Consider the following 229,159-nt stretch of genomic DNA (forward strand, 5'->3'; position numbering starts at 1 on the left):
TTGGCCGCGACCTGGGCCGCGTACTCCGACAGCGCCACCTCCTCGCCGTCGTCGAACAGCAGCCGCGCCGGGCCCGCCCACGACAGCGTCCACCGGGCCTGGCCGTGCTGGATCAGCACCGCCTCCAGCGCCTGCCCGAGCACCCCGGCCAGCAGCGTCTCCGACGGGTTCCAGCCCAGCTCGCGCAGCTTCTCCTCCAGCTCGGGCCGCCGCCCCCTGGCGATCACCTCGAAGGCCGCGTCGAGGTAGGGCCGGGTGGCGCCCAGCACCCGCTGCCCGGCCAGCGCCAGGTCGTTGAGCGCCTCGGCGTTGCGGGCCGCGTACATGCCCTGGGACACCAGCTCCTCCCATGACACCGCCCGCAGCGATGTGAGCGCCTCCGGCGTCCACATCGACTGCTCGACCGCCTGCACCGCCACGTTGGCGTCACGCAGCAGCGTGAGGGCCGAGCGCGGGTCGGGCACGTGCTCCGGCTCGGGCAGCAGCTCGATCGCGGCCAGCCGCTCGGCCAGGCTCGGGTGGGAGTCGTAGCGGGAGGTCTCCCGCGGCTCCTCGCCGAGCTTGGCCACCTCGGCCTGCCGGGCCGGGTCGCTCATCAGCGCGTGGAACCCGCCGAACACCGCCGCGGGCCGGTTGCCGCCCGCCCCGGTCATCGACAGGTAGCCCTCGGCGTAGATCTTCCAGGCGGTCGCCGTGCTGTGGATCTTGCGGAGCGCCTCCGACATCGCCTGGCGGCCGCCGATGGCCACCGCGAACCGGTCGGCCTCCAGCTCCTGCCCGCGCGACACGCTCTGGGAGAGGAGCATGTAGAGCTTGGCGTAGTACATGAACAGCCGCTGGACGTACGGGTTGCCGGCCAGCCCCTCGACGGTCGCGATCAGCCCCTCCCGGCCCCGGTAGACCGGCGCGCCCAGGCGGGTGTGGGCGCCGCTGTAGTGGCCCAGCTCGTGGCCGAGCACCGCGCGCATCTCGTCGACCGTGAGGGTCTGCAGCAGCGGCAGCCCGATGTACATGCGCCGCCTGGTGGCCTTCATGCCGAGGAAGCGGGTGTCCTCCGCCACGGCCGCGTTGACCTCGGGCACCAGGCGGATCTCGTCGGGCGGTGCCGTACGGACGCGCTGGGACAGGTCGTCGACCACCTGCCAGAGTGCGGGCTCGTGCTCGCGGGCGACCAGCACGCCCGGCTGCCCGCCGTCCTTGCGGCGGCTGGCCATGATCAGGGCGCGCACGAGCGCGGCTCCCGCCAGGGTCAGGACGACCGCGTACTTGAGGCCGTTGACGTGGAAGTCGACCAGCAGCAGCACATCGAAGAAGACGGCCGCGACCAGCACGAGGCCGACCAGCACGTAGAAACCGGCAAGCAGGGCGAAGGCCAGCAGGGCCCGGAACGCTGTGGTCATGGAGGAGGGGCTCCCGGGGAATGGGGTTCTCGCGAGGGTTGACACTAGCGGAGACCGGAAACTGGATAAAATCACAGCTCTTATGGCCCATTACGACGAGCACGACCAGGCGCGGTGGGTGCCGGAACCTCCCGGCAACCCGGAGCGCAGCGCGTTCGAACGCGACCGCGCCAGGGTCCTGCACAGCTCCGCGCTGCGCAGGCTGGCCGCGAAGACGCAGGTCGTGGGGCCCGGCGAGACCCTGGGCGGCGGCCAGCACATCCCGCGCACCCGGCTCACCCACTCCCTCGAATGCGCCCAGGTCGGCCGGGAGATGGGCGCGACGCTCGGCGTCGACCCCGACCTGGTGGAGACCGCCTGCCTGGCGCACGACCTGGGCCATCCGCCCTTCGGCCACAACGGTGAGGTGGCGCTCAACCAGCTGTCCACCTCGTGCGGCGGCTTCGAGGGCAACGCGCAGAGCCTGCGTCTGCTCACCCGGCTGGAGGCCAAGGTCCTCACCGAGGACGGCCGCAGCGCCGGGCTCAACCTCACCAGGGCCGCGCTCGACGCCTCCATCAAATATCCGTGGACCTGCGACAGATCGCCGAAGTTCGGGGTCTACGACGACGACCTGCCGGTCTTCGAGTGGATCAGGGACGGCGCGCCCGACGGCCAGGTGAGCTTCGAGGCGCAGATCATGGACTGGGCCGACGACGTCGCCTACTCCGTCCATGATCTGGAGGACGCGCTGCACTCCGGCCACGTCACGCCCGAGGCGCTCCTGTCGGCCACCGAGCGCCGCGCGGTCTGCGAGACCGCCCGCACCTGGTACGCGCCCAGCGCCGACCTCGGCGAGCTCGAGGCCGTCTTCGCCGCGCTGATCGCCACCCCGCTCTGGCCGCGCCGCTTCGAGGCCACCTTCGCCGACCTGGCCGGGCTCAAGGCGCTGACGAGCGGCCTCATCGGCCGCTTCTGCCGCTCCGCCCAGACCGCCACCAAGGACGCGTACGCCTCGCGGCACCGCGCGGAGCTCGTCGTGCCCCCGGCCACGCTGCTGGAGTGCGCGCTCCTCAAGGGCGTCACCGCCCACTACGTGATGACCACCGACGACCACCACGCCAACCAGGCCAGGCAGCGCGACCTGATCACCGAGCTGGCCTCTTTGATCACGCTCGGCGCGCCCGCCACTCTGGAGCCCGCCTTCCGGCCCACCTACCTCGGCGCGCCCGACGACGCGGCCCGCGTCCGAGTGGTCATCGACCAGATCGCCTCTCTCACCGACACATCCGCCATCGCTTGGCACAAGCGTCTTTCCCGATGACCCTCGGCGGGCGGATACTGCGCCCATGGCTACATATGTGATCGTCGGCGCGGGACTGGCGGGGGCCAAGGCGGCGCAGACGTTGCGGGAAGAGGGCTCCGACGACGAGATCGTGCTGATCGGCGCGGAGTCCGAACGCCCCTACGAGAGACCGCCCTTGTCGAAGGAGTACCTCCAGGGCAAGGGCGAGCGGGAGAAGATCTTCGTCCACGGTGCCGGCTGGTACGCCGACAACCGCGTGGACCTCAGGACCGGCCTGCGGGTCACGCGCCTCGAGCTCGACCAGCACGCGGTCCGGCTCTCCGACGGCTCGCGCCAGCCGTACCACAAGCTGCTGATCGCGACGGGAGCGAGGCCGCGGCGCCTGCCCGGACCCGCCCTCTACCTGCGCACGGTCGAGGACAGCGAGGCGCTCAAGGCCCGCTTCGCCGACGCCGAACGGGTGATCGTGGTCGGCGCGGGCTGGATCGGGCTGGAGACCGCCGCGGCCGCCCGCAAGGCCGGCTGTGAGGTCACGATCGTCGAACCCGACCCCACGCCGCTGTACCGGCCGCTCGGGCCCGAACTCGGCGAGGTCTTCGCCGGGCTGCACCGGCGCAACGGCGTCGACCTGCGCACCGGCACCGGCGCCGCGGAGATCACCGAGACCGGCGTACGGCTCAGTTCGGGCGAGCGCCTGACCGCCGACCTCGTCATCGTCGGCATCGGCGCGGAGCCCGAGGTCGGGCTGGCCCGGGACGCCGGACTGGAGGTCGGCGGCGGCATCCTCACGGACGCCGCGCTGCGCACCTCGCACCCCGACGTGTTCGCCGCGGGTGACGTCGCCGAGGCCTTCCATCCCCTGTACGGCCGGCGCATCCGCGTCGAGCACTGGGCCAACGCGCTGAACGGCGGCCCCGCCGCGGCCAGGTCCATGCTGGGCCAGGAGGTCTCCTACGACCGCGTGCCGTACTTCTATACCGACCAGTACGACCTGGGCATGGAGTTCTCCGGCGACATCCAGGGCTACGACGAGGTCGTCTACCGGGGCTCGGTGCCCGACCAGGAGTTCGTCGCCTACTGGTTGCGCGAGGGCAAGGTCGTGGCCGGCATGAACGTCAACGTCTGGGACGTCGTCAGCGAGATCCAGCAGCTCATCCGCTCCGGAGCGACCGTGGACCCGAAGGAGCTCACGTCGGATCGATGATGATCACGGTAGGAGTCGGGGTGGCGTGGGTCTTCTTTTTCTTCTTCTTGGGCTCCGTCACCGTCTTCGACGCGCACTGAACGGCGCAGCGCGGCGTCTCGCCCAGCCGGCCGCGCATCTTCAGCGTCTCCTCCTTCGGAGACAGCGTCTTGTTGCCGGACTGCCAGGCGTCGAGGTAGTCCCAGGGGTTCACCATGCCCCGGCGCACCCACCAGTAGGCGGGGCCGGTCTTCCAGGAGATCGCGAAGTACAGGTTGGTGCCGGTGTCGCGGGCGTTGCCGGAGTTGCCGACCCGGCCGAGCATCTGTCCGACCTTCACCCGTACGCCCGGCTTGAGGCCGTCGGCCACGGCGTCGAGATGGCCGCCGAGGTAGCGGACGCCGTCGTCGCCGATGATCGTGACGAAGCGGCCCTCGCGGGCGGCCCCCACGTCGGTGGTGGGCGACCACTTGTTCACGGTGTTGACCTCGTCGACCACGCCGTCCACCGGCGCCACGAACGCGCAGCCCTTGCCCGCCCAGATCACCGTCTTCGGGAGCACGAGCAACTGGCGCTGGTAGGTCGTCCGGCAGCCCTGGACGGGGAAGGCGTAGGTGTACTTCGACAGCTTCGGCGGCGGGATCTTGACCGGGTCCTCACCCTTGGGCGGCGTCTCGGCCGACTGAGGGTCGGCGGTTGGCGTCTGCGAGGGAATGGTGGCGGTGACGGACGGGCTGGCGCTCGCCGTGGGCGTGGCCGGTGACTGCGCGCTGACGCCCGCCACTCCGGTGGCTTGTGGCGAGCAGGCGCTCGCCAGCAGTGCGGCGCCCGCTAAAGCCGCCCAACGTCCGAGATGCCCCGCTCGCATGATCTCCACCCGTGTCGACGTGTCCACCGCAAACATTTACCTTTGTAGCCGACTGGGGAAGTGCTCCCGACAGATTTCCGCCTTTCGCGACGCGACGGTGACATCCTCTTACCGCCAGGTCACCGTCACCTCACGGAGGGCAGTCATGAGCCCGGGTGGGGCCGGTTGTCGTAGCTCAGGAATAGACTCACCGGCGTGGCTGGCAGGATCCGTGACGTCGATATCGCGCTCGTTCGTGAGCGATCGCCCATCGCCGATGTGATCGGCGAGCACATCCAGTTGCGCAACGCGGGGGGCGGCAACCTCAAGGGGTTGTGCCCGTTCCACGACGAGAAGAGCCCGTCCTTCAACGTCACGCCCGAGCGCGGCATGTATTTCTGCTTCGGGTGCACCGAGGGCGGCGACGTCATCACGTTCGTCGAGAAGATCGAGCACCTGACGTTCGGTGAGGCGGTCGAGCGGCTGGCCCAGCGGGCCGGGATCCAGCTTCAATACGACCAGGGCGGCTACGTGCCGCGGCGCGACCACGGCGAGCGGGCCCGGCTGATCGAGGCGCACAAGGCCGCCGCCGAGTTCTACGCCGACAAGCTGCTCGGCCCGGACGCCGCGCCCGGCCGGCGCTTCCTGTCGGAGCGCGGGTTCGAGCGGGCCGACGCCGAGCTGTTCGGCGTGGGTTACGCGCCCAATGAGTGGGAAGGGCTGACGCGGCATCTCCTGGGGCGCGGCTTCACCGCCGACGAGATCGTCAAGGGCGGGCTGGCCAAGGAGGGCCGGCGCGGGCCGATGGACCGCTTCCGCGGGCGGCTGATCTGGCCGATCCGCGACGCGACGGGCGACGTGATCGGGTTCGGGGCCCGCAAGCTGCTCGACTCCGACGAGGGGCCGAAATACCTCAACACCCCCGACTCCCCGCTCTACAAGAAGAGCCAGGTGCTCTACGGCATCGACCTGGCCAAACGGGAGATCTCCAAGCGGTCCCAGGCGGTCATCGTCGAGGGCTACACCGACGTCATGTCCTGCTACCTGGCGGGGGTGCCGACGGCGGTCGCCACCTGCGGCACGTCGTTCGGCGAGGAGCACATCAAGATCCTGCGGCGCTTCCTGCTCGACCAGGCGGAGTTCCGCGGTGAGGTGATCTTCACCTTCGACGGCGACGCGGCCGGGCAGAAGGCGGCGCTCCGGGCGTTCGCCGACGAGCAGAAGTTCGTCACCCAGACCTACGTGGCCGTGCAGCCCGACGGGCTCGACCCGTGCGACCTGCGCGTCAAGCAGGGCGACGCGGCCGTGCGCGATCTGATCGCCAGCCGCGAGCCGCTGTTCCAGTTCGCCATCCGCAGCACGATCTCCCGCTACGACCTGCGCAGCAACGAGGGCAAGATCGCCGCGCTCGACGCGGCGGCGCCGATCGTGGCCGGGATCAAGGACGTCGGCCTGCGCAAGCGCTACGCGATCGACCTCGACCGCTGGCTCGGCTTCATGGACGAGCGGTTCGTCATGCAGCGCATCGCCGAGGTCGGCGGCGCCCAGCAGGGGCGCCCGCGACGGGCGTCGAAGGCCGCGCCCGTCGATCCCAACGTGCGGGTCGAGGGCGAGCTGCTCAAACTGGCCATCCAGCGGCCCGCGCTGCTCGGTCCCCGCTTCGACGCGCTCGACCCGCGGGCGTTCACCGCGCCCGACCACGTGCTGGTGCACCAGGTGATCAGCGCGGCGGGCGGCGCCGCGTCGGCGGGCCACGGCGGCCGGGAGTGGGTCGACCGGCTGCTGGAGCAGTGCCACGACGACGTGACGCGGGCGCTGGTGACCCGGTTCGCGGTCGAGGCGATCCGGGCCGACTCCCACACCGAGGAGCGCTACGGGGCGGCCATGCTGGCGGCGATCGAGGCCATCGCGGTCGACCGGGCGATCGCTCAGGTCAAGTCGCGCATCCAGCGGCTCAACCCGGTGGAGGAGCAGCAGGACTACAACCGGCTGTTCGGCGAGCTGGTGGCGCTGGAGCAGCAGCGCAGAGTGCTCCGGGACCGGGCCGCGGGCAGCTGAGGGGTTGGGGGACGCTCTTACGGGCAGCCGTGGCGACCACCTGAGGGGTTGGGGGACGCTCTCGCGGGCAGCCGTGGCGACCACTTGAGGGTTTCGGCGGACCTGTGCGCATCCGCTTTGACGTAGCCCACCGATGGATGACGGGCCGCGAATGGCCCCTGTAACGGCTCGTTCGAGAGTTGCCGAGCACAAGATGTCGGGAACTTGTTGAATCCAGATGGCGGTGGCGAAATCCTTCACCGGCCGGGCGAGGCAGCGGTGTCAGAAGGCATTCGGGCAGGCTACGCCTGGTGTCCGGCGACAACCCCGCCCCGGACACTCCTTACTCGACCGCGTAATGGACTTTACTTTCCTGATCAAACTCCTGCTAAACCTTTAAGCGATCTCAATTTGGTAAGGGCCACGGCCTTACCTTCGGTTACAAAAATGGGTCTGCCATTTTACGGAACCAATACTGCAGACTGTGTCCCGTGGGTGCATCGGTACTGCCAAGTGGACCGCCATCCGTAGATCAAGTGGCGGACCTCGTCGCGAAGGGAAGGGAGCGCGGAAGCGTAACCGTCGATGACGTCGCAGCCGCGCTTGACCGCTCAGAGTTGCCGTCCGACGCGTTGGAACGCGTCGTGCGGATGCTCGCGGAGAACGGCGTGGAGGTTCTCGAACCCCAGGGAGAGGAAGAGACCACCCGCGCCGACGAGGAAGACGTAGGCAAGCGGGCGCCGACCAGCGATCTAGTCCGTATCTACCTGCGGGAGATCGGCCGGGTGCCGCTGCTGACAGCCGAAGAGGAGGTGGAGCTCGCCAAGTCGATCGAAGCCGGTCTGTTCGCCGAGGACAAGCTGGCCAGCGGGGTCTCGCGTCTGGCCTTTCCCGAGTTCAGGGAGCTGGTCTGGCAGGGCACTCGGGCGAAACAGCGCCTCATCGAGGCGAATCTCAGGCTCGTCGTCTCGATCGCCAAACGTTATGTGGGCCGTGGAATGCTCTTCCTCGATCTCATCCAGGAAGGCAATCTCGGGCTCATCCGCGCGGTGGAGAAGTTCGACTACACCAAGGGATACAAGTTCTCCACTTATGCCACCTGGTGGATCCGGCAGGCGATCACCCGTGCGATAGCCGACCAGGCGCGCACCATTCGCATACCGGTACACATGGTGGAGACGATCAACAAGCTCGTCAGAGTACAGCGGCAGCTTCACCAGGACCTCGGCCGTGAGCCCGCGCCCGAGGAGATCGCCAAGGAGATGGATCTCCCGGTCGATCGTGTGGTGGAGATCCAGCGCATCGCCCAGGAGCCGGTGTCACTGCAGTCGCCGATCGGGGAGGAAGACTCCGACCTCGGCGACTTCATCGAGGACGCCGACGCGGTCGTGCCCATGGAGGCCGCGGCCTTCATCATGCTGCAGGACCAGCTCGACGACATCCTGGCGACGCTGTCGGACCGCGAGCAGCGCATCATCCAGCTCCGCTTCGGCCTGGCCGACGGGCATCCGCGCACGCTGGAGGAGGTGGGCAGGGAATTCGGCGTCACCAGGGAGCGCATCCGGCAGATCGAGTCGAAGACGCTGGCCAAGCTCCGCCACCCGACCAGGGCGCAGATGCTGCGTGACTATCTGGATTGACTCTCGCGATCGACTCGCGGCGAAGAACGGCGGGCCCGGGGTTCTCCCCGGGCCCGCCGTTCGTCTACAGGGTTTCAGGAACAGCCCTCGAACTGCGGGACCGCGATGGTGCTGAGGTTCAGGCCGGCCTTGCCGAACCATTTGTGCAGCAGTTTCGAGGCCGTCCCGTCCTGGTACATGGTGGTGATCGCCCGGTTGACCGCCTCGCACCCCGCGACGTCGCCCTTGTGCATGCCGACCCCGGTCCGCTGCTCGTTGAACTGGGCGTTGACCAGACGCAGCCCGCTGCCGTCCTCGCTGGCCAGGCCGGCCAGGATGACGTCGTTGGTGGTGATCGCGTCCAACCGGCGGTCCTTGAGCGCCGTCAGGCAGGCCGCGTAGTCGTCCACCGGGACCACCTCGGCGGCCACCTTGCGCTCCTCCAGGACCCGCTGCGTCGCGTTCGAGCCCTTCACCTGGCAGATCTTGCGGCCCTTGAGGTCACGGACGTTCTTGATCGACGGTTCGTCCGGCCGTACCAGGATGTCCTGGTACGAGATGTGGTACGGCCCGGCGAACAGGACCTTCGCCTTGCGGTCCTGGCTGATCGTGTACGTCGCCAGCACGAGGTCGGCCCTGCCGTTGAGCAGGACCTTCTCCCGGTCGGACGCCAGCACCGGGATGAAGGTGAAGTCCTTGCCGAGCTTCTGGGCGATGTAGCGGGCCACGTCCACGTCGAAGCCCTCGAAGCTGCCGTCGGACTTGCGCACGCCGACCGACGGCAGGTCGGGACGGACCCCGATGACGATCGTGTCCTTGGACAGGATCGACTCCGCGCCGCCCATGCCGCACGCCCCGGCCAGCAGCGCGGTCAGGACCAGCACCGCCGGTAGCAGCCGTTTCATCGGTACTCCTTGAGCCGTGGCCACACCCCGGCGATGACCAGCAGCCCGAGGCCGCCGATCGCGAACGGGAGCAGCCGCCACAGGTTGTCCAGCGCGCTCTCGCCGGCGTCCGTGGCCCGCTTGAACACCGCCTCATGCTGCTCGGCGAGCTTCAGCAGCGCCTGGTCGTAGGCGTCGAAGGACTCGCGCACCGTCCCCAGCCTGGCCGACACGGCCTGACTCGCCTGCCCGCTGGCCGCCAGCGCGCGGAGCCTGGCGTCGGCGTCCTGGAAGCGCGTGTACGCCTCGAGCGCCCGCTCGCCGTCGTCCCCGCCGAGCTCGGTGCCCAGCAGACCGAGGAAGTTCTTGGCGCCCTGCGCCACCTTGGCCTGGTAGGTGTCCAGGTTCCCGGCCTCCAGGTAGATCACCGACTGGGACTTGTCGAGGAAGGTGTGCTCGTAGGTGTCGGCCCGGCCCTTGTCGAGCAGGAACCGGCTCTGGTCGCCGTGCAGGCTGTTGCTGATCGCGCGGGCCCTGGCCAGCGTGAGTACCGAGTCGAAGCCGTAGGCCTTGGCGGTGCGCAGCTCCCGCATGTCCCGGCCGAGCACGTTCACCCCGGCGAGCAGTGCCACGATGGTCACGACGGTCGCGACCAGCAGCGCCGGCCCGAACACCCGGCGGAAGCGCCGCGCCAGGAAGACCTGCAGCCAGATCAGGCAGCCGAGGGCCAGCAGCCCGGCCACGATCACCGCGAACCGTAGGATCGGCACCATGACGCTCTGCTCGTCATAGGTGCTCCGCACGATCGTGCCGCTCTCCAGCGTCAGGTTGTACGCCTGGGGCAGCAGGACCAGCCGCATCAGGTCGGTGGCCTGCCGGTACACCTCGACCACCTTCTGCGGCGGCGGCCCGGCCGCGTGACCGGACTGGGTGTCGAGCAGCAGCGCCTGCCCGGCCAGCCGCTCGTAACGGCCGAGGCTGTCGAGCACGGACTGGACGGTCTGCCGCTCGGCGGGGTTGTCGCCGGACAGCTCGAACGCCTTCAGCAGCGCCTGGTTGGCCTCGGAGCGCCGCCGCTCGTACTGGGCGATGGCGGCCTGGCGCTGCGGGGCGTACTCCTTGCCCATCAGCAGCGCGTCGGCGACCTGCGCGTCCATGTCGCTCAGCCCGAGATACAGGCCGGCGGTGGCGACGACCTGGGGGCCCGCGTCGCGGCCGATCACCGTCAGCCCGTCGCGCGCGCTCACGCTCCCGGCCGCCAGCGCGGCGAAGAGCAGCGCCAGGGAGGCCACGGTGATGCCGGAGATGACCCGGATCCTCCCCGGCACACTCCGGCGCGCCGGAGCCCCCGGCCCGGCCGGCCCGACCTGGCCGGGCGGCCTGGCCTGGACGATGGTCATGCTGCCCCCTCGCGGGTCGTGACGGCGTTCATGACGGCCCTCCCACAGGTCATGACGGAGGTCACGACGGTCCCCTCGCCGGTCATGACGGCCCTCGCGCCGGTCATGGCGTGCCTTCGCGGATCGTGATGACGGTCCACGCGCCGACGTGGATGCGGTCGCCCGCGCCCACCCGGACCGGCACGTTGACCGCGACCGGCCTGCCGTTGACCTGGGTGCCGTTGGAGGAGCCCGGGTCGACGAGCGTCCACGAGCCGTCGTGCGCGGCGAGCAGCACGGCGTGCAGATGGGACACGCCGGGGTCCTCGGGCGGCCCGGTCAGGTCGATCTCCGGCCGCAGGTCGCGGCCCCGGCTGCGGCGGCCGATGCGTATCTGCTCGCCGGACAGCGCGAAGGACCGTTCGGGGCAGTACGGCGGGAAGGCGACGGCGTCGGCATCCGGGCCGCCCTCGGCGATCACCTTCTCGTAGTAGGCGCGGTCGGCGGCGGTGACCGCCTCCCAGCGCGCTCCGGACACCGGCGGCGCCATGGTGGGCGCGGCGCCGGAGTAGTCATGGCCGCACACCTCGCAGAACTGCCCGGCACGCGGCGTCTGGCAGACAGGACAGCTCTCCACCGCGGCGCCGGCTCCGACACCGGCGGGCGCGGCGGGTGCGGCCGACGACGTGACCGGTGGCGGGGAGGCGGCCAGCTGGAGGCCGCAGACATCGCAGTATTCGTCGTCGCCCGACGTGTGGCCCTGGGGGCAGGTCGCCATCAGCTGCCCTCCCCGTTCTTGCGCAGCTTGCTGGTACGCACCGAGCCGGTGTCGAGCTCGATCGCGTCGGCCTTGTCGACGTTCTTGCGCAGCCGGGCGGTGCCGGAGGCCGGATCCACCTCGACGACCTTGTCGAGCAGCCGGGCCGTGTCCTCGCGTCCCGAGTCGGCGGCGAGCTGTTTGGCCTTGGCCAGGCGGGCCGTCGCCTTCTCGACGTCGCCGGCCGCGCGGGCGCTCAGCCCGTCCTGGATCAGCTCGTGCAGCTCGGCCTGGCCGGTGTAGTGGGCGACCTTGCCGTTGATCCGGGTGGACTGGGCCAGGTCGTCGGTCCACTGGGCGAGCACGTTGCCGCTGGCGAAGACCTCCTGGGTGTCGGGACGGAGCAGTTTCACCCAGCCCGCGCGGATCTCGCTGCCGATCTGGCCGGGCGGCACCTCGACGCACAGGTGGTACTCGCGGTCCTCGGTGCCCCACGAGCCGGTCGGGTAGTCGCCGGTCAGCGGGTTGACGTCGGTGCGCTTGCCGGTCAGGTCGAGCAGCGTGGGGGAGACCTGCTTGACCCACTTGAGCGTCGCCGTCTGCGGCACCCACACCCGCATCACCAGCTCGGCCACGGTCTTGCTCATCGAGGTCTGGGTGAGGTTGCGGAAGAAGTCGGCCAGGTCACCCTGGTTACGGACGAAGTCAAAGGTACCCAGCAGCGCCTCGGCGACCTTGCGCAGCTCGGCGGGCACCCAGTCGTCGCCGACGCCGAGGCTGTCGCAGACGAACGCGCCCTCGCAGCGGGCCAGCGCGTCGGCGAACACGTTGGCGCGCTCGTTGTTCTGGCCGTCGGTCATCAGGATGGCGTGCTTGATCGCGTTCGGGTGGGCCGACAGCAGCTGGGCCGCCAGCTGCAGCCACTGGCCGATCGAGGTGCCGCCGCCGGCCCCCAGCTTGCCGATGGCCCGCTGCGCCTCGGCCCGGGTGGCCGCGCTGGCCCTGACCAGCTGGGGGCCGTTCGGGTAGACGACACGGGCCCGGTCGGTCCCGGAGATGACCGCGAAGTGCACGCCGTCGCGCAGGGTCTGCACGGCCGTCGCGGCGGCGGCCCGGGCCTCCCTGATCTTGCCGCCGCTCATCGACCCGGACGTGTCGATGATGATCACTTCCGCGGCCTCGGCCGGGGTGGCGGACTGGGTGGTCACCGTGCCGGTGGAGTTGATCGTGAGGATGGCGTGCACCTCGCGCCCGTCGATCGGGAGGTACTTGTTCTGGTCGATGTGCAGGGTGAAAGTGGGCTGGTCACCCATGTGCGTCTCCTAGAGGGATCAGAACGATGGTCACGTTGTCTTGCCCGCCGGAGTCGAGCGCGTGTCGCAGCATCGCGCGGGCCATGTCCAGAGGGCTGCCGGTGGAAGGGAAGGTGTAGCCGTCGAGGTAGCGCCACAGGCCGTCGCTGCACACGAGCAGCAGGCCCGGGGTCTCCGGCTCCAGTACGCGGACGTGCGGGCGCACGTCGCCGTAGTCGGCGCCGAGCCAGGCGGTGATCTCACCCGTCGGCGCGGCGTCGTCCTCGGTCAACTGGGTACCGACGACCTGACCGGTCGCGGCGGACCGGATGGCGGCCGCCGGAAGTACCCCGACCGGCCGGGTGTCGACGCGCGCCTCGGCCTCGACCGGCCGGGTATCGGTGGGAAGGCCGGTGTCGGCCTGCCGGGTGTCGGTGGGAGGGTCGGTCGCGACCGGTTGGGTGTCGGCGGACGGGTTGGTCCTGGTGGGCCGGGCGCCGGTGGACAGCCAGTACGCGCGGGAGTCACCCGCCCAGGCGAGCGTGATCCGGCCGCCTTCGACGACCGCCGAGACATAGGTGCACGCGGGGGCGTCGTCCATCGAGGTGGCCAGCTTGCCCACGGCGCGGCTGGCCAGGCCGAACGCCTCCTCGGTGGAGACGCCCCTGGCCAGGGCGGCGCAGGCCGTCTCCACCGCGGCCGCCGACGCCTCGTCCGCGCGCGGCGAGCTGCCCACGCCGTCGCAGACGACGACCACGGTCTGGGTGGCCGTGGACAGCAGCGCCATGGCGTCCTCGTTGCGGCTGCGGCGCAGGCCCTTGTCGGTCACGCCGGCCGTACCGCTGTCGAGTTCGAGCTCCGCGTGGTCGCGGCTGGTGGGCTGGCGCACGCCGCACCGCTCGCAGTAGCCCTCCGCGTCCACGGCGGGGGCGCCGCAGGACGTACAGGCGGGTGCTCCGAGTGGATGTCCGCACGCCTCGCAGAAGGAGTCGCCGGCGAGCACGGGTGCCTCGCAGACCGGGCACCGGACGTCGGCCTTCGGGGCGGCGGTGTCGTCCATCACACCCACGTCCGGGGGCGGACGGCGTTGGCCTGGTCGACGAGGGCCTGGCGCTCCTGGCGGGAGCCCGCGGCCACGGCCAGGCGGCGGAAGATGCCTTCCAGCCGCTTGCGTACGCCGGGCTCGGTGAACTCGGCGCCCGCCAGCTTCACGCCGCCCGGTGGTTTGCCGGCGTCGAGCCAGGTCAGCGCACTCTCCAGGAGCTCGGCGGTGAGCAGTTCGCGGCGGCGCGGGTCGAGGTCGGTGAGGTCGTCGAGGCGGTCGGCCGCGGCCGAGAGCTCGTTCGGCTTCCCTGGATCGGCCGCCCCGGTCGCTCTGGCCACCGCGGCCACGACCGCGAGCTGCGCGGCCACCCGGTGGCTCGAGGTGGTCGGCACCTCGTCGAGCACCGCGATCCGGCCCGCCCTGGCCAGCCCGAACGCGGCGCTCACGTAGGAGTGGTCGGTCCGCCACACGCTCTCGTACCAGCGGACCGGGTCGCCGTTCATGCACTCCAGCGCGAACGCCAGGCCCAGCTTGGGCGCGCATTCGCCGGGAAGCATCGAGAAGCACTCGTCGAAGATCTGCGCCGCCCGGTCGGCCTGCCCCGAGGCCAGCAGGTGGACCGCCCGGTACCAGGTCACCCGCCAGTCGCCGGGCAGCTCCCGCCCCGCCTCGTCCAGAGCGTGGAGCGCCTGGTCCGAGCCCTGTTCGGCGAGCAGCCGGGCCTTGGTCAGCAGCGTCTCGGGCGTCCGCGCCATCCCTTCGACCTGGCTGACCAGCACGCCGGGATCGCGGCCCACCAGGCCGGCCAGCGCGCCCGCCGCCGGGTCGGCGGGGTCGGCCAGCGGCACCGGCAGCGCGGCCGCCGCCTCGAGCGGATCGAGCCCGGCGAACACCCGCCCGCGGTCGGCGGCCAGCGCCGCCCCCGCCGCGAGCCGCTCGGGCCCGAACATCGCGGACTGCGCCGGGTACGGGACCCCCTCCGCCAGCGCGCTGATCTCGCGCAGCACGCCGACGAGCTGTTCCTCCATCTCCTCCGCGCTCTGGAACCTGGCGGCGGGATCCGGCGCGGTCGCCCGGCGCAGCAGCCGCGCGAACGACTCGTTGCCGCAGTCCGCCGGCAACGGGTTCTCCACGCCGCCCTTGGCCGGGCTGAACGACGGGATGGTCAGCACCGCCAGCGTCCTGGCCACCGTGTACAGGTCGGAGGCGACGGACGAGGGCTGGGTCTCCAGCTCGGGCGCGTGGTAGCCGACCGTGGCCCAGGACGTGCCCGGCGGCGAGCCGACGCGCTGGACCGCGCCCAGGTCGATGAGCTTGAGCCGCTTGCCGACCCTGATCACGTTGGCCGGCTTGAGGTCGCAGTAGACCAGGTCGTGCTCGTGCAGGTAGCTGAACGCGCGCAGGATCTCCCGCCCGTACATGAGCGTCTCGCGCAGCGGCAGCGGGCCCTGGCGGCGCAGCTCGTGCAGCGACTGGCCGCCGACGTACTCCATGACGATGTAGCCGAGGCCGGCGGAGCGCTGGAAGTTGATGATCTTGACGATGTTCGGGTGGTCGACCGTGGTGAGGAACTTCCGCTCGGCCTCAGCCGCCGCCAGCGCCTCGGCGTCGGCGGTGTTCAGCAGGCCCTTGAGCACCACCCAGCGGCCGTCGAGGTTCTCGTCGGCGGCCAGGTAGATCCAGCCGAGGCCGCCGTGCGCCAGGCAGCCCAGCACCCGGTACTGGCTGGCCACCAGGTCGTCCTTGGCCAGCTTGGGAGTGAAGGAGAAGGAGGTACGGCAGTGCGGGCAGAACCCGTCGGGCAGCCCGGCGCGCCCCTGCCGGGAGCGGCCGACCGGCTCGCCGCACGCCGGGTTGGCGCAGAACCGCTTCTCCTCGGGCACCATGGGATTGGCCATGATCGCGGTGGCCGGGTCCCGGTAGGGCACCGACGGCAGGTCGGCGAGCTCGCCCAGCACGCCCGCCCGCGACCGGCCACTGCTCAGCGGGCTGGTCATCGACCTGCTCACCGGCCGGGTGTCAGGGGAGACCGAGGGACTCGACGCCGTCCCCGTCCCCGTCCCCGTCCCTGTCGCCGGGGCCGAGGCGGGCGCGGCGGCCGTGGCCGCGTGCCCGCACAGGTCGCAGTAGCCATCTTCGATCGTGCCCGTACAGCCTGGCTGGGCGCATCGGGTCATCGGCCACCTCCGTGGATCGCACGCTGATACAGGTCGACGGCTTGTGCCGCCTTCGTCAGATCGCAGGGAGCGCTCCACAGCAGCAGCCGCGCCCGCTCGTACAGCTCAGTGATGGCCGGATCCTCCGCCAGGCCCTTGCGCACCGTCATCGCCTGGCACGCGCCGAGCAGCCCGCGTAGCTCGTCACGCCTGCCGAGCAGCCCCAGCAGTGCCTTCGCCGTGGCCTGTGCCTGCTGGGCGGCCTGCTGGGCGCCCAGCTCCAGGGCCGTCAGCCGCCCGGCCCGGTCGAGCCAGGTGCCGGGTGCGGCGTCGAGCGCGTCCAGCTCGCCGGCCAGCGCCTCCACCTTGCTGCGCGGCTGTGCCTGGGGCGGCAGGGCTATCTTCACCACGACCGTGCCGTGGGCCACCCTGGCCTCGCTCTCGGCCGCGCGTACCCGGTCCAGCGCGGCCACCAGCTCCTCGCGCCGCCTGCCGTACTCCTGGCTTACTCGCAGCGCGCGTTCCAGGTCCGCGCGGGTGCTCGCCAGGAGGCGGGTGACGCGCTCCAGCTCGTGCTCCGGCGGCGCCGAGCCGAGCGGGTCTTCGACCACGGCGGCCCGCATCCGCCGCAGATCGGTCTCCGTCCGGGTCAGGTCAAGGCTCTCGCCGAGCTGCCGCTGCAGGTCGCCGACCGCGCGCAGTTCGGCGTCGGCGGCGTCGAGGCGGGGCAACGCCGCGGACCAGATCGTGTCGATCTCCGTCAGTACGTCCGTGGCCTGCTGGAAGGCCGCGTCCATCCGGGCGACGGTCTCGTCCAGGGTGAGCCGCTCGTCCGCCTGGGGGAGGAGGGATCGTTCCTCGACGGGCTTGGCGGCGGCCTTCAGCACCACCGAGCGGCCCGACAGCAGCTCCGTCAGCGTGGCGAGCTGCTCCGCGCCGAGGCGGCCACGGGGGCCCTTGACCTGCTCGGCCGCGCGTAACACCCCCCGGTAGGTGTCGTACAGCGCCCACAGCGCGGCGAGCGCGCCCTGCGCGGCGGCCCAGCGCGTCTGGGTCGGGCCGCTCAACGAGGCGCCCTTGAGTAACTGGTAGGTGGTGTGGGCTTCGAGATCGAGCAGGTCGCCGGAGATGCGGTCGCGCTCGTCGGCTCGGGCACGCAGCGCGTACTCCGCGCCCTCCCTGCTCATGGGTGGTCCGAGACTCATCACGCTCCCCGTGATAAGGGCCCCCGAGCCCCGTTGTCTACCGGCTTAACGGCAAAACCGACCGGTTGGTTCCGGGAGTCTGCCGGTTGGCTCCGAGAGTAGGGGAGACCCTGACTTGTCCCTGATTCAACCCTGCCTTACCTGCAATCCGCTTAAACGATCTCGTAACGTCAGAGGCATGGGACGCATACTTCTCGCAATCCTGGCGATCATCGCCGTGTTCATCCTCATCGGCCCCCTCGTGGGCTTCTTCTTCACGCTGCTCAAGTGGGGACTCATCATCGGAGCCGTGGCCTTCGGCGTCATGCTCGTCTCCAAGTGGGCCCGGACGTAACTTCCTTCCCGACAGCTCCCTCCGCGATAGCTTCCTGCGGCGTAGCGGCGCATAGTGGGTTGATGGAGGCGCGGCCCGCGGTCGACGACGCCGCGCTCGGGCGCGAGGCACTGTCCGTGCTCGAGGCGAACTGGACGGGAACCGCCACCGTTCCCGCTCCAGGTCTCTACCCGCACCAGTGGAGCTGGGACTCGGCGTTCGTGGTGATCGGCCTGGCCAGGCACCGGCCTGACCGGGCTCGTGCCGAGCTGCTCAGCCTGCTGGCCGGGCAGTGGGCGACCGGCATGGTGCCGCACATCGTCTTCCACACCCCCGAGGCGTACTTCCCGGGCCCTTCGGTCTGGCGCTCGCAGGACCACGACGCCGCGCCGCGCGTGCTCACCTCGGGTCTCACCTCGCCGCCACTGCACGCCCTGGCCCTGTGGTGGCTCTACCGGCACACCGGCGACGCCGACTTCGTCAGGCGCGCGTTTCCGGCGCTGGCCGCCCAGCACGCCTACCTGGCCGCCGCGCGCGACCTCGGCGGCTCGGGGCTCGCCGCGATCGTGCACCCCTGGGAGTCGGGGATGGACGACAGCCCGGCCTGGGACCAGCCGCTCGCCGCGCTGCCCGAGATCAGGTACGGCTACCGCACCGTCGAACTCGACGAGCGCCACCCCGCCAGCGACCACGACCGCTACGTCTGGCTGGCGCTGCGTTACCGCAACGCCGGCTACCGCGCCGAATACCTGCGCGACGAGCACCCGTTCGCCATCGAGGACCCGATGTTCAACGGGATCTGGCTCGCCTCCTGCCAGGCCATGGCCGAGCTGGCGCCGCTGGCCCGCGCCGACCCGGTGCCCCACGCCGAACAGGCCCAGCGCATCAGGCAGGCGCTCCTCGACCGCCTGTGGGACGGCTGCTTCTACGCCCGCGACCTGCGGACCGACCGGTTGATCCGGGCCTGCACGGTCGGCGGCTTCGGCCCGCTGCTCGACCCCGAGCTGCCCAGCGACCGCGTCCACGCGGCCATCGAGGTGCTCGAATCGGCCAGGTTCATGGGCGCCACGGGCTATCCGGTGCCCAGCTGCGAGATCCGCGCCGCCCAGTTCGACCGCACCCGCTACTGGCGCGGCCCGTCCTGGGTGAACACCAACTGGCTGCTGCGCCGGGCGGCCGACGTACACGCGCTCGGCTCGCTCGGCCAGCAGCTCGCCAACGGCACGCTCCGCCTGGTCAGGCAGGCGGGGTTCCGCGAGTGCTTCGACCCGTTCGACGGCAGCGGCCGGGGGTGCCGGGACTTCTCCTGGAGTGCCGCGCTCACCCTCGACCTGCTCGCCGATAGCGTGAAGGAATGAGTTTCCTTCGCCGCCTGCCCGCCGACGTCCGCAAGGCCCTGGTCACCGAGCCGGGGGAGCGGGTGCTGACCTTCGCCGCCACCGGCGACGGGCACGTGGTGGCCACCAATCTGGCGCTGCACCTGCCCGGCGGGCTCCGCGTGCCGTACGAGACGATCGACCGGGCCGCCTGGGACGAGGAGGGACTGAACATCCTCACCATGTCCGGCGATCGGCACCGCGTGGAGCTGCCGGAGCCGCGGCTGCTGCCCGAGACGGTCCGGGAGCGGGTCAACGCCACCATCGTGGTGAACAAGCACGTGGACCTGCCCGGCCGTGGCGGGGTCCGGCTGGTGGCCAGGCGCCCGCCCGGTGGTGAGGTGCTGGGGTGGACCCTCGTCTTCGACGACGGCCTCGACCCGAACGACCCGGGCGTACGCGCACAGGCCGAACAGGCCCTTGAGGGCGTACGGCGCAGCATGGGGGTCTGAGGCGCCTGAGGATGTGTGGGCCACGGGCATGAGCGGTGAGCCTGGGGACGCGAGTGCCCCGGACTTGGGCGGTGAGCCTGAGAACGCGTGGGCCCCGGACATGGGCGGTGATTCGTCCTGCGCTCATGCCCGGGGCCCGGCGTTGTCCCGCGTCAGTAAGGAATGCCGGTTTGGTCGGTCTTCTTCTGGCCGGCCTGTTGCTCGACCTCTTCGCCGGGCCAGCCGGTGCCGGTGTCGTGGTGGTCGTGGCCGTTGAGGAACGGGATCCGATGCTGGAGCGTGTCCCCCACCTTCGACCTGGCCACCCCGGCCGCCTTCGACAGCTGGGCGCCCATCACGCCCGCGGTCTCCTGGAACCTGGGGCTGTCGGCAACGCGCTGGGCTGCCCGTTTGATCTGCTCATAGCGTTCGCGGCCGGCCCGGCTGCCCAGGACATAGCCGACGGCAAGACCAATGGCGAATGTCATCCGATAACGCATATTGCACCTCCGCTGTCTCCGGGCCTACCCGAATGACGATGCGACACGCACTCCTCGAGTGCGCTAATCTATTCCTGCGCCCAGGGGAGCGGCCCGCAAGGCCCGCCGATCAGCGCAAACGTTCGATCCCGCGTAGCTCAACGGCAGAGCAGCCGGCTGTTAACCGGCAGGTTATAGGTTCGAGTCCTATCGCGGGAGCAACACCGAACCCCCTTCCCGGAGCTCCGGGAAGGGGGTTTTCGCGTTCCGGCTAGACCGTGGAGTCCCTCTTGCCGGTCAGCACTCCGTAGAGTGCCCAGCCGAGGCCGAGGAGGACGCCGCCGATCCCCGCGACCAGGCCGATGGCGTCGCTGCCGAGGAGGGCCAGAATGGCGATCAGCGCGGCGAAGACGAGCGACAGGGCGAGCATGACCGTGCGGTAGATGTGCTTGTTCATGACCATGACGATCACGGGTTCGGCGCGGCTGGGGTATCCACCGATCGGTGGACATATAGCTATAAGAGGGTAAAACTGCAGATCATGGGGAGTCCCGTGGCGGCGCGGGCCGAGAACGCCTGGCTGCGTTCCTATCCGTTCTGGGACGCGTACTTCGCGGTGGTGCTCATCACCACCGTCATCGCGATGGTGGCGGACGGCGGCCCGCCCATCGCCGTCGGCTTGGTGCTGCTGCTGGCCCTCTGCTACGTCCTGTTCGGCCGCTCGGCCGTCCGCGCGGACGCCATTCCGGTGCGGGAGAGCTGGTGGTACGCGGCGAGCATGCTCGTCCTGGTCACCGGCGCCGGGCTGCTGGAGCCGGCGGCGGCCATAGCGTTGTCCGCGCTGGTGCCGATGGCGTTCATGTCGCTGCGGGTGGCGCACGCCGTGGTGCTGACGGCGGCGTTCTTCGCCGCGCCGGTACTCAACGGACTGACGCCGGCCGGGGAGGACCCGCTGCAGATCCTCCTCGCCCTGGCCGTCGGGCTGCCGGCGAGTGCGCTGCTCGGCACGTTCATCAGCCGGCTCTACCAGCAGAACCGCGAGCGCGCCGAGCTGATCGAAGAGCTCGACCGGACGCGGGAGGAGCTGGCGGAGGTCAGCCGGGAGGCCGGGGTCCTGGCGGAGCGTGAGCGGCTGGCGGGCGACATTCACGACACTCTGGCCCAGGGGTTCACCAGCATCATCATGCTCCTCCAGGCCGCCGAGGCCGTTCGGGGGGCCGATCGGCACGTGGCGCTGGCCATACGGACGGCGAAGGAGAACCTGGCCGAGACGAGGGCGCTCATCGCCGCGCTCGCCCCGCCCGCGCTCGACGGCACGTCACTGGGGCAGGCGCTGCGCTGGCTGGCCGAGGGGTTCGAGGTGCCGGTGGAGGTGACCGTGAGGGGCGAGCCCGTCGCGCTGCCCGCCACGGTCGAGGCGGTGCTGGTGCGGGTCGCTCAGGAGGGGCTCGCCAACGTGCGCAAGCACGCCCGCGCCCGGTCCGTGTGGCTGGCGCTGGACTACGGGGACATGGCGGTGCGGCCGTCGGTGAGTGACTCTGGGAGCGCGGCAGTGCGGTTGTCGGTGAGTGACGACGGTGATGGCTTCGAGCCGGCCAGCACCCGCGATGGGTACGGTCTGCGGACCATGCGGGCCCGGGTGGCGCGGCTCGGCGGGATCGTCGCCGTGGCGGCCGCTCCCGGAGCGGGGACGACGGTCACGGTGGAGCTGCCATGCTCGCCGTGCTGATCGTCGACGACCACCCGATGGTCCGCGAGGGCCTGCGCGGGATGCTCGTCGCCGAGCCGGACATCGAGGTGGTCGGTGAGGCCGGATCGGGTGAAGAGGCGATCGCGGTCGCGCCGCGGCTGCGGCCCGACGTGATCCTCATGGACCTGCGCATGCCGGGCTGCGACGGTGTGACCGCGATCCGGCGGCTGGGCGCGGGGTACCGGGTGATCGTGCTGACCACGTACGAGAACGACGCCGACATCGAGCGCGCCATGTCGGCCGGAGCCGCCGGGTACCTGCTGAAGGACGTGTCACGAGCCGACCTGGCGGCCGCGGTACGGGCGGTGGCGGGCGGCGAGACCGTCCTGTCGCCGTCGGTGTCCGCTCGCCTGGCGTCCTGGCACAAGACCGGCCCCGAAGGGTGGCGCCTGTCGGCGCGGGAGCGGCAGGTGCTGGAGCTGGTCGCGGAGGGGCTGACCAATGGGGAGATCGGGCGGCGGCTGTTCATCGGGGAGGCCACGGTCAAGACGCATCTGCTGCGGGCGTACGGCAAGCTGGGCGTCTCCGACCGGACCTCGGCGGTGGTGGTGGCGATGCGGCTCGATCTGGTGCGGCGGCCCGGCGGCTGACGCCTTTCACGCTTTGTAGCCGTAAGGTCACTGGATTTTCCCTTTGCCGGGACAAACGGCTGTCAGACGGTGAAGGATGGCAGGAGCTGCGGGCACGTCGTGAAGGCGGTGTGGAGAGGGCGCCGCCTGCCAGGAGGTGCCGCCGACCCGGAATCGGCGGGGCGCTCCGTTGATGGAAAAGTGCTGGTTACTGCGTGCGTACCTGGATCAGGTCCCTACGTCCCTTCGATGCCATCGCCGTACAGACGCTCATCGAGCGAACGATCGACGTCCGCGAGGCGGGGCGCTTCATCAGGCTCTTCCACGCCGAGAATCCCGGCGCGGGTGACGTGCACGCGCGTCTGCGTGAGGTCGCCAAGGAGATCGCCCGTCATGGGACTTACACCCATACCTTCGAGGAGCTGCAGTTCGGTGCCAGGGTGGCCTGGCGCAACAGCAGCCGCTGCATCGGGCGGCTCTACTGGCGCTCGTTGCGGGTACGCGACCGCCGGCAGGTGACCAGCGCCGAGGGGGTGGCCCTTGAGTGCGTGGCTCATCTGCGCGACGCGACGGGTGAGGGCAAGATCCGGCCGACGATCACCGTGTTCCCGCCGGACACGCCTGAGCGGCGCGGACCCCGGGTGCTGAACGAGCAGCTCATCCGGTACGCCGGGTATCGCATGCGCGACGGGTCGATCGTGGGGGACCCCCGCTACGTCGACTTCACCGAGCGGGTCAGGCGGCTCGGCTGGCGGGGCGGGCAGGGCGGCAGGTTCGATGTACTGCCCCTGGTCATCCAGCCGGGGCGCGGGCAGCGGCTGCTGTGCAATCTGCCGGGCGACGCGGTGCTGGAGGTGCCCCTCACGCATCCGGACCATCCGTGGTTCGCCGACCTGGGGCTGCGCTGGCATGCCGTGCCGGCCATTTCCGGCATGTGCCTGGAGATCGGGGGGCTGTGCTATCCGTGCGCGCCCTTCAACGGCTGGTACATGGGGGCGGAGATCGGCGCCCGCAACCTCGCCGACACCGACCGCTACGACCAGCTGCCCGTGGTCGCCGGGCGGCTCGGGCTGAACACCGCCACCGACCGGTCACTGTGGCGGGACCACGCGCTGGTCCAGCTGAACGTGGCCGTGTTGCACTCGTTCGAGCAGGCGGGGGTCACGATGACCGACCACCACACGGAATCGAACCGGTTCCTCACGCACCTGGGACGGGAGGAGAAGGCGGGGCGGGTGTGCCCGGCCGACTGGTCGTGGATCGTGCCGCCCATCTCCGGCGGCGCAACGCGCGTCTTCCACCGCTACTACGACAACCCCACCCTGACCCCTGCCTTCGTCCACCACACCGGCTGACCGGACAGCCGCCCACGCGTTCCACGTCCCCCCAACTACAGCAACCCCGCGCCGACCTCTGCCCTTGTCCACCACGCCCGCTGGCTGGGGGGTCGTCTTGCGTTCCACTTCCCCCCAGTTACAGCAACCCCACGCTGGCCTCCGCCTTCGTCCACCACGCCCACTGACTGGGGGGTCGTCTTGCGTTTCATGACTAGAATATGATTCTGTTGGCCTATGGCGGAACTTGTTCTCTCTTCGGCCGATCAAGGCGTGCTCACCCTGACCTTCAACCGTCCCGACCGGCTCAACGCCTGGACGGACGCGATGGGCCGGTGTTACTTCGACCTTCTCCAGGAGGCCGAGAAGGACCCGAACGTGCGGGCCATCGTGGTGACCGGCGCGGGCAAGGGATTCTGCTCGGGCGCCGACTTCCAGACGCTCAGCGCCCTCCAGACCGGAGACTACGACGAGACGCCCGACCCGCGCCCCAACACCTTCCCCACGACCATCGCCAAGCCGATCATCGCCGCCGTCAACGGCGCCTGCGCCGGTCTGGGTATGGTCCACGCGCTGGCCTGCGACCTGATCTTCACGGCCGAGGACGCCAAGTGGACCACGGCCTTCCCGCGCCGCGGCCTGATCGCCGAATACGGCCTGTCGTGGATCCTGCCCCGCCTCATGGGCCAGCAGAGAGCCATGGACATCCTCCTGTCGGGGCGGGTCTTCACCGGCGCGGAGGCGTACGAGCTCGGCCTGGCCAACCGCTCGGTCCCGGGAGACGCGCTGCTCGCCACGGCCCAGGAGTACGCCCTGGAGCTCGCGACCCACAGCTCCCCGGCCTCCATGGCCGTCATCAAGCGTCAGGTCTGGAACGACTGGAACGTCACCCTGGACGAAGCGGCCAAGACGGCGACCCAGGAGATGCTCGCCTCCTTCAACCGCCCGGACTTCGCCGAGGGTGTCGCGAGCTTCCTGGAGCGCCGCCTGCCGAACTTCCCGCCTCTGTAGGCCGAACTTTCCGCCACTGTAGTCAGCCGGGAAATTCAGCCGGGTTCCCGAAGACCACCCAGATGGTGCCCGTGCGCACGTAACGGTGGCGAGCCGGTGAACCGGAGGAGCGTTCCCCTGGACAGGCCCTGGCCCCGGTCGGCGGGCGGGGCCCACCGGGCTGGCCGTAACAAAGAATGTTGGTTTTAAGAGGGGTCAGGAAATACGGCGAGCACCTGAGGCGGGGGTGGCGGGGAGGAAGCGGGGGGCCTGCCAGTCGCGTTCGGCGTAAGCCGCGTTCACCGACTCCTTCACGGCCTCCAGGCGCTCGTCGGGCACCAGCGCGATCGCCGAGCCGCCGAAGCCGCCCCCCGTCATGCGGGCGCCCCGGGCGCCGCCGCGCAGCGACGCCTCCACGGCCAGGTCCAGCTCCGGCGACGACACCTCGTACTGGTCGCGCAGCGACAGGTGGGAGGCGTTCAGCAGCGCCCCGATCTCCGTGATCGCCCCGGCCCGCAGCAGGCCGATGAGCGCCTCGACGCGGTGGTTCTCCGTGACGACGTGCATCGTGCGCTTGCGCTCGGCGCCCTGCAGCCGGTCGAGCGCCCCGGCCAGGTCCGTGACGTCGCGCAGCGCCGCGACCCCCAGCTTGCGGGCCGCCGACTCGCACTCCGCGCGGCGCTTGGCGTACTCGCCGCCCGCGTGCTCGTGGTGCACCTGCGTGTCGATGATGAGGATGGTCAGCCCGTGGGCGGCCAGGTCGAGCGGGATGTTGCGGGAGCCGAGCGAGCGGCAGTCGAGGAACAGCGCGTGTCCCTCGGCGCTCAGCGCGGACGCCGCCTGGTCCATGATGCCGCACGGCATGCCGACGAAGTCGTTCTCCGCCCGCTGGCTGAGCAGCGCGAGCTCCATGGGCGTCATGCCCAGGTCGTGCAGGTCGTTGAGGGCCGAGGCGACGGCCACCTCCAGCGCGGCGCTCGAACTGAGCCCGGCGCCCTGGGGTATGTCGCCGTCGATGGCGATGTCGGCGCCGCGTACCCGGTCGCCCAGCATCGCCAGGACGCCGACCACGTAGCGGCTCCAACCCCGCGACTCCTCGTGGCTGGAGATCACCAGCGGGTCGCCGGGCGACTGCAGGGACAGCAGCCGGATCGTGGCGTCCTCACGCGGGCTGACGGCCGCGGTGACGCCCCACGGCACCGCGAAGGGCAGGACGAAGCCGTCGTTGTAGTCGGTGTGCTCGCCGATCAGGTTGACACGGCCGGGCGCGTGCCAGACCGTACGCGGATCGGCGCCGAAGGCGGCCCGGAAAGCATCGACAACGCGCATAATCCAACACTCCTCAACAAAGGTCCGACCGTAGACTAGCGCCATGGAGGAGTTGGTGGATCCGGCGCTCGACTCGGTCCGGGTCTTCCTCGTCCGCGACGACAACAAGGCGCGCAAGCTCAAGTACAACCTGGGCCACCCACGCGTGCTCACGTTCGGCGGCGCCTACTCCGGTCACATCAGGGCTGTCGCGGCGGCCGGGCGCCGGGACGGGTTCGCGACGATCGGGGTGATCCGCGGTGAGGAGACGTTGCCGCTCAACCCGTCGCTGGCGTACGCGGAGTCCTGCGGTATGCGGCTCACCTATCTCGACCGAGGGACATACCGCCGCAAGCACACGCCGGAGGTGCAGGCCACGCTGCGCGAGCAGTGGGGCGACGTGGCGATCCTGCCGGAGGGGGGCAGCAACGCGGCGGCCGTACGCGGGTGCGCCGAGCTGCCCGGCGAGATCGGCGGCGACTACGACGTGATCTGCTGCGCGGTCGGCACCGGCGGCACCCTGGCCGGGATCGCGGCCGGGTTGCCGGAGGGCCGGCGGGCGATCGGGTTCGCGGTGCTCAAGGGGGCCGGGTTCCTCGACGATGAGGTGGCGCGCCTGCAGCGCGAGGCGTACGGGCGCGTGTGGCCGAACTGGTCGGTCAACCTGGACTATCACTTCGGGGGGTACGCCCGCTCGACCCCGGTTCTCGACGACTTCATCGCGAAATATCGGGTCGAGGGGGTGTACGTCGGGAAGATGCTCTACGGCGTCTTCGACCTGGTCCGGCAGGGCGCCTTCCAGCCGGGCACCCGCATCGTCGCGGTCGTCACCGGTGAGCCGTGGAGCTCGGCGACCGATCAACCGGGGACCCCGGCGGCCGATCAGCCCTCTACTCCGGTCCAGGAGTGTGGTGCGCCCACCGGCTTGGACTCCGGCGACCCGCGTTGCCGCAGGTAGATCGACAGAGCGACCATCGACGGCACGGCGAGCAGCATCCTCATGCGCCCCCGCTACCCGGTTATGTGGCGGGCATGCTGTCAGCCGAGCTGATCGAGTATGGGGCTGACCAGCTGGTTCAGCTCGCGTACCAGCACCACCAGGACCCGTGCCGCGCTCTGCTCGACCTCGTCATGCGGGCCTTCGGGCTCCGGTGGCAGGTCGTCGAGCGGCACCGGCACCTCCACCAGCAGCGTCGCCCGCAGGAACGGGATCCTGGCCAGGTCCTGCTGCGTCGGCTCGACGTACTGGCCGAACGTCTCCTGCCAGCCCAGCCAGCCGCGGTCGCGCCACCAGGCCCGTGAGCGGGTGAGCTCCTCGGGCAGCGGCGAGACCAGCTTGATCCGCGCGTTGAGCGTGCCGTCCCACGTGTTGCGGTGGCAGGTCGCCTCAAGGATGCGGCGGTCCCAGCGCACGTAGCCGGGGTTCAGCGACGGCGGCGTGGCCAGCCGCCAGGCCGCGCAGGCGAACCTGACCGGCGCGATGTCGCCCCACTCGAACTCTTCGAGGTTCTTGCGCACGTGTACGGCATAGCGCCCGTCACGATCCCTGTCGAACTCCTGGTCGATCCAGAACGCTTTAGCCATGGCCCCTACGCTACGGCGCGCCGAACCGGGATGGTCGGAAGGTCCCGAGATCGGGGAACGTGCTGTGACCAGAGCGACACATGTGTAGCTTTTTCACAGTATTAAATGACTGGGGAGTGCAATATGGAGTCAGAGCAGCTGGCCGCGGCGATGAAGTGCTGGGAAGCGGGGGATCCCGTCGCGGCGGCCGTGCTGTTCAGGGAGATCGCCGCCACCGGCGATCCTGAGGCGTCACACCTGCTGGCCTGCCTGCTGGAGGAGCAGGGCGATCTCGACGGCGCGGAGGCCGCGCACCGGTCGGTGATCCTTTCCGGCGACCCGGTCTTCGGGCAGCGCTCCGCCATCGCCATGGGCATGATGCTGGTCGCCGCCCGCGAATGGCCCGCCGCGCACCGGGTGCTGATGATCGCCTGCGACGGCGCCGACTTCGAGGTGGCCGCGCTCGCCGAGACGGCGCTGGTGCTCGTCCTGACCGAGATGGGCGACGTCCAGGGCGCGACGGAGGCGCTGGAGCGGGCGCGCCGGTGCGACAGTCCCGCCGTGGCCGAGATGGCCGCCCAGCTGGAGCTGCCCGACTTCGCCCCCCAAGATCCGGGTACGGCGCGTGACCTGTTCGAGCTGGCGGATAGCGAGGACGACTATCGTGAGCTGCTGACCTGCGGCGATCCCGATGTGGTGTCGCTGTCGGCGTTCCAGCTCTACCGGATCCACGCCGACGAGGGGGATCTCGCGGCCGCCCGCGAGGTGTGCGAGCACGCGATCGCCGTGGGACACCCCGACCACCTGGCCACCGCCCACCGGCTGCTCGGCGCGGTCCTGGTCGATCTCGGCGAGTACGCCGAGGCGGCCGCCTCCTACGCCGAGGCCGCCGAGGACCCCAGGCCCGAGGAGCGGCTGCCCGCGCTCATCGAGCAGGCCAAGGTGACCGCGCAGCTCGGCGACGTGACGGCGACGAAGGCGATCTTCCACCGGGTGGTCGCCAGCGGCCAGCGCGAGTACGCCGTCGAGGCCCAGGCGTGCCTGGCGCAGATGCACACCGAGGCCGGGGAGGTGGCCGAGGCGCTCGCGGCGCTGCGGGCCGTACTGGCGGCGGGGGAGTCGGACTGGTCGTCGATCTCCGTCACGCTGCTCGGCCTGCTGCTCGACCAGCACCCGGACGAGCGGGAGAGCGTCATGGCGCTCGTGGCCGAGGCGGCCGAGCACGAAGACCCGGACGCGGCGTTCAAGGCCGCGCTGCTGATCGACCACGCGGCGCGGCAGCAGCCGCTCGCCGACCCGGTCGAGGAACAGGCGCTCCTGGACGTCGACGAGGCGCTGCGCCACCTGCAGGCGGGCGACCTGGCCGGAGCGCGACGGCTGCTGCGCGACGCCATCGACTCCGGCGCGGCCACGCAGTCGGTCCGGGCCATGATGACGCTGGCCGAGCTGGAGCTGGGCGCGGGCGACCGGGAGCAGGCCGACGAGCTGCTGTCCTACGTCGCCGAGGGCGACGACCTGCTGCAGGGCTTCAGCGCCGAGTTCTTCCTGCACCTGCTGCGCGAATCGGGCGACGAACCGCACCCGGTGCTGCGGGCGGTCATCGACCACCAGCGCCTGGGCAGGGAGGAGGGGCTGGTCCGCTACCGCGAGGCCATGGAGCACCCCGCGACGGCCGCCATCGGCACCGCGGTGTTCGCGCAGGTGCTGGCCTCCATCGGGTACGACCTGTCGGACGCGGCCGGGCTCTTCCACGCGGCGGCCGACTCGGGTGACCCGCTCGCGCTCTCCTATACGGCCACCATCTTCAAGGACGTCCTGGTGAACCAGGGCCAGCGCGAGGAGGCGGTCGCACTGCTGCGCCGGGCGCGGGCCGACGGGCATCCGGTGCTGGCGGCGTGGGTGGCGTACGGGCTGGGTGAGCTGCTCGGTGAGCGCGTGGGTGAGTCCGGCGAGGACGGCGGAGAGGGCGGGGACGCGGGTACGCGCGAGCATGATCTGGCGGAGGCGCGGGCCGCGCTGACCGCCGCGATGGAGACCGGCCATCGGGGGCTCCGTCTGGAGGCGGTGGGCGCGCTGCTCGGGCTGTTCGAGCGCCAGGGTGACCTGCTGGCCGCGTGCCGCCTGCACGAGCGGCTCGTCGCCGAGGGCGACCCGGTCCAGGCGCCGCGCCACGCGTGGCTGCTCGGGCTCACCCGGGTGCGGCTCGACGACCTCGACGGCGCTCGAGCCGCGTTCGGCCGGGTCCCGGAGGCCCACTCGGAGGAGGGGGAGACGGGACGCTACGCCCGGTTCCTGCTCGACCGTGACTTCCGTGCGGCGGGTGTGGCCTTCGAGGCGATATCCGATGAGGGCAGGTCGTGGATGGCGTCCATGCTCGCCCTGCAGGCCGCGCACGCCTGGCGGCGGCAGGGCGAGACGGCCGCGGCCGACGGGTCGCTGTCGCTGCTGCTCGGCGTCGGTCACCCGGACTTCCGGCAGGAGGCGGCCAGCTACCTCGGCGCCCTGCGCCACGACGCCGGCGACCCGCACGGTGCGATCGCCGCCTGGCAACAGGCCGTGACCGGTCCGGACGAGAGCCTCGCCGCCATCGCGCGGCGCGACCTCGGCCGCGCCTGGCACACGCTCGGCGACCTCGACGCGGCGGCACGGACGTACCGAGAGATACTCGCCGGGTACGGCGCGGAGCGGCCCTCGGAGGCGTGCCAAGGGATGGCGGCCGGAGACGACGAGGTGGTGGCGCGCGAGGGGGCGGCGGCCTGGGGCGACGGGGCACAGGTGGCCGAGGCCGCGCTGCGGCTGGGGGAGATCCTGGTCGCGACCGGTCTGCCCGGCGAGGCCCGTGAGGTGCTGCGGGAGGCGTTCGGCGAGGTGGCGGCGGCCCCGCATCTGGCCCGGCTCCTGCGCGACGGGGGCGACCTGGACGGAGCGCTCGTGGAGGCGGCCACCGCGGTGCGGACCGCGCCGGACGAGGGGGCGGCGGAGGCGGAGTGCCTGATGGGCGGACTCCTCGCGCGGACCGGCGACCTCGAGGGCGCGCGGGCGGCGTTCGAGCGGGCCGTGGCGGCCGATCCTGAGGCGGCGGGGGCCACGCTGCTGGAGGCCGGGCGCCACCTGGAGGAGGCGGGTGACCCGGAGGGCGCCCGCTCGGCCTACGAGCGCGCGGCGGCCCAGGACACCGACCAGCGGTCCGCGGCCACGGCCCGGGTCCGGCTCGGTACGGCGTCACCGGAGGAACGGCCCTGGGTCCTGGCCGCCGAGGGCGACCGGCCAGGCGCCCTGGCGGCGCTGACCGAGCTGGCCGGATCGGCGGCGATGGCGGGGCTGCTGCTCGCGCTGGACGCCGGCGACATAACCGAGGTACGCCGCCTGCTGACGGAGGCGAGCGGGTTCCCCGCCGCCGACGCGTTCGCCGAGACGCTGGAGATGGCCAGGGCGAGCCGCGACGAGGACTTCGCCAGGGCGCTCTACCTGCTGGTCGTCGAGGTGGGCGAGCCCCAGTGGGCCGAGCGCGCCGGTCTCGGGCTCGGTGCCGAGCTGGCCCGCGATGGTCAGTACAGCCAGGCCGAGCTGTGTTTCCTGCCCGCGACCGAGAGCGGCGACGACGAGATCGCCCTCATGGCCTGGCGCAACGTCTCCGTGGTCCGACGGCGGCGCGGCGATCTGGACGGAGCCGTCGAGGCGCTGCGGGCCGCGCTGCCGGCGACCGCCGTCGAGCTGGCCGCCCTGCTGGAGGAGCGCGGTGACCTGACGGGCGCCGGTGACGTGCTCGAACGTGGTGCCGCGGCCGGCGATCTCACCTGCCTGTGCCATCTGCTCGTCAACCTGCTCCAGCGGCAGGAGTACGCGGCCGTCGCCGCCCAGGCCGAGCTGGCCGTCGGCACCGGCGATCCCGAGACGGTGACCATGGGCTACTGGGTGTGGGGCGACGCGCGCAAGGCGACGGGTGACCTGGCGGGCGCGGTCGAGATGTACCGCAAGGGGATCGACACCGGTCAGCCGATCGCCGGCATGCGCGCCGATCTCGCGGAGGCCCTGCACGCGCTGGGCGACAAAGCGGCGGCCGTCGGGCAGGCGCGGCTGGCCGTCGAGTCGGGCGAGGCCGACGCCGTGGCCAGGGGCGGCATCCAGCTCGGCTGCTGGCTGCACGAGGACGGTGACCCGCTCGGGGCGGCCGAGGCGTTCGGCGTCGCCGCGGGGACCGGGTCCGAGCTGGCCCAGACCGCCCTGGACAACGTGAACACCCTGGCCTACCAGGCGTACGAACGGGGCGAGCACGCGCTGGCCGTACAGGTGCTGTCGCATCTGGGGCCGCACGCCGGCGCCAAGGCCAGGGAGCTCGCGGAGCTCTGCGACGACCCCGAGGCCGTTCACCTCTACTACGAGCTGGTCGGCTCGGACGCCTTCACCGAGCTGGGGGTGGCCGAGCGTCTCGCCGAGCTCGGCGAGACGGAGCGGGCGCGGGCCGTCTACGAGCGGCTGAACGAGCACGAGGACCCCGATGTGCGGTTCGTCGCGGGCGGCAGGCTGCTGGCGCTCCTCGACGCCGAGGACGACTCCGCCGCCTTCTACAGCCTGGCCGAACGGCAGGCGGGTGACGCCGACAGCCCGGTGCGGTCGGTGTTCGGCAGTCTGCTCGGCATGCTCCAGGGCCGTCAGGGCGACACCGAGGCGTCGCTGCGCACGCTGCGGGAGGCGGCCGAGAGCGGTGAGCCGACCGCCCTGAGCGTGCTGGCCCAGGCCCTGGTGGGGACCGGAGAGGTGGCCGAGGGCAGGCAGGTGTACGAGCGGGTGCTGGGCGCGGGCGACGACGAGCTGGCGGCCAGGGCGATGGTCGCGCTCGGCCACAGCTACCACGACGAGGACGAGGACGAGGCCCGCAAGTGGTACATCCAGGCGGTGAACTCGGGCACGGGGCACGTCAGCGCGCTCGGGGCGATGTACCTGGGGGCGCTGGCCAAGAGGGAGCGGGACTTCCCAGAGGCGCTGGGCTGGTACCAGCGGGTCATCGACTCGGGAGACACCGAGTCGGGCATGGCGGCCGCGCATCTGGGGGAGCTCTGCTACTGGCTGAACGACCGCGACGGGGCCGTGCGCTACTACGAGCTCACGCTGGGGCTGACCGAGCAGCCCGAGCTGGTCGCCGAGGCCGCCTTCCGCCTGGGGGAGATCCGGTACGCCCACGGCGACCTCACCGTGGCCAGGCGGATGCTCCGGCTCGCCGCCGGCACCGACGACTCGACCTTCGCGGCCGACGCCGAACAGCTCCTGGCGAAGCTCGGCTGAACTTGCGGTTAATTAAATGACTGCATAGTCTCATCTAGTCAAACATTTGAGGTGAGACGAGATGGCCAGGGTGGGACGGCCCCCGCAGGATCCCGCGCGCCAGCTGGAGCGGGCGCACCGGATTCTCGACGCCGCCGCCGAGCTGTGCCTGCGCTGGGGCTACGACAAGACGACCATCGACGACGTGGCAAGGCAGGCCGACGTCGCCAAGGGCACGATCTACCTGCACTGGAAGACCCGCGAGATGCTCTTCGCGGCGCTGATCCGCCGTGAGCGGGTCCTTCTGGTGCGGGAGGTCCGCGAGCGCGCGCCCGCGGACCTGCGCGAGCTGCTCCGGGAGCTGGTCGGGGGGCTCTTGCGCCGGCCGCTGATGAGGGCGCTGATCCTCGACGACTCGGAGGTGTTCGGCAAGCTCAGCAGGCAGAAGAAGAGCAGCCAGAGCACGCTCGACCTGGGCGCCGCGTTCGGGACGTACCTCCAGGACCTGGCCGGGCGGGATGTGCTCCGCTCGGACCTGACTCCCGCCGAGCACCTCGCGACCCTCGCCTCGGTCATCTACGGGTTCCTGCTCACACAGACCATGATGCCCGAGCAGATGCGGATGCCGGAGGACCGGCTCGTCGAGCTGGTCGCCGACACCGGCGTCCGCGCGATGGGCACCGGCGCCACGCTGTCGGACGACGACGCGCGGGCCGTCAGGCTGGCCACCCTCGGCTATCTCGACACCATGCGGGAGATCGCGGAGCGGAAGCTCGCGCTCTCCCTGGGCGCTAAGGAGCGTGTCACGTGAGGGTCCTCCTCCCTCTCGACGATGCCGCCGCGGACCTCGCGACGGTGGGCGGAAAGGGCGCTTTCCTGGCCAGGCTGACCAGGGCGGGACTGCCCGTTCCCGGCGGTTTCCACATCACCACCGAGGCCTACCGGGCCTTCGCCGCGGACTTCCGCGACCGGATTCTCGACGCGGCCGCCGCCGGCGACGCCGCCGGGATCGCCGCCCTGTTCGCCGGGCACGAGATGCCCGCCGCCGTCGCCGCGGAGATCCGCACGGCATATGAGGCGATGGGCGAGGACGTGCCGGTGGCGGTCCGCTCGTCCGCCACGGCGGAGGACCTGCCCGGCATGTCGTTCGCCGGGCAGCAGGACACCTACCTCAACATCAGGGGCGAGGCGCTGCTCGACGCCGTCAAGCGCTGCTGGGCCTCGCTCTGGAACGCCCGCGCCATCGCCTACCGCGAGCAGAACGGCGTGCCGCACGACGACGTCGCGCTGGCCGTCGTCGTGCAGGAGCTCGTGGACGCCGACGCGGCCGGCGTCATGTTCACCGCCAACCCGGTCAACGGCGCCCGCGACGAGATCGTCATCAACGCCTCCTGGGGCCTGGGCGAGGCGGTCGTCGGCGGCCAGGTCACCCCTGACACGGTCGTGGTCCGCCACGGCGCCGTCGCCGAGTCGCGGGTCGGCGACAAGACCGTGATGACCGTACGCACGCCGTCCGGCACGCACGAAGAGCCCGTCCCCGACGAGCTGCGGCGGCGGGCCGTGCTCGACCCGGCGCAGGCCGCCGAGCTGGCCGGGGTCGGCTCGCGCATCGAGGAGCTGTACGGGACGCCGATGGACGTCGAATGGGCCAGGCGCGACGGCTCGTTCCTCATCGTCCAGGCCCGTCCGATCACCGGCCTCAAGCAGCCGGTCGAGGAGTGGAACGACAGCCTCAAGGGCGACTACCTGTGGACCGGCGGCAACCTCGGCGAGGCCATCCCCGACGTGATGACGCCCGTGACCTGGTCGTTCGTCCGCATGTTCATCCATGAGGCGATGGCCGCCTCGGCGCTGCCCGGATTCGACCTGGTCGGCAACATCGGCGGCCGCTTCTACATGAACCTGAGCGTCATGTACACGATGGCCATCTCGCTCGGCATGCGGAGCCGGCTGAGCGCCGTCGAGCAGATCTTCGGCAAGCTGCCGCCCGGCCTCGACGTGCCGCTGCTGAAGGTCTCCCGCTGGGAGATCGTCAAGAAGGTCGTGCCGCTGGGGATCAACATCCAGAAGCGGGTCCGTACGAACCTCAAGGTCATGCCCGCCTTCCTCGCCACCGCGCAGCGGCGCGCGGAGGAGCTGCGCGCCCGCGTCGCCACCACGGAGACCGGCGCCGAGCTGGCCGACCTGTGGGAGCGCGAGATCGAGCCGTACGTCATCACCAGCTGCCGCACGCTGGAGGCCGCCGGCCGGCAGGGCGGGGCCACGCTCGTCTACACCCGCGACAAGCTGCGCAAGATGATGGGCGACGTCGACGCCGAAGCCATGCTCACCGGCGCCAACGTCGACGGCGAGCTGGCCAGCCTCGGCCCGGTCATCGGGCTGGGCAAGCTGGCCAGGGGAGAGATCGACCGGGACACCTTCGCCCACCTGTACGGGCATCGGGGGCCCCACGAGTTCGAGGTCTCCATTCCGCGTCCCGGCGAGGATCCGGCGTGGATCGACGCCCAGCTGGCCGGGCTGCGTGACGTGAGCGCCGACACCGAGGCCCTGCTCGCCCGCCAGAAGAAGGCGCGCGAGGAGGCGTGGGCGCGGTTCGCCCAGCGTTACCCCCGCCAGGAAGCCAAGATGCGGGACCGGGTCACCCGGTGGAGCAAGGTCGTCCGCGACCGCGAGAACGCCCGGTCGGAGAACATGCGGGCGTTCTGGGTGCTGCGTGCCTTCGTGTTGCGGGCCGGGGAGCTCACGGGGCACGGCGACGACCTGTTCTTCCTCTATCTGGAGGAGATCCTCGGCCTCCTGCGCGGCGACGCCTCCGCGCTGGAGCGGGTCGCGGCCCGGCGGGCGACCTACGAGATGTACGCGGCGCTGCCGCCGTACCCGGCGCTGATCGTCGGGCACTTCGACGCGGTGCGCTGGGCCGCCGACCCCGACCGGCGCGGCGACATCTACGACGCGCGCGGCGGGAGCGCGCCGGTCAGCGACACGGTCACCGGCTTCCCCGGCGCGCCGGGCATCGTCGAGGGCGTCGCCCGGGTGATCTCCTCACCTGAGGACGGCGACCGGCTCAAGCCCGGCGAGATCCTCGTGACGACGCTGACCAACATCGGCTGGACCCCGATGTTCCCGCGCGCCGCCGCCGTGGTGACGGACATGGGGGCGCCGCTGTCGCACGCCTCGATCGTGGCCCGCGAGCTGGGCATACCGGCGGTGGTCGGCACGGGGAACGCGACGATGCGCTTGCGCGACGGCGATCGCGTCCGGGTGGACGGCGAGGCGGGCACGGTCGAGTTGCTGGGCTGAGGGGTGGGGCCGGCTAGGCGGCTGACTTGCCGAGGAAGCCGGAGGTCTTGAGCCAGTCGGCGGAGACCTTGTCCGGCTCCTCGCCGTCGACGTCGACCTGGGCGTTGAGCTTGCGCATGGTCGTGTCGTCCAGCTTGGCGATCACCGGCTTGAGCACCTTCTCCAGCGCCGGGTACTTCTGGTAGGTCTCGTCCCGTACGTTGACGGCGGCGTTGTAGATCGGGAAGAAGTGCTTGTCGTCCTGCAGCACGGTCAGGCCGAGCGCGGCGATGCGTCCGTCGGTGGTGTACACCTCGCCGAAGTTGCAGGTCTGGCCCTTGTCGGTCTCGGTGTAGACGACGCCGGTGTCCAGCTGGCTGATCTTGTCCTTCGGGATGTTCAGGCCGTACGCCTTGGACAGCCCCGGCAGCCCGTCGTCACGGGTGGAGAACTCCGACTCGACGCACAACGACGCCTCGTTCGGGTTGGTCTTGGCGAGTTTCGCCACGTCGGAGACCGTCTTGACGCCCAGCTGCTGGGCCTTCTCGGAGCGGATCGCCAGGGCGTAGGTGTTGTTCAGCGGGGTCGGCCCGATCCAGCGGATCTTGTTCTTCGCCAGGTCCTCCTCCGAGGTGGCCTTGAACTGCTTGGCCGAGTCCGGGATGGGGGTGGCGTTCTTCAGGTGCTCGATCCAGCCGGTGCCCGAGTAGTCCCAGTACATGTCGATCGCCTTGGACGTCAGCGCCTGGCGGTTCGGCACGGTGCCGCCCAGGTTGGTCTTGTCCACGACTTCCGCCCCGTGCGCCTTGAGCAGCTGCACGGCGATCTGCCCGAGCACGATGTTCTCGGTGAAGTCCTTGGAGCCGATGGTGAACTTGGCGCCGGACAGCTCGTCGCCCGCGCTGGCGGCCTCGACGGCGCCGCTCGAGCCGCAGGCGCTCGTGGCGGTCAGGGTCAGGGCGGCGGCGGTGAGCAGGGTGAACGTCTTGCGGACACGCATACGAAAAACACCTCTTGAAGCTGGCTTACGGTACTTGCGGTATGAGAGGGGGAGTCAGATGCCGCGCGGCTTGAGCAGGTTCTCGGCGAGCCCGCCGAGCCAGTCGATGAAGAAGGCGATGCTCGCCGTCAGCACGGCGCCCGCGATGGTCACGGGCATGCGGTTCAGCTTGAGCCCGTTGATGATCAGCTCGCCGAAGCCGCCCGCGGCGACGAACGCGCCGAGCGTGGCGACGCCGACGGTCAGCACGAGCGCCGTCCGCAGCCCGGCGAGGATCGCCGGCACGGCCAGCTTGAGCTCCACGCGGCGCAGCACCTGTCCCTTGGTCATTCCCATGCCGCGCGCGGCCTCGATGAGCGCCGGGTCGACCTGCTGCACGCCGACCATCGTGTTGCGCAGTACGGGCAGCACCGCGTAGGCGACCAGGCCGACCAGGGCGGTCTGGAAGCCGACCCCCAGCAGGAACGTGCACAGCACGAGCAGCCCGATGGCCGGGATCGCCTGGCCCAGGTTGGCCAGGGTGAGGATGATGGGGGTGATCAGCCGGTTGCGGGCCCGGGAGGCGACGATGCCCAGGGGGATCGCGATGACCACCACGAGCGCGGTCGCCACGAGCGTCATCTCGATGTGCTCCGCGGCCTTGGCGAAGAGGACCTCACGGGTGAGGCTGCGGCTCTCGATGGAGTCCAGGTTCTGCGCGCCGAGCCAGGTGTACAGGCCGATCAGTACGCCGCAGAGGGCGACGGGGGTGATGATGTACCGCAGACCTGAAACGCGCCCGAATGAGCGGGTCCGGCCTGCGCCGATTGTCGCGGCGGTCACCTGCCGACCGCCTCCTCTCGGGCGGTGTCCGGCACGGGCGCGGCGCTCACCGGCTTCGGTCCGGATCCCACCGACTTCAGCCGTGGGGCAGGCGCGGGTTCGGTTCCCACGGCCTCGCACAGCGCGCCGTAGGTGAGGACGCCGGACGGCGAGCCGCAGCGGTCGGTGCCGTTCGCGAGCATGAGGTCCAGGGCCTCGCGCAGGCTGGCGTCCGCGGTGATCTGCGGCAGGTTCGCGCTGCCCGGCTGCTGCCGGCACTCCACGTCCGCCACGCGCAGCAGCGCGAGGCGCTTGAGCGTGGCGTCCTCGCCGATGAAGCCGGCGACGTAGTCGTCCGCCGGGTTGGCCAGGATGTTCGCGGGCGTGTCGTACTGGGCGATGTGCGAGCGCTCCTTGAGCACGGCGATGCGGTCGCCCAGCTTGATGGCCTCCTCGAAGTCGTGCGTGACGAAGATGATCGTCTTACGCAGCTGCTTCTGGAGCTTGACGAACTCGTTCTGCAGGTGCTCGCGGGTGATGGGGTCGGTCGCGCCGAAGGGCTCGTCCATCAGCATCACGGGGGGATCGGCGGCCAGCGCCCTGGCGACGCCCACGCGCTGCTGCTGCCCGCCGGACAGCTCGCGGGGGTAGCGGTCGTGGTAGGCCGACGCCTCCAGGTTGACCAGGGAGAGCAGCTCCTCCACCCGGTCGGCGGTCTTGGCGGGGGTCCAGCCGAGCAGCTTCGGCACCAGGCCGATGTTCTGGCCGATGGTCAGATGCGGGAACAGTCCCACCTGCTGGATGGCGTAGCCGATGTGCCTGCGGAGCTCGTCGGGCTGCAGGCTCAGCACGTCCTCGCCGCCGATGCGGATCTCGCCCGACGTGGGCTCGACCAGGCGGTTGATCATCTTCATGGTGGTGGTCTTGCCGCACCCGGACGGGCCGACGAAGACGACGAGCTCGCCGGCGGGGATGTCGAGGTCGACGTGGTCCACCGCGGGCGCGGGCTGTCCTGGGTAGTGCTTTGTCAGCGCCCGCAGCTCGATACTTGCACCTCCGGTGTCACGATCGAACACGAAGCCCCCTAGGAATGGTCAGTTGACGTACGGCGAAGAAGAACAGGTCGAACAGGACGGCGATGACCACGATGCCGAGCGTGCCGGCGAGCGTCGCGTTGAGCGCGTTCACCGAGCCCAGCCGGGACAGGCCTTCGAAAATCTGGGTGCCGAGGCCGGGGCCGTCGACGTAGGCGGCGATGGCCGCGATGCCGATGAGCATCTGCGTGGCCACGCGCACCCCGGTGAGGATCAGCGGCCAGGCCAGCGGCAGCCGCACTTTCAGCAGGACGCGGGTCCGGCTCATGCCCATCCCGCGTCCGGCCTCCACCATGGCGGAGTCGACGCCGCGCAGCCCGGCCACCGTGTTCCTGATGATCGGCAGGAACGCGTACGCGGTCAGTGCGACCAGCGTGGATCCCCAGCCGAGTCCGGTGATCGGGATGAGCAGGGTGAGCAGGGCGAGGGAGGGGACCGTCAGGATCGCGGCGGAGATCGCCAGCGAGAATCCCCGGGTTTTCGGAAGGTCGTGGGCGAGTAGCCCGATGCCGACGCCGACTGCCGTGGAGACGCCGATGGCGACGCCGACGACGAGGGCGTGCTCCCCGGCGGCCAGCGAGAGGGTGTCCCAGCGTGAGACGACGTACTCGCTGAAATTCATAGAGTGACCGCCTTTACTTACGCTTGCATGAGTCAGTAAACGTACGTGACTAATGGCCGTCAGCGCAAAGTCAGTCGAGGTCAGGGGCTTGCAATAGGGTCCGTAAACCCTTGTCCATTGCGGAAATGCGTCCGTTTTGGCATGGTTTGACAGTGGTGTGCCCTCTCACTCTGGCCGGCCGCCCCGTACACGAAACGCTTGATCGCCAGACCACCAAACTGGCCAGGCAGCTGGTGCGGAGCTTCGCCGAGGAGATCCCGATCTACCGGCGCTTGCCCAGGGAAGAGCTCGACGGCGACATCACCCGGATCACCGAGGACAACCTGCGGCTGATCTCCCGGATGTTCCGCGACGGCCGCCCGCCGACCAGGGCGGAGCTGGCGCCGCTGCGCTCCTCGTCCGCGCGCCGGGCCCGGGAGGGAGTGCCGCTGGACGACCTGCTCACCGCCTACGCCCGCGGGGCGCGGATGGTGTGGGAGCACCTGTTCGCCGCCGCTACGCCGGCCGACTTCGAGGACGTCCTGGCTGCCAACCGGCTCATCCTCGTCTACACGCAGGCGGTGACGAGCGCCGTGTGCACGGCGTACCTGGAAGAACGCGAGAGCATGCTCAGCCACGAGCAGCACACCATGCACGCGACGGTGTCCGCGCTGCTCGCGGGCGACAGCGCGGCTCTGGCCGGGGTACGGCTCGCGCGGCGCTACCTCGTGCTGGCCGTCGCGGCGGGCAGGCACGCCGACGAGGACTCCGACGAGCCGGGCGGGTCCATCGCCGGGCGGCGCAAGCTGCACCGGATCACCACCGCGCTGCGCCGCCATGCCGCGGAGCCGGTGCTGTCGGTGCTCGACACCACGGGCGGGCTCGTGCTGGTGCCCTGCGGCCCGCTTGACGGGCGCCTTGCTCATGTCGGCGAGATGGCCGCCGCTACTCGCGCTGACATGAGCAAGGCCGCTGGGGTGCCGGTGTGGGTCGCCGCCGAGCTCGCGCCGCCCACCGAGGTGCCGGCCGCGGCCAAACTGGCGGAGGAGGTGCTGGAGGTGGTGCAGATCTTCCAGCGGCCGCCGGGCGCGTACCGGCTGGCCGACGTCCTGCTCGAATACCAGCTCACCCGGTCGAGCGAGGCGACGGCGGCGCTGGCCGGGCTGCTCGATCCGCTGCTGGACAATCCCGACCTGCTCAGGACGCTCAAGGTGTACCTGGACACGGGGCTCGACCGGCGGCGGGCCGCGTCACTTCTTCACGTACACCCGAACACCGTCGACTACCGCCTGCGCAGGGCCGTCAGTCTGACCGGACTGGATCCCGTCGACCCCGCGCATCTCCAGCGGATCGGCGCGGCGCTGGCCGCCCGTCGCCGGCTCGGCCACCGCCACTGACCCGGGTTCTTTGCCGTCTCAGACGCCGGAGACGGCGGCCGTGACCACGGTGGCGAAGTTGCTCATGCCGAGCGCGTTCGGGTGGAAGGGGGCGGCGGGCGCGGCCGGGACGTACGGCTCGATCCACCGCACACCCGGCGACGCGCACGGGTCGTGGCCGACGCTCGGGGTCTGCAGGTCGATGAAGCCGACACCGGCGGCGGACGCCTGCTCGGCCAGCATCTGGTTGAAGTACCGCAAGGTGGCGCGGATGTAGTTGGCGTCGGCCTTGATGATCGGGACGCGCGGGTAGCAGCCGTTCGGCGGGGCGTAGGTGGCGTAGCCGACCATGAAGATCCGGGCCTGCGGGGCGCGGGCCCGGATGTCGCCCACCAGCGTGGTCAGGCGCGAGCGCAGCGCGTCCGTCTTCACCCGCCAGCTGTCCTGGCCGTCCACGATGTAGTCGTCGTTGCAGGCGTCTCCGACGGGCGGCGGCAGCAGGTTCAGGCAGTCCTCGATGAAGCCCGTGAGGCCGACGTCGTTCGCCCCGATCTGCACGGTGACGAGGGTGGTGTCCTGGCTGAGCGCGTCGAGCTGCGGCGCGACCGAGCCGAGGTCCGTGCTCTGCCGCTGGTACATGTCGCCGGTGTCGGCGCCGGAGCACGTGACGTCGCGGAACGTACTGGCGCCGATGGCCTGTGCCGTCAGGTGGGCGTAGTTGTGGTCGGAGCGCCAGCAGCCGAGGTCGGGGATGACCTGGTTGGGCACCAGCGGTCCCGAGGCGGCCGAGTCGCCGAGGGCCACGTACACGTCGCTCTGCGCGGCCTGGGCGCCGGGGGCGAGACCTAACGCCAGGGCGGCCGCTGCGAGCACGGCCAACATCCGTCGGACCATGGAGACTCCTTCGGCGAGGGGGGTGGTGGGGGGTGCGGAGTTCGACGTGCAGACACACGATGAGCCGCGAAGGTCATTCTGTGAATTGGACCGGGCGGTAAATCCGCGCTGTCAAATCTGTGACGCCTCACAAATCCCGGCCGCCCTCACGCAGTCGGGCGATGGGGAGCAGCATCGCGGTGGTCAGCCCGCTGAGCAGGCCGAAGGCCAGGCGGAAGTCTCCTGTGGCGTCACGTAGCGCTCCTACCAGCAGGGGCGCCAGCGCGGCGCAGGCGTAGCCGACGAAGAACGCCATCGCGCTGATCCGCCCGGCCTCGGCGGCGTCGCGGCTCGCCACCACGGGCAGCGTCAGGACGAGCGTGAACAGCCCGCCGTGACCGACACCCAGGGCGGCGATCCACACCCAGGTGGCCGTCGCCGGAGCCGCCGCCAGCCCCGCGAACCCGATCGCTGTCAACGCCGTCGTCAGGACCAGCCCGGCGCGCCTGTCCCGCCCTTCACCCAGCAGCGCGGGTACGGCCAGCATGGCGACGACCTGGATGGAGATCAGCACGGTCAGCAGCACGCCCGCACCGGTGGCGTCACGGTGCCCGTCCTCGTGGAGCAGGGGGACGACCCAGGCGAGTTCGCAGTAGTACAGGGCGGAGTTGACGGCGGACAACACGGTGATGCGCCAGGCCAAACCACTCCGCCAGGGCAGCCCCTTGGTGACAGGCCCTGCCGGAGTCGCCGTCCGGCTCGTGCTGGTCTGGCCCGCGCCGGTCTGGCTCGTGCTGGTCTGGCTCGTGCTGGTCTGGCTCGCGCTGGTCTGGTTCGTGCCCGCTGGCGTTGCCGTCCGGTCCGCGCCGGTCCGGTTCGTACCCGCGAGGGCCGGGGTGCTGTCGAGGTCCAGAGCGGTGCGGGAGGCCGACCAGATCGCCATGGCCGCCACCGCGAGCACCGACCAGGAGGCCAGCGCGCCCGGCCAGGAGCCGAGGGCGTCGGCCAGGGGCGCGGTCACCCCGGCCGCGACCGCGCCGCCCAGGCCGAGGCCGGCGGTGTAGATGCCGGTGACCAGGCCCGCGCGGTCGGCGAAGCGCGTCTTGACCACGGCGGGCAGCAGCGTCTGCGCGATCGCGATGCCGGCGCCGACGGCCGCCGCGCAGGTCAGCTGCAGCCAGGCGGAGCCGCCGAAGACGCGGGCCGCCGTCGCCACGGCGATGACGGCCAGCCCGAGCAGCACGCCGAGCCGCAGCCCGTACCTGCGACCGACCACGGCGGCCAAGGGCGCGCAGATCCCCATGGCCAGCGTCGGGATGGTCGTCAGCAGCGCCACTCCCGTGGCGGACAGGTCGAGGTCGGTTCGGATGCGGTCCACCAGAGGGGACACGGCGGCGATCGCCGGTCGCAGGTTCGCCGCGGCGACGAACAGCGCGACGGCGGCCGCGCCGAGGGCGGTACGTGTCATGGGAGCTCCAGTTGATCTCGGATATTTTCCATCCGAGTTCTATCACGGACATTCGTTGTCCGGAATGGGTAGGCTGCCGGACATGAAGATGTCCAACGGCGTGGAGTGGGCACTGCACAGCTGCGTCACGCTCAGCCAGAGCCAGGACCCGGTGCCGGCGGCGCGGCTCGCGGAGCTGCACGGCACCCCGCCGGCGTACCTGGCCAAGCATCTCCAGGCGCTCTCCCGGGCGGGCATCGTACGGTCTACGGCCGGGCAGGTCGGCGGCTACCTCCTCACCCGGCCGGCCGCGGCGGTCACCGTGCTGGAGGTGGTCCAGGCCATCGACGGCGACTCGCCCGCCTACCGGTGCACGGAGATCCGGCAGCAGGGGCCGCTGGCCGTACCGGCCGAACGGTGTGACCGGCCGTGCGCGATCGCCCGCGCGATGGCCTCGGCGCAGGAGGCCTGGTCCGGCGCGCTGGCGGGCATCACGATCGCGGACCTCGCGGCGGGCATCGACGCCGACAGCGACGGTACGGCCATGGCCGACGTACGCCGCTGGCTGGCCGCCCCGGCGTGACCCGCGGCCCACAACGCCCGCAGGGGGCGTTCGCGGCCAGTCGCGAGCGACCGTATCCAGTATGGTCAGGCCGATCGGCCGGTTGCCTGGCGCGAGAGGAACATCGGATGCCGCATGCGGCCAGACCCACCGTCACCCTGCACGATGTGGCCGCGGCGGCCGGGGTCTCGGTCGCGACCGCCTCCCGGGTGCTGGGCGGCAGTTCCCGTACGGTCGCGCCCGAGTACGAGCGGCGGGTGCTCGCCGCCGCCGCCGACCTGCGCTACACCGCCGACCTGTCGGCCCGAGCGATGCGCAGGGTCAGCGACGCGATCACGCTGGTCGTGGACGATCTCACCACCCCGTCGATGGGGATGATCGTGGCGGCGATGGAGCGGCGGGCCCGTGCGGCCGGGGCGTTCGTCACCGTTTCGGCCACCCGGGCGACGCCCGAACGGCAGCTCGAAACCGTCCGCCTGCTCCGTGCGCTGCGTCCACGCGCGCTTGTGCTCACTTCCAGCCGGCTGGTGGCCAACGCGCTCGAAGGCCGCCTGTTCAAGGAGTTGCAGGCGTACGAGCGTGAAGGCGGCCGGGTCGTGATCGTCGGCGTCGCGGAGGAGTCCTTCGACTCGATCGAGTTCGACAATCATGGCGCCGCCCGGACGCTCGGCGCGTACGTCGCGGAGTCGGGGCATCGGCGGGTGGTGATATTCGGCGGCGCCCGTGAATGGGCCAACCTGTCCGCGCGCGTTTCGGGATTCACCAAGGGGCTGGTCGGCGGCGGGGTCGAGGATCGGCACATCCGGATCGTGGACTGCGAGATCAGCCGCCAGGGCGGGTTCGACGCGGCGCGGCGGCTGGTCGCCGAAGGGCTGGGGGAGACGGACGCGGTTCTCGCCGTCAACGACATCGTGGCCATTGGGGCGATGTCGGCTTTCCGGGCCGCCGGTGTGCGGGTTCCCGCTGACGTCTCGGTGACGGGGATCGACGACATCCAACTGGCGGTTGACGTGACGCCTCGATTGACGACCGTGGCGCTTCCGCTGGCGCAGGTCGGTGCCGAGTCGATCCGCCTGGCGCTGGCCGAACGCACGGCACCCGCGCGGCTGACCGTGCGGGGCGAACTCGTCGTCCGGGACAGCACGGCTGACCGCCTCTGACCACCCGGCCCGAGCACCCGCCGTGCCTCGCTTCGGCAGGCTCAGGGTGGCGTCACCTGGGATATCCCAGTGGCCTCACTGGTCTCGTCTGCCCCGGACCCGGCTCTTGACGCTCGCGTAACCGCCATGCAAACTGCGGAATACGTTTTCCCACCGCCCAGGAGGCCAGGCAGACATGCCCCCACGCAGTTACCGGACCGCCATCGTCGGAACCGGCGGGATCGCCACCGCCCACGCGGCGGCCGTGCGGGCTTCCGGCGGCCGGGCCCGCCTCGTCGCCACGGCCGACGTGGACCTCGACCGGGCCAAGGCGTTCGCCGAGACCTGGGACGCGCCCCGGGCGTACGCGAGCCTGGATGAGCTGCTGGCCGAGGAGCAGGTGGACCTGGTCTGCCTGTGCACCCCGCCCGAGCAGCACGCGCCGCTGGCGGCGCGCTGCCTGGAGGCCGGGGTCACGGCGCTGGTGGAGAAGCCGCCCACGCTCTCGCTGGCGGAGTTCGCCGAGCTCCGCGAGGCGGAGAGCCGCTCGACGGCGCACGTGGCGACCGTCTTCCAGCACCGCTTCGGCCCCGCCGCCGTCCGGCTGCGCCGGCTCGTGGCGGCCGGTGAGCTCGGCCGGCCGCTGCTGGCGACCTGCGCCACCCAGTGGTACCGCGACGAGGAGTACTTCGCGGCGCCCTGGCGCGGCACCTGGGAGAAGGAGGGTGGCGGGCCGACGATGGGCCACGGCATCCACCAGTTCGACCTGCTGCTGTCGGTGCTCGGACCCTGGGCGGAGGTCACCGCGCTGGCCGCCCGTCAGGCCCGCGCCACCGACACCGAGGACGTGTCGATGGCGCTGGTGCGGTTCGAGAGCGGCGCGCTGGCCTCGGTGGTCAACTCGGTGATCTCGCCGAGGCAGACCTCCGAGCTCAGGTTCGACTTCGAGCGGGCCACGGTCGAGGTGGCGCACCTGTACGGCTACACCGACGACGACTGGACGCTGACCCCGGCCCCCGGTCACGAGGAGATCGCCTGGACGCCGGGGCCGGTCACCGCTCCGAGCGGGCACGGCGACCAGCTCGCGGCGGTGCTCGACGCGCTCGACCAGGGCGAGCCGCCACCGGTGACCCTCCAGGACGCCGGGCGGACGATGGAGTTCATCGCCGCGCTGTACGCCTCCGCCTTCACCGGCGAGCGCATACATGCGGGCCAGATCAGCCCCGCCAGCCCGTTCTGGCGGCGAATGGATGGAAGCGGTACGCCATGGAACAAGGCGGGTGCGCGATGACGCTCCAGGTCTGCCACACGCTCGACCGGTCGATCGCCGTCACGGCGGGGGACGTCGAGCTGTTCACCTACACCTACCGGCCCGACACTCCCACGCTGGAGTCGCCCAAGCCGTACCTGCACCCGATCAGGACTCTGGCCGGTGAGGTCGTGTCGCTGTTCAGGCCGCACGACCACGTCTGGCACAAGGGGATCGCCTGGTCCCTGCCGCACGTGGGCGAGCACAACTTCTGGGGCGGCCCCACGTACGTGCACGGCAGCTTCTACGTACAGCTCGACAACAACGGCAGCGCCGTGCACCAGGAGCTGACCACGCTGTCGGCGCAGGGCGAATCTGCCGAGATCGGGCACCGGCTCGCCTGGCGCTCCCAGGCCGGGCAACCGGTCATCGACGAGCTGCGCACGCTGACGGCCCAGGTGCTGGACGACTCGACCTGGGTGCTGATCTTCGAGACGGCCATGACCAACGTGTCGGGAGCCGCGCTCGACATCGGCTCGCCGACCACCAAGGGCCGCGAGAACGCCGGGTACGGCGGCCTGTTCTGGCGCGGCCCGCGATCGTTCACCCAGGGCATCGTCCAGTCCCCGACCGGCGCCGGCGCCGGAGACGACCTGCGAGGGACGCGGGCGGAGTGGTTCGGCTTCCGCGGCCGGCACGACGGGAGCGGCGACTGGTCGACGATCGTCATGGTCGACGCCGCCGCCAACCCCCAGCACCCGCCGCAGTGGTTCGTCCGCAGCGAGGAGTTCGCCTGCCTGTGCCCGGCGCCGTTCTTCAGCGAGGAGGTGCGGGTCGCGGACGGGGAGACGGTCAATTTCCGGTACGCGGTCGTGGTGGCCGCCGGAGACCACGGCGAGGAAGGCACCCGGCACCTGGCCGACCAGGGCCGTGCCGCGCTGGGGGTGCGGTCATGACGTTCCCCGGCGGGACCTCCGTCACCCGGTTGTCGGTGTACTCGGGCGCGTGTTCCGATGGCCTGGAGGGCGGCACGCCGCATATGCACACCGCCTCCACCGAGGCGTACGTCGTCATCGGCGGCAGCGGCGCCTTGCAGACCCTCGACGTGCGCGGTTTCCGGGAGACGGAGCTGAGCGGCGGTTCGACGGTGTGGTTCACGCCGGGCACGATCCATCGGGCGATCAACCGGGGTGACCTGGAGGTGGTCGTGGTGATGCAGAACGCCGGGCTGCCCGAGGCGGGGGACGCGGTGATGACGTTCCCGCCGGAGATCGTGGCGGACGCGGCCCGCTACCGGGAGGCGGCCACGCTGCCGTCCGGCGCGGGGGTGGAGGAGGCCGTGCGGCGTCGCCGTGAGCTGGCCGTGCAGGGGTTCCTGCGGCTGGCCGAGAGCCTGGCCGACGGGGATCCGGGACCGTTGCGGCAGTTTTATGACAGCGCGGTCGCGCTGGTACGTCCCGCGGTCGCGGGCTGGCGGCGTACCTGGGAGGACACCGTCGCCCGGCAGAGCCGCCACACCGCCGAGGTGCTCGACGCGCTGGAACGCGGCGACGGGACACACCTGCGCGAGGCCACGCTGCTCGAATCCCCGCCCGAACCCCGCTGGGGCATGTGCGGCCGCCTGCACACGCACGACGTCGCCCACCCGCACGTCCACTCGGCCCCCAGCTGACCTCACCCGCTGGTCCACTCGGCCCTCAGTTGACCTCGCTCCTCGTCGGCCCGCCCGGCGCGACCACTGTCGAGCTCGCCGCTTCTCCTCGCCGGATCAGACAGGGCTGAAACAATGTGCGGCATGGCCGAAGCCTCGTCCGAAGGGCGTTCGTCGCCGGCGACCCTGCACGACGTCGCGCGGGAGGCGGGCGTGTCCATCGCCACGGCGTCGCGCGCGCTCAACGGCAGCACGCGCAACGTCCGTACGGAGAACGTCTCCCGGGTGCTGGCGGCGGCGGCCAAGCTCGACTACGAGCCGCACCTGTCGGCCCAGGCGATCGCGAAGGGCTCGACGCGTACGGCGGCCCTGGTGGTGGGCGACGTGGCCGACCCCTACTTCTCCGCCATCGCCGCCGGGGTCAGCCGGGCGGCCGAGGCGGCCGGGCTCATCGTCACCATGGCCGTCGCCGACCGGTCGCCCGACCGTGAGCTCGAGATCGTCAGGACGCTGCGCGGCCAGCGCCCGCGCGTCATCATCATCGCGGGCAGCCGTGTCGACGGCGCCGGTACGCGTGAGGCGCTGGTCGAGGAGCTCGAGCAGTACCGTACGGCCGGTGGGCGCGTCGTGCTGATCAGCCAGCGGGACCTGCCGTTCGCCACCGTCACCATCGACAACCGCGGCGGGGCCAGGCGGCTCGCCCGCGCGCTGGCCGGGGTGGGGTACCGGCGGTTCGCGGTCATCCACGCCCCCGACCGGGTCCGCACCTCCCGCGACCGGGTGGACGGTTTCACCGAAGGGCTGCGGGAGTCGGGCATCGCTCTGGACGGCCGGTTCCTGCTGGAGACGGAGTTCACTCGGGGCGGCGGCTACGCGGCGGCCAATGAGCTGGCCGGACGTGGGCTTGAAGGGATCGAGGTCGTCTTCGCGGTCAACGACGTGATGGCGATCGGCGCGATGACGGCCTTCCGCGACGCCGGGCTCGTCCCGGGTGCGGACATCGCGGTCGCCGGGTTCGACGACATCGGCTCGGCGGTGGACGTCGTGCCCGCGCTCACCTCCGTGGCCGTTCCCCTGGAGGAGGCCGGCGCGAGCGCGATGCGCCTCGCGCTCGCTGAGGGCGCGGAGTTGCGGATCGAGACGCGGGTGATTCTGCGCGAGAGCACCCCTCCCCGGTCTCGTTGATCGCGAGCCGTATTATCCGCTTATGTCATCGCTGCGCCTCCCACCTGCCGATACCGACTTGTCCGCCTGCACCGGCTGGACCCGGGCGCACTGGGAGGCCGTGGCGGATCACCTGTTGGCAGCCGTGGTGCCGTACGCCACCGATGACTTCGCGCAGTACCGCATGCCGGGCAGGGAGAGCCGGTCGGGGCCGGTCAGTGACGGCCTGGAGGGGTACGCCCGCACGTTCCTGCTGGCCGCGTTCCGGATCGCCGGGGCGGGCGGCGCGGTGCCGCCCGCTCTCCTGGAGCGGTACGCCCAGGGGCTGGTGGCGGGGACCGACCCGGCGCATCCGTACGCCTGGCCGCCGCTGACCGACATGTCCCAACCGCTGGTCGAGGCGGCGTCGATCGCGCTGGCCCTGCACGAGACCCGGCCCTGGCTGTACGACCGGTTGTCCCCGGCCGAGCAGGAGCGGGTGGTGGCCTGGCTGGCGGGCTTCGTCGGCAGGCGGACGCCGGACAACAACTGGGTGCTGTTCCGGGTGGTCGTCGAGCAGTTCCTGGCCGAGGTGGGCGGGCCGTACAAGCTCGATGAGATCACCGGCGGCCTGGAGCGGATCGAGGAGTGGTACGTCGGGGACGGCTGGTACTCCGACGGCGCGGGCAAGAACTTCGACTACTACGCGGGCTGGGCCCTGCACCTCTACCCGCTGCTGTGGGCCAGGATGGCCGGGGACGACGCCCGCCTGGAGCGTTACGGCGAGCGGCTGCGGACCTTCCTGGGCCAGTACCAGCACCTGTTCGCCGCCGATGGCGGACCTGTGCACCAGGGGCGGTCGCTTACCTACCGGTTCGCCACGGTCGCGCCGCTCTGGCTGGGCGCGCTGACCGGCTCCTCGCCGCTCCCGCCCGGCCGGACCCGGCGGATCGCCAGCGGAGTGCTGCGCCACTTCGTCGAGCGGGGCGTGCCGGACGAGCGGGGTCTGTTGACGCTCGGCTGGTACGACACCTTCTTGCCGGTCACGCAGAGCTACTCGGGGCCGGGCTCGCCCTATTGGGCCAGCAAGGCGTTCCTCGGCCTGCTGCTGCCCCCCGAACACCCGGTGTGGACGGACGCCGAGGCCCCGGCGCCGATCGACCTCGCGGACCAGACGGTGGCGATGCGCCCGCCGGGGTGGCTGCTGCACGCCACCCGTGAGGACGGCGTGGTCCGGCTGATCAACCACGGCAGCGACCGGGACCGGATCCAGGACCCGTCGGGGGTGCCGGACCCGCACTACCTCAAGCTCGCCTACACCAGCCACACCGGCCCCGACCTGGCCGAGACGGCCGGTAGCGAAAGCGGGACGGCCGGTAGCGACGGGCAGGCGGTGGGCATCGACGGGGAGGTGGTCGTCGTCGCGCCGGACGGGGCCGTCTCCCGCAGGCGCCGCATCGAGCCGCTCACCACGCAGGACCGGTTCGCCGCCTCCGCCTACCGCGACGACCTGCCGGCCGGCCCGGTCCACGTGGTGACGGCCTCGGTGGTGGACGGGGCGGCCGAGGTGCGGATCCACCGGGTCACCGCGCCCGCCGGACACCAGGTCAGGGACGGTGGCCACGCCATCGCGGGGGAGACGCCGCCCATGGCGCGCAGCGGCGAGCTCTGGGCGTCGGCGCGGCGCGCGGACGGGCTGGTCAGCGTGGTGCGCGGGCTGCACGGCTACACGGCGGCCGGAGTGGCGACCGCGGAGGGCGCGAACGCTTTCGGACGGCACTCGGCCACCCCGTACGTGCTCGCGGACGCACACCCGGGCGGAACCGCCGTGTACGTCAGCCTCGTCCTGCTCACCGGCGCGCCCGAGGCGCGACCCCCGGCGGTACGGGTCGACGGCGACCAGGTCACCCTCGCCCTGCCGAGCGGCGACTCGGCGACGATCCGCCTCACCGAGACCCCGACTTGCGTCCGCGTCACCGGCGGCGGGAGGAACCCGACGTGAAGCGCCGACGACGGTCCGCCTCCCCGGGCGCGTCACTGGCGGCACATGAAGCCCCCGCATAACCGTCCACCTACCTGAGGAGCCTGCCGATGTCACGGCCACCCGTCGCGGTCTTCGCGATCGCGCCCTGGGCCTTCCCCGACGTCTTCCCCGCCGACCTCGTCGACCGGTTGCGGCAGTCGGTCGAGGTCGACGCGACGGTGACGTTCACCTCGTTCCAGGGAGAGCAGGCGGCGCGGGCGCTGGCCGGGGCGGAGATCCTGCTGACCGGGTGGGGCTGCCCGCGGATCGACGCCGAGGTGCTGAAGGCGGCGCCCGGGCTGCGGGCCGTCGTGCACGCCGCCGGCACCGTCAAGGCGATCGTCGATCCCGTCGTGTACGAGCGGGGCATCCTCGTGTCGTCCGCGGCGGAGGCGAACGCCGTGCCCGTCGCCGAGTACACCATCGCCATGCTGGTGCTCGGCGCGAAACGGGTCTTCGAGCGGGCCGGTCACTACGCGGCCGGCGCCGACCGGTCGGCCTGGCAGCAGGGCGCGGGCACCGGGCTGTACGACTGCACCGTGGGCGTGATCGGGGCCTCCCGGGTGGGCAGGCACGTGCTGCGGCGGCTGCGCGGCTTCGAGGTCGACATCCTGCTGTCCGACCCCTACGTCTCGCCGGAGGAGGCGGCCGAAATGGGGGCCGAGCTGGTGGAGGTGGACGAGCTGTGCCGGCGCAGCGATCTGGTCACCGTGCACGCCCCGGCCCTCGCCGAGACCCGCCACCTGCTGGACGAGCGCCGCCTCGGCCTCCTGCCGGACCAGGCCGTCGTGATCAACACCGCCCGCGGCTCGCTGATCGACACCGAGGCGCTCACCAGGGCGTGCGCGTCCGGTCGCGTCTCGGCCGTGCTGGACGTGACCGACCCCGAGCCGCTGCCTCCGGGCCATCCCCTCTTCGGCCTGCCCAACGTGCTCATCACCCCGCATGTGGCGGGCGCGCAGGGGCGTGAGTTGCGGCGGCTCGGCGAGTACGCGATCACCGACATTGAACACTTCACACGGGGGCGCCCGATGCGCGGCCGGGTGACGGCCGAGCAGCTCGCCCGCCTGGCCTGACGACCTGGCGAAAGCCGAAACCAGCCGAAAACCTTTTCGCAACGGTCGCCAAGGCAGTCCGCCACGCCGATTGACAGGGCCCTTATATCGGTTTACGTTGCCGAAAACCTTTTATTTCACCGATTCGACAGAAAGGATTGTTAGCGCTACCACAACCAAGCGCTAGGTTCGATCACTCCCCCCAAGCGTTCGATCGGATCGGATCACTCTGCATGAGAAGAATCATCACGGCCCTCCTGCTCATCGCGGGAACACTCGTCGTAGGCGCTCCCGCGCAGGCTGCCCAGACCATCGGATACCCCACCTTCGGCGGCCAGGCGATCCCGGCCGCGCCCGGTACGTACACGACCGGCAACATGATGCAGGCCATCTACGACTCTGAGAGCTCGGGCACGGACTTCTGGATGGACCGGCTGCTGGCCCGCCCCGGCAACGACCCGGCCGGAACCTGGCTCATGTCCCGGGGACGCGCCCTGTTCATGAAGACCCACACACCGGGCACGCTCGGCTTCGCCGGTCAGGTGGCGTACTGGGAGAGCATCAGCAACAACAACGCCTACACCGTCGCGATCACACCGGGCACCTTCACCGAGCAGGTCAACTCCCGCTGGCAGGCGCCGAGCTACTGGAAGAGCGTGCACACCAGCGGCTCCATCACGGTGAACCAGACGAAGTTCATCACCAACAACAACGTCGCCGTGACGAACCTGTCGATCACGAACGGCGGCTCCAGCTCGACCACCCTGCAGCTGCGGGCGACCTCCCCGTACGCCACCTCGGGCAGCGGCAGCGAGCTGACCGGGCAGGTCAACGCCTACAACAACCTCACCACGATCTATCCCCGGCTGACCGGTGACGGCTTCACCGTCTCCAGCGGCGGCCTGAACAGGTCCGTGACGATCCCGGCCGGCGGGACCGTGACCGCCAAGGTGGTCATGGGCTTCGTCACCAACGAGATCCCCGAGTCGCGGACCGAGTATGACGCCTACGCGGGGTACACCAACGCCACCGCCTTCGCCACCCACGTACGGGCCTACAACCTGTGGTGGGCGCAGAACGTGCCCTACATCGACGTACCCGAGCCGGCCATCAAGAAGAACATCTACTACCGCTGGTGGCTGATGCGCTTCAACAACCTCGACGCCGACATTCCCGGGCAGACGTTCCAGTTCCCCACCTCGACCGAAGGCGTGCTGGGCTACAACAACGCCATCGCGCTCACCCAGCCCATGCACATCGACGACCTGAAGTACCTGCGCAACCCGATCTACTCCTACGGCGACTGGCTGAGCGTCGGTCAGATCTCCAAGAACGGCCGCTTCCTCGACAATCCGGGCGATCCGGAGAACTGGTCCAACAGCTACACCCAGTACATCGCCGAGGCGGCGTGGAAGAGCTACCAGATCCACGGCGGCCAGCCGGCGATCGCCGCCAACCTGGCGCGTTACGCCGAGGGTGACGTCAAGGGTCAGCTCTCCTACTACGACCACGACAACAACAAGCTCATCGAGTACGACTGGGGCGCCCTGACCGGCAACGACGCCGACGCCGTCTCCTTCCACTGGAAGCCCGGCAACATGGACCGCGCCGAGTCGGCCTACCAGTACAGCGGCGCGCTGGCCGCCGCGCAGGCGTACGAGGCGGTCGGCAACACCGCCAAGGCCACCGAGATGCGCACGCTCGCCACGCAGATCCAGAACGCCATCGTGAACGTGCTGTGGAATCCCAACCGGCAGCTGTTCGAGCACCGGCTGAAGTCCACCAACGAGTGGGTGCCGTGGAAGGAGATCAACAACTACTACCCGTTCGCCGTCGGCGCCGTCCCCAACACCGCGACGTACAAGCAGGCGCTGCGCCTGTTCGACGATCCGGCGCAGTATCCGATCTTCCCCTTCTACACCGCCAACCAGGCCGACAAGGCGGCCTCGGGCACCGGCAGCAACAACTTCTCCACGATCAACTCCACCGTGCAGTTCCGCCTGCTCTCCTCGGTGCTGCGGAACTACTCCAACTCGTGGATCGACACGAGCTGGTACAAGAAGCTGCTGTACTGGAACGCCTGGGCCCAGTACATCAACGGCAACACCCAGTACCCCGACGCCAACGAGTTCTGGGCGGACTGGAACAACTCCTCGATCACCTACCGTTCCTGGATCCACCACAACATCCTGGGCAGCAGCAACTGGACCGTGATCGAGGACGTGGCGGGGCTGCGCCCGCGCAACGACGCGAAGGTGGAGCTCTCACCGATCAACATCGGCTGGCCCAACTTCACCGTCAACAACCTGCGCTACCGCAACGCCGACCTGACCATCGTCTGGGACGACCCGGCGGACGGCGTGGTCCGTTACCCGGGCGTGCCCGAGGGCTACTCCATCTTCATCAACGGCAGCAGGGTCGCCACGGTCAACTCGCTGGTGCCCTTCACCTGGGACCCGGCCACCGGTGACGTCACCACGAGCGGCACGGTCACCTATCACGTGTCCTCGCCGGGGCTGCAGGCGCCCGCGCAGGTGACGCAGAGCAGCGCCCGGATGGTGGACCTGCTGGCCAAGGCCGGGGTCGACCTGACCGCCAACCTGACCAACCTGGCCTCCGGGTCCAGCGTCTCGACCTCCTCCACCGCGTCGGGCAGCACCGCCGCGGGCGCGGTCGACGGCTTCCCGGTCAACGAGCCGTTCTGGGGCGGCACCGGCGCCAGCCAGGACTGGTACGAGGTGAACTTCGGGGCCGCCCGCACGCTCAACGAGGTCCGGCTCTACTTCAAGGACAGCCGCCCGGCCAGCGCCACCTACCGGGCACCGGCCTCGTACGACATCCAGTACTACAACGGCAGCGCCTGGGTCACCGCGCCCAGCCAGGCCAAGAGCCCGTCGGCGCCACGGGCGAACTACAACGTGGTGCAGTTCCCGGCGATCAGCGCCCAGCGGGTACGGGTGCTGGCCACCAACGCCTCGGGGGCCAAGACCGGGCTCACCGAGATCAAGATGTTCAACCGTGGCGGCACCCAGCAGCCGCCGAGCGGCAACCTGGCCGCCTCGGCGACCCCGTCGGCGTCGAACACCTCCTCCTGGGAGAGCGTCGCCGCCGTCAACGACGGGATCGACCCGCCCTCCTCCAACGACACCGTGAACCCGCGCTGGGGCTGCTGGCCGGAGACCGGGCAGCAGTGGGTGGACCTGACCTGGTCCGCGGCCCAGAACCTGAACAAGGCGGAGGTGTACTTCTTCGACGATGACGAGGGCATCGACATGCCCGCGTCCTGGAAGCTCCAGTACTGGAACGGCAGCGCCTATGTCGACGTGCCCGGCGCGAGCGCGTACGGGCTGGCCAAGAACCAGTACAACACCGTCAACTTCACCGCGACGAACACCACCCGCCTGCGGGTGCTGATGACCGGCAACGGCACCAACTCCGTCGGCCTCCTGGAGGTCAAGGCGTACGGACCGTGACCGGCGGGGGCGTGCCCCTCGGGGCACGCCCCCTTCACGGTCTCAGCCGCGGGTGTCGATCCACACGCTGATCGTCGTGTGCGGGCTGATACCGGTGTAGGAGGTGGCTCCGGCGGGCGCCCACGGGCCCTCGATGGGGATGAGCCCGACCTCCGGCAGGAAGTGCCGCTGCAGGACATGGATCCGGTGCTCGCCGGTGCCCGAGGTGCAGTAGCTGGAGGCCCACCGCTCCGAGGTGTTGAGCTGGTAGCTGCAGCCCGTGGGCGCGGCGAAGGCGTTGGGTCCCAGGAATCGTTTAGGAAAGTTTCCTAAGAATGGTCGCGACCGTCAATGGGACGGGATGGTCCACGTCACCGTGCGGGTCAGCTGACCGCGGGTGGTGTACGACCTGGCCCAGCCGAGCTCCTCGAAACGGCCGTTCTCCTGGTTGATCCACCCGGTCTTGGCGCCGTTGTCGTCGTACTTGTTGAAGTTGTACCGGTCGTGGGCGTGGACGGTGATCTCCATCGTCGCCTGGTTCCCGTCGATCCGGACGTTCCCGCTGCCCCAGATCGAGTGGCTGCCCAGGGCGCCGTTCCAGTTGTCCGTCTCGGTCTTGGCCTTGAGCGGCTGGCCGGTCATCTGGAACTCCGACCTGCCGCTTTCCCGGTAGAGCCGCTCGGCCTGCTCCTGCGCCTGGCGGACCGCCCCGTCGACCGACTGGCGGACGCTCTTGTCCTCGTCGTACGCCTTCTGGTAATCGACCTCGAAGTCGCTACCGGAACCGTCCAGATAGTGCTTGACCGTGGCGGCGGCGTCGTCCCAGCCCGGCATCGCCTCCTCGCCGTGCATGAGGCCCCGCCACTTGTACCAGTTCGCGTAGTCCTCGGCCGTGGGCTTGGCGTCGGGGTCGTACGGCCAGGGATCGTCGAAGCGGATGCCGGGGTCCTGGGGCGGGCCGATCCGGTATTCGCCGGTGAACGGGGCGCCCTTCGGTGAGTTCGGCGGGTCGTGCGGGTGGCGCTCCGGGCGTTCCTCGTCCAGGAACAGGGCGCCTCCGGACGCCGCCAGCATTCCGGCGGGACCCAGCGCCTTCTTCAGCCGCGAGGCCGCGGCCGCGGCCGGGAACTTGGGCGGCCTGGCGCCGAGCAGGCGGCGCAGGCGGGTCTCCAGCGCCCGGATCAGCGTCCGGCCGAAGTAGCGCTCCAGCTTGCGGCGCAGGGTGGCCACGGCCTGCCTGGCGAAGGTGCGCAGCATCCCGACAGTCGCCCGCGCCCGCAGCGCGGCGAGCCCGCCGGAGATCACCGCCGAGGCCAGCGCCCAGGTCAGGGCGATGAGCACGTACATCGCAAGCAGCTTCAGCAGCAGCTTGAGTATCTCGATGAGCCGGGCGAGCAGGTCGTGGGCGTCCGCCATGGCGTGCAGCGAGGTCGCGAGGCTGTCCAGGTGCCCGGCGCCGGGCTCGCTGTAGTCGGCCCAGTAGGCGTTGACCGCGTCGATGTGGTCGCCGGCGTTGTTCGTCCCGGCGCGCGCGACGGCCCCGTGCGCCGCGGGGTTGACCTCGCGCTGCAGGGACGTGGCGCACGTACGGTACGCCGTCGCGCACGTACGGATGCCGTCCTCGTCCTCTTTCGGCCATTCCACTCCGAGCAGCCGGAACCCCGGCTCCAGCTCGGGCGTGAGGGTCACCGGCATGGGGCCCGCCTCACAAACCCGTCGCCCGGACGGCCTCCTCCGCGGCGGCCACGCCCTTGCGCAGGTCGTCGGCCATCACCTCGAGGCCCGTGCCGGTGGCGTGCAGGTTGTGGTGCGTCTGCCCGCACGCCTGGTGGAGCAGCTCGTTGAGCTGGTCCACGGCCGTGCCCAGCAGGGTGCCGCCGAACGCCGTCCCGCCGCTGCCGCCCACGGACAGGAGCAGGCTGTCGGCATGACGCCGGAACAGGGCGGCGGAGTCCTTCATGTGCCGCCCGGCGCCGCTCAATGCCGCGTGGTCGAAGAGAAACTCCTGGCCCACCGGTCACCCTCGCGCAGACATAGGGGCATCTTTAGCCCCTTTTGTCCCATGCTAGACCAGGCGTGCGGATGGCCGTTTCCTGCAAGACCGGGGCACGGTGACCAGGTCATGATGAACGCATGAACATTGATCTTTCCGTGGCCGCCGACTTCATGGCCACCCACGCACGGGTCCTGGACCGCCGCCGCTTCCAGCTCCTGACGGGCGAGCGCGATCCGGCCGCCGCGCTGGCCGCGCTGGACGGCTACCGCAATCCCGACGGCGGCTACGGCTGGGGCCTGGAGCCCGACCTGCGCTCGCCCGAGAGCCAGCCGGGGGCCGCGCTGCACGCCTTCGAGGTGTTCGAGGACGTCGCACCGGCCGCCTGCCCGCGGGCGGCCGAGCTGTGCGACTGGCTGGAGTCGGTCTCGCTGCCCGACGGCGGGCTGCCGTTCGCGCTGCCCAGCGCCTCGAACGCGGGCAACGCCCCCTGGTGGGCGGGTGCCGACAGTACGGTGTCCTCGCTGCAGATCACCTCCGTCACCGCGGCCGTCGCGCACCGCGTCGCCGCCCACCTGCCCGAGGTGGCCGCGCATCCGTGGCTGGCGCGGGCCACCCGTTACTGCCTGGGCGCGATCGCCGCCCTCGACCGGCAGCCGCACGCGTACGTGCTGGCCTTCGCGCTGCGCTTCCTGGACGCCGTGCACGACACCCACCCGGAGGCCGCCGGGCTGCTCGAGCGGCTGGGCGCGTACCTGCCGGCCAGCGGCCAGGTGCACGTCGAAGGCGGCACCGAGCACGAGATGCTGCGCCCGCTGGACTTCGCGCCGTTCCCGGACCGTCCGTTGCGGGCCTTGTTCGCCCCGGAGGCGGTCGAGGCCGACCTCGACCGGCTGGCCGGGACGCAGAAGGACGACGGCGGGTGGACCGTCGACTACGCCCAGATCTCCCCGGCGGGCGTCCTGGACTGGCGCGGCTACACGACCGTCGGCGCGCTCGCCATTCTGCTCCGTAACGGGCGGATCTGACGGCACGTCCGGGTGGGCTGATCGCCCGGCCGCGGCTTCCGGGCACCGGTAGGCTGCTCCGCACTGCGGTGACGTATCTCCTGTGCAATGCTGCGCTGAATGAGCCTGAAGTGAGCAGCTCCGGACTCTTGACAGGAGCGTTCGTGCTCGATTTACTCCGAGGAACGCCGGTATCGAGCACCGGCCCCAGAGGTACGCCTAGCCGGTAAGTGGCCACCGCCACAAGCCCGGACTAAGTCGCCAGGATCGCTGTCAGCGTCCGAGGCGGGGACGTACCCCCTATCGTCTGGAGATACGACGATGAGCCCCACCCGTAGATGCTTAGGCGCTGCCGTGGCCCTTTCGGCCGCGTTGCTCGCCGTCCCCTCGACCGCTTCGGCGGCCGCGGTGACCCTTCCCCCGGTACACGCCGGGTTCGACTACCAGATCGGTGGCGCGTACACGCCGCCGGCCGGGGTCACCGTGGTCAGCAGGGACCGGGCCGCCGCGCCCGCCGCGGGGCTGTACAACATCTGCTACGTCAACGCCTTCCAGGTCCAGCCGGGCGAGGAGGACGACTGGGACTCCGACCTGCTGCTGCGTGACGCCAACGGCAAGGTGGTCATCGACGAGGACTGGGGCGAGGCACTGCTCGACCTGCGGACCGATGCCAAGCGCAAGCGGGTCGCCGCGAAGGTGAACGGCTGGATCGACGGCTGCAAGGCCAAGGGCTACCAGGCCATCGAGCCCGACAACTACGACAGCTACACCCGTTCGAAGAAGCTGCTGACGGCCTCGAACGCCCAGGCGTACATCCGGCTGCTCAGCAGCCACGCCCACGCCCAGGGCGTGGCCATCGCCCAGAAGAACACCTCGGAACTGGCCGGATCGCGTGTCGCGAACGGGCTCGACTTCGCGGTCGCCGAAGAGTGCGGCACCTGGGACGAGTGCGGGGACTACACGGCGGCGTTCGGCAACAACGTGATCGTGATCGAGTACACCGCGTCGGGCCTGAAGAAGGCCTGCTCCGGCTGGGGCACCAAGCTGAGCATCGTCCAGCGCGACGTGGACGTCTCGCCCAAGGGCACCAGCGGATACGTCCGCAAGACCTGCTGAACGGTCTTCTGAACCAACGGTTTCTGGAGGTAAAGATGGAGCGCGTTGCCCCACCGCCCTCCCGCCGGGACGTGCTGCGCGGCGGGTATGCCCTGGCGCTCACGGCGGTGGCGGGAACGGCGCTGGCCGGGTGTGCGAGCGGCGCCGGCAATGGTGTCGGCGCCGACGGGCGGGTCACGATCGAGCTCTGGCACGGCCAGACCGACACCGCCAAAGAGGCCATGGCACGGCTGGTGGCCGACTTCGAGCGGGCCCACCCCGACATCCGGGTGGACATGGGCGGGGGAGTGCTGGCCGACGCGATGCTGCAGAAGATCACCGCCGCGCTCGCGTCCGGCTCCTACCCTGACATCGCCTACATCTTCGGGTCGGACCTGGCGAACGTCGCGCGTAGCCCGCAGGTGGTCGATCTGACCAGCATGGTCGAGTCCGGTCCCACGCCGTGGAACGACTTCTGGGCGCCGGCGCGGGCCGCCGTCACGATCAACGGCCGGGTACGCGCGGCTCCCGCGCTGCTCGACTCGCTGGCCGTGGTCTGCAACAGGAAGGTGTTCCGCGACGCCGGGGTGCCGCTGCCCCAGCCGGGCTGGAAATGGCCGGAGTTCATCGAGACGGCCAAGCGGCTGACCGACGCGAGCCGCGGCCGGTTCGGCACGGGCTGGCCGGGCGCCGCCGACGAGGACACGGTCTGGCGGCTGTGGCCGCTGATCTGGGACCTGGGCGGCGACGTGATCGGCAAGGACGGGCGCGGCATCGGGTTCGCCGACGTGGGCGTGCAGGCGTTGCAGGTGGTGGAGTCGCTCGCCAAGGACAAGAGCGTCTACATCGACCCCAAGCCCGGCAGCGAGCAGATGTACCAGGTGTTCCTGTCCGGCCTGATGGGGATGTCGGTCACCGGCCCGTGGCAGCTGCCCGACATCCAGACCGCCAAGATCGACTATCAGGTGGTGCCCCTGCCCACCTTCAGCGGGCGGCCGATCACGATCTCGGGCCCCGACACCTGGACCATGTTCGACAACGGTGAGGCGCGCGTGAAGGCCAGCCGTACCTTCCTGACCTGGCTGATGCAACCCGCGCAGGACGTGCGGTGGGACGTGGAGGCGGGCAGCCTGCCGCTGAGCCGTCCCACCCAGCAGCTGCCCGCCTGGCGCGAGCAGGAGGCGGACACCGAGGGACTGCCGGTGTTCGTCAAGACGCTGGAGACGGCCCGGGTACGCCCCACGCACCCCGCCTACCCGCAGATCTCCCAGGCGCTCGGGCAGGCCGTGATCGCCGTGCTGCTCGGTAAGAGCACCCCCGCCGAAGCGCTGCGCACCTGTGCCGATGAGGCCAACGCCGCCCTGCTCATCCCGCGTTGAGGAGCCTCGCATGTCGTCTCTGCCCACCCCCATCACCATCTCCGGCCACGAGCTGCGGCAACGGGCCCGGCGCCAGGCCCGCCGCCAGGAGTCGGCGACCGCCTGGACGTTCATCACCCCGGCCGTCCTGATCATCCTCGGGCTCAGCATCGTGCCCACGGTCTGGTCGTTCCTGCTGTCCTTCCAGGCCGACGACCTGGTCACGCCCAGCCGCTGGGTGGGGCTGGACAACTACTACGCGCTGACCAAGGACCCGCACTTCGGCCAGGCCGTACGCAACACGCTGCTCTACACGGCCCTGTACGTCCCGCTCAGCATCGTGCTGGGTCTGGCGCTCGCCCTCGCCCTGAACCGGCGGATCAGGTTCGTCGGCCTCTACCGCACGCTGTTCGTCGTGCCGTTCGTCATCTCGGCCACGGCCCAGGGGACGCTGTTCTCCTTCATCCTGGACCCGCAGTTCGGGGCGGCCAACTCGGTGCTGCACTGGCTCGGGATCTCTCCCCAGGGGTTCTTCACCGACCCCGCCCAGGCCCTGCCCGTCCTGGTGGCCGTCAGCTTGTGGAGCGGCCTCGGGTTCTGCGTGGTGGTGTATCTGGCGGCCCTCCAGGACGTACCGCAGCCGCTGATCGAGGCGGCGCGGCTGGACGGCGCCGGGCGGTGGCACCTGCTGCGCCACGTCACCCTGCCCACGCTCACGCCGGTCAGCGTGTTCCTGGTGCTCTGGCAGACCATCAACGCCTTGCAGGTCTTCGACCTGGTGTACGTGACGACCAAGGGCGGCCCGCTCGGCGCCACCACGGTGATCGTCTACTTCATCTGGGAGCAGGCGTTCAAGAACTTCACGGCCGGTTACGGAGCCGCCGCCGCTTACGTCCTCGCCGTGGCCCTGTTCGTGATCGCCGCCGGGTTGCGCGTGATCCGGAGCCGCGAGCGCCAGCGCCTCGAAGGAGCCACCCGATGACGGCGACCGCCACCACCCAACGCCGGGCCGCGCACGCGGGCGTGAGCCGCCCGGGCCGCGCGCGGCTGCCCTTCAGCCCCTGGCACCTGCTGCTCGCGCCGCTCGCGCTGATCTTCGCGATCCCGCTGATCTGGCTGCTGATCAGCTCCGTGATGACCAACGCGGAGATCAACCGGTTCCCGCCCGCGCTGTGGCCGTCAGGGATCAACCTGGGCGGCTACCGGTACGTGCTCAACAACGCGCTGTTCCCGCGCTGGTTCCTCAACTCGCTGATCGTCTCCGGTGTCGCGGTCGTGTCCAACCTGGCGTTCGGCGCGCTCGGCGGCTACGCCTTCGCCCGCATGCGGTTCTTCGGCTCCCGCGTCCTGCTGGTGCTGATGCTGGCCACGATGGCCATCCCGTTCCAGCTGACGATGATCCCGACGTTCCTGGTCATGAAGAGCTTCGGGCTCATCGACACGCTGGGCGCGCTGATCGTGCCGTCGCTGGTCACGCCGTTCGCGGTGTTCCTGCTGCGGCAGTTCTTCCTCTCGCTGCCCAGGGAGCTGGAGGAGGCCGCCTGGATGGACGGCTGCTCACGGCTGCGGGTGCTGTTCCGCATCGTGCTGCCGCTGTCGCGGCCCGCGCTGAGCACCGTGGCGATCCTGACGTTCCTGTCCACCTGGAACGATCTGACCTGGCCGCTGATCGCCATCAACCACGACACCCAGTACACCCTGCAACTGGGCCTGGCCACCTTCCAGGGCAAGCACCACACGCAGTGGGCGGCGGTCATGGCCGGGAACGTCATCACGGTCCTGCCGGTGCTGCTCGCCTTCGTCGGCGCCCAGAAGTCCTTCATCCGGTCCATCACCTCCAGCGGCCTCAAGGGCTGAAACCCCATCTCCAGCTACAGGAAGTCCATGTTCGACCTGCTTGTCATCGGCGACGCCAACCCCGACGTCATCCTCGGCCCCCTGGACGCCCCGCTCGCCTTCGAGCAGCGCGAGCAACTCGTCGGCGCCGGTGCGCTCACCCTCGGCGGCTCCGCGGCGATCATGGCCTGCGGCGCCGCGCGCCTGGGCCTGCGCGTCGCGTTCGCCGGGCGCGTCGGCGACGACGACGCCGGCCGCTACGTCCGCGACGCCCTGAACGCCCGCGGGGTCGACACCGAGGCGCTGCGCGTGGATCCGGAGCGGTCCACCCCGCTCACCGTGGTGCTCACCCGCGACGGCGGCGACCGCGCGATCCTGACCGCACCCGGCACCCTGGCCGCCACCGGCGGCGAGGACGTGCCCGAGTCGCTGCTGGCCGCCACCCGGCACGTGCACGCCGCCTCCTACTTCCTCATGCCGGGGCTGGCGAAGGCGCTGCCCGGCCTGTTGCGCACCGCGCGGGCCCACGGCGCCACGACCTCGCTCGACACCAACGACGACCCCGCCGGGCTGTGGGATCCGCCGGGGCTGGCCGCCGTACTCGCCGAGACCGACATTCTGCTGCCCAACGCGCACGAGGCCCGCCACCTGGCGCGCTCCCTGGACGGGTCCTTGGAGGGGGCCGCCGCCGCGCTCGCCGCGCGGGGGCCGCTGGTGGTGGTCAAGAACGGCGCGGACGGCGCCCTCAGCCACGACGGGAGCACGCTCGTCACCACCCGCGGCATCACCGTCACCCCCGTGGACGCGGTCGGCGCGGGCGACAGCTTCGACGCCGGCTTCATCGCCGCGACCCTGGCCGGACTGCCCCCCGCCCGAGCCCTGGACCTCGCCGCCGTCTGCGGCGCCCTGTCCACCCGTGCCCAAGGCGGCACCCCGGCCCAGCCCACCTGGGATGAGGCCCTCGCACACGTCCCCATCAAGGAATAGCAGCCGACATGAACACCCCGAAGATCGCATTCATCGGCGCCGGGAGCGTCGTCTTCACCCAGGGCCTCCTGGCGGACCTGTTCGCGTTCGCCGAGCTGAAGGAGGCCCGCATCGCCCTGCACGACATCGACGCCGAGCGCCTGAGCACCGCGACGGCCGCCGCCCGGCACATCGCCGCCGAGCGCGGGGCGAGCCCGCGGATCACCGCGCACGCCGACCGGCGCGAAGCGCTCACCGGCGCCGACTTCGTCATCAACATCGTCCAGGTCGGCATGGGCGAGGCGACCCGCACCGACTTCGAGATCCCCGCCCGGTACGGCGTGCGCCAGACCATCGGCGACACCCTCGGCGTCGGCGGCATCTTCCGCGCGCTGCGCACGTTCCCGCTGCTGAAGGCCCTGGGCGAGGACATCGCCGCCGTCTGCCCCGAGGCATGGCTGCTCAACTACACCAACCCGATGGCGATGAACGTCCAATACCTGGCCGAGGCCACCGGGCTCACCCGCGTGGTGGGGCTGTGCCACTCGGTCTACTGGACGATGCGCGACCTGTCCGACCTGGTGGGCGTGCCGTTCGAGCAGGTGACCTACCGGGCCGCGGGCGTCAACCACCAGGCGTGGGTGCTGCGGTTCGAGCACGACGGCGTCGACCTGTACCCCCGGCTCGACGCCCTGATCGCCGCGGACGAGCAGCTGCGCCGCCGCGTCCGCGTCGACATGTACCGGCGGCTGGGCTACTACCCGACCGAGACCAGCGAGCACTCCTCCGAGTACGTGCCCTGGTACCTGGGTCACGACAGCGAGATCGAGCGCCTGCGCCTGCCCATCGGCGCCTACCTGGACATCGTCGACGAGAACGTGGCCATCTACGAGCGGACCCGCGACGCCCTGGCCGCCGGAGAGCCGCTACCGGTCGACGGCACCATGGAGTACGCCCCGCAGATCATCCACAGCATCACCACGGGCACGCCCCGAACCATCTACGGGAACGTGCCCAACCACGGCCTGATCAGCAACCTCCCCGCCCGGGGGACCGTCGAGGTGCCCTGCCTGGTCGACGCGATGGGCGTGCAGCCCACCCGCGTCGGCGAGCTGCCCCCGCAGCTGGCCGCGCTCAACCGCACCTACCTCAGCATGAACGACCTGGTCGTGCGGGCCGCGCTGGAGGACGATCCGCGCCACATCCGCCACGCCGCCATGACGGACCCGGCGACGGCCGCGGCCCTGCCCGTGGAGCGGATCTGGGAGCTGTGCGACGACATGGTGCGGGCCCACGCCGACCGCCTGCAGCCCGCCCTGCGCGCCACTCTCGGCTAAGCCTGCCGCCTTTTCATGACCGTCGGCCACCCGAGCTCAGGACAGTAGAAGTCAAGATCCTCACGCGTCTTGAGCTCGGGCCCCCGGTGATCGATCATCAACGGCAGTGCTGCTTCCTCGATCGGGAAGGATCTTCATGATTCGCCGCGTACTGCTGGCCGTACTCCTCGCCCTCGCCACCCTCACGACCTTCACCAGCGCTCCCGCCTACGCCCGGGTCTGCGCGCTCGGCTACCACTGCGTCACCACGTACTACTCCGACTCCAGCCACACCACGGTGGTGGGCGCCATGTACGAGGACTGCGAAGGCGCCGAGTCCAGATGGGGCTCCCGCTCGATCTACAAGGACTTCGTCGAGACCCCCTGCTGAACCAGGCACCCTGGCCGGGTGGCTTCAGAAGGTGAAGCCGCCCGGCCGTCCGTTGCGGTCGGCGAGCAGACCGGCCAGCGTCGCGACGGCGATCTCCGGTGGCGTGCGCGAGCCGATGTTGAGCCCGATCGGCCGGTGCACGCGGGCGATGTCCTCCTCCCGCGCGCCCAACTCGGCCAGCGCCTGGAGGTAGGGCGCCGGATGACGCGGGCTGCCCATCACTCCTATCCACCGGCACTTGTGCGCGAGCAGCTCGTGCAGCACAGCGGCGAGTTCGGGACGGTGGTGGTCGGTGAGCACGATGTCCGCGGTGCCGTCCAGATCCGCCGGGGGCGCGGTGACGACCTCGAACCCCTCCGGCGCGGCGGCCCGGCCCGGGTCGGGCTCGAAGAGGATCCCGCGGAATCCCAGGTCGGCGCCGTAGCGCAGCAGGTAATCGGCGACCGGTGAGGCGAACACGGCGACGAGGGTGCGGCCTTCGGCACCGGCCGCCGCCTCGCCATGGGCGACGTCACAGAGCGCGTCCGCGTCATGCGCATGGGCGTCATGCGAATGGGCCATGCCAGCAGTCTCGCACGCGATCGGATCGGCGTCGTCCGGGGCCGGTCCGCCACGTGCGGGCGGGTAAATCGGAGCCGTCCAAGATCGGTCCGCTACGTATAATCGGGTAAAGCCGAGTCCACTACCGCGGACTCATCAACCGTTTTCCAAAGCTGGGGGCATGACCATGGCAAGCGTTCTCCCGACGGTACGAGGTCTCGCCGGGGTCGCCCTCGTCGCGAGCGGCGTCGCGCTCGTCCCGGCGCCCGCCTCCGCCGCCGCCCAGCACCGCCTCGCCGACACGTACGCGAACTACGCCGAGCTCGCCGCGCATGAGACTGAGGGCACCGACTACCGGCGTGTGCAGCGCTTCCCTCAGGGCGCGAAGGTGGCGCACATCGCCATCCACGGAGGAAGCATCGAGGCCGGCACGTCCCAGCTCGCGGATTACAGCGCCCAGGCGAGCGACGCCGCCTTCTACGCGTTCGAGGGCATCAAGTCCACGGGCAACGGCACCCTGCACATCACCGCCAGCCGGTTCGACGAGCCGCGGGCGCTCACGCTGCTGTCCCGGGTCGACCGTACCGTCTCCTGGCACGGCTACTCCGACAGCACCGAGGCGAGCACGTACGTCGGCGGCCGGGACACGGCGCTGGTCGAGCGGGTCACCGCCGGGCTGCGCGCCGCCGGGTTCACGGTCGCGCGGGAGATCCCGGACGGTCTCGACGGGTCGAGCCCGGACAACATCGCCAACAAGAACCGCCGTGGCAAGGGCCTTCAGCTGGAGATCAGCAGCGCCCAGCGGAAGCGGTTCTTCGCCGACGGCGATCTCACCCGTAGCTCGATCGAGAATCCGGCGAACCGCACCAAGGCGTTCTACGCCTATACCGCAGTGGTCAACAAGGCCCTGAACGGCTGATCGGAACGGCGGATTCGGCCGTCCGCCGGGGATCGGGGCGGGCCGGTCCGTCGGCACTCGTCACGCCGGGGGAGCGGCGCCATCAGGTGACGGGCACGATCTCCGTCGACACCAGGCGCCCCTCCTCGATCACGAGCAGCCCGATCGTCCCGTGCGGTTGACGGCGGCGGTCGGTCGGGGAGCCCGGGTTGAAGATCCGCAGCCCGTCCTCGTGATGGTCGAGCGGGATGTGCGAGTGCCCGAACACCACCAGCTCGGCGTCCGGGAAACGTCGCCGCATACGCTCCCACCGTCCCTTGGCCGTACCGCTGTCGTGGATCATCGCCACCCGGAGCCCGGCGAGCTCGAGCTCCAGCGTCTCGGGCGCGTCCACGTCGGGTCCGTCGTTGTTGCCCTTCACCGCGTGAAGCGGCGCGTACGCCGCCAGCTCGGCCAGCACCGCACCCGTGCAGACATCGCCCGCGTGCAGGATGGCGTCGGCCCCTCGCAACTGTGCGGCCACCCGGTCCGGGCACGACTTCCAATGCCGAGGGGCATGGGTGTCGGACAGGACCGCCACTCTCATACCGGCGCCTCCCAGCGCACCTCGCCGTCCTGCCACCGGTCGGTGGGGCGCAGTCCGACGGAGGCGGCGACGGCGGCCGAGGCGGCGTGGTCGGGGTGGATGTGCGCGACGATCGTGTCGATCTCCTGGCCCGCGATCCAGCCGACCAGCGCCTTGGTGGCCTCGCCGGCCAGGCCACGGCCCTGCCAGGGGGTGCCGACCACCCAGGCGAGCTCGGCGGTCCGGCGGTCGATCGTGGCCTGCACGTAGCCCACCAGAGCGCCGTCCTCACGCAGCTGGATCACCCAGTTGCGCCAGCCGACCGGCCCGGCGACCAGCCGCTCGTAGCGGCTGCGCAACTCCTGCGCGGTCGCGGGCGCGCCACCGATGAAGGCGTGCAGGGCGGGATCGGCGAGCACGACGGCCATCTCGTCCGCGTGCTCGACCCGCAGGGGCAGCAGGACCAGCCGTGGGGCTTCGATCATGTCCATACGCTCACGATATCCGGGCTGTTCGAGGGTCGATCCCCGGGCTTATGATGCGCTCGACACGCTCCGGGGCGGGGGGTAGTGGATGGCCGATGAGGTGACGCGGCTGACCGTGCACGTGGTCGACGGCGGCGCGGACGCGCAGGAGCTGGAGCGGTTGACAGCCGGGTTGCGCGGCGAATTACTCGAACTCGACGTACTGGACGTCGCACCCGAGACCGGAGAGCCGCCACCGGGGGCCAGGGCGATCCTGTCATTCGCCGTGGGCGGCCTGGTCATCTCGCTGGCGGGCATGGACCTGCTCGCGGCGGTCGTGAACGCGGTGACGGCCTGGCTGCAGCGCGATCAGAACCGCTCGGTCAAGCTCGGCGTCGACGGCGACCTGCTCGAACTGACCGGGGTACCGTCCCGCGAGCAGCGGCGGCTCACCGACGAGTGGCTGCGCCGGCGCGCCGCCCGCGGCGGCGAGCGTCCGCTGAGCGGCACTCGGATGGCGCTGATCGTGGCGAGCGACGAGTACGCCGATCCCGGGCTGCGGCGGCTGCGCGCCCCGTCGCTGGACGCCCAGGCATTGGCCCGCGTGCTGGGAGACCGCCGGATCGGCGGGTTCGATGTCCGGACGATGCTCAACGAGACCACGCAGGACGTCAACGAGGCGGTGGAGGAGTTCTTCGCCGACCGCGATCCCGACGATCTCCTCCTGCTGCACTTCTCGGGTCACGGCGTCAAGGACGAATCCGGCGAACTGTACTTCGCCACGCCCACCACCAAGCTCAACCGGCTCGCGGCGACCGCGGTGCCGGCCGAGTTCGTCAACCGGCGGATGAGTCGCAGCCGGTCGCGCCGCATCGTCCTGCTGCTCGACTGCTGCTACGCGGGCGCCTTCGCGCGCGGGGCGCTGCCGCGCGCCGGACTGGGCGTCAACGTCGAGGAGCAGTTCGGCGGGCGCGGTCGCGTGGTGATCACCGCGTCCAACGCCATGGAGTACGCCTTCGACGGCACCGAGCTGGCGGACACCCAGGAGCTGTCGCCCTCCGTCTTCACCAGCGCCCTGGTGGAAGGGCTGGAGAGCGGCGAGGCCGACCGGGACTCGGATGGCTATGTCGCCATCGACGAGCTGTACGACCACGTCTACGACACCGTACGGCGCACCACACCCAGCCAGACACCGGGCAAGTGGACGTTCGACGTGCAGGGCGACATGTACATCGCCAGGAGAGCGCGGCCCGTCAGCCGGCCGGTGTCACTGCCGGAAGAACTCCAGCACGCGATCGACCACCCGATCGCCAAGATCAGGGCCGGTGCGGTCGGGGAGCTGGAACGGCTGCGCCACAGCAGGCACGAAGGGTTGGCCCTGGCGGCACGGCTGGCCCTGGAGGCGCTGGCCGACGACGACAGCCGACTCGTGTCGGGGGCCGCCACCAAGGCCCTGGGCGCCGAGGCCACGCCTCCCCGGGTCGCGAAACGGGCCAGTGGGCCCGCCGAGCCCGTCGGGGCAGCACCCAAGACACCAAAGCCCGCGCCACCCACGCCCGCGCCTGCGACACCCGCGTCGCCGACACCGACGCCCACGCCCAAACCAACGCTTCCGACACTCACGCCTGCGACCAGCACGGTCTCCCCGTCCGTGCCCGCGTCATCGGCGGTCGGGCCGTCGAGGTGGCTCATTCCCGTGCGGGCCTTGGCGCTGTTGGCGGCCCTGTTGCTGGTCAGCACGCCGATGATCGCGCTCGCCACGCCGATCGCCTCGATCTGGCTGGCGCTTCTGGTGACCGCCGCCGTCCTGGTCGGCCTGCTGCCGCCCGGCCGCCTTGAGCGCGACGTGGCCGTCGGCGCCACGTTCGGGCTCGCCGCCGTCTACCTCGGCGAGCTGTCCGTCTTCTCCTGGGCACGGGGACCGCAGCCCGTAGCCGGATGGGTGGCGGCCGCCGCGGGCGTCCTGGTGCTCGCGGCCGTGCTGTTCGAGACGACATCTGCCGCCCCCGGCCGGTGGAGATTCCTCGACCGGGTCGTGGCCGTCCTGGCTCTGGCCGCGATCACCGCCCATCTCGCCGCCCCCGAAGCCATCACGCGTGGTCCGGGGGAGACCGCGATATGGATCGCCACGGTCGCCCTCGCCGGCGGCTTCGTCGTGCTGGCCGTCCTCCACCTTGTCCGTCACGCGCGCCAGGGCCTGCCGTGGGTCCCGATGGCGCTCGGGCTGGCCGCGACCCTGCTCGTGACGTACGACCTGGTCGACGTGTATCACCTGACCACCGGCAGGAACCAGCTGGCCGCCGCCTACCAGCCCGCTCTGCTCGTGATGCTGCTGATCGCCGCGTTGTCGGCGCGTCCGCGATCGTACTTCCTGGCCGCCGCGCGGCTCTCGGTGATCGTCGGGCTGCTGTACGGAGTCGGCTACTACTACAACTCCTTCCCCAATCTCTCTCAGTGGGGGCCGGAAACCCCGGAGGCGGCTCCGACTCAGCCGGCGCGACTGCTGGTCCTGTCTCTCGCGGCGGTCTGCGTCGCGGTCGGCGCCTATCTGAGCCGTCCGAGCGCCACAACGGAACGCGACCCGTCGCCTGACCCGAGGAGGTGAAAGGATCGGAGCCTTGGCGCCGGCCGCCGCCGATGGCCGGGCGCGGAAAGGTATGGGAAGAAATGGCTCCGAGGGTCGCGACCGCCAACCGTGTCGAACTGCCCGAACTCCTCGATTTTCTCCGTCCCAGGCATCACGGCCTGCTGTCGACCACCCGTGCCGACGGGCGGCCCCAGCTCTCGCCGGTGTCCTGCGGGGTGGACGAAGGCGGCCGGATCGTGGTGTCCACCTATCCCGATCGGGCCAAGACGCGCAACGCCCGCCGTGACGAGCGGGCGTCGATCTGCGTGCTGTCCGACGACTGGGACGGCCCGTACGTCCAGGTCGACGGGCGGGCCGAGGTGCTGGACATGCCCGAGGCGCTCGACGCGCTGGTGGACTATTACCGGTGCATCTCCGGCGAACACCCCGATTGGGATGACTACCGTGCCGCCATGGAGCGGCAGGGCAAGTCCCTCATCCGCCTGCACATCGACCGCTGGAGCCCGATCGCGACCGGCGGATTCCCGGCCCGTCTGGCGCTCTGATGGGCTCAGCTCGGCGGGATCACCTCTGGCGGGCTCAGCTCTGACGGGATCAGTCGAGAGGCCGCAGTGCGACGACCGCGCGCGGCGCCAGTGTCACCGTGCCGTCGGCCGTGGACCCGGTCAGCAGGTCCTCGGCCGGATAGGGGATCGGCACGCGCCGCGTCTCGTCGCCGTGGTTGAGCACGAACAGCACGGGTCCCCGGCGTACCGCCTCGACGCCGGGCGGCAGCTCGGGCAGTGCGCCGGTCACGTCCGCGTCGGCCAGCACCCGCGCGGTCAGCTCGGACAGCCCGTCGGCCTCAGGCACGGTCGCCACGTACCAGGCGACGCCCGCGCCGCTCTCGTGCCGTAGCACCGCCGGGCGGCCGGCCAGGTCGCCGTCGGCGAACGTGGCCACCGGCTCGGCGCCCTCGGCGGCCATCAGCTCGGTCCAGATCCGCGCGGTGAAGCCGGTGCCGTCGGCCCAGTGGCAGCGCACCGGCCGGTCCTCCTGCGCGGGCAGCCATTCCTCGCCGGACGCGCCCAGCACCTCGCGCAGCGGCGCGGGGAAGCGGCCGGTACGGACGTGCCCCCGCGGGTCCGCCACCCCCGAGAAGGGGCCGACCAGCAGCACACCGCCGCGGTGCACGTACTCGGTCAGGGACGCGGCGTCCCCGTCGCTGATCAGGTAGAGGTTCGGCACCACGGTCAGGGCGTACCCCGTGAGGTCCGCGGACGGCGGCACCAGATCCACGGTCACGCCGCGCTCCCACAGCGGCCGGTAGAAGCGCAGGAGCTGGTCGGGCAGGGTGAGCCGGTCACTGGGCCGGCCGCGCTCCTCCAGCGCCCACCAGCTGGCCCAGTCGTGCACCATCGCCACCTTGGCGGGCACCGGCGTGCCCGCCACCGAGGCCAGCCCGCGCAGCTCGTTGCCGTGGGCGCGGACCTCGGCGTGCAGCCGGGTCTCCGGTCCCGCGTGCGGCACCATCGCGGCGTGGAACCGCTCGGCCCCGAACCGGGAGGCCCGCCACTGGAAGTAGCACAGACCGTCGGCGCCGCGGGCGAGCGCCTGCAACGACTCCAGCCGCAGCTGTCCGGGCGGTTTGGGGAGGTTGTGCGGGCGCCAGTTCACCCCGTTCGTGGCCTGCTCCATCAGCAGCCACGGCCGTCCGCCGCCGAGTGAGCGGGTCAGGTCGTGGGTGAGCGCCGAGCGGGCGGGGGAGAGCGGGTCGGCGGGGTCGGGGTACCAGTCGTTGGAGACGATGTCCTCTTCGGGCGCCCACGCCCAGTAGTCGACGGGCTTGAACAGGCCCATGAAGTTCGTGGTGATGGGGAGGTCCGGGGTGCGCTCGCGCAGGATGTCGCGCTCGGCGCGGTAGTGCGCGAGCAGCGCGTCCGAGCAGAACCGCCAGAAGTCCAGCTGCTGCGTGGGGTTGATCATGTACGGGGCGCGGCGCGGGGTGATGATCTCGGCCCACTCGCCGTAGCGCTGGCTCCAGAAGCTGGTGCCCCACGCCTCGTTCAGGGCGTCCAGGTCGCCGTAGCGCTCCCGCAGCCAGGTGCGGAACGCCGCCGCCGTGTCACCGCAGTGGCAGACCTGGCCGTACTCGTTGCCCACGTGCCACAGCGCCAGCGCCGGGTGCCCGGCGTAGCGGTCGGCGAGGTCGGTGACGATGGCCAGCGCCTTCTCCCGGTAGGCCGGGGACGATGGGCAGAACTGGTTGCGCGAGCCGTACCAGAGCCGGTGTCCCGACTCGTCCACGGGCAGGGTGCGCGGCCAGCGGTGGCCCAGCCACGGCGGCGGCGAGGCGGTCGGGGTGGCCAGGTCGACCGCGATCCCGGCCGAGCCGAGCAGGTCGAGGACCCGGTCGAGCCAGCCGAAGTCGCGCGCGCCCGGCTGCGGCTCGATCCGCGCCCAGCTGAACACGCCGACGGTGACCAGGTTGACCCCGGCCGCCCTCATCAGCTCGACGTCCTCGATCCAGACCTCTTCTGGCCATTGCTCGGGGTTGTAGTCGCCGCCGAAGAGCAGTCCGCGTCCGGCGGTGAGGGTGTGCGTGCCCAGTCGCGGCGAGGCCGTCAGATGCCTGCTCCGTCGCGCCGGGCCCGAGCCTAACGAAGTCATTCCACTCCGGCCTGGGCGGCTCGGCGCAGCAGCGGGCCGAGACGAGTTGGTGAAAACGTTTCGCAAAAAATCTATGGCCCGGTTTGCGGGTATGTCAACGTCTTTAGGTGATGCGTCCTAAATGTCCAGTCGGGCGGCGTACGGGCCGCCTGACCTGGCCCTTGTCCTTCTGCGCGCTTGGTGGCATCCTGGCCGCCTGAAGGTGACACGTGTAGACCTCGGTCCAGAAGGAGCTAGGGGATGAAGTTCTTCAGGGTGGTTATCGCCACGACAGCCCTGGCCGGCGCCCTGGCCGCCTGCGGCTCAGGTGGGTCGGGCGGGTCGGGCGGGTCGGGCAGCGCGAGCCAGGCCGCCGACGCCTCGGGCCCGATCCAGTTCGTCGGCCCCGAGGACCCCAAGACCTTCGCCCCGGTCATCGCCGGGTTCGAGGCCAAGAATCCGGGGACCAAGGTCAACTACACCCAGGTGCCCTTCGACCAGCTCAACAGTGTGCTCCAGCAGCGCCTCGCGGCCAAGGACGACTCGATCGACGTCTACACGGTCGACCAGCCGCGCGTCGCCGCTCTCGCCACCCGCGGCTTCCTCACCGACCTGAGCGACCTGACGGACAAGGTCAAGAGCGCCGCGCTCCCCGGACAGTACGAGGTCAACGTCTTCAGGGACAAGCTGTGGGCGCTGCCCATCTGGACCTCCGACCAGTTCCTCTTCTACAACACCGAGTTGCTGGAGAAGGCGGGCGTCCAGCCACCGCCGAGCGACCCGGCCAAGCGGTGGACATGGGAGCAGACGGTCGAGGCCGGCAAGAAGGCGCAGGAGAAGGCCGGCGCCCAGTGGGCGGTCATCCCTGAGCAGATCGAGCAGTTCTACCAGTTGCAGAGCCTCGCCGAGTCGCTCGGCGGCGGATCCGGGATCACCGGTCCCGAGATGCTGACCCCGGCCATCACGACCGACGGCTGGCTCAAGGCGATGACCTGGTACCACGGCCTGTTCGCGAACAAGCTGGCCCCGCGCGGCGTCGGCTCCTTCCAGACCTCGCCGCTGTTCAGCGAGGGCAAGGTGGCCTTCTTCGCCGGCGGCCCGTGGGACGTGGGCACGTTCGCCGCGGCCAAGGGGCTGAAGTGGGGCGTGGCACCGTACCCCTACTTCCAGGGCGGCAAGCCGGCGACCCCGACCGGCTCGTGGTCATGGGGCGTCAACCCGGCCTCCAAGAGGCAGGCGGCGACGAAGAAGTTCATCGAGTACGCCGCGCTCGACCCCGAAGGCAACCTCCAGACCACGCAGAACACCACGATCATCCCGTCGAACAAGGCGGCGTTCGACAAGTACGTACCCCTGCTCGACGCCAAGGCGAAGGGCGTCGGCGAGATCATGAAGTACGACGCCCAGAACACGGCGGTGGCGCGGCCCAGGTCGGTCGGCTACATCCAGTTCGAGGACATCATGACCAAGGCGTTCGCCGACATCCGCAACGGCGCCGACCCCAAGGCCCGGCTCGACCAGGCGACCCAGGAGATCACCACCGCCTGGAAGCAGCTTCGATGAAGGTCGCGCTGGCCTTCCTGGCGCCCGCGCTGGTGGCGCTGCTGGCGCTCCGGCTGATCCCCGCGGCCATCGCCGTGGGCAGCAGCCTGCGGCACACCAGCCTGGTCACCGGCGAGACGTCGTTCGTCGGCCTCGGCAACTACGCGACGCTGTTCGACGACCCGACGTTCCTGCAGAGCGTCAAGGTCACGCTGGTGTTCAGCCTGATCGTGAACCCGCTGCAGATCGCGGTCGCCCTCGCGCTGGCGGTCCTCTACACGCGGAAGTTCGCCGGGGTGCGCTTCCTGCGCTCCCTGGTGATCCTGCCGATCGCGGTGCCGCCGGCGGTGTCGGCGGCCATCTGGAGCGTGGCCTACCGGCCCGACGGGATGCTCAACGCCGTGCTGCACGTGCTGGGCATCCCGCAGCAGCCGTTCCTGACCTCGCCGCAGCAGGCGCTGTGGTGCCTGATCGTGCTGCTGTCGTGGATCGGGGTCGGCTACTGGATGATGTTCCTCATCGCCGGCATGCAGGACATCCCGCGCGCGCTCTACGAGGCGGCGGCCATCGACGGCGCCTCGTCCTGGGCCAGATTCTGGCACGTGACGCTGCCGCTGCTGCGCAGGCCGCTGGCGTTCGTCCTGGTGGCCGACACGGTCTCCAACTTCCTGGTCTTCGCCCCGGTCCAGATGCTGACCAACGGCGGCCCGCAGGGCTCCACGAACGTCACCATGTTCGACATCTTCACCCGCGCCTACAGCGTCGGCGACCTCAACCTGGCCCAGGCCGAGGTCATGCTGCTGGTGCTGGTCGTGCTCGCGGTCGTCATCGTCCAGTTTCGCCTGCTGCGCGCCAAGGACTGAGCATGCTCAGAAAGACACTCGCCGGCGTCGTCGGCCTCGCCTTCGCGCTGCCCCTGCTGTGGGCGCTCAGCAGTTCGCTGCGCGGCACGGGCAACCTCGGCAACTCGCTGATCCCCGCCGACCCGACGCTCGCCAACTATCTGGCGCTGCTGACGGGCGGCTTCGGCCGGGCCATCGCCAACTCGCTGCTCGTCGCGCTGGCCACCGTCCTGATCGGCCTGGCCATCTCCGCGGCGGCGGCGTTCGGCCTGTCGGCCATCAGATTCCGGGGCCAGGGCGTGCTCTTCGGCCTCGTCGTGCTGAGCTTCCTCATCCCGTTCGACGCGATCGCGATCCCGCTGGCCACGCTGTTTCGCGACTGGAACCTGCAGAACACCTACGCGGGCCTCATTCTGCCCGGACTCGGTCACGGCCTGGCGATCTTCCTGCTGCGTCAGTTCTTCCTGGCCGTCCCGGCCGAGCTGGTGGAGGCGGCGCGGATCGACGGGCTGGGGTGGTTCGGGGTGTTCGCCCGGCTGTATCTGCCGTTGTCGCGTCCCGCCCTGGTCAGTGCGGGTCTGACGCTGTTCATCTTCCAGTGGCAGGCGTACGTCTGGCCGCTGCTCATCGGCACCGACGCCCAGCACCAGCTGGGGCCGATCGCGCTGGCCAACATGCGCGGGCAGTTCACCATCGACTACGGGCAGCTGTTCGCCGGCTCGGTCGTGCTGACCGTGATCCCGCTGGTCATCATCCTGCGCTTCCAGCGCCAGTTCACCCAGTCCATCGCGACGACCGGGCTCAAATAGAGAAAGGCCATCATGGCTGACCGTCAGATCGTTCTCGACACCGACCTCGGCTCCGACGTGGACGACGCGCTCGCGCTGGCCGTCCTGCTCGGGTCGCCGGAGGTGGACCTGCTCGGCTGCGTCACCGTCTACGGTGACACGGCGCTGCGGGCGCGCCTGGCCCAGCGGCTGGTACGGCTGGCCGGCCGTACCCTCACCGTGGTGCCCGGCGCGGAGAAGACGCTCACCGACCGCGAGGTCTGGTGGGCGGGTCACGAGGGCAAGCTCTTCCCCGACCTCGACACCGAGCGGATCTCCCATGAGCCGGACGCCACCGCCTACCTCACCGAGCTGGTACGCCAGGCACCGGGCCAGATCGACGTCGTCGCGATCGGCCCGCTGACCAACATCGCGAACGCCATCCAGGCCGACCCGGAGTTCGTGGCGAACGTCGGGCACCTGTGGATCATGGGCGGGCGCTTCGACTCCGCGAAGCCGGAGCACAACTTCAAGTGCGACCCCGAGGCCGCGAAGATCGTGTTCGACTCCGGCGCCCCGATCACCGTGACCGGGCTGGAGATCACCACGACCGTGCGGCTGGACGCCGGCGACGTGGCCAGGATCGCTGAGGCAGGCGAGTTCGGGCAGGCGCTGAAGGCGGAGATCGAGCAGTGGTGGCGGTTCTGGAACGAGGAGTGGAACAGCCCGCACGACCCGATCACGGTGCTGACCCTGCTGGCGCCCGATCTGTTCGGTTTCACGCCGGACGGCCACGTGGCGATCGGTCCCGATGGGGTGAGCGTGTTCACGGAAGGCGCGGGCCGCACGAGGATCACGGTGGCGGCGCGCGCGGACGAGGTCGCCGCGCAGATCGTCGCCAGGACCGTGGCGGCGGATCACGCCACCTAAGGCGTCCGCCGGTCCTGGCAGCCGCACGAGCCGCGGACCACGAGCTCGGCGGGGTAGATCTTCGTCACCGGCTGGTGGGCGCCCTGCTCGACCCCGGCGATCAGCGTCTCCGTGGCGAAGCGGGCCATCTCGTCGATCGGCTGCCTGATCGTCGTCAGGCCCGGCACGGTGAACGCCGACTCGCGTGCCCCGTCGAACCCGACGATCGCCAGGTCACCGGGCACCCGCAGGCCCAGGTCGGCGGCGGCGCGCATGGCGCCGATCGCCTGATGATCAGTGGTGGCGAACACCGCGGTCGGCCGCTGGGCCAGCAGCTCGACGGCGGCCGAATAGCCGCCCTCCATGCTGAGCGGGCCCAGCGCGACCAGTGAGCTGTCGAGCCCGGCCTCGGCCAGCCCCCTGCGCCACCCTGCCAGCCGCAGCTCGACCGCCGTGATGTCCAGCGGCCCTCCGATGAACGCGAGCCGGGTGTGGCCGTGCCCCGCCAGGTGCGCGGCCGCGAGCCGGCCGCCCTCCTCATCGTCCACGGCCAGCCTGGAGAAGAAGGGGGGCGCCTCGTGGTCGATCGTCACGACCGGGATGCCGCCCTCCATCTCCTTGACCTGTTGGGGCGACGGGCGCACCCGCATCAGCACCAGGCCGTCGACCTGCCGCTCCATGAACGAGCGTACGTAGCCCTCGGCGCGTGCGGGATCCTCGGCCGAGTTGCCGAGCAGGACGGAGTAGCCGCGCTCCCAGGCCACGTCCTCGCACGATCTGGTGAACTCGCCGAAGAACGGGCTCTTGCCGCCCGCGCTGTCGGAGGCGATGACGCCGATCGTCCAGGTCCGCCGCGCGCGCAGCGACCTGGCCACGGCGTTGGGACGGTAGCCCAGCTCCTCGACGGCCGCCAGCACCCGGCTCCGGGTCGCCGCGGACACCGGCTTGGGGCCGTTGTTCATCACATAGCTGACCACGGCGGGCGAGGTCCCGGCCAGGCGCGCCACGTCGTTACGGGTTACCACGATCACACCACTTTACCGCCCGGTACACGCCTCTGAGCGCCGCCCAGGGAGGGGTGCCGCCGGCGACGCTCGCGTCGCCGGCGGCCGGGACGGCATGTCTGTCAGGCGCGATCGGCCGCGATGAGCAGGTACTGGAAGCTGCCGTTCTTGTAGGCGTCGAGGAAGGGCTGTTCGATGCCGGTGGCCAGGGCGGTCTGGGCGCGGAGTTCCCAGTAGGGGATCGTCGCGGGCGTGAGGTCCACGACGCTGATGGGGACGAGGCGGTTGGCCGCCATTTCCTTGAAGTAGGTGCTGCGCGGATGGATGTCGCAGATGTAGTGCGCGTTGATCTGGCTGATGGCCCGCGACGGCAGGCCGTAGGCGTCGTTGTAACAGCCGGTGATGCACACGTATCGGCCACCGCGGCTCAGCAGCCGGGCGTGCTCGGCGAACAGCAGCGAGAGCTCGACGTACATGGTGCTCTCGTTGTTCCAGATCGCCTGGAACGTTCCAGACTCGAAGCCGGTGTCGAGCATGTTGCGGAAGTGGAAGCGCACCTTGTCGGCCACGCCGCGCTTCCTGGCCTGCTCGTTGGCGAAGGCGACCTGCGACTCGGAAATGGAGACGCCGTCCACGTGGCAGCCGAACCGCAGGTTGGCGACGATGCTGGAGCCGCCTCTGCCCGAGCCCGCGTCCATGACCCGGTGATGGGGTTCGAGTGGGCCGAGCCGGCTCATGAGGAAGTCGGCCTGCGCCGATTCGAGCCGGTGGAGTTCCTTGATCACGCGTTCGTCCCGGGTCTCCGCGGGGCCGTCCAGGACCCTCCAGTCGACCTCGCCGATGCCGTAGTGATGGTGGTAGATGCCGTCCACTTCGCCCAGCCGGAGGTTGACCGGGTTCTGCTCGGTGTTCCAGTAGTCGGCGACGGATCGTTGGTAGAGGCTGCTGAGAACGGAGGAGTCCTGCGTAGCGGTCACCTGAGGGATTCCCTTCTTCATGAACTACCGGGGGTGCGGTCAAGACTGATAGCGGCTGGTGGAGCCGTGCCATTCGAGGCAGCCGGCCATCCACGCCTGCGCGCCGCGCAGGAACCGGTGGAGCTCGGGACACCGGAGGGAAATGAGCGCGCGATGGCTGGATTCGAAGCCCTTGACGAGATCGTTGTGGAGGGCGACCGCGCGTTGGGTCGCCTCGCGGATGGAACACTTCTCCTCGGCCGCGATGAGCAGGATCACGTTGGAGTCGGGGAGTTCGTCCGCGGCCTCCTTCTCGACGGAATACAGGTCGTTGACCAGGACGCTGGCGGTGCCCGCCTGCATGAGCGCGGTGTGGAAGCGCCGGTCGAAGAAGAGGTCGGCGGGCAGGTGATAGCCGCCCACGATGTCGATCAGCGTCATGGAGGTGTAGAAGCTGTCGTGCTGACGGGCCGCGAGGTAGCGCCAGACCGGTGGCGGCGTCTCCAGGTAGCGCCAAGCCGCGTAGGCCGCCCAGCTCACGTACATCTGAGAGGTGATGTTGCAGACGCGCCCGATCTGTGACGGGGTGGCGTGGCGGGAGATGTGGCTGATGCTCGACCGCAGCGAGACCAGGACGGGGTCGGCCTGGATCGTCTCCTCGAGCTGGCGGGTGTAGTCGCCCACGGGCGGGGGCGGGTCCATGGCGGACATCACCAGGGCCAGCCGCGGTGGCAGTTCGGTCGGCGTCGCGCCCAGGTCGCTCTCGTCGGCGTAGTAGTCGTCGGCCGCCCACCAGGCGGCGTTCGTCTGCGCCGCGATCAGCAGCATGTCGGGGTCGTCGGTGTCGGGGTGCGTGAGCATGGCCAGCCGGCCGTAGCCCGTGTCGCTGAACACCTTCATCCGGCCCTCGTGGAGCCCGACCCGCTCCGCCCACGCCACCAGGCGCCGGTTGACCTCCTCGCCCAGGTCCTCGTCGATGCGTACGGTCTCAGGGCAGTACAGCGGGGGATACGACCCGTCGCCCCACTCCCGCTCCCGGTAGGCGAGCGGCGCGAGGTCGTGCGCGCGCATGGCGCTCGAAAGGGTCAGCCGCGGCTGCGGGGGTTCGTGCCCGTCGTGCTCGCAGACCCTGGGCGGGGGCCACTGGTCCGGGGATGGGACGTGGAGCGCCGAGGTGCCCAGGCCGGTGGGACCCGCCGCCATCCGGGCCAGCGCGTCCGCTCCGGCGGGCTGCTCAGGTAGGGCCTGGACCTGGGTTTCGGCGGCTCGGCGGACGGAGGGGCCGGCCGGCAGCGTGATGGCGGCCGGCGGCTCTGCGGTGTCGTCTGCGGGCATGCGGCCCTCTTCCTAGGATCGTCAGGAGCGGGGGGCGGCGATGTTGGCGTTCTCCAGGATCCCGATCGCGTCGGGCACCAGGATCGCCGTCGAGTAATAGGCGCTGACCAGGTAGGACATCACCGCCTGGCTGTTGATCCCCATGAAGCGGACGTTCAGGCCGGGCTCGTACTCCTCGGGGAGGCCGACCTGGTTCAGGCCGACCACTCCCTGGTCCTCCTCGCCGGTGCGCATGGCGATGATCGAGCTGGTGTGCCCGTCGGTGATCGGGATCTTGCCGCAGGGGAAGATCGGGATTCCGCGCCAGGCCGGGATCTCGTGGCCGTTGACGTTGGCGCTGCCCACGGTCAGGCCGCGCTTGTTGCATTCGCGGAAGAAGGCGGCGATGGCCTTGGGATGGGCGAGCAGCAGGCGGGTCTTGCGGCGCATGCTGATCAGATCGTCCAGGTCGTCCGGGGTCGGGGGACCGGACCAGGTGTTGATCCGCTGGCTGTAGTCGGCGTTGTGCAGCAGCCCGAACTCGCGGTTGTTGAGCAGCTCCCATTCCTGGCGTTCGCGGATCTCGTGGATCGTCAGGCGGAGCTGCTCCTCGAACTGGTTCATCGGCTCGTTGTAGAGGTCGGCCACGCGGGTGTGGACCCGCAGGACGGTCTGCGAGACGCTCAGGGGGTATTCGCGAGGGTGGAGCTCGTAGTCCACGAAGGTGCCGCCGATGTCCGGCTCGCCGACGTGCCCGGCGGCCACGTGGACCGCCGCCTCGCCGCGCTTGTTGACCGGTTTGCGGGTGCCCTCCAGGTAACGCTGGATGTGCTCCCGCAGGGCGGGCGATTGGTCGAGCAGCCGCTGGAACTCCCGCCGCGGCGACACCATGACCGTCCCGGCGGTCGTGGCCTGGATCGAGCACGGCCACCGGGGATCGTCCTGCGCGAAGGCCTCGTCGCCGAACTGGTCACCGTCCGCGATGACCCCGAGGACCACCGTGCCGCCGTACTGGCCGGTGGACAGCCGGTTGAGCCGGCCGTGGGCGATGACGAAGGTCTCGGTGATCGGCGTCCCGGCCTCGACGATGACCTCCCCGGCCTGGAACCGCCGCGCCGTGAACGTCGAGGCGAGCGCGCTCAGCACGTCCAGGTCGCCGAACCCGCGCAGGGCGGGCAGCTCCGTGAGCGTCTCCGAGATGATCCACACGTCGTCGGCGCCGTTCTGCACCACGCTGACCCGGCCACGTCCCACCGCGTGGGTCAGCCGGCGGTTGACCCGATAGGTGCCCCCGGCCACATCCACCCACGGAAGCATGCGCAGCAGCCAGCGGGAGGTGATGGCCTGCATCTGCGGACGGGTCTTGGTGGTGGTGGCCAGGTTGCGCGCGGCCCGGGTGTCCAGGCTCAGCCGGTGTTCCGCTTGCTCGGGGGGCATGTTTCCTCGCACTCTCTGATCGTGGAATGTAACCCGTCGGCTCAGCGGGCCGATTTCGGCGGCTTTGAGAGTACGGGTGGGAAATCTCTTCCGGAGAGCATCAGAGCGATGAGGGTAATTCCTCGGTCGTGGTGGCGCGGAATGTGAGCGGCTCTGTCATTGAATTCTCGGTCGCCTTCACGCTGGTGGTCCGGTCGAGGCGTCTTCGATGGTAAAGGCCGTTCCGCAGCCAATCAATGGCTCTCTCTGGCTATTCGACCATTCACGTACGTCTGATTTGACCGATAATTCGTGAATTATCGATGGAAAAAGCAAAAGGCCCGGCCCGCACCGAAAGTGCGGACCGGGTCCTTCTTATGAACTCAGACCGTCTCGACCCTGAACGTGGTCTGGTAGGTGCGCGACTCCTGAGCCTCCAGCCAGATCATGCTGCCGTCCTCGCGAGCCGCCGCGTCGCCGCCCACGTGGTGGGTGGACGGCTCCAGGCCGATCGCGTAGTTGCCGGAGCGCAGGTTCAGCCACTCGAAGAAGCACGGGAACTGCGCCGCCCGGAACTCCACACTGACCGCCATGCCCAGCCGGTCATTGACCACCGCGACCCGGTGCAGGCCCTCGGCGCCGGGGTTCAGCGCGTGCTCGTACACCTGCTCCACGAAGCCCGGCACCGGCCCCGGCAGCGTCAGGTGGTCGGCTCCTTGCTCGGCGACGCTGTCGCTCTGCCAGAGGGTCTCGCGGATGTCCGCCTCGAACCGGGCGCCCTCGTCGAGCAGCGGCCAGCCGAGGTTGATGTGGTACAGGAACATGTGCGGCGTCGGCTCGAACCCGGCGTTGGTCACGGTGTCGCTCAGCCGGATCTCGTCCCCACCCAGGTCGGCCTCGATGCGGCGGGTCAGGGTCAGGTTCTCGCCGAAGACCGCCGCCTGCCGTACCTCTCCCTCGGCCCACAGGACGCAGCGGTCGCCGTCCCAGCGCTCGCCGTAGCCGCTCAGCCGGGCGGGCAGGTTGCCCGCGCGGCCGTGCAGGCCGTGCCGTACGGACGGGCGGGGCGGGTAGCGGTAGGCGTCGGCGGGGACCTCGCCGCCGAACAGCGTGTGGTCGAGGCCGCCGGTGACCATGAGCCCGGAGAAAGAGCGCAGCCAGGACAGGCCGTCCTCGTCGTTGTTCTCGTGCAGCCCCGGATGGCGGAAGCCGGTGGGGGAGCGCCAGCCGAAGGACCGCCCGGCGTGCTCGGCCGCGCCGATGTCCATGCACCGGTCGACCAGCACGTCGAAGGCCAGCCCCGAGCCGGTGCGGAACTCCAGCGTCCGGATGCCGCGTTCGGCGCCGTCGCCGAGCGTCACCAGGCGCACCCCGCCCATGGCGGCCGGGTCGCCGGTGAGCTCCGCCAGTTGCCTGCGGGTCGGCGTCATGCCATCACCCACCCTCCGTTGACTTCGATGGTCTGGCCGGTGACGAAGGACGCGTCGGGGCCGGCCAGGAAGGACACCACGGCGGCCAGCTCCTCCGGCCGGCCGCGCCGCTGGAGCGCCTGCCGTTCGAGGACGAACCGGTTGTACGCCTCGGGATCCGGATGGATCTCCTCGGCGGCCGTGGGGAACGCGCCGGGCGAGACGCAGTTGACGCGGATCTCGCGCGGTCCGAGCTCGCGGGCCAGAGCCCTGGTCAGGGCGGTGGCGGCGCCCTTGGTGGCGACGTAGGCGGCCAGGTCGGGCCAGCCGCCGTGCATGGTGATCGACGCGATGTTGATGATCGCGCCGGCGCCCAGCGAGGTCATCTGCCTGGCGGCGTGCTGGGCCGCCAGCCAGTAGGCGCGCTGGTTGACCGCGTGCACGTCGTCGTACTCGGCCAGCGGCACCTCCAGGAAGGGCCTGCTGGGATAGATGGCCGCGTTGTTGACCAGGACGCCGACCGGCCCGAGCGCCGCGGCCGTACGGGCGAAGGCGTCCTCGACGGCGGCCGGGTCGCGCAGGTCGGCGGCCAGGTTGAGCGCGCCGTCGAGTGAGCCGGCGTCGAGGTCGAGCGCCGCCACCTGGTGGCCGTCGGCCGTCAGGCGGCGCACGATCGCCTGGCCGAGCGCGCCGGCCGCGCCGGTTACCAGCGCCGTGGTCATGTCCACTCCCTGTGCAGGTCGTTGAGCAGGTCTCTGGCCGGTCTGCGGGCGGTCAGCCCGTCGCGGAGCAGGGCGGAGGTCCGCTCCTGCTTGCCGATGTAGCCGGGGAAGCGCGGCCGGATCCAGGCCGCCTCCACGGTGTCGCGGGTGTCGCGGTAGAAGCCCGAGGCGTCCCAGGCGGAGCGGGCGGCGGGCTGGCCGCCGGTGGCGGGGAACAGCCCGGTCTGCACCGGCTCCGACAGCAACCGGCGCAGGTGGGCGCGTACGGCGTCCCTGGTCCCAGCGTCGTGCACCCGGCTCTTGGAGACCGCCAGCCCGGTGCCGCCGAGCACGCTCCCCGGCGCCCGGCCGGGCCAGGCGGGGGCGTCGGCGAAGGCCAGCGGGTAGGTGGCGTACCCGTACACCAGCGGGCAGAGGTCGGGCCCGCCCGCCGCCATGGCGTCGAGGACGCCGATCGGGTTGCGCAGGGAGACCTCGGGGTCGGCCAGCGCGAGCAGTTCGGCCATGAGCTCCAGCGCCCGCAGTCCCGCCTCGCGGTCGAGGAAGTCGCCCGAGCACAACGCGCAGAACATGAGGAAGGCGTGCGGCCCGCCCAGGCACAGCGCCAGCCGCCCGCCCTTCCGCGCGAACTCCACCGTCTCGGGCCAGGTCTCCGGAATGTGCGTGCCTGGCCAGGCGGCGGCCACCTGTGCGGCCGCGTCGAGCGGCAGCGCCCACTGGCGCCCGTCCAGGTGGTAGCTCTCGTAGGAGCGGCCGACGGTGCGGGCGCGGAAATCGGCCAGCTCGGGCGGCGTGAACAGCTCGTCCATCGGCACCAGCGAGTCCAGCGCCGCGCCCAGTCCGGGATGGTCGATCACCAGCACGTCGTACGACGCGCTGAGGGTGGCGATCGGCTCGGACTCGAAGCCTTCGAGCGGCTGCCGGTCCCACTCGATCGGCTCGGGCACGTCGCCGTACGGGTTCGGCCCGGCCAGGTCGAGACGGGTGAGCTCGTCGAGCGGGGCGTGTCCGCGGGGGTGGTCCCAGGTCAGTCCGCGCACGCCAGCACGCCCTTCTCCACCAGCTCGGCGGCGCGTTCCGCCGGGTAGCCCAGCTCGCCGAGAATCTCCGCGGTGTGCTCGCCCACCAGCGGCGCGCCCCTGCGTACCTGGGGCGGGGCGGCGCTGAGGCCGTACGGGAAGCCGGGCGTGGTGACCGTGCCCTCGGTGCGGTGGTCGTAGGTGACGAACGAGCCGTTGTGCCGGACCTGCGGGTCGGCCACCAGCTCCGCGTAGCCGTACACCGGGCCCGCCCACAGGTCGTGGCGGGCGCAGATGTCCAGCCACTCGGCGGTCGTGCGCTCGGGCAGCCGCCGGGCGACGGTCGAGGTGATCTCGTCGCGCTGCGTGTGGCCGTCCATGTCGGCCAGCTCGGGCAGGTCGAGCGCGACGGCCAGCCCGTCGAGCCGGGGCATGCCGAGCGCGAGGTAGCCGTCCTTGGTGGCGAACACCCCGTACGGCGCGCGGATGTAGGTGTGGCCGTGCGGCTCGCGCCCGCGCCGCTGCGGGACCCCGCCGACGGTGAAGACCGACAGCTCCTGCATCTGCACGGCGATGGCCGCGTCGAGCATGTTGACGCTCACCCGCTGGCCCTCACCGGTGCGCTCGCGGTGCAGCAGCGCGGCCAGGGCGCCCTCGAAGGCGCTGTAGGCGGTGATCGCGTCGATCGCGTAGGTGCCGGCGGGCGCCGGGGGGTCGCCGTCGCGGCCGGTGCTGAGCATGGCGCCGCTCATGGCCTGGAGCAGCAGGTCCTGTCCCGGGCGCGTCACGTACGGGCCGCTCTCGCCGTACCCGGACATGGAGACGTAGACGACGCGCGGATTGAGCCCGCTGATGGTGTCGTGGTCCATGCCGAGGCGCTCGGCGACGCCGGGCCGGTAGTTCTGCAGGAACACGTCCGCCGTCGCGGCGAGCCGGTGGACGATGTCGCGGCCCTCGTCCGACTTGAGGTTCACGGCCAGGCTGCGCTTGTTGCGGTTGAGGGACAGGAACGAGGCGTTGACCTGGTTGCCCGTGGCGCCCCCGGCTGGGGCGTGGCGCTGCCACTCGCCGGTCACCGGCTCCACCTTGATCACGTCCGCGCCCAGGTCGCCCAGGCGCATGGCGGCCAGCGGGCCCGCCATGGCGATGGACAGGTCGACCACGCGGTAACCGTCGAGGACGCCCATCAGCGCCCCTCGAAGACCGGCTCGCGGCGGGCGGCGAACGCGGCCCGGCCCTCGGCCGCGTCGGCGGTGGCCATGCAGACGGTCTGCAGGTCCCGCTCGTACTGGATGGCCTGGTCGAGCGGCATGGCGTACGCGGCTCTGAGGTTGGCCTTGGCCGTCTGGGCGGCGATCGGCGGCCGGGCGGCGATCTTCCCGGCCAGCTCTCGTACGGCCGGCAGCAGCTCGTCGGGAGGCACCACCTCGGTGACCAGCCCCCAATCCTTGGCCCGCGCGGCGTCGATCGGGTCGCCGGTGAGCAGCATGGTGGCCGCGTTGCCGGGGCCGACGGAGTGGGCCAGCAGCGCGGACTGGCCGCTGCCGCCGATCCAGCCGAGCTTGATCTCGGGCGCGGCGAACGTGGCGGTGGTGGCCGCCAGCCGGATGTCGCAGGCCATGGCCAGCTCCAGGCCGCCGCCGTAGGCGTAGCCGTTGACGGCGGCGACGATCGGCTTGCGCAGGGCGCGGACCGCGTCGCCGTAGTCGCCGCGGTTGCGGAACTCCCACGGCGTGGCGTACGCGTCGAGCTCGCGGATGTCGCTGCCCACGCAGAAGGAGCGTTCCCCGGCGCCGGTGAGCACGGCCACCCGGATGGCGGGGTCGGCGTCCACGCGGTCGAGGCAGGCGCGCAGCGCGTCGGCCATCTCGGGGGTGATGGCGTTGAGTTTGGCGGGTCTGTTCAGGGTGATGACGGCCACCGGGCCGGCCACGTCGAGCAGGACGTCCATGGATTCCCTCAGCAGTGGAGCGCGTCGGCGCGGGCGACCTCGACCACCTCGCGCATGGCCTCCTCGGCCTTGCGGTGATGGCGGCGCCGGATCGCCACGGCTACGCGCTCGTGGTTGGGCAGCGTTTCCTTGTTGTGCGCGACCGATCGGGTGTGCACCTGCCGTACCGAGCGCAGGGCGATGCTGATCATGTCGTAGATGTAGAGCAGCAGGTCGTTGTCGGCGGCGCCGAACACGGCCCGGTGGAAGGCCAGGTCGGCGTCGATGAAGGGGTCGGGGTCGTCGGCCGTGGCGTGCAGCGCGGCCAGTGCCTCGTCGATGCGCTGGATGGCCGCCGCGTCCGCCCGCTCGGCCGCCACCCGGGCCGCCCCGGGCTCCAGCGCGACACGCAGGTCGGCCAGCACCCGGATGTCCCCGGCCTGGGCGTCGGCGCCGAACCGCCAGCTCAGCACGTCGGCGTCGAGCAGGCTCCAGGACTCGCGCGGCCGGACCCGGGTCCCGGCGCTCCTCCTGGTCTCCAGCAGGCCCTTGCCGGCCAGCACCTTCACGCCTTCCCGTACGGCCGAGCGGCCCACGCCGAGCTCGTTGACCAGCTGCTCCTCGATGGGGATGGGCGTGCCGGGCACCAGCGAACCGTCGACGATCCGGGCACCCAGGGCGTGCACGACGTGAGCATGCCGAGCCGTGTCCGGGTAAGGATCAGTTGCCACGGTTTCCTCCGTATTCGGATGTTTGGCACAGTATCGAGACGGTCGGTTTTTTCATAGACTTTCATCTGATGAAGTTCGGACTTCATCAGATGAAGCTGGGAGTGTTATGCATATCGTACGGTTTGTCAGCCCGCTGACCAGCGCGGACGCGGTCGGCGTCGACGACGGCGACCAGGTGACGCAGCTGGACGGGGTAACCACCGTCGGAGAGCTGCTCCGCATGCCCGTCGCGGAGCTGCGCGAGCGGTGCGCCGCCGCGGCCGGCCCGGGGCACCCGTCCGCGTCCGTACGCCGGCTCGCGCCCGTGGACGGGCTGATGGAGGTGTGGGCCGCGGGCGTCACCTACCGGCGCTCGCGCGAGGCGCGGGTGACCGAGAGCGAGCGGGCGGCCGACGTGTACGAACTCGTCTACGACGCCGAACGGCCCGAGCTGTTCTTCAAGTCGGTGGCCTGGAAGGTGTCGGGGGACGGCGGCCGGATCGCCGTGCGCGCCGACTCCGAGATCGACGTGCCGGAGCCGGAGCTGGGCCTGGTGCTGAACTCCGCGGGCGAGATCGCGGGCTACACGGTGGTCGACGACGTGAGCTCTCGGACGATCGAGGGGGTCAACCCGCTGTACCTGCCACAGGCCAAGATCTACCTGGGCGCGTGCGCGGTCGGCCCGGCGATCAGGCCTGTCTGGGAGGTGGCCGACCCGTACGCGCTGGACATCACGCTGACCATCGCCAGGGCGGGGGAGACGGTCTGGGACGGCAAGGCGTCCACCTCGGAGCTGCACCGGCGCCTGGACGACCTGGCCGGCTACTTGTTCCGCGCCGACGCCTTCCCCGACGGGGCCGTGCTCTCCACCGGTACCAGCCTGGTGCCCGACCTGCCGTTCACCCTGCGCGAAGGTGACACCGTGACCATCGGCATCGCCGAGATCGGCACGCTGACCAGCACCGTGGTGCACGGCCTGGCCGCCATGGGCTGAGACGGGCTTGTTCGCCGTCAAGCGCTGAGACCGGCACGACCAGGGCCGGGCACCGTCTCCGGTGCCCGGCCCGTCGTGATTACGGCCCGTCGTGATTACGGCCCGCAGGGCGGAGTGAAGATGCGCAGGATTCCCTGGCGTACGCCCCAGCCTCCGGAAGGCTGGCCGCAGCCCCTCCAGAACTGGCCGACGAGCTTGTCGTTCCCGTCGAAGTAGTCCATGACAAGCAGGACGTCGCCTCCGCCCGGGGGAGTCGAGATGAAGGTCGTCGGCTCGGGCACGGGCGCCGAGGCCGACGCGGTGCTCGCCGGTAGCAGCGTGAGCGCGGCGGCGACGGCGGCTGCCACGAGGACGGCCAGCATCCAGGCCAGGACGAAGCCGACACCGCGTGGGCGGCTGGATCTGATCATAGAGACGTCCCTTCCTATGAGTTCTCCAAAAGGAGGGCGTTCCATCGCGTTCCGTGACGGGACATCTGACGACAGCAAACGTTTACCGTCCGGCCATCCAAGATCACCTAACCGGCCAATAATGATCTTTACGTTTGCGGCGTTTGTGCGTTGCCCCCACCGATAGTGGAAGGACATTCGTGCGCATCCCCACCCGGGCCGTCGTCGCCGTCATGTCGGCGATTGTTGCCCTGAGTTCCGTGAACTCCGCCGGAACCCCGGCCTTCGCGGACACCGACCCAGCCCTGGCGGCACTCACCCAGGTCGTCCCCGAGATCGTCGAGGAGGCCAGGACCACGCCGCCCACGGAGATCCCCGAGGGCGACGTCCAGCGGCCCTTCGCCATCGCGACGGACCCCGACCGCACCCTGGTCGCGACCGTCAGCGAGACCGACATCGGCATCGGCATGCCGGAGGCCGCCGGCAACGGCAGCCAGCCGCTGCCCGGCCTGGTCACCTACGCCGCCAAGCAGCCCAGCGTCGCCTACGCCCACCAGCGCACCGGCCAGATCGCCCGGGCGATGACCATCATCAAGGACTCCTCGGCGCCGACCGAGTACCGCTTCCCGATCTCCGCCCCCGAGGGCAGCGAGCTGGAGGTCGAGGAGGACGACGGCACGGTCCTGATCTACAACAACGACGTCTATCTCGCCGAGATCGACCTGCCCTGGGCCAAGGACGCCAACGGCAACGCGGTGCCGACCTCGTACCGGGTGGAGGGCATGACGCTCATCCAGACGGTGAACCACGCGGGTGCCGCTTACCCCGTGGTCGCCGACCCCGCGCTCAAGCTGCAGTGCGAGTGGTGGAAGGCCATGTGCCGGCTCATCTTCTCGAAGAAGCTGACCAAGAAGATCTACAACGCCTGGTTCGTCGCGGGCGTCGCCGGCGCCATCGAGGCGATGAAATACGCCTGCGACAAGCTCAAGGGGAAGGCCAAGCTGATCTGCAAGATCGCCTACACGGCGGGCGGCGCCTCGGCCGTCTACAAGGTCCGGGAAGCCGCCAACAAGAACCAGTGCTTCGCGGTCCGGTTCCAGGCGCCAGGCATCGTCTGGTACGAGGTCCGCAAGAAGAGCTGCCAGAGCAAGTAAGCCCCGCACCATCCCGACGCCCCCGCCGACCCCGGCGGGGGCGTCGTCCGCTACCCGCACACTTTCCGGAGCACCCATGCCTGGCATCACGCCACGGGCCCTCGCCGGTGGCCTCGCTCTCCTGCTTCTCCCCCTGGTCGCGCCGCTGTCACCCGCCGCCGCCGAGCCGTCCCCGGCCGGCGCCGTGCCCGGCGCCACCGCTGCCACGGCCGCCACCACCTCAAAGCCGGTGGACGACCCGAGCGCGCCCGCCGCTCTCACGGCCGAGCCGAGTGCGCCCGACGAGGCCTCCGCCCGGCTGTCCGCGCGGCTGACCGGCCGGCGGGTCGAGGTCGCGGACGCCCGTACCGAGACCACCACCACCTATGCCAACCCGGACGGCACGCTGACGGTCGACTCGTTCGCCGGCCCCGTCAGGTTCCGCCGCGACGGCGAGTGGGCTCCGGTCGACATCTCGCTCACCAAGGCGCCGTCGGGCGAGATCGTGACCCGGGGCCACGGCCGTGCGCTCACCTTCGGCGGCAGACGGCCCGGCCTGGCCCGAGAGGGGGCGGCCGACCTGATCACGGTCGGCGCGGGCGCCGCCAAGGTGAGCCTGCAGTGGAAGGGCGCGCTGCCCACGCCCCGCCTGTCCGGCGAGACGGCCACGTACCCCGACGTCATGCCGGGCGCCGATCTGATCGTGACCGCCACCAGGACGGGCGCCGAGCAGTTCCTGCTGGTCAAGTCCCGTCCGGCCGCCCCACTCTCGTACACCCTGCGGCTCAGCGCGCCCGGCGTGCGGCCCCGCCAGGCTCCGGACGGCGGCGTCGAGCTGGTGGACGGCAAGGGCCGGACGACCGCCACCATCCCGGCGCCCGTCATGTGGGACGCCACGGTGGACCCGGGCTCCGGTGACCACCCGCACCGCGCGCCCGTCGCCATGAAGGTGTCCGGCCAGGACCTCGTCCTCACCCCCGACCCCGCCTTCCTCGGTGACCCGGCCACCAAGTACCCCGTCACGGTCGACCCCTCGCTCAACCTCGGCCAGGTCTTCGACACGTTCGTGCAGGAGGGCTACGGCACCGACCAGTCCGGCTCGACCGAGCTCAAGATCGGCAACAACGGCAGCGGCCAGGTGGCCAGGTCGTTCATCACGTGGAAGACCCCCGGCATCGCGGGCAAGAAGATCGTCTCGGCGTCGCTGAAGCTGTGGAACTTCCACTCCTGGTCGTGCGGCGCCAGGTCGTGGGAGGTGTGGTCGGCCAACCGGGCCTCGACGTCCTCGCGCTGGCCGGGCCCGGCGCTGGCCGACCGCTACGCGGCCTCCAGCGAGACCAAGGGCTGGGGGAGCGGCTGCGCGGACGGCTGGGTGAGCGCCAACGTCACCTCGCTGGTCCAGTACTGGGCCAACGAGGGGTGGAAGGAGTCCGGCATGGGCCTGCGGGCCGCGAGCGAGACCGACGAGTACGCCTGGAAGCGGTTCAACTCGGGCAACGCCTCGGCCCACGTGCCGTACATCTCGGTGACGTACAACTCCTACCCGAGCACCCCGGTCTCCACCTGGCTGTCCCCGTTCACGGACTACGACGGCACGAAGTGGACCAACACGCTCACGCCGCAGCCGCGTAGCCATGTGCGCGACCCCGACGGTGGCAACGTGCGCGGCCTGTTCGACGTGTACGCGGGCTCGACACTGGTCATCGACAACCTCTATGGCGCGTACGTGGCCAGCAACGGCTTCTCCGGCGCGAACGTGCCCGCCGGCAAGCTGGCCAACGGCAAGACCTACACGATCCGGTCGTGGGCCAACGACGGCTCGCTCACGTCGAAGGCGTACCAGACGGCCACGTTCGCCGTGGACACCGTCGCGCCGCCCGCCCCCTCGGTCACCTCGGCCGACTACCCGGCCGACGGAGGCTGGCACGGCGACGCCGGCAAAGCGGGCACCTTCTCGCTCAAGCCCGCGAACACCGACACCGGCTGGCTCGCCTACCGGCTCGACGGCGCGGCGGTCACCAAGGTGCTCAGCACCGGCGCGGCCGTCTCCGTCAAGCTGACCCCTGCCGCCGTCGGTCCCCACACGCTCACCGTGCACACCCTGGACAAGGCCGGGAACACCTCGCCGACCACCGCGTACGCCTTCAACGTGGGCTCGGGCGCGGCCGTGGCCACGCTCGCCGCGCCGCAGGACGGCCTGCGGAGCACCGGCAAGGTGCCGCTCGCGCTGACCGGCTTCGGGTTCACCCAGGCGACGTTCCAGTACCGGCGGTCCGACACCGACGAGTGGGCCGACCTCCCCGTGGCGAACGTGTTCACCGCCGACGGCAAGCCCTTGACCGCCTGGCCCGTGGCCGCGCCCAACGGGGTGTCCGGCCTGGTCTGGGACGCCGGAACCCAGCTCGGCGACGCGGCGCCGCAGGTGCGCGCGCTCGTCGGCGGCACGGCGGGCCCGGTGGCGTCGACGTCCGCCGAGATCGTCGTCGACCGCCGCGCCACCAAGGCGGCGACCAGCGAGGTCGGACCGGGCACGCTGAACCTGCTGACCGGCGACTACCGCCTCCAGACGACCGGGGGCGGTCCGTTCGGCCTGACTCTGACCCGGACGGCCACGTCCCGGAACCCCGGCTGGTCCCAGGGCCTCGCCTCACTCGTGGAGACCTCGGCCAACTCGGTGCAGGTGACCAGGGCCGACGGCACGCCGGTCCAGTTCACCAGGACCAAGGACGGATGGCGGCCCGAGCGGGGCGCCGAGGACCTGACGCTCACCGGCACGTACACGCTGAGCGACTCCCGAGGGCAGGCGACCACGTTCGCCAAGCAGGGCGACCGGTACCTGCCCACCGAGTACGCCTACGACCAGGACCGGCCGAAGTCGCTCACCCGATCCGGCCACACGATCGACTTCGGCTACGGCACGGACGGCCGCCTCAGCACCGTGTCCTTCCAGGGAGCCGTGATCACCCAGTACACCTACGACGGCGCCGGACGCCTGTCCGAGACCTGGGACCCGAGGATCACCCCCGCGCTGAAGACCACCTACGGCTATGACGGCGCGGGCCGCGTCACCACGCTCACCCCGCCGGGAGAGCTGCCGTGGACCTTCGGCTACGACGCCGACGGCCGCCTGAAGAGCGTCGCCCGCCCCACACTCAAGCCCGGCAGCGCCGACCAGATCGCGGGCGAGGCCAAGTCCACCATCGTGTACGGGGTGCCGCTCAGCAAGGCAGCCGGCGGCCCGGCCGACCTGACGGCCACGGCCATCGCGGCCTGGGGGCAGGCGGTGGCGCCCGTGACGGCCACGGCGATCCACCCGCCGAACTCCACCACCCGCCCCACCGTGACGTACCTGGACGAGTCGGGTAGGGCGGTCAACGTGCTCACCCCCGGCGGCCACCTGTCCGCCACCGACTATGACCGGTTCGGCCACGCGACGCGCGTGCTCACCGCGGCGAACAGGGAGCTGTCGCAGCGGCCGACGACCGACAACCGGCTTGCCGAGCTGGCCATCACCGCCTACAGCTCCGACGAGCGGGCGGACCTGCTGTCCACCCGCTCGGTCTACGACGCCGCGGGCCGCCGCAGGATCGAGGAGCTGAGCCCGGTCCACATCATCAACCTGGAGTCCGACGTGGACGACCTGCCGGCCGGCTACGGCATCGGCGCCAGGAGCCGGACCGTCAGCACGTACGACGAGGGCCGGCCGAGCAGCGCGGCGGCCCGTGACCTGCCGACCACCGTCAAGACCGGCGCCGTCATAGTCGGGCGCGAGTCCAAGCCGGACGTGGACGTCAAGACCACCGCCATCGCCTACGACTGGGCCACCGGCCGGCAGATCAGGACGGTCCGCGACCCCGGCGGCCGGGCGGTCACCGCCGACACCGCCCCGCCCGTGCTCTACACGGCGACCGGCGGCGCGCCCTGCGGCGGACGGCCGGAATGGGCCGGTCTGGTGTGCCAGGAGGGCGGGCGGACCTCTACCTACACCGCCGCCGGCCTGCAGGACACGGTCACCGAGGGCGGCGTCGCCACCACGGTCAAGCGTGACGCGGCCGGCCGGCCGATCACGACCAAGGCCGGTGGGGAGAGCGAGATCGGCATCGGCTACAGCCCGGCCAGCGGACGGCCCACCGAGCGGTGGCGCGGCACGGAGAAGATCGTGACGGCCTACGACCGGCTGGGCCGGGTCATCTCCCACACCGACGCGGACGGCGGCCAGACCCGCACCGAGTACGACGACCTCGACCGCCCGGCCAAGGTCACGGACTCGGCCCCGTCCACCAGGGTCTACACCTACGACCAGGTGGCCGAGCCGCGCGGGCTGCTCACCTCGGTCACCGACTCGGTCGCGGGCACCTTCACCGCCCGCTACGACGCCGACGGCCACCAGGTCGAGGGCGACCTGCCGGGTGGGCTGCACCTGCTCTCCGTGTACGACGAGCGCGGGCAGAACTTCGCCCGGGTCTACACGCGCGACGGCGTGGAGGGTCCGGTGATGATCGACCAGGTCGGCCGGAACATCCACGGGCAGGAACTGCTGAACATGCGCAGCGACACCATGAGCGAGCGGCAACTGGGCTACGACAAGGCGGGGCAGCTCGCCTCGGTGCTGGACATGGCGTTCCCGATGTGCACGCTGCGCCGCTACGGCTACGACGGCGCGGGGAACCGGGTCCGGCTGGCCGTACAGGAGTCCGACGAGGAGTGTCCGGAGGCGAACGACGCGGCTTCGAAGATCACGACCTACGCGTACGCGGACGGCAGGCTGGTGGGTGACGGTTACGCCTACGACCCGGCCGGGCGCACCACCTCGCTGCCCGGCGGCCGGGGGATCGACTACTTCGCGGACGGCGTACCGGTCAAGCAGACAGTCGGCGGCATCAGCCTGACCTGGACCCGCGACCCGGCGGGCCGCGTGAGGTCGGAGAGCACCTCGGCGGGCGCGGTCACGGTCCACCACTACGGCTCGGCCGGCGACCAGCCGGCGTGGCTCGTCGAGAAGGGAGAGCTTGGCGAGAAGGAGGTCGTCAGGAACGTCATCGGGGCCGGTGGCGAGCTGGGCGCGCTCACGGCCGCCGGGGGCTCGGTGCGGCTCCAGCTGCTCACCCTTGGGGGGAGCGTCGGGACCGAGCTCGACCTCGACACCGGCGCCGCGACCGTGTTCGGCTACGACGAGTACGGTGTGGCGTCGCAGCCGAGCAGGTACGGCTGGTTGGGCGGGAAGCTCTACTCGACCACCCCGGACGGCACGGTCCTGATCACCGGGCGCCTCTACGACCCACGCCTGGGCCGCTTCCTCCAACGGCCCTACTGAGCTATGGGCCGCTACTTCCAGCGGCCCTACTGAGCCGCTTCCTTGAGCGGCTCCACAAAGCCGTAAGGGTGCGGTTCCGGCGTGACCGGAACCGCACCCTTATGTGGCCGGGGTGACCCCCGGCCCGTACGGACTCAGCCGCTCATGGCGACCGCGTCGGCCTCGTCCTTGGCCTTGGCCGCCTGCGGCGTGGCGGCCCCGCGCAGCGGGACCTGGCGGATGAACAGGGCGGCCACGATGCCGATGGCGGCCACGACCGCGCCCCAGGTGAACAGGGCGGTGATGCCGTTGGTGACCGCCTGCTGGAACAGGTCCTGGACCGCCTCGGGCAGGCGGCGCAGTAGCTGCGGGGTCATCGAGGAGGCCTGGGCGGCGACCGCGGGAGTGCCGATGAGGGTGTCGGTCAGGTGGTTGGCGTAGACGGCACCGAGCAACGAGACTCCGAGCGAGCTGCCCATGTTGCGGAGGAAGGTCGACACGCCGGTGCCCGCGCCCATGTCACGCAGCGCGAGGCTGTTCTGCGCGATCAGGGTGCTGGTCTGCATCAGCCCGCCCATGCCGGCGCCGAGGACCACCATGTAGAGGGCGGTCACCGTGGTGGAGGTGCTGACGTCCATGGTGGCGAACAGCGCCAGGCCGATCGTGACCAGGACGCCGCCGACGATCGGCACCGACTTGTAGTGCCCGGTCTTGCTGATCAGCTGGCCGGCGGCCAGGCTGACGGCCATCGAGGCGATCATCATCGGCATCAGCAGCAGGCCGCTGTTGGTGGCCGAGGAGCCCTGGACGAACTGCTGGAACTGCGGCAGGAAGCCCATCGCGCCGAACATCGCGAACCCCGAGATGAAGGCGACCCCGCCGGACAGCGAGAAGTTGAGGCTCTTGAAGACCCGCAGCGGCATGATCGGCTCGGCCACGCGCCGCTCGACGAAGATGAAGGCGACGAACGTGACCACGGCCAGGGCGATCAGCCCGAGGATCTGCCCGGAGCCCCACTCGTACTGGGTGCCGCCCCAGCTGGTGACGAGCACCAGGGCGGTGATCCAGACCGTCAGCAGGCCGGTGCCCCACCAGTCGATCACGGCCTTGCCGGTGCCCTTGGGCAGCTTGGCCAGGGTGATCCAGCACAGGACCAGGGTGACCGCGCCGAGCGGCAGGTTGACGTAGAAGGCCCAGCGCCAGCTCAGGTTGTCGGTGATGAAACCGCCGATGAGCGGGCCGCCGATCATCGCGACCGGCATGACGGCCATCATGACGCCCTGGTACTTGCTGCGGTCGCGCGGCGGGATCATCTCGCCGATGATCGACAGCACGCCGACCATCAGTCCGCCCGCGCCCAGTCCTTGGATGGCGCGGAAGGCGACCAGCTGTGCCATATCCTGGGACGCGCCGCACAGCACCGAGCCGAGCAGGAAGATCGCCACTGCGGTGGTGAAGATGATGCGGCGGCCGTAGAGGTCGCCGAGCTTCCCCCAGATCGGCGTGGCCACGGTGGAGGCCAGGACGTAGCCGGTGGTCACCCATGCCAGGTGCTCGAGGCCGCCCAGCTCGCCCACGATCGTGGGAATCGCAGGGGCGACGATCATGTTGTCCAGCATTGCCAGCAGCATGGCGACGACCAGGCCGCTCATGGTCACCATGATCTGGCGGTGGCTGAACCCTAATCCGACCTGCTCTTCCGCTCCCGAGGCGGTGTCCGCGCTGTCCTTGGCCATTACGTGCGCTCCTGTCGATCCATAGAACTTACTTGTCGGTCGGCAAGCGTACTTGCTAACCGGCCGGTAGGCAAATAGGCTGTGTAGCAGCGTTGGAGCAAGAGGGAAGAGCCATGACCAAGACGGAGTCGGCGCCGGGCGCGCGGCGCAAGGGCAGCCAGACGCGAGCCGAGATCCAGGAGGCCGCGCTGACCCTGTTCACCGAGCACGGCTACGACGCCACCTCTATGCGCGAGATCGCCGAGCAACTGGGCATCACCAAGGCGGCGCTCTACTACCACTTCGACAGCAAAGAGGCCGTCATCGTCAGCCTCTTCACCGACCACATGCGGGCGATGGACGAGTTGCTCGACTGGGCGGCCGGGCAGCCGCACTCCCCGGAGCTGGCCGCCGAGCTGCTGAGCCGGTGGCTCACGATGAGCAGTCAGCAGGGGGTGCGGAACATGCGATTCGCCGTCGCCAACCACACCGCGCTGAAGACGGCCATGCCGACGGGTCAGAGCAGCCCGCTGGAGCGGACCGACCGGGCCACCCGGCTCATCCTGGGCCCCGGAGCCTCAGTGCAGGATCAGCTCAGCGTCCGGCTGGCCCTGCTCAGCGTGCACAGCGCCGTACTGGCCGCCCAGGGCACCGAGGCGACGAACGACGACATCGTCACCGCCGCGATGCGCACGGCGACACTCCTGGTCAGCCACCTGTTCCCCGACCTGCCTCTCCTCAGCCTCAGGGGACCGGAACCGCCCGCAGAGTGACCGGGCCGAGGAGCGGGTTCAGTTCGTCCGCTTGGGACTGTCCGGCCGGGGTGAGCACGTCCACGGCCTTGGGTACGCCGCCCGGGTCGACGGAGCACAAGGGAGCGGTCCCGCCGGGGGCGCACACGCCGAACTGGTACGGCTGGGGAGTGGCGCTGAAGCCCCTGGCCTGGTCGGCGCTGAACCCGTCCTGGCCGGCGAGCACGACCGCGAACCGCCACCCTGGTCCCGGCGTGCCGAAGTCCGCCTTGGGCAGGGCGATCGTGATCGTACGGGTGGTGCCGGAGCCGCGGACGGCGGCCCCGGACCGGGCGGCCCCGGCGGCCGTCACCCAGACCGGGGCGGCGAAACCCTGCGCTTCGACCCGCTGCGACCAGGCGTCCTGCTCGGCGATGCGGTAGTTGCGCTGCGGAAAGGCCGGATCGGTCGAGCGCGCGGTTTGGGCTGGGTCCTGTACGTAGACGTCGAGCAGCTGGGCGCCGATCTGGCTGCCGAAGGTGGGAGTGAGGTCGGCGAGCTCGGCGCGCAGGTAGACGGTGCTCGCGTCCGTGATGACCTGGAACCTGCGCAGGTCGAAGGCGCCCGCGTGGAAGTCGGCGGCCGTCGGATAGGCGTAGGTCCCCGGCCCGTCGTCGTCCCCGTCGGGGTCGGTGACGTCGAGCACGGTCGTGGCTCCGGTGATGTCGCCGACGACCGAGCGCCGGGCGTACCCGGTGCGGCCGCCGGAGGTTGTGGCGGTCGTGGTGCGGCCCTCGGGGCTCGTGGCGGTCACTGTGCGGCCGTCGGGGGTTGTGGCGGTCACGGTGAGCACGACCTCGCCGAACGAGACCGGCGCTTGGGCGGTGAAGCGGCCGTCGGATCCGGCCCGTACCGAGACGACCTTGGTGGCGGCGCCGATGTCGATGGGCGTGGCCGCGACGTCCACGCGCGCGCCGGGCGCGGTGGTTCCCTCGACCGTGACCGACGTGCCGGTGGCCGTGCCGCCTTCGGCGGGCGCGGTGACGGTGAGCGGCGCCGCCTCGGGCATGCCGTGGGCGGCGTAGCGGCGGCGTACGATCTCGGGCTGCTCGGCCGGGCGGCCCGCCGCGAGCGAAAGGATCAGCCGCACCTCCTGGGCCTGCGCCCAGGTCAGCGGGGAGGCCGAGCCGGCGGGCTCGCCGTCGCGGAAGCCGATCGAGGCGGTGGCCGGGTCGGTGCCGTACGGCGCGGCGGCCAGGTCCGGGTTCTCCCACGCCTGCTCGGGGACCAGGCCGGTGCCGGAGGACATGGCCCGCATCGCCGCGAGCAAGGACGCCGCCGTACGCGGGTCGCCGGTCTGCAACGCCTGCTCGGCCCGTTCGCCGGACAGGACCGGCCACAGGTGGCCCGAGCCGGTGTTCGCGGTGGGCCAGGGCCGCCCGGACGGGGCGCAGGAGGTGGGGTCGGGTTCGTAGCAGTCGCCGTAGCCGTCCTCGGTGCCCGCGGTGTCGGAGCCGTAGCGGTACCAGCCCTGGCCGTTCGGCGTCGTACGCCCGATCACCCGGTCCACGACCGGCAGGCTGGCCAGCACGTCGGGGTCGGTGGCGGGCAGCACGCCCAGCCGGGTCAGCTCCAGGAATCCCGCGTCCACCACCCGGCGCTGGTCCTCCGTCGGGCCGCCGTTGCCGAGGTTGTACGGGGCGGCGGCGTCCGGGTCGCCGGTGCGCGACAGGCGCAGGAAGTAGCGGGGGGCGTACGGGCCGGTCGTGGTGACCGTCCAGCCCTTGACCGAGCGGGCGAAGTGGTCGGCGGTGGCGCGATAGAGCCTGGCCCGCCCCTGGTCGTCACGGTCGGCGGCGATCTCTCCGGCGGCGACGAGACCGGCGATCTCGGCCGCGATCGTGGACGGCGAGTAGCCCTGCTGCTCCTCCCAGCGCTCGACGCCGAACGCGGGCCCGTGCGCGACCAGGAAGTCCGCGGCCTGGCGGACGTGTTCCCACAGCTCCGGGCCGATCCCGGCCTGGTGGGCCATGAGGATCGGGTACGCGCTCTCGTCGAGCTGGTCGCCGCCCGAGTCGGGGGCGAGCCGGCCGTTCAGCAGGGAGTTGCGCGGCAGGCGGCCGTCGGGCAGTTGCTGGCGTTCCAGCAGGAAGCGGGCCGTGGCGCGGGCGGTCGCCAGGTCGCCGTCGGTGAGGAAGCCGGTGAACGCCTCGTACAGGTCGCGGGCGAACACCTCGCGGTAGGACCCGAAATAGACCGCCTTGCCGCCCACCTTCTCGCCCGCGCCGACCGCCTGGCCCCACGGGCTGGCGAGTGAGGCGACGACGGCTCCGGGGAAGGTCTTGTCCTCGCTCGCCTTCAGCACGTTGGCGGACAAACGGTAGGCGTCGGCGAGCGAGGCGGGCGGCTTGCGCAGCCCCGCGTCGTAGGTGGCCCAGCCCGCCTCGTACCGGGCTCGGGTGGTCTCGAACGGCCGGGCGGCGGCCTCGCCCGCGGTCCGCAACGCCGCGGCCGCCGTACGGCCGAAGCCGAGCGCGAAGGTCACCGCGCCCGAGCCGTCCAGGGGCAGCCGGGCGGTGGCGACCACGTTGCCGTCCGGCGCGCTGGTGTTGGGGGTCAGCGTGTGGGCGGAGTCCAGTTGCGCGGCGCCGTCGCTGGGCGTTCCCGCGTAGCCGACGCCCGCCTGGGGCAGCCGCCGCTCCGCGCGCAGCGCCAGGTGGGTGGGCACGGCATAGTCGCGGGCGGGCGCGGAGGTCTCGATGTTCGGGTCGGAGATCACCGGGGCGCCGGTCGGGCCGTCCACCACGCCGCTGTCGGCCCCGCCGTTCGGAGTGCCGCCGCCTCCGTTGCCGTTGACGCTCGCGTCCAGCCGTACGTACAGGCGCAGTCCGGCCGGCTGGAGCCGGGTTCTGACCACGACGGCGTCGCTGTCCGGATCGGTGAGATAGGTGGTGGTCAGGCGGTAGCGGCCGGTCTTGCTGGATGAGGTGATCGTGCAGGCCATGCCGGAGCGGTCGGTGCTCACCTTGTACGTGGTGTCGCGGGACTGCAGCTCGGTGAACGTCGTGCCGTCGGTGACGGCGAACTGCATCGTCTCGACGTTGGTGTTGTCGATGGTCGGCTCGTAGACGTCGGACAGCACGCCGCCCGCGACTGTGTACCAGACCTTCGAGGCCCGGCCCGCGGCCGTCCCGACGCAGTCCTTGCGCGCCAACCCGAAGTGGGACGCCGCGCCCGGCCCGGCCGGGGCGGGATCCCGGGCCATGGCGGGCGCGGCGGGAAACCCGGCCAGCGCGGCGGATACGACCAAGGCGAGTGTGAACCGTCGAACCGTGGCCATGCCGTGCCCCCTCGGATCCGCCCTTTTCGTTGCAGAGAAGACCAGGGCCTGTTCGGTGTCAACCCCGACCCGCGGTGAGGCGGCGAAGGACATACTCGATCGGGCCGTACCGATGGCTCCGCAGCCACCACCGGCTCAGCCCGAGCAGGACCGCGTAGATCACCGCGGCCACGCCCATCACGGCGAGCGGTGACAGCCTGCCCGCCAGTGCCAGCCCGTAGCCGGTGAAGATCAGGCAGCAGAGCAGCGACTGCCCGATGTAGTTGGAGGCCGCAACCCGCCCGGCCGGCGACAGCACGCCGACGACGGCGGGAAAGCGCTTGAACACCTGGAGCAAGGTGACCACGTAGGCGGCCGTCAGCAGCACCGAGCCCACGTTGTTCACCGCCAGCGCGACCAGTGCCAGCGTGTCCCCGGACGAGGACGACGCCCAGGTGAAGAAGACCGCGGCGGGCAGGCCGACGCCGAAGCCCACCCACTGGACGCGCGGCACGAGACGGGCCCACCGCTCCGGCTCCTCGAACAGCCGTGACCTGCCCGCCGCCAGCCCGAACAGGAACATCGCCAGCGCCATCGGCCCCTGCCCGATCCACACCATCGCGGCCAGCGCCGGGTACGTCTCCACCTGGAACGACAGAAAGCTCAGCGGCCCGCCCGTGACCAGCGCCTGCGCCCGCGCCCCGGCCGCCGCGTCGGTCACCGCCGCCGTGCCGGCCGCCGTGCCCGTCGCCGGGTCGAGCAGGGTCAGCCCGGCCAGCAGCAGCCAGATCACCGACATGACGCCGATGATGGCGCAGCCGGTGACGACCGCCTTCCTGGGAGATATGCCGCGCATCGCCAGCAGGATCACCCCGAGCGTGGCGTACAGCGTGAGGATGTCGCCGACCCACAGCAGGAACCCGTGCAGGACCCCGATCACGAAGAGCCCCAGGCTGCGGCGCAGCATCCTGGCCTTGACGCTGATCCCGTCGCGCGTCTGGAGCGTGAAGGAGTAACCGAACAGGAAGGAGAACAGGATGTAGAACTTCGTCAGCACCAGCGTGCTGACGAGGTACGCGACCGGCCCCTCGGAGATGGGCATGGTGCCCGTCCCCACGGCGTAGCCGGGATCGGCGAAGAACCCGATGTTCGCCACCAGGATGCCCGCCAGCGCGAACCCCCGGACGGCGTCGATCTCGTGCACGCGCCGTGAGCCCGGCGCCTCGGTCAGAATCATGATCCTGACGCTAGAGACGCCGAGCTCACCGGCACATCGATCCTTGGCAGCCGCCAAGACCGACCAAAGTCGCTAGTTGACCGTCACACTCCGCAGCAGGTTGTTGTACCCGGTGGCGGCCTCCCAGACGTTGTCGTTGGCCAGCCGGATCGAGTACTTGGGACGGGACGACAGCTGCGGGTCGGGCAGGTCGAGCAGCAGCGCGTAGGTGCCCGCCGGCATCCCGGCCGGCAGCGTCACGCTCTGGTCGATGGTCGCCGTGGCGCCCGCGAGCCAGAGGCGGGGGTTGGCGTTGAGCGGGAGGCGGTACACGGCCGACGTGGCGGTGTTACGCAGGACCAGCGCGACGTCGCGCGGGTTGAAGGGCGCGGCCCAGCCGTCGTTCCTGATCGTGAGACGCACCGGCAGCGGGCCGCCGTGGGTCGCCGTGCTCGGGTACGTGCCGCTCTGCAGGGCGAAGCGGTAGCCGAGGCGGCGGGTGATCTCGGACAGGCAGCCGCCGGAGTTCCAGCCGTTGATGACGTCGGGGTGGTAGTCGGTGTTCAGGTACGACCAGTGGAACAGCGACATCTCGCTCATGGCGGTGGGGCAGCTCGAACGCGGCGGGTTGGCGCCGCAGGTCTCCCCGCCCATCGGCAGGTAGGCGGTCTCGGCCTGGAGGTAGGGGTATTCGACGGCGGTGTTCTCGTAGGTGCCGAAGTCGTCGGGGCTGGCCAGGAAGCAGTCGTTGTGGTGCCCGACCCGGGCCTGGGCGGAGCCGTTGTAGGCCTGGGCGGGCGTCAGCGCGGTGGTGCCGTACATCGTGCGCTTGATCTTGGGTGTGCGGACCTGGATCATCCGCGACGACGGCAGGACGCTGAGCAGCTTGTCGGTCACCGCCTTGCGGTTGGCCCAGTCGGCGGCGGTGATGGTGCCCTCGTTGCCGAAGTTCTGGGTGTAGTACCACTCGCCCCAGGCGCCGATGAGCCCGGCCTGGACGACCTCGATCACGTCGCTGTTGGCCTTCAGGTAGGGGGCCAGCTGGTCGAGGTGGGCCAGGACCCGGGCCTTGGTGGCGTCGTCGCCGGTGGTGGACTCGGTGTAGGCGAACCGGACGATGGCCTTGAGCCCGGCGGCCCGTACGGTGGTCAGCTGGTTCTGGAAGCGGGTGAGCGCGGCCTGGCTGATGGCGCTGGTCTTGAACTCGGCCAGGTAGAACACGCACATCACGAGGGAGATGTTCTGCGAGGTGCGGAAGCCCTGGAGGGTGGCGAGGGAGAAGTCGTTCTTGTCGCAGTCGCCGTTGTGGTGGTAGAAGCCGCGCTCGGGGTTGGGGAAGGTGGCGTTCGTCTGGGTGTAGGTCACCGTGCCGCCACCGCCCCCGCCGCCGGTGTAGACGTGGGTGATCTTGGCGGAGGTCTCCAGGGGCGCCTCGGCCTGGAAGATCAGGTCGGCGTCGTTGGGGGTGGCGCTCTCGCCGAGGTCCGCGCGGGCGACCGTCCAGCGGGCGGTGCCCGAGGCGCCGGCGAAGGTGACCGTCTTGACGGTCGTCCAGCTCCAGCCGCTGCCGTTGTGGCGGTACAGGGTGGCGTTCTCCAGCAGGTAGTCGGCGCCGATGCCGCCCTGGGCGAACCCGGTCGCGGCGTCGCGGTCGGTGTCGATGTACGTCCGGAGGTAGGCGGGCGTGCCGGTGTAGCCGAACTGGTAGGTCACGTTGGTGGCGTCGTTGGTGGCCGACGGGCTGGTGATGGCGGCGTACGCGGGCGGCGCGACGAGAATCGCGCACAGGAACAGCAGGCCGGCTAACAGGCGGGACATGGGCGGGCCTCTCCTTGGGGGGACGGTGGTCGGCGGGCTCAGCCCTTGATGCCGGTGTGGGCGATGCCCTGGATGAACTGGCGTTGCAGGAAGACGAAGACGGCGATGACGGGCAGGGAGGCGAGCAGCGAGCCCGCCATGAGCACCGGATAGTTGGTCTGGAACTGCCCCTGCAGCGAGGCCAGCCCGGCCGACAGCGTCATCTGCTCCGGATCGGTGTTGACCACCAGCGGCCAGAACAGGTCGTTCCACGACCACAGCAGCACCAGGACGGCGAGGGCGACCAGCCCCGGCCTGGCCAGCGGCAGCATGATCGACCAGTAGATCCGCAGCGGTCCCGCGCCGTCCAGCCGGGCCGCCTCCTCCAGCTCACTCGGCAGACCGAGGAAGAACTGGCGCAGCAGGAAGACCCCGAACGCGCTGAACAGGCCGGGCACGATGAGCGCCTGCAGGCTGTTGAGCCAGCCCAGCGACGACATGATCTGGTACTGCGGGATGATGAACAGCTGCGGCGGCACCATCAGCACCGACAGGAAGACCCCGAACAGCAGCCTCTTGCCGGGGAAGCGGAGCCGGGCGAAGGCGTAGGCGGCCATGGAGCACAGCAGCACCTGCCCGACGGTCCGCCCGGCGGCCATCAGCAGCGTGTTGAGGAACTGGTCGCCGAAGGGCAGCAGCCCGAACACCTGGCCGTAGTTCTCCCAGTGGCCGCCGGGCAGCACCGACGGCGGCACCTTGGTGGCGTCGCTGAGCGTCTTGAGCGAGGTGATGATCTGCCAGACGAACGGCGTCACCATCACCAGCGACGCGGCGACCAGCACCGCGTGCAACCCGATACGGCGGGTAGGCGCTCCCGGGTCAGGCATAGTGCACCCACCTTCGCTGGAGCCGGAACTGGAAGGCGGTCAGCGCGATGATCAGCACGAGCAGCGCCATCACGATCGCCGCCGCGTAGCCCCGGTCGTTGGTGACGAAGGCCCGCTCGTAGAAGAGCTGGACCACCGTCTCCAGGCGCGGGAAGGCCGGATTGGACCGGGCCGACGACCCCGAGCCGCCGATCACGTACACCAGGTCGAACAGCTGCAGTGAGCCGATCACCGAGATCACCGAGACGAAGAACGCCGTCGGTGACAGCAGCGGGAGTGTGACCTTGACGAACTGCCGGACCGGGCCCGCGCCGTCGATCGCGGCCGCCTCGTAGTACTCCTTGGGGATCGCCTGCATGCCGGCCAGGAAGATGATCAGGTTGTAGCCGACGCTGCTCCAGACCCCGACCACGACCAGGGCGTACAGCGCGGTGTCCGGGTCGGCGATCCAGTTGGGGCCGTCGATGCCGACCAGCGACAGCACCAGGTTGATCAGGCCGTACTCGCCGTTGTAGAGCCATCGCCACACCATGGCGATGGCGACCGGCATGGTGACGACCGGCAGGAAGAACATCGTGCGGTAGACGCCCACCCCGCGCAGCCCCTTGGTGTTGAGCAGCGCGGCGAAGACGATGGCCAGCGGGATGGCGAGCAGCCCGAGCACGGTGTAGGTCAGCGTGTTGACCAGCGCCCGGCCCATCTCGGGGTCGGCGATCAGGCGCAGGTAGTTCGCCGCCCCCGTCCAGGTGTGGCCGCCGAAGGCGCCCCACTCGGTGAAGGAGAAGTAGGCGGTCTGCAGGACCGGCCAGAGGTAGAAGACGGCCAGGCCCAGCCCGATCGGGGCGATGAACGCGTACCCCCACAGAGCCTCGACCGCGCGATCCCTGCGCCGCGCCGGCTTTGTGGCGCCTCGGCGGGTGGTGAGCGTCATGTCATTCCTTGGCGAGCAGGGCGTTCATCGCCGCCGCCAACTCGGTGGCGGCCTTCTCGACCGGCTGCTCGCCGGTCCAGGCCTTGGTGAGGTACGTCAGCTCCGCCTCGTTCCAGGCGGCGGTGTTCTTGGAGACCGGGAAGGGCGCCGCGTAGGCCACCGCGTCGAGGAAGGTCTGCAGCTTGAACTCCGGATGCGCGGCCACCCACGCGCTCTGGGTGCCGTTGTACGCGGGGATCGGCCCCTTCTTGCCGAGGATGTCGGCGGCCTGCTTGGAGCCGAGGAACTTGACGAACTCCCAAGCCTGCGCCGGGTGCTCGGTCTTGGCCGACACGACGTTGGCCACCCCGTGGATGATCGTGGCCTGCTTCTGGCCCTTGGGCAGCGGCGCGACGTCCACCTTGTCCTTGGTGTAGTCGTTGGCGGCGAACTCCGAGACGTTCCACGAACCGCCCCAGTACATGGCGATCTTCCCGGCCTCGAACAGCTGCAGCGGGAACGTGTCGGTCATCGTCTTCAGATCGGGGGACTGCTTGTTCTTGATCAGGTCGGTCCAGAAACGCAGGCCCTCGATCGTCTGCGGGTTGTCGTAGCCGGACTTCTTGCCGTCCGGGGAGATCACGAAGCCGCCGGCCTGATCGATGGTGTTGTACTGGTATTCCTGGAAACTCGTCAGCTGGGCGGCGGTGCCGTAGACGCCCTTGGCCGGGTCGCTCAGCTTGGCCACCGCCGACTTGAAGTCGTCCCACGTCCAGTCGTCGGCCGGGTAGGGCACCTTCTTGGCGTCGAAGAGCGTCTTGTTGTACCAGACGCCGATCGTGTCCATGTCCTTCGGCAGCCCGAAGTGCTTGCCGTCGAAGGTGTAGAGGTCGATCAGCGGCTTGGGATAGACCGACAGGTCCACCTTGTCGTTGGTGATCTCCTCCTCCAGCGGGCGGAGCACGCCGTTGGAGGCGTACAGCTGGAAGTTCGGGCCGTTCATCCAGAAGACGTCGGGCGCCGCTCCGCCCGTGGCCGCCGCCTTGAGCTTGGTCCAGTAGCCCTCCCACGGGGTGAGCTGGACGTTCACGGTGATGTCGGGGTGGGTCGCGGTGAACGCCTTGCTCAGCTCCTCCATCACCGGTTTCTGGTTGTTGTCCCACATCGCGTACGACAACGTGACCTTCTCCTGGCCACCCGCGGCGCCTGGTTCGTCACCGCCCGCCGAGCAGGCGGAGACGGCCAGCACCACCCCGAACACAGCCGCGCCGAGCCGCGCCGACTTCCGCATCCCTGGACCTCCCTGACGAGCGAGGCGCGTCCGGCGCCACGGTCTCGAACTTGGGGATAATCATGGAGCCCATGGAAATTAAGTCAAGCATCGATTCGATTACGGCCCGCTCGGCCGTGTGGGAAGCGACCTGCTCAGCCTCGTGGGAAGCGGTCCGGTGAGGCGAGCTGGCCGCCGCCCCTGAGCGCCTGCTCCACGTGGTCGAGCGCCAGCCGGACGGCGCCGAGCGCGACCCCCTCGTCGGCGAAGGCGGACACCCTGACCTCGGGCGTACGGATGCACCAGCGGTCGAGCTCGCGGCGCAGCGGCTCCACGATCAGGTCGGCCGACCGGGAGAAACCGCCGCCGACCACGACCAGCTCCGGGTCGAGGGTGAGCACCAGTGCCGAGGCGCCGACCGCCAGGTCCTTGACGTAGCGGCGCACGGCCGAGGCGGCCCGGCGGTCGCCGTTCCTGGCGGCGGCGAACAACTCGGCGGCCATCGAGTCAGGATCACCGGCCGTTTCGGCGGCTCCGGTGGCTCCGGACGTTCCGGCCGTGCCGGACGGCTGGCCTGGCCATGACTTGAGCTGCTCCTGCGCGCGGATCCAGCCCGCGACCGGCAGCGCGCCGATCTCGCCGGCGGCGTTCGCGAACCCCCGGTGCAGCTTGCCGTCGATGATCAGCCCGGTGCCGGTACGGAGCCCGGCCAGCAGGAACACCACGTCCTTGGCGTACCGCGCCACCCCTCGCCAGGACTCCGCGAGCGCGGCCAGCTTGCAGTCGTTCTCGACCATGATCGGCCCGGCCACGATCCGCCCCAGGTGGGCGGCCAGATCGACGCCGGTCCACTCGGGCAGCGCGTCGGAGAGCATGACCCGCCCGGTCCCGTCGACCAGCCCGGTGGTGGACACGCCGGTCGCCCACATGTCGGACGCCGTCAGTCCCGCCCCGGCCAGGCACTCCTTGACGGTTCGGTCCACCGCCGCCAGCCGCTCCCTGCGCCCCATCTCCGGGGTGACCGCGACCCGGCGACTGTGCCGCGGCTCGCCGTCCAGGTCGGCCACGATCGCCAGGATCTTGTGGCCGCCGATGTCCACACCGAGGACGTGGCCCGCGTCCGCGCGGAAGCGATAACGCCTGGCCGGGCGGCCGACCGTGCCGGTGGTCGGCTCGGTCTCCACCGCCCAGCCGCGCCCCAGCAGCTCGCGCACCACGTCCTCGGTGGAGGCGCGCGACAGGCCCGTGCGCCGGGAGATCTCGGTCACGGTGAGCCCGGGCTCGCCGCGCAGCGTCCGGATCACGGCCAGCGCGTTGAGCTGGCGGAGCCGGGAGAGATCCCCTCCGCCCAGATCTTCGGTCACCACACCCCCTTGAGGTCTCCTCCCTCAAAGCTAATAATGAGGGACTCCATGCTAATTTCGGGAAAGGAACGCATGTCTGGGGTGACTCTAGCCCTCGTGGGCGCCGGGCTGCGCGGGCAGTCGTACGCGCGTCACGCGACGGTGGCCGGCCTGGGGCGCGTGACCGCGGTGGCCGAGCCGGACGCGTACCGGCGCGAAACGGCCGCGGCGGAGTTCGGGATCTCCCCGGACCGGGTCTACTCCGACTGGACCCAGCTCGCGGCGGCCGGCCGGATCGCCGACGCGGCGATCATCGCCACCCAGGACCAGTTGCACATGGACCCGGCCGTACGGATGGCCGACCTGGGCTATCACATCCTCCTGGAGAAGCCGATGGCGCCCAGTGAGCAGGAGGCGGCCGCCATCGCCGACGCGGCCGAACGCAACAAGATCATGCTGGCCGTGTGCCACGTGCTGCGCTACACCCCGTACACCAGGACGCTGAAGCGGCTGCTCGACGGCGGCCGCATCGGGCGGCTCGTCAGCGTCCAGCACCTCGAACCGGTCGGCTGGTGGCACCACGCCCACTCCTTCGTCCGCGGCCACTGGCGCCGCCAGGACACCTCGGCCCCGATGCTGCTGACCAAGTCGTGCCACGACATCGACTGGCTGATCCACCTGTTCGGCCGGATCCCGGCCAAGGTCAGCTCGTTCGGCAACCTGACCCACTTCCGCGCCTCCGAACGCCCGGAGGGCGCGGCCGACCGCTGCGTCGACTGCCCGCTGGAGCCGAGCTGCCCGTACTCGGCCAAGCGGCTGTATCTCGGCTGCCTCGGCGATCCGGACAGCGAGTTCTGGCCGCTGTCGGCGGTCACGCAGGCGCGCACCGAGGAAGGCGTGCTCCAGGCGCTGCGCACCGGGCCCTACGGCCGTTGCGTGTACGCCTGCGACAACGACGTGGTCGATCACCAGGTGGTGAACATGGAGTTCCCCGACGGGGCGACCTGCTCGTTCACGATGAGCGCCTTCACTCCGATGGAGCACCGCCGTACCCGGCTGCTGGGCACGCACGGCTACATCGACGGCGACGGCCGTACGCTGCGTCTGACCGACTTCCGTACCGGCCTGGAGGAGGTCGTCGACCCCCACACGGAGGGGGGCCCGTCGGCGGGGGACGGGCACGGGGGCGGGGACGAGGCGCTCACAGACGCCTTCCTCGCCGCGGTCGCCACGGGCGACCCGGCACTGCTCCACTCCGACGCCACCGAGAGCCTCGCGACCCACCGCGTCGTCTGGGCGGCGGAACGCGCCAGGGCCACGGACACCGTCGTCCACCTGGGGTAGCGGCCTGTGGGGGCGCGGTGAGTCGCGACAGGCCGAGCAGCTCGGCGGCCCGGGAGCGGCGCGCACTATCAGAATGCTGATGGATGCACCCCCAAGGCGCTATTGGCGGCCGATGGTTCCCGAAGGTGATCCTGGGGTCATGACCCAACGCATTCTGATCGCACTGACCAGCCACGCCGCACTGGGCGACACGGGCAGGGACACGGGTTTCTACGTCTCCGAGGCGGCCCATCCGTGGGCGGTCTTCACCGAGGCGGGCTTCGAGGTCGACCTTGTGAGCGTCGCCGGTGGCGAGCCGCCGCGCGACGGGGCGGACGTGGACGACCCCGTCCAGCGGCGCTTCCTCGCTTTGCCGTCGCTTGCCGACACACCTCGGCCGGAGGACGTTGATCCGTCCGGGTACGACGCGATCCTGTTCGCCGGTGGGCACGGCACGATGTGGGACTTCCCCGGCAACCCTGCCTTGGCCGCTCTGACTCGTACCATCTGGGAGAACGGCGGCGTCGTCGCCGCCGTGTGCCACGGTCCGGCCGCCCTGGTCGGCGTGACGTTGCCCGACGGCACGCCGCTGGTGGCGGGGCGCCGGGTGGCGGCCTTCACCGATGCAGAGGAGGCGGCCGTCGGGCTGACCTCGGTGGTTCCCTTCCTGCTCGCTTCCCGCCTGCGCGAACTGGGCGCCGACCACGTGCCAGGCCCCGACTTCCAGCCGCAGGTGATCCGCGACGGCCGCCTGGTGACGGGCCAGAACCCCGCCTCCGCCATGGGTGTGGCCGAAGCCGTCCTGTCCGCCCTGGAGGACGTCTCCTCAGGCGTCGGCGCGGACCCCACGGACGTCACCGTGCGGACCAGCGACGGTCCCATGGGTGGATACCTCGCTCGCCCCGCCGGGGACGGCGTTTATCCGGCCGTCATCGTGGCCCACCAGCTGTTCGGGCTGACCGAGGACGTGCGCGCGGTCGCGGACCGGATCGCGGGCATGGGGTACGTGGTGCTGGCCCCCGACTACTACCACCGCGCCGACCCGGGAGTGGAGCTGCCGGCCACCGACGAGGGCCGCGCACGCGGGTTCGAACTGATAGCGACGCTGAGCCGCACAGGAGTGCTCGAAGACACCCGCGCGGCCGTCGACCACCTGGCGGCACGCGGCGACACGAGCGGCGCGGTCGGCATGGTGGGCCTGAGCCTGGGCGGCCACCTGGCGTACCTGGCCGCCACCCAGCTCGACATCCCGGTCACCGTGGTCCTGTACGCGGGCTGGCTGACAGGCACCGACATCCCGGTGAGCAGCCCGGAGCCCACGCTCGACCTGACCCCGGGCATCAAGGGCAAGCTGGTCTACATCGTCGGCGACCGCGACCACGCGATCACCGAAGACCAGCGGACGGCCATCGCCGAACGCCTTCGAGCCGGCGGGATCAGGCACGAGATGGTCGTCTTGGCGGGCGCCCCACACGCCTTCCTGGCACAGGAGGACTCGCCGTACCACGCTGAGACCTGGCAGCGCATCGAACGGGCCCTCGCCGACGAACTGACCTGAGCCGTCCCGAGCCGCGGGAGAACCCTCAAGTAGCATCTGTCGTGCGGGCCGAGCGACATTTCTACTGGTCACAAGGGGTGCGACGGGTGAACAGCGCAAGGGATCCCGAAGCCGAGATCCGGGCTCGGCTCCAGGAGCATTGGGCGGCCTCCGAACGCGGCGACGTCGACGCCGAGCATTCGATCTACGCCGCGGACGCGATCCTGGACTACCCGCAGTCGGGCGAGCGCTTCAGAGGCCGGTCGAGGATCCAGGCGCAACGCGGCGGGCACCCGGCCGAACGCCACTTCACCATCCGCCGGATCCTGGGCGGCGGCGACGTTTGGGTGAGTGAGTGCGTGATCACCTATGACGGGGTGCCCACACACTCGCTCAGCGTCATGGAGATCACCGATGGTCTCGTGACGCACGAGACCCAATACTTCGCCGACCCCTTCCCCGCGCCGCCCAGCCGGGCCGCGCTGGCTGAGCCGATTCCGGTCCGCGACCAATAGGAAATGCACGCCCGGCCGCCCACCACCCCGGCCTGGCCGGGCGGGACCACCCCCTCGATCGATCGGCGGTCTCGCCCGGCCAGGTCGCGTAGCCGTCTCCCCGGACGAGGGCGGTTCGCGGGGTCAGGCCGCGACAGGTGAGTACGCGGCCGCGTCCCCCTTCAGCACCGTGCTGGTCCGTCCGTCCACGTCCACCGGGACGTCGCCCGCGATCGTGACCCGGTGCAGGCGGCGCGGTTGGTCGCCGAAGTCGTGCACGACGCGGTGCTGGGTGGCGCGGTTGTCCCAGATGGCCACGTCGCCGGGCGCCCATCGCCAGCGGACGGTGTTCTCCACCTGGGTGACCTGCTCCTGGATCAGCTTGATGACCGAGGCGGAGGTCTGCGCCGACAGCCCGGTCAGCCGCTTGGCGAAGTCGCCCAGCAGGATGGCCCGCTCGCCCGTCTCCGGGTGGACGCGCACCACCGGGTGCTCGGTCTCGTAGACGGTGGCGGCGAACACCTCGGCGTACTCGCGGGTCCGCGCGGGATCCTCCGACGTCGCGATGCGCGCGTAGTCGTACTGGTTGGTGTGTACGGCCCGCAGCCGGTCGAGCAGGTCGCGCAGCTCAGCGGGCAGGTACTCGTAGGCGGCCACGGTGTTGGCCCACAGCGTGTCGCCGCCGGCTGGGGGAACGGTGATGGCCCGCAGGACCGAGGCGAGAGGCGGCCGGTCGACGAACGTGACGTCGGTGTGCCAGCGGTCGACCTTGTGCCCCTTGCGATAGTCGAGGTCGAGGATGTGCGCGTTGTCGTCGAGGGCGGGCACGGTGGGGTGCGCGGTGGTCAGCTCGCCGAGCAGCCGGGCGAAGGCGACCTGCCGCTCCTCGTCCAGGTGGTCCTGGCCGCGGAAGAAGAGCACCTTGTGGGCGAGCAGCGCGAGGCGGATCTCGGCGACGACGTCGGCGGGCAGGTCGCCGCCGAGCCGTACACCGCCGACCTGGGCGCCGATCCGGCCCGCTACGGGGTCGATGTGCAGGGTTGACATGGATGTGGTCCTTCCAGGAGATGGGATGTCGGCCGATCAACGGAAGGACGGACAGAGCGCGCTGGCCACGCGGCAGAAGTCCACGTGACCTCGGATGGTGAGAACCATGGGCGTCACAGTTCTCACCGTAGATCGGGGACGCTCCTATAGTCAACACAACAGGTAGGAAATAAGGGTTTTAGTATTTCGCGCAATCCGCGTGTGGGGCTGACGCGAATAAGGGGTGACTTTTCTCGGGAGGAAGCGATGCGCGCTATCGAGCCCCTGCGTACGGGTGACCCACGCCGGCTGGGCGTCTATCGGGTGATCGGCCGGATCGGCAGAGGCGGCCAGGGTGAGGTGTACCTCGCGGAAGCGGATGGGCCGGACGGGCCGACCGGGCAGCGTGTCGCCGCGAAACTGCTGAACGCCGGGTCGTGGGACGACGAGCGGGCGCAGCGCATGTTCATGCGCGAGGTGGCGCTGGCCAAACAGGTGGCCCGATTCTGTACGGCCCAGGTGGTGGACGCCGGAATGCTCGGCGGTCAGCCGTACTTGATCAGTGAGTTCATCGACGGGCCCTCGTTGGCCGAAAAGGTGGCGAAGGAGGGACCCGTCGTCGGGGGCGCGCTGGAGCGCCTCGCGATCGGCACCGCCACCGCCCTGACCGCCATCCACCAGGCCGGCATCGTGCATCGCGACTTCAAGCCGGGGAACGTGCTGATCGGTCCCGACGGCCCGCGCGTAATCGATTTCGGCATCGCTCGCGAGGCGGACACCACGGTCACGGCGACCAGTCAGATCATGGGCACGCCCGCGTACATCTCGCCGGAGCAGCTCGCCGGCTCGCCCGCGGGCGCCCCCTCCGACGTGTTCGCCTGGGGTGTGACGATCGCGTTCGCGGCCATGGGGAAGGCGCCGTTCGGGCAGGACTCGATTCCTGCGGTGATCAACCGCGTGCTGAACGAGACGCCCGATCTGTCCCCGATCCAGCTGCCGTTGCGCGAACTGGTGGAGCGATGCCTCGCCAAGGACCCGGCGACGCGGCCCACCGCGCAGGAGCTCCTGCTGACGCTGCTCGGGGGTAGGTCGGGCGACCTTGAGGCGGCTGCGGCCCTGGCCCCTCCCATCGATGCCGCTCCCACCGAGCGGTCCGTCGGTGTCCGGCCGGGGCGTCGTGTGGCGCTCACCGTGGCCGCCGCTCTGCTGGTCGGTGCGGGCGCCGGCGCGGCAGCCGTATGGCCGTGGGCCCCGCGGACGGTGAGCGCGGACAGCCGGACCGGCGCGGCCGTCACCACCAACCCCTCGTCGATCGCGGCCCCAACGCCCAGCCTGGCCGCGACCGGCCCGAGCACGACCAGCTTGACCACAACCAACCTGACCACAACCAACCTGACCACGACCGGCCTGACCGGGACCAGCCCCACCATCCCCAGCGCGACAGCCAGTCCGACGGTGCCGGTCGTGGCCGGGTTGCGGCAGAAGGACGCGACATCCAGACTCCAGCAGGCCGGGCTGACCCCCGGAAAGCTCACCCCGGACTGCTCCACCGCTGGCCCGACCGGCCGCGTCCTGCGCGCCGCCCTACGGCCGGGCACGAGCACGGTCGACCTGGTGATGAGCGCGGCCCGCGCCCGCGTCCCCGACGCGCGCGGCTGGCCGCTCGACGCGGGAAAGGCGGCCGTGGAGAAGGCCGGCTTCGCGGTGAAGGTCGGCTACCGGAAGGGACCCGACTGGATCGGCAAGGTGGCGGCCCTGAGCCCGCCCGCCGGAGCGACGGCGTGCACCGGCACTGAGGTGGAGATGTCGATCGGCGTCAAATGATCGGCGGCCGTTGGGCGCGCGGCAGAATTCAGGCATGTGCGTCGAGTTAGGCGGCGAGTGATCTCGGCCAGGCAGTCGCCGCTGTTCCAGCCGCTGATGACGTCGGGGTAGTAGTCGGTGTTCAGGTGCGTTCGTGAACCCGGACGGGTTCGGCCTGGTTACCGAGGACTCTGCCCGGTGGGCGCGCGGGGCCTGAGGAACTTAAGAATTTCGCCGAACGCCCGAAGACCGCGTCGTGTTCGCGGTCTTCGGGCTGTCCTGCTCGGGAAGGCGCCGCTGGGTTAGTTGTGTTCCAGTACGTCCTTGGCCACACGCTCGACGATGTGGCCGATAAGACGGGACAAGTCGGCGCAGTAGACGGACGGGTTGAGATAGCCGGTTCCGACCTTGTAGCGGTGGGCGTAGAGTCCACCGCCGCAGATGTTGCTGATCGGGCAGGCCTTGCATGTGTCGCAGAGCGCGTCAGCACCGATCTGCCGGGCGACCGAGCCGGGCTGCAGCATGAGCGCGTCGAGCGAGTCACGTGACACATGGTGGCCGCTGATCGCGGCTCGATTGAAGGACGACTTGAGCTGGTGGCAGAAGTCGATCGAGCCGTTGGTGTCGATAGTGAGCGATTGGAAGGGTGCGAGTCCCACGGTCTCCGCGTGGCTGTGCCCGCCCAGGACGAGGTTGATGATCTCGTCGAACAGGCGGATCGACGTCGGACGTACCGGAGCGTCATACCATCGATCGAAAATCGGGATCAGCCAGTCGGCGTACGTCGTGGTATTCGAGTCGCCACCCCAGGCCGGCGGCGGCTGGTTCCAGTTTCCATGCGGGAGCAGGAAGTCGACCATGGGCGGCTCATGGGCAATGAGCATCTCGTAGACGTCGATCGGGTCGTTGGCCACGTCGACCGTGCACAGCAGGCCGGAGAACAGGTCGCGATACTCCGGGGTGCGCAGGGCGTTGAGGCCGCTGATGGTCGCGTCGTAGCTGCCGCGACCGTTCGCGTACTTGCGGTGCCGGTCGTGCGCTTCCCGGCCTCCGTCCAGACTGACGTAGGCGCGGATTCCACATTCACGCATCAGCCGGAGGTTGTCCGGGGTGAGGAGCACCGCGTTCGTGGTCATACGGATGTCGAGCTCGATGCCAGGTGGCGTCTCGGCGTGGAAGCGCTCAGTGAGATAGGTGATCAGTTCGGGGCCCGCCATGAGCGGCTCGCCGCCGTGCAGAACCACCTTGGCATCAGGTATGTCATCGGCGTGGGCCCGCATGTGTTCACCGAAACGGGCGGCGGCCTGGTCCACGGTGTCCTTCGACATAGTGGCCGGGTTGTCTTTCCAGCTGTCATCGGCCATCTCGTATACGTAGCAATAGTCACACGAGAGGTTGCACCTGCTGTGAACTTTGAGAACGAATTCGACGAATGGTTTTGGCCGCCACTGCGGATCCGCCAGGGCCGCGTCGACGACATCCTTCGTCGGCCACTCACTGACCTTGGTACCTAGGCTCACCATCGAGTTAAGGCTGATCAGGGGGAGTTCTCTCACTTAAACCATCCTTACCCTGTATTTTCGCAGGGAGAAGGCTGCGCGGCTTGGGATGCAAGACGCCGCGCAGCCGGAACTCGGTTGCCCTGGGATCAGCTATTGAACCAGCCCGCCGGCGTGTAGACGGCGTCGTCGCTGGCCACGCGGTCGAGCGCCGCGCCCAGCGCGCTAGAACCGGTCTCGGCCGAAGCCGCGGCCGCGCCGACAGTGAGCGCTGCGGCCGCGGCCGCAGTAGCGGCGGCGAGGGCCGCGACTCGCCGCAGGTGTTCCAGGTTGGACTTTTCGGGCATGTGATATCTCTTTCCTGTAAAGGAATGAATTATCTCCAGATCGTAGGCATGGCGATCTTTGTCCGCAAGCCTGTGTTTTTACCGTCCTTTTCAGTGGACCGTGACATTTCACGTCACAGCAGCAGCCGCTCGAGGCCTCGGCGTGGCGAAACGCCAGGTTGCGGACGGTGCTGAATGCGGGCCGGCCAGGCCATGTCCGGGGAGATGGTGTTTGAGAAGGCCGCCCGTAATCCAACGGACCGATAAGAGGAAATCGCCTTAATGTTAACTTTTCTACTATTTGTCCCATTCGTCGAGTCGGCTTTCTTGCGGCGCCGCGCGTCATCGATTTCGGCATCGCTCGTGAGGCGGACACCACGGCCACGGCGACCAGTCAGATCATGGGCACCCCTTCGTACATCGCGCCGGAGCAGCTCGTCGGCTTGCCCGCGGGCGCGCGCGGCTGGCCGCTCGACGCGGGAAAGGCGGCTGTGGAGAAGGCCGGCGACCGGAAGGGTCGCGACTGGATCGGGAAGGTGGCGGCCCTGAGCCCGCCCGCCGGAGCGAGCGCGTGCACCGGCTCAGAGGTGGAGATGTCGATGGGCGGCAAATGATCGGTGGCGGCCGGTGTTGCGGCAGAATTCAGCCATGCGCGTCGAGGAGCTGTCCGCGGCCGAGCGCCGGGTGTGGGAGGCGTTCCCCCGGGGCGAGCTGGTCGACTTCCGCACCGGGAAACCGGACGAGGACGCCCCGGCGACCGGCGCGAGCTGGGGCCCGGAGCGGACGGTCCGCGCCGGAGTGATCACCGAGCTCCTCCTGCGGGAGGAATCGGCGCGGTTACCGGCCCTGCGTCTCAAGGGTGCGCGCGTCACCGAACTCCTGGACCTGGCCCACGCCACCATCAGCCACCCGGCGCGGTTCCTCTCCTGTGACTTCGAGCAGGTGCCGCGCCTGTACTGGGCCCGCTGCCAGCAGCTGAGCTTCACCGGCTCCCGGCTGCCCGGCCTGTCGGCGTCGAACGCCCAGATCGGCGGTCACCTGAGGCTGGAGAGCTCCCTGTTCACCGGGCGGGTGGAGCTGCGCGGTGCCCACATCGCGGGCAGTCTGACGCTCGACCACGCCCACGTGCGGGCATCGGGGCTGGCGATCGACTGCGACCGGCTCCAGGCCGATCGCGGGATCGCCGCCATCGGGTTGCGGGCCGAGGGTCACGTGCGGCTGTCCAACGTCAAGGTCGGCGGTACGTTGATCATGGACGACGCCCGGCTGACCGCCACCGACCGGCACGCCCTGACGCTGGACGGCCTCGTCGCCGACGGCAACGTGTTCTGCCGGTGCATGACGGTCACCGGGATGATCAGCCTGCGCAACGCCCGCGCGACCGGGCCCTTCGCCCTGACCGGCACCACCATCGACCACCCCGGCGCGATGGCCCTCCGCGGCTCGCGGCTCACCGCCGAAGGCGGCCTGTACCTGGGCGGGACCTTCTCCGCCAACGGCACGGTACGGCTGGCCGACTCCCGCGTCGACCGCGAGCTCAACCTGACCGGCGCCCGCCTGGACAACCCCGCCGGCGACGCGCTCCAGGCAGAGGAGATCCAGGTCGAGGGCACGATCGAGGCGCGCGGGCTCACGGCACGCGGCCGGGTCGACCTGTCCCAGGCCCGCGTCACCGGATCTCTGCGCCTGGCCGGCGCCGACCTCGCCGCCCCGGGCAAGGTGGCGCTGGATGCCGACGGCATCTCCATCGGCGGCGCGCTGGCCTGCGTCGACGGGTTCCGGTCCGAAGGCGTGGTACGGCTGGTCGACGCCAGCATCGGCACGATCGCCGACTTCAGCGGCGCCCGCCTGAGCAACAACCCCGGCGGCAAAACGCTGGACGCGGCTGCGGCGACCATCGGCAGCGGGCTGTTCTGCGGGCAGGGCTTCACCTCCGACGGCGAGATCACGCTGATCGGCACCCAGGTCCGCCGGCACGTGTACTTCAACGACGCCACCCTCGCCAACCCCGGCGGCCGGGCACTGGCGGCCTGGCAACTGGAGGCCAGTGAGCTGTACCTCCGCCCGAGGTCGGCCCCCGAAGGCACGGTCGACCTGCGGCACGCCCGCATCGGGGTGCTGCGCGACGACCCTGCCACATGGTCGCCGCGCTTGCAGGACGGCCTGACGTACGAGGCACTGGATCCCACGCTGCCCGCCGCCCGCCGCCTGGCCTGGCTCGAAGAGGGCCCGGACGAGTACGTGCCGCAGCCGTACGAGCAGCTGGCCGGCACGTATCGGCGGCTCGGGCACGACGAGGAGGCCCGCACGGTCCTGCTGGCCAAGCAGCGGCGGCGGCGCGCCATGCTCCGCAGGCCCGCCCGCGCGTGGGGCGTGCTGCAGGACGTCACGGTCGGCTACGGCTACCGGCCGCTGCGTGCCGCCGCCTGGTTCGTCGCGCTGCTGGTCGTGGGGGCGACGGTGTTCGCGTTCGACCGCCCGCCGCCCGCCGAGGTGGGCAAGGGGCCGGTGTTCAACGCCGTGGTGTACGCCCTGGATCTGCTGTTCCCGTTGATCGACTTCGGCCAGGAGAAGGCGTTCCAGCCGGCCGGCGGCGCCCAGTGGGTCGCCTACGGTCTGGTGCTGGCGGGCTGGATCCTGGTCACGACCATCGTCACCGGCATCACCCGGGCCCTGTCCCGTCAATAAGCCGTCACGGGCCGATGAGCGTGAGCGCCTGCCACGGACGTAAGCCGTCACGGGACGATGAGCGCCTGCCACGACGGCGGCATGTTGCGGGCCACCTCGATCCCCGAGAACACCGACGGCTCCTGAGGCCCGTGCTTCTTCGCCCACGCGGCCATCTGCGCCAGCCCGTCGGCCAGCGGCACCGACCCCGTCCCGACGCCGAGCAGGTCGCGGGCCTTGTCATGGGAGGAGTAGGCATGCACCACCTCGTGCCGCGCCGGCAGATGCCGGACCCGGAGCGGTGCGTCCATGGCCGCCGCCACCGCGCCGGCCAGTTCGTTGACCGTGTACGGCCGGTCGCCGCCGATGTTGAAGGTCTCCCCGTAGGCTCGCGGGTTGCCGATGGACCGGGCGATCGGCAGCGCGACGTCGTCGATGTGGCTGAACGCCCTGGTCTGCTCACCGTCCCCGAAGATGGTGCACTCCTCGCCGCGCAGGATCTGGTTCATGAAGATGCCGATGACGTTGCGGTAGCGGTCGCCGATGTTCTGCCGCTCGCCGTAGACGTTGTGCGGGCGGAAGATGATGTACGGCAGCCCGAACATCTCGTGCGTGACCTTCAACTCCTGCTCGACCGCGTATTTGGCGATGCCGTACGGGTCCACGGGCGCCGGCGTCAGGTCTTCGGTCATCGGCGGCTCCGCGTGGCCGTACACGGCGATGGAGGAGGTGAAGACGAAGCACCGGACGGTCCCGGTGTTGACGGCCGCGTTGATGAGGTTGACGCTGCCGATCACGTTGTTGGTGTAGTTGTAGCGCTTGATGAAGTGGCTCAGTCCCTCGGCGGCGTACGCGGCCAGGTGGAAGACGTAGTCGAAGCGCCACTCCGCGAACAGCGCGTCCACCACCTCGGGGTCGCAGACGCTGCCCCGGTGGAAGTGGGCGCCCTCCGGGACGTTGGCCGGGTCGCCGCCGGAGAGGTCGTCGAGCACCACCACGCGATGGCCGGCCCGCAGCAGGTCGGCCGCCACGTGCGAGCCGATGAAACCCGCGCCGCCGGTGACCAGCGAGGTATGGGTCATGACAAGGACTCCTTCGCAACAGGGTGAGGGGAGAGCGTGCGCCGTGGCCGGAGCCAGCGCAGGAGGACCGCGGCGTGGACGAGCGCGCCGACGGCCAGCACGCCCACCGCGCCGAGCGCCCCGGCCCAGGGCACGACGACGGCCGCCAGCATCACGACCGCCGCCAGCGACACCACCGCGCCCACCGCGGTGACGCGCAGCGCCAGGGGAGTGGCGTTCTCCATCAGGTAGCTGGCGCTGCCCACCGCGAAGATGATCGGCACGCAGGCCACGTACAGGACGACGACGCCCAGCCCGCCGAGCGGCCGCAGCAGGAGCGGCGCCACGCAGGAGACGGCCGCCACGTAGGGGATCCCGGCGAGCAGCAGCAGGCGCAGCCAGCGGGACAGCCGCTCGTAGGCCGCGGACAGGTCCCGTTGGTGCAGTGCTTGGGAGACGCCGGGCTGCAGGACGCGCAGCAGGTAGGCGAACGCGTTGAGCAGCGTCCCCGAGGCGACGGAGGCCATGTAGAGCCCGGTGCTCTCCGCCTGCGCGCCGCTGACCGAGAGCGTCACGAACAGCAGGCTCATCGACACGCCCGCGACCACGTCGGGGATCGCCATCAGCAGGGACGTCCCCACCGCGACGCGTACGAGGACCCGGCGCCGCAGCCCGGCGAAACTCGGCCGCAACCCGGCCAGCAGCACCACGTTGAGCACGGACACGTTCGTCAGGCACAGGGCCAGGAACACCGTGGGCGAGGCGTGCCCGGTCGCCGCCGCCCCGGTCCAGCAGGCCAGTCCCGTGGCCAGGACGAGATGGTTGGCCACGTCCCGGCCCGGCCGGCCGATGGCCCGGCTCAGGCCGACCAGCACCTGGTTGCCGCCGATGCCGATCGCGTACAGGCCCGCCAGCCCGGCCAGGAGCCATGGCCCGTTGTGCCCGAAGAGCAGCACGCCCGCCAGGACCGCGATCGCGACCACCAGCAGCAGCCCGGCCAGCGCCACGAAGACGCCGACCAGCAGGCCGACGGTGTGCCGCGCCCGCGGGATCAGCTTCAGCGCGCACTTCTCGATGCCGATCGACGCGAGCGGCGTCAGGAACGCCGCGCCGCCCATCGCCTGGGCGTATCCGGCGTAGTCTCCGGAGCTCCAGACCGCCAGCAGCACGACGTTGGCCAGCAGGAGCGTGCCCCGGAAGGCGGCCCGCCCGCCGAGCAGCACCATCAGCTGTCTGGGTGCCGCGAGCCTCATGCGGGCGATGCGCCGTAGTCGGAGGTGACGAATCTGCCCTTGCCGCCGGCGGTGATCTCGACGGTCTCGGCGGGCACCACCTCCAGCGGGAACTCGCCACCGGCCAGGCCGAAGAGCTTGTCCCGTACGGTAGCCAGCACCTCGCCCGGCGGGTCGGCGCTGGGCACGACGTGCACCCGCACCAGGCCCGCCGTGTCCTGGTGGACGAAGCACTCGCTGATGCCCGGATGGGTGGCGGCCAGGTGGAGAAAGGCGTCGGGGTAGAGCCGCTCGCCCGACGGGAGCGTGACGTAGTCGTTGCTGCGCCCGGTGGTGAGCCGCAGGGTCCGGAACCGGCGGCCGCAACGGCAGCGGCCCGGCTCGATGAGACCGATGTCGCCCAGGCTGTAACGCAGCAGCGGCATCGCCCGCTCCATGAAGGCGGTGACGACCACCTGCCCGGCCTCGCCGTCCGGGACCGGGTGGCCCGCCGCGTCGACGATCTCGCAGTAGACGCGGTCCTCGCCCAGGTGGGCGCGGCCGTACCGGCAGTCGTAGGTGACGTTGAGCACCTCGAAGGCCGAGTACTCGTCGAAGACGGGAGCGCCGAACCGCTCGGCGAACATCGCCCGGTGCTCGGGAAGCAGCAGCTCCGACTCGGTCAGGACGATGCGCAGCGTCCGCCTCAGCCGCCCGAGCTCCTCCGGGGTGAGCTCGCGCAGCAGAGCCCGCAGGTGCACGGGGTAGCCGATCAGCACCTTGGGCCGGTTGGCCAGGAGCTCGGCCTTGATCTCGCGCATCGGCCGATGGGACAGGATCACGTGCCGCCGGAACAGCCCGAACCGCTCGAACATCCGGGCGGGCGGCGCGAACGGCCGGATATGGCTGAGCCGGTCGGTCGGCAGGTAGCGGCCCGTGGCCAGGAACCGCCGTACGCAGGCCGCCATGTGGTAGTCGTGGCTGTCGCGGTCGTGCAGGATCCGGACCCGGCGGCCGGTGCTGCCGCTCGTCTGGAAGGACAGGCACCGATCCTGGTCGACGCCGTCGGCCAGCAGCCGCTCCAGCGGCTGCTCGCGCAGCACCTGCTTGTCCAGCACCGGCAGCTCGGCCAGCTCGGCGAGGGTGCGGAGCGGGCCGCGCGTGTAGCGGGGGTCGTCGCGGTAGTAGGGCACCCGGGTACGCGCCAGCTCCAGCATCCGGTTGAGCCCGCGAAGCTGGTGACGGCGCAGCCCCGCGCCGCCGCCGTACTGCCGCGCGATGCTGAGCGGGACGTAGCCCGCCTCCCGGATGATCATCGCTACGCGCTCTCCGTGCGGGTCTGGAGCGCCTTCGGCGTGAGCCTGCGGCCCAGCGACTCCCACCAGCGCTGCGGGCTGAGGAAGATGACGAGCGCCAGCACCACGTGTACGGCGATGAAGGCGTACGCCTCGTACTTGGTCGGCGCGTGGCCGATGAACACGCTCATGTGCGTGGCCCACTCCCACACTTCGGGAATGGTGCTGTACGCGGGATCGACGTGGTTGTTGACCGTCAGGAACGCCAGATCCTCCAGGCCCGACAGCATCAGCAGCAGCATGCCGTAGCCGAGCCTGCGTACCGTCCCCGCCGCGCCGCCGCCCAGCCGGAACGCCAGGGCGAGCGAGACGATGATCAACGGGGTCAGGGTGAGGACGTGGTAGTAGAGGTCGTAGTACGCCTCTCTGGTGCCGGCCACCTCGGAGCCGAAGAAGAAGATCTTGGGCACGAAGTAGAGGAAGTACACCAGGAACGCCGCCGGGATCGCCAGCACGTGCAGCTTGAGACGCCTGGCCCACTCCACGTCGAGCCGGGATATGGCCTCCGTGGCGAGGACGAAGGGCAGCAGCTTCACCAGGAAGATCCACAGCGACTTCACCTGGCGGTCGTGCGGCAGCCCGAACCAGACGAACGCCGCCGCCAGGACGGCCAGCGCCGCGAAGATCAGGAAGCCGAGGTGCTTGCGGGGGATCATTCTGAACCTCTCGTATCAGGCTCGATCACGAACCGGAGGGTGCGCAGTGCTTCGTCCAATGCCGTTTCCAGCTGCTCACGCGTGTCGGCGACCATGACCAGGTAGCCGAGCTTGTGGCCGGCCTGCGTGTAGGCGCGTACGTGCTCGCCCACCGTCTTGAACACCTGGACGTCGACGACCTCGGGCATCCGCCGCAGGGCGTCCAGGCCCTCGATCGCGGTGAGCACCCCGTCGACGTCGGCGGCCAGGATGCGCAGCACGGCCGTTCTGTGCTGCGAGACGCTGATGCGCAGCGGCTCGCCCAGGGCCAGCCGGATGGCCGCCTCGACGGTGTTCAGCCCGAACGCGTGCTGGACCATCAGCGGCATGCCGTTGCCGCCCAGCCTGGCGCCCATCTCGATGAAGCAGATGTCGCCGCCGGGCGTGAGGACGAAGTCGAAGTTGACCGGCCCGTGCCGGTGGCCGACGGCCGCGCAGATCGCGGCGACCGCCGCGCTCAGCCGCGCGTGCACGTCGTCGTCCAGGTCGGCGGGCACGACGTGGGACAGGCTGATCATCGCCGGTGGTCCGGTGATGACGCGGTCGGTGACCGCCATGAAGGCGAGCTCGCCGTCGGCGAAGAAGGACTCCACGGCGCAGTGCCGCCCGGCCACCAGCTCCTCGACGATCACCTGCCGGGAGAAGGAGTACTTCCAGGCGTGCTCGATGGCGCCCACCAGCCCGGCGGGATCGTCGAGCACGGTGATGCCCTTGCTGCCCGAGGAGTCGGCCGGTTTGACGATCAGGGGGTAGCCCAGGCGGGCCGCCGCCTCGGTGAGCTCGTCGATGCTGTCGTGCTGGGCGTGGCGGTAGGTGGGCAGGCCAAGGCGGCCGACGACCTCGCGGAAGTACCCCTTGTCCACCGAGCAGCGCAGCGCGTCGGGGGCGGGCTGGTGGGCGGTGCGGTAGAGGCGGCTCAGCTCGGCGACCGCCTCCTGGGCGGCGTCGCTGGCCGGCGAGATGACCGCCGCCACGTCGATCGGGCCCAGCGCCTGGGCGATCCCCTCCGGATCCCGGCTGGTCATGCAGAGGAACTGGTCGGCCTCGGCCGCGCCCAGGGCGTCCGGGCGCTGGTCCACGCCGATCACCCGGTAGCCGAGCCGGCGGCCCTCGCGGTAGGCGGGGAGCTGGTCCTCGCCGCCGCCGAGCACGATGAGGTTTCTCACGTGACGTTCTCCCAGACCTCGGTGGCGACATAGGGGGTCTCGTAGCCGTACAGGGCCTCGTCCGCGCGGATCGGGATGTTGGCCTCCCTGATCTGATAGCGGGGCACGCCGATCGCCTGGACGCGCATCATCCGTACGAGATAGCGGGCGACCACCGCGAGCGTGACGAGCGTGACCAGGCCGGTGACCAGGCTGGCCTCCGCCAGCTCGGTCGGGCCGAACCGGCCGGCCAGCGCCAGCGCCAGGATCGCCACCCCGAGCACCACCACGGCGGTGGCCAGCGCGCTCAGCCAGACCAGCGGCCGGAAGGAGAACCCGACGAAGAGCTCGATCGCGTGGGCGGCCAGCTTGCGCAGGTTCCACTTGCCCTGGCCGTCCAGGCGCGGGCGATGCGAGGTGGGCAGCGTCGTGTAGCGGGCGCCGAGCAGCGGCGCGGTGGCGATGAAGTACGGCGTGGACAGCCGGCTGTCCACCACCTTGCGCGCCACGCTGGTCTTGACGATGCGGAACACCGACGCGCCGGGCGGCAGCTCGATGCCCAGCCAGCGGCGGGCGAACGTCTGGTGGCCGCGGGTGCCGAGCCGCCGGTACCAGGCGTCCTGCCGGTTCTCGCGGACCGCGAACACCACGTCGTAGCCCTCGAGTGCCTTGTCCACCAGGCGGTGCATCTCCTGGGGAGGCGACTGGAGATCGGCGTCGAACTGCACGGTCCACGGTTTCGAGGCGTACTTGAACCCGGCGGAGAAGGCCGCTTCCAGCCCGAAGTTGCGGGCGAAGGAGAGGTACTTCACCCGGGGGTCCTCGGCCGCGAAGCCCTTGATCGCCTCAAGGGTGCCGTCCGTGCTCCCGTCGTCGACGAAGAGCAGCTCGACGTCGTCGTAGGCGGCCAGCTCGGAGCGGATCTCCCGGTACGCCCGCTCGACGCAGGCGATCTCGTTGTAGCACGGGATCATGGCGGTGATGCCGAGCCGTGGGCGGTTCGCCGCCTTCGTGGCCGGTGGCTTCTCTCTCAAGGTGGAATCAGACATCCGCCGCGGCCCCTTTCTCTGGCGGCGCGGGATTCCCGGAGGGATCGAGCACCTTGACGAGCTTGATCTTGCCGTTGGGTTCGGGGGCGATCTCCTCGACCGGCAGGACAATGACCTCCTGGCCGGGTACCGCGCGCAGGACCGCGTCCCGGATCTCGGCCGTCACACCGGGACGGGCGTCATGGGCCAGCACCACCCGCACCTCAAGGGAGCCCGGCCGGTGCTGGACCAGCTGCATCCGGCTCACCTCGGGGAAGCTCTGCACGGGGAAGGTGATGAAGTCGCCGTAGTAGCGCCTGCCGTCGGCGCCGGCGATCCGGTCCTGGCTGCGGCCGATCACCTCCCGCACGATCGGGGTCCTGGCCACCCCGCACGGGCAGTCGTTCGGGACGATCCGGACCCGGTCGCCGAGCCGGTAGCGGATCAACGGCATCGCCTCGCTGTGCAGGCGGGTGATGAGGATGTCGCCTTCGCCGTCCTCCACCGAGACGCTCCCGTCCTCGTGCTCCACCTCCACCACCAGGTCGGACGAGCGCAGGTGCAGCGCCCCTCGCGGGCAGGTGCGGGCGATGGTGAAGACCTCGACGGAGGCGTACACCTCCCGGTGGGCCGCGCCGAAGTAGTCGAGGATCCGCGCCCGCGCGGTCGGCGACAGCCGCTCGCCGCCGAACAGCACGGTCCGTACGCCCCGATGCTGGACGCCGCGCCGCAGCAACTCGTCGACGACGCTGCGGATGACGTTGGGGAACCCGATCAGGAAGGTCGGCCGGGCCGCCAGGAACGCCGCCACCTGCTCATCCAGCGAGCGGCCCGTCGGGATGTGGAAGTTACGCAGGACGCCGAACCGCTCCAGAGGATGGCGCAGGAACGGATTGACCCGGAAGTAGGCGATCCGGTCGGTGGGGCGCAGCCCGTTGGACAGCATGTCCTGGAGGTAGGTCGCGCGCAGGTAGCCCAGATCCCGTTCGGAGTTGCGGATCGTGATCGGGATGCCGGAGGAGCCGCTGGTCGTGGCCGCTCGGGTGTTGTCCGGGGTGAAGCCGGTCGCGAGCAGGTCGTCGCCGGCCGTGCCGTGCAGGTCCGTACGGTCCAGCACGGGAAACTCGGCCAGGTCCCGCGCGCTCTGTAATCGCCGGACCAGCGCGGGGTCGAGCAGCCGCTGATAGTGAGGGACGTTGTCGTAGGCGTGGCGTACCAGGGTGCGTAACAGCATGGCCTGGAGCCGTAGTTGCGCGGCGTGGTCGAGGCGCTCCCGCCGCCGGATCCGGGCCAGATGATAGGCGACCGGCGCGAGATTGATCGTGGATCGAAGCCTGCTCAGGGGGCCACCTCGCTCAACTGAAGGTGTTCTGGTCGTGCACGAGCAGCCACTGTCCGTCGATCCTGGCGAAGTACAGCGTGAGGTAGTACGACTTCTCGTACGGCCGGCCTTCGGCATCCAGGTCGGCATAAGCGACGGACAGCACCGCCAATGCTGATTCGCCGTAGGTCTCCGTCCGGATGACCGTCGGCTGGAGCGACCAATCAGGATCGCCGAACCAGGCGGTATGGAACTCGCCGATCGCGTCCTTTCCGGTGAGCAGCTTTCCGTTGGGCAGAATCACCGTGGCGTCCTGGTGGACGGTGGCGATGAATCCGGCCAGGTCACGGGTTTCTATCGCGCGCAAATGCGCGGCGAGTGCCGGTGAGAATTCCATCTAGGACGCCGCGGCGGTGAGGCCGGCATGGCCGTTGACGCGGGCGGCGTCCGCGGCCCGCCATAATTGCGGGTGCCGCTGGAACCAGGCGATGGTGCGCCGCAGCCCCTCCTCGATCGGCGTCCGCGGCTCCCAGCCCAGCCGGGTCCTGGCCAGCGTGATGTCGGGGCGGCGCACGGTCGGGTCGTCCTGGGGCCGTGGCGTGAACTCGATCCCCGACGCCGAGCCGGTGAGCTGCTTGATCCACTCGGCCAGCGCGAGCACGGACAGCTCGTGCGGGTTGCCGATGTTGACCGGGCCGTCCAGGTCCGAGTTGCACAGCCGGACGATCCCCTCGATCAGGTCGTCCACGTAGCAGATGGACCTGGTCTGGGTGCCGTCACCGGCCACCGTGATCGGCTCGCCGAGCAGCGCCTGGCGGACGAAGGTGGGGATGGCCCGCCCGTCGAAGGGCCGCATCCGGGGGCCGAAGGTGTTGAAGATCCGCAGGATCGCCGTGTCCACGCCGTGGGCCCGGCGGAAGGCCATGGTCATCGCCTCGGCGAACCGCTTGGCCTCGTCGTAGACCCCGCGCGGGCCCACGGGGTTGACGTTGCCCCAGTAGCTCTCCGGCTGCGGGTGGACCAGCGGGTCGCCGTAGGTCTCCGAGGTCGAGGCGAGCACGAACCGCGCGCCCTTCTCCCTGGCCAGTTCGAGCGCGTTGAACGTGCCGTTGGAGCCGACGCGCAGCGTGTCGATCGGCAGCCGCAGGTAGTCCGTCGGCGAGGCGGGGGAGGCGAAGTGCAGGACGGCGTCCAGGTCACCGGGGACGACCAGGTGCAGCGACACATCAGCCCTGACCAGCCGGAACCGCTCCTCGGCCATGAGGTGCTCGACGTTGGCCGGCGACCCGGTGAGGAAGTTGTCCACGCAGACGACCTGATAACCATCGGCCAGGAACCGTTCGCACAGATGCGAACCGAGAAAACCGGCACCACCGGTAATGGCCACGGTGGGGCGCATCATAACAGCTTCTCGTGAAGTAGCCTGGTCAGAGCCCCCGAGCAGGACACGTTGTATTCCTCCAGCTTACTTACGCGGCGTAACGCCCGCTCTTTATTTCCGGTAATGCGTCGGGCCACGCTGCGTAAGATGTTTAATGCCCCCGCTTGCGATTTCGGGGCGATGCTATGTCGGCCTGCTCGCCAGCGTCAAGACATCTGTCATAGAGGAGTTTTCCGCCCGCCTCCATTCAGTAATCACTCGCTCGCGTTCTGGTCGATCCGTCCAGCGTTGGGGGCACACGGCTCCCGATGGCGGCGGCCTCATGGGGCGCCGCCATCGGGAGCGCCGTCAACCGGCCCGGCGGGTCACCGGCTGATGCTGGGCGTCTGCCACGTCGCCCCGGTGCTCATGTCGATCAGCTTCAGGAAGCAACTGCCCTGGGAGCCCACGGCGAAGGTGTAGGTGCGGGTCTCGCCGGCCGAGATGTAGAACGAGCCCTCGTCGCCGAACCAGCGCCCGTTAGCGCAGACGAGGTTGAAGTCCACGTGCGCCGTGCTGCCCGCGGTTTTCTGGTAGGAGGCGTCGTATCCGCGCGGGTCGATATTTACACACAAATATCCCACGCCCGTCGACGTGCACTGCGACCGGGCCTCGGCGGGCGCCCCGAAGGCCACCAGGCCGCCTGCCACGGCCAGTGCTGAAAGGGCGGCGATAATGGTGCGGCGGGCGAACGTCATTGCTCTCTCCTATTTCCTGGTCGGGATCTATGGCACGGAATTTAGCAGCTCCCGGGCGTGTGTACTTTCCTTTTATCGGAGGCCCGCGAATTGTGGTGGAAAAAGAAAATCGAGGAGGGATGCAACGTTCGGCCTCCCTTGTGTGTCCTGGTAACCGTGGAGGATCCGCAGGACGACGAGAGGTCGTTCGAATCATTCGTGGCCGCTCGGCTGGCGGCGCTGTACCGCTACGCCATGGTCCTGACCCGCGACCGTCACGACGCCGAGGACCTGGTGCAGGAGGCGCTGACCAGGACGGGGGTGCACTGGCGCAGGATCGTCCGCAAGGACGACCCGGAGGGCTACGTCCGCACGGCGATGCTGCGCATCATGACCAACCGCTGGCGGCGCCCCCGGCGGGAGGTCGCCGTGGCCGAGCCGCCCGAGCCCGCCGTGGAGGACAGCGGACTGGAAGGTCTGCTCGCCGACGCGAGTCTCAGGGGGCGGCTGGCCGAACTGCCTCCGCGCATGCGCGCGGTCCTCGTCCTGCGCTACGTCGAGGAGCGCAGCGAGAAGGAGATCGCCCGCCTGCTGGGCTGCAGCACCGGCACCGTCAAGAGTCAGGCGTCACGGGCGCTGGCGAAGCTGCGCACCGCTCTCGATACTCAGGAGGTCGATCATGGATGACGTGGAGTCGCGGCTCGGCGACGTGCTGGGCGACCCCGGCCGGACGGATCCGCCCGAGGGCCTCGCCGACCGCGTCCACCGGGGCGTCGCGGTCAGGCGGAGCCGGCGCCGGGCTCTGGCGTACGCCGCGGCGGCGTGCGCGGTCGTGCTGGCGGTGGGCGTACCGGTGGTGTGGCGGCAGATCGGGGGAGGAGACCAGACGGTCGCCAACTCCGTCGACGGGCTAGAAGACCTGGTCGACATGCCTGGTTCGGTCGCCTTGCCGAAGGAGACCAAGGACGTCGGCGACTTCTTTCCCGAGGCGCTGGGCGAGGACGGGTCCGTGCTGGGCAGGTCGGACAAGGCGAAGAAGCTGTGGGAGACGGGACCGGAAGGTGGTCCGCTGCGCCCGCTGAAGGAGGACGCGGGCGCGACACCGGCCACCGGATCGGGTATCCGCGTATGGCCGGGGGCCAATATCGTCGCCCCGCTCTACTGCCAGGACCAGAACGGCACCACACCGGTCATGCCGTTGAACCTGGTCGGATCGCCGTTCTGGGTCAGCGGAGGGACGATCGTCGGCAGCGACCCGCAGATGCGGCCGTGGACGGCCAAGGGCTGCACCCAGGGAGCCCCGGTGTCCGGCGTCTCCGGCGAGGCGGTCGCGTTCTCCTATCCCGATCTGTTCGTGGCCGACCCCTTCGACCCCAAGGGCCTGCGCCAGGTGAACGTCGAATCGGGGGAGGTGGCTGCCCAGCACCCGCTGCCCGAGGGGGTGAACATCCGGACGGCCGGTGAGGACCGGGGGCAGCTCTGGCTGGCCGCTGCCAACCGTGACACGTTCGCCTGGGTCGCCGACGGCGTGCTCAGAACGGCGGACCGCGCCGACTGGCAGGTCACCGAGGGCCCGCGTGTCGGCCGGGCGATGGAGCTCAACTGGGGCGGGACCGCGATCCCGGCGAACGGAAGATCTCAAGCCACGTATGCCCAGCTGGGCGCGCACCTTACCGCGGGTGACCGGCTCATCGTGTACACCGGGCACGGCGAGGACGAAGGCCCCGGCTGGCGGTCCGTGGTCTACGACCCGCGCAGCGGCCAGTCGTTCGAGTTCCAGGGTGTGGCGTACGCGGCCGGCGACTGGCTCCTGTGGAACGACGGCGGCACCTATCGCCTGGCGCGGGTCCGTTGATCAGACGCCCTTGGGTGATGATCGTGCTCGTGGCGCTCCCCACGGCCGTCAACCTGGCGGACGACGGGCTCACCTGGATCTGGACCCGATCCCTGCCAGGGCCCCTGCTCCACGCGATCGCGTGGGCCGGGCTGCTGGACGCGTGGCTGCTGCTCGACCTCCTCGCCGCCGTCGGCGTGCTGGGTGGCGCCGCCGTCATGGCGGTGGCCGCCCGGCGCCCGGCGGTCGCCGTCACACTGCTCGGCCTGGTCGCGGCGGTCAGCCTCGCCGCCGTCCCGATCGGGCCCGAGGGATGTCCGTCGCTCTGGTACGGCCTGGCGTACGCGGCGGCACTGGCGACGCTCCTCAGCCGGCCTGGCGTACGTGGCGGCGCTGGTGAGGCTCCTCAGCCGGCCTCGGTCAGCACTGGTCGAGGTTGATGCCCTTCGTCTCGCGCGCCGTCAGGAAGACCACCAGGCTGATCAGGCACAGCCCCGCGAGATACCAGGGGAACCAGCTCGCGTGGCCGCTGTCCGTCAGCCGCTCGACGAGGTGCGGTGACGTGCCGCCGAACACCGCCACGGTCAGCGAATAGGGCATCCCCAGGCCGACCGAGCGCACCTGCGTGGGGAACAGCTCCGCCATGGCGGTCGGCGCGACGGAGGCGTAGCAGCCGAACAGCAGCAGCCCGACGGTCATCACGATCACCAGCGACTCGGGCGTCGAGTTCAGCAGCGTGAACAGCGGCACGATGAGCACCACAAAGCCCGCGGCGAAGGCGCACAGTAACGGCTTGCGCCCGATCCGGTCGGACAGGGCGCCGTACAGGGGCAGGACCATGATCATGGCGGACTGCGCGATCACCGACGCCCACAGCGCCGACTCCGTCGGCATGCCGAAGTTGTCCTGTACGTAACTGGGCAGGTAGACGAGGAAGGTGTAGTAGACGACCGTCGCGCCGACGGTGAAACCGACCACGCGCAGTCCGCTGACCGGATGCCTGCGGAGCACCTCCCAGGTGGGGCGGCGCACTCTGAGGTCCCGTCCGGCCAGGTAGGGGCCGGTTTCGTGCAAGGTACGCCGCAGCTGGAGGCCGTAGACCCCGAACACGGCGCCGATCGCGAACGGCACGCGCCACCCCCATGCGGCCAGGCCGGATTCGCCCAGGACGCTGAAGAGCAGCTCCGCCAGCAAGGTGGCGGTCAAGGGGCCGAGCGTGCCGGTGACGTACGCGAAGCTGGAGTAGAACCCCCGGCGGCCGGGCGGGGCGATCTCGGCCAGATAGGTGGCGGCGGCGGCCATCTCCCCGCCCGTGGACAGCCCCTGCACAATCCTCGCCACCAGCAACAATGCCGGTGCCAGCAGCCCGATCTCCGCGTAGGTGGGGCACACCGCCAGGATCAGGCTGCCGCCCGAGACCAGGAGCACGGCCAGCGTCATGCCGCCGCGCCGGCCGAACCGGTCGGTGTAGCTGCCGAGCAGGATGCCGCCGAGGGGACGGAAGAGGAAGCCGATCGCGAAGATCATCATGGTTTTGACCTGGGCGAGCGCCGGATCGTCCGCGGGGAAGAACTGGCCGGCGAAGAATACGGAGAAGATCGCGTACGCGTTCCAGTCGAACCATTCCAGTGCGTGGCCGATCGTGGCCGCGACGAGGCCGCGGCGCGACATCGGGCGAAAATGGCCGGCGGGCACGGTGGAATGGCGCATTGCGCCAGTATCACGCGCGACGTGGCCTTTCTGGGAGGGAACCGGGATCTGTGCGGGGATCGCCGGGATAATAGGGCGGCCGGGAAAAGCGACATTCTGCGATTTATGATGACAATATTGGTTATTATGTGTGACACATATTGGTCATACGGTTGCGACAATAATGGTCTCCGTGGGTGGCAGTCCTCCGTTGGAGCGTTGTTCGAGAAGGGTGATCCCGGCCGCGAGTTCGCGGTAGGCGACGGCGAGCTCGTTGGCGCCGCGGGTGGCGGCCTCGGCGGCCAGACAGAGGGCCGCCAGCCGCAGCGTCGTCGCGGTGCCGGAGGTGAGCCGCTCGCGGCGGGTGAACACCGGCACGGCCGCCTCGCGCAGCCCGTCCGCGATCCGGTGCGCCCACGGCGCCGGGGTGCTCGCGTCGAGTGGCCCGAGGATGTTCCTGAGTGCCTCGTCCGCCGTGTGCAGCCTGCTCATCAGCGTGTCCGGCGGCACGACGTACGAGCCGGCCGGGAGGCTGGTCTGCTTGACGAACGCCCGGGCGAACTGGGCCGGCCAGTCGGCGGGGGCCGTGTCCAGACGCAGGACCCGCGCCAGGGCGTGTGACAGCGCGCGTCCCATGACCCGGTCGAGAGCCCGGTCGAAGGCGTGATCGAGGTCGAGCGCGTGGTCGAGCACGAGGTCGGGATCGACCACGACGTCCAGGGCGTCGGCCGCCGTCCATCCACCACCGGGGTCTGTGGTCCGGGCGCGGGTGAAGGACGCGGCCAGGGTGTCCGCCATGACGCGGGCGCGGTCACGTTCGCGGTCGAGGCATTGGCTGAGCGCGCGAAGGTCGGCCTCCATCTGGTCGAGGCCGGCCGGATGGGCGAGGCCGAAGGCGTCGTCGATCCCGCGTACGTGGCTGATGGTCCGGCTCAGGTCGAAGGCGTGGTCGAGCACGTGGTCGAGCGCCGGGTCGAAGACGGGAACGAGGTCGAGACCGCGGCGCAGCACGCGGACCCCCACGATGGCGCGCAGCAGGAGCAGGCGGACGAAGGTCGGCATGGAGTGACGGACGTCATCGTTGACGTGCCGGATCAGCGTGGCGGCGTCCACGACGTAGGGCTGCCCGCCGTCGGGAGGCGTCCACAACCGGGGAGCGCGGTGATCGCCGGGTTCGCTCCAGACGCTCAGCGACGGCGGCGCCCCGGGGTTGAGCGAGCGCCGCACCACGGGATTCTCGATCTCGTCGAGGGTCGGCAGCCGGTAGACGGGCTCGTTGCCGGTGACTCCGTTGACCCAGTGGACGAAGGCCGCCGCCTCACCCGCGCGTACCCCCGTGATCGGGTGGTCGCCGCACGGCCCGTACGCGATGGGCTCGACCCCGGCAGGGCCGTCCGGCTCCGGCGCCCGCGTGTCCAGCACGTACAGCCAGTAGATGCCCGCGGTGATCGGGCGGGCGCAGACGCGTCCGCCGGCGCCGGTCCTGGTCAGGTGGCGCAGATGGCGGGCGACCAGGACGCCGGCCATGAGCCGGCGGCGCTCGGGGTCGGCGTCCGGGGTGAAGGCGGAGCCCAGGAGCCGGTCGAGCCGCCCACGCAGGGCGGGGTCGAGCTCGCTGCCCTCCTCGGCGCAGTCGAAGGCCAGGGACAGCGCGGTGACGGTGCCCGAGGACAGGCAGGCCGCCACGATCGGGTCGGCGTCGGAGCGGGCGGCGTACAGGAGGGTCGTCTCCCGCCACCACACGTCGTCGACGGCGGCGACCAGGACGTCGGGCCGGCCCTTGTCACGGATGTGCGCGGCGGCCAGGTACTCCTGAAAGGTGTGGTGGGCGAAGGAGTAGAGGTCGCTCTCGCGCTCGATGAGCAGGCCGTTCGACCGGACGTCGCACAGGAACTCCTCCGCGGTCAGCCTCGTCGCCATGCGGCGCAGGGCCGGCCGGATCTCGGCCAGCACGGCGGTGCTCGGCAGGTCGCGGACCCCGCGCTGCATCATCGCGTGCGCGACCCGGCGCAGCAGCACCTCCTTCTTGTCGCCGCTCAGCTCGAGCGGGATCTTCTTGGCCTTCTGCCGCCGCCAGAGCATCACCTGGCAGATCTCGCTGTAGAGGCGCTCGCGGCTCTCCGGCAGGGCGCCCGGGTGCCGATGAACGTTGGCGATCATCGTCAGCAGCAGCGGGTTGATCGTCAGTTCGTACAGCTCGGGGGTGTGGTTGAGCCGGTCGAGCAGGTCGTCGGCGGCGGCCTCGGCGAGCCGCCGCGCGTCCTCGCCCGCCTCGCCGTGCTTCTCGACGGCGGCGTACCAGCCCCGGACGAACCGGTTGACCTGCTCGTCGGTGAAACCGCACACCTGGAGGACCGTCGCGCCGTCGACCCGGGCCGAGAGGTAGCCCCGCGGCCGTGAGGTGATCGCGTAGTCGTTCTTGGGGTAGCGCCTGATCTGGGTCTCCGCCCAGTCGGCGACGCTCCTGCGGTCGTCCTGGCCGGCGATCTCGTCCAGGCCGTCGAGCATGACGACGCACTCGCCGTCGCGCAGCTTCTCCTCGAACCAGCCGGTCGGCTCCTTGACGCCCGGCTCCACCGTGTTCCGTACGAGTCGCGGCAGCGTGACCGCCGGGTCGGCGACGATCTCGGCGGCGTGGTCGCGCAGGTAGAGCAGGATCGGCACGCTACGCCGCCGTCCCCGCCCGGCCCGGCAGATCTGCTGGGCGGTGTGGCGCAGCAGAGTGCTCTTCCCGCTGCCCGGAACGCCGACGATCGCCAGCACCACGGGCCGCCGCCGGTCGAGGAAGTCGCCGATCGAATGGCGGTCGGTCACCTCGGCAGGCAGTTGGGCGAGCACGTCCTGGCGTACGTCACGCGGCGCCCGATAGGCCAGGCTCACGTCGACGAAGACCTCGTCCAGCTCGGGGGTGTAGTAGCCGATGGTCGGCAGCCCCTTGAGATCGATGTAGCGGAGGCTGCCCAGCAGGGACTCCCGGTAGCGCTTGTCGAAGCGGGAGACGCGCCGCCCCACGGCCCGGTCGAGGCTGTCGACGATCCGCTGCCGCCAGCGCTCCACCACCTGTCCGGCGATCTGCCCGGCGAAGAGCGCGAGCGCGAGCAGGCCCTCATAGAGCGCGAGCAGGATGCCGGTGACCACCGGGTCGTCCCAGATCCGCGTCCCCCACGCGGCCACCGCCACCGACGGGGGAACGATGGCCGCCAGGAGCCACCTGACGAGCTTGCCGAGCATCCGCCCATCGTTCACCGGCGACGGCGGTCACGTCCGGATATCTACGGAAGGTGATCAGAATCTATCCCCGTGTGACTGCCTGGCGGCCGAAGGCGTCTGACTCAGATGTCGTTCGCCGCCACGTAGCCGAAGGTCATGGCCGGTCCGATGGTCGAGCCGGCGCCGGCGTAGCTGTGTCCCATGACGGCGCCGCTGGCGTTGCCGGCCGCGTACAGACCGGGAATGACCGAGCCGTCCGCCCGGAGCACCCGCGCCCGCGCGTCCGTACGCATCCCGCCCTTGGTGCCCAGGTCGCCTGGGACGATCTTGAACGCGTAGAAGGGCGCCAGCCACAGGGGTGCCAGGCAGGGGTTGGGCTTGACGACGGGGTCGGCGTAGTAGCGGTCATAGACACTGTCGCCACGATGGAAGTCGGTGTCCTTGCCGCTCGCCGCGAAGCCGTTGAACCGGGTGACCGTGCCGCGCAGCGTCGCCGCCGGGACGCCGATCTTCTGCGCCAGCTGCTCTATCGTCCACGCCTGGAAGGCGGCGCCGCTGTCGTACCAGGACTGGGGGAAGGGCAGTAGCGGCGCGATGTCCTTGAACAGGTAGCGGTTGCGGTAGTTCTGGTCGACGATCAGCCAGGCGGGGATGTGCGGTGACGCCGCCGTGTTGCGGTCGTACATGACGTGCACCACGTCGCTGTACGGCGCCGCCTCGTTGACGAAGCGCTCGCCCTTGCCGTTGACCAGGATGCAGCCGGGCAGCGTGCGTTCGGCCAGGCAGAAGTACGGCTCGCCGGGCAGCGGGATCGCCGGTCCCCACCACGCGTCGTCCATCAGGTCCAGCGCGGCCCCGGCGCGTTCGCCCGCCTCGATGCCGTCGCCGGTGTTCTCCTTGGCGCCGACCGTCCAGCCGGTCCCGATGGGCTGCCGCTGGAACTCCGCGCGCATCGCCGCGCTGTGCTCGAACCCGCCCGAACCGACGATGACCCCGCGGCGGGCCTTGATCAGCGTCTGTACGCCGTTCCGCGTCACGACCACGCCGGTGACGCGGCCGCCTTCGACGCGCAGGTCGAGCAGCGGGGTGTTCAGCCATACCGGTACGTTCGCCGCGAGCAGTCCGGCGCGCAGGCTCGCCGCCAGGGACTGGCCCATGGTGAGCGGCTTCTCGCCGCGCAGCGCGGCCGCCGTGCCTCTGGCCAGGCACGCGGCGCTCACTTCCAGGCCCTTCGGGTTGACCAGGGTGAGGTTCAGCCACTTGTAGTCGGCGCTGAAGACGACCAGGCCGGCCGGGGTGGGGATGTAGGGCGGGTTCAGGTGGGCGAGCTCGGCGCCGAGGATGTGCCCGTCGATCTGGTCGGGCTCGATGGAGCGGCCGTTCGGCATGCCGCCGGGGTACTCCGGATAGTAGTCGGCGTAGCCCTCCATCCACCGGAACCGCAGCGGGCTGTTCCGCATCACGAACGAGATCATGGCCGGGCCGTTCGCCAGGAAGGCCTGCTGCCGCGCTTGGGGCACGGTGTCGCCGACGACGCGGGAGAGATACTGGGCGGCCTTGGCCGGGGTGTCCGGGACTCCGGCGGCCAGGATCACCTCGTTGTTCGGGATCCAGATCCCGGCGCCGGACCGGGCCGCCGACCCGCCGAACGTCGGCGCCTTCTCGACCACCACGCACTGCAGGCCGCGCTTGGCCGCGGTGAGCGCGGCGGTCATCCCGGCCGCGCCCGATCCGACGACCACCACGTCGTACTCGAGGTCGGCGGCGTACGCGGGTGCGCGGCCCAGGGCCGCTTCGGTCATGAGGACGCCGCCGGCGATGGCGGCGCCGCGCAGCAGGGTGCGGCGGCTGGGTCCTTCCGCAGGGGTTGCGGGCGTTGCGGGCGTCGAATCGGCCATGGTGGATCGGATCCCTTCAACGTGCGTGCGCTGCGGGCAGCACAGGTGGTCGGAGGAACAACCGTGGTGGCACCTCGCGCCGGTGCGACGCTACGGAAGAGCTGGGGGGTGTGGCCCCCGTCACAGCATGAAGCATGCGCTTGGTTGGGAACGCCTGTCAACAGATGTGCGGGAGTGACGATCATCCGCCCTCGGGATCTTGGGGGAGGCGCATGATCCCCCCGGCTAAGGGCAAAAGCCCTACGGTCCATAGGTAAAGCCGATTAGAGTGAAATTTGACTACTTGTCAGGCACGGGAGGCATCAAGGATGCGGAACGGCCAGGCCGGCGCAACGATATTGACCAGTACCCTCGCCCTGGCGGTGGTCCTGACAGCCGGATGCACCTCCAGTGGCGGCGCGCGTACACCTGGCGCCGCTCCCCAGACGACGCAGGGCCCGGTGGCGAAGGTGGCGATCACCCCCGCGGACGGCACCACGAAGGTCACTCCGGACACCGGGGTCAGCGTCAAGGTCACCGACGGCAAGGTCACCCGGCTGGCCGTCGCCGACTCCAAGGGCCGTGAGGTGAGCGGCGCCGTGGGCACCGACGGAACCTGGCATCCCAAGTGGCCGCTGCGCCCCTCGACGGCGTACACGGTCAGCGCCCAGGCCACCGGCACGGACGGCAAGGAGGTCACGACCCAGGCGAAGTTCACCACGCTGAAGCCGAAGCGCGCGCTGGAGAGCGGCATGTCGCCGCTGGACGGCGAGAAGGTCGGCGTGGGCATGCCCGTCCAGCTCCTGCTGTCGCGGTCGGTGACCGGCAAGGAGGAACGGGCCGCGATCGAGCGGGCTCTGGTGGTCGAGATGTCCGAGCCGGTCGAGGGCGCCTGGAGCTGGGTGAGCGACCGGGAGGTCCAGTTCCGGCCGCGTGAATACTGGCCGACCGGAGAGAAGGTCAAGGTCGTCGCGCACCTGGCCGGCGTACGGGCGGGCGAGGGGGTGTGGGGCACCAAGGACCGCAGCCTGAGCTTCACCGTCGGTGCCAAGCACATCACCAAGGTGAACGCCCGCACGCACGAGGCGGAGGTGAGCGACGGGGACAAGGTCGTCAAGACCATCCCGGTCAGCCTGGGCAGACCGGGCGACGACAGCTATTCGGGCACCATGATCGCCCAGGAGAAGGCCGCGGACATCATCATGGACTCCGCGACCACCGGTCACCCGGGCGAATACCGCATCCCCACGAAGTGGAACGTCCGGATGACCTACAGCGGCACCTTCTTCCACGCCGCCCCCTGGTCGACCGGCGCGCAGGGCAACTCCAACGTCAGCCACGGCTGCGTCAACGCCAGCCCGGCCAACGCCCGCTGGTTCTTCGAGTTCACCCAGCGGGGCGACATCATCCAGGTCAGCGGTACCTCACGGAAGCTGCGGTTCGGCAACGGCCCGACGCCGTGGGCGAAGTCCTGGGACGACTGGCTGGCCGGCAGCGCGCTGGGCAAGCCCGTCAACGGCAGGTAGTCGTATCGGTCCGGCGCCACGTGAACCCCGGCCCGCCGTGGCCGGCCGGGGCACGTCGCCCTCCAGAGCTGCTTCGGAGCTGTTTCGGGCCTATTTAACGGCTACGAGGTGCCGTTGATCAGGGCCATGGCCAGCTTGGCGCTGAAGGTGCCGGCCGGGATGCCCTGGCCCAGGTTGCAGCTGCCGTCGGAGTCACCCGGGACCTTGACCCAGAAGACGTACTCGGCGCCGCTCGTCTGCTTGGCGGGCACGCTGCCCAGCTTGCGTCCGGGCGGGTTGCACCAGTTGTCCACGCCCGTCCAAGGGCCGTTGCCGTTGCGGCTGGTGTCGATCACATACTTCTTGGCGCCGACGGTCCCGGACAGGTAGCCGTTGACCGCGACGGCGTAGCTCTCGGAGTTGGCGGTGGTGATGTAGTTGGACACGTTCACGGAGAAGCCGCGCGTGTTGGCGATGCCCGACTTGACCAGCAGCGGAGCCATGTCGGCGGCCGGAATCCAGGTGGCGTTGCCCGCGTCGAGGTAGACCCAGGCGTTCGGCGCCTGGGCGCGCAGCACCTGGGTCGCGTCCAGCAGCATCTTGTACTGGTCTTCCGGATCCTTGCCGATCTGGGTCACACAGCCGGCGGCGGCGACGGCGTCGGGCTCCAGCACGACGATCGCGTGCCTGCTGCCGATCGCCTTGGCGAACTCGGTGATCCAGGCGTGATAAGCGGCCGCGTCGCTCGCGCCGCCGTTTGACTGGTTCGCGCACGCGTCGCGGTTCGGGATGTTGTACGCCACCAGCATCGGCAGCTTGTCCGCGGCCTGGGCGGCGCCGACATAGGTGTCCACGGCCAGCGTGAGGTCGGTGAACCAGCCGCCGAACCACTCGAAGATCGGCTTGTTGCCGATGTTCGAGCCGATGGCCTGCCCCTCGCTCGTGTTCTGGTGGGTGGCGGCGTACTGGGCGGGGTGCGACTGGTCCCAGACGTACAGGGCCGTCGGCCGGGTCGTCTGCGTCTCCATCAGCGAGACGTTGTCGAAGCGGACCGCCGGGGTGCCGCCGGACCCGCCGAGCTGGAAGGTCACCTCGGCGGCCGTGTTGGTGGCGGAGGCGGCCACGAACGGGATGCTGTAGCGCCTGCTGCCCGTGGTGAGCTGGACGGGCGCGGCCAGCGACTGGTTGGAGCTGGGCGTCGCCACGTACTGCACGGTCGTGGTGGCCTTGAAGGCCGTCGTGGAGTACGCGTCGAAGGAGAGCGTGTAGCTCTTGCCCGCGTTCAGGGCGGTCGTGGTCGGACTGGTCACCATGGCGTCCCACGGGTTGGCGACGACGGACGTCACGTTCACCCGCATACGGCCGGACTCGGCCGTGACCGTTGTCTGGCCGATCGTCTGCCAAGGGGCCGTCGAGCTGGTGAAGGCGCCGTTGCCGATCAGCTGGGCGGCGGCCGAGGCGGGCGGTGGTACGGCCAGGACGGCGGCCACGACCGCGGTTAAGGCTGCGGCGGCTTTTGCTGCGATAAATCGCACTAAATCACCTTTCAGTGGGGGCGCCTGGGGGAGCGTCGGCGTGATCATTACTGACCACCCTAGATACGGTCAAGGGATTAGGTAGTGGTAAATATCCATCCCATGGGCCCTCTTCTCTCCGGGACTGGTGATGGTCTACCGTTTATGGGAGCGCTCCCAGGCAGTTGAGGCACCGATCGGCACAGGTCAGGTGTGGCCCAGCGGCCGATGCGGGCGGGACGATCGAGCTGGTGGTCACGACCTTTAGCGGAGTCCGCCGCCGGATCAGCTCGGCGGCATCATGGAGAGGGCCGTCAAGGCATGAGTTTTCTCTGGGGCGCGGCGACGTCCAGCTATCAGATCGAGGGCGCGTTCGCGGAGGACGGCCGGGGGACGTCCATCTGGGACACCTTCTGCCGCGTCCCCGGCAAGGTGCGCGACGCCGAGAACGGTGACGTGGCCTGCGACCACTACCACCGTTACGCCGCCGACGTGCGGCTGATGGCGGAGCTGGGGTTGCGGGCGTACCGGTTCTCCGTCGCGTGGCCGCGGATCGTGCCGGAGCGCGGGGTGGTCAACCAGAAGGGCCTCGACTTCTACCGCCGCCTGGTGGACACGCTGCTGGAGCATGGCATCACCCCGTGGCCGACGCTCTATCACTGGGACCTGCCGCAGTACTTGGAGGACGCGGGCGGGTGGCCCAACCGGGACACGGCCTATCGGTTCGCGGAATATGCCGACATCGTGCATACGGCGTTGCGTGATCGGGTGGCGAACTGGACGACGTTGAACGAGCCGTGGTGCGCCGGCCTGCTCGGGTACGCCAACGGGGAGCATGCGCCGGGGCGTCAGGAGCCGTCGGAGGCCGTCAAGGCGGTGCACCACCTCCTGCTGGGCCACGGCCTAGCCATCCCCATCTTGTCCGGAAATATCGGCATCACGTTGAACATGTCGTACGTGACGCCCGCCACAGAGTCGGCGGCGGACACGGACGCCGCCCGCCGGATAGACGGCATCCAGAACCGGCTGTTCATCGACCCGGTGCTGCGCGGCGCCTACCCCGAGGACGTCGTCCGCGACCTGGCGCCCCACAGCGATTTCTCCCACGTCCTGGACGGGGACCTGGCGCTCATCTCCCGGAAGATCGACATGCTCGGGGTCAACTACTATTCCCCCGCCCTGGTGGCGGCCGGCGAACCCGTACCCTCCGGCAGCACGCCGTGGATCGGCGCGGAGCACGTCCGCTGGGTGGACGGCGGCCGCAAGCGCACCACGATGAACTGGGAGATCGACGAGAACGGCCTGCTGCGACTCCTCCAGCGGCTGCACCAGGACTACCCGGCCCTCGACCTCTACATCACCGAGAACGGCGCGGCCTTCGCCGACGAGGTGAGCGAGGACGGCGCGGTGCACGACCCGGACCGCGTCGACTACCTGGAACGCCACATCAACGCCTGCGCCGAGGCGGTGAACGGCGGCGTCCCGCTCAAGGGCTACTTCGCCTGGTCGCTGCTGGACAACTTCGAGTGGGCTCACGGGTACGGGCAGCGGTTCGGCATCGTCCATGTGGACTTCGCCACCCAGAAGCGCACCCCGAAGGACTCCGCCCTCTGGTACGCCGCCCGCATCCGCAAGGGCGACCTGGGCACCAGCTTTCCCCTCTAGAGAACCTCTCTTTCCGGTGCGGAGTGTAGATTACGAACCCTGTTGTATTCCGTTAAACCTGGTGGTTCTTTCGCCAGTGCAATGACCATTCCGTGGCCTTTGTCGCTTGTTGTCCGGTCACCAGGGAGTAGCAATAGAGGTGGCCGACAGTACTGAGGGCGAACCGTCCATCAGGCGTCCCGTCTCCAGCTGGCAGCGGGACTTCAATCTCCTGTGGAGCGGTTCGGCGATTTCGCAGATCGGCCTCATGAACGCCACCATGGCCGCTCCGCTCCTGGCTCTGTCCCTGAGTGGTTCGCCGGTGTTCGCGGGCTGGGTCACGGCCGCGGCGACGCTGCCGCGGCTTCTGCTGCACCTGCCGGTCGGCGCGCTGGTCGACCGTTCGGACCGGCGCCGAGTCATGATCGTCAGTCTGGTCGTACGAGCCGCGCTGGCCGCGCTGCTCACGGCGAGTGTGCTCGTGTTCGGCGGCCTGCCGTACCTGCCGTCCCTACTGGTGATGTTCGTGGTCGCGCAGGGCGTCTGTGCCGTCTTTTACAGCACGGCGGAGACGACTGTCATCCCGCGGCTCGTCCCGGGTGTTCACCGGCCGCGGGCGATGGGCAAGAACGAGGCCCGCATCCACGTGGCCGGGCTGTTGGGCCGCCCGCTAGGCGGGCTGCTGTTCGACGCATTCCGTTGGCTACCGTTCGCGGCTGACATGCTTGCCTCCCTCGTATCAGTCCTCGCGGTTTTCAGAATGGATAAACATCGGCTCAAACCGCCCACGGCGGATACACCGCTGCGGCTCGCGCAGCTGGCCGGCGAGCTTTGGGAGGGCCTGGCCTTTCTGCGCAAGGACGGATTCCTGCCGCACGTGGTGTTCGTCTGCACGCTGGCGAACTTCCTCTTCCAGACCCTGGCCCTGGTGCTGGTGCTGGTCCTCCACCAATTGCGCCTGTCGAGCCTGATGATCGGCTGCGTGGTCGCCGCCACCGGGCTCGGCGGGGTGCTGGGGTCATTCACGGCGCCCCGGCTGCTGTGCAGGCTGACGCCGGAGCGGGCGATCGTCAGGTGCGTCTGGGCGTGGCCGTTGCTGAGCCTGCTCCTCGCGGTGACCGACCACGACTCGGCGGTCTATGTCACGTTGCTGCTGCCGCTGGCCTGGGGCGGGATCGGGTTCGTGGGCGCGCACGTCAACGTCGCCCTCTCTCTGTACCAGGCCGAGCACGTGCCAGAACACATGCTGGGCAGGGTCACCGGCGTCAGCCGCTTTTTCTCGGGAGGCGCCGTGCCGCTGGGCGGGCTGGCGAGCGGTTACTTCGTCTCCGGTCTCGGCACCCAGCTGGCCGCCGTCGTCGTGGCCGTGCTCGTCGGGCTCCTCGCCGGGGTCATGGCTTGGGGAAGATGTCGTCGCTCAGCGCGCGCAGGCTCTCCTGAAGATCCACCTCGACCTTCTCCGCCGCGGCCATCGGGCTCCCTACAGACCGTGCATAACTGAACGCCTCGCTGGCGGCGTCACTCAGCTCCTTGATCTTCCGGTGCCGCTCCGGCGGGCACAGAGGCCACAACCGCTCGATCGCCACCTTCGCCGCCAGATATTCCGTCCGCACCAGACGGAGCTGGGCAGGCAGGTCCTCGCCGTCGAGGCGTGCGTTCCTGCTGCTGCGCATGTCGAGGGAGATGCCCACGGTGAGCCCGAGCTGCAGGACGGCCGTCTGCGCGTCCGCGAACGCCGTACGCAGTTCGCGGGCGCTTGCGTCCTCCCGCTCCGCCGCCCGAAGCTCCCTCGCGGCCACGCGCGCGTGGCGGGCTCTGGTCCGCTCCGTCACCACCGACCAGGCGGCTCCGGACAGGGCGGCCAGAACCGCACTGCTCCCGGTGATGAGCGCCACCAAGGCCGTGTCCGGGATCAGGAGTCCTCCAGCAGGCGTTCAGCGATCCTGAGCTGGTCCTGTGGGAGTGGCGGATGCTGCGCCGACTTCGCCCGGTCGATCAGCCGAGCCGCCCCGGTGATGTCCCCGATGAGCTTACGGGCCCGGGCGGCGCTCAGGAGCAGGGGCCCGCTGTCCTCGGTATCGGTCACGGCGCCGTCGAGCTCCCTGCTCGCCGCTTCGGTACGTGACAGGGTGGCCAGCGCCAGCGCGCGGGCCACCCGGGTGGACGGCTGGGGCCAGCGGCTGCGGGACTGCTCGATGTCCCGCAACGCCGACTCCGCGTCGCCGAGATGGGCCAGAATCTCGCCCCGCGTCCGCCGCGCCTCCGGGGCGTCTCCCTCACGATCGAGCACGCCGCTCAGCACGGAGAGGGCTGCCCGGGGCTGGTCCGCTTCCCACAGCGCCTGCCCGAAGCTGGTCTGCACGAGGGGGTCGTGGGGGACGCGGCTGACGGCGGCGCGCAGCTCCTCGATCGCCGTGCTCTGCCTGCCCTGGGCGAGCGCGATCCGGCCGACCGCCGCCAGCAGCCAGCCGACCGCTGTGCTGTCGTGAAGAGCCTCGTAGACGCTGGCCGCACTGTGGTAGCGCGTGATCGCCTCATCCAGCAGCCCCTGCTCGTAGGCGAGGTTGCCCAGTAGCGACTCGATCTCGGCCCGTGTCCGCATCGCCTCCGGCGGGCAGACGCGTGCGGCCTCCTTCGCGAGCCTGTGGGCCCGGCCGGGCTCTCCTTCGAAGTCTGCCTGTAAGGCGGCGCGCAGGAGGGGGGCCGAGCCCGCCGGAGGAGGTGGCCACTGTCCGGCATCGAGCCGGCGGAGCGGGCCCAGCAGCCGTCGCTGGCGGGGCGCGTGCATGCGCAGGCCGTTCTGGTGGGGAGCCCTGATCAGGTGCCGGTCCTCCAGAGCGTGCACCACCGTGGCGGTGACCTTCGCGGGCGACCAGGCCCCCCTGCCGCCCTCGAAGAGGACTGCCCGCCGTAACCAGGCGTGCAGGCGGCTCGGCGACAGCTCGTGGTCCGCCGCGACCGCCGCGAGCATCCGCGCGCAGAAGTCGCCCAGGGCTCGATCGACCTCAATGTCCAGCTCCGCGGCGGCGAATCGCTCGAAGGCCGGGGGATCCCCCCACAGGTAGGCCCCGACCACCTGCAGAAGAAGGGGGTCGATCGCGAACGTCCGCTCCCGCGCCTTGCCGGTTTCGTCCCTGATCGTACGGAGCTCGTCGAGCATCCCCTTGGCCTGGTCCGGAGCGGACCGGTTGCCCGTGGCCTCCGAAGACAGGCGGATCACCTCGGCGGCGGTCTCCGGTGTGAAGGGACGCAGGCAGAACTCCGCGTACGCGTGCCCTCCGAAACCCTTCACCACGCGCAGCAACTCGTCCAGGTAATCGGTGCGCACGGACAGGAGCAGACGCAGGTTCGGCCGCTCGTCCAGCGTCTCGAAGAGTTCGTCCAGGAAGCGGCACCTGTGGTGCTCGTTCGTGGCCGCCTGCCGCAGGAACGTCTCGACCTGGTCGATGGCGGCCAGTGTCGGCTCGGGTGCGCCGTGCCGGTCGGTGCCTCCCCGTTTTCGCAGGAAGTCGTCGACGGACAGACCCGCGATGCGCGAGGGCGGCTCGTCCGTCCCCCACGACGAGAGCAGGGCGAGCACGTACGGATTGTGGTCGGGCAGGGCCGGGGTGGGCCACACGCGGGAGGACGAGGCGCGGCCGATCGGCAGCACGCGCTCGTTCGCCGATCGCAGCGCGGGGATGATGCCCGCTCGCAGCAACGACGTCTTGCCCGCGGCGGCGTCGGAATGCAGGATCGTCAGCCGATTGTGCCGCCACATATCGGTCAGTTCGGCGATCTCTTCGGTCCGCCCGAAAAACAGCGCCTCGTCGCGGGCGTCGAAAGGCCGGGCTCCGACGAAGGGGCCGTGTCGCGGATGGTGAGCCTCGGAGATTGCAGTCATGGGTGAGACCTTGATCGAGGAGAATTGTGACGCCGTGCCCCTCAAGGGTGCTGCAATAATACGGCATCCCCATCCGATGGAAAGCTCTTCGGGATCGCCGAAATCGGAGTGGAGGCGCTTATCCTCGCCGACCTCCGCACCCGATCACGATGACTTCGCGCGCGGCGGCGCCGTGCTGCTGTCGAATCGCGCGAATACCTCTTCTTCCCCTTGGCCGGGCTCGAGCAACTCGCGCAACGCCTGAGCGAAGACAGAGTCGCCGAGTCCTTCCAGGCTGGGGTGGGAGAGCATGGACAGGTCGATGACATCGATCTGACGGCTGGCAACCTTCGGCTGCATGTGCACTCCCTCATAGGCTGTGATCCCCCGCGCGCGAGGCGCACTCAACAGGGAAATATCACATTTTCAGCTAAACGCATACCCTCCATATTGTTTCGCATTTATTGCCGTGCCGTATCCGCGGAAAAGGCGAACCGATAACGATCCACTTCTGCGAGCCCTATCCGCCCGCCATCCTGGCGACTATCGTCTTTACCTACCTCTTGCCTGACATTGCCATATAGCTTTTCGCGATTCGCATACGAGCCCAGCGGATGGAGGGCGGAACACGTGATGGAATCACAGCTGCCCGGCACATGGCCGACCACGGGTGGCTTTCCCACAGTGTGGAACGTCCCTCCGCGCAACAGGAACTTCACCGGACGCGAAGCACTCCTCAGTAGGCTCCGAAGCGGCATCGGCGAACAGGTCACCGCGATGGTGCCGCACGCCCTGCACGGTCTGGGCGGTGTCGGCAAGACCCAGATGGCCATCGAGTACGCTTACCGGTTCCGTGATAGCTATGACGTGGTCTGGTACATTCCCGCGGACCAGCCCGGCCTGGTGCGATCGACGCTGGCCCGACTCGCCCCGCAACTGGGAGTGGCCCCGGCGACCACAACGGGCATCGAGGAAGCCGCCAACTCCGTCCTGGAGGCGTTGCGTCGCGGCGAGCCGTACTCCCGATGGCTGCTGATCTTCGACAACGCCGACGAGCCGGAGGACCTCAGCGAGATCGTTCCCCCAGGGCCGGGGCACGTTCTCATCACCTCCCGCAACCATCGCTGGGAAAGCGTCGTCGACACGGTCGCCGTCGATGTGTTCCCACGGGCCGAGAGCGTGGAGTTCTTCAAGAAGCGCATGCGTCGGCCGATCGCCGAAAAGGATGCCGACCAGCTGGCCGAAGCGCTCGGCGACCTCCCGCTGGCGCTGGAGCAGTCGGCCGCTCTGCAGGCCGAGACGGGCATGTCGGCCGATGAGTATCTGCGCCTGCTCGCGGAGCGGACGACGAGCCTGTTGAGCGAGGGCAAGCCGACGGAGTACCCGCTTTCCATGACGGCCGCGTGGGGACTATCCGTGACCAAGCTCAGGGAACACCTGCCCGAAGCCATGGAGTTGCTCCGCTGCTGCGCGACCTTCGGGCCCGAGCCCATCCCGCGGGCGGTCTTCCGCCCGGTCGAAGGCCCGGTGCGCCCGGAGATCGCACATCTCCTGGCCGACCCCATCCGGTTGAGCAAGGCCATCAGCAGGCTGGGCAAATACGCCCTGGTACGGATCGACTCCGGGACAGCGGGGGAGCGTACGCTGCAGGTCCACCGGCTGATCCAGGCGCTGCTGCGTGAGGAGCTCACTTCCGAGACCCGGCACGAGATCCAGTCCGAGGTCCACTCCCTGCTCGTCGGAGCGGCTCCGAAGGGTCCCGACGATCCCGCGAACTGGTCGGTTTACGAAGGGCTACTGGCCCATGTGGGGCCGGCTCGGGTGGCGGTGAGCCGCCGGGAGGACGTACGCGATTTCGCACTCGACGTCCTGACCTACCTGAGCGCTTCCGGCAACCACCAGGCGACGCAGAGCCATGTCGAGACGTTCCTGCGGCAGTGGACCGCCGACTCCGGGCCTGAAGACCCGCACGTGCTCCGCGCGCAGCGGGCGCGGGGTGACCTGCTGCGCAGTCTGGGCCGGTACAACGACGCTTTCGAGCTCAATTCGGCCACGCTGGTCACCATGCGGCGCACGATGGGCAACGAGCACCGTGACACTCTGGCTCTTCTCAACGGCCTAGGCGCCGACCTGCGGGCGCGGGGATTGTTCCTTGACGCGCGCGACCATGACGCCGACTCCGTGCGGTTGCACAAGTCGGTGCTCGGGGATGGCCACGTGCTCACGCTCCGTGCCATCAACAACCTGGCGATCGATTACGGCCTCACCAGCGACTACCGAGGGTCGAGGGCGCTGCTGGACGAGGCGCTCAGGACGGCGCAGCTGCCGGGCCAGGGCGTGAGCCGGGGCACTGTGCTGAATCTGTGGACCGGCCTGGGCCGGGCGGTCCGGCAGTGCGGCGACTATGTCGAGGCCTGCGACGTGGGGGAGGACGCGCTGGCCTACGGCCGTGAGCTGCTGGACCCCGACCACCCTCGTATTCTGCTCACGCAGAAGGACCTCGCCATCGCCCAGCTCCGGTCGGGAGAGCTCGACGACGCCCTCGAACTGGCCAGAGACGTGCACGCGCGCTACGTGCGCGTCTACGATCTCGACCATCCGGGCACGCTCGCCGCCGCCACCAGCCTGTCGAACTGCCTGCGCCACAATGGTCATCTGGAGGAGGCGCTCGTCCTGGCCTCCGACACCATGGAGCGTAACCCCAACATGTACGGGGCGGAGCACCCGTACAACTATGGCTGCGTCAGCAACGTGGCGCTCCTGCACCGCGTGCTCGGCCGGCCGCAGGCCGCGCGGGAGTTGAACGAGCAGGCGCTGGAGGGGCTCGAAAGGAGGCTGGGCCGGGACCACCACTATGCCCTGACCGTGGCCATCAACCTCGCCAGCGATCTCGCCGCACTCGGCGACATCAAGGCGGCCTGCACGCTCGGCAAGGACACCCACCACCGGCTGAGCAGGCTGCTCGGTGACCGTCACCCCACGACCTTGGCCGCCGCCGCCAACCTGGCCGCCGACCTGGCCGCGGCCGGGCATCAAGAGGAGTCCCAGGCCCTTTTCGAGGAGACGATGAGGCTCTTCGCCGAGACGCTGGGGCCGGAGCACCGGGACGCGCAGGTGGCCGGCGAAGGCCGGCACCTCGACTGCGACTTCGACCCGCCGCCGATCTAGCCGATCCGCCGCCGAGCCGGCGGATCCACCGCCGCTCTAGCCGATCCACCGTCGCGAGCTCATCGGACGGGGTCCGCCGGGGCGGACCTCGCCAGGAGGGCCACGTCGTCGGTCACCACGTCCCGGATGCGGGTGATCAGCCGGTACAGGTCGCGGCAGTAGACGGACGGATTGCGGAACCCGCTGCCCGAGCGGTAGCGATGCGGATAGAGCCCGCCGCCGCAGACCCGCGCGATCTCGCAGGACGCGCAGTCGGCCGACAGCGCCCTGGCGCCGATCTGCCGGGCGGCGACGGACGGCAGGAGCAGCGCCGTGTCGAAGGAGTCGCGGAAGGTGTGCAGCGGGGTGCCCGTCGCGCCCTCGTACGCGGACTTGAGCGTGTCGACCTGCTCGATGCTGCCGTCCGTCTCCACCACCACGACCGCCACAGGTGACAGTCCGATCGCCTCGCTGCGCGACGGCCGGCCGCAGAGCAATCGGATGATCTCGCCGAACAACCTGATCTGCGTCTCACCCACCGGCGCCGCGTACCACCGGTCGAAGACAGCGACGAGCCAGTCGCCGTACGGCGTGCTCCAGCGTGAATGACCCGGCGGCGGAGCGTCCCAATTCCCGTGCGGCAGTAGGAAGTCGATCATCGGCGGGTGGAACTCCAGCAGCGCCTTGTACGTGACGACGGGGTCGTTGGCCAGGTCCAGCGTGCACAGCAGGCCGCCGAACAGGTGGCGGTATCCGGGGGCCGTCAGCCGTTCGAGCCCGGCCCGTACCTCCGCGTGGGTGCCCTTGCCCGTCGCGCGGCGCCGGTGGCGGTCGTGCCCCTCGGCGTCACCGTCCAGGCTGACTCCGACGTGCACGTCCAGTTCGGCGAACAGGCTCAGGAACGCCTCATCGAGCAGGACGCCATTGGTCTGCGCCTGCACCACGAGTTCGACGTCGCCGAGGGCCTCGCGTAGCGCGGTCACCGCGTAACGGGTGTGCTCGATTCCCGCCAGCAAAGGCTCGCCGCCGTGGAGGATGATCTCGACGCTTTTCAGGCCGTGCGTCGTGGCGTGCTCGGCTATGCGGCCGGCCACGCGGTCGATCGTCACGCGAGCCATTCGACGTGGTTGGCGGCGCCAGCCCTGGTCGGCCATCTCGTACATGTAGCAGTAGTCGCAGGCCAGGTTGCAGCGGCTGTGCAGCTTGAGAATGAACTGCCGGAACGGGGTGGGGCGCCATCCCTGTTGCAGGAGTTCTTCCACGTTGAGATTCGCGGGCCATTCGGCATCGCTCGACCCGGCGTCCTCTGCCACGCGGATCAGCTCCCCGTCGGAGACTGTGGGTGGTATTTCACCCGGGAACCGGGATTCCCACTAAAGGTGATCATCAAACGTTTGAGAGCGGCCCGGCCGCCTGTATGTCGACCACGTCGTGCGTCCCGCTCAAGGGCTACTTCGCCTGGTCCCTGCTGGGGTGATCCCGCCGCGCGAGCCGGCACCCAGCTCAGCCGTACTTCTCCGTATATGTACGGGCAACGCGCAGCAGCTCGGACTCCATCCACTCGGCGGCGGCCAGCGTGCGCGGGAGCAGGTGGCGCTCCGTGGTGGCGGCGCGGAGCAGCAGAGCCGCCGTGATGTCGTGGTCGGGACGGCGGACGACGGTGATCGGATCGCCCGCGCGGATCTCTCCCGGCGCGATCACCCGTAGCAGCGCGCCGGTGCGGCCGACCTCGATGAACCGTTTCATCCAGCCCTGCTCTCCGACCCACCCCGCGAACGTGCGGCAGGGAATCCGGCCGGCGCTCACCTCGACCACCAGGTCGGAGCCCACCTGCCAGCGTTCCCCGATCAGCGCCTCGGTCACGTCCAGCCCGGACGTGGTGAGGTTCTCGCCGAAGGCGCCGTTGGCGAGCGTACGGCCGAGGGCCTGCTCCCAGGCGTCCAGGTCCTCGCGCGCGAACGCGTACACCGCCCGGTCACCGCCGCCGTGGAAGCGGCGGTCGCAGACGGCGTCTCCCGCCACGCCGCCGCCCGCCGTGCCCTTGGGGCCGACGGGTGACACCTGGACCGGCCCCGTCACCGGGCGCTTGTCGATGCCCGTCATCCCGCCCGGGGCATCGGTGTAGTCCACGGGCATGGGGCGGCCGACGTTCACCGACAGAAGTCTCATGGCCCCCAAGCTATTACCGATCATTCGGCGCGCCGGCGCCGGGCCGGGCATGGGGAGCGAACACTTTCGGGGCGATCGGTGAAGGAGGCCGATCCACGGTTATGCCGAGCGGCGGCTCACCCGGCCCCTGGCCGACGACATCGCCGCCTCGCTGGCGGACCGGATCATGAGCCTCGCCGTCCGCCTCGCCATCGGAATCACCGACCGGCCCGGAGTGCGGCCCTGAACGGTGGTACCGCCCACGTGCGCCGGTGGGCGGCGCCGGTGGCGGCGCTGCCGCTGGTGCTCCCGTCGGCGGTGCACCTGGCCGGTGGGCTCACCTGGATCTGGACACCGTCGCTGCCACTCCCACTTTTGGGTGAACGTTTCACCGGCCACACCTGAGCTGACCCGGCAAGACCCGGAGATCCCGAGCCCGCGCCTTGACGCTCCCCGTACGGCCGAGAAGACTCACCGGCGATCCCCTCAAGTGTTAGCGATAACAGCGAGGTGGCACATGGCGCGACCCATCCTCTCCCTGGTGACCGTGCTGGTCGTGGCCGTGGCGGCGGTGGTCGCCGTCCATCCGGCCGGTGCGGCGGCGTCCCGACTCCGATCGGCGGCCTATCCCAATCCCGGGTACGTGACCGGCAGCATCGGCGTGCACGATCCGGCGGTGGTGAAGATGTCGAGCGGCTACCTCCTGGCCAACACCGGCGACAACATCGCGCTCAAGACGTCCACCGACCGCACGGCCTGGCGGGACGCGGGTGTGGCCTTCCCCGGCGGCGCGTCATGGACGCTGCCCTACACCGGGGGCGGCGCCAGTCTGTGGGCGCCGGACATCTCCCGCCACAACGGCAAGTACTACATGTACTACGCCGCCTCCACGTTCGGCTCCCGCAACTCGGCGATCTTCCTGGCCACCAGTGCCACCGGCGCCTCGGGTACGTGGGCCAACCAGGGACTGGTCATCTCCACCACCTCCTCCAGCAGCTACAACGCGATCGACCCCAACCTGGTCACGGACGCCGCCGGCAACTGGTGGCTGTCCTTCGGCTCGTTCTGGACCGGCATCAAGCTGATCCCGCTCAACTCCTCGACCGGGTTGCGTAGCGGGACCGCGCTCTACTCGATCGCGCAGCGCACCGGCAGCAGTACGGCCGTGGAGGCGCCGTTCATCTTCCGGCACGGGTCGTACTACTACCTGTGGGTCTCGTTCGACCTGTGCTGCCGGGGCGCGTCCAGCACGTACCGGATCATGGTCGGCCGGTCGACCAGCGTCACCGGCCCGTACGTGGACCGCAACGGCACCGCCATGACCTCCGGCGGCGGCACGCAGGTCCTCGCCGGGCACGGCAGCGTCCACGGGCCGGGGCACCAGGCGGTGATCACGGACAGCGACGCCGACGTCCTCTTCTATCACTACTACGCCGACAACGGCGCCTCGCTGCTGGGCATCAACCTCATCGCCTACGACAGCGCGGGCTGGCCCTACGTCTACTGATCAGGTTCGAAAGGAGCAGGCATGCTTCCCGCGCGAAGGCGCTCCCTCTCTCTCGTGACCGCCGTGGTCCTCGCCCTGACCGGGACCATGAACGTCGGCACCGCGTCGGCCGCCGCCGCGGCCAGGCAGGTGGAGAACCTGGATCGCGGCCTGATCAGCGTCCATTCCGGCAGCGGCAACCTGGTGTCCTGGCGGCTGCTCGGCAGCGAGAGCATGAGCACCGGATTCAACGTCTATCGCGGCTCGACCCTGCTGACCTCATCGCCCATCACGAGTTCGACGAACTACCTGGACTCCGGCGCCGCGGCGACTTCCACGTACACCGTGCGCGCGGTGGTCGGCGGGGTGGAGCAGGCGCCGTCCGCGGCGGCGACGCAGTTCGCCAACGGGTACCTGGACGTCCCGATCCAGCGGCCCGCCGGCGGCACCACGCCGGACGGAGTCGCCTACACCTACAGCGCGAACGACGCGAGCGTGGGCGATCTGGACGGCGACGGCCGCTACGAGTTCGTGCTCAAGTGGGATCCGTCCAACGCCAAGGACAACTCCCAGTCCGGCTACACCGGGAATGTGTACGTGGACGCGTACCGGCTGAACGGCACCCGGCTGTGGCGCGTCGACCTGGGCCGCAACATCCGCGCGGGGGCGCACTACACCCAGTTCCAGGTGTACGACTACGACGGCGACGGCAGGTCCGAGGTCGCGATGAAGACCGCCGACGGGAGCGTGGACGGCACCGGCCGGGTCATCGGTTCCGCGTCCGCCGACTACCGGAACTCCTCCGGCTACGTCCTGTCCGGGCCCGAATTCCTGACCATGTTCAACGGCCAGACCGGGGCGGCCATGTCCACCGTCACCTACAACCCGCCGCGCGGGACCGTGTCCAGCTGGGGCGACTCCTACGGCAACCGGGTCGACCGGTTCCTGGCCGGTACGGCCTACCTGGACGGGCAGCGGCCCAGCCTGATCATGGCGCGGGGCTACTACACGCGGACGGTGATCGCCGCGTGGGACTTCCGCAACGGAGCGCTGACCCAGCGATGGACGTTCGACTCCAACGTGTCCGGCTCACAGTACGAGGGGCAGGGCAACCACCAGCTGTCGATCGCCGACGCCGACGCCGACGGCAGGGACGAGATCATCTACGGCTCGGAGGCGATCGACGACAACGGGAGCCCGCTGTGGAACACCCGGCTGTTCCACGGTGACGCGCTGCACGTCGGCGACCTGATCCCGGCCCGCTCCGGCCTCGAGGTGTTCAAGCCGCACGAGAACACCAACCAGCCGGCCACCTCGATGGTCGACGCTCGGACCGGCGCCGTCATCTGGACGAACCCCTCCTGCGGGTGCGACAACGGGCGCGGCGTGTCCGACGACGTGTACGCGGGCAGCGCGGGCGCCGAATCATGGTCGTCGGCCGTCTCCGGTCTGCTCAACACCTCCGGCGCGAACATCGGCCGCAAGCCCGGCTCGACCAACTTCCTCATCTGGTGGGACGCCGACCCGGTCCGCGAACTGCTCGACGGCACGCACATCGACAAGTACGGCACCAGCGCCGACACCCGCCTGCTCACCGGTTCGGGCGTGCACGCCAACAACGGCACCAAGTCGACCCCGTCCCTGTCCGCCGACCTGTTCGGCGACTGGCGCGAGGAGGTCGTCTGGCCGACGACGTCGGAGACGGCGCTGCGGATCTACAGCACCCCCACCGTGACCACCCGGCGGCTGTGGACCCTCATGCACGACCCGATGTACCGGGTGGCGATCGCCTGGCAGAACACCGCCTACAATCAGCCGCCGCACCCGAGCTACTTCATCGGGAACGGCATGTCCACCCCGGCCCAGCCGAACGTCTTCGTACGCTAGATCGTTATGACATCAGCCGCTTTTGTGCCGAACTTCGGGTTCGGGCGGCAACCGCTGGGCCGCGGTCCGTTCCCGGTCGACCCGGTCCGCGACCTCAGTAAGGCGCGCACAGATGTGCTCGAGCCTCTCATGGGCTTGATTTCGCTCCGCGATGATCGCCGCCAGCAACAGGGCGGTCAGCGCCGCGGCCCCGTTGAACGCTTGAAGAGTGACCATGTTGGTAAGGAGCTCGTGCTCGGCGAACGGGCCTGAACCATGCGCGGCCGCGACGATCGCGACCGTCGACACGATCAGCGCGCAGGCCGCGGCGCCCGCCAGCTGGAAACGCAGGGCGGCCCAGATCAGGAACGGGAAGACGAGGAAGAGCAGGCTGATGGAGCTCACCGTCGCCAACACCGTGACGAGGAGCGTGCCCACGGCCAAGGCCACAGCCTCGCCCCAACGGGACAGACGAGCGTCCCACGGAGTCCGGGATGTGCGCAGCACCAGCAGAATGGGCGTTACCACGAGCACGCCCATCGCGTCGCCCGTCCACCACACCGACCACGTCGGCCAGAAGTCACCGCTTCGCAGTGTGCCGGCGAGCAGGAGCACGCCGCTGCCCACCGTCGCGCTGATCAGCATCGCGGTCAAGGCGCCGAGGAACACCAGCGCCAGCGCGTCCCGCAACCGATCCAGCTCATTGCAGAAACGCGCGCGAACGAGCAGGAGGTAAGCGCACAACGGAGCGAAGGTGTTCCCCACGGAGATCGCCACGACCGCGGGCAACGACGGCCCGAGCGTCAAGTTGACCAGGAACGCACCGAGAGTGATCCCCGGCCAGACCCGGACGCCCATGAGAAGCAGACAGGCCAGCGCGATGCCCGTCGGCGGCCAGAGCGGCGTGACCTGCCCGCCGACCAGCTCCTGCGCCAACCCCACCTTCGCAGCAGCGAAATAGGCGCCTGCGACGGCAAGGATCCGCAAGCCGTTCACGGCATATGAGCGGGGCCGAATGTTGTTCAGCACGCCGCCTCACTCCCTCTCACCTGCGAAAACTGCCCCCATGACATTCTGCTACGGGATGGGGCCCGCGGTCACCGGCCGCTGGACGGGCTTCTCGCGCACGCGACGTGCGGCGCGGGCCCGCCGGGGTTTCCGGCGCGAGCTGGGCTGCAACTTCCGCGGCAGCCGAGGTAAACCCCAGGTAGATGCGTAACGGCCGGTCCTGGAGTTAGCGTGGCGGATGCCCATCAGCGCCGCATCGCTCGTCCGGCGAGTGTCCGCGGTCAACCCCCTGCTCCTCGACGGCGCCCTGGCCCTGGCGCTGGTCGTCGGGACCTGGCTGTGGGAGATGCACGACCCGGGCAAGGGGCGGCCCCCGGACACGCTGTCGCTGTCCCTGACCGTGCTGGTGAACGCGCCGGTGGCGCTGCGCAGGCGGTCGCCGGTCGCCGTCCTGGTGGTCTCCACCGGGGCGGCGCTGGTCTACCACATGCTGGGCTACCACCTCGGGCTCAACAGCATGGGGCCGCTGGTGACGCTCTACACCGTCGCCGCCCACCGCTCCTGGGCGTTCACCCTGGCCGGGATGGCGCTGGTCGTGACGGAGTGGACGCAGGCGTCGGTCCGCCAGCCCGACGTCGCGCTGTGGTCGGCGTTCGGGCAGTCACTCCTGGTGGCGGCCTACGCCGTGGGCGCGGGCACGAGCACGCGGTTGCTGGCCGAACGTACCCGGCAGCTCGCCGTACTGGCCGACCAGCTCCACCGGGAGCAGGACGCCGCCGCCCGCCGCGCCGTCACCCACGAACGGGTACGGATCGCCCGCGAGCTGCACGACGTCGTCGCCCATCACATGTCGGTGATCTCCGTACAGGCGGGGCTCGGCCGCTACGTCGCCCTGACCGACCCGGCCACCGCGCACGCCACGCTGGGGGTCATCGCCGACACCAGCCACGAGGCGCTGGCCGAGATGCGGCGGCTGCTGTCGATCCTGCGGATCGAGGCCGACGACGAGGACGAAGGGCTCTACACCACGGCCCCCGGACTGCAGAGCCTCGAACCCCTGGCGGAGCGGATCCGCGCGGCCGGCCTGCCGCTCACGGTGATCGTGGAGGGCGAGGCCAGAGCGCTGTCGCCCGGCCTCGACATGTGCGCCTACCGCATCGTCCAGGAGTCCCTGACCAACGTGCTGAAGCACGCCGGTCGCGCCCGGGTGGAGATCCGGGTGACGTACGGCCCCGCCACGCTGGCCCTTCGCGTGACCAACGACGGCGCCACGGCCACCGGGAGCTCCCGGTCCGGCGGTCACGGCTTGATCGGCATGACCGAACGTGTCAGGCTCTACCAAGGGACGATCAGCGCGGGGCCGCTGCCGCTGGGTGGGTTCGAGGTGCTGGCGGCCTTTCCGCTGCCACCGCCCGACGATGATCCGCCAGACTGACTCCCGAAGCAGGCCGATGATCAGAGTGCTCGTGGTCGACGACCAGGTGCTGATCCGCGCAGGTTTGGCCGCGCTGCTGCGCGCGGCGGGCCTGGAGGTGGTGGGCGAGGCCGCCGACGGTGAGGAGGCGGTGCGCCTGGCCGCCGAGGTCAAGCCCGAGGTGATCCTGATGGACATCCGGATGCCGGGCATCAACGGCATCACGGCCACCGAGCGGATCCTGGCCGCCGCCGAGGGGGCGCCGCCCAAGGTGCTCATCCTCACCACGTTCGACCTGGACGAGTACGTCTTCAACGCGCTGCGGCTGGGCGCCAGCGGCTTCCTGCTCAAGGACACGCCGCCCGAACGCCTGATCGCCGCCATCCACACGGTCGTCTCCGGTGACATCCTGCTGGCCCCCGTCGCCACCAAGCGGCTGATCGAGGCGTTCGCCGACCCGCCGCCGGCCGTCGAGACCCCGCCACCGGTCCTCGACCGCCTGACCAGCCGCGAGACCGAGGTGCTCGGCCTGGTCGGGCACGCCCTGTCCAACAAGGAGATCGCCGAGCGGCTGTCGGTGAGCGAGGGCACCGTCAAGACCCACCTCAACCGCCTGATGGCCAAGCTGGGACTGACCAGCCGCGCCCAGGTGATCGTCCTGTCCTATGACTGCGGCCTGGTCAGACCGGCCTCCCGGTAGCCTGTTTCGACGAGCCCGAAGCTCGGCACGGGGAAGGGGACCGAGTCCATGAAGATCGCCGTCGACGACCTCTCCGGTCCGGAGATCGCCGCGTTCCTGGAGGAGCATCTCCAGGAGATGCGGTCGATCACGCCGCTGGAGAGCAAACACGCCCTCGACCTCGACGCGCTCCGCGCCCCCGAGGTGACGTTCTGGACGGCCGTCGACGGAGACACCCTGGTCGGCTGTGGCGCGATCAAGCGACTGGACGCGGACCACGCCGAGGTGAAGTCGATGCGCACCCGCCCGGTGCGCCAGCGCGGCGGGGTGGCGTCCCTGCTGCTGGGGCACATCATCGCCGAGGCCACACGCATGGGCTTCGCCCGGCTCAGCCTTGAGACCGGCTCTGACGAGTTCTTCCTACCGGCGAGGAAGCTGTACGAGAAGTTCGGGTTCGCGTACTGCGAGCCGTTCGCGGACTACCGCCCCGACCCGCACAGCGCGTTCATGACCAGGACGCTGTAGGGCCGCCGACCGGTTTCCGGTGGCGGCCCCGGAGCGTCTCGGTTATGCGGGGCTGGTGGTGCCCAGGAAGTAGTACTCGCCGATCGGGGTGGTCGGTACCACGATGGAGTCGCTCACGCTGACCACCCACCGGTAGGTGCCCGCGGGCTGGCTGGTGGCCAAGGACTTGAGGGTGGTGCCGGTTCCGGTGGTCGCCACCTCCACCCAGACCGGGGTGCCGAAGGGGCCACAGCAGGTGTACTTCTGCAGGCTGAGCCGCATGCGCGCGGTGCCGGATCCGTCCATGCAGGCGGTGTGCGTGCCGGCGCCGGCGGAGGTGAAGCCGTTCGGCGGGTAGATCCCGGGGTCGGGGATGTAGTTGCCGAAGCTGCCCTGGTGGGCCGTCAGCTCGTTGAAGTGGTGGTTCGGGTGGCCCGCGCACTGGGTGTTCACGGTCGACAGCGTGAGCCCGTACGCGGTGAGGATCTCGTTGACCGGCTGGAAGAAGGTGGTGCCGCCGGCGCTGCAGTTGCCCGAGCCGCCGGAGGTGACGCCCTGGGCCTGGTAACCGGAGATGAACGAGCCGCCGGAGTCACCGGGCTCGGCGCACACGTTCGTCCGTACGACCTGGAAGATCGTCCCCTGGGAGTAGGTCACGCTGGTGTTCCGCTCCTGGATGGTGCCGCAGTGCCAGTGCGTGGTGGAGCCCGACCGGCACACGGCCGACCCGACCGGCGCCTCGGCGGAGCCGAAGACCGGCACCATTTCGGTGCCGTAGGGGTTGACCGCCGGGCGCGCGGTCCACTGCGAGTTGACCGCGACCCAGGAGAAGTCGTCGCCGGGGAACGAGGACCCCTGGAACGTGCCCTGGCTCTGCCCCCCGGAGCCGGAGGTGGTCAGTCCGGGCGTGCCGCAGTGACCAGCCGTGACGAAGCCCTGGGTGCCGCCCTGGGTCACCGGGAAGCCGATCGAGCAGCGTGTGCCGCCGGAGATGTAGTAGGCGTCGCCGCCGCGCAGGTTCTCGAAGGTGACGGGCCGCTCGGTGATGGTCTCGATCCGTACGGCGGCGCGGTCCACGCCGCTCGCGGCCACGAACGCCTCACCGGCGGCGGTGTCCAATGCCTGCACCACGACGGTGTTGGCCCGCTCGTCCACGAACCAGACCGGGACCTTTCGCCCCGTGTCCTTGCCGGCGGTGGTGTCCAGCGCGCTCTTGATCGAGGTGAGCGTGGCCAGCGACCGGGTGACGACCTTCGCCTGGGCGCCCGCGGCGGTGACGGCGGTGGTCGCGGTGGCGTCGGTGGTGGCCACCACCAGCGTGCCCTCCTGGTTCACCCAGGATCCGGCGTAGCGGTCCTTGAGCTTGGTGCGCAGCTTGGGCTGGAGGCGGCGGGCCTGCTCCTCGTTGCCCAGGCGGGTGATGACCTGCTCGCGGGTGAGGCCCAGGTCGCGCCGCATCGCGTCGAGCACCTCCGGCGGCGGCTCCACCGTGGCCGCCTGACCGACCTCTCTGGGGACGGCCCGCGTGGGGGCGGCCGTGGCGGGGGTCGCGGTGAGTGCGAGAGCGATGATCGCGAGCACCGCACCCGCCGCCGACGGGCGGTAAGGGATCATGGAAGCTCCTCGGATCGGGGGGTGCCGTCACGGTATGACGGAGCCGATCAGCGAGGGGCATACCATCCGCGCATATCGCGGCGCTATGGAACCGGGCCCCGCGGCAATCGCCGCGAGGCCCGGCTCCACCGGTCGTCGTTCGGTTGTGGGAACGCGCTCAGCTGGGAATCGGGTACGGGAACGCGCTCGTCACGCCGATCTTGTCGTACTCCATCTTCGAGGTGTCGAAGCCGTCCGCCCAGTTGGCGTTGGTGACCTCGTTGCACTTGTACGCCTGGTACTTGTCGTCGCTGACCTTGCCCACCTCGACGTTGGAGATGGCGAAGCCGCATCCTCCCGCGTCCATGTGCACGCCGCGGGTGCCGGAGTCCGGCATCTGCCCGGCGGGGTCGTTGATGACGTCGCCGATCACCATCTGCGTGACGTAGTTGTCGATCGGGTGCGGTTCGACGTTGTGCACGCCATAGGTGTAGAAGGCACCCATGTCGCCGCTGTCGAGGCCGGTCTCCTCCAGGCGGATGTAGGAGAACTTGTTGTTGCGGGCGTAGTTGTCCTCGTTCTTGATCTCGGGGCGGACCTCCAGGCTGATGCCGTAGCGGGCGCTGTGCTTGACGACGATGTTGCTGACGGTGTTGTTGCCCGTGCTCATCAGCTCGATCCCGGCCGCGTCGCCGGGGACCAGCTCGCCGACGTGGGAGATGTAGTTATTCGTGATCGTGTGATGTCCGGAGATATCGCCTTCGCCGGGATAGCCGCCCTCCACCTTGATGCCGTCGCCGCCGAGGTTGTCCAGCAGGCTGTCCGACACCTTGACCCGCTCGTTGGCGAAGAGCAGGAAGACACCCGTGAAGCCGCTGTCGGACAGGTGCAGTCTGGTCAGATCGATGTCGCGGGAGTTCGTCACGGTGATCATGCCGAACCTGTTGCGCGGCATCTCGATCTGCCGGTCGTAGATCGGGTACTTGTGCTCGTAGCCCGAGTCGCCCGGGGCGTTCCAGGCATAGCGATACCAGTCGACGAAGTCGGAGTACTGCAGCTGCAGCCCGTCGAAGGCGAGGTTCTGCACCCGTCGATCGGGCGAGGACCCGGCCAGCGAGATGATCGTCTTGACGGTCGGCGCCATGACCTTGTCGATCGAGCCCTTGGGCCAGTAGTAGACCTCGCTGTTGGCGAAGTCGAAGTAGTACTCGCCCGGCTGGTCCAGGAAGCGCAGCGTGTTCTGCAGGAAGTAGCGCGAGCCGCTGCGGCTGTTGACGAGGGTGAAGCGGGCGTCGTGGTTGAGCGTGAAGAAGTTCTTGCGGAAGTCGGCCCCGCCGAGCGGCACGGTGTCGGTGAACCAGCTCCACGACCCGCCGGACCAGACGACCATCTGGGCGTTCTTGTCGAAGTCGGCGTCCCACTCCTTCGGGATGTCCTTGGCGTCGAAGAAGAGCCAGTTGTGCACGGCCTGGTATTCCGCCTCGGGCGTCACCGAGAACAGATACGGCGACCACAGGTCGTCGCTGGTCCTGTTCGGGTAGCGGGCGGTGGTGGCGCGCTTGCCGTCCTCGAACAGGGTGTAGAAGCTGCGGTCGACCTTGGTCTTGTAGATGGTGTCGTTGTACTTCTGCCAGCCGGTCAGCGGCTTGGCGCCGAGCAGCCTGGCCTTGCCGGGGCCGTCGGCGCTGCGGTAGGTGATCTTGTGGCCGTTCTCGCCGGAGTCGGCCTCGGTGAAGGTGATCGTCTTGTCGACGACGTAGTCACCGGTCTTGACGTTGACCACGATGTCGCACTTCTGGTGCTTCTTCTTGGCGCGCAGCTGGTCGCGGGCCTGCTCGATGGACTTCCACGGACGCTGGGCACTGCCGTCGGCCCGGTCGCCGCCCGTGGGGGAGACGTAGTAGTCGCACGTGGCCTTCTCCGCCGCCGCCGTCGGTGCGGTCAGGCCGCCCAGCAGTAGGACGATCGCGCCCAAGGACCTGAAGATCACTGGCTCTCCTTCATTTCCCGCGACTGCTTGTACTCGGCGCGGGTCTGGACGACCCCGCCCAAGGACCTGATCACTAGCTCTCCTTCGCTTCCCGCCACTGCTCGTACTCGGCGCGGGTTTGGGGGGTTAGGGGGTAGTAGTCCGACAGGGCGCCGCCGTCCTCGATGCGGGCGCGGCTGTAGCGCTCCCACTGCTCGTGCTCGGCGGCGGCTTCGATCACCGACTCGGCGCGGCGGCGCGGTACCACCACGGCGCCGTCGTCGTCGGCGACGAGCAGGTCACCGGGGAGCGCGAGCGCCCCGCCGACGGCGACCGGCACGTCATAGGCCCACGGGAACAGCTCCGCCTGCGAGGCGTAGTGCGGGGTGGCGCCCGTGGACCAGATCGGCACGTCCAGCTCGGCGACCCGGGGCAGGTCCCTGATGCGGCCGTCCACCACGATGCCCGCGCCGCCCTTGCGCTTGAAGTAGCGGACCAGCATGTCGCCGAAGCAGCCGGTGTAGGCGCTGCCGTACGCCTGGACGACGAGCACGTCGCCGGGTCGCACCTCCTCCAGGATCGCCCACAGCGCGGTGTGCCGCTCGACGTACTCCTGGCCGAGGCCCGAAGCGATGTCCTCGCGCTGCGGCATGAACTGCAGCGTCCTGACCCGGCCGGCGATCTTCTGCCCCGGCGCCAGCGGAAGCGGTCCCTCGACGAAGGTCCGCCGGATGCCCTGGGCGTGCAGTTTCGCGCAGGCGGTGGCCGAGCTGATCCGGGACAGCCCGGCCACGAGGGCGGGATCGGGTTCGGCGGGCAGCGGCCCGCGAACGGGAAGGTCCCAGATGGGGTCGTCCATGAAACTCCTCGGTAGGACTCGGTAGAAGGGCTCGGTGCGGCTCGGCTAGGCCCGTGGCTCGGTAGAGCGCCGGGGTTGGGTGCAGGGTCGATACGGCTCGGGGTAGCGCGCGGTACGGGTCAGTAGTGCTGGTGCGACGGGGTGCGGACGCGCGCCGTCGTGTGCAGGTCGAGCCGGATGCGGCGGCCGGGCGGCAGCTCCACGAGCAGCCGTGGACCGCCCACCGTTATCTCCCGCTCGGCCTCACTGATCGGGGGAGCGGTGTAGGAGCGCGGATCGCCCGGGTAGCCGGGCTCGGCCCCGGTCACCACCGCCCGGTCGATGTCGTGCTCGCCGAACGCCCCCGCCTGCACCACGACCCGGCGGGTCCGGCTCAGCCCGAGGTTCACCAGCTCGACGCGGACGCCGTCGGGCCGTACCGAGTCGACCAGCGCGGCCACGTCGGCGGGCAGGCCGGGGCGGTGGCGGTCGGCGTCGAAGTAGGCCAGCCGCGTCGGCAGCAGCCCGCCGTTGTAGAGGACCTGCGGCGTGCCCGTGACCAGCTGCAGCAGCGCCTCGGTGAGCACCGGGTTGAGTCGCTGCCAGTGGTGCACGTGGACGGTGGCCAGGTCCGCGTCGTCGGCGTCGATGAGCGCCATCCGCCGCTGCACCTGGCCGAGCGCGGTGGCCAGCATGGCCTCGGGGAAGCCGGGGTTGGCGCCGCGCAGGTACTCCAGCCAGGGCGCCTCGTGCCCGGCCTCCTCCTTGTTGCGGAACGGGTGCACCGTGGACCAGTCGTAACCCGAGGCCGCCCGCAGCCGGTCCAGCCGGTCGGCGTCCTCGGTGGACCGGCTCGCCTGCCACAGCCAGACGGGCAGGCCGAGCTGTGGCGGCTGGAAGTCGAACCAGCCGCCGTCGTCGTGCCGGTTGGGCACCAGCATGGTGGGCTGCCCGGCCTCCTCGCCCAGCTCGGCCAGCCACCGGTCGCTGGTGCTCATCTCAGTGCCGGTCACGCTCGCCTGCCTGGCGTGGGCGTACACGCTCTCCAGGGGGTCGCGGCCGATGGCGAGCGTGGCGTTGTCGCCGGTCAGCAGATGGGCGTTGACCGCGGCGACGGCCGCGGCGGCGCCGACGCTGTAGAGGCCGTGCGGCCACTGCCAGCCGTAGTTGCCGCCGTACCACCGGCCGCCGTGCAGCTCGCCGACCTTGCCCGACGGGCCGACGTTGTCGGGGAGTACGCCGTCGTTGGCGGTGGCCCGCTCCTGCCAGGCGCCGATGTAGCGCAGCGCCCAGTCGCGGTAGCGGTCGTCGCCGTCGTACAGCCAGGCGTTGACGGCCAGGCTGGTGGCGGCCAGGTTGACCGCCACGTCGCCGCGGCCGATCCGCTCGTTCATCGCGGCGCCCATGCGGGCGGCGTTGCCGGGGTCGGCCAGGTCCGTCCAGGTCGTGATCCCCGGCAGGTCGCGCAGTGGCAGGCCGTACGGTCGCATGCTGGTCAGGCCCGCGTGGTAGGAGGCCCACTCCCGCTGCATGCCGTAGCGGGGGCCGCCGGCGCCGTTGTGCGGGGCGCGGATGAGGTCGAGATCGGCGTCGTAGTTGGCCGAGCCGGGCAGATAGAGGTCGGCGAAGCGGCGGGCCCGCGCGCGGAAGCGCTCGTCGCGTGGGTCGGCGGCGCAGATGCCGTAGAGCAGCAGCAGCGACTCGCCCTGGTGGAACCAGTCGTAGCCGCGCTCGAACTCGTCCACCAGGTAGCCGAGCTCGGTGAGCTGCGCGGTCACGCCCTCCCAGTGGTGCTTGGCCGCGTCGAGCAGGTCGTCGGCGCCGCCGAGCTGGTAGAGCGCCGGCCAGTTGAAGAACGCCTCGTAGAAGTCGTCGGCGCCGTCCCGGTCCTCGGTGGTGCCGTGGTAGATGAGCCGTCCGTCGGGCCCGCAGTAGCGGGCGGCGAAGGCCCGCCACGCCTCGTCGAGGGCGTCGAACAGCCGGCGTTCGAGCACCGCCCAGGCGGGCGGCGCGCCAAGAGGGACAGTCGCGGTGATCTCCCGCATGTCAACCTTTCGTGGCCCCGGCGGTGAGGCCGCTGATGATGTGCCGTTGCATGAAGACGAAGAAGACCAGGAGCGGGGCGATGGCCAGCAGCAGCGTCGGGAAGACCACCGTGTAGTCGGTGGAGTACTGGCTGACCGCCGCGTAGACGCCGGTGGTCACCGTGTACAGGCCGCTGCCGGGGCCCAGGATGATCTGCGGGTTCACGAAGTCGTTCCACACCGAGAAGGTGTTGAGGATGACCATCGTGGCGACCGCGGGCCGCATCAGCGGGAAGACGATCTGCCAGAACGTCCGCAGCCGCCCGGCCCCGTCCACCGCCGCCGCCTGGTCGAGCACGGCCGGGACGGTGGCGATGTAACCGGCGTACAGGAAGATCGAGAACGGCAGCGTGAGCACGGTCTCGAACAGCACGAACCCGCGGATCGTCCCCATCAGCCCGAGCGTCTTGAGCACGTACACGACGGGGATGACCAGCACCTGCCCCGGGATGAACGTCCCGGCCAGGAAGAACAGCATCAGCACCCGGAAGCGGCGCTTCGGGCTGCGCGCGATCACGTAGGCGGCGGGCGCGGCCAGCAGCACCGAGAGCAGGTTGACCGCCACCACGAACAGCAGCGTGACCGCGTACCCCTTGACCACATTGAACTGCGGGTTTGTCAGCGCCCTGCCCAAGGGCTCCAGCGTGAGGCTTCCCAGGCCGAACGGGTTGGCCAGGATGTCCTGCTGGCCCTTGAACGCGTTGACGGTCAGCACGTACAGGGGGATGAGCATGAAGGCGACGGTCGCCCAGAGGAAGGGCTTTCTCACTGGTGCACCGCCAGCTCGCCGCGCCTGCGCAGCCGGGTCACCACGAACGCCAGCGCCGCCGTCACCAGCATGAGCAGCACCGACTGCGCCGAGCCGAAGCCGAGGCGGGCGTCGTGGAAGGAGTTCCACAGGATGAGGTAGGCGACGGTCTGCGTCTGACCGGCCGGGCCGCCCGCCGTCAGCGACACCACCAGGTCGTACGTCTTGAGCAGCGTCACCAGCGACAGCACGATGTTGACCGTCACGGACGGGCCCAGGGCGGGCAGCGTCACGTTCCTGAACACCTGAAGGCGGGTCGCGCCGTCGATGCGCGCCGCCTCGATCAGCGAGTGCGGTACGGCCTGTAGCCCGGCCAGGTACAGCACCACGTTGACGCCGAACCCCGCCCACACCAGCACCGCGATCATGGTGATCGTGGCCCACGTCGGATCGGACAGGAACGGCAGCACCTCCCCGCCCCAGGTGGTCACCAGGTTGTTGACCGCGCCGGTGGTGCCGAGGATCGCCGACCAGAGGAAGCCGACCACGAGGGCGCTGAGCACGTGCGGGTAGAACAGCACGATCCGGAAGAACGTGTTCGCCCTGGAGACGCCGTTCACCAGGAGGGCGAAGCCGAGGCCCAGGAGGTTGAGCCCGGCCGTGCCCGCCGCCGCGACCAGCAGGGTGACCAGGGCGGCGCGGCGCAGCTCGGGGTCGTCCAGGAGGTTGACGTAGTTGGCGGCGCCGACGAAGGCGGGATTGGCGCTGAAGCCGTCCCAGTCGGTCAGGCTCAGGTAGAGGGCCAGGCCGACCGGGACGATCAGCATCACGATGTAGAGGACGGTGGCGGGGGCGACCATGATCGCGGTGACCCAGCCGTCGCGTGTTCTGGGTTTGCGCCGCACGACCGGAGTGGTGATGAGGGGTGCTTCCCGGGTGAGCGTCATGAACGGCCGGCCAGCCAGCGGTCCACGCCCTCGGCCACTTCCTTGGGCGACTTGCCCACGTACAGGCCCTGGACCTCGGTGTTCCAGGCGGCGTTGAAACCCTTGGGCAGGGTCGCGTCGCCGTAGCCCTCACCCTGCGCGACCCCGGAGGGGGCGCCGTCGAGGATCTGCTGCACCTGCTTCTCCAGCGGGGTGAACTCGCGCTCCACGCCGTTGCGGAAGTTGCCGTCCTGCTTGAGCTGGCTCTTGACCGCCGCCGGGTCGGTGACGAGCCACTTCACCAGCTTGACCGCCGCGTCCTTCTGCGGGGTGGACTTGAGGATCATGTACGGGGCCGCCATCGTGGCGCCCTGCGGGCCCGGGTAGCTCAGGCCCTTGTCGACCGGGGCGGGGAAGACGCCGACTTCGAAGTCCTTCTTGGCCTTGGCCTCGGCGGCGGTGAACCAGCTGCCCATGACGTACATCGCCGACTTGCCGGACAGGAAGGCGGTCTCGGCGTCGGCGTACTTCATGCCCAGCGCGTTCTTGTCGACGTAGCCCTTGTCGATCCAGGTGCGGTAGCGCTCCAGGAACGGCAGCAGCGACTCGCCCGCCTTGAGCTTGCCCGCCTTGATGTCCTGCTGCCACGTGGGGTGCGCCTGGGCGCGCGACGGGCTGGACAGCTGCAGCAGCTGGAGCCCGGTCAGGAACTCGCCGCCGGTCTGCAGCGGCAGCGTCCCGGCCGCCTTGAGCTTGCCCATGACCGTGTCGAACTCGTCGAGCGTGGTCGGCGGCTTGTCGATCCCGGCCTTCTCGAACGCCGCCTTGTTGTAGAAGACCAGCGACTGCGCCTGTACGCCGACGCCGACCGTGTAGACCTTGCCGTTCAGGCTCGCCTCCTTGACCAGCGGCGTGTCCTTCGCCCACGGCTGGTCGGTCAGGTCGAGCATCTGCTGGGAGAGCGTCTCGTCGGCTGTCAGCGTCTCGATCACGTCGGGGGCGTTGCCCGCGGCGAGTTGCTGGGGCAGCGTGTCGGCCACGCCCTTGCCGGTCGGCGCCTCGATCTTGACGTCGATGCCGGGATTGGCCTGCTCGAACGGCTTGACCAGCCCGTCCCAGTACGCCTGGGTGAGGTTCGGGGTGATGTTGACCAGCATCCGCACCGAGACCTGGCCCCCCTCGCTCTGCTGCGCCTGCGAGCCGCCGGCGAAGCCGCCCCCGCCGCAGCCGGCGAGCAGGAGCAGGCCGCCGAGAGCGGTCAGGGCGTGGGTTGGACGTGGGGAGCGCATCGCACCTCCAGGGGAGACGCCTTTTAATGGGTCGTCACTCGATTAACGATTATTTAATACGTAGGTCACATAGACTCGTCAAGAGCCACGTAAATAGGTTGCGAGCGGATTGCCTGAGTCATAAATACGTTAGGATAGGCGGATGGCTGGACGCGAGGACGGCAAGCGGCTGGTGCTGGGCGCGGAGGAGCTGGCCGCCCTGCGGGCGTGGGCGGAGGGGGCCGGCGAGAGCCTGAGCCTGCGCAGCCGCATCGTGCTCGCCTGCGTCGAGGGCCTGCCCCGCAACGAGATCGCGGCGCGGCTGGCGGTGAGCCCCGCGACCGTGGCCAAGTGGCGCGACCGGTTCGTCGAAAGGGGCCTCGACGGCCTGGCCGACGCCCCGCGCCCCGGCCGCCCGCGCACCGCGGAGCGGCGGGAGGCCGAACGGGTGATCGCCGCCGCGGCCACCGGTCCTGCCGTCCCCTCGACGCGCACGATGGCCAGGCAGCTCGGCCTCTCGCAGTCCACGGTGGCGCGCATCTGGCAGGAGCAGCAGGTCGCGCCGCCCGCGGCCCGGCTGGTGCCCAGGGAGCTGCTGTCCGACCGGGTCTATGAGCTGCTGCGCGGCTGGATCGTCGCCGGGGAGCTGGTGGCGGGGCAGCGGCTGGTGGAGTCGGAGATCGCCCGCCGGGTCGGCACCAGCCAGGCCCCGGCCAGGGAGGCGATCAAGCGGCTGGCGCACGAGGGCCTGGTCATCTCCTATCCCAACCGGGGCAGCTACGTCGCGGAGATCTCCGACGAGCAGGCCCGCGAGGTCCGCGACATCCGGGTGCTGCTGGAGGAGTACGCCGCCCGCGAGGCCGCCACCCGCGTCCGGCCCGAGACGCTGCGGGCGCTGACCGCCGACGTGCAGGCGATGCGGCGGGCGGCGGGCGACGGCGACATCGGCGCCTTCCGGGACGCCGACCTGGCCTTCCACCGGCGCGTCTGCGCCGCCTGCGGCAACTCCTTCCTGCTGCGGCTGTGGCGGACCATCGAGTCCAACCTGTGGAGCCTGCACGTGGTCGGCAACCCGCTCTACGGTGGCGACTGGGGCGCGATGGCGGGCCACCACGACGACCTGGTGGCGGCGCTGGCCTCCGGCGACCCGGACGAGGCGGCCCGCCTGTTCGCCGCCCACGCCAGGGGCGAGGCGTCCCGCACCCCGCCCCGCACTCGGCCTGGTCAGGCGGACGCGGTCACTTCGTAGACCCCGCCGCGCCGGGTGTCGAAGACGATCACTCCCGGCTCCGGCCGTTCGGCTTTGACCGGCCTGCCGTGCTCGGTCACCGTGACCTCCTTCGCGGTGCGCAGCGTGAGCTTCCGCCCCAGATCCGAGCGGATCTTCCCGCGCCGTACGGCCCCGCCGCCCCACTCCAGGTCGATCTCGAAGCCGCCACGGGCCCGCAGCCCGCGAAACGACCCGGCCGACCAGACCGAGGGCAGCGCCGGCAGCAGGTGTACCTGGTCGCCGTGGCTCTGCAGCAGCATCTCGGTGATCCCCGAGGTGCCGCCGAAGTTGCCGTCGATCTGGAACGGCGGATGCAGGTCGAACATGTTGGGCGCGGTCCGGGCGGGCAGCAGCAGGTTGCTCAGCCGCTTGTACGCCTCGGGCGCGTCCAGCAGCCGAGCCCAGAAGTTGATCTTCCAGGCCAGCGACCAGCCCGCGCCCGCCTCCCCCCGCAGCTCCAGCGTCCGGCGGGCGGCCGTGGCCAGCTCGGGGGACAGGCGCGGGTCGATCTGGTGGCTCGGGAACAGGCCCCACAGGTGGGAGATGTGCCGGCTGCGCGACAACGCGGCGTCGCCCCGGTAGTCCTCCTGCCACTCCTGGATCTGGCCGAGGTGACCCACCTGGGTGGGCACCAGCCGGGAGCGGGCCTGCTTCACCTGCTCCCGCATGCCCTCCTCCAGCCGCAGGATCGTCGAGGCCTCCTCGAAGGCGCCGAACAGGTCCCGCAGGATCTGCATGTCCATGGTGGGACCGGCGCAGATGCTGACGTTCTCGCCGCCGTCCTCGTGGTGGCCGACCTCGGGGGAGTGCGAGGGATTGGTCACCAGGTAGCCGGTCCTGGGGTCGGTCTGCAGCGTGTCCAGGAAGAACTGGACCGAGCCCTTGATCAGCGGGAAGTGCTCGCGCAGCCGCCGCTCGTCGCCCGTGTAGAGGTAGTGCTCCCACATCGTCAGGCAGAGCCACGCGCCGCCGCTCGGCCACACGCCGTAGAAGGCGAAGTCGACGGGGGCCGTGCCGCGCCAGCCGTCGGTGTTGTGGTGGGCCACCCAGCCGCCCGCGCCGTACTGCGTCCTGGCGGTCCTGGCCCCCGACTCGGCCAGGTCCTTGATCAGGTCGAACAGCGGCTCCATGCACTCGGTCAGGTTGGCCGGCGCGGCCGGCCAGTAGTTCATCTCGCAGTTGATGTTGATCGTGTACTTCGACTCCCACGCGGGGGTGAGCGAGTCGTTCCAGATGCCCTGAAGATTGGCCGCGTAGCCGGGGGAGCGGGAGCTGGAGATCAGCAGGTAGCGGCCGTACTGGAAGTACAGCGCCGCGAGCTGCGGGTCGGTGTCGAGCTGCTTGCGGGCGATGCGCTCGTCGGTCGGCAGCGCGACGGCCTCCGAGGTGCCCAGGTCGATCGCCACCCGCCCGAACAACCGCTGATAGTCCCGCACGTGCTGGTGCGTCAGCACCTCGTACGGCCGCCCGCTCGCCCGCTTCAGATGCCGCTCCGCCACCTGGGCCGGGTCGCCGCCGACGTCCTTGAAGTTCCGGTAGCTCGAGCCCATGGAGATCAGCAGGGTGACCTCGTCGGCGCCCTCCACCACCAGCGTGCCGCCGTCGGTACGGACCGTGCCGCCCTTCGCCTCGGCCTTGGCCAGGGCCTGGAAGCGCACCTCGCCCTTCATGCCCTGGGTGTCGCCGCTGACCCCGTCGAGCGCGATCGTGGCCCGGCCGGCCGCGGCCGTGGTCGAGCTCTGCGCGCTGGAGAAGGCCGCCTGGAACGTCACCGCGCCCGGTTTGTCGGCCGTGTGACGGACGACGATGAGCTGGTCGGGGTTGCTGGCGAAGACCTCACGCGAGTGGCGGACGCCGTCGCGGACGTAGGTCACCGTGGTGACGGCACGGGTCAGGTCGAGCTCGCGGCGGTATTCGGTGAATTCCGCCGACCCCGGGAACGTCAGCGTGAGGTCGCCGAGCACCTGGTAGGGGGCCTGCTCGCTGGGTCTGCCGAGGAACTTCTGGTCGGCCAGGTTCTGCGCCGCCTGCCACTTGTCCTCCCAGACCAGCTGCCTGATCTGCGGGAGGGCGGCCAGCGCCTCGGGGCTGTCGTAATTGTGCGGGCCGCCGGCCCAGATGCTGTCCTCGTTGAGCTGGAGGCGTTCGGTCGCCACGCCGCCGAAGACCATGGCGCCGAGCCGTCCGCAGCCGACCGGTAATGCCTCCAGCCAGGCGGCGGCGGGCTTGCCGTACCAGAGAGTGAGGGGGTTGTCCCGCGCGGACGGCTCGGCCAGCGCGGGTCCTGCGGCGATGCCGCTCGTGAGCAGGGAGCCGGCGGCGGCTCCCAGCCCGGTCGTGAGCACGCCCCTGCGTGTGTAGCCGTGGGTCACCATTACTCCTCTTGTTTCGCTTTCGCGGAGGTTGTTGCGCGGTGGTTAACGCGGATGGGCCAAGGCGGACGTGGGATGTATTAGTACGCTCGATCGTCATCCGCTGTCTAGTTCCCCACGTCCGGCGCATAGGGCTGGCCAGAACATGGGACGTTTGTTAGATTCCAGCTGGCGAACGAGAGGATCAGATGTCCCTGACAGACGAGGCCATCGCCCGGATCCGGCAACTCATCCAGTCCGGAGACCTGCCGCCCGGCTCGCGGCTGCCGCCAGAACCGCAGCTCGCCGCCCAGCTCGGCGTCTCGCGCAACCCGCTGCGCGAGGCCGTCAAGGCGCTGGTGGTGGCGCGCGTCCTCGACGTGCGCAGGGGCGACGGCACGTACGTCACCAGCCTGGAGCCGGCGCTCCTGCTCGAAGGGCTCGGGATCGCCATCGAGCTGCTGCGTGACGACACGCTCATGGAGGTCATCGAGACCCGGCGGCTGTTCGAGCCGGTCGCCACGGCGCTGGCCGCCACCCGGGTGTCCGACGCCCAGCTGGCGGTCATCGAAGAGCAGCTGGCGGCCATGCGGGAGGTCAGCGGCGACGTGGAGAAGCTCAACCACTTCGACGCCGCCTTCCACCGCGCGGTCGTGGCCGCGACCGGCAACGAGACGCTGTGCACACTGCTCGACGGCATCTCCGGCCGGACGACGCGGATGCGGGTGTGGCGCGGGAGCGTGGTCGCGGGCAGCGCGGACCGCACGCTCGCCGAGCACCAGGCGATCTACGACGCCCTCGCCGCGCGCGACGCCCCGCTGGCCCAGGCGGCGGCGCTGATGCACGTCAGCACGACCGAGAGCTGGTTCCGCCTCGTCCTCGCCACCGAGCCGCCGCGATGACCGGCATGGAGGCACCTGGCATGGACGCGTCTGGGATGGACCCGTCTGCGGTGGACGCGGCTCGCATAGAGGCGCCTCGGATAGAGGCGCCTCGGATAGACGCGCACCACCACGTCTGGGATCTCGGGGTCCGGGCCCATGGCTGGCTCGATGCCGAGAAGCTGGCGCCGATCCGTCGCACGTTCACCCTCGACCGGCTCGCGGAGCACGCCGCCGCAGCGGGAGTGGGCGGGACCGTGCTGGTGCAGGTGCTGCCCGATCTGGCGGAGACCGTGGAGTTCCTGGCCTTGGCCGGGAAGTCTGAGCTGGTGGCAGGGGTCGTGGGCTGGGTCGATCTCACCGCGCCCGCCGTCGCCGAGACGCTGGCCGGCCTGCTCGGCGGGCAATCAGGCCGGGCAGGCCAGGCAGGTCGGCCCGGCCAGGCAGGTCGGCCCGGCGGGCTGGTGGCGATCCGCCACGGCGTGCAGGCCGAGCCCGACCCCGGCTGGCTCACCCGCCCCGACGTCCGCCGTGGGCTGGCCGCCGTGGCATCGGCGGGTCTGGCCTACGACCTGCTCACGTTGCCGCACCAGCTGCCCGCGGCGATCGAGACGGTGGCCGCGCTGCCCGAGCTGACGTTCGTGCTCGACCACCTGTCGAAGCCGCCCATCGCCTCGGGGCAGCTCGAACCGTGGGCGAGCCGGATCCGGGAGTTGGCCGCACACCCGAACGTGTACTGCAAGCTGTCCGGCATGGTCACCGAGGCCGACTGGGCGTCCTGGCGAGTGGCCGACCTGCGGCCCTACGCCGAGACCGTGCTGGCGGAGTTCGGACCGGAGCGGGTGATGTTCGGGTCGGACTGGCCGGTCTGCCTGCTCGCCGCCGATTACCAGCGGGTCGTGTCGGTGGCCGAGGAGCTGTGCGCGGGGCTGTCGGCGGGGGAGCGCGCGGCCGTCTTCGGCGGTACGGCCCGCCGGGCGTACCAACTCGGGAACCGCTGACGCGAACCACCCGCCCGGTGTACCGGCTCGATAACGGCCGACACGGACCCCCGCCCAGACCTGCCAGGCGTACCGGCCCGCAAACCCCCGCCAACACTCCCCATACGCCGATATTTCAGGCTTTACAAGATCTTGTCAGCTCATAAAACCAGTGTTAACTCTTGCGGAGGCGCGGGACACGAGTTCCCGCGCCTCTGGACGTGCAGGAGGAATAGGTGCCGAGCAGACCCTGGTTACGCAGCACTGTCGTCGTCCTCGCCATCACGGCGTCCTCTCTACCCCTCACCGGAGCCGCCCGGAGTGAACCGGGCGCGACGGCTCCCCAAGTCCAAGGCGTTCAGGAGGGCGAGCCCGGCAAGCCCGATCTGGACAACCGGCAAGGCAGGGTCCCGCCGCCGGTCGGGATCAACGCCCGCAGCGCGGGACCGGCGGCCGAGATCCGCTGGAACGTTCTGGGCACTCCCGCCGCCATCACCAGCGCCGAGCCGCTGGCCGAAGGACTGGGCGGCGACCCGGAGCAGGCCGCGCGCGCCTACCTCAAGAACAACGAGCGGATCTTCGGCCTGTCCGGCGCGTCGGTCGACGCCCTGGAGAAGGTCGCGGTCAACCCGATCGGCGCCGGTCACGCCGTACTGCTGCGCCAGCGCTTCGGCGGCCTGCCGGCCGGCGTGGACGGCCTCGTCGCGATCGGCGTGGCCGGCGGCAAGATCAGGCACGTGACCTCCTCGCTGTCGCGTGACACGGCGGCGCCCCCGGCCGCCGCGATCACCGCGCAGCGGGCCATGGAGATCGCGGCCCGGGACGACGGCATCGACCTGGCCACGGCCGTCACCAAGCAGGTCAGCGCGGTGGCCGTACCGGCGCCCGACGGGGTGCACAGCGCATACCAGGTCGTCCTGATCGGTGGCAAGGGCGAGGCGGCGGGATACACCACGCACGTCGACGCGGTCAGCGGCGCGATCCTGGTCCGGGAGAACCTGGTCGAGCACTTCGACCCGGACAACCCGACCTGGTCGGCGTTCCCGTCGAACCCGCCCGACGACTACTCCTCCACCGACACCCGCCAGACCTGGTGTTTCGCGGCGGCCCCCGGCTGCGACTACGTGACCGGCGGCGACCCGCCGACCGGCAAGGCGTGGGACGTCGACCACGCCACCAACACCTCGACCACCACCAGCGCCGGCAACGCGGCCAAGACCGTCGAGAACCGGGCGAACCCCGATCCGTTCTCGGTCGGCACCCGCGGCAACGTGCTCACGCCGAGCCGCAACTACGCCTACCCATGGCGTAACCAGTGGCACGAGGCGAAGTGCGACCCGGCGGTCTTCGACCAGAGCGGTGAGAACGACCTCGAAGCCGCCATCGCCAACCTGAACGCCATGCACAACCGCATGCACGACTGGTCCTACCGGCTCGGCTTCACCGAGACGGCGTGGAACATGCAAGTGAACAACGGCGACCGTGGCGGGCTCGGCAACGACCCCGAGCAGGGCAACGCCCAGGCGGGCGCCCGCGACCTGACCGTGCGTGACAACGCCAACCAGATCACCGGCCCCGACGGGGTGGCGCCGATCACGAACATGTACCTGTGGCAGCCGATCGCGGGCTCGTTCTACTCCCCGTGCGTGGACGGCGACTACGACATGTCGGTCATCGGCCACGAGAACACCCATGCCATCTCCGGCCGTATGATCGGCGGCCCGAACGCCGGCTGGAGCGGCGCGCAGGCCGGCGCGATGAACGAGAGCACCTCCGACCTGATGGCGATGGAGTACCTGTTCGAGTACGGCTTCCGTCCCTCCGGCCTGACCCCGTACGTCACGGGCGGCTATGTCACCGGCGACCGCGAGCGCGGCATCCGCAACTACGACATGTCCAAGTCCCCGCTGAACTACAGCGACATCGCTTACGACCTCGTCGGCCAGCAGGTGCACGCGGACGGCGAGATCTGGTCGGCCACACAGTTCGACGTGCGCGAGGCCTTCGTCAAGCGGTACGGCAAGGGCACCGCCAAGCAGCAGCGGGCCTGCGCGGACGGCAAGACACCGCCGGCCAAGTGCCCGGGCAACCGGCGCTGGGCCCAGCTCTCCCTCGACGCCCTGCTGCTGATGGCCTCGGGCGCGGTCAGCTACGTCGATCACCGGGACGCGCTGCTCGCGGCCGACGCGATGCGCTTCGACGGCGCCGACCAGGACATCATGTGGCGCGCGTTCGCCGAGCACGGCCTGGGCGCGACGGCGGCCAGCGTCGGCCCGAACGACCCCGACCCCACGCCGAGCTTCGCGAACCCGGCCGGCAAGAACGGCTCGCTGCAGCTCAAGCCGCTGGGCGAGGCGAAGGGCGCGGCGCTGCGGCTGTACGTGGGCGACTACGAGGGACGGGTGGTCCCGGTCGCCGACACCGATCCCGCGACGCCGCTCGGTGACACCGTGGAGATGACGCCCGGCCTCTACGACTTCGTGGTGGCGGGCAACGGGTTCGGCCACACGCGGCTGAAGTTCCCGGTGGTGGGTGGCGCGAAGCTGCCGCTTCCCCTGCCGCTGTCGCGCAACCTCGCCTCGGCCACGGCCGGCGCGGTGGCCTCGGGCGACGGCGTCAACCAGGCCAAGCTGATCGACGAGACCGAGGCCACGAACTGGGCCTCACTCACCGGGGCGCCGGCCGGCAAGTCGGTCACGGTGGACCTGGCGGGCGACAGCCCGGTCAAGGTCCGCAGAGTCCAGGTCAGCGCCATGCTCAGACCCAACATCAACGACGCGGCCGACCCCGGCGCGCAGAACCGCTTCACCGCCCTGCGCTCCTTCGAGGTGCTCGCCTGCGCCAAGGACTGCGCGAACCCGGCCAATTTCAAGAGGATCTACACCAGCCCCGCGGACGCGTTCAAGACCACGCTGCCCCGTCCGCGCGGCGCGAACCTGCTCATCAAGTCGTTCACCGTCCCCGCCACCACCGCCACCCACCTGATGCTCCGTACGCTCACCACCCAGTGCACCGGCAACCCGCTCTACGGCGGTGAGCAGGACAACGATCCCAACTCCTCGACGGACTGCGCCACGGCCAGCCCGACGCGCGACCAGGCCCGAGCCGCCGAATTCCAGGCGTTCTCGTACTGATCCGCGGAGACGGTACGGCTTGCGCTCACCACCGGGCGCAGGCCGTACCGTTGATCTATGTATCCTCCGATCGAGCCCTACGACCATGGGCATCTCGACACCGGCGACGGCCATCTCGTCTACTGGGAGGTCTGCGGAAATCCGGCGGGCAAGCCCGCACTCGTCGTCCACGGTGGCCCTGGTTCGGGCTGCTCGGAGAATCAGCGGCGTAGGTTCGATCCCGAGCGTTACCGCATCATCCTGTTCGACCAGCGCAACTGCGGCCGGAGCCTGCCGCACGCCAGTGACCCGGCCACTGATCTGTCCACCAACACCACCCCGCACCTGATCGCCGACATGGAACGGCTGCGGGAGCACCTCGGCGTCGAGCGGTGGCTGCTCTATGGCGGCTCGTGGGGGTCCACGCTCATGCTCGCCTACGCCGAGACGCACCCGACGCGGGTGTCGGAGCTGGTGATCTGCGGCGTCACCATGACCCGCCGCTCCGAGATCGACTGGCTCTACAACGGCGTCGGCCGCTACTTCCCCGAGCAGCGGCAGCGCTTCCGCGAGGGCGTCCCCGAGTCCGAGCGCGATGGCGACGTGCTGGCCGCCTACGCGCGTCTCATGTCCGACCCCGACCCCGCCGTCCGCGCCAAGGCCGCCCAGGACTGGGTGACCTGGGAGGACACGGTGATCTCCATGGAGGTCAACGGCAAGCCGAACGCTTACAGCGACCGCCCGCCCCTGGCGCTCCTGGCCTTCGTACGGATCTGCGCCCACTACTTCTCCAACGGCGCCTGGCTGGAGGAGGGCATCCTGCTGCGCGAGGCGCACAAGCTGGCCGGCATCCCCGGCGTGCTCCTCCACGGCCGCTTCGACCTGGGCTCACCGCTGGAGACCGCCTGGGACCTGGCCCAACGCTGGCCCGACGCCCGGCTGGTCGTGGTGGACGACTCGGGTCACACCGGCAGCGGCACCATGCGCGAGCAGGTCATGGCCGCCCTGGACGCCTTCGCGACCTGACCTCGGCCGCCTGGTACCGGGCGGCCCTTCGTCCGCTCCCCCCAAGGGGTCTCCTCCTAGGACCCCAGCCACGACGGACCGTCACAGTGCCACCGCGCTAGTGCCGGTCGGCCCCCGGTCGTTTGGCGGCCAGGGCGATCACGTCGGCGAGTTCGCCCAGCTCACTGGGCTCCTCGGTGAGCGCGGCGATGGCCAGCCGCAGATGCGGCCGACCAGGCCGGATCCGATACCGGCTGCCGGGCGCCGCCGAGATGCCATGGGCGGCCAGCGTGACCAGAGCCTCCGACTCGTCGTGGACCGGCACCCACAGCACGAGACTGTCCCGGCCCCCGGTGTGCACGCCACGGGCCGACAGCAGAGTGACCAGGCTCGCCCGGCGCCGGGCGTACGCGGTCCGAGCCTTCTCCACGATCGACTGCGTGGCCGGGTCGGTGAGCAGGTGGGCCAGCGCGTCCTGGAGGATCCTGCTGGTCCAGCCGGTGCCGTAGCTGCGCAGCACCCGCACCCGCTCCACGGCCTCCGCCGCCCCGCCGATGATCGCGAGCCGGAGGTCGGGCCCGTGTGACTTGGAGTACGAGCGCACCAGCACCGTCCGGTCGGGCAGCCGCGTGCCGATACTGCTCAGAGGCACGGTGGACAGGTCGCCGATCCCGTCGTCCTCGACGACGAGGGTGTTCGTGGGCTCGAGGAGCCGGGCCAGCTCGGCGGAGCGGCTCTCGGGCACGGCGTAACCGCACGGCGAGTGACCGCGCGGCTGGTAGACGAACGCCACCGGGCTGGAGCGCAGGCTTTCGGCGAGCGCGGCCGGGATGGGCCCGTCCTCGTCGCAGGCGACGGGGACCACCTCGACGCCGATCATCTCCAGGATGTCGAGCAGCCTGGCCGCGGTGGGCTCCTCGATGGCGATGCGGTCGCCAGGCAGGGCGGTCGTCTGGCAGAGCAGCTGGACCCCCTCGTACCCGCCGCCCAGCGCCAGCCAGCTCTGCGCCGCGAACGGCCAGGTGGGCTCCACCGCGGCCCGCAGGCGCGGGGTGATCGTCTCGCGGACGTAGCCGTTGAACCCTTCGGCGGAGGTGGCCGTGGCGAGCGCGGCGTCGAGCGGCGGGAGCAGCGCCCGGTCCGGCGCCGCGATGGCGAGGTCGATCGCCAGCCTGCTGCCGAAGTGGCCGATCCGCTCGTAGCGCGCCGGGTGCGGCACGCCAGGGGGTCCGAGCACCACCGTTCCCCGGCGGCCCTCCGTACCGATCATCCGGTGTTTGCGCAGTTCAGACCAGGCTTCGGCGATCGTGCTCGGGCTGACGCCGAGCGCGCGGGCCAGATTCCGCACGGTGGGCAGCCGCGCGCCGGGCCGCAGCGTGCCCTGCCGGATCAGGTCGATCAGAGAGGTCGCGATGCCACGCGCGCTCGGCTCGCGAACCTGCTGCCCCAGCCAGGCGGGATCGACCTCCACGAGAACTCCCATCTGACAAAGCTTTGTTCAGGAACAAAGAGCAACTTGTGTAGCGGATTTCGCTGAACATAAGGTACAGCCCAATACATCGCTAAAGGGAGTTTTTGTGACGAAACCTGGCATTCGGCTTGGTCTACGGGACTGGGATCACCTCGTGCCCGTGGCGACCGGCACGCTGACGTCCGAGGCGTTCGACCTGGATCTCGATTCCCGGTCGATCACGCCGGACGTGCTGAGCGAGCCCGAGCTGGACGGCGGGGAGACCTCCTTCAGCAGGTACGTTCTGGGCCGGGCCAAGGGTGACGACCGGCTGGTGGGACTGCCCGTCTTCGTGATGCGCGGCTTCCGCCAGCGGTGCGTGCTGGTGCGCCGCGACAGCGAGCTGCGTGAGTTCGCCGAGCTGAAGGGGGCTCGGATCGGCCTGACCGGCTGGCCGGACTCGGGCAACACCTGGACGCGGGCGCTCCTGCGCGCGGCCGGGGTCGACCTCACCGGGATCCAGTGGACGGTCGGCGCCGTGGACGCGCCCGAGCCGGGCAAGGACCGCGTCGGCACGGCGAAGCTGCCCGACAACGTCAGCGTGACCGACGGCTCGCTCGCCGAGCAACTCGACGCTGGAACGCTCGACGCGATCATGACCCCGTTCATGCCCGAGGGCTTCTTCACCCCCGGGAGCCGGTTCCGTCATCTCCTGCCCGACCACCCGGCGGCCGAGCTCGACTACTACCGCCAGAACGGCTTCGTCCCCGGCATCCACCTGGTGACGCTCAAGCGCGAGGTCGTCGAGCGCCACCCCTTCCTGCCGCAGGCCGTACAGGAGCTCTTCGAACGCTCCAAGCGGCACTGGCTGGCGCGGCGGCGGCTGCTGACCGACACCACCCCGTGGCTGCTCGCCGACCTGAGCAGGACCCAGGAGGTCTTCGGAGCGGACTGGATGCCGTACGGCACCGCCGCCAACGCCGCCATGACCGCGGCCTTCTGCACCGAACTCCACGCCCAGGGGATCGCCCCCGCCCCCATCGACCCCCAGGAGGTCTTCACCCGATGAGCAACCTGAACAACCTGCGTGTGGCGGTCGGCCAGTTCGCCTCCGCCGAGGACTGGGCGGCCAACCTCAAGACCTGCGGCGACCTCTTCGACGAGGCCGTCGCCGGGAACGCGGACCTGCTGGTGCTCCCGGAAGGGGCGATGGCCCTGTTCGTCGACGATCCGGTACGGATCCGGCAGGCGGCCCAGCCGCTCGACGGGCCGTTCGTCACTGGGCTGGCCGAGCGCACCCGAGGGACGAGCACCACGGTGATCGTCGGCATGCACCAGCCCGCCGAGGACGGCCGGGTGATCAACACGCTGGTCGCGCTGCGCGACGGCGAGATCATCACCATCTACCGCAAGCTGCACCTGTACGACGCCTTCGGCCGGCGCGAGTCGAACAACGTGGTGGCCAGCTCCGACAGCCCCGTCGTCTTCGACTGCGCGGGCTGGAAGATCGGGCTGATGACCTGCTACGACGTCCGGTTCCCCGAGCTGGCCCGGCTCCTGGCCGACCAGGGCGCGCAGGTGGTCGCGCTGCCCGCGGCCTGGGTACGGGGACCCGCCAAGGAGTGGCACTGGGAGGTCATGGTCACCGCCCGCGCCCTGGAGAACACCTACTACGTGGCCGCGTCCGGCGAGTGCGGCCGGCGCAACATCGGCAACAGCATGTTCGTCGACCCGCTCGGCATCACCCGAGCCCAGCTCAACGGCGACACGCCCGGTCTGCTCTGGTCCGAAGCCTCGGCCGAGGAGCTCGACCGGGCCCGCGAGAGCCTGCCCGTCCTCGCCAACCGGCGTTTCACCGTCAATCCCCTCCCCACCACCCCCTCGACAGGTCCCGCGACCTCGATCGCCCAAGGAGCGTAATGCGTAAGACCCAAGCCGCCGGTGCCGTCATGGCCGGCGCCCTGCTGCTGGCCGGATGCGGCGCCAACCCGACCGAGAGCCAGGGCGCCGTCGGGGACACCCCCTCCGCGCCCGCCGCCGCCAGCCACGCCAAGGACCAGGCCCTGTTCGACCGCCTGCCCGACAAGGTGAAGAGCGCGGGCAAGCTGGTCTCGGTGAACAACGGCTCGTTCCCGCCGTACGAGATCGCCGGCACCGACGGCAAGTCGCTGACCGGTGTCGCGGCCGACCTGTCCGAGGAACTGGGCGGCCTGCTCGGCGTCAAGATCGAGCACGTGACCGTGGACGGCCTGCCCAGCCAGCTCACCGGCATCGCGGCCGGCCGCTACGACCTGGCCCTCGGGCCGGTGGGCGACTTCCCCGACCGTCAGGCCTCCAACGACTTCGTCGACTGGGTGCAGGAGTTCGTCGTCTTCGCCGTGCCGAAGGGCAACCCGAACAAGATCCAGTCGATCGACGACACCTGCGGGCTGCGGATCTCCGTGATGGCCGGCGGGTCGGCCGAGAAGGTGATCAAGGCGCAGTCCGACACCTGCGTCAAGGACGGCAAGAAGAAGGTCGAGGTCCAGTCCTACAAGGACCAGCCCACCTCGATCCTCGCGGTCCGCTCCAACCGGGCCGACGCCTTCTTCTCCTCGCAGGCGCCGCTGACTTACTTCGTAAAGCAGTCGGGCGGTGAGCTGGAGCTGGCGGCCACCGGCAAGCCCAACGGATTCGACACCCTCTACCAGGGCGCCGTCGTGGCCAAGGACTCGCCGCTGCGGGACGTGATCAAGGACGGCATCCAGAAGCTGATCGACGACGGGACGTACGAGAAGGTCATGACAAAATGGGGGACCAACGGCAACATGCTCAAGCAGGCCGGCGTGAACCTGGCGGCGAAGCAGTGACGACCGCCACCGAGCGGCACTCGCCCCCTGAAGTGGACGTCGCGGGGGCGGCGCGGACGCGGCACCCGCTGCGCTGGGTGGCCTCGATCATCCTGCTGGTCCTCGCCGCCCAGCTGGTGAACCTGCTGATCACCAACCACAACTTCAAGTGGGACGTGGTCGCGCGCTACTTCAACGCGCAGGTCATCGGGGCGGGCATCATCACGACGCTCTACCTCACGGTGATCGCCATGGCCGTCGGCGTGATCCTGGGGGTGGTCGTCGCGATGGGGCGGCTCTCCCAGAACCCGATCGCGCGGATCGTCTCCGGGCTCTATGTCTGGTTCTTCCGTGGTACGCCGGTGCTGGTGCAGCTCGTGCTCTGGTACAACCTGTCCGCCCTGATGCCGCAGATCTCGTTCGGCATCCCGTTCGGCCCGGAGTTCCTCACGGCCGACACCAACAAGCTGATCACGCCGCTGCTGGCCGCCATCCTCGGGCTCGGGCTCAACGAGGGCGCGTACATGGCGGAGATCATCCGAGGCGGCCTGATGTCCGTCGATCCCGGCCAGACCGAGGCCGCGTCGGCGCTCGGCATGAGCCGTGGGCGGACGTTCCGCCGGATCGTCCTGCCGCAGGCGATGCGGTTCATCGTGCCGCCGACCGGCAGCCAGGTCATCAGCATGCTGAAGGCCACCTCGCTGGTCAGCGTCATCGCCCTCGCCGACCTGCTGTACACCGTGCAGGCGATCTACAACCGCACCTTCCAGACCATCCCGCTACTCATCGTGGCCTGCGTCTGGTACCTGGTGATCACGTCGATTCTGTACGTCGGCCAGTCCTTCATCGAGCGCCACTACGCGCGCGGCGCCACGCGGAACGCTCCGCAGAGCTTCTGGAGCTTCCTGATGTTCCGGCGACGGCAGCCGGCGCCGGCCCCGACCCGCGAGGAGACGCCATCATGAGCACGCCCATGGTGCACGCCCGGGCCGTACGCAAGAGCTTCGGCCATCTGGAGGTGCTCAAAGGCATCGACCTGAGCGTCGAGCGGGGTGAGGTCGTCGTCATCCTCGGCCCTTCCGGGTCGGGCAAGTCGACGTTCCTGCGGTGCGTCAACCACCTGGAGACCATCGACGGCGGCGCCATCCACGTGGACGGCGAACTGATCGGCTTCCGCGCCAACGGCGGGCGGGTGCACCACCTGGGCGATCGGGACATCACCCGCCAGCGGCGGGAGATCGGCATGGTCTTCCAGCAGTTCAACCTGTTCCCGCACTTCACCGTGGTGCAGAACATCATGGAGGCGCCCGTCGGGGTGCGCGGCGAATCGCGCGCGCAGGCTCGTACGCGGGCTCTGGCCCTGCTGGAGCGGGTAGGCCTGGCGGACAAGACGAACAGTTACCCCCGCCAGCTGTCCGGCGGCCAGCAACAGCGGGTCGCCATCGCCCGCGCGCTGGCCATGCAGCCCAAGCTGATGCTCTTCGACGAGCCGACCAGCGCGCTGGACCCCGAGCTGGTGGGCGAGGTGCTGGCCACCATGAAGGGGCTGGCCACCGACGGCCTCACCATGATCGTCGTCACGCACGAGGTGGGCTTCGCCCGCGAGGTGGCCGATCGGGTGGTGTTCATGGACGGCGGGGTCATCGTGGAGGCCGGACCGCCCGCCGAGGTGCTCGACAACCCGCAGAACCCGCGCACCCGCGCGTTCCTCAGCAAGGTCCTCTGAGGTCACATGCCAGCCTGATCGCCTGATCCGGGATCAGGCGCCGGCCGTCTTCCGGGTGAGGGCGGCGTAGAGCTCCGGGTCGCTCGACGCGCGGACGATGAGCTCCGGTCGGAGCAGCTCGGTCTCCCCCTGCTCGCCCTCAAGGACCCGGACGAGCTGGTGCAGCCCGCGGCGCCCCATCTCGTGCATGGGGGAGCGGACCGAGGTGAGCGGGACCGGCAGCTCGGCGGCGAGCGGGGTGTCGTTGAAGCCCACGACCGCGATGTCCGCCCCGACCCGCAGCCCGTGGTCGCGCAGCGCGCCGATCGTGCCGATGGCGCCGAAGTCGTTGACCACGAAGATCGCTGACGGGAGCGGGCCCGTCGCGAGCAGGCGTTCGGCCCCTTCGTGGCCGCCGCGCGCGTCGAAGCGCGAGTGCACGATCCGGTGCTCGGGGATCGGGAGCCCGGCCTCGCGGAATCTCTCGACGAAGCCGCTGGTGCGGTCGATGCCGGTGCTCGCGTACGGCTCGCCGGCGACGATCGCCACCTCCTCGTGCCCGAGCCCCAGCAGGTGCTCCGCGGCCATCCGGCCGCCGAGCCGGTCGTCGCAGACGACCGCCGGGTGCCGCCCGGCCCGCCGGTTGACCAGCGTGAACGGGACGCCCCGGGCGGCGACCTCGTCGAGGAAGCCCGTGTCCGCGTGCGCGTCGCCGAAGATCATGCCGTCGACGCGGCGGCCGAGGACCATCTCCGTACGGGCGCGCTGGACGTCGGACAGGTCGCGCGTGTTGGTGACGAACGTCGACAGTCCCGACTCGGCGGCGGCCTCCTCGATGCCCTCGTAGATGGTCGCGAGCACCACGTCGGACAGCCGGGGGACCAGCACGCCGATCAGGTTGCTGCGCTGGGTGCGCAGGCTCATCGCGTGTGGGTTGCGCTGGTAGCCGAGCTCGTCGGCGAGCTTGCGGACGCGTTCCACGGTCGGGCTCGACGCCGCCCGCAGACCTTCGCCGGGCTTGGCGTGCAGCACTCGCGACACCGTGGAGACGTGCAGGCCGAGCTGGTCGGCGATCATCTGCAGCGTAACCGGCCGCGCCCTCTTCGCACCCAATGTCCCTCGGCTTCCGGCTGGGGTTTTCTTGATTTTAACGTGAAGTTCTTGACATCTCGTAGGCGCAGGTCAGATGCTACCAAACGTTTGGCGCAAACGTTTGGGTAACTGAGGAGGCCGTCGAGTGTCCAAGGTCATCGTCCTGTCCACAGGAGGGACCATCGCGACCCGCCGGGACGGGCAGGGGGTGGGTCTCGCCCAGGATCGGGCGGGCGAGCTGCTCGGCCGTCTCCCGGTCGACCCCGGGGTGGAACTCGTCGGGCGGGACGTGCTCTGCGCGGGCAGCTACCTGTTCACGCTCGCGGACATGCGCGAGGTCGCGCTGCGGACCCGAGAGGCGTTCACCGACCCCGATGTGCTCGGCGTCGTCGTCACCCACGGGACCGACGGCATGGAGGAGACGGCCTACCTCGTCGATCTGTTCCATGACGACCCGCGGCCGGTCGTGTTCACGGGGGCGCAGCTGCCGGCCGACGCGGTGGACGGGGACGGCCCGCGCAACCTCGCCGACGCGATCGCGGTGGCGGCCGGCGGCCGGGCCTGCGGGCTGGGGGTGCTGATCGGCTTCGACGGCCAGATCTTCGCCGCCTCCGGCACCCGCAAGACGCACACGCTCGCCTCGTCGGCGTTCTCCGCGCCGGACAGCGGGCCCTTGGGACGCGTGCGCGACGGCCAGGTGAACATCGTGATGACGCCCGCGCGGGCCAAGCCACTGAACCTCGACACCTTCGACCTCGACGGAGTCCGTACCGACATCGTGGCCCTCTACCCGGGCTGCGACACCGCCGCGCTGCGCGCGGTGGTCGACGCGGGCGCCACCGGGGTCGTCCTGCAAGCGCTGGGCGCCGGCAACGGCAACCCCCGGATCAGGGACGAGGTGGCCCGGATCACCGAGGCCGGCGTCGTCGTCGCCCTGTCCACCCGGGTCGACGCCGGACCCGTCGCCGCCCTGTACGGCAACGGCGGTGGCGCGGATCTCGTCGAGGCCGGCGCCATCCCCACCGGAACCCTGCGCTCGCCGCAGGCGCGCGTCCTGCTGAGCGCGCTGCTCGGCGGCCATCGCGACCCGGTCCGGGTACGCGAGGAGCTGCGCGCGCGGACCTGGAATACCTCTCCGATCGAAAGGACGAAGTGACCATGCCCAAGGAGATTCTCGTCGCGTACGGCGTGGACGTCGATGCCGTCGCCGGCTGGCTGGGCTCGTACGGCGGGGAGGACTCGCCGTGCGACATCTCGCGCGGCCTGTTCGCCGGCGAGGTCGGCGTCCCGCGGCTGCTGCGCCTGTTCGAGAAGTACGACCTGCGGACCACCTGGTTCATCCCCGGCCACTCCATCGAGACCTTCCCCGACCAGACCCGCCAGGTCGTGGCCGGTGGTCACGAGATCGGCGTGCACGGCTACTCGCACGAGAACCCGATCGCGATGAGCAGGGAGCAGGAGAGCGCGATCCTCGACCACTGCATCGACCTGGTCGAGAGGTACTCCGGCAGCAGGCCGACCGGCTATGTCGCCCCGTGGTGGGAGTTCTCGCCCGTCACCAACGAGCTCCTGCTGGAGCGGGGCATCAAGTACGACCACTCGCTCATGCACGACGACTTCACCCCGTACTACGTCCGCGTAGGCGACTCCTGGACGAAGATCGACTACTCCCGCCCGGCGGCCGAGTGGATGAAGCCGCTGGAGCGCGGCCAGGAGACCGACCTGGTGGAGATCCCGGCCAACTGGTACCTCGACGACCTCCCGCCGATGATGTTCGTCAAGGCCAGCCCGAACAGCCACGGCTTCGTCAGCCCGCGCCACCTCGAAGAGATGTGGCGGGACCAGTTCGACTGGGTCTATCGCGAATCGGACTACGCGGTCTTCACCATGACCATCCACCCCGACGTCTCGGGCCGGCCGCAGAGCCTGCTCATGCACGAGCGCCTCATCGAGTACATCAGCGGCCACGAGGGCGTGCGCTGGGTGACCTTCGACGAGATCGCCGACGACTTCAAGGCCCGCTCACCCCGGTAGCGGCCCCGCGCCTGTCCATGCCGGTCCGGTGATGACGCATGCGCGAAACCCCCCACTCTCTTTCTCCGAAAGGGCATCTCCATGACAACCACCTCATCGGGCACCCGGCCCTTCCCACGTGTCGGGGTGCGGCAGACGCGCAAGGCCACAGTGATCGCGCTGTTCGCGTGGATCTTCGCGGTCTACGACTACATCATGTTCGGGACGCTGCTGCCGGAGATCTCCGGCCAGTTTCAGTGGTCCCCGGCGCAGGCGTCACTGATCTCCACGCTGATCTCGGTGGGGACGGCGATCGTGGTCCTCGGGGTGGGGCCGCTGGTCGACCGGCTGGGCCGCCGTAAGGGCATGATCATCACGGTGTCGGGCACGGCGCTGGCCTCGGCGGTCTCGGCCGCCACGATGAACGCCGCCTACCTGGTCGGCGTGCGCTCCATCGGCGGGCTCGGGCTCGCCGAGCAGTCGGTCAACGCCACGTACCTCAACGAGATCTACGCCGTCACCGAGGACGAGAAGATCAAGAAGCGCCGCGGCCTGATCTACAGCCTGGTCCAGGGCGGCTGGCCGCTCGGCACGCTGCTGGCCGCCGCCTTCATCGCGCTGTTCCTGCCGCTGGTCGGCTGGCGGGGCTGCTTCCTGCTGGCCACGTTCCCGGCCATCGTGATCGCGCTCCTGCGGCGCGGCCTGCGCGAGACGCCGCAGTTCGAGCTGCAGCAGAAGATGGACCGGATGCGCAAGGAGGGCCGTACGGAAGAAGCGGCCGTCCTCGCCCGCGAGTACGGCGTGTCCGAGGGCAAGTCGGCACCGTTCCTGGAGATCTTCCGGGGGTCCGCGCTGCGCAACACGCTCGTCCTCGGCTTCGCCTGGTTCGTCAACTGGTTCGGCATCCAGGTGTTCAGCGTGCTCGGCACGACGGTCCTCACCCAGGGCAAGAACGTCAGCTTCACCAACTCCCTGCTGATGTTCATCGTGATCAACGCGGTCGCCTACGTCGGCTACGTCTTCCATGGCTGGGCCGGGGACCGGTTCGGCCGGCGCAACGTGATCGCGTTCGGCTGGATGGCCTCCGGCGTCATCTTCGCGCTCATGCTGCTGGTCGCCAACGGCACCTTCGCCGTGGTCGTGCTGTACTCGCTGGGCATGTTCTTCCTGGTGGGGCCGTACTCGGCGATGCTGTTCTTCATGGGCGAGTGCTACGACACCCGCTGCCGGGCCACGGGGACCTCGTTCATCAACGCGATCAGCCAGCCGGGTGCCATCGCGGCCGGCGCGATCATCACCGCGATGCTGGTCGCCGGCTCGGACTGGAACCAGGGAGCGCTGCTGGTCGGCGCGCTGGGCACGTTCCTGTCGGGATTCGTGATGTTCGGCGCGCGGAAGGTGCCCGCGCTGTGACCGCTCCCGACCTTGACGGGCAGGTCGCCGTCATCACCGGCGCCGCCAGCGGGATCGGCCGCGCGCTGGCCGTCTCGTACGCCGCCCAGGGCGTCCGCACGGTCATCGGCACCTTCCCCGGCGACCCGCACGACCCCGCCGAGACCCTCCGCCAGGTGGAGCAGGCCGGTGGTGCCGGCGTGGTGCACGAGGTGGACGTACGGGACGCCGCGCAGGTCGAGGCGTTCGCCCAGCGCGCGGTCGACGAGTGGGGCCGCCTCGACATCGCGGTGGCCAACGCCGGAGTGCTGCGCCGGGCCCCGCTCGCGGAGCTCACCGACGCGGCCTGGGACGACATGCTGCAGGTCGACCTGACCGGCGTCCTGCGCACCCTGCGCTCGGCGGCCGCCCGGATCTCTGGTCCCGGCGCGATGGTCGCCGTGTCCTCCATCGCGGGCGGCGTGTACGGCTGGGGCGAGCACGCCCACTACGCCGCCGCGAAGGCCGGGGTGCTCGGTCTGTGCCGCAGCCTGGCGGTGGAACTCGCGCCCCGGCAGATCCGCGTCAACTCGGTCATCCCCGGCCTCATCGAAACCCCGCAGTCGTCGGACCCGGTGAACTCACTCGGCCCCGACGGCCTGGCCCGAGCCGGCCAGGACATCCCGTGGGGCCGGGTGGGCCGGCCGGCGGAGGTCGCCTCCGTCATCCGGTTCCTCACCTCGGCCGACGCGGGCTACATCACCGGTCAGAACATCGTCGTCGACGGCGGGCTCACCGTCCGCATGCCCGCCTGAGCCAGAGGAGGAACCCATGCCCGCCCCGGAACCCGTGCCCGCCCAGGGACATCGGCCCGGCCTGGAACATCGGCCCGCTCTGGAACAGCGGACCGCGCTGATCACCGGTGGCGCGAGCGGCATCGGCCGCGCGATCGCCGAGGCGTACCTCCGTGAGGGCGCCCAGGTCGTCCTGGCGGACCTGGACGCCGAGCGGGCGGCCACCGACATCGGGGCGACCGGGCACGTCGCCGTCGACGTCAGCGATCCCGGCTCCGTCGCCGGGGCCGTCTCCAGCGTGCTGGACCGGTTCGGCCGAATCGACGTCCTGGTCAACTCCGCCGGCATCCTCACCGAGGCACCGCTGGTCGAGATGGACCCGAAGGTATGGGCGGAGACGATCGCGGTCGACCTCACCGGGGTCTTCCTGTGCTGCCGTTACGTCGTGCCGCACATGGTCGAGCGGCGCTGGGGCCGGGTGATCAACATCGCCTCCCAGCTCGGCATCAAGGGCGGCCGCTCACTCAGCCACTACGCGGCGGCCAAGGCCGGGGTCATCGGGCTCACCAAGTCGCTGGCGCTCGAGGTGGCCGAGCACAACGTACTGGTGAACGCGATCGCGCCCGGCCCCGTAGAGACCCCGCTGGTGGCCGGGATCACCGACGAGTGGAAGGCGGCCAAGCGCGCGGAACTGCCCCTGGGCCGATTCGGCCGCCCGGAGGAGATCGCGCCGACGGCGGTCCTGCTCGCCGGCGACCCCGGCGGCAACCTCTACGTCGGCCAGACCCTGGGCCCCAACTCCGGTGACGTCATGCCGTGATCCGTGTGGCGGGCCTCTGGGAAGAGCGAGTGGCTGATGTGCGGCGCGTGCGGGCCGGGAGAGCCTACTGATGTGTGGGCGGGGTGGTGATGGCTGATGTGCGGTGCTTGCGGTGAGCGCGGGGACGCGGACTGGGCGCGGCCCTGGGTGGCCGGGCCGGGCGCCCGTGCGGCGGTGGCTCGCGCGGTCAGCCGGGTACGGTCGTCTCCAGGGGTGCGGATCTCGCCCGCCGCCGCCGGCTGGCTCGTCGTCCGTCCCACCGGTGGCTCCGTGGTCTGCGCCACGCTCGGCGAACTCGTCGCCGCGGTACGCGCCGCGTCGCCCGGCTCCGCCACCGGGCCGCCCGGCTCCGCCACCGGGCCGGATCTGGGCCGCTCCTCGGGTGGCGAGATGGCCGATTCGGCAGGTTCCGCGTCGTTCGGCCCGATCGCCTCGCTCGACCCGGCGCACCCCTCGGGGCGGTTGTCGGTCCCGGTGGCGGATGGCCGTTCGGGCATCGTCCTGCGCGTGGACCCCCTCGCGCCGCCAAGCCCCGCGCTTGGTGCTGCGGCGGTCGACGTAGTCGTGCCGGACCAGGCGGTCGACGCGGCGCTGCCGAACGAGGCGGCCGTCGTGTTAGTACCGGACGAGGCGGCGGCGCTCGCCGTACTGGCCGAACTCGCGACGCCGGTGTGGCTGCGACGGCTCTACCTGGCGCGCGTGGAGGGCGTGAGCGCGCCGTGGGGCCAGCCGTTGGATGGCCCGTCCGTGCCGCTCCCCGGATCCGCGGCGCTCGCCGCCGATGCGGTCGTCCGGCTCGAATGGGCACGGCAGGCGGGCCGGTTCGACGACACGGCCTTCGCCCTGAGCTGCCCTCTCGACGACGACGCGACGCTGCTGGACGTGGAGATCCGCGCCGGTCACGTGGTCCGCGCCCATACGCAACCGTACGGACGCCTGGAGATCAGCGGTTCAGGAGCGTGCTGAGCCGGGGCGCGTACGTGGCGTGGAAGACCAGGGACGCGGCGCCGATCGCGGCGGCGTCGGCGGCGATGGGGGAGGTCGCCACCTGGACCGTGTGGAGGCGGCGGGCCAGGGGCCGGGTGGCCACGGCCGCGGCGACCACCTGGCGGTAGACGTCCGCGACCTCGTACATGGCCGGGCCGCCCAGCACCAGCAGGTCGATGTCGAGCATGTTGACGATGCTCACGGCGGCGTCGGCGAGCCGGGCCGCGACCTGGCCGATGACCGTACCGGCGAGGGGATCGCCGGCCGCGGCCGCCGCGCAGATCGCCGCGTGGTCGAGAGCCTCGGCGGTCAGCGTGCTCTCGGCGCCCTCGGCCAGCCGCGCACGTACGGTCGCCTCGATCGCGCTCGGGCAGCAGACCGCCTCGACGCAGCCGCGATTGCCGCAGTAACAGTCGGGGCCGTCCGGCGCCACCGTGATGTGGCCGAACTCCCCGGCGTTGAGGGAACGGCCGCGGTAGATCTGGTTGTCGAGGAACAGCCCGCCGCCGATGCCGGTCCCCAGATACAGGTAGGCGAAGCTCGGCGCGGCCCGTGCCACCCCGGCCCAGCGCTCGCCGATCGCCGCCGCGGTGGCGTCGTTGTCCGAGGTCACCGGGAAGCCGGCGTGCTCCTCCAGCAGGCCTTTGATGGGCACGTGGTCCCATCCGGTCAGGCGCGGCGGGACGTTCATGATGCCCTCGGCGTCGAGCGGTCCTGGACAGGCCAGGCCGATGCCCAGCACCTTGCGGTCGGGTACGTCCGCTTCGCGCAGCACCCTGCGGGCGGTGCGGGCCATCTGGCGGATGACCGCGTCGGGCGCGAGGCCGGGGCGTACGGCGGTGTGCAGCTTGGCGACCGGCTGCCCCGCCAGGTCGGCCAGCACGTACGAGATCTCGCCGGGGTCGAAGTGGATGCCGACGGCGTAGCCGGCGGTCGGATCCACCCGCAGGATCGTGCGCGGTTTGCCGCCCCGGGACGGGAGCGAGCCGTCCTCGATGACGAGACCCTCCTCCAGGAGCCGGCGCACGATGACGGAGACGGTCTGGGCGGTGAGCCCGGCGCGCCCGGCGATCTGGACGCGGCTGATGCCATCCGAGACCTGGATCGCCTCCAGGACGACGGCCCGATTGAAATGGCCCACTTTCGGAAGATTTGTCCCCTTCTGCATATGACTGCTCCCCGTGTTTTTGAGCTTCCGTCGTTGACTTAATAAATCAAAAAGATTTACCGTCTCGTCAAGTCAGTTCTGTGGGCCGGTGAGAAGGAGTCCCATGAGACGAGCGATGGTGGCCTCGATCCTGACAGCCGCGTTAGCCGCCACGGCCGGCGCATGTGGCGCGGACACGCCGCAGAAGAGCGCCAACGGGGCCAAGGAGATCGAAGTCCTCTACAAGGTGGAACCCTCCTGGCCGCACCTGGAGAAAATGCTCAAGCAGGCCAAGACGCAGTACGAAGCCGCGCACAAGGGCGTGACGATCAAGCTGACCGCGGTCCAGGGCGGCAACGAGGTCTACTACACCAAGCTCGCCCTGCTGAACCGCTCGGCCGAGTCGGCTCCGGACGTGTACATCCACGACACCTTCCAGGTCAACGCCGACGTCGCCGCAGGCAAGCTGGCCCCGCTCGACGACTACCTGAAGACCTGGCCCGACTGGGCCACCCAATACCCCGACTCGGTCAAGCAGGCCGCCAAGGGCCCCGACGACAAGATCTACGGTGTGCCGATCAGCACCGACACCCGAGGGCTCTGGTACAACAAGGACATCTTGACCAAGGCCGGCATCCAGCTGCCGTGGCAGCCCAAGACCTGGGCGGACGTGCTGACCGCGGCCCGCGCGATCAAGCAGAAGGTGCCCGGCGTGGTCCCCTTCAGCATGTACTCCACCAAGCCGCACGGCGAGGCCGCCACCATGCAGGGCTTCGAGATGCTGCTCTACGGCACCCCCGGCGGCACGCTCTACGACGACACCCAGAAGAAGTGGGTCTCCTCCGGCAAGGCGTTCACCGACTCGCTCGCCTTCATCAACACGATCTACCGCGAGGACCTCGGCCCGAAGAAGGCCGACGCGTTCAACCCCAAGCTGGGGGAGAAGATCGGGCTCGACTGGTTCCCCAACGGCAAGATCGGCATCGACCTCGACGGGGCCTGGATGTCGGGCAGCTGGAAGCCCACCAGCACCAAGCCGTGGCCGCAGTGGGCCGAGAAGATGGGCTGGACCGCCATGCCGACCCAGAACGGTCAAGCGCCCGGCGCCGTCAGCATGTCGGGCGGCTGGGTCATGGCGATGAGCTCGTACGCCAAGGACAAGAAGGACGCGTGGGACTTCATCGCCACGGCGACCAACAAGGACAACACGCTGCTGTACTCCATCGGCAGCGGTGACCTCGCCCCGCGTAAGGACGTGGCCGCCGACCCGAAGTACACCGCTGACAACCCGAGCGTGAAGTTCTGGTCCGATCTGGCGTCGGTCACGCACTACCGCCCGGCGTACGAGGTCTATCCGAAGGTCTCGGCCGAGGTGCAGAAGGTCATGGAGGCGATGACGACCGGCTCCAAGACCCCGGAGGCGGCGGCCAAGGAGTACGCCGACGCGCTGCCCGGCGTCGTCGGCGGCCCGGACAAGGTGATCCCCGGCTCATGACCGTCACGTCCGTGACGCCACCACGGCTGGCCGGTTCCCCCGACAAGGGGGAGCCGCGCCGGCGGGCCCGGCGTACCCTGCGCTGGCTGCTGCCGCTCGGGCCCGCCCTGATCATGTTCGTGATCTTCATGGTCGGGCCCATCCTGTGGAGCGTCTACATCGCCTTCACCAACGAGACGCTGACCGGCGCCGCGTCGGTGAACTCGCAGTTCATCGGCGTGGACAACTTCGTCAAGATGTTCAGCGACGAGGACTTCCGCAACTCCCTCCTGCTGACCTTCGTCTTCGTGATCGGCTCGGCCGTCATCGGCCAGAACACCCTCGGCCTGATCATCGCGCTGCTCCAGCGGGGCCGGGGACGAGCGGTCAGGAGCGTGGTCAACGGCATCGTCATCGCGGCCTGGGTGGTGCCCGAGGTGGTCGCGGCGGCATGCTGGTACTCCTTCCTGGCCGAGGAGGGCACGCTCAACGAGGCACTCGGCGCCCTCGGCTTCTCCCAGGACTGGCTCTACAGCGCGCCCATGATCGCGATCATCCTGGCCAACGTGTGGCGCGGCACCGCGTTCTCCATGCTGGTCTACTCCGCCGCGCTGTCGGACGTACCGGGGGAGTTGCTGGAGGCGGCGGCGGTGGACGGGGCGAGCACCTGGCGGCGGCTGGTACACATCACGCTGCCGCTGATCCGCCGCTCGATCCTGTCGAACCTCATGCTGATCACGCTGCAGACCCTGGCCAGCTTCGGCCTGATCTACGCCCTCACCGGCGGCGGTCCTGGCACGGACAGCCAGACCACCCCGCTCTACATGTACGAGCAGGCGTTCCGCTACTTCGAGATCGGCTACGGCAGCGCGATGGCCCTGGTGATGCTGGTCATCGGCGCCGCGTTCTCCCTCGTGTACCTGCGATTGATCAAGGTGGACACCTGATGACGCGCCTGGCCGCCCGTGGCGCGGCACTCATCTCGCTCGCGGTGATCGCGCTGGCCTTCCTCGGGCCGTTCCTGTGGGTGCTCCTGGCCTCGCTGCAACCCGACGCCAACCTGGCCGCGCAGCCGACCTTCCAGTTCTCGCTCAAGAACTTCAGCGCGGTGCTGACCTGGGAGACCATCTACCACCCGATCATCAACTCGATCCTCATCTCCGGCAGTACGGCGATCCTCACCGTGATCGTCGCCGGGCTCGCCGCCTACCCCCTGTCCCGCTACACCCTGCGCTTCAAGCGGCATTTCATGCTGACGCTGCTGTTCACGACCGGCCTGCCGGTCACGGCGATCATGGTGCCGGTCTATTCGATGTTCTTCCGGTTCAACCTGTACGGGTCGATCCCGGCCATGGTGCTGTTCCTGGCCGCCAGTTCGCTGCCGTTCTCCATCTGGATGATGAAGAACTTCATGGACGGCGTGCCGGTGAGCCTGGAAGAGTCCGCCTGGGTCGACGGGGCCGGCTGGGTGCAGTCGCTGCTCAGGATCGTCGGGCCGTTGATGGCGCCCGGGGTGGCCGTCGTGGCGATCTTCGTCTTCGTCGGCCAGTGGGGGAACTTCTTCGCCCCGTTCGTCCTCCTCGACACGCCGGAGAAGCAGCCGGCGGCGGTGACCATCTACACCTTCTTCTCCCAGTACGGTCAGGTCGCCTACGGTGAGCTGGCCGCCTTCTCGATCATCTACACGACCCCGGCCGTGGTCCTCTACGTCGCCGTGAACAAGTACCTCGCCGGTTCCTTCAGCTTCGCCGGCTCAGTGAAGGGCTGAGCGCCGTTCAGTGAAGGGCTGAGCGGTGGTCAGTGAAGGGCTGAGCGGCGGTCCCAGTACGCGGAGACGACCCGGGTGTGCAGCGGAAAGGCCAGCTCCCGCGGCTCGTCCAGCACCGACCACTCCATGGTCTCGGCCGTCGGCACCATCGGCGGCAAGGCGGCCGAGACGGTCGGCGGCGCCAGGCCGAAGACCAGCAGGGTGCCGTCGGGAGCGCTGTGCGCGTCGAACAGCCGCACGCGGTCCGCGTCGACGACGACGGCCGTCTCCTCGCGCAGCTCCCTGGCGGCGGCCTGCTGCCAGCTCTCGCCGACATCGATGAACCCGCCGGGCAGGGCGAGCTCCCCCCGGCGCGGCTCGATGCCGCGCCGGACCACCAGCAGGCCGTCGTCCACGGGCAGCAGCAGCACCGCGACGGGTAGCGGGTTGAGGTAGGCGGTGTTGCCACAGCCGGCGCAGGTGCGCGGCCACGCCTGGTCGGATGCGAACGCCTGGCCGCAGAAGGAGCAGTGCGAGTTCCTGATCGCCATGGGGTGAGACTATGACGGTCCGTCGTGGCTGGGGTCCTTGAGGGGGTATCCCATCGAGACTAGCGATGCCGGTCGAGGGCCTTGGTCACGAGTTTGGCCGTGCGGTCGGCGGTGGTGAAGCCCGGCTGCCGGCCGGTGTGGTAGACGACCACCCAGACGTTCGACAGGCGGAACGAGATCTGGGTCCGGTAGATCGTGTCCACGATGGATTCGCCCCGGGTGTAGCTGTACGCCTCGTCGCCGACGTCCGGGCCCTTGCGGACCTTGGTCCCCGGGTTGCGCTTCGGTTCCTCCTTCATCGTCTTGACCGTGTACTCCTGGGCGGTGTGCGCGGCCGAGGCATCCGCCAGGCGGTTCGCCGTGACGCTCACGAACGCGCCGTTGTCGGGCCGGGTCCACATGCAGGCGGTGGCTGTCTGGTACTGGCGTTTCACCGCGCCGCCGAGTAGCGAGCGCGCCTGGGCGTTGGTCAGCAGGCCACACGCCTCGAAGTCGCGCCCGAACAGCGTCCGGGCGGCCCCCGTCGAGCGGGACGTCGGGGCCGGGGTGGAGGTGTCGCCGATCGTTTCGCTGAAGGTGGCGGTGAAGTTCGGCAGAACCTGCACCAAGACCACCACCCCTGTGGCCAGGGCCAGCACGACCGCCAGACCGGCGCCCAGGAGGATGAGGGGCACGCGGCTGCGCCTGGGCACAACGCCGGCCTGGGTCCGCTCGCGGTGCAGGGCCGGGTCGGTGCCGGCCGTCCTGGACGAGGGTCCCGTCCTGGACGGGGGCCCTGTCCTGGACGGGGGCCCAACGGGCGCCGGGCCCACCTCCGCCCAGGCCTGCACGGCGCCCTGGGCGATGGCGTTCAGCCAGTCGGCCACCTGGCCGGGGGCGCAGCGCCGTACCGGATCCTTCTCCAGGATCGCGGCGAGCACGGGGGCGAGCGGGCCGGCCAGCCGGGCGGGGGCGGGCGGCTGCATGAGCACGGCCGCCATCACGGCGGCCTGGTTGGCGCGGGCGAACGGCGGCCCGCCCTCCACCGCCGTGAACAGCGTGGCGCCGAGCGACCACAGGTCGGCGAGCGGGCCGTCGGTCTCGCCGCGCAGGCGCTCGGGGGCGATGTAGCCGGGCGAGCCGGTGAGCAGGCCGGTCTGGGTGAGCGCGGCGTCCCCGGCGACGGTCGCGATCCCGAAGTCGGTCAGCAGCACCCGTCCGTCGTCGGTGAGCATGACGTTGGCCGGCTTGACGTCCCGGTGCAGTACGCCCGACGCGTGCGCGGCGCCCAGCGCGTCGAGCATCTGGAGGCCGATCCAGGCCACCTGGCGCGGGGGCAGCGGGCCGTTGGTGCGTACGGCCTGGTCGAGGGAGCGTCCGCGGACCAGCTCCATGACGATCCACGGCCGGTCGCCGTCGAGGACGACGTCGTGCACGGTGACGATCGACGGGTGGGAACGCAGCCGCGCCGCGGCCCGCGCCTCACGTAACGTACGTTCGGCCAGCTCAGTACGTGCCGCCTCGTTGAGATCCGGAGGTAGCCGGACCTCCTTGACGGCCACTTCCTGCCGCAGCAGCTCGTCCATCGCCCGCCAGACGGTGCCCATGCCGCCCTGGCCGAGTTGTGACAGCAGCCGGTAGCGGCCCGCGAGCAGCGTCACCGGACCGCCGCGCTTCGCGCACGTCCTGACGTGTTCTCGGCCCCGGAGCCACCCACTGCTTCCTCCGCTATCGGTCCTATGCGGACAGAAGTGATATTAGGGGTCTGTGCTGCCGCGTGGGCACTTACTGCGGAGTCGCGCCGATCGGTGCTCTCCCTCAAAAGGGCCTCCGCTTCGCTCCGGGCGTTCTTCCTCCCCGCCCGTCACCCGATTCGGTGGTTGGCCGTCTGATGCCCACCCGCCCACAACGGCCCTCCGCTTCGCTCCGGACGTCCTCCCAGGCGGGCTGACGCCCGCCCCCTGAAGGGCCTCGCTACGCTCGGACCGCCTTCCCAGGAACGCTTCGCCGGCTCGGCTGATTGGAGCGGACCGAGCACGGCGGCAACTCATCGAAACCGGCACCAACTCAGCCTGTATCCCCAAGACCGACCCGCAGGGACGCCTCCTTGTTGCGGTAGCCATCCAGACTGCTCAGAGCATATTTGAGAAGATCGTTCATGTTCAGCGTGGCGGCTGGTACAAATGCCGCCAGAGTGGCCGGATGCCCCCAGATCGCGACCCCTCGGACCTGACCGACGCACACTGGGAGCTGATCGAGCCTTTACTCCCCGAGCCGAACACCGGAGGGCGCCCGGAGAAGCATCCGCGACGGGAGATCGTCAACGCGATCCTGTATGTGGTGCGCTCGGGCTGCCCGTGGCGGTATCTGCCCACCGACCTTTATGCGGAATTTGAGGTCGGAGGTCAAGCTGTATCCAACCGGGCCTCGAAGAGGGGCGGCATCAGGCCTTTCGCTGGCCGCACAGCCCCCACGTGTCCAAGCCGGAGTAGATGTAGGCCGTCTTGCACTGTGGCGCGGCCATGCACTCTGCCTCTCCCATGTAGATGGCCACGAGTGAGTCGGCGCTGCGCCACCAGGTGTCCGCCAGGCCGACGACCTCGGCGACCTCCTCGTAGGCGTCCAATTGGAGAGTATCGACGTCCTGGCCGGTGACCATGGTGATCGTCTTCGCGCAGGTGGACGCGTGATGTGCCAACGCCACAGACTCCACCCAGCCTTCGACGGTCTCGTGCAGGGGCATCCAACTGTCGCTGTGGACGCCGAACTCGCCGTGGGGGCCGATCATGAAGCTGTAGGGAACCGCGGTCCGCTGCGCTCCTGCTTCGAACCACCATCCTGCTTCCGGTGATCCTTCAGGGATATCAGGGTTCAAGATCTTCGGTCCGCCGTCATAGTGCGGAGCAGGGGGAAGCGCGAGTCCGCCCCAGCGCCTTGCGTAGGCAGCCACTCGGTCGATCTCTGCGGCCGGGATACCGAGTCCGAGCCAACGTGCCCGGTACTGATCAACGTCGAGAGGGGCGACCCGCAAGGCGTGCGCGCTCACGAAGTATCGAGCCCGACGCGTGAGTTCCTCGGGAGGGTCGACCAGGTGGAGACTCACGCGAGGACGTTATCTCATCAGTCGGCGCTCCGGGGCGGGCCTTGGCTCCCGCGCCGTGAGCTGAGGAAACGGCTCCTCGCGGACCGGCCGGGCGGCGGCAGCCAGGCAGGCCGGCTCGGGGCGCGCAAGTCCGGATCGTATCCGGCAATAAACCGGCCGATCTTCGCCGAGGAGGTTGCGCCGCTGAGCACGGCGAGCAGGGGTAACGTCAGCAGTGGGCCGAGCCGATAGCGACGTCCCCGGCGACAGCGCGGGTCAGGCAACGTGTCCAGGACCTCGGCCACGGTGGGCAGTTCGCGCCCGGGGGTGCCCCTCAACCACCCGGCCACATCATGCCCGCAGGGGCTCACCAGCCGTGAACGCTTCGGCCCTGATCGCCACACCAGACGGGACGATCGTGTGGACCTCGAGAGTGCTGCCGGGCAAGACATATGACCTGACTGCCGCCCGCATCTGGGGCATCCTGCGCGCGTTGGAGAAGGCGGGGATCATCACCCTGGCGGACAAGGCATATCAAGGAGTCGAGGGTCCACTCGTCACACCGTACAAGGGCAAGAACAAGCCCGAGTCTCAAAAGCAGGCCACCCCCCGCGCCCGCCTTCGCGGACCGGGCGAATTCCGCTATCCCGAATGCGCAGCGGACCAGACGTAACGTGGATATTGCCGGCAATTGTGTGCGGCTAGGCTCAACGTCAGATGTAAAGACGCACAGGAGGTGGTGTCCATGTCCGCCAAGAACGCTGATCTCGACGGTTTCGACTACGAGACCTATGCGAGGACTTCGGAGAACAACATGCCGCGCAGCGCGTCATTCAGTCCGCTGACCGCGGCTGAGCAGCATGAAGTTGAGCGAGTTCTGAAGCTCAGCTAAACCCAACTGCTGTACATACAGCAAAACGCCCAGGCGTTGTCCGGGTGCAAACCCGGGCAACGCCTTCTCGGTGCATTATCTAGGTGGGTTACATAGGATGCCGAGTGACCTGTATGCAAGATCAAACATACTGGTGCATACTCAATTCACGACACTCGATGGCAATCGCGTATTTGTAGGCAGTCAGCCGGACGACTTTGCCCTCGCGGGCCTCCTTGCGCCGGGATCCCGAATATGTATGCTCGGGACTGGTCTGGGTGGCGCAATTCGGCCGATCCTTGCTCTGGCACCAGATGCCAGCCTCGTCTGCGTTGACGCAGACGAACAGATGCATGAGATGGCTGAGTTGATATATGCCCGCCATTTCCCAGAGCTCGCGGTTGAGATGCTCATGGGCGACGCGTGGCAGTTCGTACGCAGCAATGCGGGTGCGTTCGATGCCGTCTGCGTAGACCTCTATGGTGCCGGCGGGCATGCTGACTTTGTATTTGATATCGATTTCTGGCGAGATATTTCGAAAGCTACAACCCCCAACGGCGTGGTGCTCGTAAATGCTTGGGGCTTGCCATCGCATCTCCGGCCGCTCAGCGGCGACTCGCCACAGCATGAAATCGCAGCCTTGCTGCGCCTCGTCTGGGACGATGTGCGCTATATCCCTAACCGGAGAAATCTGACATTCATCGCGGGATTCCAAGGTGAATGTAAATCGGTTCTGGAGTTGCCTGGAGATCTCTCCGGGGTCGATAAGGCGATTGCGTGTCTCCTGCCACTGCGCTTCCGCTACGCGTCCACCATTGAAGAAATGCCGGACTACGATCTTCGTGCGGCGCGCCATACCAGCCTCGCCTTGGACGGGGAAATGAGGGAGCGCTGGCCTAACCTGCTAAAAGTGCTTGCGCGCGCCTGCGAGGCCGAAGGACTTGACCCGGATCTCGCAATGTCAGGCGGACTTCTGGGCGCTGAGAGCGCTGCGGCCAGAGTTACCCTGCGCCTGCTGAATGAAGGTCGTGCCGAAGCCGATTACATTCCGGTAATGGCTGCGGCGCAAGCATTCGATGGCCTCAGCGCAGGTGATTGGTTCGGGCCATGGGTGATTGATGCCCAGCAAACCGTCGGAGCACGACACCCTGCGTGGTATGTAAATGTCGCGCTCTGGCAGGCGCTTGCGATGGCAGCCTTTCCGTTGGCTCCTCGTGCCCAATGGGTTGAGCAACTGGCGGATATGGCAATTGAGCTCTCTCGCACCCAGAAAGGATGAGTCTCGGCGTGCAAACCAAGGTCATCGTGGTCGACGACTTCTATGTGGACCCGGATGCCGTCCGTAAGATGGCGCTCGGCATGGAGTACAACAGTGTAGGCAAACTGAATTATCCTGGCTGGGAAGGCGAGAAGTCGCTTCTGCCTGGTGGGATCGCTGAGCGGTTCAGCACACTTATCGGCAGGCGAGTGGAATTCGACGAAAAGCGCTACCTTCTCGGCGGCTTTCGGCTGATCTCCCAGGAGACTGGAGCCTTGGCCAAGGTCCACGCAGATGTCTCCGTGGACTGGGCTGCCATGGTCTATCTCACCCCGAGCGCTCCCATCGGGGCGGGAACTGGGTTCTTTCGCCACCGAGAATATGGTGTGGATCGTCCGCCTTCGGACAGTGGGGCCCGCGCACTCGGCTTTGCCGACGCAAATGCCTTTGAGAACGAGATCGTGAAGCGCGACATGGCCGACCTCGATAAGTGGGAACTTATCACCAAGATCGCCCCAGTCTATAACCGCCTATTGCTCTTTAGAGGCTCACAGCTTTATCACGCTCCACTCGGAGGGTTTGGAGAGCGGCCGGACAATGCCCGGCTTACGCAAAACTTCTTCTTCGACGAGGCGACTGAGGTGCCGTCAGCCGGCTGGAAGATTGCATGAGTACCGGTTCGGCTCCCGTATATGTAGCAACGTCCGTGGACGTACCGGAAGAGTTGCGTGACGATCTCATCGTTGTTGACGATTTCTACGCCAACCCTGAAGACGTGCGAGAGATGGCACTTGCGGTCGACTACATCGACTATGGAGAGGAAGCCAACTTTCCCGGTGTTGAGAGCCTGAAGGCCTACCATTCCGAAGCTCACGGTCGCCGTTTCGCGAGCATTATTGGCTCGCAGATTCGTTTTGACGCGACCCAATGGGTATACGGTAAGTTTCGCATTTCAACTCGACATGATACCGCACCCACAGTGGTGCATATCGATCCGGTCGACTGGTCGGCGGTAATCTATTTGACGCCCGATGCGCACGAGAGAGGGCAGCTAGGCATCTTCCGAAGCACTCGGTACGACAGCGTCACAGTTCCTGATGTCGGCGAGCTAAGGCGACTTGGATTTTCTGACGCCGTTGACTTCGACGCACGGTATGTATCACAACACACCTTGGATTCCGAAGCATGGGAGCCGGTTGTCTCAATTCCAGCTCTGTACAACCGATGCGTGCTCTTGCGCGGCTCTAGGTACTTCCACGGCATTATGGACCTTTATGGATCAAACAAGCAAAGTGGTCGGCTCACGCAGAATTTCTTTTTCTGGGAGGACGCCAACAGCGCAATGGGATAGAGGACATACCTTGGTGCAATTCCGAATCCGAAGGACTGTCAGACGTGATCGACCGTTCAAAATGGCGCTGGGTGCGAGCTTCTGGCGTTTCTGGGCGGCATCGCTGGCATCCAATCTGAGTGATGGCATGGCGATGATCGCCCTTCCATGGTTGGCTGCTACGGTTACGGACGAACCGCTCCTTGTGGGTCTGGTTGCGGCCTGCGGACGGCTTCCTTGGCTCTTGTTGGCAATGCCGGCGGGAGTTCTGGTGGACCGTGTGTCCAAGCTAAGTCTTATGACGCTTGCCAACACTGTTCGATGTGTTCTGTGGGCGTCGCTTTGCCTGATCATTCTCGCTGAACAAGCTTCCGTGCCACTGCTGGCCGGCTTCGCATTTCTGGCTACGACTATGGAAGTCGTATACGACATCGCCACCGAGACCACGACCAATGCATTGGTGCACGGTAACGATCTTGAACGAGCTAATGGTCACCTTCGGACCGCGGCCCTCGTTGCCCAAGAAATTGCGGGCCGGCCGCTCGGCGGCTTATTGCTGCGCGTAGGAACGTTCCTGCCTTTTGTATTCAACGCGATTGCAATGATCATCTCGGTGGCTGCGCTTTTGATGTTGAGGAAGCATCAAATGGAAAGCGCCGCAGACAGCACCACCCACGGGTCGGAGGCGAGTGCCCGCGAGTCCCTACGTCTCGGCCTGTCAACTGTATGGCGGAACCCGCTTCTCCGTCTCATGCTCCTGATGTCCCTGATTATCAACGGCTCATTTTCGCTTGCACTGTCTACGCAGGTGTTGTTCATGCAAGACACCCTAGGTCTGGGCTCGGTTGGCTTTGGGGTGATTATGGCCATTGCAGCGCTAGGAGGGGTTGTTGGCGGACAAATGGCTGCGTACCTGAAAGCGAAGCTACCCAATGGTCAGCTGCCGCCAGTTTGTCTCTTCGCCATGGGCGCGTCATACTTGCTCCTTGGTTTGTTCCCTACGGTGGCAGTAACCGCCGTGGTGTATTGTTTCGTGAGTGCCATCATCGTGACCTACTCGGTATCCCTCTATGCAATCCGGCAGCGAGTCACCGCCGCTAACGTCTTGGGACGCGTCAATTCGGTCATGCGGACAGCGGCATGGGGTGTGACTGCCGTGGGAATGTTTGCCGGAGGCCTCCTGGTTGATGCCCTTACGCCCTGGATCGGCGTTGCTGATGCACTGGCGGTCCCTTACGTTGTCATTGGTGCATCCTGTCTCGCGACGGCGGCTGCCATAACCCAACGATTCGCTGTTCTGGTGCGGGATTTTGATCCCGCAGGACGTGTTCAGAGTGGAGATTGAAGCATGAGCAAAATTCTACAGGTGGTGGACGATTTCTATGCCGACCCCTGGATGGTAAGGGAAACCGGGCTGCGCGAAGAGTCATGGCTACCTCCATTTAATGACGGCGGCCATAAGTTCAGTACGGAGACTCAGAGACTCTTCTATACGCCTGAACTGGTCGATTTACTTGAAGGCTTGGTAGGTTCAAAAATCAAGGTCGATCCGAAACGGGTCTCTTTTGGTGTTTTCGCATACTATGGCGAAGATTCGGACGTCCGGTTCTCGACGCACTTCGATGACACTGACTGGTCGGCCATCGTGTACCTCGTGCCACCGGAGTCCTGCTCTGGCGGTGTAAGTCTCTACCAGCACGTACCGACTGGGTTGTTTGGTCCCCCTGCAAATGACGAGGAAGCGGCAGAGCTGGGCTTCGAATCGCGCAGGCAATTCCTGGATGACGTCTACTTTCCAGACAAGAGGCGACCAGACCGGTGGCGCGAGGTTGATCACATTGGAATGGCGTTCAATCGGATGGTGCTCCTGCATGGCTCGGCGCGCTTCCACCGTGCGACTTCAGGCTTCGGTAAAGACCGCGCGACGGTGCGTCTCACGCAGCGCTTCTTCTTTGATGAGGCTGGAGATCCAAGGTGACATTCTTGCCGCCAAGATTCTTGAAGAGGCGGAGGCCTTCTTCAAGGTGACTCCTCCGCGTTGGGGGTGACGTGCGGAAACTTCTTCGGAGTGAGCCTTCCCGAATTGCGGATAGCTCGTAACAACGTCATCGTCAACTCGGGTGATGCCGTGATTGTGGTCGGCGGCTCCTGGGGACGCTTTCCGAATTGGCCCTTGCCATGAGGAGAGGGCGCCGCCCCGTCGTCCAGCTCGGAGGGTGGCGCATTCAAGATCGCCTTGGGCAACCGATTCCAGGCATCCTTCACGCCGACAGCCCTGAACACGCGATAGAGCTGACGGGTCTGTGGCGAGATCACGACTGGATGTAGAGCCTGGTTCTGGGGTTCAAGGGGGTCGCGGGCTGAGGCGTCGCGGACGGACTGATCTCGGTTTGGGCTGGAACTCAGTAGTAGGTCACGTTCGCGGCCAGGGCGGCCGCCGCCAGCGTGAAGAACACCGACCAGGCGCCGAGGTGGTGGTCACGGGCCCGCAGATGAACGCAGAACGCGCCGAGGAAGTACAACACGAGGCCGGCGGCGGCGAGCAGGCCCAGCACCGGAACGGCGAACCCGGCCAGCAGTCCCAGCGAGCCCGCCGCGAGCATCACGCCCAGCGGGAGCGTCCAGGAACGGGGCACGCGAAGCTGGTCCGCCTGCTTCTTGGGGTATTCATGGCCGATGAGGTTGGCGATGGCGGCCAGGCCGACGACGGCCGAGGCGAGGAGAGTGATCACGAGGTAGACGGCGAACACGATGGTCCCCTTGTCCGTGCGAGTGATAGGCCGGTTGCGCCCTACACGGACGAGATGAGCTGCCGGGAACGTGACATGCCCGGCGTGTGACTTGGGTCATGGCTCCGTTGGCCGACGCCAGGGATGGAGTCACATCGGTTGAGCACCAGACCAGCACTTTCCCAAAGACTCTAGATGTGGACGGTCATCGTCGCGGCAACCCCGCGACCTCCCGGATGTCGACGGACTCCGCGTCCGGCACGGTGACGAAGTAATACGTCACGGCTCACGCCACGCGACTACTCGGCCGGTGAAGACAAGTCACATGAGTACCGCTCCCTGCCGAAGCCGCTGATCTCCTCGTGCATCGCCCGGAGTTCGTGTATCGCGGCCGGAAGGTCGCAGTCCTCGGGATAGGCGATGGCGTCCTCCCAGTGAAAATAGACCTGGTCCGACCGGGTCCAGGCCAGAAGGTCGACGATCCGCGTGAACGCCGACGGGGCATACGGCGGGACCGGATCCTCATCGTCGCCCTCGAGGTATGCCGTGGCACGCAGCTTCCGCCCTGCCAGCAGTTGCAGCCAGGCCGCCGCCGCGTAGGCTGACTGGGACACGAGGTGCCGTTCCGGGTCTTGGTCCTCGGAATAGCACAGACCCACCTCGGTCAACTGCTCGTACACCGCGTCGACGTCGACCGGCTCTCCTGCGGCAGCCTTGCGCAGGTCACGCACCGCGTCCGGGGTCGACAGGACGGGGTCGTCGCTCAGCTCCTCGTCCTCTCGCTCGACGCGGTTGAGCAAGGGAGCCATCAGGTCATACAGGCATGCCAGCCGTTCCCGAGGGTCAAGCCTTTCGGCGAACTCGTCGATGATTGCCAGCCATTCGTCATACGTCGTAGCCGTCATGCACGCATGGGTACCACGCGGCACTGACATCCGGCGCACGGCCTGGCTTGATGCTCTACAGCAACGACGGCCTCAGCCGTGCCCACCGGTCGCTCGTCAGATCACCACGCGCCACACCACGTGATCATTCACGATGGAGATCGACTTTCGATACACGCCCCAGTCGGGCTCGCATGTCGGCATGCTCCTGATCGTGCAGAGGAAGGCTTATCGTGCAATTCCGGCCGGATGGTCCCAAGACTCCCTTGGTCCGCCCACGCGATCGGCTCTCACGTCACCCCGAAGGATTGACGAAGTCGACCACTTAGCATGATCGCCATGCATCGCAGTCGTGTCTACGCCCTCCTGATCGACACCCCCACGCCCGAGGCCGAGGCGGCGGCCGCCTTCTGGGCTGCGGCGCTGGGGGCGACGGCTCGCCCACTGCCTTCCGAGGAGCAGTTCATCTCGCTACACGGCGCCTTGCCCGAGCCCGGCCCGCTCGTGGCCGTGCAGTCGGTCGATGACGCGCCCCGCTTCCATGTCGACATCGAGACCGACGACGTCGAGGCGGAGATCCGGCGCCTGGTCTCGCTGGGCGCGAGTGAGGTGGCGCGGTGGCAGGAGTGCCGTACCCTGCGCGCCCCCGGGGGTCATCTCATGTGCGTGCTGCCCGTGGAGAGCGACCGCGCGGTGTTCGAGTTCGAGGCCAAGACCTGGCCCTGAGCCTGCCGCTGGTAGACCGGGCGGGTGGGTGACGGGGGGAATCTCGCGGGTCAGGGCGTTCGCGAACTCGTACGCGCTGCCGCTCACCACCAGCAGCCCCTGGCCCAGCACCCGGCCTGTGACGGTGCGCGAGGCGAACGACGTGTTCAGGGGCCAGGCCGAATAGGTGATGCGCGTCGTGCCGGTCGGCCCGTACGGTTGCGCCCATGCCGACGACTGGCTCGCCTCTGTCCGCGTATCCCCCCTTGAACGTGCGGGTGCACACACCTCGGCTGTCCTTGCTCGGGGCGACAGATGAGCTCCTGGAACGCCTGGTCCCGACGGTGCGCAAGGGCGTGGCCATCAAGCCCCCGTGGCCCTTCGACGATCCGATGTCCCTCTATGCGGACAGCCCGGAGCGCGAGTGGGGCTGGCTGCGGGCGGTGTGGCGGGGCCGGGGCCAGGTCAGCGAGAGCCTGTGGCGTCTGTACTTCGTCGTAGTCGTCGACGGCGAACCGGTGGGCATGCAGGATCTGATCGGCCGCGACTTCGCCGCGTTCGGCACGGTCACCACATTCTCCTGGCTCAGCCCGGACGTTCGGGGCGGCGGCCTGGGCAAGGAGATGCGGCAGGCGGTGCTGCACCTGGCTTTCGACGGGCTCGGGGCCCGTGAGGCGGGCAGCGATGCCTTCATCGACAACCACGCCTCGAACCGCGTTTCGCAGGCACTGGGTTACGTGCCGAACGGCGTCGACTGGGACACCCGGCGCGGGGAGCCGGCAGAGATCAGGCGGTGGCGGCTGACCCGGGAGCAGTGGATCAAGCGGCGGCGCGACGACATCGAACTCGTCGCCGTCGGCGACTGCCTGCCAGTCCTCGGGATTGGCCTACCACCAGCTGACTGACCAACATACCCTCCAGGGAGGGTGTGACTGTTTCATCCTGCGTCAGTCCGGTCGGCAGCTGTCGCACGCTGCGGCGCTCCGCCTTGAGGGGCTCGTGCCGCCTGGTTCCCGACCAGCACGGCGTGTCCTCACCGTCCACGACCGCGTTCCAGGTGCGGGCCGGGTCCTTCATGGCATCGCACCCCTTGTGAACCGGGGTCAGAATGTGGCGATCGGGTTGACTGGGCTGCCGGACGTACCGGCGAAGCGGACGGGCGCGACCGCGAGGTGGAAGTCCCACTGGCCGAGCTCGGCAGCCGTCGTCGCGCACGCCTCCAGGTCGCAGTTGTCGAGCATCCACAGGCCCATGGCGACGAGGCTCACGGCGTGAACCGGCATCAACACGCCTTCGTATCCCGATGGCTGAACGTCCTGGGGGGTGTCAGCGCCGATCAGCGCGACCTCCCGTTCATGCAGCCACGGCAGGCAGGACGCGTGCCAGCCGGCCTGCGTGAAACCGCTGGCCGCACCGGTCTCGTGCCGGGCGCGGCCATAGCCGGTCCGCAGGAGTACCGCATCGCCGGATCGCACCCGGACACCCTGGCGACGCTCGGCCTCCTCGAGGTCGTCGGGAAACACACCCTGCCCCGGTTCCAGCCACGGCACATCCCGCACGCTCGCGATGTCCAGCAGGACACCACGCGTGATGATCCCGTTCGCCGCCGCCGTGACGGCCGCCCACGCCGATCCCGTCGCGGCGTCGACCAGCGAGTGCGATCGCCCGTTGTACATCGTGCCGTCCCAGAAGATGTGGCACGGCGAGTCGATGTGGGTGAGGGTGTTGCCGTGGAACGTGATGCCGAGCCGCTCGGACGAAAAGCCCCAGCGCCGGTCGTTGTGGAATGCGGACACCGGCATGTTCTCGGCACCCGGCATGTCGGCGGCGCACGGGCACGTCGTCGTCGACCGCTCCATGTCTTCTGGTACGGCGACCTCCCATGCGCACGACACGCTCCTGCCGTGGCGCACCGCCCGCGCCGCCGCCAGCCGGACGTCGTCGGTGATGTGGTTCAGAGTGCCGAGCTCGTCGTCGTCGCCCCACCGTCCCCAGTTCGACAGCGTGTTGAAGTACCCCAGCACGTCGGCCTGTGTGGGCATCGGTCGCCCTGCCGTCATCCCAGCATCGACTCCTCCGGTCACGTGGTTCGAGGCAACGCAGGCAGGGTATCCCGCCCTCTCCTTTGATACGACCTCGCCGGGGCCGGAGAGGCGGTGTGCGCAACCTCGATCCAACCCCTGGCGAGGTAACCGTTTACCCGGGACGGAGCCCGTCGAGGGTGGTGCGCAGGGCGGTGACGAAGGCGGTGGTGGCGGGCGGGTCGGGTGGCTCGCCGAACGCCGCCAGGTGGATCCGGCGGCGCGCGGCGGTCAGTTCGGTGGCCTTGACTCCGTCCGCGTGGTGGGTGCGCAGGGCCAGTCCCGGCATGGTGGTGACGCCCAGCCCGGCGGCGACGAAGGCCTGCTGGACGAGGATGTCGTCGCTGCTGTAGGCGATGCGCGGGGTGAACCCGGCGTCCTCGCAGGTCCGGACGAGGTCGCCGCGGCAGTTCGGGCACCCGGCGATCCAGGCCGAGTCCTGGTGGTCGGTGAGGGTCTGCCCGGACTCGCGGCTGAGCAGGTACACCGGGTCGTCGAGCAGGTAGGAGTAGCGGATGCCGTCGTCCGGCATCGTGTCCTCGTACGAGAACACGATGGCCAGGTCCGCCGATCCCTCGCGCAGCATCCGGCGGGCGGCCGTGGGATGGGCGTCGCCGAGGTGCAGTTCGATGTTCGGATACGACTCGCGCAGGGCCACGGCCGCCGGGGGGACCAGGACGGTCAGGGCGGAGCTGAAGGCGACCAGCCGGACCCGGCCGGTCCGCAGCCCGAGCTGGGCGGCCAGTTCGGCGCCGGCGGCGTCGACCCGGCCGATGATCTCCGTGGCGCGGCGGGCGAGCAGTTCTCCTTCGGGGGTGAGCCGGATGCCGCGCCCCACGCGCTGGATGAGCCTGGCGCCGGTCGCCGCCTCCAGCCGGGCCAGGTGGTGGCTGATCGAGGGCTGCGAGTAGTGCAGGGCCTTGGCCGCTTCGGTGACCGAGCCGTGGGCGGCGACCGCGGCCAGGACGCGCAGCCGGACGATATCAAGCATTCATCAAGGGTATCTATGGATTTTCGCCAATAGTGGCATTAGACGCATGTGACACCTCAAGGGCAGACTCGGAACCGAGATCACCTGGAGGGTCGCCGATATGTACACGTACCGGGAGCTGTTCCGCACACCCGAGTTCACGCCGCTGTTCACGGCCTCGTGCGCGCAGGTGGCCTCGACCACGCTGAACGGGCTGGCGCTCGCCATGCTGGTGTACGACCGTACGGACTCGGCGCTGCTGGCGGCGCTGGGCATGTTCGGGCCGTCGTTCGCCGAGTTGGCCGGCGCCACCCTGCTGCTGTCGGTGGCCGATCGGGTGCGGCCGCGTACGGCGCTGACGCTGACCGCGCTGGCCGGCGGCGTGGCCAGTGCGGCGCTGGCCGCGCCGGGCATGCCGTTGTGGGCGATGTTCGCGGTCATCCTCGCGCTGGGCCTGGTCAACTCGGTCGGCAGTGGCGTCCGGTACGGGCTGCTCAGCGACATCGTGCCGCCGGACGGGTACGTGCTCGGCCGCTCGGTGCTCAACATCTCGGTCGGCGCGATGCAGATCGCCGGGTTCGCGGTCGGTGGCGTGCTGCTGGCAGTGGTGTCGCCGCGCATGACACTGGCCATCGGTGCGGTGCTGGCTTTCGTCGCCGCGCTGGTGCTGCGGTGCGGGCTCGGCGCCCGACCGGCGCGGTCGGTCGGCCGTCCGTCCGTCGCGGCCACCTGGCGGGTCAATCGTCACCTGCTGTCCACGCGTGCCCGCCGGGCCGTCTATCTGTCGATGTGGGTGCCCAACGGGCTGGTGGTGGGCTGCGAGGCGCTGTTCGTACCGTACGCGCCGGGGGCGGCTGCCGTATTGTTCGTGGCGGCGGCGCTGGGGATGCTGTTCGGCGATCTGGCGGCCGGGCGGTTCGTGCCGCCGGGGGTGCGGGGGCGGTTCGTCACCCCGTTGCGGTTCCTGATCGCGGCTCCGTACCTGCTGTTCGCGCTGCCGCTCAGCACGCCGGTCGCGGCCGGCGCCGCGGCGGTGGCCTCGGTCGGGTTCGCCTCCACGCTGCTGCTGCAGGAGCGCCTGATCGCGCTGACCGGCGAGGACGTCCGCGGCCAGGCACTGGGCCTGCATGTCAACGGCATGAAGGCGATGCAGGCGATCGGGGCCACGCTGGCCGGCCTGATCGCGCAGTACGTACCCGCGGGCGTGGCGATGGCCGTGATGGCCGTGGCGTCGCTCGCCGTCACCGCTGGTCTCAGCCCAGGTCTGCGGCTGTCGGATCGGGTTCGGCCGCTCTGCCGGACCAGCCCGGCTGACCGCCCCACGCCGGTTGAATCGCGCAGGCCTACCTCAGAGCACGCGCGTAACAGCTGAAATCGGCTCCGTCCCAGGTATATCAGCGGCCACAACGGGCCGCGCGAAGAAGAAGGAGAACCACCATGACGCTCCAGCGGATGGACAACGTCGGCATTGTCGTCGACGACCTTGAGGCTGCCATCGCGTTCTTCGTAGAACTCGGCATGGAACTGGAGGGCAAGGGGCAGATCGAGGGCGTCTGGGCGGACCGCACCGTCGGACTCGACGGCGTCCGCTGCGACATCGCGATGATGCGGACCCCAGACGGCCATGGCCGGCTGGAACTGGCGAAATACCAGAACCCCGCGGCGATCGGCGCCGGACCGCACAACCCGCCGCACAACACGCTGGGCATGCATCGCGTCATGTTCGCCGTCGGCGACATCGAGGACGTCGTTGCCCGCCTGCGCACTCACGGCGCCGAACTCGTCGGTGAGCTGGCCCAGTACGGGGACAGCTACCGGCTCTGCTACGTCCGTGGCCCCGAGGGGATCATCGTCGGGCTGGCCGAGCAGCTCGGCTGACAGCCCGTCGCGGCCGGCCCGCGACCAACCAGAACGATCCGTTGGACGGACCAAGAAGACGACAAGGAAAGAGATGACCGTGCGACCGAACGAGATCACCGAGGTTCTGAACCGACCGATCAGCCAGGAACTGCTGGCCCGCGACCTGACCCGCTTGGCCTACGTCGCCAAGGACGGCACGCCGCGCAATGTCCCGATCGCGTTCGCCTGGAACGGCTCGGAGATCGTCATGTGCACGGCGAAGAACGCGCCGAAGCTTCAGGCCTTGAGCGAGAACCCGATGGTCGCCCTGACGATCGACACCGAGGTGCACCCGCCCAAGATCTTGCTCATTCGGGGTCGGGCCGAGCTGGACTTCGTCGATGGCATCCCGGATGAGTATCTCCAAGAGACCAGCAGCTACGAGATGACGCCGGAGCAACGGGTCGAGTGGGAGGCGGAGGTGCGTTCGCTCTACCACGACGGCATGGTCCGGATCGTGGTGACGCCGACGTGGGCGAAGCTGATCGACTTCGAGACGACTCTGCCGAGCGCGGTCGAGGAACTGCTCCGACAGCGGGAGGAGCGTCAGCGCGCCTGAGCGGCGCGTGGTCGCTCGCGTTCGGGTGGATCACCCACGCCTCAACCCCATCGTGGCGCACGGAGAACCGGCCCCGGCCGGTCACTGGCCGAGGCCGGCCTCGCGGGCCTGGATGATGGCTTGGGCGCGGTCGGCGACCTGCAACTTGGTGAAGACGTTGGACACGTTGTTGCGCACCGTCTTCGGCGACAGCGACAGCCGCTCGGCGATCATCCGGTTGGACAGGCCGCCCGCGATGAGCTCGAGTATCTCCCGCTCCCGCGTCGTGAGCTGGGGAAACGGCTCCTCGCGGACCGGCCGGGCGGCGGCCAGCCTGGCGAAGTAGCGCGTCACCCGGCCCGCGAGCGCCGGTCCGAAGATGACCTCGCCGCTGGCCACAGCCGTGATCGCCCGCAGGATCTCGGCCTGGTCGGCGCCCTTGAGCAGGTAGCCCCGGGCGCCCGCGAGCATGGCGGCGAAGACGCTCTCGTCGTCCTCGTGCATGGTCAGCACCAGGACGTGCGTCTGCGGGCAGGTGGCGACGATCCGTTCGGTGGCCTGTACGCCGTCCAGCCGGGGCATCCGCAGGTCCATCACGACGACCTGCGGGCGGAGCTCGATGGCCTTCGCGACCGCTTCCTCCCCATCCGCGGCGGTCTCCACCACTTCGGCCTGACCCGTGGAATCGAGCATCATGCGCAAGCCGTTGCGGTACACCGGATGGTCATCGGCGAGCAGCACACGCGGCGGCGTCACGAAGCGGTCACCATCCCGGCGGGCAGGACGGCGTGGACCCGGGTCCCGCCGTCGCGGCCGGACTCGACCGCGCACCGGCCGCCCAGTTCCTCCGCGCGTTCGCGCATCCCGACCAGGCCCACCCCGACCAGAGCGCCCGGGCGGACGCCGCGTCCGTCGTCCGTCACCTCGACCTCCAGCGTGCTCCCGGCCACGGCGACGCGCACGTGACAGTTGGCCGCGCCGGCGTGCCGGGCGACGTTCGTCAGAGCCTCGCAGACAATCCGGTACGCCGCCACCTCGGTCGCGGCGGGTAGCCCCGCCAGGTCTCCCTCCGCGTCCACCCGCACGGCGAGGCCGCCGTCCCGGAACCGGTCGGCCGCCTGCCGCAGCGCGCCGGCCAGGCCGAACTGGTCCAAAGCCGGCGGATGCAGGTCGTGCACCAGTCGCCGTACGTCGCCGAGCATCGTGGCCAGATCCGTCCTGACCTGGTCGAGCGCCTCCCGGGCGGTGTCGGCGTCGCGGACCACCAGGTTGTGCGCCGCCTCCACCTTCAGCGCGGCGGCGGCCAACGTGGGGCCCAGCCCGTCGTGCAGGTCCCTGCGCAACCTGCGGCGCTCTTCGGCCACGCCGGTGACCAGGCGTTCGCGGCTGTGCTGCAGCTCCTCGGTCAGAGCGGTCGCCCGTACGGCGGCGGCTGCCTGACGTACGACGTCGGCCAGCAACCGCTGGTCGGACTCGGTGGGCCGCGCTCCGGCGCGCGGCACCAGGGCGAACCGGCCGATCGCCGCCTCGCGGTAGGAGAACGGCAGCACGACGACGTCCTCGCGGGGTGTGCCGTGCTCCACCACGACGGTCCGGCCGTCCGCGCGATCCAGCTCGATCCGAACGTACGGTGAGCGGAACGCCGCCGCCACGGAGGTGGCGGCCTCCAGCAGCAGCTCCTCGGGCCGCGCGGATTCCTCTAGCCGCCGGGCCAGGGCCGAGACCACCTGGTACGGCTCCGCCCGCCCCATCAGCACCCGGTTCACCCACTGCCGGACCCGCTCCCGCAGCGGCGCGTAGACCAACCCCACCACGACCGCCGCCAGGACCGCCGCGATCGGCTCGTCGATGAGCGCCCCCATGCCGACGAAGATGGGCACGTCGATCGCGACGACGGCCACCGCGAGCCCGCCGTACAGCATGGTCCAGCCGAGCACCGGATCGATGTCGTAGAGCCGGTACCGGCTCACCGCGATCAGGACGGCCGCGGCGAGCGCCAGCAGCGACACGACGAAGGACAGGTCCTGCGGCACTCCGTCCACGACGGCGGGGACCAAGATCAAGATCATGTTCAGCAGTGCCGCGAGCAGCATCCAGCGAAGCTGTGCCCGCCGCACGCCGGTGGAGCCCTTGAACCGCCAGGCGAAGGCCGCCACGGGCACCAGAAGGCTCGCCACCAGCAGGGGCGGCGCCAAGGCCAGCGCGGAGCGCCAGAACTCGTCCGGGATCGGCGGCAGTGGCAGGTCGAGCCCCGGCCATTCGCCGTTCCCCAACTCGATCCGCCACGGGACGGTCAAGAACGTCAGGACGGCCAGCCCCGTGGCCCCGAGCGAGAGCCACGCGGCCCACCGCCAGCGCGGCGACGGCAGCCGCCCGTCGGGGAAGAACAGCAGGATGAGCAGCGGGAGCAGGTTCAGCAGCGGGCCCAGCCGCGCCCCGGCGTAGAACGCGCCCGCGGTGAGGGGCAGCATGCCGTCGTGGCGGGTCAGCGACAGCACCGCGTACGCGGCGGCCAGGCCGTTGAGGGTGGCCACGGTCCCGCCGCCGAGCAAAAGCCAGGTCATGAGGTGGCGCGGCAGCCGTACCGCGAGCACGGCTCCCGCGATCGCGAGGGCCGCGCCGGGCACGGTCGAGGACCACACGGCCCAGTTCAGCGGCCCTGGCCGGGTCACCGGCCCCGTCACCACATCGGCCCAGGTGGCGGCGGCGCAGGCCACCACGCACAGCGCGGCCAGCGCCACCGCTCCCGCCGCGACCCGCCGGTCCGCGGTGCTGGGCGCGGAATCAGCGGCATCATTCGCGGCGCCGTCCGCGGTGTTGGGCGCGGCATCATTTGCGGCCTCATTCGCCGCGCCGTCCGCGGCGGAATCGCGCTCCCGCGCGGGCGGGGTGGGGTCGGCGGGAGAGGGGTCGGACACGCCGCCAGCGTGCCACACCACGCGTCCCACTTTCACGGGTGCGGTGTCCCTCCCTGACCGGGACATATGGCCCGGCCGGGGAGCGCGAATGGCCCGGTCATGGAGGGCGAAGCCGGGACCGTCCCGCGTGGCCCCGCTCCCTGGGCGCCCGGGACACGTGGTCGCGATCGTAAGTCCACCGACACACAACGGAGGAACGAACGATGTCCAGCCACACAGTCCCCAGCAACGTCAACCCCAACGAGCCCGTGGCGGACCGGCGCACCGTGAACCCAGCTCGCATCCGGCTCTCCGGGCTGCTCCTGGCCGTCGGGGCCACGGCCTGGGCGGCCGGCACCGTCATCGTGGGTGACAAGATCCAGGAGGGTATCCAGACGCTCGACACCATCACCGGGATGCTGTTCGTCGTGGGGATCTTCGCCTACGTCTGGACGGTGCTGTCCACTCGCGGTGCCGGCGACGGGTGGACCCGGGTGATCCCGGCGGGGCTGCTCGTGCTGCTGCCCGGCGCGTTTCTGTTCAACGCGCTGTCCTTCGGCTACGTCGGCACCGTCGGCTACGACGACGTCCCGACGCAGCTGATGATCCTGGACATCTGCTGGCCGCTCAGCCAGCTGGGCATGCTGGTCCTGGGCATCACCATCGCGGTCAAGGGCCGCTACCAGGGCGCGTTCCGCTGGCTGCCGCTGCTCATGGGGATGTGGTTCCCGGTGGCCATGGTGGCGGAGATCTTCGGCGGCTCCACCTTCTCGGTGTACGTCAGCGCGGCCTGGCTGCTCGGCATGCACGCCCATCTGGGCGCCCGGCTCGCCGTCCGCCCCGTCCTCTGAGCCGTCGCAGAAGCGAGGGAGCAGAAGCGAGAGAGCAGAGGCGAGAGAAAGGGCTGGTCAGACGTTTTCGTCGGTCCTGCGACAGATTTCCGGATTCTTTCTGCCGGAAGGTTGACGGAAAAAAGGGACAAACCATAAGTTTCCAGCGTGTCAATGCCCCCTGGAGCGCACGCACTCGTCCGCCGGTCCCATGAGGAACGCGTGCTGCGCCTGCTGCGCCAGCACGGCGCGCAGAGCCGCAACGAGATCGCGACGCGGGTCGGCCTGTCGCGTACCACGGTCTCCGAGATCACCAGCGACCTGCTCGGCCGCGGCGCGATCCAGGTCGTCGACACCGACGCCGTCGAGCGCGTCGGCAGCGGCCGGCCGGCCGAGCGGCTCGCGCTGGATCCGGGCTCGGGGCAGTACATGGGCGTCGACTTCGGCCACCGGCGGGTGAACGTCCTGGTGGCCGACGCGGCGCACGACATCATCGCGTCCGGCACCTCGCGCTACGACGAGTCGGCGCAGTGGCCCGAGCGGGTCCAGGCCGGGCTGGCGCTGATCGACCGGCTGAGCGCCGACACCGGCGTCCACTACGGCGCCCTCCAGGCCATCGGGATCGGCGTGCCGGGCTGGGGGGACCGGTCGCGCGCCGACAGGGTGGCGGAGCTGTTCGCGGGGCGCTTCCGCACCGCCGTGATCGTCGACAACAACGTGCGCTTCGCGGGGCTGGCCGAGGCGCTGCACGCCCAGTCGGACTCCGTACGCGACCTCATCTACCTGCGCCTGTCCGACGGCGTCGGCGGCGGGCTCGTGGTGGGCGGCCAGCTCGTACGAGGCTCCAAGGGCTACGCCGGAGAGCTCGGCCATGTGACCGTCGTGCCCGGCGGCGCGCAGTGCCGGTGCGGCAAGCGCGGCTGCGTGGAGACCGTCGCGTCGGTCCCGGCGATCCTCGGTCGCTGTCGCGAGCTGGGCCTGCCGATGGAGACGCTCGACGACCTGCGGGCCGCCGTGGAGATCGCGCACCCGGTCGTCGACCAGGTGCTGCGCGCGGCCGGTGCGGCGGTCGGCCGGGTGCTCGGCACCGCCGCGATGACGCTCAACCCCAGCGAGATCGTGCTCGCCGGCGAGCTCGTCACCATCGCGCCGACGCTGGTGCAGCAGGTCGCGGCCACCATCACGTACGAACTGTCGTGGCTGACCGACGCGGCGCCGGTGATCCGCACCGCCCTGCTGTCGGACGACGGCGGCGCGCTCGGCGCCATCGCGGCCCTGTTCCACGAGTCCCCGCTGCTGGCCGGATACGAAGCGAACATCACAACGGACGGAGGCCGAAGGTGGCCGTGATGACTACGGAAGCCACGGAAGCCACGAAGGTTCGGCCCCGCAAGAGCCGGACCCTGCTGATGCTCAACATCGGCTCGGTGGTGGCCGGACTGGCGATCTGGTGGGTGCTGTCCCTGACCGGGCTGCAGTTCCCCACCCCGGGTGAGGTCGTCGCGGCCGCCTGGCGGATGCTCCTGGACGGCACGCTCGTCACCGACGTCGGCGCCTCGCTCGGGCGGGTGCTGGCCGGGTTCGCCCTCGGCTCGGTCGCGGCGGTCCTGATCGGCTTCCTCATGGGCTGGTACACGGTCGCGCGCGGCCTGTTCGAGCCGTGGATCCAGTTCTTCCGGACCGTCCCGCCGCTGGCGATGCTGCCGCTGGTGCTGGTCCTGATGGGCATCGGCGAGAGCCCCAAGATCTTCGTCATCTTCCTGGCGGCGTTCCTGGCCTGCGTCATCTCGACCTACCAGGGCGTGGTGAACGTGGACCGGACCCTCGTCAACGCCGCGCGGGTCCTCGGCGCGGGGGACGGGACGATCTTCGCGCGGGTCGTGGTGCCGGCCTCGACGCCGTTCATCCTCGTCGGGATGCGGGTCGGGCTCGGCTCGGCCTGGGGCACCCTGGTGGCCGCCGAGCTGCTGGCCGCGCAGGCGGGGCTCGGGCACCGGATGCAGAACGCGCAGCTCTACTACGACCTGCCGACGATCTTCGTCGGCATCATCACGATCGGGATCCTCGGCCTGATCATGGACCGGCTGCTCATGCTGGCCGGCAACAAGCTGACGGCCTGGCAGGAGAGCAGATGACCATGCCCACGACCATGCCCAAGATCTCCGTACGCGACATCGAGAAGGTCTACCCCGTCGGCAAGGAGGACTTCGTCGCCCTCGGCGGCGTCTCGCTCGACATCGCCGACAACGAGTTCGTGACCGTCGTCGGGCCCTCCGGCTGCGGCAAGAGCACGCTGCTCAACATCCTCGCCGGGCTGGAGGAGCCCACCGGCGGCACCGCGCTCGTCGACGGGAAGCCGGTCTCGGGTCCGGGCCCCGAACGCGGCGTGATCTTCCAGCAGTACGCGCTGTTCCCGTGGCTGACCGTCCGCGAGAACGTCGAGTTCGGCCTGCGTACCGCCAAGGTGCCCAAGGACGAGCGGCGCCGGCGGGCCGAGCACTTCATCGGCCTGGTCGGCCTGGAGCGGTTCGCGGACGCGCTGCCCAAGACGCTGTCCGGCGGCATGAAGCAGCGCTGCGCCATCGCCCGCGCGTACGCGGTCAACCCGTCGATCCTGCTCATGGACGAGCCCTTCGGCGCGCTGGACGCGCTGACCCGGGTGCGGCTGCAGGAGCAGCTCCTGGAGACGTGGAGCCGGGAGCGGCGGACGGTCATGTTCATCACCCATGACGTCGACGAGGCGGTGTTCCTCGCCAACCGGGTGATCGTCATGGCCGCGCGGCCCGGCCGCATCGCCGATGTCATCGACGTCGATCTCCCCTATCCACGCGACGAGGACATGCGGCTGAGTCCCGAGTTCGGGAACCTGCGCAACCGCGTCTGGCATTCGGTGTACCACCAGCGGCAAGTCAAGGAGCCCGCGCAATGAGGAAGACATCCATCGCCGCTGCCGCCGTCATGCTGGCGCTCGGCACGGCCGCCTGCTCGTCGGGCGACGCCGGCACCCAGGTCAACTTCGGCTACATCGGCGACTTCAACGGCGCCAGCCTGCTCGCCGTCGCCGACGAGCAGGGCCTGTGGAAGAAGCACGGCATCGACGCCAAGACCAGCGTCTTCACCAACGGCCCGCTGCAGATCCAGGCGCTGGGCACCGGTGACCTCGACTTCGGCTACATCGGGCCGGGCGCCATGTGGCTGCCCGCCACCGGCAAGGCCAAGGTCGTCGCGATGAACACGCTCGGCAACGCCGACCGCGTCATCGCGCAGGCCGGCACGGCCTCGATGGCCGACCTGAAGGGCAAGACGATCGGCGTGCCCGAGGGCACCTCCGGCGACATGATCCTCACGCTCGCCCTGAAGAAGGCCGGGCTGGCGAAGACCGACGTCAAGATCGTCCCGATGGACGCGGCGACGATCGTCTCGGCGTTCACCTCCAAGCAGATCGACGCGGCCGGCTTCTGGTATCCGGCCATCGCCACGATCAAGAAGGCCGTTCCGGACCTGGTCGAGCTGGCCAAGAACGAGGACTTCGCCGACACGGTGTCCTTCCCGACCGCGTTCGTGGCCGGCAACGACGTCGTCGCCAAGGACCAGGGCAAGACCCAGAAGGTCATCGCCGTGCTCCGCGACGCGATCCAGTACCGCAGCGAGCACCTCGACGAGACCATCGCCTCGACCGCCAAGATGCTCAACCAGCCGGCCGAGCAGGTGAAGGCCGACGCGGCCAACTCCAAGGTGCTGTCGTTGTCCGAACTGGACGGCTACACCAAGGACGGCACGATCGACAAGTGGCTGACCGGCATGAACGACTACTTCGTCGGCGCGGGCAAGCTCACCGGCGCGGTCGCCCCCAAGACCTACTACACGGCCGACCTGTTCACGGGCGCCGCCAAGTGAACATCCTGTTCCTGATGACCGACCAGCACCGGGTCGACACCCTCGGCGCGTACGGCAACCGCCTGGCCGCCACCCCCGTCCTCGACGAGCTGGCCAGGACCGGAACCCGGTTCGACCGCTGGTACACCCCCACCGCGATCTGCACGCCCGCGCGGGCGAGCCTGCTCACCGGGCAGGCGCCGTTCCGGCACAAGCTGCTGGCCAACCACGAGCGCAACGTCGGCTACATGGAGGACCTGCCCGACGGGCAGTACTCCTTCTCCGAGGCGCTGCGCGAGGCCGGGTACAACTGCGGGCTCATCGGCAAGTGGCACGTCGGGCACCACCGGCGGGCGGCCGACTTCGGCTTCGACGGGCCGGACCTGCCGGGGTGGCACAACCCCGTGGACCACCCCGACTACCTGGACTACCTGGCGGCCAACGACCTGCCGCCGTACGAGATCCACGACCACATCCGCGGGACGCTGCCCAACGGCGGGCCGGGCAACCTGCTCGCCGCGCGGCTGCGTCAGCCGGTCGAGGCGACGTTCGAGCACTACCTGGCGACGCGGACGATCGAGATGCTGGAGCGGTACGCGGCCGACCCTCAGCCGTTCTTCCTGCAGCTCAACTTCTTCGGGCCGCACCTGCCGTACATCGTGCCGGACGAGTACTTCGACATGTTCGACCCCGAGCTGGTCGAGCTGCCCAAGTCGATCGCCGAGACCTTCGCCGGCAAGCCCGCGGTGCAGGCCAACTACAGCGCGCACTGGACGTTCGACACCATGCCGCTGGAGGTGACGCGCAAGCTCATCGCCGTCTACTGGGGGTACGTCGCGCTCATCGACGCCCAGATCGGCCGGGTCATGGACGCCATGCGGCGCCTCGGGCTGGTCGACGACACGGCCGTGTTCTTCACCTGCGACCACGGCGAGTTCACCGGCGCGCACCGGCTGCACGACAAGGGCCCGGCGATGTACGAGGACATCTACCGCACGCCCGGCCTGCTCCGCGTCCCGGGGCAGCAGCCCGGAGTCGTCCGGTCGGAGTTCGTCAGCCTGCTGGACTGCACGGCGACCATCCTCGACCTGGCCGGGATCGACCCCGCTCCCGCCGTCGACTCGCGCAGCCTCGTGCCGCTCGCCTCCGCCGACGAGGTGGCCTGGGAGCAGGACATCGTCTGCGAGTTCCACGGGCACCACTTCCCGTACCCGCAGCGGATGATCCGGACCGACCGCTACAAGCTGGTCGTCAACCCGGACTCGACGAACGAGCTGTACGACCTGTTCACCGACCCGGACGAGCTGCTCAACGTCTACGCCCATCCCGAGATGGAGGCGGTGCGCGGCCGGCTGATGCGGCGGCTTTACCAGGTGCTGCGGGATCGGGGTGACAACTTCTACCACTGGATGACGTCGATGTACGACGTCGGTGACGTCTCTTACGACCCGACGATGAGCGGGCTGGACGAGGCGACCTACCGGTGAGACGGCCCAACATCGTCATGATCCTCACCGACGACCACGCCTCGCACGCCGTCGGCGCGTACGGGTCGGTGGTCAACCGGACGCCGCGGATCGACGAGATCGCGGCGTCCGGGGCCCGGTTCGACAACTGCTTCGCGACCAACGCGCTCTGCTCGCCGAGCCGGGCCAGCATCCTGACCGGCACGTATTCGCACGTCAACGGCGTCTCGACGCTCGTCACACCCATCGACGCCGCCCAGCCGACGTTCGTGAGCCAGTTGCGGGCCGCCGGGTACCGGACCGCCATCGTCGGCAAGTGGCACATGGGGGACGGCCCCGGTCATGATCCTCAGGGGTTCGACTACTGGGACGTGCTGATCGAGCAGGGGGAGTACGTCGATCCGCGGTTCCTCTCGGCGGAGGGGCTGCGGACCGTCCCCGGCTACGCCACCGATCTCATCACCGACCTGGCGCTGTCGTGGGCCGACGGGCTCGACGGCGACGACCCGTGGTGCCTGCTGATCTACCACAAGGCGCCGCACCGCCCGTGGGAGCCCGACGAGAAGCACGCCGGGATGTACGCCGAGCCCATTCCGGTGCCGGCGACGTTCACCGACGATCACGCGTCGCGCTCGTCCTCGGCGCGGCGGGCGGCGATGCGGATCGCCGAGCATCTGAACGCCGAGGACCTCAAGCAGGATCCGCCCGAGGGGCTGTCCTACGAGGAGCTGGCGCTGTGGAAGTACCAGCGCTACATGGAGGACTACCTGGCCGTCGTCGCCTCGGTCGACGACAACGTGGGCCGGGTCGTCGACTGGCTCCGGGCCCGTGGCGAGTTCGCCGACACGCTGTTGATGTACTGCTCCGACCAGGGCTTCTTCCTGGGGGATCACGGCTGGTTCGACAAGCGCTTCATGTACGAGGAGTCGCTGCGGATGCCGCTCGTCCTGAGCTATCCGAGACGCGTTCCGGCTGGTCAGGTACACACCGGTATCGTGACGAACGTGGATTTCGCGCAGACCGTGTTGGACGTGGCCGGGGTGGCGCACCATCCCCGTATGCAGGGGCGCAGTTTCCTGGCTGATCTGACCGGCGAGCCCGGTCCTGCTCCCGCCGAGGGGATGTACTACCGCTACTGGGAGCACGACGACGTCTTCCACAAGGCACCGGCGCACTACGGGTACCGGACGACCCGATACAAGATCATTTACTTCTACAACGACGGCATGGGGCTGCCCGGCACGGGCGCGTTCACCTACAGCGGGGAATGGGAGCTCTACGACCTGGAGGCCGATCCCGCGGAGCTGCGCAACGTCTACTTCGAGCCGGACTATCTCGCGGTCCGCGAGGAGATGAAGGCACGCATGTGGCAGGCGCAGGCGGCACTCGGCGACGAGCCGCACCCCAGCCAGCCCATCCCCGGTGGGGTGTGAGGTGTCGGGTAGCTGCTGCACGCCCGCGACGCCGGCCTCACCCCTGGAGCCGACCCGGTTCGCGGCACAGGGCACGCACACGATCGATCAGGTGGACCTGCCCGGCGGCGAGTTCCGGATGGGCGACGCCACCGGCGACGGCAACCGGGGCGACGGCGAGACGCCCGTCCACCCGGTGGTCCTGGCGCCGTTCTCGATCGACGCGACCTGTGTGACGACGGCCGACTTCGCCGCCTTCGCCGAGGCGACCGGCTACCGGACGGAGGCCGAGGAGTTCGGCTTCTCCGCCGTCTTCCACCTGGCCCTGAGCGCCCGCCCGGAAGACGTGATGAACCCCGTCCCGGGCACCCCCTGGTGGGTCGGCGTCCACGGCGCCGACTGGCGGCACCCCGCCGGCGCCCTGTCGTCGGCGGAGGCCGACCACCCCGTGGTCCACGTGAGCTGGAACGACGCCCTCGCCTACTGCTCGTGGGCCGGCCGGCGCCTGCCCACCGAGGCCGAATGGGAGTACGCCTCCCGGGGCGGCCTCGACGGCGCCCGCTACCCGTGGGGCGACGACCTGCCCGAGGAGGAGTGGCGGGTGAACATCTGGCAGGGCGTCTTCCCCACCCGGAACACGCTGGCCGACGGCTACCTGACCACGGCTCCGGTCCGCACGTTCGCGCCCAACGCGTACGGGCTCTGGCAGACGGTCGGCAACGTCTGGGAGTGGTGTTCGGACTGGTACGCCCCCGACTACTACACCTACTCCCCGTCAGCCGATCCGCGCGGTCCGCGCCGTGGCACGACGCGGGTGCTGCGCGGCGGCTCCTTCCTGTGCCACGACTCCTACTGCAACCGCTACCGGAACGCGGCGCGGTCCTCGAACACGCCCGACTCCTCGATGGCCAACGCCGGCTTCCGCACCGTGGCGCTATGAGCCCGCCGGAAAGCTGACCGTGGGGCTATGAGGCCGCCGGCTGGTGGCCGTGGGGCTATGAGGCTGCCTGCTGGTGGCCGAACCTGACCGGTTCGGGGCCGCGCAGCCGGACGGCCGGGTCGGTCAGCGCCTGGTCCCGGGCCTCGACCTCGACGGCCGGCTCGATGACCGGCTCGGCCTCGCCCGCCGCCACGATCCGCCGCAGCAGCCGCGCGCGCAGCCCGGCCGCCACCTCCAGGTGGGACCGGTGCCCCGCCAGGTTGACCAGCTCGTGCGGGTCGCTGTCCAGGTCGTACAGGGCCTGCTCGCGGTAGTGGGCGGAGGCGGGGCTGGCCACCGGGTCGGCGTCCTCGGCGACGACGTAGTACTTCCACCGCGAGGTACGGATGCCGCGCCCCACCTCGGACTCGCTCACCTGGAAGAACACCTCGTCCGGCCAGGGCGCGCGGGCGTCGCTGAGCAGCGGCAGGAACGAGCGGCCCTGCATGTTCTCCGGTACGGGCAGCCCGGCGGCGTCCAGCAGCGTGGGCGGCAGGTCGATGACGCTGACCGGCCGGGAGATCGCGCCGCCCCCGTCGAACCCCGGCCCGCGCACGGCCAGCGGCACCCGCAGCGACGCGTCGTGGCAGGACCGCTTGTACTCGCCGTTGCGGGTCTTGAAGTGGTTGCCGTGGTCGGAGGTGTAGGCGACGATCGTGTCCTCGAGCAGGTCCATGCTCCGCAGCGCGTCGAGCAGCCGGCCCAGCCCTTCGTCCAGGCGCTTGACCTGGCCCAGGTAGCCGCCCAGGTGTCGAGCGGCCGTGCCGCCGAGCGCGGTCAGGTCCGGCGGCGTCCAGCGGCCCTGGTAGCGCTCCTCGTAGCCGTCGGGTGCCGGGTAGTTGTCCACCTCGTTCTGGTGGTGCGGTTCCAGGAAGGACAGGAAGAGGAAGAAGGGTTCGTCGTGGTGGTCGGCGACGAACCGGACGGCCGCGTCGACCAGCGCGTCGGAGCGGTAACCGGGCAGGAAGACGGGGTCGTTCGCCTCGTCGTACACGATCGTGCGGTAGGCGTCGGAGGTGTGCTCCAGCGCGTTGGCCGCCAGCCACGACCCGTAGCCGCCGCGCAGCTCCTCGGGCACCGGCTCGGTGGCGGCCAGGTGCCACTTGCCGATGTAGCCGGTGGCGTACCCGGCCGCGCCGAAATGGTGCGCCAGCGTACGCTCCTCGGCGGGCAGGGGGCGGCCGTTGCGGTAGACCCCGGTCGTGGTCGGATAGCGGCCCGTCTGCAGGGCCGCGCGGGCGGGCGCGCACACCGGTTGCGGGGTCAGCGCGACCGTGGCCTGCGTGCCGTGCCGGGCCATCCGGTCGAGGTTAGGGGTGAAGGGACCCACGGTGTCCCACCGCTGCTGGTCGGTGAAGACGACGATCACGTTCGGGCGCAAGAAAGGGCTCCTGTCGAAGGCCGTTGGAGAGGCTGTGGGGAAGGGGCTGTGGGGGAGAGGCTGTGGGGAAGGCCCGTCAGGAGGAGCCGCGCCGCAGGAATGTCCAGGGGCGGACCACCTCGCGGGCGGGCAGGGGCTCATCGGCCTGGAGGCGGTCGAAGAGCAGGCGTACGACGTCGGTGTAGTCGTGTCTGAGCGGGCCGACGGTGCTCAGCTGCGGGTTGCTGATGAGACCCTCGTCGATGTTGCCGACCCCGATCACCGCGACGTCGCCCGGCACGCTCAGCCCGATGTCCCTGGCGGCGGAGAGCACGCTGATCGCCGCCCTGTCGGACGCCGCGAAGATCGCGTCCGGCCGGTCGGAGGAGCGCAGGAGCTCGGTGGCTGAGTGGTAGGCCGCCACGCGGTCGTCCGCACCGGAGACGATGATCCGCCGGTCCACACCATGCCGGTCGAGAGCCGTCGTGTAGCCCAGCAGCCTGCCGGTCGGGTGGTCGCGGTAGAGCTCGTGGCGGTGCGCCATGAAGGCGACGCGGGTGCGGCCCTCGGCCAGCAGGTGCTCTACCGCCTCGGCGCTGACCTCGGTCTCCGGTGTCCGTACGACGTCGCAGCCGTCCGGCACGCTCTCGTTGCGGACCACGACCATCGGCAGACCGCCGGCGGCGATCTCGGCCAGCAGGTCGTGGGTGAGGTGCTCGCCGGCCAGATTGACCAGCGCGCCGTCGGCGATCCCGCTCCGCAGCACGTCGGCCGCGGCCCGCGCGCGAGCCTCGGAGTAGACGGCGAGCGTGATCACGGAGTAGCCGTGTACGTCGGCCATCTCGTGGAGGTCCCTGGCCAGCCGCTCGTCGGTGGGCACCCCGCCGAGCGAGCCCTGAACCAGGCAGACCCGCTGAGTCCGGCGCTTGCGCAGGCTCCTGGCGGCCTGGTCGGGCGTGTAGCCGAGCTGCCTGGCCGCGTCGAGCACCCGCTGTCTCGTCTCGGCGGCGACGGGCCGGTCCCGGCCGCTGAGCACATAGGACACGGTCGCCACCGACACCTGCGCCAGCTCGGCCACCTGTCGTGCTGTGGGTCTCATGTGTGCTGATGTTAAACGATTAACATCGGCAGGCTCTACTCTCACCCTCCTGATCGGATCAACCTTCTGTCGTCCGGGGCGCTCTTTACCGGTGAGGTAGAATTGAGGTACCGAGGACATTTCGTGCGTTGACACTCAGGTCGGCGTCGCCCACGGCGATCCGCGATTGTCGGCCTCCTCATGTTGGGCCGGACAGGTCAGGCGACCATGAAGGCGTCAATTCTTACTCATCTCAAGCCGCTGCGCGCTGTCGCTTCCGCCGTTTCCGCCATCGACTCCGAAGTGCGGCTCAGCCTGAATCCCGTGCTCAGCCGGCGATCCGTGGTGGACGGGGCGTGGTGGCCCCACTCCCGTGACGCGGCCGCGGAGCTGCCAGGGCTCATCGCCGCCGTCGATCAGCGGCTCGACCAGACCACGTTGCGGGTCGGCGTGCGCAAGGAGACGTGGGACCACATCCCGCGCCGTATCCCGGCACCCGGGCGCCAGATCAAGGTCGGCTGGTTCCGCAACACCGACCCTCAGGTGGTCACGTTGATCCTCGCGGGTGCCGAGCCGATCGTGCTGCTGGTCATCCCACCGGGCACCGCGAGCGGGCCCGCTGCGGCCGCGCTCAAGCTCGGCGCTCAGGACACGACCGGATTGTGGCCGGTCGACCTCCTCACCATCGCCCGCCTGCCCGCCACCCGCGGTGCCCGGCGGGCGGGCCGGAAAGCCTTGGACGGCTGGGAGAACGAGGGTGGGCACATCGACCAGGCGGCCGGTCCGCCGATCGGGTAGCCAATGGTTCCAACCGGATCGCCGGGTCGGCGGGGGCGTAGGCTGCTGGGTGTGGACCTCCCCCCGTCCCACGGCCCGACGTTGCAGGTCGCCCAGGCGTTCATCAACCTGGCCGACACGCTGGTAACCGGGTTCGACGTCATCGACTTCATGCATGGCCTGGCCGAGCAGTGCGTGCGACTCCTCGGCGTCGACGCCGCCGGGCTGCTGTTCGCCGCCCCCGGCGAGAAGTTGCGGTTGGTGGGCGCCTCCAGTGAGCAGAGCCGGCTGCTGGAGCTGTTCCAGCTCCAGACCGACCAGGGTCCCTGTCTGGACTGTTTCGCCACCGGCCAGTCCGTGCACTGCGCCGACCTGGCCACGGCGGAGCCCATGCGGCGCTGGCCCCGCTTCGCCGAGCAGGCCGGCGTCAACGGGTTTCGCGCGGTCGACGCGCTGCCCATGCGGCTGCGCAACCAGGTGATCGGCGCGATGAACCTGTTTCGCCAGGAGCCCGGCGAAATGCCGGCCCCCACCGTCGCGCTCGCCCAAGCCCTGGCCGACATCGCCACCATCGGGCTGCTACAGGAGCGCACCATCCGGGAAGGCCAGGTTCTGTCCGAGCAGTTGCAGCACGCGCTCAACAGCCGGGCGGTGATCGAACAGGCCAAGGGCATGCTCAGCGAGCGTTACACGCTGCCGATGGAGCAGTCCTTCGTCGTGCTGCGCCGGCACGCTCGCGACCACAACCGCCACCTGACCGAACTCGCGCGTGAGGTGGTCGCCCGTGCCGCCGACCCCGGCCTCATGCCCTTCCCCGAGGACGCTGACCCGACGCCGTGACACCCGGCGAGGCGTCAGCCCGGTAACCGGACGGTGGTTCCGCCCGTGTCGCTGGAGAAGGTGACCGCGTCGCCGAACTGCCGGATCGGGGGCGGGGTACGGGAGCCCCTGAAGTCCCAGGTCGGTGACAGGTGCTGTACGCCGGTACCATGGGGCCAGGCGCCGAGTGTTCCTCCGATGTATCGGGGGACGTCAGCCACATCCTGAGAGCGGGACGCAAGATGAGTAGTCCTCGCACATCCGAAGACCTGACCACGATGGAGTCCGCCCCGGCCACCGAGGCCGACGAGCGGGCCGAGCACGCGGCCAACGCGCAGTGGCTCAAGGACAACCCGGCTTCGATGCCGCAGGTGGCCGCGGGCCGCTGGGCCGTGTACAACCGCGCCGGTCACCTGCGCGGCCACCTCGTCGGCGATGGCCCGACCCGCGAGACCCGCTTCAAAGCGATCAGCGCCAACAAAGCGGACAACGACCGGATGCCCGCGGGCAGCGCGCGCTTCGGCATCACCTTGCACGACGCCGGGGCACATCTCCTCGACGGGGGCACGCACGGCGGCCTCTCCGACGCAACGGGCAACTGAGCGCCGCTCAGGCACCGGCGCACCGTGCGAGGCCGCTCGGTCACGCGTTGGGGCAGTAGGCCGGGGCCGTGCCGTAGGCGTACTGGAGGAAGTCGACCAGGTCGTCAGGCCAGGAGTTCCAGTCGTGGCCGCCGGTGCCGTAGCAGTAGCGGTGGTTCACTCCCAGACTGGTCAGCGTCTTGTCGAAGTCGCTCACGTACGAGCCGAGGATGGTCTCGTCGCCCGACAGGGCGTCATCATGGGCCTTGCTGTCGTAGGCGCACGTCTTCGGCGCTGGATGGTGGCCGTCGGCGTACTGGGGATTGCCGGGAGCACCCGGCAACTCCTTGCAGCCGCCCGCGTACAGGCCGAACCGGCCGCTGTAGGGCGCGTACTTGCCCTGTGTCACCAGCTCGGCCGGGTTGACGGACGGCCAGTCGTCGATCGTCTTGCCGTTGAAGACGGTGGTCGTGTACGGCCCGAACAGGCTCTCCAGCCGGTAGCGCCGCTGCTTGTCCTGGTCGAGCACCAGGACGCCGTTCTCGTATTTGTTGACCCGGAACGCCCCCCAGTCCGTCAGTGGCATGATCGCCGCGCCGGACGCCCACATGGAGTCGGAGATCGTCCGCTGAGCGGGCATGCCCCGCAGGTCGGTGCCCGGGGAGAAGGCGCCGATGACGGAGAACACGTCGGGGTGCGCGGCGGCGTACTTGAGCGTGCCGAAGCCGCCCATCGACAGCCCGGCCAGCCCGCGCCCCGATCGATTGGCGATGGTGTTGAAGTTGGCGTCGATCCAGGGGATGAGCTGGGAGATGTGGTACGTCTCCCACTTGGGCGCGAAATATCCGTCAGTGCGGCCGACCCAGTCGCTGTACCAGCCGGTCATCCCCCCGGTCGGCATCACCACGATGCCGTCATAGGCCCGCGCCTGGTCCACCAGGGAGACCAGATCGGTCTTCGTCGTCCACTCGTCGTAGTTGTCCCCGCCACCGTTGAGCAGGTAGAGCGAGCGGTAGCGGGTGCTCCTGGCCGGGTCGTAGTCCTTGGGCAGGTAGATCCGTACGGTGATCGGACGGGTCAGCGGGTCGATCACCGGGGTGCCGCCGGACGCCTGGAAGATCGCCGTGGAGGTCATGGTGATGTCCCGCAGCTCGGACCCGTTGTCCTGGAGGTGCCGGTCCACGCTCACGCAGGTGATGCCGTAGTCGTCGGGGTGGGGCAGGGTCGTCGAGCAGGTCTGCGCCCGCGCCGCGCCGGCCGGGACCACGACCGCTCCGGCGATCATCAGCAGCCCGGTCAACGCGCGCGATAGCCACCGTGGGGAACTTCGCATCGCTTCCTCCTCCAAGCGAGAAACCGGGCATCAAGCTACAAAGCGGCGCCGATTT

197 protein-coding genes, 1 tRNA gene and 3 pseudogenes (1 of these 201 cut by a window edge) are annotated in these 229,159 nt (G+C 70.0%); 108 read left to right on the forward strand and 93 right to left on the reverse strand.

Annotation, left to right across the window (positions count from 1 at the left end; all coding sequences use genetic code 11):
• A protein-coding gene (locus AB0B61_RS08510) for a M48 family metallopeptidase (protein ID WP_358429648.1) crosses the window boundary here: on the reverse strand, window positions 1–1,400 show its 5' portion. The gene continues 100 nt to the left of window position 1, outside the view; 1,400 of the gene's 1,500 nt are visible here — the first part of the coding sequence; the start codon lies at window positions 1,398–1,400; its stop codon lies beyond the left edge, outside the window.
• Window positions 1,401–1,482: 82 nt separating this feature from the next.
• On the opposite strand from AB0B61_RS08510, the gene AB0B61_RS08515 reads away from it, so the two are divergent.
• Complete coding sequence (locus AB0B61_RS08515; RefSeq protein ID WP_358429650.1) at window positions 1,483–2,703, forward strand: deoxyguanosinetriphosphate triphosphohydrolase; 1,221 nt, start codon at window positions 1,483–1,485, stop codon at window positions 2,701–2,703.
• 25 nt (window positions 2,704–2,728) lie between these two features.
• Window positions 2,729–3,889 (forward strand): FAD-dependent oxidoreductase, encoded by a 1,161-nt coding sequence (locus tag AB0B61_RS08520; RefSeq protein ID WP_358429652.1) that lies wholly within the window; start codon window positions 2,729–2,731, stop codon window positions 3,887–3,889.
• Here AB0B61_RS08520 and AB0B61_RS08525 read toward each other — a convergent pair.
• Window positions 3,873–4,763: a peptidoglycan DD-metalloendopeptidase family protein gene (locus AB0B61_RS08525; protein WP_358429654.1), complete on the reverse strand. Its 891-nt coding sequence runs from the start codon at window positions 4,761–4,763 to the stop codon at window positions 3,873–3,875. The genes AB0B61_RS08520 and AB0B61_RS08525 overlap by 17 nt on opposite strands.
• 168 nt (window positions 4,764–4,931) lie before the next feature.
• On the opposite strand from AB0B61_RS08525, the gene dnaG reads away from it, so the two are divergent.
• Both dnaG and rpoD read left to right on the forward strand, forming a co-directional pair.
• Window positions 4,932–6,773 (forward strand): DNA primase, encoded by a 1,842-nt coding sequence (gene dnaG / locus AB0B61_RS08530; protein ID WP_358429656.1) that lies wholly within the window; start codon window positions 4,932–4,934, stop codon window positions 6,771–6,773.
• Window positions 6,774–7,288: 515 nt separating this feature from the next.
• Complete coding sequence (gene rpoD, locus AB0B61_RS08535; RefSeq protein ID WP_214638280.1) at window positions 7,289–8,392, forward strand: RNA polymerase sigma factor RpoD; 1,104 nt, start codon at window positions 7,289–7,291, stop codon at window positions 8,390–8,392.
• Window positions 8,393–8,466: 74 nt separating this feature from the next.
• Here the strand turns inward: rpoD and AB0B61_RS08540 are convergent, their stop codons facing one another.
• The 7 genes from AB0B61_RS08540 to AB0B61_RS08570 form a co-directional block, all read right to left on the reverse strand.
• Complete coding sequence (locus AB0B61_RS08540) at window positions 8,467–9,276, reverse strand: transporter substrate-binding domain-containing protein (RefSeq protein ID WP_358429658.1); 810 nt, start codon at window positions 9,274–9,276, stop codon at window positions 8,467–8,469.
• Window positions 9,273–10,655, reverse strand: a complete 1,383-nt coding sequence (locus tag AB0B61_RS08545; protein ID WP_358429660.1) for a hypothetical protein — start codon at window positions 10,653–10,655, stop codon at window positions 9,273–9,275. The genes AB0B61_RS08540 and AB0B61_RS08545 overlap by 4 nt, the downstream gene beginning before the upstream one ends.
• Window positions 10,656–10,758: 103 nt before the next feature.
• On the reverse strand, window positions 10,759–11,412 hold the full coding sequence (locus tag AB0B61_RS08550; RefSeq protein WP_358429662.1) for an FHA domain-containing protein: 654 nt from the start codon (window positions 11,410–11,412) through the stop codon (window positions 10,759–10,761).
• Window positions 11,412–12,704 carry a VWA domain-containing protein gene (locus tag AB0B61_RS08555; RefSeq protein ID WP_358429663.1) on the reverse strand — a complete coding sequence of 431 codons (1,293 nt, stop codon included), beginning with the start codon at window positions 12,702–12,704 and terminating at the stop codon, window positions 11,412–11,414. Before AB0B61_RS08555 ends, AB0B61_RS08550 begins: the two co-directional genes overlap by 1 nt.
• Window positions 12,697–13,743 carry a protein phosphatase 2C domain-containing protein gene (locus tag AB0B61_RS08560; protein WP_358429665.1) on the reverse strand — a complete coding sequence of 349 codons (1,047 nt, stop codon included), beginning with the start codon at window positions 13,741–13,743 and terminating at the stop codon, window positions 12,697–12,699. The genes AB0B61_RS08555 and AB0B61_RS08560 overlap by 8 nt, the downstream gene beginning before the upstream one ends.
• Window positions 13,743–15,905 (reverse strand): tetratricopeptide repeat protein, encoded by a 2,163-nt coding sequence (locus AB0B61_RS08565; RefSeq protein ID WP_358429667.1) that lies wholly within the window; start codon window positions 15,903–15,905, stop codon window positions 13,743–13,745. Before AB0B61_RS08565 ends, AB0B61_RS08560 begins: the two co-directional genes overlap by 1 nt.
• Window positions 15,902–17,089, reverse strand: a complete 1,188-nt coding sequence (locus AB0B61_RS08570) for a hypothetical protein (RefSeq protein ID WP_358429669.1) — start codon at window positions 17,087–17,089, stop codon at window positions 15,902–15,904. Before AB0B61_RS08570 ends, AB0B61_RS08565 begins: the two co-directional genes overlap by 4 nt.
• 178 nt (window positions 17,090–17,267) lie before the next feature.
• Here AB0B61_RS08570 and AB0B61_RS08575 point away from each other — a divergent pair, with 178 nt between their 5' ends.
• The 3 genes from AB0B61_RS08575 (at window position 17,268) to AB0B61_RS08585 (ending at window position 19,230) form a co-directional block, all read left to right on the forward strand.
• On the forward strand, window positions 17,268–17,423 hold the full coding sequence (locus AB0B61_RS08575; RefSeq protein WP_357641611.1) for a hypothetical protein: 156 nt from the start codon (window positions 17,268–17,270) through the stop codon (window positions 17,421–17,423).
• 62 nt (window positions 17,424–17,485) lie between these two features.
• Entirely contained in the window at window positions 17,486–18,760 is a 1,275-nt protein-coding gene (locus AB0B61_RS08580) for a hypothetical protein (RefSeq protein WP_358429671.1), read from the forward strand.
• Window positions 18,757–19,230, forward strand: a complete 474-nt coding sequence (locus tag AB0B61_RS08585; RefSeq protein WP_358429673.1) for a hypothetical protein — start codon at window positions 18,757–18,759, stop codon at window positions 19,228–19,230. The genes AB0B61_RS08580 and AB0B61_RS08585 overlap by 4 nt, the downstream gene beginning before the upstream one ends.
• 152 nt (window positions 19,231–19,382) lie before the next feature.
• On the opposite strand, the gene AB0B61_RS08590 is transcribed toward AB0B61_RS08585, so the two are convergent.
• Window positions 19,383–19,709 (reverse strand): YtxH domain-containing protein, encoded by a 327-nt coding sequence (locus AB0B61_RS08590; RefSeq protein WP_358429675.1) that lies wholly within the window; start codon window positions 19,707–19,709, stop codon window positions 19,383–19,385.
• A gap of 126 nt (window positions 19,710–19,835) precedes the next feature.
• Between AB0B61_RS08590 and AB0B61_RS08595 the strand changes: the two genes are divergently transcribed.
• Window positions 19,836–19,907: transfer RNA gene (locus tag AB0B61_RS08595), tRNA-Asn, on the forward strand.
• Window positions 19,908–19,959: 52 nt separating this feature from the next.
• Here the strand turns inward: AB0B61_RS08595 and AB0B61_RS08600 are convergent.
• Window positions 19,960–20,145 carry a hypothetical protein gene (locus AB0B61_RS08600; protein ID WP_358429676.1) on the reverse strand — a complete coding sequence of 62 codons (186 nt, stop codon included), beginning with the start codon at window positions 20,143–20,145 and terminating at the stop codon, window positions 19,960–19,962.
• An 84-nt stretch (window positions 20,146–20,229) separates the two neighbouring features.
• Between AB0B61_RS08600 and AB0B61_RS08605 the strand changes: the two genes are divergently transcribed.
• From AB0B61_RS08605 to AB0B61_RS08620, 4 genes are all read left to right on the forward strand, one after another.
• Window positions 20,230–21,417 (forward strand): sensor histidine kinase, encoded by a 1,188-nt coding sequence (locus AB0B61_RS08605; RefSeq protein WP_358429678.1) that lies wholly within the window; start codon window positions 20,230–20,232, stop codon window positions 21,415–21,417.
• On the forward strand, window positions 21,402–22,028 hold the full coding sequence (locus AB0B61_RS08610; RefSeq protein WP_358429680.1) for a response regulator transcription factor: 627 nt from the start codon (window positions 21,402–21,404) through the stop codon (window positions 22,026–22,028). The genes AB0B61_RS08605 and AB0B61_RS08610 overlap by 16 nt, the downstream gene beginning before the upstream one ends.
• A gap of 194 nt (window positions 22,029–22,222) precedes the next feature.
• On the forward strand, window positions 22,223–23,362 hold the full coding sequence (locus AB0B61_RS08615; RefSeq protein ID WP_358429682.1) for a nitric oxide synthase oxygenase: 1,140 nt from the start codon (window positions 22,223–22,225) through the stop codon (window positions 23,360–23,362).
• Between the two features lie 216 nt (window positions 23,363–23,578).
• A complete protein-coding gene (locus AB0B61_RS08620) occupies window positions 23,579–24,352 on the forward strand; it encodes an enoyl-CoA hydratase-related protein (RefSeq protein WP_358429684.1) in 774 nt (257 codons plus the stop codon).
• 195 nt (window positions 24,353–24,547) lie between these two features.
• Here AB0B61_RS08620 and galK read toward each other — a convergent pair whose 3' ends face one another.
• Entirely contained in the window at window positions 24,548–25,660 is a 1,113-nt protein-coding gene (gene galK, locus AB0B61_RS08625; RefSeq protein ID WP_358429686.1) for a galactokinase, read from the reverse strand.
• Window positions 25,661–25,703: 43 nt separating this feature from the next.
• On the opposite strand from galK, the gene AB0B61_RS08630 reads away from it, so the two are divergent.
• Complete coding sequence (locus tag AB0B61_RS08630; RefSeq protein ID WP_358429688.1) at window positions 25,704–26,597, forward strand: 1-aminocyclopropane-1-carboxylate deaminase/D-cysteine desulfhydrase; 894 nt, start codon at window positions 25,704–25,706, stop codon at window positions 26,595–26,597.
• Here the strand turns inward: AB0B61_RS08630 and AB0B61_RS08635 are convergent.
• Both AB0B61_RS08635 and AB0B61_RS08640 read right to left on the reverse strand, forming a co-directional pair.
• A pseudogene (locus tag AB0B61_RS08635) lies at window positions 26,579–26,641 on the reverse strand (hypothetical protein); the annotation flags it as partial. The gene AB0B61_RS08630 and the pseudogene AB0B61_RS08635 sit on opposite strands and share 19 nt — an antisense overlap.
• A 36-nt stretch (window positions 26,642–26,677) precedes the next feature.
• Window positions 26,678–27,223: a hypothetical protein gene (locus AB0B61_RS08640; RefSeq protein ID WP_357641586.1), complete on the reverse strand. Its 546-nt coding sequence runs from the start codon at window positions 27,221–27,223 to the stop codon at window positions 26,678–26,680.
• 123 nt (window positions 27,224–27,346) lie between these two features.
• Between AB0B61_RS08640 and AB0B61_RS08645 the strand changes: the two genes are divergently transcribed.
• The 3 genes from AB0B61_RS08645 (at window position 27,347) to AB0B61_RS08655 (ending at window position 35,764) form a co-directional block, all read left to right on the forward strand.
• Window positions 27,347–32,485, forward strand: coding sequence for a tetratricopeptide repeat protein (locus AB0B61_RS08645; RefSeq protein ID WP_358429690.1), 5,139 nt, complete (start codon window positions 27,347–27,349; stop codon window positions 32,483–32,485).
• Between the two features lie 61 nt (window positions 32,486–32,546).
• Window positions 32,547–33,275 (forward strand): helix-turn-helix domain-containing protein, encoded by a 729-nt coding sequence (locus tag AB0B61_RS08650; RefSeq protein WP_358429692.1) that lies wholly within the window; start codon window positions 32,547–32,549, stop codon window positions 33,273–33,275.
• Complete coding sequence (locus AB0B61_RS08655) at window positions 33,272–35,764, forward strand: PEP/pyruvate-binding domain-containing protein (protein ID WP_358429694.1); 2,493 nt, start codon at window positions 33,272–33,274, stop codon at window positions 35,762–35,764. Before AB0B61_RS08650 ends, AB0B61_RS08655 begins: the two co-directional genes overlap by 4 nt.
• Window positions 35,765–35,777: 13 nt before the next feature.
• On the opposite strand, the gene AB0B61_RS08660 is transcribed toward AB0B61_RS08655, so the two are convergent.
• From AB0B61_RS08660 to AB0B61_RS08675, 4 genes are read right to left on the reverse strand one after another with little or no spacing between them, the layout of a single operon-like run.
• Window positions 35,778–36,743, reverse strand: coding sequence for a glycine betaine ABC transporter substrate-binding protein (locus AB0B61_RS08660; RefSeq protein WP_358429696.1), 966 nt, complete (start codon window positions 36,741–36,743; stop codon window positions 35,778–35,780).
• Window positions 36,744–36,797: 54 nt separating this feature from the next.
• Window positions 36,798–37,565, reverse strand: a complete 768-nt coding sequence (locus tag AB0B61_RS08665) for an ABC transporter permease (protein ID WP_358429698.1) — start codon at window positions 37,563–37,565, stop codon at window positions 36,798–36,800.
• Complete coding sequence (locus tag AB0B61_RS08670; RefSeq protein ID WP_358429700.1) at window positions 37,562–38,620, reverse strand: ABC transporter ATP-binding protein; 1,059 nt, start codon at window positions 38,618–38,620, stop codon at window positions 37,562–37,564. The genes AB0B61_RS08665 and AB0B61_RS08670 overlap by 4 nt, the downstream gene beginning before the upstream one ends.
• Window positions 38,607–39,260, reverse strand: coding sequence for an ABC transporter permease (locus tag AB0B61_RS08675; protein WP_357947744.1), 654 nt, complete (start codon window positions 39,258–39,260; stop codon window positions 38,607–38,609). Before AB0B61_RS08675 ends, AB0B61_RS08670 begins: the two co-directional genes overlap by 14 nt.
• 155 nt (window positions 39,261–39,415) lie before the next feature.
• Between AB0B61_RS08675 and AB0B61_RS08680 the strand changes: the two genes are divergently transcribed.
• Window positions 39,416–40,636, forward strand: coding sequence for a helix-turn-helix domain-containing protein (locus AB0B61_RS08680; RefSeq protein ID WP_358429702.1), 1,221 nt, complete (start codon window positions 39,416–39,418; stop codon window positions 40,634–40,636).
• Window positions 40,637–40,654: 18 nt separating this feature from the next.
• Here the strand turns inward: AB0B61_RS08680 and AB0B61_RS08685 are convergent, their stop codons facing one another.
• A complete protein-coding gene (locus tag AB0B61_RS08685; RefSeq protein ID WP_358429704.1) occupies window positions 40,655–41,509 on the reverse strand; it encodes an SGNH/GDSL hydrolase family protein in 855 nt (284 codons plus the stop codon).
• Window positions 41,510–41,636: 127 nt separating this feature from the next.
• The gene (locus AB0B61_RS08690) at window positions 41,637–42,956 is read right to left on the reverse strand and encodes an MFS transporter (RefSeq protein WP_358429706.1); all 1,320 of its coding nucleotides are present in this window, start codon (window positions 42,954–42,956) and stop codon (window positions 41,637–41,639) included.
• An 82-nt stretch (window positions 42,957–43,038) separates the two neighbouring features.
• Between AB0B61_RS08690 and AB0B61_RS08695 the strand changes: the two genes are divergently transcribed.
• From AB0B61_RS08695 to AB0B61_RS08735, 9 genes are all read left to right on the forward strand, one after another.
• Window positions 43,039–43,518 (forward strand): Rrf2 family transcriptional regulator, encoded by a 480-nt coding sequence (locus tag AB0B61_RS08695; RefSeq protein ID WP_358429708.1) that lies wholly within the window; start codon window positions 43,039–43,041, stop codon window positions 43,516–43,518.
• Window positions 43,519–43,625: 107 nt separating this feature from the next.
• The gene (locus AB0B61_RS08700) at window positions 43,626–44,657 is read left to right on the forward strand and encodes a LacI family DNA-binding transcriptional regulator (protein ID WP_358429710.1); all 1,032 of its coding nucleotides are present in this window, start codon (window positions 43,626–43,628) and stop codon (window positions 44,655–44,657) included.
• Between the two features lie 175 nt (window positions 44,658–44,832).
• Window positions 44,833–45,927 (forward strand): Gfo/Idh/MocA family oxidoreductase, encoded by a 1,095-nt coding sequence (locus tag AB0B61_RS08705; RefSeq protein ID WP_358429712.1) that lies wholly within the window; start codon window positions 44,833–44,835, stop codon window positions 45,925–45,927.
• The gene (locus AB0B61_RS08710; RefSeq protein ID WP_358429714.1) at window positions 45,924–46,841 is read left to right on the forward strand and encodes a PmoA family protein; all 918 of its coding nucleotides are present in this window, start codon (window positions 45,924–45,926) and stop codon (window positions 46,839–46,841) included. Before AB0B61_RS08705 ends, AB0B61_RS08710 begins: the two co-directional genes overlap by 4 nt.
• Window positions 46,838–47,557, forward strand: a complete 720-nt coding sequence (locus tag AB0B61_RS08715; RefSeq protein WP_358429716.1) for a cupin domain-containing protein — start codon at window positions 46,838–46,840, stop codon at window positions 47,555–47,557. The genes AB0B61_RS08710 and AB0B61_RS08715 overlap by 4 nt, the downstream gene beginning before the upstream one ends.
• A gap of 123 nt (window positions 47,558–47,680) precedes the next feature.
• Complete coding sequence (locus AB0B61_RS08720) at window positions 47,681–48,721, forward strand: LacI family DNA-binding transcriptional regulator (RefSeq protein WP_358429718.1); 1,041 nt, start codon at window positions 47,681–47,683, stop codon at window positions 48,719–48,721.
• Window positions 48,722–48,743: 22 nt separating this feature from the next.
• Entirely contained in the window at window positions 48,744–50,681 is a 1,938-nt protein-coding gene (locus AB0B61_RS08725) for a DUF2264 domain-containing protein (RefSeq protein WP_358429720.1), read from the forward strand.
• 89 nt (window positions 50,682–50,770) lie between these two features.
• Window positions 50,771–51,778, forward strand: coding sequence for a hydroxyacid dehydrogenase (locus tag AB0B61_RS08730; RefSeq protein WP_358429722.1), 1,008 nt, complete (start codon window positions 50,771–50,773; stop codon window positions 51,776–51,778).
• 212 nt (window positions 51,779–51,990) lie between these two features.
• A complete protein-coding gene (locus AB0B61_RS08735) occupies window positions 51,991–55,230 on the forward strand; it encodes a hypothetical protein (RefSeq protein ID WP_358429724.1) in 3,240 nt (1,079 codons plus the stop codon).
• Between the two features lie 327 nt (window positions 55,231–55,557).
• On the opposite strand, the gene AB0B61_RS08740 is transcribed toward AB0B61_RS08735, so the two are convergent.
• The gene (locus AB0B61_RS08740) at window positions 55,558–56,904 is read right to left on the reverse strand and encodes a hypothetical protein (protein WP_358429726.1); all 1,347 of its coding nucleotides are present in this window, start codon (window positions 56,902–56,904) and stop codon (window positions 55,558–55,560) included.
• Between the two features lie 10 nt (window positions 56,905–56,914).
• On the reverse strand, window positions 56,915–57,223 hold the full coding sequence (locus AB0B61_RS08745) for a hypothetical protein (RefSeq protein ID WP_358429728.1): 309 nt from the start codon (window positions 57,221–57,223) through the stop codon (window positions 56,915–56,917).
• A gap of 119 nt (window positions 57,224–57,342) precedes the next feature.
• Here AB0B61_RS08745 and AB0B61_RS08750 point away from each other — a divergent pair, with 119 nt between their 5' ends.
• The 8 genes from AB0B61_RS08750 (at window position 57,343) to AB0B61_RS08785 (ending at window position 65,171) form a co-directional block, all read left to right on the forward strand.
• Window positions 57,343–58,230, forward strand: coding sequence for a hypothetical protein (locus AB0B61_RS08750; RefSeq protein ID WP_358429730.1), 888 nt, complete (start codon window positions 57,343–57,345; stop codon window positions 58,228–58,230).
• A 333-nt stretch (window positions 58,231–58,563) separates the two neighbouring features.
• A complete protein-coding gene (locus AB0B61_RS08755) occupies window positions 58,564–59,325 on the forward strand; it encodes an endo alpha-1,4 polygalactosaminidase (protein ID WP_358429732.1) in 762 nt (253 codons plus the stop codon).
• A gap of 35 nt (window positions 59,326–59,360) precedes the next feature.
• A complete protein-coding gene (locus AB0B61_RS08760; protein ID WP_358429734.1) occupies window positions 59,361–60,683 on the forward strand; it encodes an ABC transporter substrate-binding protein in 1,323 nt (440 codons plus the stop codon).
• A 10-nt stretch (window positions 60,684–60,693) separates the two neighbouring features.
• Complete coding sequence (locus tag AB0B61_RS08765; RefSeq protein ID WP_358429736.1) at window positions 60,694–61,644, forward strand: sugar ABC transporter permease; 951 nt, start codon at window positions 60,694–60,696, stop codon at window positions 61,642–61,644.
• Window positions 61,641–62,519, forward strand: coding sequence for a carbohydrate ABC transporter permease (locus tag AB0B61_RS08770; protein ID WP_358429737.1), 879 nt, complete (start codon window positions 61,641–61,643; stop codon window positions 62,517–62,519). Before AB0B61_RS08765 ends, AB0B61_RS08770 begins: the two co-directional genes overlap by 4 nt.
• 27 nt (window positions 62,520–62,546) lie before the next feature.
• Window positions 62,547–63,485 (forward strand): carbohydrate kinase family protein, encoded by a 939-nt coding sequence (locus tag AB0B61_RS08775; protein WP_358429739.1) that lies wholly within the window; start codon window positions 62,547–62,549, stop codon window positions 63,483–63,485.
• An 8-nt stretch (window positions 63,486–63,493) separates the two neighbouring features.
• Window positions 63,494–64,801, forward strand: a complete 1,308-nt coding sequence (locus AB0B61_RS08780) for an alpha-glucosidase/alpha-galactosidase (RefSeq protein ID WP_358429741.1) — start codon at window positions 63,494–63,496, stop codon at window positions 64,799–64,801.
• Window positions 64,802–64,937: 136 nt separating this feature from the next.
• A complete protein-coding gene (locus AB0B61_RS08785; protein ID WP_225290904.1) occupies window positions 64,938–65,171 on the forward strand; it encodes a DUF6289 family protein in 234 nt (77 codons plus the stop codon).
• A gap of 24 nt (window positions 65,172–65,195) precedes the next feature.
• On the opposite strand, the gene AB0B61_RS08790 is transcribed toward AB0B61_RS08785, so the two are convergent.
• Complete coding sequence (locus tag AB0B61_RS08790) at window positions 65,196–65,732, reverse strand: XdhC family protein (protein ID WP_358429743.1); 537 nt, start codon at window positions 65,730–65,732, stop codon at window positions 65,196–65,198.
• A 160-nt stretch (window positions 65,733–65,892) separates the two neighbouring features.
• On the opposite strand from AB0B61_RS08790, the gene AB0B61_RS08795 reads away from it, so the two are divergent.
• Window positions 65,893–66,630 carry a poly-gamma-glutamate hydrolase family protein gene (locus tag AB0B61_RS08795; protein ID WP_358429745.1) on the forward strand — a complete coding sequence of 246 codons (738 nt, stop codon included), beginning with the start codon at window positions 65,893–65,895 and terminating at the stop codon, window positions 66,628–66,630.
• A gap of 82 nt (window positions 66,631–66,712) precedes the next feature.
• Here the strand turns inward: AB0B61_RS08795 and AB0B61_RS08800 are convergent, their stop codons facing one another.
• Together AB0B61_RS08800 and AB0B61_RS08805 are read right to left on the reverse strand one after the other, a co-directional pair.
• Entirely contained in the window at window positions 66,713–67,195 is a 483-nt protein-coding gene (locus AB0B61_RS08800; RefSeq protein ID WP_358429747.1) for a metallophosphoesterase family protein, read from the reverse strand.
• On the reverse strand, window positions 67,192–67,665 hold the full coding sequence (locus tag AB0B61_RS08805) for a GNAT family N-acetyltransferase (RefSeq protein ID WP_358429749.1): 474 nt from the start codon (window positions 67,663–67,665) through the stop codon (window positions 67,192–67,194). Before AB0B61_RS08805 ends, AB0B61_RS08800 begins: the two co-directional genes overlap by 4 nt.
• A gap of 82 nt (window positions 67,666–67,747) precedes the next feature.
• Here AB0B61_RS08805 and AB0B61_RS08810 point away from each other — a divergent pair, with 82 nt between their 5' ends.
• Window positions 67,748–70,243: a caspase family protein gene (locus AB0B61_RS08810; protein ID WP_358429751.1), complete on the forward strand. Its 2,496-nt coding sequence runs from the start codon at window positions 67,748–67,750 to the stop codon at window positions 70,241–70,243.
• Between the two features lie 62 nt (window positions 70,244–70,305).
• Window positions 70,306–70,770: a PPOX class F420-dependent oxidoreductase gene (locus tag AB0B61_RS08815; RefSeq protein ID WP_225290909.1), complete on the forward strand. Its 465-nt coding sequence runs from the start codon at window positions 70,306–70,308 to the stop codon at window positions 70,768–70,770.
• Window positions 70,771–70,819: 49 nt separating this feature from the next.
• Here the strand turns inward: AB0B61_RS08815 and AB0B61_RS08820 are convergent, their stop codons facing one another.
• On the reverse strand, window positions 70,820–72,874 hold the full coding sequence (locus AB0B61_RS08820) for a beta-galactosidase (protein ID WP_358429753.1): 2,055 nt from the start codon (window positions 72,872–72,874) through the stop codon (window positions 70,820–70,822).
• Window positions 72,875–73,114: 240 nt separating this feature from the next.
• On the opposite strand from AB0B61_RS08820, the gene AB0B61_RS08825 reads away from it, so the two are divergent.
• From AB0B61_RS08825 to AB0B61_RS08840, 4 genes are read left to right on the forward strand one after another with little or no spacing between them, the layout of a single operon-like run.
• Entirely contained in the window at window positions 73,115–74,416 is a 1,302-nt protein-coding gene (locus AB0B61_RS08825) for a sugar ABC transporter substrate-binding protein (RefSeq protein ID WP_358429755.1), read from the forward strand.
• Window positions 74,413–75,258, forward strand: a complete 846-nt coding sequence (locus AB0B61_RS08830) for a sugar ABC transporter permease (RefSeq protein WP_358429757.1) — start codon at window positions 74,413–74,415, stop codon at window positions 75,256–75,258. The genes AB0B61_RS08825 and AB0B61_RS08830 overlap by 4 nt, the downstream gene beginning before the upstream one ends.
• A 2-nt stretch (window positions 75,259–75,260) precedes the next feature.
• A complete protein-coding gene (locus AB0B61_RS08835; RefSeq protein WP_358429759.1) occupies window positions 75,261–76,046 on the forward strand; it encodes a carbohydrate ABC transporter permease in 786 nt (261 codons plus the stop codon).
• A gap of 12 nt (window positions 76,047–76,058) precedes the next feature.
• On the forward strand, window positions 76,059–76,934 hold the full coding sequence (locus tag AB0B61_RS08840) for a nucleoside hydrolase (protein ID WP_358429761.1): 876 nt from the start codon (window positions 76,059–76,061) through the stop codon (window positions 76,932–76,934).
• On the opposite strand, the gene AB0B61_RS08845 is transcribed toward AB0B61_RS08840, so the two are convergent.
• From AB0B61_RS08845 to AB0B61_RS08890, 10 genes are all read right to left on the reverse strand, one after another.
• Complete coding sequence (locus AB0B61_RS08845; protein WP_357947835.1) at window positions 76,931–77,938, reverse strand: LacI family DNA-binding transcriptional regulator; 1,008 nt, start codon at window positions 77,936–77,938, stop codon at window positions 76,931–76,933. The two genes, AB0B61_RS08840 and AB0B61_RS08845, sit on opposite strands and share 4 nt — an antisense overlap.
• A gap of 101 nt (window positions 77,939–78,039) precedes the next feature.
• Window positions 78,040–78,894, reverse strand: coding sequence for a geranyl diphosphate 2-C-methyltransferase (locus AB0B61_RS08850; RefSeq protein ID WP_358429763.1), 855 nt, complete (start codon window positions 78,892–78,894; stop codon window positions 78,040–78,042).
• A 39-nt stretch (window positions 78,895–78,933) separates the two neighbouring features.
• Window positions 78,934–80,208: a family 2 encapsulin nanocompartment cargo protein terpene cyclase gene (locus tag AB0B61_RS08855; protein WP_358429765.1), complete on the reverse strand. Its 1,275-nt coding sequence runs from the start codon at window positions 80,206–80,208 to the stop codon at window positions 78,934–78,936.
• Window positions 80,209–80,229: 21 nt separating this feature from the next.
• Window positions 80,230–81,624: a family 2B encapsulin nanocompartment shell protein gene (locus AB0B61_RS08860; RefSeq protein WP_358429767.1), complete on the reverse strand. Its 1,395-nt coding sequence runs from the start codon at window positions 81,622–81,624 to the stop codon at window positions 80,230–80,232.
• Window positions 81,625–81,986: 362 nt separating this feature from the next.
• On the reverse strand, window positions 81,987–83,033 hold the full coding sequence (locus AB0B61_RS08865) for an aldose 1-epimerase family protein (RefSeq protein ID WP_358429769.1): 1,047 nt from the start codon (window positions 83,031–83,033) through the stop codon (window positions 81,987–81,989).
• Window positions 83,030–83,734 carry an SDR family oxidoreductase gene (locus tag AB0B61_RS08870; RefSeq protein ID WP_358429771.1) on the reverse strand — a complete coding sequence of 235 codons (705 nt, stop codon included), beginning with the start codon at window positions 83,732–83,734 and terminating at the stop codon, window positions 83,030–83,032. The genes AB0B61_RS08865 and AB0B61_RS08870 overlap by 4 nt, the downstream gene beginning before the upstream one ends.
• The gene (locus AB0B61_RS08875; protein WP_358429773.1) at window positions 83,731–84,774 is read right to left on the reverse strand and encodes a hypothetical protein; all 1,044 of its coding nucleotides are present in this window, start codon (window positions 84,772–84,774) and stop codon (window positions 83,731–83,733) included. Before AB0B61_RS08875 ends, AB0B61_RS08870 begins: the two co-directional genes overlap by 4 nt.
• A complete protein-coding gene (locus AB0B61_RS08880) occupies window positions 84,762–85,940 on the reverse strand; it encodes a CoA transferase (protein ID WP_358429775.1) in 1,179 nt (392 codons plus the stop codon). The genes AB0B61_RS08875 and AB0B61_RS08880 overlap by 13 nt, the downstream gene beginning before the upstream one ends.
• Complete coding sequence (locus AB0B61_RS08885; protein ID WP_358429777.1) at window positions 85,940–86,704, reverse strand: enoyl-CoA hydratase/isomerase family protein; 765 nt, start codon at window positions 86,702–86,704, stop codon at window positions 85,940–85,942. The genes AB0B61_RS08880 and AB0B61_RS08885 overlap by 1 nt, the downstream gene beginning before the upstream one ends.
• A gap of 8 nt (window positions 86,705–86,712) precedes the next feature.
• A complete protein-coding gene (locus AB0B61_RS08890; protein ID WP_358173986.1) occupies window positions 86,713–87,414 on the reverse strand; it encodes a FadR/GntR family transcriptional regulator in 702 nt (233 codons plus the stop codon).
• Between the two features lie 106 nt (window positions 87,415–87,520).
• Here AB0B61_RS08890 and AB0B61_RS08895 point away from each other — a divergent pair, with 106 nt between their 5' ends.
• Window positions 87,521–88,387 (forward strand): fumarylacetoacetate hydrolase family protein, encoded by an 867-nt coding sequence (locus tag AB0B61_RS08895; protein ID WP_358429779.1) that lies wholly within the window; start codon window positions 87,521–87,523, stop codon window positions 88,385–88,387.
• A 95-nt stretch (window positions 88,388–88,482) separates the two neighbouring features.
• Here the strand turns inward: AB0B61_RS08895 and AB0B61_RS08900 are convergent, their stop codons facing one another.
• The gene (locus AB0B61_RS08900; protein ID WP_358429781.1) at window positions 88,483–88,797 is read right to left on the reverse strand and encodes a DUF6289 family protein; all 315 of its coding nucleotides are present in this window, start codon (window positions 88,795–88,797) and stop codon (window positions 88,483–88,485) included.
• A 179-nt stretch (window positions 88,798–88,976) separates the two neighbouring features.
• On the opposite strand from AB0B61_RS08900, the gene AB0B61_RS08905 reads away from it, so the two are divergent.
• Together AB0B61_RS08905 and AB0B61_RS08910 are read left to right on the forward strand one after the other, a co-directional pair.
• Window positions 88,977–89,930, forward strand: a complete 954-nt coding sequence (locus AB0B61_RS08905) for a hypothetical protein (protein ID WP_358429783.1) — start codon at window positions 88,977–88,979, stop codon at window positions 89,928–89,930.
• A 76-nt stretch (window positions 89,931–90,006) separates the two neighbouring features.
• Window positions 90,007–95,223, forward strand: coding sequence for a DNRLRE domain-containing protein (locus tag AB0B61_RS08910; protein WP_358429785.1), 5,217 nt, complete (start codon window positions 90,007–90,009; stop codon window positions 95,221–95,223).
• Between the two features lie 134 nt (window positions 95,224–95,357).
• Here the strand turns inward: AB0B61_RS08910 and AB0B61_RS08915 are convergent, their stop codons facing one another.
• The gene (locus AB0B61_RS08915) at window positions 95,358–96,938 is read right to left on the reverse strand and encodes an MDR family MFS transporter (RefSeq protein WP_358429787.1); all 1,581 of its coding nucleotides are present in this window, start codon (window positions 96,936–96,938) and stop codon (window positions 95,358–95,360) included.
• Window positions 96,939–97,051: 113 nt separating this feature from the next.
• Between AB0B61_RS08915 and AB0B61_RS08920 the strand changes: the two genes are divergently transcribed.
• Window positions 97,052–97,690 (forward strand): helix-turn-helix domain-containing protein, encoded by a 639-nt coding sequence (locus AB0B61_RS08920; protein ID WP_358429789.1) that lies wholly within the window; start codon window positions 97,052–97,054, stop codon window positions 97,688–97,690.
• Here the strand turns inward: AB0B61_RS08920 and AB0B61_RS08925 are convergent.
• The 7 genes from AB0B61_RS08925 to AB0B61_RS08955 form a co-directional block, all read right to left on the reverse strand.
• Window positions 97,662–100,988 (reverse strand): glucodextranase DOMON-like domain-containing protein, encoded by a 3,327-nt coding sequence (locus AB0B61_RS08925; protein ID WP_358429791.1) that lies wholly within the window; start codon window positions 100,986–100,988, stop codon window positions 97,662–97,664. The genes AB0B61_RS08920 and AB0B61_RS08925 overlap by 29 nt on opposite strands.
• Window positions 100,989–101,046: 58 nt before the next feature.
• On the reverse strand, window positions 101,047–102,204 hold the full coding sequence (locus tag AB0B61_RS08930) for a DUF418 domain-containing protein (RefSeq protein ID WP_358429793.1): 1,158 nt from the start codon (window positions 102,202–102,204) through the stop codon (window positions 101,047–101,049).
• A 72-nt stretch (window positions 102,205–102,276) separates the two neighbouring features.
• Window positions 102,277–104,001 carry a DUF4832 domain-containing protein gene (locus AB0B61_RS08935; protein WP_358429795.1) on the reverse strand — a complete coding sequence of 575 codons (1,725 nt, stop codon included), beginning with the start codon at window positions 103,999–104,001 and terminating at the stop codon, window positions 102,277–102,279.
• Window positions 104,002–104,039: 38 nt separating this feature from the next.
• Complete coding sequence (locus AB0B61_RS08940; RefSeq protein ID WP_358429797.1) at window positions 104,040–104,867, reverse strand: carbohydrate ABC transporter permease; 828 nt, start codon at window positions 104,865–104,867, stop codon at window positions 104,040–104,042.
• On the reverse strand, window positions 104,860–105,798 hold the full coding sequence (locus AB0B61_RS08945; RefSeq protein ID WP_358429799.1) for a sugar ABC transporter permease: 939 nt from the start codon (window positions 105,796–105,798) through the stop codon (window positions 104,860–104,862). Before AB0B61_RS08945 ends, AB0B61_RS08940 begins: the two co-directional genes overlap by 8 nt.
• Window position 105,799: 1 nt before the next feature.
• Window positions 105,800–107,068, reverse strand: a complete 1,269-nt coding sequence (locus tag AB0B61_RS08950) for a sugar ABC transporter substrate-binding protein (RefSeq protein ID WP_358429801.1) — start codon at window positions 107,066–107,068, stop codon at window positions 105,800–105,802.
• 134 nt (window positions 107,069–107,202) lie between these two features.
• Window positions 107,203–108,411, reverse strand: a complete 1,209-nt coding sequence (locus tag AB0B61_RS08955; protein WP_358429803.1) for an ROK family transcriptional regulator — start codon at window positions 108,409–108,411, stop codon at window positions 107,203–107,205.
• Window positions 108,412–108,483: 72 nt separating this feature from the next.
• On the opposite strand from AB0B61_RS08955, the gene AB0B61_RS08960 reads away from it, so the two are divergent.
• The 3 genes from AB0B61_RS08960 (at window position 108,484) to AB0B61_RS08970 (ending at window position 111,765) form a co-directional block, all read left to right on the forward strand.
• On the forward strand, window positions 108,484–109,734 hold the full coding sequence (locus AB0B61_RS08960) for a Gfo/Idh/MocA family oxidoreductase (RefSeq protein WP_358429805.1): 1,251 nt from the start codon (window positions 108,484–108,486) through the stop codon (window positions 109,732–109,734).
• 139 nt (window positions 109,735–109,873) lie between these two features.
• On the forward strand, window positions 109,874–111,271 hold the full coding sequence (locus tag AB0B61_RS08965) for a dienelactone hydrolase family protein (RefSeq protein WP_358429807.1): 1,398 nt from the start codon (window positions 109,874–109,876) through the stop codon (window positions 111,269–111,271).
• 86 nt (window positions 111,272–111,357) lie between these two features.
• Window positions 111,358–111,765, forward strand: coding sequence for a nuclear transport factor 2 family protein (locus AB0B61_RS08970; protein ID WP_358429809.1), 408 nt, complete (start codon window positions 111,358–111,360; stop codon window positions 111,763–111,765).
• Between the two features lie 123 nt (window positions 111,766–111,888).
• On the opposite strand, the gene AB0B61_RS08975 is transcribed toward AB0B61_RS08970, so the two are convergent.
• The gene (locus AB0B61_RS08975) at window positions 111,889–112,791 is read right to left on the reverse strand and encodes a TauD/TfdA family dioxygenase (RefSeq protein WP_358429811.1); all 903 of its coding nucleotides are present in this window, start codon (window positions 112,789–112,791) and stop codon (window positions 111,889–111,891) included.
• A 246-nt stretch (window positions 112,792–113,037) separates the two neighbouring features.
• On the opposite strand from AB0B61_RS08975, the gene AB0B61_RS08980 reads away from it, so the two are divergent.
• Window positions 113,038–114,594, forward strand: coding sequence for a protein kinase (locus tag AB0B61_RS08980; RefSeq protein WP_358429813.1), 1,557 nt, complete (start codon window positions 113,038–113,040; stop codon window positions 114,592–114,594).
• A 281-nt stretch (window positions 114,595–114,875) separates the two neighbouring features.
• Here AB0B61_RS08980 and AB0B61_RS08985 read toward each other — a convergent pair whose 3' ends face one another.
• A complete protein-coding gene (locus tag AB0B61_RS08985; protein WP_357947893.1) occupies window positions 114,876–116,129 on the reverse strand; it encodes an FxsB family cyclophane-forming radical SAM/SPASM peptide maturase in 1,254 nt (417 codons plus the stop codon).
• Window positions 116,130–116,221: 92 nt separating this feature from the next.
• Window positions 116,222–116,419 (reverse strand): hypothetical protein, encoded by a 198-nt coding sequence (locus tag AB0B61_RS08990; protein ID WP_358429815.1) that lies wholly within the window; start codon window positions 116,417–116,419, stop codon window positions 116,222–116,224.
• Between the two features lie 380 nt (window positions 116,420–116,799).
• On the opposite strand from AB0B61_RS08990, the gene AB0B61_RS08995 reads away from it, so the two are divergent.
• Together AB0B61_RS08995 and AB0B61_RS09000 are read left to right on the forward strand one after the other, a co-directional pair.
• Window positions 116,800–117,012: a hypothetical protein gene (locus tag AB0B61_RS08995; protein ID WP_358429817.1), complete on the forward strand. Its 213-nt coding sequence runs from the start codon at window positions 116,800–116,802 to the stop codon at window positions 117,010–117,012.
• Window positions 117,013–117,046: 34 nt separating this feature from the next.
• Window positions 117,047–119,086, forward strand: a complete 2,040-nt coding sequence (locus AB0B61_RS09000; protein ID WP_358429819.1) for a hypothetical protein — start codon at window positions 117,047–117,049, stop codon at window positions 119,084–119,086.
• 47 nt (window positions 119,087–119,133) lie between these two features.
• On the opposite strand, the gene AB0B61_RS09005 is transcribed toward AB0B61_RS09000, so the two are convergent.
• From AB0B61_RS09005 to AB0B61_RS09050, 10 genes are all read right to left on the reverse strand, one after another.
• Window positions 119,134–120,147: an NAD-dependent epimerase/dehydratase family protein gene (locus AB0B61_RS09005; protein WP_358429821.1), complete on the reverse strand. Its 1,014-nt coding sequence runs from the start codon at window positions 120,145–120,147 to the stop codon at window positions 119,134–119,136.
• Window positions 120,144–121,379, reverse strand: a complete 1,236-nt coding sequence (locus AB0B61_RS09010) for a hypothetical protein (RefSeq protein WP_358429823.1) — start codon at window positions 121,377–121,379, stop codon at window positions 120,144–120,146. Before AB0B61_RS09010 ends, AB0B61_RS09005 begins: the two co-directional genes overlap by 4 nt.
• Window positions 121,376–122,653, reverse strand: a complete 1,278-nt coding sequence (locus AB0B61_RS09015) for a hypothetical protein (RefSeq protein WP_358429825.1) — start codon at window positions 122,651–122,653, stop codon at window positions 121,376–121,378. Before AB0B61_RS09015 ends, AB0B61_RS09010 begins: the two co-directional genes overlap by 4 nt.
• A 2-nt stretch (window positions 122,654–122,655) precedes the next feature.
• Window positions 122,656–123,348, reverse strand: coding sequence for a hypothetical protein (locus tag AB0B61_RS09020; RefSeq protein WP_358429827.1), 693 nt, complete (start codon window positions 123,346–123,348; stop codon window positions 122,656–122,658).
• Window positions 123,345–124,553, reverse strand: a complete 1,209-nt coding sequence (locus AB0B61_RS09025) for an ATP-grasp domain-containing protein (RefSeq protein ID WP_358429829.1) — start codon at window positions 124,551–124,553, stop codon at window positions 123,345–123,347. Before AB0B61_RS09025 ends, AB0B61_RS09020 begins: the two co-directional genes overlap by 4 nt.
• Window positions 124,550–125,581, reverse strand: coding sequence for a glycosyltransferase family 2 protein (locus tag AB0B61_RS09030; RefSeq protein ID WP_358429831.1), 1,032 nt, complete (start codon window positions 125,579–125,581; stop codon window positions 124,550–124,552). The genes AB0B61_RS09025 and AB0B61_RS09030 overlap by 4 nt, the downstream gene beginning before the upstream one ends.
• A complete protein-coding gene (locus AB0B61_RS09035) occupies window positions 125,574–126,794 on the reverse strand; it encodes a hypothetical protein (protein WP_358429833.1) in 1,221 nt (406 codons plus the stop codon). The genes AB0B61_RS09030 and AB0B61_RS09035 overlap by 8 nt, the downstream gene beginning before the upstream one ends.
• Before the next feature lie 121 nt (window positions 126,795–126,915).
• Entirely contained in the window at window positions 126,916–127,278 is a 363-nt protein-coding gene (locus AB0B61_RS09040) for a nuclear transport factor 2 family protein (RefSeq protein WP_358429835.1), read from the reverse strand.
• On the reverse strand, window positions 127,279–128,283 hold the full coding sequence (locus tag AB0B61_RS09045) for a UDP-glucuronic acid decarboxylase family protein (RefSeq protein ID WP_358429837.1): 1,005 nt from the start codon (window positions 128,281–128,283) through the stop codon (window positions 127,279–127,281).
• A gap of 344 nt (window positions 128,284–128,627) precedes the next feature.
• A complete protein-coding gene (locus AB0B61_RS09050; protein ID WP_358429839.1) occupies window positions 128,628–128,999 on the reverse strand; it encodes a hypothetical protein in 372 nt (123 codons plus the stop codon).
• Between the two features lie 156 nt (window positions 129,000–129,155).
• Here AB0B61_RS09050 and AB0B61_RS09055 point away from each other — a divergent pair, with 156 nt between their 5' ends.
• Genes AB0B61_RS09055 through AB0B61_RS09065 form a run of 3 tightly spaced genes read left to right on the forward strand, consistent with a single transcriptional unit; the run spans window position 129,156 to window position 131,252 of the window.
• Window positions 129,156–129,665 carry a SigE family RNA polymerase sigma factor gene (locus tag AB0B61_RS09055; protein ID WP_358429841.1) on the forward strand — a complete coding sequence of 170 codons (510 nt, stop codon included), beginning with the start codon at window positions 129,156–129,158 and terminating at the stop codon, window positions 129,663–129,665.
• Complete coding sequence (locus AB0B61_RS09060; protein WP_358429843.1) at window positions 129,658–130,833, forward strand: hypothetical protein; 1,176 nt, start codon at window positions 129,658–129,660, stop codon at window positions 130,831–130,833. Before AB0B61_RS09055 ends, AB0B61_RS09060 begins: the two co-directional genes overlap by 8 nt.
• 17 nt (window positions 130,834–130,850) lie before the next feature.
• Window positions 130,851–131,252, forward strand: coding sequence for a hypothetical protein (locus tag AB0B61_RS09065; protein WP_358429845.1), 402 nt, complete (start codon window positions 130,851–130,853; stop codon window positions 131,250–131,252).
• Here the strand turns inward: AB0B61_RS09065 and AB0B61_RS09070 are convergent.
• From AB0B61_RS09070 to kstD, 3 genes are all read right to left on the reverse strand, one after another.
• A complete protein-coding gene (locus AB0B61_RS09070; protein WP_358429847.1) occupies window positions 131,233–132,522 on the reverse strand; it encodes an MFS transporter in 1,290 nt (429 codons plus the stop codon). The two genes, AB0B61_RS09065 and AB0B61_RS09070, sit on opposite strands and share 20 nt — an antisense overlap.
• A 144-nt stretch (window positions 132,523–132,666) precedes the next feature.
• Window positions 132,667–135,732 carry an NACHT domain-containing protein gene (locus tag AB0B61_RS09075; protein WP_358429849.1) on the reverse strand — a complete coding sequence of 1,022 codons (3,066 nt, stop codon included), beginning with the start codon at window positions 135,730–135,732 and terminating at the stop codon, window positions 132,667–132,669.
• 101 nt (window positions 135,733–135,833) lie between these two features.
• Entirely contained in the window at window positions 135,834–137,609 is a 1,776-nt protein-coding gene (gene kstD / locus AB0B61_RS09080) for a 3-oxosteroid 1-dehydrogenase (protein WP_358429851.1), read from the reverse strand.
• Between the two features lie 362 nt (window positions 137,610–137,971).
• Here kstD and AB0B61_RS09085 point away from each other — a divergent pair, with 362 nt between their 5' ends.
• Window positions 137,972–139,114, forward strand: a complete 1,143-nt coding sequence (locus tag AB0B61_RS09085) for an Ig-like domain-containing protein (protein ID WP_358429853.1) — start codon at window positions 137,972–137,974, stop codon at window positions 139,112–139,114.
• Between the two features lie 101 nt (window positions 139,115–139,215).
• Here AB0B61_RS09085 and AB0B61_RS09090 read toward each other — a convergent pair whose 3' ends face one another.
• Window positions 139,216–140,628 (reverse strand): glycoside hydrolase family 6 protein, encoded by a 1,413-nt coding sequence (locus AB0B61_RS09090; protein ID WP_358429855.1) that lies wholly within the window; start codon window positions 140,626–140,628, stop codon window positions 139,216–139,218.
• Window positions 140,629–140,928: 300 nt separating this feature from the next.
• Here AB0B61_RS09090 and AB0B61_RS09095 point away from each other — a divergent pair, with 300 nt between their 5' ends.
• Both AB0B61_RS09095 and AB0B61_RS09100 read left to right on the forward strand, forming a co-directional pair.
• Window positions 140,929–142,272, forward strand: coding sequence for a GH1 family beta-glucosidase (locus tag AB0B61_RS09095; RefSeq protein ID WP_358429857.1), 1,344 nt, complete (start codon window positions 140,929–140,931; stop codon window positions 142,270–142,272).
• Between the two features lie 139 nt (window positions 142,273–142,411).
• Window positions 142,412–143,752: an MFS transporter gene (locus tag AB0B61_RS09100; RefSeq protein ID WP_358429859.1), complete on the forward strand. Its 1,341-nt coding sequence runs from the start codon at window positions 142,412–142,414 to the stop codon at window positions 143,750–143,752.
• On the opposite strand, the gene AB0B61_RS09105 is transcribed toward AB0B61_RS09100, so the two are convergent.
• The 3 genes from AB0B61_RS09105 to AB0B61_RS09115 all read right to left on the reverse strand — a co-directional run bounded on the left by AB0B61_RS09105 (window position 143,643) and on the right by AB0B61_RS09115 (window position 146,473).
• On the reverse strand, window positions 143,643–144,146 hold the full coding sequence (locus AB0B61_RS09105; protein ID WP_358429861.1) for a hypothetical protein: 504 nt from the start codon (window positions 144,144–144,146) through the stop codon (window positions 143,643–143,645). The genes AB0B61_RS09100 and AB0B61_RS09105 overlap by 110 nt on opposite strands.
• A 17-nt stretch (window positions 144,147–144,163) precedes the next feature.
• A complete protein-coding gene (locus AB0B61_RS09110) occupies window positions 144,164–146,134 on the reverse strand; it encodes a tetratricopeptide repeat protein (RefSeq protein ID WP_358429863.1) in 1,971 nt (656 codons plus the stop codon).
• A gap of 144 nt (window positions 146,135–146,278) precedes the next feature.
• Entirely contained in the window at window positions 146,279–146,473 is a 195-nt protein-coding gene (locus AB0B61_RS09115) for a hypothetical protein (protein ID WP_358429865.1), read from the reverse strand.
• A 273-nt stretch (window positions 146,474–146,746) separates the two neighbouring features.
• Between AB0B61_RS09115 and fxsT the strand changes: the two genes are divergently transcribed.
• Window positions 146,747–149,281 carry an FxSxx-COOH system tetratricopeptide repeat protein gene (gene fxsT, locus AB0B61_RS09120; protein WP_358430428.1) on the forward strand — a complete coding sequence of 845 codons (2,535 nt, stop codon included), beginning with the start codon at window positions 146,747–146,749 and terminating at the stop codon, window positions 149,279–149,281.
• Window positions 149,282–149,340: 59 nt separating this feature from the next.
• Here fxsT and AB0B61_RS09125 read toward each other — a convergent pair whose 3' ends face one another.
• Both AB0B61_RS09125 and AB0B61_RS09130 read right to left on the reverse strand, forming a co-directional pair.
• Entirely contained in the window at window positions 149,341–150,573 is a 1,233-nt protein-coding gene (locus AB0B61_RS09125; RefSeq protein WP_358429867.1) for an FxsB family cyclophane-forming radical SAM/SPASM peptide maturase, read from the reverse strand.
• A 190-nt stretch (window positions 150,574–150,763) separates the two neighbouring features.
• A complete protein-coding gene (locus AB0B61_RS09130) occupies window positions 150,764–151,429 on the reverse strand; it encodes an MOSC domain-containing protein (protein WP_358429869.1) in 666 nt (221 codons plus the stop codon).
• Between the two features lie 243 nt (window positions 151,430–151,672).
• Between AB0B61_RS09130 and AB0B61_RS09135 the strand changes: the two genes are divergently transcribed.
• The 3 genes from AB0B61_RS09135 (at window position 151,673) to AB0B61_RS09145 (ending at window position 154,781) form a co-directional block, all read left to right on the forward strand.
• Window positions 151,673–151,813: a hypothetical protein gene (locus AB0B61_RS09135; RefSeq protein ID WP_358429871.1), complete on the forward strand. Its 141-nt coding sequence runs from the start codon at window positions 151,673–151,675 to the stop codon at window positions 151,811–151,813.
• Between the two features lie 112 nt (window positions 151,814–151,925).
• The gene (locus AB0B61_RS09140; protein ID WP_358429873.1) at window positions 151,926–152,915 is read left to right on the forward strand and encodes an arabinan endo-1,5-alpha-L-arabinosidase; all 990 of its coding nucleotides are present in this window, start codon (window positions 151,926–151,928) and stop codon (window positions 152,913–152,915) included.
• 21 nt (window positions 152,916–152,936) lie between these two features.
• On the forward strand, window positions 152,937–154,781 hold the full coding sequence (locus AB0B61_RS09145; RefSeq protein ID WP_358429874.1) for a rhamnogalacturonan lyase: 1,845 nt from the start codon (window positions 152,937–152,939) through the stop codon (window positions 154,779–154,781).
• A gap of 12 nt (window positions 154,782–154,793) precedes the next feature.
• Here AB0B61_RS09145 and AB0B61_RS09150 read toward each other — a convergent pair whose 3' ends face one another.
• A complete protein-coding gene (locus AB0B61_RS09150) occupies window positions 154,794–155,789 on the reverse strand; it encodes an MASE1 domain-containing protein (protein ID WP_358429876.1) in 996 nt (331 codons plus the stop codon).
• A gap of 217 nt (window positions 155,790–156,006) precedes the next feature.
• On the opposite strand from AB0B61_RS09150, the gene AB0B61_RS09155 reads away from it, so the two are divergent.
• Genes AB0B61_RS09155 through AB0B61_RS09165 form a run of 3 tightly spaced genes read left to right on the forward strand, consistent with a single transcriptional unit; the run spans window position 156,007 to window position 158,386 of the window.
• Window positions 156,007–157,203, forward strand: a complete 1,197-nt coding sequence (locus AB0B61_RS09155) for a histidine kinase (RefSeq protein WP_358429878.1) — start codon at window positions 156,007–156,009, stop codon at window positions 157,201–157,203.
• A gap of 16 nt (window positions 157,204–157,219) precedes the next feature.
• A complete protein-coding gene (locus tag AB0B61_RS09160; protein WP_358429880.1) occupies window positions 157,220–157,882 on the forward strand; it encodes a response regulator transcription factor in 663 nt (220 codons plus the stop codon).
• Between the two features lie 48 nt (window positions 157,883–157,930).
• Entirely contained in the window at window positions 157,931–158,386 is a 456-nt protein-coding gene (locus AB0B61_RS09165) for a GNAT family N-acetyltransferase (RefSeq protein WP_358429882.1), read from the forward strand.
• Between the two features lie 42 nt (window positions 158,387–158,428).
• On the opposite strand, the gene AB0B61_RS09170 is transcribed toward AB0B61_RS09165, so the two are convergent.
• From AB0B61_RS09170 to AB0B61_RS09200, 7 genes are all read right to left on the reverse strand, one after another.
• The gene (locus AB0B61_RS09170) at window positions 158,429–159,979 is read right to left on the reverse strand and encodes a S1 family peptidase (RefSeq protein WP_358429884.1); all 1,551 of its coding nucleotides are present in this window, start codon (window positions 159,977–159,979) and stop codon (window positions 158,429–158,431) included.
• A 157-nt stretch (window positions 159,980–160,136) separates the two neighbouring features.
• Complete coding sequence (locus AB0B61_RS09175; protein ID WP_358429886.1) at window positions 160,137–161,948, reverse strand: right-handed parallel beta-helix repeat-containing protein; 1,812 nt, start codon at window positions 161,946–161,948, stop codon at window positions 160,137–160,139.
• 73 nt (window positions 161,949–162,021) lie between these two features.
• Window positions 162,022–162,786 carry a hypothetical protein gene (locus AB0B61_RS09180; RefSeq protein ID WP_358429887.1) on the reverse strand — a complete coding sequence of 255 codons (765 nt, stop codon included), beginning with the start codon at window positions 162,784–162,786 and terminating at the stop codon, window positions 162,022–162,024.
• A gap of 119 nt (window positions 162,787–162,905) precedes the next feature.
• A complete protein-coding gene (locus tag AB0B61_RS09185; RefSeq protein ID WP_358429889.1) occupies window positions 162,906–164,810 on the reverse strand; it encodes a hypothetical protein in 1,905 nt (634 codons plus the stop codon).
• A 1-nt stretch (window position 164,811) separates the two neighbouring features.
• Entirely contained in the window at window positions 164,812–165,618 is an 807-nt protein-coding gene (locus AB0B61_RS09190) for a carbohydrate ABC transporter permease (RefSeq protein ID WP_358429891.1), read from the reverse strand.
• On the reverse strand, window positions 165,615–166,544 hold the full coding sequence (locus tag AB0B61_RS09195) for a sugar ABC transporter permease (RefSeq protein ID WP_358429893.1): 930 nt from the start codon (window positions 166,542–166,544) through the stop codon (window positions 165,615–165,617). Before AB0B61_RS09195 ends, AB0B61_RS09190 begins: the two co-directional genes overlap by 4 nt.
• Window positions 166,541–167,812: an extracellular solute-binding protein gene (locus AB0B61_RS09200; protein ID WP_358429895.1), complete on the reverse strand. Its 1,272-nt coding sequence runs from the start codon at window positions 167,810–167,812 to the stop codon at window positions 166,541–166,543. Before AB0B61_RS09200 ends, AB0B61_RS09195 begins: the two co-directional genes overlap by 4 nt.
• Before the next feature lie 142 nt (window positions 167,813–167,954).
• Here AB0B61_RS09200 and AB0B61_RS09205 point away from each other — a divergent pair, with 142 nt between their 5' ends.
• Complete coding sequence (locus AB0B61_RS09205) at window positions 167,955–169,040, forward strand: FCD domain-containing protein (protein ID WP_358429897.1); 1,086 nt, start codon at window positions 167,955–167,957, stop codon at window positions 169,038–169,040.
• Here the strand turns inward: AB0B61_RS09205 and AB0B61_RS09210 are convergent.
• The gene (locus tag AB0B61_RS09210; RefSeq protein WP_358429899.1) at window positions 169,016–171,433 is read right to left on the reverse strand and encodes a glycoside hydrolase family 95 protein; all 2,418 of its coding nucleotides are present in this window, start codon (window positions 171,431–171,433) and stop codon (window positions 169,016–169,018) included. The two genes, AB0B61_RS09205 and AB0B61_RS09210, sit on opposite strands and share 25 nt — an antisense overlap.
• 188 nt (window positions 171,434–171,621) lie before the next feature.
• Here AB0B61_RS09210 and AB0B61_RS09215 point away from each other — a divergent pair, with 188 nt between their 5' ends.
• The 4 genes from AB0B61_RS09215 (at window position 171,622) to pip (ending at window position 177,412) form a co-directional block, all read left to right on the forward strand.
• On the forward strand, window positions 171,622–172,314 hold the full coding sequence (locus AB0B61_RS09215) for a FadR/GntR family transcriptional regulator (protein ID WP_357948014.1): 693 nt from the start codon (window positions 171,622–171,624) through the stop codon (window positions 172,312–172,314).
• A 20-nt stretch (window positions 172,315–172,334) separates the two neighbouring features.
• Entirely contained in the window at window positions 172,335–173,294 is a 960-nt protein-coding gene (locus AB0B61_RS09220; RefSeq protein WP_358429901.1) for an amidohydrolase family protein, read from the forward strand.
• Window positions 173,295–173,509: 215 nt separating this feature from the next.
• Window positions 173,510–176,407 carry a M36 family metallopeptidase gene (locus AB0B61_RS09225; RefSeq protein ID WP_358429903.1) on the forward strand — a complete coding sequence of 966 codons (2,898 nt, stop codon included), beginning with the start codon at window positions 173,510–173,512 and terminating at the stop codon, window positions 176,405–176,407.
• A 57-nt stretch (window positions 176,408–176,464) separates the two neighbouring features.
• Complete coding sequence (gene pip / locus AB0B61_RS09230; protein WP_358429905.1) at window positions 176,465–177,412, forward strand: prolyl aminopeptidase; 948 nt, start codon at window positions 176,465–176,467, stop codon at window positions 177,410–177,412.
• A gap of 97 nt (window positions 177,413–177,509) precedes the next feature.
• Here pip and AB0B61_RS09235 read toward each other — a convergent pair whose 3' ends face one another.
• Entirely contained in the window at window positions 177,510–178,874 is a 1,365-nt protein-coding gene (locus AB0B61_RS09235; RefSeq protein WP_358429907.1) for an aminotransferase class I/II-fold pyridoxal phosphate-dependent enzyme, read from the reverse strand.
• Between the two features lie 142 nt (window positions 178,875–179,016).
• Here AB0B61_RS09235 and AB0B61_RS09240 point away from each other — a divergent pair, with 142 nt between their 5' ends.
• The 5 genes from AB0B61_RS09240 to AB0B61_RS09260 are packed head-to-tail and all read left to right on the forward strand — an operon-like array spanning window position 179,017 to window position 183,395.
• Complete coding sequence (locus tag AB0B61_RS09240; RefSeq protein ID WP_358429909.1) at window positions 179,017–179,910, forward strand: hypothetical protein; 894 nt, start codon at window positions 179,017–179,019, stop codon at window positions 179,908–179,910.
• On the forward strand, window positions 179,907–180,761 hold the full coding sequence (locus tag AB0B61_RS09245; protein WP_358429912.1) for a nitrilase-related carbon-nitrogen hydrolase: 855 nt from the start codon (window positions 179,907–179,909) through the stop codon (window positions 180,759–180,761). Before AB0B61_RS09240 ends, AB0B61_RS09245 begins: the two co-directional genes overlap by 4 nt.
• The gene (locus AB0B61_RS09250; protein WP_358429914.1) at window positions 180,761–181,690 is read left to right on the forward strand and encodes an ABC transporter substrate-binding protein; all 930 of its coding nucleotides are present in this window, start codon (window positions 180,761–180,763) and stop codon (window positions 181,688–181,690) included. The genes AB0B61_RS09245 and AB0B61_RS09250 overlap by 1 nt, the downstream gene beginning before the upstream one ends.
• On the forward strand, window positions 181,687–182,634 hold the full coding sequence (locus AB0B61_RS09255) for an amino acid ABC transporter permease (RefSeq protein WP_358429916.1): 948 nt from the start codon (window positions 181,687–181,689) through the stop codon (window positions 182,632–182,634). The genes AB0B61_RS09250 and AB0B61_RS09255 overlap by 4 nt, the downstream gene beginning before the upstream one ends.
• Window positions 182,631–183,395 carry an amino acid ABC transporter ATP-binding protein gene (locus AB0B61_RS09260; RefSeq protein WP_358429918.1) on the forward strand — a complete coding sequence of 255 codons (765 nt, stop codon included), beginning with the start codon at window positions 182,631–182,633 and terminating at the stop codon, window positions 183,393–183,395. The genes AB0B61_RS09255 and AB0B61_RS09260 overlap by 4 nt, the downstream gene beginning before the upstream one ends.
• 33 nt (window positions 183,396–183,428) lie before the next feature.
• Here the strand turns inward: AB0B61_RS09260 and AB0B61_RS09265 are convergent, their stop codons facing one another.
• The gene (locus tag AB0B61_RS09265) at window positions 183,429–184,451 is read right to left on the reverse strand and encodes a substrate-binding domain-containing protein (protein WP_358429920.1); all 1,023 of its coding nucleotides are present in this window, start codon (window positions 184,449–184,451) and stop codon (window positions 183,429–183,431) included.
• A 160-nt stretch (window positions 184,452–184,611) separates the two neighbouring features.
• Here AB0B61_RS09265 and AB0B61_RS09270 point away from each other — a divergent pair, with 160 nt between their 5' ends.
• The 6 genes from AB0B61_RS09270 to AB0B61_RS09295 all read left to right on the forward strand — a co-directional run bounded on the left by AB0B61_RS09270 (window position 184,612) and on the right by AB0B61_RS09295 (window position 190,430).
• Entirely contained in the window at window positions 184,612–185,622 is a 1,011-nt protein-coding gene (locus AB0B61_RS09270; protein ID WP_358429922.1) for an asparaginase, read from the forward strand.
• 2 nt (window positions 185,623–185,624) lie between these two features.
• Window positions 185,625–186,500, forward strand: a complete 876-nt coding sequence (locus AB0B61_RS09275) for a polysaccharide deacetylase (RefSeq protein ID WP_358429924.1) — start codon at window positions 185,625–185,627, stop codon at window positions 186,498–186,500.
• A gap of 81 nt (window positions 186,501–186,581) precedes the next feature.
• Window positions 186,582–187,892 (forward strand): MFS transporter, encoded by a 1,311-nt coding sequence (locus AB0B61_RS09280; protein WP_358429927.1) that lies wholly within the window; start codon window positions 186,582–186,584, stop codon window positions 187,890–187,892.
• Window positions 187,889–188,665, forward strand: a complete 777-nt coding sequence (locus AB0B61_RS09285; protein WP_358429930.1) for an SDR family NAD(P)-dependent oxidoreductase — start codon at window positions 187,889–187,891, stop codon at window positions 188,663–188,665. Before AB0B61_RS09280 ends, AB0B61_RS09285 begins: the two co-directional genes overlap by 4 nt.
• 16 nt (window positions 188,666–188,681) lie before the next feature.
• Window positions 188,682–189,464, forward strand: coding sequence for a 3-oxoacyl-ACP reductase family protein (locus tag AB0B61_RS09290; RefSeq protein WP_358429932.1), 783 nt, complete (start codon window positions 188,682–188,684; stop codon window positions 189,462–189,464).
• 96 nt (window positions 189,465–189,560) lie between these two features.
• Window positions 189,561–190,430, forward strand: coding sequence for a hypothetical protein (locus tag AB0B61_RS09295; protein ID WP_358429935.1), 870 nt, complete (start codon window positions 189,561–189,563; stop codon window positions 190,428–190,430).
• On the opposite strand, the gene AB0B61_RS09300 is transcribed toward AB0B61_RS09295, so the two are convergent.
• The gene (locus tag AB0B61_RS09300; protein WP_358429938.1) at window positions 190,408–191,592 is read right to left on the reverse strand and encodes an ROK family transcriptional regulator; all 1,185 of its coding nucleotides are present in this window, start codon (window positions 191,590–191,592) and stop codon (window positions 190,408–190,410) included. The two genes, AB0B61_RS09295 and AB0B61_RS09300, sit on opposite strands and share 23 nt — an antisense overlap.
• Before the next feature lie 130 nt (window positions 191,593–191,722).
• Between AB0B61_RS09300 and AB0B61_RS09305 the strand changes: the two genes are divergently transcribed.
• The 3 genes from AB0B61_RS09305 to AB0B61_RS09315 are packed head-to-tail and all read left to right on the forward strand — an operon-like array spanning window position 191,723 to window position 194,840.
• Window positions 191,723–193,093, forward strand: coding sequence for an extracellular solute-binding protein (locus tag AB0B61_RS09305; protein ID WP_358429941.1), 1,371 nt, complete (start codon window positions 191,723–191,725; stop codon window positions 193,091–193,093).
• The gene (locus tag AB0B61_RS09310; protein ID WP_358429944.1) at window positions 193,090–194,019 is read left to right on the forward strand and encodes a sugar ABC transporter permease; all 930 of its coding nucleotides are present in this window, start codon (window positions 193,090–193,092) and stop codon (window positions 194,017–194,019) included. The genes AB0B61_RS09305 and AB0B61_RS09310 overlap by 4 nt, the downstream gene beginning before the upstream one ends.
• On the forward strand, window positions 194,019–194,840 hold the full coding sequence (locus AB0B61_RS09315; RefSeq protein ID WP_358429945.1) for a carbohydrate ABC transporter permease: 822 nt from the start codon (window positions 194,019–194,021) through the stop codon (window positions 194,838–194,840). The genes AB0B61_RS09310 and AB0B61_RS09315 overlap by 1 nt, the downstream gene beginning before the upstream one ends.
• Before the next feature lie 29 nt (window positions 194,841–194,869).
• On the opposite strand, the gene AB0B61_RS09320 is transcribed toward AB0B61_RS09315, so the two are convergent.
• Complete coding sequence (locus tag AB0B61_RS09320; RefSeq protein ID WP_358429947.1) at window positions 194,870–195,370, reverse strand: NUDIX domain-containing protein; 501 nt, start codon at window positions 195,368–195,370, stop codon at window positions 194,870–194,872.
• Between the two features lie 59 nt (window positions 195,371–195,429).
• On the reverse strand, window positions 195,430–197,010 hold the full coding sequence (locus AB0B61_RS09325) for a serine/threonine-protein kinase (protein ID WP_358429949.1): 1,581 nt from the start codon (window positions 197,008–197,010) through the stop codon (window positions 195,430–195,432).
• Window positions 197,011–197,551: 541 nt separating this feature from the next.
• Between AB0B61_RS09325 and AB0B61_RS09330 the strand changes: the two are divergent.
• Window positions 197,552–197,728 (forward strand): annotated as a pseudogene (locus AB0B61_RS09330) (transposase); the annotation flags it as partial.
• Window positions 197,729–197,792: 64 nt separating this feature from the next.
• On the opposite strand, the gene AB0B61_RS09335 reads toward AB0B61_RS09330, so the two are convergent.
• Both AB0B61_RS09335 and AB0B61_RS09340 read right to left on the reverse strand, forming a co-directional pair.
• Window positions 197,793–198,137 (reverse strand): hypothetical protein, encoded by a 345-nt coding sequence (locus AB0B61_RS09335; RefSeq protein ID WP_358430440.1) that lies wholly within the window; start codon window positions 198,135–198,137, stop codon window positions 197,793–197,795.
• A gap of 332 nt (window positions 198,138–198,469) precedes the next feature.
• Window positions 198,470–198,883 carry a transposase family protein gene (locus tag AB0B61_RS09340; protein ID WP_358429951.1) on the reverse strand — a complete coding sequence of 138 codons (414 nt, stop codon included), beginning with the start codon at window positions 198,881–198,883 and terminating at the stop codon, window positions 198,470–198,472.
• Between AB0B61_RS09340 and AB0B61_RS09345 the strand changes: the two are divergent.
• From AB0B61_RS09345 to AB0B61_RS09375, 7 genes and pseudogenes are all read left to right on the forward strand, one after another.
• Window positions 198,823–199,068, forward strand: a pseudogene (locus AB0B61_RS09345) (transposase family protein); the annotation flags it as partial. The gene AB0B61_RS09340 and the pseudogene AB0B61_RS09345 sit on opposite strands and share 61 nt — an antisense overlap.
• A 108-nt stretch (window positions 199,069–199,176) precedes the next feature.
• Window positions 199,177–199,323: a hypothetical protein gene (locus AB0B61_RS09350; RefSeq protein ID WP_358429954.1), complete on the forward strand. Its 147-nt coding sequence runs from the start codon at window positions 199,177–199,179 to the stop codon at window positions 199,321–199,323.
• 97 nt (window positions 199,324–199,420) lie between these two features.
• Window positions 199,421–200,581 carry a hypothetical protein gene (locus tag AB0B61_RS09355; protein WP_358429956.1) on the forward strand — a complete coding sequence of 387 codons (1,161 nt, stop codon included), beginning with the start codon at window positions 199,421–199,423 and terminating at the stop codon, window positions 200,579–200,581.
• An 8-nt stretch (window positions 200,582–200,589) separates the two neighbouring features.
• Window positions 200,590–201,231 carry a DUF6445 family protein gene (locus AB0B61_RS09360; RefSeq protein ID WP_358429959.1) on the forward strand — a complete coding sequence of 214 codons (642 nt, stop codon included), beginning with the start codon at window positions 200,590–200,592 and terminating at the stop codon, window positions 201,229–201,231.
• A 35-nt stretch (window positions 201,232–201,266) separates the two neighbouring features.
• Window positions 201,267–201,911 (forward strand): DUF6445 family protein, encoded by a 645-nt coding sequence (locus tag AB0B61_RS09365; RefSeq protein WP_358429961.1) that lies wholly within the window; start codon window positions 201,267–201,269, stop codon window positions 201,909–201,911.
• Between the two features lie 13 nt (window positions 201,912–201,924).
• Window positions 201,925–203,235, forward strand: a complete 1,311-nt coding sequence (locus AB0B61_RS09370) for an MFS transporter (protein ID WP_358429963.1) — start codon at window positions 201,925–201,927, stop codon at window positions 203,233–203,235.
• 3 nt (window positions 203,236–203,238) lie between these two features.
• The gene (locus AB0B61_RS09375) at window positions 203,239–203,868 is read left to right on the forward strand and encodes a hypothetical protein (RefSeq protein ID WP_358429965.1); all 630 of its coding nucleotides are present in this window, start codon (window positions 203,239–203,241) and stop codon (window positions 203,866–203,868) included.
• A 41-nt stretch (window positions 203,869–203,909) separates the two neighbouring features.
• On the opposite strand, the gene AB0B61_RS09380 is transcribed toward AB0B61_RS09375, so the two are convergent.
• From AB0B61_RS09380 to AB0B61_RS09390, 3 genes are all read right to left on the reverse strand, one after another.
• The gene (locus tag AB0B61_RS09380; protein ID WP_358429968.1) at window positions 203,910–204,206 is read right to left on the reverse strand and encodes a hypothetical protein; all 297 of its coding nucleotides are present in this window, start codon (window positions 204,204–204,206) and stop codon (window positions 203,910–203,912) included.
• Between the two features lie 86 nt (window positions 204,207–204,292).
• Entirely contained in the window at window positions 204,293–204,640 is a 348-nt protein-coding gene (locus tag AB0B61_RS09385; RefSeq protein ID WP_358429971.1) for a DoxX family protein, read from the reverse strand.
• A gap of 278 nt (window positions 204,641–204,918) precedes the next feature.
• The gene (locus AB0B61_RS09390; RefSeq protein WP_358429974.1) at window positions 204,919–205,524 is read right to left on the reverse strand and encodes a hypothetical protein; all 606 of its coding nucleotides are present in this window, start codon (window positions 205,522–205,524) and stop codon (window positions 204,919–204,921) included.
• 318 nt (window positions 205,525–205,842) lie between these two features.
• Here AB0B61_RS09390 and AB0B61_RS09395 point away from each other — a divergent pair, with 318 nt between their 5' ends.
• The 3 genes from AB0B61_RS09395 to AB0B61_RS09405 are packed head-to-tail and all read left to right on the forward strand — an operon-like array spanning window position 205,843 to window position 207,113.
• Window positions 205,843–206,229: a VOC family protein gene (locus tag AB0B61_RS09395; RefSeq protein WP_358429977.1), complete on the forward strand. Its 387-nt coding sequence runs from the start codon at window positions 205,843–205,845 to the stop codon at window positions 206,227–206,229.
• A 28-nt stretch (window positions 206,230–206,257) separates the two neighbouring features.
• Window positions 206,258–206,395: a hypothetical protein gene (locus tag AB0B61_RS09400; protein ID WP_358429980.1), complete on the forward strand. Its 138-nt coding sequence runs from the start codon at window positions 206,258–206,260 to the stop codon at window positions 206,393–206,395.
• Window positions 206,396–206,435: 40 nt separating this feature from the next.
• Window positions 206,436–207,113 carry a GNAT family protein gene (locus tag AB0B61_RS09405; RefSeq protein WP_358429983.1) on the forward strand — a complete coding sequence of 226 codons (678 nt, stop codon included), beginning with the start codon at window positions 206,436–206,438 and terminating at the stop codon, window positions 207,111–207,113.
• 198 nt (window positions 207,114–207,311) lie between these two features.
• Here AB0B61_RS09405 and AB0B61_RS09410 read toward each other — a convergent pair whose 3' ends face one another.
• Window positions 207,312–208,268, reverse strand: a complete 957-nt coding sequence (locus AB0B61_RS09410; protein WP_358429986.1) for a cyclase family protein — start codon at window positions 208,266–208,268, stop codon at window positions 207,312–207,314.
• A 136-nt stretch (window positions 208,269–208,404) separates the two neighbouring features.
• On the reverse strand, window positions 208,405–209,280 hold the full coding sequence (locus tag AB0B61_RS09415) for a LysR family transcriptional regulator (protein ID WP_358429988.1): 876 nt from the start codon (window positions 209,278–209,280) through the stop codon (window positions 208,405–208,407).
• A gap of 100 nt (window positions 209,281–209,380) precedes the next feature.
• Between AB0B61_RS09415 and AB0B61_RS09420 the strand changes: the two genes are divergently transcribed.
• The 3 genes from AB0B61_RS09420 to AB0B61_RS09430 all read left to right on the forward strand — a co-directional run bounded on the left by AB0B61_RS09420 (window position 209,381) and on the right by AB0B61_RS09430 (window position 211,717).
• Window positions 209,381–210,631 (forward strand): MFS transporter, encoded by a 1,251-nt coding sequence (locus AB0B61_RS09420; protein ID WP_358429991.1) that lies wholly within the window; start codon window positions 209,381–209,383, stop codon window positions 210,629–210,631.
• A gap of 80 nt (window positions 210,632–210,711) precedes the next feature.
• Window positions 210,712–211,137, forward strand: coding sequence for a VOC family protein (locus AB0B61_RS09425; protein WP_358430431.1), 426 nt, complete (start codon window positions 210,712–210,714; stop codon window positions 211,135–211,137).
• A gap of 73 nt (window positions 211,138–211,210) precedes the next feature.
• A complete protein-coding gene (locus tag AB0B61_RS09430; protein ID WP_358429994.1) occupies window positions 211,211–211,717 on the forward strand; it encodes a pyridoxamine 5'-phosphate oxidase family protein in 507 nt (168 codons plus the stop codon).
• A gap of 81 nt (window positions 211,718–211,798) precedes the next feature.
• Here the strand turns inward: AB0B61_RS09430 and AB0B61_RS09435 are convergent, their stop codons facing one another.
• Window positions 211,799–212,452: a response regulator transcription factor gene (locus tag AB0B61_RS09435; RefSeq protein WP_358429997.1), complete on the reverse strand. Its 654-nt coding sequence runs from the start codon at window positions 212,450–212,452 to the stop codon at window positions 211,799–211,801.
• Window positions 212,449–214,614: a sensor histidine kinase gene (locus tag AB0B61_RS09440; protein WP_358430000.1), complete on the reverse strand. Its 2,166-nt coding sequence runs from the start codon at window positions 214,612–214,614 to the stop codon at window positions 212,449–212,451. Before AB0B61_RS09440 ends, AB0B61_RS09435 begins: the two co-directional genes overlap by 4 nt.
• A gap of 203 nt (window positions 214,615–214,817) precedes the next feature.
• On the opposite strand from AB0B61_RS09440, the gene AB0B61_RS09445 reads away from it, so the two are divergent.
• From AB0B61_RS09445 to AB0B61_RS09480, 8 genes are all read left to right on the forward strand, one after another.
• Window positions 214,818–215,444 carry a hypothetical protein gene (locus tag AB0B61_RS09445; RefSeq protein WP_358430003.1) on the forward strand — a complete coding sequence of 209 codons (627 nt, stop codon included), beginning with the start codon at window positions 214,818–214,820 and terminating at the stop codon, window positions 215,442–215,444.
• 153 nt (window positions 215,445–215,597) lie between these two features.
• The gene (locus AB0B61_RS09450) at window positions 215,598–216,773 is read left to right on the forward strand and encodes an ROK family transcriptional regulator (protein ID WP_358430433.1); all 1,176 of its coding nucleotides are present in this window, start codon (window positions 215,598–215,600) and stop codon (window positions 216,771–216,773) included.
• Window positions 216,773–217,558: an ABC transporter permease gene (locus AB0B61_RS09455; RefSeq protein ID WP_358430006.1), complete on the forward strand. Its 786-nt coding sequence runs from the start codon at window positions 216,773–216,775 to the stop codon at window positions 217,556–217,558. The genes AB0B61_RS09450 and AB0B61_RS09455 overlap by 1 nt, the downstream gene beginning before the upstream one ends.
• Window positions 217,555–218,352 carry an ABC transporter ATP-binding protein gene (locus AB0B61_RS09460; RefSeq protein WP_358430009.1) on the forward strand — a complete coding sequence of 266 codons (798 nt, stop codon included), beginning with the start codon at window positions 217,555–217,557 and terminating at the stop codon, window positions 218,350–218,352. Before AB0B61_RS09455 ends, AB0B61_RS09460 begins: the two co-directional genes overlap by 4 nt.
• Entirely contained in the window at window positions 218,349–219,320 is a 972-nt protein-coding gene (locus AB0B61_RS09465; protein ID WP_358430012.1) for an aliphatic sulfonate ABC transporter substrate-binding protein, read from the forward strand. Before AB0B61_RS09460 ends, AB0B61_RS09465 begins: the two co-directional genes overlap by 4 nt.
• A complete protein-coding gene (locus tag AB0B61_RS09470) occupies window positions 219,317–220,786 on the forward strand; it encodes a sulfatase-like hydrolase/transferase (RefSeq protein WP_358430015.1) in 1,470 nt (489 codons plus the stop codon). Before AB0B61_RS09465 ends, AB0B61_RS09470 begins: the two co-directional genes overlap by 4 nt.
• Entirely contained in the window at window positions 220,783–222,198 is a 1,416-nt protein-coding gene (locus tag AB0B61_RS09475) for a sulfatase (RefSeq protein ID WP_358430018.1), read from the forward strand. Before AB0B61_RS09470 ends, AB0B61_RS09475 begins: the two co-directional genes overlap by 4 nt.
• Window position 222,199: 1 nt before the next feature.
• Entirely contained in the window at window positions 222,200–223,117 is a 918-nt protein-coding gene (locus tag AB0B61_RS09480) for a formylglycine-generating enzyme family protein (RefSeq protein ID WP_358430020.1), read from the forward strand.
• Between the two features lie 55 nt (window positions 223,118–223,172).
• Here AB0B61_RS09480 and AB0B61_RS09485 read toward each other — a convergent pair whose 3' ends face one another.
• Both AB0B61_RS09485 and AB0B61_RS09490 read right to left on the reverse strand, forming a co-directional pair.
• The gene (locus AB0B61_RS09485) at window positions 223,173–224,537 is read right to left on the reverse strand and encodes a sulfatase-like hydrolase/transferase (RefSeq protein ID WP_358430023.1); all 1,365 of its coding nucleotides are present in this window, start codon (window positions 224,535–224,537) and stop codon (window positions 223,173–223,175) included.
• 76 nt (window positions 224,538–224,613) lie between these two features.
• A complete protein-coding gene (locus tag AB0B61_RS09490) occupies window positions 224,614–225,615 on the reverse strand; it encodes a LacI family DNA-binding transcriptional regulator (protein WP_358430026.1) in 1,002 nt (333 codons plus the stop codon).
• A gap of 207 nt (window positions 225,616–225,822) precedes the next feature.
• On the opposite strand from AB0B61_RS09490, the gene AB0B61_RS09495 reads away from it, so the two are divergent.
• The 3 genes from AB0B61_RS09495 to AB0B61_RS09505 all read left to right on the forward strand — a co-directional run bounded on the left by AB0B61_RS09495 (window position 225,823) and on the right by AB0B61_RS09505 (window position 227,792).
• The gene (locus AB0B61_RS09495; RefSeq protein WP_358430028.1) at window positions 225,823–226,392 is read left to right on the forward strand and encodes a DUF5994 family protein; all 570 of its coding nucleotides are present in this window, start codon (window positions 225,823–225,825) and stop codon (window positions 226,390–226,392) included.
• A gap of 51 nt (window positions 226,393–226,443) precedes the next feature.
• On the forward strand, window positions 226,444–227,211 hold the full coding sequence (locus AB0B61_RS09500) for a GAF and ANTAR domain-containing protein (RefSeq protein ID WP_358430031.1): 768 nt from the start codon (window positions 226,444–226,446) through the stop codon (window positions 227,209–227,211).
• A 221-nt stretch (window positions 227,212–227,432) separates the two neighbouring features.
• The gene (locus AB0B61_RS09505; protein WP_358430034.1) at window positions 227,433–227,792 is read left to right on the forward strand and encodes a hypothetical protein; all 360 of its coding nucleotides are present in this window, start codon (window positions 227,433–227,435) and stop codon (window positions 227,790–227,792) included.
• Window positions 227,793–227,832: 40 nt separating this feature from the next.
• On the opposite strand, the gene AB0B61_RS09510 is transcribed toward AB0B61_RS09505, so the two are convergent.
• Window positions 227,833–229,104, reverse strand: a complete 1,272-nt coding sequence (locus AB0B61_RS09510) for an alpha/beta hydrolase-fold protein (RefSeq protein ID WP_358430037.1) — start codon at window positions 229,102–229,104, stop codon at window positions 227,833–227,835.
• Window positions 229,105–229,159: the final 55 nt, after the last annotated feature.

It is taken from the genome of Nonomuraea sp. NPDC049158 (genome assembly GCF_040648335.1).
GTDB lineage: Bacteria > Actinomycetota > Actinomycetes > Streptosporangiales > Streptosporangiaceae > Nonomuraea.

Bases quoted from the DNA above. Each gene is read 5' to 3' on its own strand.
- AB0B61_RS08515 (WP_358429650.1), top strand. From the start codon at position 1,483: ATGGCCCATTACGACGAGCACGACCAGGCGCGGTGGGTGCCGGAACCT.
- AB0B61_RS08520 (WP_358429652.1), top strand. From the start codon at position 2,729: ATGGCTACATATGTGATCGTCGGCGCGGGACTGGCGGGGGCCAAGGCG.
- AB0B61_RS08540 (WP_358429658.1), bottom strand. From the start codon at position 9,276: ATGAAACGGCTGCTACCGGCGGTGCTGGTCCTGACCGCGCTGCTGGCC.
- AB0B61_RS08545 (WP_358429660.1), bottom strand. From the start codon at position 10,655: ATGACCATCGTCCAGGCCAGGCCGCCCGGCCAGGTCGGGCCGGCCGGG.
- AB0B61_RS08550 (WP_358429662.1), bottom strand. From the start codon at position 11,412: ATGGCGACCTGCCCCCAGGGCCACACGTCGGGCGACGACGAATACTGC.
- AB0B61_RS08555 (WP_358429663.1), bottom strand. From the start codon at position 12,704: ATGGGTGACCAGCCCACTTTCACCCTGCACATCGACCAGAACAAGTAC.
- AB0B61_RS08560 (WP_358429665.1), bottom strand. From the start codon at position 13,743: ATGGACGACACCGCCGCCCCGAAGGCCGACGTCCGGTGCCCGGTCTGC.
- AB0B61_RS08565 (WP_358429667.1), bottom strand. From the start codon at position 15,905: ATGACCCGATGCGCCCAGCCAGGCTGTACGGGCACGATCGAAGATGGC.
- AB0B61_RS08570 (WP_358429669.1), bottom strand. From the start codon at position 17,089: ATGAGTCTCGGACCACCCATGAGCAGGGAGGGCGCGGAGTACGCGCTG.
- AB0B61_RS08575 (WP_357641611.1), top strand. From the start codon at position 17,268: ATGGGACGCATACTTCTCGCAATCCTGGCGATCATCGCCGTGTTCATC.
- AB0B61_RS08580 (WP_358429671.1), top strand. From the start codon at position 17,486: ATGGAGGCGCGGCCCGCGGTCGACGACGCCGCGCTCGGGCGCGAGGCA.
- AB0B61_RS08585 (WP_358429673.1), top strand. From the start codon at position 18,757: ATGAGTTTCCTTCGCCGCCTGCCCGCCGACGTCCGCAAGGCCCTGGTC.
- AB0B61_RS08590 (WP_358429675.1), bottom strand. From the start codon at position 19,709: ATGCGTTATCGGATGACATTCGCCATTGGTCTTGCCGTCGGCTATGTC.
- AB0B61_RS08600 (WP_358429676.1), bottom strand. From the start codon at position 20,145: ATGAACAAGCACATCTACCGCACGGTCATGCTCGCCCTGTCGCTCGTC.
- AB0B61_RS08605 (WP_358429678.1), top strand. From the start codon at position 20,230: ATGGGGAGTCCCGTGGCGGCGCGGGCCGAGAACGCCTGGCTGCGTTCC.
- AB0B61_RS08610 (WP_358429680.1), top strand. From the start codon at position 21,402: ATGCTCGCCGTGCTGATCGTCGACGACCACCCGATGGTCCGCGAGGGC.
- AB0B61_RS08620 (WP_358429684.1), top strand. From the start codon at position 23,579: ATGGCGGAACTTGTTCTCTCTTCGGCCGATCAAGGCGTGCTCACCCTG.
- galK (WP_358429686.1), bottom strand. From the start codon at position 25,660: ATGCGCGTTGTCGATGCTTTCCGGGCCGCCTTCGGCGCCGATCCGCGT.
- AB0B61_RS08630 (WP_358429688.1), top strand. From the start codon at position 25,704: ATGGAGGAGTTGGTGGATCCGGCGCTCGACTCGGTCCGGGTCTTCCTC.
- AB0B61_RS08640 (WP_357641586.1), bottom strand. From the start codon at position 27,223: ATGGCTAAAGCGTTCTGGATCGACCAGGAGTTCGACAGGGATCGTGAC.
- AB0B61_RS08645 (WP_358429690.1), top strand. From the start codon at position 27,347: ATGGAGTCAGAGCAGCTGGCCGCGGCGATGAAGTGCTGGGAAGCGGGG.
- AB0B61_RS08650 (WP_358429692.1), top strand. From the start codon at position 32,547: ATGGCCAGGGTGGGACGGCCCCCGCAGGATCCCGCGCGCCAGCTGGAG.
- AB0B61_RS08660 (WP_358429696.1), bottom strand. From the start codon at position 36,743: ATGCGTGTCCGCAAGACGTTCACCCTGCTCACCGCCGCCGCCCTGACC.
- AB0B61_RS08675 (WP_357947744.1), bottom strand. From the start codon at position 39,260: ATGAATTTCAGCGAGTACGTCGTCTCACGCTGGGACACCCTCTCGCTG.
- AB0B61_RS08685 (WP_358429704.1), bottom strand. From the start codon at position 41,509: ATGGTCCGACGGATGTTGGCCGTGCTCGCAGCGGCCGCCCTGGCGTTA.
- AB0B61_RS08690 (WP_358429706.1), bottom strand. From the start codon at position 42,956: ATGACACGTACCGCCCTCGGCGCGGCCGCCGTCGCGCTGTTCGTCGCC.
- AB0B61_RS08695 (WP_358429708.1), top strand. From the start codon at position 43,039: ATGAAGATGTCCAACGGCGTGGAGTGGGCACTGCACAGCTGCGTCACG.
- AB0B61_RS08700 (WP_358429710.1), top strand. From the start codon at position 43,626: ATGCCGCATGCGGCCAGACCCACCGTCACCCTGCACGATGTGGCCGCG.
- AB0B61_RS08705 (WP_358429712.1), top strand. From the start codon at position 44,833: ATGCCCCCACGCAGTTACCGGACCGCCATCGTCGGAACCGGCGGGATC.
- AB0B61_RS08710 (WP_358429714.1), top strand. From the start codon at position 45,924: ATGACGCTCCAGGTCTGCCACACGCTCGACCGGTCGATCGCCGTCACG.
- AB0B61_RS08715 (WP_358429716.1), top strand. From the start codon at position 46,838: ATGACGTTCCCCGGCGGGACCTCCGTCACCCGGTTGTCGGTGTACTCG.
- AB0B61_RS08720 (WP_358429718.1), top strand. From the start codon at position 47,681: ATGGCCGAAGCCTCGTCCGAAGGGCGTTCGTCGCCGGCGACCCTGCAC.
- AB0B61_RS08725 (WP_358429720.1), top strand. From the start codon at position 48,744: ATGTCATCGCTGCGCCTCCCACCTGCCGATACCGACTTGTCCGCCTGC.
- AB0B61_RS08730 (WP_358429722.1), top strand. From the start codon at position 50,771: ATGTCACGGCCACCCGTCGCGGTCTTCGCGATCGCGCCCTGGGCCTTC.
- AB0B61_RS08735 (WP_358429724.1), top strand. From the start codon at position 51,991: ATGAGAAGAATCATCACGGCCCTCCTGCTCATCGCGGGAACACTCGTC.
- AB0B61_RS08740 (WP_358429726.1), bottom strand. From the start codon at position 56,904: ATGCCGGTGACCCTCACGCCCGAGCTGGAGCCGGGGTTCCGGCTGCTC.
- AB0B61_RS08750 (WP_358429730.1), top strand. From the start codon at position 57,343: ATGAACATTGATCTTTCCGTGGCCGCCGACTTCATGGCCACCCACGCA.
- AB0B61_RS08760 (WP_358429734.1), top strand. From the start codon at position 59,361: ATGGAGCGCGTTGCCCCACCGCCCTCCCGCCGGGACGTGCTGCGCGGC.
- AB0B61_RS08765 (WP_358429736.1), top strand. From the start codon at position 60,694: ATGTCGTCTCTGCCCACCCCCATCACCATCTCCGGCCACGAGCTGCGG.
- AB0B61_RS08770 (WP_358429737.1), top strand. From the start codon at position 61,641: ATGACGGCGACCGCCACCACCCAACGCCGGGCCGCGCACGCGGGCGTG.
- AB0B61_RS08775 (WP_358429739.1), top strand. From the start codon at position 62,547: ATGTTCGACCTGCTTGTCATCGGCGACGCCAACCCCGACGTCATCCTC.
- AB0B61_RS08780 (WP_358429741.1), top strand. From the start codon at position 63,494: ATGAACACCCCGAAGATCGCATTCATCGGCGCCGGGAGCGTCGTCTTC.
- AB0B61_RS08785 (WP_225290904.1), top strand. From the start codon at position 64,938: ATGATTCGCCGCGTACTGCTGGCCGTACTCCTCGCCCTCGCCACCCTC.
- AB0B61_RS08790 (WP_358429743.1), bottom strand. From the start codon at position 65,732: ATGGCCCATTCGCATGACGCCCATGCGCATGACGCGGACGCGCTCTGT.
- AB0B61_RS08795 (WP_358429745.1), top strand. From the start codon at position 65,893: ATGACCATGGCAAGCGTTCTCCCGACGGTACGAGGTCTCGCCGGGGTC.
- AB0B61_RS08800 (WP_358429747.1), bottom strand. From the start codon at position 67,195: ATGAGAGTGGCGGTCCTGTCCGACACCCATGCCCCTCGGCATTGGAAG.
- AB0B61_RS08805 (WP_358429749.1), bottom strand. From the start codon at position 67,665: ATGGACATGATCGAAGCCCCACGGCTGGTCCTGCTGCCCCTGCGGGTC.
- AB0B61_RS08810 (WP_358429751.1), top strand. From the start codon at position 67,748: ATGGCCGATGAGGTGACGCGGCTGACCGTGCACGTGGTCGACGGCGGC.
- AB0B61_RS08815 (WP_225290909.1), top strand. From the start codon at position 70,306: ATGGCTCCGAGGGTCGCGACCGCCAACCGTGTCGAACTGCCCGAACTC.
- AB0B61_RS08820 (WP_358429753.1), bottom strand. From the start codon at position 72,874: ATGACTTCGTTAGGCTCGGGCCCGGCGCGACGGAGCAGGCATCTGACG.
- AB0B61_RS08825 (WP_358429755.1), top strand. From the start codon at position 73,115: ATGAAGTTCTTCAGGGTGGTTATCGCCACGACAGCCCTGGCCGGCGCC.
- AB0B61_RS08830 (WP_358429757.1), top strand. From the start codon at position 74,413: ATGAAGGTCGCGCTGGCCTTCCTGGCGCCCGCGCTGGTGGCGCTGCTG.
- AB0B61_RS08835 (WP_358429759.1), top strand. From the start codon at position 75,261: ATGCTCAGAAAGACACTCGCCGGCGTCGTCGGCCTCGCCTTCGCGCTG.
- AB0B61_RS08840 (WP_358429761.1), top strand. From the start codon at position 76,059: ATGGCTGACCGTCAGATCGTTCTCGACACCGACCTCGGCTCCGACGTG.
- AB0B61_RS08855 (WP_358429765.1), bottom strand. From the start codon at position 80,208: ATGCCCGCAGACGACACCGCAGAGCCGCCGGCCGCCATCACGCTGCCG.
- AB0B61_RS08860 (WP_358429767.1), bottom strand. From the start codon at position 81,624: ATGCCCCCCGAGCAAGCGGAACACCGGCTGAGCCTGGACACCCGGGCC.
- AB0B61_RS08865 (WP_358429769.1), bottom strand. From the start codon at position 83,033: ATGACGCCGACCCGCAGGCAACTGGCGGAGCTCACCGGCGACCCGGCC.
- AB0B61_RS08870 (WP_358429771.1), bottom strand. From the start codon at position 83,734: ATGACCACGGCGCTGGTAACCGGCGCGGCCGGCGCGCTCGGCCAGGCG.
- AB0B61_RS08880 (WP_358429775.1), bottom strand. From the start codon at position 85,940: ATGGGCGTCCTCGACGGTTACCGCGTGGTCGACCTGTCCATCGCCATG.
- AB0B61_RS08885 (WP_358429777.1), bottom strand. From the start codon at position 86,704: ATGGACGTCCTGCTCGACGTGGCCGGCCCGGTGGCCGTCATCACCCTG.
- AB0B61_RS08895 (WP_358429779.1), top strand. From the start codon at position 87,521: ATGCATATCGTACGGTTTGTCAGCCCGCTGACCAGCGCGGACGCGGTC.
- AB0B61_RS08900 (WP_358429781.1), bottom strand. From the start codon at position 88,797: ATGATCAGATCCAGCCGCCCACGCGGTGTCGGCTTCGTCCTGGCCTGG.
- AB0B61_RS08910 (WP_358429785.1), top strand. From the start codon at position 90,007: ATGCCTGGCATCACGCCACGGGCCCTCGCCGGTGGCCTCGCTCTCCTG.
- AB0B61_RS08915 (WP_358429787.1), bottom strand. From the start codon at position 96,938: ATGGCCAAGGACAGCGCGGACACCGCCTCGGGAGCGGAAGAGCAGGTC.
- AB0B61_RS08920 (WP_358429789.1), top strand. From the start codon at position 97,052: ATGACCAAGACGGAGTCGGCGCCGGGCGCGCGGCGCAAGGGCAGCCAG.
- AB0B61_RS08925 (WP_358429791.1), bottom strand. From the start codon at position 100,988: ATGGCCACGGTTCGACGGTTCACACTCGCCTTGGTCGTATCCGCCGCG.
- AB0B61_RS08930 (WP_358429793.1), bottom strand. From the start codon at position 102,204: ATGATTCTGACCGAGGCGCCGGGCTCACGGCGCGTGCACGAGATCGAC.
- AB0B61_RS08935 (WP_358429795.1), bottom strand. From the start codon at position 104,001: ATGTCCCGCCTGTTAGCCGGCCTGCTGTTCCTGTGCGCGATTCTCGTC.
- AB0B61_RS08940 (WP_358429797.1), bottom strand. From the start codon at position 104,867: ATGCCTGACCCGGGAGCGCCTACCCGCCGTATCGGGTTGCACGCGGTG.
- AB0B61_RS08945 (WP_358429799.1), bottom strand. From the start codon at position 105,798: ATGACGCTCACCACCCGCCGAGGCGCCACAAAGCCGGCGCGGCGCAGG.
- AB0B61_RS08950 (WP_358429801.1), bottom strand. From the start codon at position 107,068: ATGCGGAAGTCGGCGCGGCTCGGCGCGGCTGTGTTCGGGGTGGTGCTG.
- AB0B61_RS08960 (WP_358429805.1), top strand. From the start codon at position 108,484: ATGTCTGGGGTGACTCTAGCCCTCGTGGGCGCCGGGCTGCGCGGGCAG.
- AB0B61_RS08965 (WP_358429807.1), top strand. From the start codon at position 109,874: ATGACCCAACGCATTCTGATCGCACTGACCAGCCACGCCGCACTGGGC.
- AB0B61_RS08975 (WP_358429811.1), bottom strand. From the start codon at position 112,791: ATGTCAACCCTGCACATCGACCCCGTAGCGGGCCGGATCGGCGCCCAG.
- AB0B61_RS08980 (WP_358429813.1), top strand. From the start codon at position 113,038: ATGCGCGCTATCGAGCCCCTGCGTACGGGTGACCCACGCCGGCTGGGC.
- AB0B61_RS08990 (WP_358429815.1), bottom strand. From the start codon at position 116,419: ATGCCCGAAAAGTCCAACCTGGAACACCTGCGGCGAGTCGCGGCCCTC.
- AB0B61_RS08995 (WP_358429817.1), top strand. From the start codon at position 116,800: ATGGGCACCCCTTCGTACATCGCGCCGGAGCAGCTCGTCGGCTTGCCC.
- AB0B61_RS09000 (WP_358429819.1), top strand. From the start codon at position 117,047: ATGCGCGTCGAGGAGCTGTCCGCGGCCGAGCGCCGGGTGTGGGAGGCG.
- AB0B61_RS09005 (WP_358429821.1), bottom strand. From the start codon at position 120,147: ATGACCCATACCTCGCTGGTCACCGGCGGCGCGGGTTTCATCGGCTCG.
- AB0B61_RS09010 (WP_358429823.1), bottom strand. From the start codon at position 121,379: ATGAGGCTCGCGGCACCCAGACAGCTGATGGTGCTGCTCGGCGGGCGG.
- AB0B61_RS09015 (WP_358429825.1), bottom strand. From the start codon at position 122,653: ATGATCATCCGGGAGGCGGGCTACGTCCCGCTCAGCATCGCGCGGCAG.
- AB0B61_RS09020 (WP_358429827.1), bottom strand. From the start codon at position 123,348: ATGATCCCCCGCAAGCACCTCGGCTTCCTGATCTTCGCGGCGCTGGCC.
- AB0B61_RS09030 (WP_358429831.1), bottom strand. From the start codon at position 125,581: ATGTCTGATTCCACCTTGAGAGAGAAGCCACCGGCCACGAAGGCGGCG.
- AB0B61_RS09035 (WP_358429833.1), bottom strand. From the start codon at position 126,794: ATGCTGTTACGCACCCTGGTACGCCACGCCTACGACAACGTCCCTCAC.
- AB0B61_RS09040 (WP_358429835.1), bottom strand. From the start codon at position 127,278: ATGGAATTCTCACCGGCACTCGCCGCGCATTTGCGCGCGATAGAAACC.
- AB0B61_RS09045 (WP_358429837.1), bottom strand. From the start codon at position 128,283: ATGATGCGCCCCACCGTGGCCATTACCGGTGGTGCCGGTTTTCTCGGT.
- AB0B61_RS09050 (WP_358429839.1), bottom strand. From the start codon at position 128,999: ATGACGTTCGCCCGCCGCACCATTATCGCCGCCCTTTCAGCACTGGCC.
- AB0B61_RS09060 (WP_358429843.1), top strand. From the start codon at position 129,658: ATGGATGACGTGGAGTCGCGGCTCGGCGACGTGCTGGGCGACCCCGGC.
- AB0B61_RS09065 (WP_358429845.1), top strand. From the start codon at position 130,851: ATGATCGTGCTCGTGGCGCTCCCCACGGCCGTCAACCTGGCGGACGAC.
- AB0B61_RS09070 (WP_358429847.1), bottom strand. From the start codon at position 132,522: ATGCGCCATTCCACCGTGCCCGCCGGCCATTTTCGCCCGATGTCGCGC.
- AB0B61_RS09075 (WP_358429849.1), bottom strand. From the start codon at position 135,732: ATGCTCGGCAAGCTCGTCAGGTGGCTCCTGGCGGCCATCGTTCCCCCG.
- kstD (WP_358429851.1), bottom strand. From the start codon at position 137,609: ATGGCCGATTCGACGCCCGCAACGCCCGCAACCCCTGCGGAAGGACCC.
- AB0B61_RS09095 (WP_358429857.1), top strand. From the start codon at position 140,929: ATGAGTTTTCTCTGGGGCGCGGCGACGTCCAGCTATCAGATCGAGGGC.
- AB0B61_RS09110 (WP_358429863.1), bottom strand. From the start codon at position 146,134: ATGACTGCAATCTCCGAGGCTCACCATCCGCGACACGGCCCCTTCGTC.
- AB0B61_RS09115 (WP_358429865.1), bottom strand. From the start codon at position 146,473: ATGCAGCCGAAGGTTGCCAGCCGTCAGATCGATGTCATCGACCTGTCC.
- fxsT (WP_358430428.1), top strand. From the start codon at position 146,747: ATGGAATCACAGCTGCCCGGCACATGGCCGACCACGGGTGGCTTTCCC.
- AB0B61_RS09130 (WP_358429869.1), bottom strand. From the start codon at position 151,429: ATGAGACTTCTGTCGGTGAACGTCGGCCGCCCCATGCCCGTGGACTAC.
- AB0B61_RS09140 (WP_358429873.1), top strand. From the start codon at position 151,926: ATGGCGCGACCCATCCTCTCCCTGGTGACCGTGCTGGTCGTGGCCGTG.
- AB0B61_RS09145 (WP_358429874.1), top strand. From the start codon at position 152,937: ATGCTTCCCGCGCGAAGGCGCTCCCTCTCTCTCGTGACCGCCGTGGTC.
- AB0B61_RS09155 (WP_358429878.1), top strand. From the start codon at position 156,007: ATGCCCATCAGCGCCGCATCGCTCGTCCGGCGAGTGTCCGCGGTCAAC.
- AB0B61_RS09160 (WP_358429880.1), top strand. From the start codon at position 157,220: ATGATCAGAGTGCTCGTGGTCGACGACCAGGTGCTGATCCGCGCAGGT.
- AB0B61_RS09165 (WP_358429882.1), top strand. From the start codon at position 157,931: ATGAAGATCGCCGTCGACGACCTCTCCGGTCCGGAGATCGCCGCGTTC.
- AB0B61_RS09170 (WP_358429884.1), bottom strand. From the start codon at position 159,979: ATGATCCCTTACCGCCCGTCGGCGGCGGGTGCGGTGCTCGCGATCATC.
- AB0B61_RS09180 (WP_358429887.1), bottom strand. From the start codon at position 162,786: ATGGACGACCCCATCTGGGACCTTCCCGTTCGCGGGCCGCTGCCCGCC.
- AB0B61_RS09185 (WP_358429889.1), bottom strand. From the start codon at position 164,810: ATGCGGGAGATCACCGCGACTGTCCCTCTTGGCGCGCCGCCCGCCTGG.
- AB0B61_RS09195 (WP_358429893.1), bottom strand. From the start codon at position 166,544: ATGACGCTCACCCGGGAAGCACCCCTCATCACCACTCCGGTCGTGCGG.
- AB0B61_RS09200 (WP_358429895.1), bottom strand. From the start codon at position 167,812: ATGCGCTCCCCACGTCCAACCCACGCCCTGACCGCTCTCGGCGGCCTG.
- AB0B61_RS09205 (WP_358429897.1), top strand. From the start codon at position 167,955: ATGGCTGGACGCGAGGACGGCAAGCGGCTGGTGCTGGGCGCGGAGGAG.
- AB0B61_RS09215 (WP_357948014.1), top strand. From the start codon at position 171,622: ATGTCCCTGACAGACGAGGCCATCGCCCGGATCCGGCAACTCATCCAG.
- AB0B61_RS09220 (WP_358429901.1), top strand. From the start codon at position 172,335: ATGGACGCGTCTGGGATGGACCCGTCTGCGGTGGACGCGGCTCGCATA.
- pip (WP_358429905.1), top strand. From the start codon at position 176,465: ATGTATCCTCCGATCGAGCCCTACGACCATGGGCATCTCGACACCGGC.
- AB0B61_RS09235 (WP_358429907.1), bottom strand. From the start codon at position 178,874: ATGGGAGTTCTCGTGGAGGTCGATCCCGCCTGGCTGGGGCAGCAGGTT.
- AB0B61_RS09245 (WP_358429912.1), top strand. From the start codon at position 179,907: ATGAGCAACCTGAACAACCTGCGTGTGGCGGTCGGCCAGTTCGCCTCC.
- AB0B61_RS09250 (WP_358429914.1), top strand. From the start codon at position 180,761: ATGCGTAAGACCCAAGCCGCCGGTGCCGTCATGGCCGGCGCCCTGCTG.
- AB0B61_RS09260 (WP_358429918.1), top strand. From the start codon at position 182,631: ATGAGCACGCCCATGGTGCACGCCCGGGCCGTACGCAAGAGCTTCGGC.
- AB0B61_RS09265 (WP_358429920.1), bottom strand. From the start codon at position 184,451: ATGATCGCCGACCAGCTCGGCCTGCACGTCTCCACGGTGTCGCGAGTG.
- AB0B61_RS09275 (WP_358429924.1), top strand. From the start codon at position 185,625: ATGCCCAAGGAGATTCTCGTCGCGTACGGCGTGGACGTCGATGCCGTC.
- AB0B61_RS09280 (WP_358429927.1), top strand. From the start codon at position 186,582: ATGACAACCACCTCATCGGGCACCCGGCCCTTCCCACGTGTCGGGGTG.
- AB0B61_RS09290 (WP_358429932.1), top strand. From the start codon at position 188,682: ATGCCCGCCCCGGAACCCGTGCCCGCCCAGGGACATCGGCCCGGCCTG.
- AB0B61_RS09295 (WP_358429935.1), top strand. From the start codon at position 189,561: ATGTGCGGTGCTTGCGGTGAGCGCGGGGACGCGGACTGGGCGCGGCCC.
- AB0B61_RS09305 (WP_358429941.1), top strand. From the start codon at position 191,723: ATGAGACGAGCGATGGTGGCCTCGATCCTGACAGCCGCGTTAGCCGCC.
- AB0B61_RS09310 (WP_358429944.1), top strand. From the start codon at position 193,090: ATGACCGTCACGTCCGTGACGCCACCACGGCTGGCCGGTTCCCCCGAC.
- AB0B61_RS09315 (WP_358429945.1), top strand. From the start codon at position 194,019: ATGACGCGCCTGGCCGCCCGTGGCGCGGCACTCATCTCGCTCGCGGTG.
- AB0B61_RS09320 (WP_358429947.1), bottom strand. From the start codon at position 195,370: ATGGCGATCAGGAACTCGCACTGCTCCTTCTGCGGCCAGGCGTTCGCA.
- AB0B61_RS09335 (WP_358430440.1), bottom strand. From the start codon at position 198,137: ATGATCGGCCCCCACGGCGAGTTCGGCGTCCACAGCGACAGTTGGATG.
- AB0B61_RS09340 (WP_358429951.1), bottom strand. From the start codon at position 198,883: ATGTCTTGCCCGGCAGCACTCTCGAGGTCCACACGATCGTCCCGTCTG.
- AB0B61_RS09350 (WP_358429954.1), top strand. From the start codon at position 199,177: ATGTCCGCCAAGAACGCTGATCTCGACGGTTTCGACTACGAGACCTAT.
- AB0B61_RS09355 (WP_358429956.1), top strand. From the start codon at position 199,421: ATGCCGAGTGACCTGTATGCAAGATCAAACATACTGGTGCATACTCAA.
- AB0B61_RS09375 (WP_358429965.1), top strand. From the start codon at position 203,239: ATGAGCAAAATTCTACAGGTGGTGGACGATTTCTATGCCGACCCCTGG.
- AB0B61_RS09390 (WP_358429974.1), bottom strand. From the start codon at position 205,524: ATGACGGCTACGACGTATGACGAATGGCTGGCAATCATCGACGAGTTC.
- AB0B61_RS09395 (WP_358429977.1), top strand. From the start codon at position 205,843: ATGCATCGCAGTCGTGTCTACGCCCTCCTGATCGACACCCCCACGCCC.
- AB0B61_RS09405 (WP_358429983.1), top strand. From the start codon at position 206,436: ATGCCGACGACTGGCTCGCCTCTGTCCGCGTATCCCCCCTTGAACGTG.
- AB0B61_RS09410 (WP_358429986.1), bottom strand. From the start codon at position 208,268: ATGACGGCAGGGCGACCGATGCCCACACAGGCCGACGTGCTGGGGTAC.
- AB0B61_RS09415 (WP_358429988.1), bottom strand. From the start codon at position 209,280: ATGCTTGATATCGTCCGGCTGCGCGTCCTGGCCGCGGTCGCCGCCCAC.
- AB0B61_RS09420 (WP_358429991.1), top strand. From the start codon at position 209,381: ATGTACACGTACCGGGAGCTGTTCCGCACACCCGAGTTCACGCCGCTG.
- AB0B61_RS09425 (WP_358430431.1), top strand. From the start codon at position 210,712: ATGGACAACGTCGGCATTGTCGTCGACGACCTTGAGGCTGCCATCGCG.
- AB0B61_RS09430 (WP_358429994.1), top strand. From the start codon at position 211,211: ATGACCGTGCGACCGAACGAGATCACCGAGGTTCTGAACCGACCGATC.
- AB0B61_RS09445 (WP_358430003.1), top strand. From the start codon at position 214,818: ATGTCCAGCCACACAGTCCCCAGCAACGTCAACCCCAACGAGCCCGTG.
- AB0B61_RS09450 (WP_358430433.1), top strand. From the start codon at position 215,598: ATGCCCCCTGGAGCGCACGCACTCGTCCGCCGGTCCCATGAGGAACGC.
- AB0B61_RS09455 (WP_358430006.1), top strand. From the start codon at position 216,773: ATGACTACGGAAGCCACGGAAGCCACGAAGGTTCGGCCCCGCAAGAGC.
- AB0B61_RS09460 (WP_358430009.1), top strand. From the start codon at position 217,555: ATGACCATGCCCACGACCATGCCCAAGATCTCCGTACGCGACATCGAG.
- AB0B61_RS09465 (WP_358430012.1), top strand. From the start codon at position 218,349: ATGAGGAAGACATCCATCGCCGCTGCCGCCGTCATGCTGGCGCTCGGC.
- AB0B61_RS09490 (WP_358430026.1), bottom strand. From the start codon at position 225,615: ATGAGACCCACAGCACGACAGGTGGCCGAGCTGGCGCAGGTGTCGGTG.
- AB0B61_RS09495 (WP_358430028.1), top strand. From the start codon at position 225,823: ATGAAGGCGTCAATTCTTACTCATCTCAAGCCGCTGCGCGCTGTCGCT.
- AB0B61_RS09505 (WP_358430034.1), top strand. From the start codon at position 227,433: ATGAGTAGTCCTCGCACATCCGAAGACCTGACCACGATGGAGTCCGCC.
- AB0B61_RS09510 (WP_358430037.1), bottom strand. From the start codon at position 229,104: ATGCGAAGTTCCCCACGGTGGCTATCGCGCGCGTTGACCGGGCTGCTG.